This is a genomic window from Mycobacterium sp. EPa45 (assembly GCF_001021385.1).
In the GTDB taxonomy this organism is placed as follows: Bacteria; Actinomycetota; Actinomycetes; order Mycobacteriales; family Mycobacteriaceae; genus Mycobacterium.
On sequence record NZ_CP011773.1, the window covers coordinates 5,103,337 to 5,330,886 of the forward strand.

At 66.6% G+C, this 227,550-nt stretch carries 222 protein-coding genes, 5 tRNA genes, 5 pseudogenes and 1 riboswitch (2 of these 233 cut by a window edge); of the genes and pseudogenes, 98 read left to right on the forward strand and 134 right to left on the reverse strand.

Translation table 11 applies throughout. The features are described from left to right. Both AB431_RS24055 and sfnG read right to left on the reverse strand, forming a co-directional pair. A protein-coding gene (locus tag AB431_RS24055; RefSeq protein WP_047332049.1) for a DUF5336 domain-containing protein crosses the window boundary here: on the reverse strand, positions 1-188 show its start. It extends 625 nt beyond the left edge of the window; the window shows 188 of its 813 coding nt (coding positions 1-188); its start codon is at positions 186-188; its stop codon lies beyond the left edge, outside the window. A 166-nt stretch (positions 189-354) separates the two neighbouring features. Then, entirely contained in the window at positions 355-1,485 is a 1,131-nt protein-coding gene (gene sfnG / locus AB431_RS24060; RefSeq protein WP_047333758.1) for a dimethylsulfone monooxygenase SfnG, read from the reverse strand. 120 nt (positions 1,486-1,605) lie between these two features. Between sfnG and AB431_RS24065 the strand changes: the two genes are divergently transcribed. Continuing rightward, positions 1,606-2,457 (forward strand): LLM class F420-dependent oxidoreductase, encoded by an 852-nt coding sequence (locus AB431_RS24065; protein ID WP_047332050.1) that lies wholly within the window; start codon positions 1,606-1,608, stop codon positions 2,455-2,457. Here AB431_RS24065 and AB431_RS24070 read toward each other — a convergent pair. The 3 genes from AB431_RS24070 to sucC form a co-directional block, all read right to left on the reverse strand. Next, on the reverse strand, positions 2,454-3,986 hold the full coding sequence (locus AB431_RS24070; RefSeq protein WP_047332051.1) for an acetyl-CoA acetyltransferase: 1,533 nt from the start codon (positions 3,984-3,986) through the stop codon (positions 2,454-2,456). The two genes, AB431_RS24065 and AB431_RS24070, sit on opposite strands and share 4 nt — an antisense overlap. A 120-nt stretch (positions 3,987-4,106) precedes the next feature. Beyond that, positions 4,107-5,009 carry a succinate--CoA ligase subunit alpha gene (gene sucD, locus AB431_RS24075; RefSeq protein ID WP_047332052.1) on the reverse strand — a complete coding sequence of 301 codons (903 nt, stop codon included), beginning with the start codon at positions 5,007-5,009 and terminating at the stop codon, positions 4,107-4,109. A gap of 12 nt (positions 5,010-5,021) precedes the next feature. Continuing rightward, a complete protein-coding gene (gene sucC, locus AB431_RS24080) occupies positions 5,022-6,185 on the reverse strand; it encodes an ADP-forming succinate--CoA ligase subunit beta (RefSeq protein ID WP_047332053.1) in 1,164 nt (387 codons plus the stop codon). Positions 6,186-6,444: 259 nt separating this feature from the next. On the opposite strand from sucC, the gene AB431_RS24085 reads away from it, so the two are divergent. Both AB431_RS24085 and AB431_RS24090 read left to right on the forward strand, forming a co-directional pair. Beyond that, complete coding sequence (locus AB431_RS24085) at positions 6,445-7,500, forward strand: M23 family metallopeptidase (RefSeq protein WP_082135791.1); 1,056 nt, start codon at positions 6,445-6,447, stop codon at positions 7,498-7,500. Positions 7,501-7,504: 4 nt separating this feature from the next. Then, the gene (locus tag AB431_RS24090; protein ID WP_047332055.1) at positions 7,505-8,113 is read left to right on the forward strand and encodes a hypothetical protein; all 609 of its coding nucleotides are present in this window, start codon (positions 7,505-7,507) and stop codon (positions 8,111-8,113) included. Here AB431_RS24090 and AB431_RS24095 read toward each other — a convergent pair. After that, positions 8,084-8,962, reverse strand: coding sequence for a phosphatase PAP2 family protein (locus AB431_RS24095; RefSeq protein ID WP_047332056.1), 879 nt, complete (start codon positions 8,960-8,962; stop codon positions 8,084-8,086). The two genes, AB431_RS24090 and AB431_RS24095, sit on opposite strands and share 30 nt — an antisense overlap. Before the next feature lie 9 nt (positions 8,963-8,971). Continuing rightward, positions 8,972-11,305, reverse strand: a complete 2,334-nt coding sequence (gene pcrA, locus AB431_RS24100) for a DNA helicase PcrA (RefSeq protein ID WP_047332057.1) — start codon at positions 11,303-11,305, stop codon at positions 8,972-8,974. Between the two features lie 210 nt (positions 11,306-11,515). Here pcrA and AB431_RS24105 point away from each other — a divergent pair. Next, positions 11,516-11,823, forward strand: a pseudogene (locus tag AB431_RS24105) (chorismate mutase). Here AB431_RS24105 and AB431_RS24110 read toward each other — a convergent pair. From AB431_RS24110 to AB431_RS24115, 3 genes are all read right to left on the reverse strand, one after another. Further along, entirely contained in the window at positions 11,820-13,802 is a 1,983-nt protein-coding gene (locus AB431_RS24110) for an acyltransferase family protein (protein WP_047333759.1), read from the reverse strand. The pseudogene AB431_RS24105 and the gene AB431_RS24110 overlap by 4 nt on opposite strands. Before the next feature lie 166 nt (positions 13,803-13,968). After that, on the reverse strand, positions 13,969-14,133 hold the full coding sequence (locus AB431_RS30870) for a hypothetical protein (RefSeq protein ID WP_158423557.1): 165 nt from the start codon (positions 14,131-14,133) through the stop codon (positions 13,969-13,971). Positions 14,134-14,190: 57 nt separating this feature from the next. Continuing rightward, on the reverse strand, positions 14,191-15,648 hold the full coding sequence (locus tag AB431_RS24115; RefSeq protein WP_047332059.1) for an NAD-dependent succinate-semialdehyde dehydrogenase: 1,458 nt from the start codon (positions 15,646-15,648) through the stop codon (positions 14,191-14,193). A gap of 50 nt (positions 15,649-15,698) precedes the next feature. Here AB431_RS24115 and pgi point away from each other — a divergent pair, with 50 nt between their 5' ends. Then, complete coding sequence (pgi, locus tag AB431_RS24120) at positions 15,699-17,348, forward strand: glucose-6-phosphate isomerase (protein ID WP_047332060.1); 1,650 nt, start codon at positions 15,699-15,701, stop codon at positions 17,346-17,348. Here pgi and AB431_RS24125 read toward each other — a convergent pair. The 6 genes and pseudogenes from AB431_RS24125 to AB431_RS24145 all read right to left on the reverse strand — a co-directional run bounded on the left by AB431_RS24125 (position 17,345) and on the right by AB431_RS24145 (position 21,299). Beyond that, positions 17,345-18,094 (reverse strand): SDR family oxidoreductase, encoded by a 750-nt coding sequence (locus AB431_RS24125; RefSeq protein WP_047332061.1) that lies wholly within the window; start codon positions 18,092-18,094, stop codon positions 17,345-17,347. The two genes, pgi and AB431_RS24125, sit on opposite strands and share 4 nt — an antisense overlap. Before the next feature lie 13 nt (positions 18,095-18,107). Next, on the reverse strand, positions 18,108-18,566 hold the full coding sequence (locus AB431_RS31335; protein ID WP_235435965.1) for a zinc finger domain-containing protein: 459 nt from the start codon (positions 18,564-18,566) through the stop codon (positions 18,108-18,110). A gap of 162 nt (positions 18,567-18,728) precedes the next feature. Then, positions 18,729-18,971: pseudogene (locus AB431_RS31340) on the reverse strand (DNA-formamidopyrimidine glycosylase family protein); the annotation flags it as partial. A 9-nt stretch (positions 18,972-18,980) separates the two neighbouring features. Then, on the reverse strand, positions 18,981-19,373 hold the full coding sequence (locus tag AB431_RS24135) for a phage holin family protein (RefSeq protein ID WP_047332063.1): 393 nt from the start codon (positions 19,371-19,373) through the stop codon (positions 18,981-18,983). Positions 19,374-19,391: 18 nt separating this feature from the next. Next, positions 19,392-20,126: a precorrin-6A synthase (deacetylating) gene (gene cobF, locus AB431_RS24140; protein WP_047332064.1), complete on the reverse strand. Its 735-nt coding sequence runs from the start codon at positions 20,124-20,126 to the stop codon at positions 19,392-19,394. Positions 20,127-20,135: 9 nt separating this feature from the next. After that, on the reverse strand, positions 20,136-21,299 hold the full coding sequence (locus AB431_RS24145; protein WP_047332065.1) for an MFS transporter: 1,164 nt from the start codon (positions 21,297-21,299) through the stop codon (positions 20,136-20,138). A gap of 36 nt (positions 21,300-21,335) precedes the next feature. Here AB431_RS24145 and AB431_RS24150 point away from each other — a divergent pair, with 36 nt between their 5' ends. Next, entirely contained in the window at positions 21,336-21,794 is a 459-nt protein-coding gene (locus AB431_RS24150) for a DUF2231 domain-containing protein (protein ID WP_047332066.1), read from the forward strand. Positions 21,795-21,836: 42 nt separating this feature from the next. On the opposite strand, the gene AB431_RS29660 is transcribed toward AB431_RS24150, so the two are convergent. Continuing rightward, positions 21,837-22,661: a helix-turn-helix transcriptional regulator gene (locus tag AB431_RS29660; RefSeq protein WP_235435748.1), complete on the reverse strand. Its 825-nt coding sequence runs from the start codon at positions 22,659-22,661 to the stop codon at positions 21,837-21,839. A gap of 359 nt (positions 22,662-23,020) precedes the next feature. Here AB431_RS29660 and AB431_RS24160 point away from each other — a divergent pair, with 359 nt between their 5' ends. Then, on the forward strand, positions 23,021-23,893 hold the full coding sequence (locus AB431_RS24160) for an LLM class flavin-dependent oxidoreductase (RefSeq protein ID WP_047332067.1): 873 nt from the start codon (positions 23,021-23,023) through the stop codon (positions 23,891-23,893). On the opposite strand, the gene AB431_RS24165 is transcribed toward AB431_RS24160, so the two are convergent. Continuing rightward, on the reverse strand, positions 23,890-24,690 hold the full coding sequence (locus tag AB431_RS24165; RefSeq protein WP_047332068.1) for an enoyl-CoA hydratase/isomerase family protein: 801 nt from the start codon (positions 24,688-24,690) through the stop codon (positions 23,890-23,892). The two genes, AB431_RS24160 and AB431_RS24165, sit on opposite strands and share 4 nt — an antisense overlap. Before the next feature lie 44 nt (positions 24,691-24,734). On the opposite strand from AB431_RS24165, the gene AB431_RS24170 reads away from it, so the two are divergent. From AB431_RS24170 to AB431_RS24195, 6 genes are all read left to right on the forward strand, one after another. Next, positions 24,735-25,163 (forward strand): SRPBCC family protein, encoded by a 429-nt coding sequence (locus tag AB431_RS24170; RefSeq protein WP_047332069.1) that lies wholly within the window; start codon positions 24,735-24,737, stop codon positions 25,161-25,163. Between the two features lie 61 nt (positions 25,164-25,224). Continuing rightward, the gene (locus AB431_RS24175; RefSeq protein WP_047332070.1) at positions 25,225-27,093 is read left to right on the forward strand and encodes a propionyl-CoA synthetase; all 1,869 of its coding nucleotides are present in this window, start codon (positions 25,225-25,227) and stop codon (positions 27,091-27,093) included. Between the two features lie 4 nt (positions 27,094-27,097). Next, a complete protein-coding gene (locus AB431_RS24180) occupies positions 27,098-27,733 on the forward strand; it encodes a glyoxalase (protein ID WP_047332071.1) in 636 nt (211 codons plus the stop codon). 210 nt (positions 27,734-27,943) lie between these two features. Then, a complete protein-coding gene (locus tag AB431_RS24185) occupies positions 27,944-28,996 on the forward strand; it encodes an IS110 family transposase (protein ID WP_047333271.1) in 1,053 nt (350 codons plus the stop codon). Positions 28,997-29,010: 14 nt separating this feature from the next. Then, positions 29,011-29,484 (forward strand): ribonuclease HI, encoded by a 474-nt coding sequence (rnhA, locus tag AB431_RS24190; protein WP_047332072.1) that lies wholly within the window; start codon positions 29,011-29,013, stop codon positions 29,482-29,484. 83 nt (positions 29,485-29,567) lie between these two features. Further along, a complete protein-coding gene (locus AB431_RS24195; protein WP_047332073.1) occupies positions 29,568-30,929 on the forward strand; it encodes an HNH endonuclease signature motif containing protein in 1,362 nt (453 codons plus the stop codon). On the opposite strand, the gene AB431_RS24200 is transcribed toward AB431_RS24195, so the two are convergent. Further along, positions 30,926-33,214, reverse strand: coding sequence for an ATP-dependent DNA ligase (locus tag AB431_RS24200; protein WP_047333761.1), 2,289 nt, complete (start codon positions 33,212-33,214; stop codon positions 30,926-30,928). The genes AB431_RS24195 and AB431_RS24200 overlap by 4 nt on opposite strands. Positions 33,215-33,255: 41 nt before the next feature. Between AB431_RS24200 and AB431_RS24205 the strand changes: the two genes are divergently transcribed. The 11 genes from AB431_RS24205 to AB431_RS24255 all read left to right on the forward strand — a co-directional run bounded on the left by AB431_RS24205 (position 33,256) and on the right by AB431_RS24255 (position 41,613). Next, complete coding sequence (locus tag AB431_RS24205; RefSeq protein ID WP_047333762.1) at positions 33,256-33,471, forward strand: hypothetical protein; 216 nt, start codon at positions 33,256-33,258, stop codon at positions 33,469-33,471. Positions 33,472-33,507: 36 nt separating this feature from the next. Next, a complete protein-coding gene (locus AB431_RS24210; RefSeq protein ID WP_047332074.1) occupies positions 33,508-34,431 on the forward strand; it encodes a Ku protein in 924 nt (307 codons plus the stop codon). A 132-nt stretch (positions 34,432-34,563) separates the two neighbouring features. Beyond that, on the forward strand, positions 34,564-35,355 hold the full coding sequence (locus AB431_RS24215; RefSeq protein ID WP_047332075.1) for an SDR family oxidoreductase: 792 nt from the start codon (positions 34,564-34,566) through the stop codon (positions 35,353-35,355). A 9-nt stretch (positions 35,356-35,364) separates the two neighbouring features. Beyond that, complete coding sequence (locus AB431_RS24220; RefSeq protein ID WP_047332076.1) at positions 35,365-36,438, forward strand: diacylglycerol kinase; 1,074 nt, start codon at positions 35,365-35,367, stop codon at positions 36,436-36,438. A gap of 28 nt (positions 36,439-36,466) precedes the next feature. Beyond that, positions 36,467-36,802, forward strand: coding sequence for a hypothetical protein (locus tag AB431_RS24225; RefSeq protein WP_047332077.1), 336 nt, complete (start codon positions 36,467-36,469; stop codon positions 36,800-36,802). 32 nt (positions 36,803-36,834) lie between these two features. Next, positions 36,835-37,077, forward strand: coding sequence for a hypothetical protein (locus AB431_RS24230; RefSeq protein WP_047332078.1), 243 nt, complete (start codon positions 36,835-36,837; stop codon positions 37,075-37,077). A 59-nt stretch (positions 37,078-37,136) separates the two neighbouring features. Continuing rightward, positions 37,137-38,360 (forward strand): Nramp family divalent metal transporter, encoded by a 1,224-nt coding sequence (locus tag AB431_RS24235; protein WP_047332079.1) that lies wholly within the window; start codon positions 37,137-37,139, stop codon positions 38,358-38,360. A 1-nt stretch (position 38,361) separates the two neighbouring features. Further along, positions 38,362-39,420: a poly-gamma-glutamate hydrolase family protein gene (locus AB431_RS24240; RefSeq protein WP_047332080.1), complete on the forward strand. Its 1,059-nt coding sequence runs from the start codon at positions 38,362-38,364 to the stop codon at positions 39,418-39,420. A 74-nt stretch (positions 39,421-39,494) separates the two neighbouring features. Continuing rightward, positions 39,495-40,268, forward strand: coding sequence for a DUF1365 family protein (locus tag AB431_RS24245; RefSeq protein WP_082135793.1), 774 nt, complete (start codon positions 39,495-39,497; stop codon positions 40,266-40,268). Positions 40,269-40,321: 53 nt separating this feature from the next. After that, positions 40,322-40,885 (forward strand): sigma-70 family RNA polymerase sigma factor, encoded by a 564-nt coding sequence (locus tag AB431_RS24250; protein ID WP_047332081.1) that lies wholly within the window; start codon positions 40,322-40,324, stop codon positions 40,883-40,885. Beyond that, a complete protein-coding gene (locus tag AB431_RS24255) occupies positions 40,882-41,613 on the forward strand; it encodes an anti-sigma factor (RefSeq protein ID WP_047332082.1) in 732 nt (243 codons plus the stop codon). Before AB431_RS24250 ends, AB431_RS24255 begins: the two co-directional genes overlap by 4 nt. On the opposite strand, the gene AB431_RS24260 is transcribed toward AB431_RS24255, so the two are convergent. Next, the gene (locus AB431_RS24260; RefSeq protein ID WP_047332083.1) at positions 41,610-42,704 is read right to left on the reverse strand and encodes a glutamate--cysteine ligase; all 1,095 of its coding nucleotides are present in this window, start codon (positions 42,702-42,704) and stop codon (positions 41,610-41,612) included. The genes AB431_RS24255 and AB431_RS24260 overlap by 4 nt on opposite strands. Positions 42,705-42,818: 114 nt before the next feature. Here AB431_RS24260 and AB431_RS24265 point away from each other — a divergent pair, with 114 nt between their 5' ends. The 5 genes from AB431_RS24265 (at position 42,819) to AB431_RS24285 (ending at position 47,371) form a co-directional block, all read left to right on the forward strand. Further along, positions 42,819-43,652 carry an LLM class F420-dependent oxidoreductase gene (locus AB431_RS24265; RefSeq protein ID WP_047332084.1) on the forward strand — a complete coding sequence of 278 codons (834 nt, stop codon included), beginning with the start codon at positions 42,819-42,821 and terminating at the stop codon, positions 43,650-43,652. Between the two features lie 55 nt (positions 43,653-43,707). Next, entirely contained in the window at positions 43,708-43,986 is a 279-nt protein-coding gene (locus tag AB431_RS24270) for a hypothetical protein (RefSeq protein WP_047332085.1), read from the forward strand. Positions 43,987-44,123: 137 nt separating this feature from the next. Next, positions 44,124-44,196 (forward strand) — tRNA-Arg (locus tag AB431_RS24275). A gap of 28 nt (positions 44,197-44,224) precedes the next feature. Then, complete coding sequence (locus tag AB431_RS24280) at positions 44,225-45,109, forward strand: NAD(P)H-binding protein (RefSeq protein ID WP_158423558.1); 885 nt, start codon at positions 44,225-44,227, stop codon at positions 45,107-45,109. An 87-nt stretch (positions 45,110-45,196) separates the two neighbouring features. Further along, on the forward strand, positions 45,197-47,371 hold the full coding sequence (locus AB431_RS24285; RefSeq protein WP_082135955.1) for a SpoIIE family protein phosphatase: 2,175 nt from the start codon (positions 45,197-45,199) through the stop codon (positions 47,369-47,371). A 4-nt stretch (positions 47,372-47,375) separates the two neighbouring features. Here the strand turns inward: AB431_RS24285 and AB431_RS24290 are convergent, their stop codons facing one another. Continuing rightward, entirely contained in the window at positions 47,376-48,506 is a 1,131-nt protein-coding gene (locus tag AB431_RS24290) for a diguanylate cyclase (RefSeq protein WP_047332086.1), read from the reverse strand. A 70-nt stretch (positions 48,507-48,576) separates the two neighbouring features. Further along, positions 48,577-49,260 carry a GAF and ANTAR domain-containing protein gene (locus AB431_RS24295; protein WP_047332087.1) on the reverse strand — a complete coding sequence of 228 codons (684 nt, stop codon included), beginning with the start codon at positions 49,258-49,260 and terminating at the stop codon, positions 48,577-48,579. A gap of 230 nt (positions 49,261-49,490) precedes the next feature. Here AB431_RS24295 and AB431_RS24300 point away from each other — a divergent pair, with 230 nt between their 5' ends. From AB431_RS24300 to AB431_RS24310, 3 genes are read left to right on the forward strand one after another with little or no spacing between them, the layout of a single operon-like run. Continuing rightward, positions 49,491-50,720 carry an acetyl-CoA acetyltransferase gene (locus tag AB431_RS24300; RefSeq protein ID WP_047332088.1) on the forward strand — a complete coding sequence of 410 codons (1,230 nt, stop codon included), beginning with the start codon at positions 49,491-49,493 and terminating at the stop codon, positions 50,718-50,720. Continuing rightward, positions 50,710-52,227, forward strand: coding sequence for a carotenoid oxygenase family protein (locus AB431_RS24305; protein WP_047332089.1), 1,518 nt, complete (start codon positions 50,710-50,712; stop codon positions 52,225-52,227). The genes AB431_RS24300 and AB431_RS24305 overlap by 11 nt, the downstream gene beginning before the upstream one ends. Next, entirely contained in the window at positions 52,227-53,183 is a 957-nt protein-coding gene (locus tag AB431_RS24310) for a helix-turn-helix domain-containing protein (protein ID WP_047332090.1), read from the forward strand. The genes AB431_RS24305 and AB431_RS24310 overlap by 1 nt, the downstream gene beginning before the upstream one ends. Here the strand turns inward: AB431_RS24310 and AB431_RS24315 are convergent. After that, on the reverse strand, positions 53,176-53,778 hold the full coding sequence (locus AB431_RS24315) for an LpqN/LpqT family lipoprotein (protein WP_144418359.1): 603 nt from the start codon (positions 53,776-53,778) through the stop codon (positions 53,176-53,178). The genes AB431_RS24310 and AB431_RS24315 overlap by 8 nt on opposite strands. A gap of 168 nt (positions 53,779-53,946) precedes the next feature. On the opposite strand from AB431_RS24315, the gene AB431_RS24320 reads away from it, so the two are divergent. Next, positions 53,947-54,396 carry an Hsp20/alpha crystallin family protein gene (locus AB431_RS24320; RefSeq protein WP_047333767.1) on the forward strand — a complete coding sequence of 150 codons (450 nt, stop codon included), beginning with the start codon at positions 53,947-53,949 and terminating at the stop codon, positions 54,394-54,396. A 31-nt stretch (positions 54,397-54,427) separates the two neighbouring features. On the opposite strand, the gene AB431_RS24325 is transcribed toward AB431_RS24320, so the two are convergent. Genes AB431_RS24325 through AB431_RS24335 form a run of 3 tightly spaced genes read right to left on the reverse strand, consistent with a single transcriptional unit; the run spans position 54,428 to position 57,030 of the window. After that, entirely contained in the window at positions 54,428-55,027 is a 600-nt protein-coding gene (locus tag AB431_RS24325) for a GNAT family N-acetyltransferase (RefSeq protein ID WP_047332091.1), read from the reverse strand. After that, positions 55,024-55,446, reverse strand: coding sequence for a hypothetical protein (locus AB431_RS24330; protein WP_047332092.1), 423 nt, complete (start codon positions 55,444-55,446; stop codon positions 55,024-55,026). The genes AB431_RS24325 and AB431_RS24330 overlap by 4 nt, the downstream gene beginning before the upstream one ends. A 9-nt stretch (positions 55,447-55,455) precedes the next feature. Further along, the gene (locus tag AB431_RS24335) at positions 55,456-57,030 is read right to left on the reverse strand and encodes an ABC-F family ATP-binding cassette domain-containing protein (RefSeq protein ID WP_047332093.1); all 1,575 of its coding nucleotides are present in this window, start codon (positions 57,028-57,030) and stop codon (positions 55,456-55,458) included. 145 nt (positions 57,031-57,175) lie between these two features. Here AB431_RS24335 and AB431_RS24340 point away from each other — a divergent pair, with 145 nt between their 5' ends. Then, complete coding sequence (locus AB431_RS24340) at positions 57,176-57,619, forward strand: cupin domain-containing protein (RefSeq protein WP_047332094.1); 444 nt, start codon at positions 57,176-57,178, stop codon at positions 57,617-57,619. On the opposite strand, the gene AB431_RS24345 is transcribed toward AB431_RS24340, so the two are convergent. Further along, positions 57,609-58,340 carry a 3-keto-5-aminohexanoate cleavage protein gene (locus AB431_RS24345; RefSeq protein ID WP_047332095.1) on the reverse strand — a complete coding sequence of 244 codons (732 nt, stop codon included), beginning with the start codon at positions 58,338-58,340 and terminating at the stop codon, positions 57,609-57,611. The two genes, AB431_RS24340 and AB431_RS24345, sit on opposite strands and share 11 nt — an antisense overlap. 49 nt (positions 58,341-58,389) lie before the next feature. On the opposite strand from AB431_RS24345, the gene AB431_RS24350 reads away from it, so the two are divergent. Together AB431_RS24350 and AB431_RS24355 are read left to right on the forward strand one after the other, a co-directional pair. Continuing rightward, a complete protein-coding gene (locus AB431_RS24350; protein WP_047332096.1) occupies positions 58,390-60,087 on the forward strand; it encodes an NAD-binding protein in 1,698 nt (565 codons plus the stop codon). A 17-nt stretch (positions 60,088-60,104) separates the two neighbouring features. Further along, positions 60,105-60,986: a hypothetical protein gene (locus AB431_RS24355; protein WP_047332097.1), complete on the forward strand. Its 882-nt coding sequence runs from the start codon at positions 60,105-60,107 to the stop codon at positions 60,984-60,986. On the opposite strand, the gene AB431_RS24360 is transcribed toward AB431_RS24355, so the two are convergent. Beyond that, a complete protein-coding gene (locus tag AB431_RS24360; protein ID WP_047332098.1) occupies positions 60,983-61,870 on the reverse strand; it encodes an amidohydrolase family protein in 888 nt (295 codons plus the stop codon). The two genes, AB431_RS24355 and AB431_RS24360, sit on opposite strands and share 4 nt — an antisense overlap. A 109-nt stretch (positions 61,871-61,979) precedes the next feature. Here AB431_RS24360 and AB431_RS24365 point away from each other — a divergent pair, with 109 nt between their 5' ends. Next, the gene (locus tag AB431_RS24365; RefSeq protein ID WP_047332099.1) at positions 61,980-62,639 is read left to right on the forward strand and encodes a response regulator transcription factor; all 660 of its coding nucleotides are present in this window, start codon (positions 61,980-61,982) and stop codon (positions 62,637-62,639) included. A gap of 1 nt (position 62,640) precedes the next feature. Here AB431_RS24365 and AB431_RS24370 read toward each other — a convergent pair whose 3' ends face one another. Next, positions 62,641-62,865 (reverse strand): three-helix bundle dimerization domain-containing protein, encoded by a 225-nt coding sequence (locus tag AB431_RS24370; RefSeq protein ID WP_047333768.1) that lies wholly within the window; start codon positions 62,863-62,865, stop codon positions 62,641-62,643. A 143-nt stretch (positions 62,866-63,008) separates the two neighbouring features. On the opposite strand from AB431_RS24370, the gene AB431_RS24375 reads away from it, so the two are divergent. Then, complete coding sequence (locus tag AB431_RS24375) at positions 63,009-63,392, forward strand: hypothetical protein (protein ID WP_047332100.1); 384 nt, start codon at positions 63,009-63,011, stop codon at positions 63,390-63,392. 21 nt (positions 63,393-63,413) lie between these two features. On the opposite strand, the gene AB431_RS24380 is transcribed toward AB431_RS24375, so the two are convergent. Genes AB431_RS24380 through AB431_RS24405 form a run of 6 tightly spaced genes read right to left on the reverse strand, consistent with a single transcriptional unit; the run spans position 63,414 to position 69,985 of the window. Next, the gene (locus tag AB431_RS24380; RefSeq protein ID WP_047332101.1) at positions 63,414-63,860 is read right to left on the reverse strand and encodes an SRPBCC family protein; all 447 of its coding nucleotides are present in this window, start codon (positions 63,858-63,860) and stop codon (positions 63,414-63,416) included. A gap of 2 nt (positions 63,861-63,862) precedes the next feature. Continuing rightward, positions 63,863-64,069 (reverse strand): antitoxin, encoded by a 207-nt coding sequence (locus tag AB431_RS24385; RefSeq protein WP_047332102.1) that lies wholly within the window; start codon positions 64,067-64,069, stop codon positions 63,863-63,865. A 3-nt stretch (positions 64,070-64,072) separates the two neighbouring features. Beyond that, positions 64,073-66,472, reverse strand: a complete 2,400-nt coding sequence (locus AB431_RS24390; protein ID WP_047332103.1) for an HAD-IC family P-type ATPase — start codon at positions 66,470-66,472, stop codon at positions 64,073-64,075. A gap of 28 nt (positions 66,473-66,500) precedes the next feature. Next, on the reverse strand, positions 66,501-68,087 hold the full coding sequence (locus AB431_RS24395; protein ID WP_047332104.1) for a serine hydrolase: 1,587 nt from the start codon (positions 68,085-68,087) through the stop codon (positions 66,501-66,503). Between the two features lie 18 nt (positions 68,088-68,105). Next, positions 68,106-69,248 (reverse strand): MBL fold metallo-hydrolase, encoded by a 1,143-nt coding sequence (locus AB431_RS24400; RefSeq protein ID WP_047332105.1) that lies wholly within the window; start codon positions 69,246-69,248, stop codon positions 68,106-68,108. A gap of 5 nt (positions 69,249-69,253) precedes the next feature. Continuing rightward, the gene (locus AB431_RS24405) at positions 69,254-69,985 is read right to left on the reverse strand and encodes an enoyl-CoA hydratase (protein ID WP_047332106.1); all 732 of its coding nucleotides are present in this window, start codon (positions 69,983-69,985) and stop codon (positions 69,254-69,256) included. Positions 69,986-70,018: 33 nt separating this feature from the next. Between AB431_RS24405 and AB431_RS24410 the strand changes: the two genes are divergently transcribed. Further along, complete coding sequence (locus AB431_RS24410) at positions 70,019-71,491, forward strand: carboxyl transferase domain-containing protein (RefSeq protein ID WP_047332107.1); 1,473 nt, start codon at positions 70,019-70,021, stop codon at positions 71,489-71,491. On the opposite strand, the gene AB431_RS24415 is transcribed toward AB431_RS24410, so the two are convergent. From AB431_RS24415 to AB431_RS24430, 4 genes and pseudogenes are all read right to left on the reverse strand, one after another. Then, a complete protein-coding gene (locus AB431_RS24415; protein WP_235435749.1) occupies positions 71,488-72,087 on the reverse strand; it encodes an NUDIX domain-containing protein in 600 nt (199 codons plus the stop codon). The two genes, AB431_RS24410 and AB431_RS24415, sit on opposite strands and share 4 nt — an antisense overlap. 73 nt (positions 72,088-72,160) lie before the next feature. Then, a pseudogene (locus tag AB431_RS24420) lies at positions 72,161-72,802 on the reverse strand (phosphoribosyltransferase); the annotation flags it as partial. Between the two features lie 19 nt (positions 72,803-72,821). After that, complete coding sequence (locus tag AB431_RS24425; protein WP_047332109.1) at positions 72,822-74,639, reverse strand: ABC transporter ATP-binding protein; 1,818 nt, start codon at positions 74,637-74,639, stop codon at positions 72,822-72,824. Next, positions 74,636-76,564, reverse strand: coding sequence for an ABC transporter ATP-binding protein (locus AB431_RS24430; RefSeq protein ID WP_235435750.1), 1,929 nt, complete (start codon positions 76,562-76,564; stop codon positions 74,636-74,638). The genes AB431_RS24425 and AB431_RS24430 overlap by 4 nt, the downstream gene beginning before the upstream one ends. Before the next feature lie 226 nt (positions 76,565-76,790). Between AB431_RS24430 and prrA the strand changes: the two genes are divergently transcribed. Next, a complete protein-coding gene (gene prrA / locus AB431_RS24435; protein ID WP_047332111.1) occupies positions 76,791-77,492 on the forward strand; it encodes a two-component system response regulator PrrA in 702 nt (233 codons plus the stop codon). Positions 77,493-77,499: 7 nt separating this feature from the next. Beyond that, positions 77,500-78,837, forward strand: a complete 1,338-nt coding sequence (locus AB431_RS24440; RefSeq protein WP_047332112.1) for a HAMP domain-containing sensor histidine kinase — start codon at positions 77,500-77,502, stop codon at positions 78,835-78,837. Here the strand turns inward: AB431_RS24440 and AB431_RS24445 are convergent. After that, positions 78,834-79,628: an SDR family NAD(P)-dependent oxidoreductase gene (locus AB431_RS24445; protein ID WP_047332113.1), complete on the reverse strand. Its 795-nt coding sequence runs from the start codon at positions 79,626-79,628 to the stop codon at positions 78,834-78,836. The two genes, AB431_RS24440 and AB431_RS24445, sit on opposite strands and share 4 nt — an antisense overlap. Before the next feature lie 154 nt (positions 79,629-79,782). Here AB431_RS24445 and AB431_RS24450 point away from each other — a divergent pair, with 154 nt between their 5' ends. Genes AB431_RS24450 through speB (AB431_RS24465) form a run of 4 tightly spaced genes read left to right on the forward strand, consistent with a single transcriptional unit; the run spans position 79,783 to position 84,003 of the window. Further along, positions 79,783-81,342: an ABC transporter substrate-binding protein gene (locus AB431_RS24450; protein ID WP_047332114.1), complete on the forward strand. Its 1,560-nt coding sequence runs from the start codon at positions 79,783-79,785 to the stop codon at positions 81,340-81,342. Then, positions 81,342-81,944: a TetR/AcrR family transcriptional regulator gene (locus AB431_RS24455; RefSeq protein WP_047332115.1), complete on the forward strand. Its 603-nt coding sequence runs from the start codon at positions 81,342-81,344 to the stop codon at positions 81,942-81,944. The genes AB431_RS24450 and AB431_RS24455 overlap by 1 nt, the downstream gene beginning before the upstream one ends. Before the next feature lie 14 nt (positions 81,945-81,958). Beyond that, complete coding sequence (gene speB / locus AB431_RS24460) at positions 81,959-83,053, forward strand: agmatinase (protein WP_047332116.1); 1,095 nt, start codon at positions 81,959-81,961, stop codon at positions 83,051-83,053. Further along, entirely contained in the window at positions 83,053-84,003 is a 951-nt protein-coding gene (gene speB, locus AB431_RS24465; RefSeq protein WP_047332117.1) for an agmatinase, read from the forward strand. Before speB (AB431_RS24460) ends, speB (AB431_RS24465) begins: the two co-directional genes overlap by 1 nt. A 3-nt stretch (positions 84,004-84,006) precedes the next feature. Here speB (AB431_RS24465) and AB431_RS24470 read toward each other — a convergent pair whose 3' ends face one another. Continuing rightward, positions 84,007-84,756, reverse strand: coding sequence for a class II aldolase/adducin family protein (locus AB431_RS24470; protein WP_047332118.1), 750 nt, complete (start codon positions 84,754-84,756; stop codon positions 84,007-84,009). 22 nt (positions 84,757-84,778) lie between these two features. Here AB431_RS24470 and AB431_RS30875 point away from each other — a divergent pair, with 22 nt between their 5' ends. From AB431_RS30875 to AB431_RS24490, 5 genes are all read left to right on the forward strand, one after another. Next, positions 84,779-84,940, forward strand: a complete 162-nt coding sequence (locus tag AB431_RS30875; protein WP_158423560.1) for a hypothetical protein — start codon at positions 84,779-84,781, stop codon at positions 84,938-84,940. A 105-nt stretch (positions 84,941-85,045) separates the two neighbouring features. Continuing rightward, the gene (locus tag AB431_RS24475; RefSeq protein ID WP_235435751.1) at positions 85,046-85,879 is read left to right on the forward strand and encodes a creatininase; all 834 of its coding nucleotides are present in this window, start codon (positions 85,046-85,048) and stop codon (positions 85,877-85,879) included. A gap of 2 nt (positions 85,880-85,881) precedes the next feature. Beyond that, positions 85,882-86,592: an SDR family NAD(P)-dependent oxidoreductase gene (locus AB431_RS24480; protein ID WP_047332119.1), complete on the forward strand. Its 711-nt coding sequence runs from the start codon at positions 85,882-85,884 to the stop codon at positions 86,590-86,592. Beyond that, a complete protein-coding gene (locus AB431_RS24485) occupies positions 86,589-87,308 on the forward strand; it encodes an SDR family NAD(P)-dependent oxidoreductase (RefSeq protein WP_047332120.1) in 720 nt (239 codons plus the stop codon). The genes AB431_RS24480 and AB431_RS24485 overlap by 4 nt, the downstream gene beginning before the upstream one ends. Continuing rightward, the gene (locus AB431_RS24490) at positions 87,305-87,970 is read left to right on the forward strand and encodes a TetR/AcrR family transcriptional regulator (RefSeq protein ID WP_052960388.1); all 666 of its coding nucleotides are present in this window, start codon (positions 87,305-87,307) and stop codon (positions 87,968-87,970) included. The genes AB431_RS24485 and AB431_RS24490 overlap by 4 nt, the downstream gene beginning before the upstream one ends. Positions 87,971-87,974: 4 nt before the next feature. On the opposite strand, the gene AB431_RS24495 is transcribed toward AB431_RS24490, so the two are convergent. The 4 genes from AB431_RS24495 to AB431_RS24510 are packed head-to-tail and all read right to left on the reverse strand — an operon-like array spanning position 87,975 to position 90,962. Next, the gene (locus tag AB431_RS24495) at positions 87,975-88,337 is read right to left on the reverse strand and encodes an FKBP-type peptidyl-prolyl cis-trans isomerase (RefSeq protein WP_047332121.1); all 363 of its coding nucleotides are present in this window, start codon (positions 88,335-88,337) and stop codon (positions 87,975-87,977) included. 18 nt (positions 88,338-88,355) lie between these two features. Next, positions 88,356-89,141, reverse strand: coding sequence for a GntR family transcriptional regulator (locus AB431_RS24500; protein ID WP_047332122.1), 786 nt, complete (start codon positions 89,139-89,141; stop codon positions 88,356-88,358). A gap of 4 nt (positions 89,142-89,145) precedes the next feature. After that, entirely contained in the window at positions 89,146-89,922 is a 777-nt protein-coding gene (gene fabG / locus AB431_RS24505; protein ID WP_047332123.1) for a 3-oxoacyl-ACP reductase FabG, read from the reverse strand. A gap of 26 nt (positions 89,923-89,948) precedes the next feature. Continuing rightward, positions 89,949-90,962: a phosphotransferase enzyme family protein gene (locus AB431_RS24510; RefSeq protein WP_047332124.1), complete on the reverse strand. Its 1,014-nt coding sequence runs from the start codon at positions 90,960-90,962 to the stop codon at positions 89,949-89,951. A gap of 280 nt (positions 90,963-91,242) precedes the next feature. Between AB431_RS24510 and AB431_RS24515 the strand changes: the two genes are divergently transcribed. Genes AB431_RS24515 through AB431_RS24525 form a run of 3 tightly spaced genes read left to right on the forward strand, consistent with a single transcriptional unit; the run spans position 91,243 to position 94,453 of the window. Beyond that, positions 91,243-92,817 carry an APC family permease gene (locus AB431_RS24515; RefSeq protein WP_047332125.1) on the forward strand — a complete coding sequence of 525 codons (1,575 nt, stop codon included), beginning with the start codon at positions 91,243-91,245 and terminating at the stop codon, positions 92,815-92,817. Between the two features lie 40 nt (positions 92,818-92,857). After that, positions 92,858-94,177, forward strand: coding sequence for an aspartate aminotransferase family protein (locus tag AB431_RS24520; protein WP_047332126.1), 1,320 nt, complete (start codon positions 92,858-92,860; stop codon positions 94,175-94,177). A 27-nt stretch (positions 94,178-94,204) separates the two neighbouring features. After that, positions 94,205-94,453, forward strand: a complete 249-nt coding sequence (locus AB431_RS24525; protein WP_047332127.1) for a DUF2630 family protein — start codon at positions 94,205-94,207, stop codon at positions 94,451-94,453. Here the strand turns inward: AB431_RS24525 and AB431_RS24530 are convergent. The 7 genes from AB431_RS24530 to pdxH form a co-directional block, all read right to left on the reverse strand. Continuing rightward, positions 94,446-94,862: a MarR family winged helix-turn-helix transcriptional regulator gene (locus AB431_RS24530; RefSeq protein ID WP_047333772.1), complete on the reverse strand. Its 417-nt coding sequence runs from the start codon at positions 94,860-94,862 to the stop codon at positions 94,446-94,448. The two genes, AB431_RS24525 and AB431_RS24530, sit on opposite strands and share 8 nt — an antisense overlap. Then, a complete protein-coding gene (locus AB431_RS24535; protein WP_047332128.1) occupies positions 94,852-96,303 on the reverse strand; it encodes an MFS transporter in 1,452 nt (483 codons plus the stop codon). The genes AB431_RS24530 and AB431_RS24535 overlap by 11 nt, the downstream gene beginning before the upstream one ends. A 64-nt stretch (positions 96,304-96,367) precedes the next feature. Continuing rightward, positions 96,368-97,663 carry a citrate synthase gene (locus AB431_RS24540; RefSeq protein WP_047332129.1) on the reverse strand — a complete coding sequence of 432 codons (1,296 nt, stop codon included), beginning with the start codon at positions 97,661-97,663 and terminating at the stop codon, positions 96,368-96,370. 103 nt (positions 97,664-97,766) lie between these two features. Next, positions 97,767-98,402, reverse strand: coding sequence for a TetR/AcrR family transcriptional regulator (locus AB431_RS24545; RefSeq protein WP_235435752.1), 636 nt, complete (start codon positions 98,400-98,402; stop codon positions 97,767-97,769). 39 nt (positions 98,403-98,441) lie between these two features. Further along, positions 98,442-99,104, reverse strand: a complete 663-nt coding sequence (locus AB431_RS24550) for a TetR/AcrR family transcriptional regulator (RefSeq protein ID WP_047332131.1) — start codon at positions 99,102-99,104, stop codon at positions 98,442-98,444. A 28-nt stretch (positions 99,105-99,132) separates the two neighbouring features. Then, positions 99,133-100,407, reverse strand: coding sequence for an MFS transporter (locus AB431_RS24555; protein WP_047332132.1), 1,275 nt, complete (start codon positions 100,405-100,407; stop codon positions 99,133-99,135). Next, the gene (pdxH, locus tag AB431_RS24560; RefSeq protein ID WP_047332133.1) at positions 100,408-101,070 is read right to left on the reverse strand and encodes a pyridoxamine 5'-phosphate oxidase; all 663 of its coding nucleotides are present in this window, start codon (positions 101,068-101,070) and stop codon (positions 100,408-100,410) included. A 116-nt stretch (positions 101,071-101,186) separates the two neighbouring features. Here pdxH and AB431_RS24565 point away from each other — a divergent pair. The 3 genes and pseudogenes from AB431_RS24565 to AB431_RS24575 all read left to right on the forward strand — a co-directional run bounded on the left by AB431_RS24565 (position 101,187) and on the right by AB431_RS24575 (position 103,357). After that, positions 101,187-102,310 (forward strand): annotated as a pseudogene (locus AB431_RS24565) (citrate synthase 2). A gap of 116 nt (positions 102,311-102,426) precedes the next feature. Further along, positions 102,427-102,876 (forward strand): VOC family protein, encoded by a 450-nt coding sequence (locus AB431_RS24570; RefSeq protein ID WP_047332134.1) that lies wholly within the window; start codon positions 102,427-102,429, stop codon positions 102,874-102,876. Positions 102,877-102,883: 7 nt separating this feature from the next. Further along, the gene (locus AB431_RS24575; RefSeq protein WP_235435753.1) at positions 102,884-103,357 is read left to right on the forward strand and encodes a hypothetical protein; all 474 of its coding nucleotides are present in this window, start codon (positions 102,884-102,886) and stop codon (positions 103,355-103,357) included. Here the strand turns inward: AB431_RS24575 and AB431_RS24580 are convergent. Together AB431_RS24580 and AB431_RS24585 are read right to left on the reverse strand one after the other, a co-directional pair. Beyond that, entirely contained in the window at positions 103,354-105,039 is a 1,686-nt protein-coding gene (locus AB431_RS24580; protein WP_047333774.1) for an FAD-dependent oxidoreductase, read from the reverse strand. The two genes, AB431_RS24575 and AB431_RS24580, sit on opposite strands and share 4 nt — an antisense overlap. A 20-nt stretch (positions 105,040-105,059) precedes the next feature. Then, positions 105,060-106,073: a diiron oxygenase gene (locus AB431_RS24585; RefSeq protein WP_047332135.1), complete on the reverse strand. Its 1,014-nt coding sequence runs from the start codon at positions 106,071-106,073 to the stop codon at positions 105,060-105,062. A gap of 144 nt (positions 106,074-106,217) precedes the next feature. On the opposite strand from AB431_RS24585, the gene serC reads away from it, so the two are divergent. Next, positions 106,218-107,333 (forward strand): phosphoserine transaminase, encoded by a 1,116-nt coding sequence (serC, locus tag AB431_RS24590; RefSeq protein ID WP_047332136.1) that lies wholly within the window; start codon positions 106,218-106,220, stop codon positions 107,331-107,333. A 71-nt stretch (positions 107,334-107,404) separates the two neighbouring features. Beyond that, positions 107,405-108,193 (forward strand): septation protein SepH, encoded by a 789-nt coding sequence (sepH, locus tag AB431_RS24595; protein ID WP_047332137.1) that lies wholly within the window; start codon positions 107,405-107,407, stop codon positions 108,191-108,193. 4 nt (positions 108,194-108,197) lie between these two features. Here the strand turns inward: sepH and AB431_RS24600 are convergent, their stop codons facing one another. The 3 genes from AB431_RS24600 to AB431_RS24610 are packed head-to-tail and all read right to left on the reverse strand — an operon-like array spanning position 108,198 to position 109,778. Next, entirely contained in the window at positions 108,198-108,470 is a 273-nt protein-coding gene (locus tag AB431_RS24600; protein WP_047332138.1) for a DUF2537 domain-containing protein, read from the reverse strand. 52 nt (positions 108,471-108,522) lie between these two features. Next, positions 108,523-109,350 carry an RNA methyltransferase gene (locus AB431_RS24605; RefSeq protein ID WP_047332139.1) on the reverse strand — a complete coding sequence of 276 codons (828 nt, stop codon included), beginning with the start codon at positions 109,348-109,350 and terminating at the stop codon, positions 108,523-108,525. After that, positions 109,347-109,778 (reverse strand): MarR family winged helix-turn-helix transcriptional regulator, encoded by a 432-nt coding sequence (locus AB431_RS24610; protein ID WP_047333775.1) that lies wholly within the window; start codon positions 109,776-109,778, stop codon positions 109,347-109,349. Before AB431_RS24610 ends, AB431_RS24605 begins: the two co-directional genes overlap by 4 nt. Before the next feature lie 104 nt (positions 109,779-109,882). Here AB431_RS24610 and AB431_RS24615 point away from each other — a divergent pair, with 104 nt between their 5' ends. Beyond that, positions 109,883-110,173 (forward strand): DUF2530 domain-containing protein, encoded by a 291-nt coding sequence (locus AB431_RS24615; protein ID WP_047332140.1) that lies wholly within the window; start codon positions 109,883-109,885, stop codon positions 110,171-110,173. A gap of 24 nt (positions 110,174-110,197) precedes the next feature. Beyond that, positions 110,198-110,650, forward strand: coding sequence for an SRPBCC family protein (locus AB431_RS24620; RefSeq protein ID WP_047332141.1), 453 nt, complete (start codon positions 110,198-110,200; stop codon positions 110,648-110,650). On the opposite strand, the gene AB431_RS24625 is transcribed toward AB431_RS24620, so the two are convergent. After that, a complete protein-coding gene (locus AB431_RS24625) occupies positions 110,647-111,558 on the reverse strand; it encodes a DUF3027 domain-containing protein (protein WP_047332142.1) in 912 nt (303 codons plus the stop codon). The genes AB431_RS24620 and AB431_RS24625 overlap by 4 nt on opposite strands. A 180-nt stretch (positions 111,559-111,738) precedes the next feature. On the opposite strand from AB431_RS24625, the pseudogene AB431_RS24630 reads away from it, so the two are divergent. Together AB431_RS24630 and AB431_RS24635 are read left to right on the forward strand one after the other, a co-directional pair. Beyond that, positions 111,739-113,318: pseudogene (locus AB431_RS24630) on the forward strand (MFS transporter). After that, positions 113,315-113,806: a DUF2771 domain-containing protein gene (locus AB431_RS24635; protein ID WP_047332143.1), complete on the forward strand. Its 492-nt coding sequence runs from the start codon at positions 113,315-113,317 to the stop codon at positions 113,804-113,806. Before AB431_RS24630 ends, AB431_RS24635 begins: the two are co-directional and overlap by 4 nt. Positions 113,807-114,175: 369 nt before the next feature. Here AB431_RS24635 and AB431_RS24640 read toward each other — a convergent pair whose 3' ends face one another. After that, entirely contained in the window at positions 114,176-115,174 is a 999-nt protein-coding gene (locus AB431_RS24640; protein ID WP_047332144.1) for a glutathione S-transferase family protein, read from the reverse strand. A gap of 18 nt (positions 115,175-115,192) precedes the next feature. Beyond that, on the reverse strand, positions 115,193-115,603 hold the full coding sequence (locus tag AB431_RS24645) for a cold-shock protein (protein WP_047332145.1): 411 nt from the start codon (positions 115,601-115,603) through the stop codon (positions 115,193-115,195). A 147-nt stretch (positions 115,604-115,750) separates the two neighbouring features. On the opposite strand from AB431_RS24645, the gene AB431_RS24650 reads away from it, so the two are divergent. From AB431_RS24650 to AB431_RS24665, 4 genes are all read left to right on the forward strand, one after another. Continuing rightward, positions 115,751-116,143 carry a YccF domain-containing protein gene (locus AB431_RS24650; RefSeq protein ID WP_047332146.1) on the forward strand — a complete coding sequence of 131 codons (393 nt, stop codon included), beginning with the start codon at positions 115,751-115,753 and terminating at the stop codon, positions 116,141-116,143. Further along, positions 116,140-117,204 carry a GTP 3',8-cyclase MoaA gene (gene moaA / locus AB431_RS24655; protein WP_047332147.1) on the forward strand — a complete coding sequence of 355 codons (1,065 nt, stop codon included), beginning with the start codon at positions 116,140-116,142 and terminating at the stop codon, positions 117,202-117,204. Before AB431_RS24650 ends, moaA begins: the two co-directional genes overlap by 4 nt. Before the next feature lies 1 nt (position 117,205). Then, complete coding sequence (locus AB431_RS24660) at positions 117,206-117,466, forward strand: MoaD/ThiS family protein (protein ID WP_047333776.1); 261 nt, start codon at positions 117,206-117,208, stop codon at positions 117,464-117,466. Positions 117,467-117,682: 216 nt separating this feature from the next. After that, positions 117,683-117,898: riboswitch (cyclic di-AMP (ydaO/yuaA leader) on the forward strand. 9 nt (positions 117,899-117,907) lie between these two features. After that, on the forward strand, positions 117,908-119,053 hold the full coding sequence (locus AB431_RS24665; RefSeq protein WP_047332148.1) for a transglycosylase family protein: 1,146 nt from the start codon (positions 117,908-117,910) through the stop codon (positions 119,051-119,053). Between the two features lie 4 nt (positions 119,054-119,057). Here AB431_RS24665 and AB431_RS24670 read toward each other — a convergent pair whose 3' ends face one another. Genes AB431_RS24670 through AB431_RS24685 form a run of 4 tightly spaced genes read right to left on the reverse strand, consistent with a single transcriptional unit; the run spans position 119,058 to position 120,630 of the window. Next, on the reverse strand, positions 119,058-119,483 hold the full coding sequence (locus AB431_RS24670) for a molybdenum cofactor biosynthesis protein MoaE (RefSeq protein ID WP_047332149.1): 426 nt from the start codon (positions 119,481-119,483) through the stop codon (positions 119,058-119,060). Beyond that, a complete protein-coding gene (locus AB431_RS24675) occupies positions 119,480-119,959 on the reverse strand; it encodes a molybdenum cofactor biosynthesis protein B (protein WP_047332150.1) in 480 nt (159 codons plus the stop codon). The genes AB431_RS24670 and AB431_RS24675 overlap by 4 nt, the downstream gene beginning before the upstream one ends. Next, a complete protein-coding gene (gene moaC, locus AB431_RS24680) occupies positions 119,956-120,387 on the reverse strand; it encodes a cyclic pyranopterin monophosphate synthase MoaC (RefSeq protein ID WP_047333777.1) in 432 nt (143 codons plus the stop codon). Before moaC ends, AB431_RS24675 begins: the two co-directional genes overlap by 4 nt. Positions 120,388-120,447: 60 nt before the next feature. Next, the gene (locus AB431_RS24685) at positions 120,448-120,630 is read right to left on the reverse strand and encodes a hypothetical protein (protein WP_047332151.1); all 183 of its coding nucleotides are present in this window, start codon (positions 120,628-120,630) and stop codon (positions 120,448-120,450) included. Between the two features lie 65 nt (positions 120,631-120,695). Between AB431_RS24685 and AB431_RS24690 the strand changes: the two genes are divergently transcribed. From AB431_RS24690 to AB431_RS24700, 3 genes are all read left to right on the forward strand, one after another. Then, positions 120,696-122,987 (forward strand): helicase-associated domain-containing protein, encoded by a 2,292-nt coding sequence (locus tag AB431_RS24690; RefSeq protein WP_047332152.1) that lies wholly within the window; start codon positions 120,696-120,698, stop codon positions 122,985-122,987. Between the two features lie 60 nt (positions 122,988-123,047). After that, positions 123,048-124,697, forward strand: coding sequence for a DNA repair helicase XPB (locus AB431_RS24695; protein WP_047332153.1), 1,650 nt, complete (start codon positions 123,048-123,050; stop codon positions 124,695-124,697). A 158-nt stretch (positions 124,698-124,855) separates the two neighbouring features. Continuing rightward, positions 124,856-126,583 carry a PE-PPE domain-containing protein gene (locus tag AB431_RS24700; protein ID WP_144418361.1) on the forward strand — a complete coding sequence of 576 codons (1,728 nt, stop codon included), beginning with the start codon at positions 124,856-124,858 and terminating at the stop codon, positions 126,581-126,583. Here AB431_RS24700 and AB431_RS24705 read toward each other — a convergent pair. The 11 genes from AB431_RS24705 to AB431_RS24755 form a co-directional block, all read right to left on the reverse strand. Next, on the reverse strand, positions 126,580-127,725 hold the full coding sequence (locus AB431_RS24705) for a thiolase family protein (protein WP_047333778.1): 1,146 nt from the start codon (positions 127,723-127,725) through the stop codon (positions 126,580-126,582). The two genes, AB431_RS24700 and AB431_RS24705, sit on opposite strands and share 4 nt — an antisense overlap. Before the next feature lie 2 nt (positions 127,726-127,727). Then, a complete protein-coding gene (locus AB431_RS24710; protein ID WP_047332155.1) occupies positions 127,728-128,150 on the reverse strand; it encodes a Zn-ribbon domain-containing OB-fold protein in 423 nt (140 codons plus the stop codon). A gap of 94 nt (positions 128,151-128,244) precedes the next feature. After that, the gene (locus tag AB431_RS24715; protein WP_047332156.1) at positions 128,245-129,234 is read right to left on the reverse strand and encodes an LLM class F420-dependent oxidoreductase; all 990 of its coding nucleotides are present in this window, start codon (positions 129,232-129,234) and stop codon (positions 128,245-128,247) included. An 826-nt stretch (positions 129,235-130,060) separates the two neighbouring features. Further along, positions 130,061-131,557, reverse strand: a complete 1,497-nt coding sequence (locus AB431_RS24720; RefSeq protein WP_047332157.1) for a fatty acid--CoA ligase family protein — start codon at positions 131,555-131,557, stop codon at positions 130,061-130,063. 85 nt (positions 131,558-131,642) lie between these two features. Then, entirely contained in the window at positions 131,643-133,778 is a 2,136-nt protein-coding gene (locus AB431_RS24725; RefSeq protein ID WP_047332158.1) for a 3-hydroxyacyl-CoA dehydrogenase NAD-binding domain-containing protein, read from the reverse strand. A 9-nt stretch (positions 133,779-133,787) separates the two neighbouring features. After that, complete coding sequence (locus AB431_RS24730; protein WP_047332159.1) at positions 133,788-134,999, reverse strand: acetyl-CoA C-acetyltransferase; 1,212 nt, start codon at positions 134,997-134,999, stop codon at positions 133,788-133,790. A 108-nt stretch (positions 135,000-135,107) separates the two neighbouring features. Continuing rightward, positions 135,108-135,761: a C39 family peptidase gene (locus AB431_RS24735; RefSeq protein ID WP_235435755.1), complete on the reverse strand. Its 654-nt coding sequence runs from the start codon at positions 135,759-135,761 to the stop codon at positions 135,108-135,110. A gap of 66 nt (positions 135,762-135,827) precedes the next feature. Next, the gene (adhP, locus tag AB431_RS24740; protein ID WP_047332160.1) at positions 135,828-136,889 is read right to left on the reverse strand and encodes an alcohol dehydrogenase AdhP; all 1,062 of its coding nucleotides are present in this window, start codon (positions 136,887-136,889) and stop codon (positions 135,828-135,830) included. Between the two features lie 58 nt (positions 136,890-136,947). Further along, positions 136,948-138,882, reverse strand: coding sequence for an acetate--CoA ligase (acs, locus tag AB431_RS24745; RefSeq protein WP_047332161.1), 1,935 nt, complete (start codon positions 138,880-138,882; stop codon positions 136,948-136,950). 36 nt (positions 138,883-138,918) lie between these two features. Then, positions 138,919-140,442, reverse strand: a complete 1,524-nt coding sequence (gene adh, locus AB431_RS24750; protein ID WP_047332162.1) for an aldehyde dehydrogenase — start codon at positions 140,440-140,442, stop codon at positions 138,919-138,921. A gap of 110 nt (positions 140,443-140,552) precedes the next feature. Continuing rightward, positions 140,553-141,848 carry a helix-turn-helix domain-containing protein gene (locus tag AB431_RS24755; protein ID WP_047332163.1) on the reverse strand — a complete coding sequence of 432 codons (1,296 nt, stop codon included), beginning with the start codon at positions 141,846-141,848 and terminating at the stop codon, positions 140,553-140,555. A 102-nt stretch (positions 141,849-141,950) separates the two neighbouring features. Between AB431_RS24755 and AB431_RS24760 the strand changes: the two genes are divergently transcribed. Then, a complete protein-coding gene (locus tag AB431_RS24760) occupies positions 141,951-143,135 on the forward strand; it encodes a pyridoxal phosphate-dependent aminotransferase (RefSeq protein WP_047332164.1) in 1,185 nt (394 codons plus the stop codon). On the opposite strand, the gene AB431_RS24765 is transcribed toward AB431_RS24760, so the two are convergent. The 13 genes from AB431_RS24765 to AB431_RS24825 are packed head-to-tail and all read right to left on the reverse strand — an operon-like array spanning position 143,109 to position 155,643. Beyond that, complete coding sequence (locus AB431_RS24765) at positions 143,109-144,023, reverse strand: LLM class F420-dependent oxidoreductase (RefSeq protein ID WP_047332165.1); 915 nt, start codon at positions 144,021-144,023, stop codon at positions 143,109-143,111. The genes AB431_RS24760 and AB431_RS24765 overlap by 27 nt on opposite strands. Before the next feature lie 39 nt (positions 144,024-144,062). After that, a complete protein-coding gene (locus tag AB431_RS24770) occupies positions 144,063-144,515 on the reverse strand; it encodes an SRPBCC family protein (RefSeq protein ID WP_047332166.1) in 453 nt (150 codons plus the stop codon). Positions 144,516-144,574: 59 nt separating this feature from the next. Then, entirely contained in the window at positions 144,575-145,654 is a 1,080-nt protein-coding gene (locus tag AB431_RS24775; protein WP_047332167.1) for a CaiB/BaiF CoA-transferase family protein, read from the reverse strand. A gap of 14 nt (positions 145,655-145,668) precedes the next feature. Further along, the gene (locus AB431_RS24780) at positions 145,669-146,112 is read right to left on the reverse strand and encodes an SRPBCC family protein (RefSeq protein ID WP_047332168.1); all 444 of its coding nucleotides are present in this window, start codon (positions 146,110-146,112) and stop codon (positions 145,669-145,671) included. Between the two features lie 34 nt (positions 146,113-146,146). After that, positions 146,147-146,587, reverse strand: a complete 441-nt coding sequence (locus AB431_RS24785) for an SRPBCC family protein (protein WP_047332169.1) — start codon at positions 146,585-146,587, stop codon at positions 146,147-146,149. A gap of 41 nt (positions 146,588-146,628) precedes the next feature. After that, positions 146,629-148,023, reverse strand: a complete 1,395-nt coding sequence (locus tag AB431_RS24790; protein ID WP_047332170.1) for an MCE family protein — start codon at positions 148,021-148,023, stop codon at positions 146,629-146,631. Beyond that, positions 148,023-149,141 (reverse strand): MCE family protein, encoded by a 1,119-nt coding sequence (locus AB431_RS24795; RefSeq protein WP_047332171.1) that lies wholly within the window; start codon positions 149,139-149,141, stop codon positions 148,023-148,025. The genes AB431_RS24790 and AB431_RS24795 overlap by 1 nt, the downstream gene beginning before the upstream one ends. Then, on the reverse strand, positions 149,138-150,454 hold the full coding sequence (locus AB431_RS24800; protein WP_047332172.1) for an MCE family protein: 1,317 nt from the start codon (positions 150,452-150,454) through the stop codon (positions 149,138-149,140). Before AB431_RS24800 ends, AB431_RS24795 begins: the two co-directional genes overlap by 4 nt. Further along, entirely contained in the window at positions 150,454-151,785 is a 1,332-nt protein-coding gene (locus AB431_RS24805) for an MCE family protein (protein WP_047333780.1), read from the reverse strand. The genes AB431_RS24800 and AB431_RS24805 overlap by 1 nt, the downstream gene beginning before the upstream one ends. Beyond that, a complete protein-coding gene (locus AB431_RS24810) occupies positions 151,782-152,810 on the reverse strand; it encodes an MCE family protein (protein WP_047332173.1) in 1,029 nt (342 codons plus the stop codon). The genes AB431_RS24805 and AB431_RS24810 overlap by 4 nt, the downstream gene beginning before the upstream one ends. After that, positions 152,807-154,147, reverse strand: a complete 1,341-nt coding sequence (locus AB431_RS24815; protein ID WP_082135797.1) for an MCE family protein — start codon at positions 154,145-154,147, stop codon at positions 152,807-152,809. The genes AB431_RS24810 and AB431_RS24815 overlap by 4 nt, the downstream gene beginning before the upstream one ends. A 3-nt stretch (positions 154,148-154,150) precedes the next feature. Next, complete coding sequence (locus AB431_RS24820) at positions 154,151-154,960, reverse strand: ABC transporter permease (protein ID WP_047332174.1); 810 nt, start codon at positions 154,958-154,960, stop codon at positions 154,151-154,153. Continuing rightward, positions 154,957-155,643: an ABC transporter permease gene (locus AB431_RS24825; protein WP_235435966.1), complete on the reverse strand. Its 687-nt coding sequence runs from the start codon at positions 155,641-155,643 to the stop codon at positions 154,957-154,959. The genes AB431_RS24820 and AB431_RS24825 overlap by 4 nt, the downstream gene beginning before the upstream one ends. A gap of 294 nt (positions 155,644-155,937) precedes the next feature. Here AB431_RS24825 and AB431_RS30175 point away from each other — a divergent pair, with 294 nt between their 5' ends. Next, the gene (locus tag AB431_RS30175; RefSeq protein ID WP_082135798.1) at positions 155,938-156,291 is read left to right on the forward strand and encodes a UBP-type zinc finger domain-containing protein; all 354 of its coding nucleotides are present in this window, start codon (positions 155,938-155,940) and stop codon (positions 156,289-156,291) included. On the opposite strand, the gene AB431_RS30630 is transcribed toward AB431_RS30175, so the two are convergent. Then, on the reverse strand, positions 156,174-156,581 hold the full coding sequence (locus AB431_RS30630) for a hypothetical protein (protein ID WP_047332176.1): 408 nt from the start codon (positions 156,579-156,581) through the stop codon (positions 156,174-156,176). The genes AB431_RS30175 and AB431_RS30630 overlap by 118 nt on opposite strands. A gap of 54 nt (positions 156,582-156,635) precedes the next feature. Next, positions 156,636-157,028, reverse strand: a complete 393-nt coding sequence (locus tag AB431_RS24835; protein WP_047332177.1) for a nuclear transport factor 2 family protein — start codon at positions 157,026-157,028, stop codon at positions 156,636-156,638. A gap of 32 nt (positions 157,029-157,060) precedes the next feature. On the opposite strand from AB431_RS24835, the gene AB431_RS24840 reads away from it, so the two are divergent. Beyond that, complete coding sequence (locus tag AB431_RS24840; RefSeq protein ID WP_047332178.1) at positions 157,061-158,005, forward strand: cation diffusion facilitator family transporter; 945 nt, start codon at positions 157,061-157,063, stop codon at positions 158,003-158,005. On the opposite strand, the gene AB431_RS24845 is transcribed toward AB431_RS24840, so the two are convergent. Beyond that, positions 157,992-158,591: a TetR/AcrR family transcriptional regulator gene (locus AB431_RS24845; protein ID WP_047332179.1), complete on the reverse strand. Its 600-nt coding sequence runs from the start codon at positions 158,589-158,591 to the stop codon at positions 157,992-157,994. The genes AB431_RS24840 and AB431_RS24845 overlap by 14 nt on opposite strands. Before the next feature lie 74 nt (positions 158,592-158,665). Between AB431_RS24845 and AB431_RS24850 the strand changes: the two genes are divergently transcribed. Further along, on the forward strand, positions 158,666-159,154 hold the full coding sequence (locus AB431_RS24850) for a DUF2834 domain-containing protein (protein ID WP_047332180.1): 489 nt from the start codon (positions 158,666-158,668) through the stop codon (positions 159,152-159,154). Here the strand turns inward: AB431_RS24850 and AB431_RS24855 are convergent. The 3 genes from AB431_RS24855 to AB431_RS24865 form a co-directional block, all read right to left on the reverse strand. Then, complete coding sequence (locus tag AB431_RS24855) at positions 159,127-160,218, reverse strand: alkene reductase (RefSeq protein WP_047332181.1); 1,092 nt, start codon at positions 160,216-160,218, stop codon at positions 159,127-159,129. The genes AB431_RS24850 and AB431_RS24855 overlap by 28 nt on opposite strands. Positions 160,219-160,260: 42 nt before the next feature. Further along, entirely contained in the window at positions 160,261-161,541 is a 1,281-nt protein-coding gene (locus tag AB431_RS24860; protein WP_047332182.1) for an HNH endonuclease signature motif containing protein, read from the reverse strand. Positions 161,542-161,641: 100 nt separating this feature from the next. Next, the gene (locus AB431_RS24865; protein WP_047332183.1) at positions 161,642-162,670 is read right to left on the reverse strand and encodes an LLM class F420-dependent oxidoreductase; all 1,029 of its coding nucleotides are present in this window, start codon (positions 162,668-162,670) and stop codon (positions 161,642-161,644) included. Between the two features lie 62 nt (positions 162,671-162,732). Between AB431_RS24865 and AB431_RS24870 the strand changes: the two genes are divergently transcribed. Next, entirely contained in the window at positions 162,733-164,232 is a 1,500-nt protein-coding gene (locus tag AB431_RS24870; protein ID WP_047332184.1) for an acyl-CoA carboxylase subunit beta, read from the forward strand. 6 nt (positions 164,233-164,238) lie between these two features. Here the strand turns inward: AB431_RS24870 and AB431_RS24875 are convergent, their stop codons facing one another. Further along, positions 164,239-164,889 (reverse strand): SDR family NAD(P)-dependent oxidoreductase, encoded by a 651-nt coding sequence (locus AB431_RS24875; protein WP_047332185.1) that lies wholly within the window; start codon positions 164,887-164,889, stop codon positions 164,239-164,241. A 3-nt stretch (positions 164,890-164,892) separates the two neighbouring features. Here AB431_RS24875 and AB431_RS24880 point away from each other — a divergent pair, with 3 nt between their 5' ends. After that, positions 164,893-165,474 carry a TetR/AcrR family transcriptional regulator gene (locus AB431_RS24880; protein WP_047332186.1) on the forward strand — a complete coding sequence of 194 codons (582 nt, stop codon included), beginning with the start codon at positions 164,893-164,895 and terminating at the stop codon, positions 165,472-165,474. 56 nt (positions 165,475-165,530) lie between these two features. Here the strand turns inward: AB431_RS24880 and AB431_RS24885 are convergent, their stop codons facing one another. Genes AB431_RS24885 through AB431_RS24895 form a run of 3 tightly spaced genes read right to left on the reverse strand, consistent with a single transcriptional unit; the run spans position 165,531 to position 168,027 of the window. Beyond that, a complete protein-coding gene (locus AB431_RS24885; protein ID WP_369803090.1) occupies positions 165,531-166,646 on the reverse strand; it encodes a TIGR03857 family LLM class F420-dependent oxidoreductase in 1,116 nt (371 codons plus the stop codon). Beyond that, on the reverse strand, positions 166,610-166,984 hold the full coding sequence (locus AB431_RS24890; RefSeq protein ID WP_047332187.1) for a nuclear transport factor 2 family protein: 375 nt from the start codon (positions 166,982-166,984) through the stop codon (positions 166,610-166,612). The genes AB431_RS24885 and AB431_RS24890 overlap by 37 nt, the downstream gene beginning before the upstream one ends. Further along, positions 166,981-168,027 (reverse strand): phosphotransferase, encoded by a 1,047-nt coding sequence (locus AB431_RS24895; protein ID WP_047332188.1) that lies wholly within the window; start codon positions 168,025-168,027, stop codon positions 166,981-166,983. Before AB431_RS24895 ends, AB431_RS24890 begins: the two co-directional genes overlap by 4 nt. A gap of 37 nt (positions 168,028-168,064) precedes the next feature. Between AB431_RS24895 and AB431_RS24900 the strand changes: the two genes are divergently transcribed. Beyond that, the gene (locus AB431_RS24900) at positions 168,065-168,673 is read left to right on the forward strand and encodes a TetR/AcrR family transcriptional regulator (protein ID WP_047332189.1); all 609 of its coding nucleotides are present in this window, start codon (positions 168,065-168,067) and stop codon (positions 168,671-168,673) included. On the opposite strand, the gene AB431_RS24905 is transcribed toward AB431_RS24900, so the two are convergent. Then, complete coding sequence (locus AB431_RS24905; RefSeq protein WP_047332190.1) at positions 168,661-169,767, reverse strand: alpha/beta hydrolase; 1,107 nt, start codon at positions 169,765-169,767, stop codon at positions 168,661-168,663. The two genes, AB431_RS24900 and AB431_RS24905, sit on opposite strands and share 13 nt — an antisense overlap. Positions 169,768-169,771: 4 nt before the next feature. Next, positions 169,772-171,382: an NAD(P)/FAD-dependent oxidoreductase gene (locus AB431_RS24910; protein WP_047332191.1), complete on the reverse strand. Its 1,611-nt coding sequence runs from the start codon at positions 171,380-171,382 to the stop codon at positions 169,772-169,774. Positions 171,383-171,446: 64 nt separating this feature from the next. On the opposite strand from AB431_RS24910, the gene AB431_RS24915 reads away from it, so the two are divergent. The 3 genes from AB431_RS24915 (at position 171,447) to AB431_RS24925 (ending at position 174,131) form a co-directional block, all read left to right on the forward strand. Then, the gene (locus tag AB431_RS24915) at positions 171,447-172,370 is read left to right on the forward strand and encodes a TIGR03619 family F420-dependent LLM class oxidoreductase (protein ID WP_047332192.1); all 924 of its coding nucleotides are present in this window, start codon (positions 171,447-171,449) and stop codon (positions 172,368-172,370) included. A gap of 154 nt (positions 172,371-172,524) precedes the next feature. Next, entirely contained in the window at positions 172,525-173,529 is a 1,005-nt protein-coding gene (locus tag AB431_RS24920) for an aromatic ring-hydroxylating dioxygenase subunit alpha (protein WP_047332193.1), read from the forward strand. After that, complete coding sequence (locus AB431_RS24925) at positions 173,526-174,131, forward strand: cysteine hydrolase (RefSeq protein ID WP_047332194.1); 606 nt, start codon at positions 173,526-173,528, stop codon at positions 174,129-174,131. The genes AB431_RS24920 and AB431_RS24925 overlap by 4 nt, the downstream gene beginning before the upstream one ends. A 9-nt stretch (positions 174,132-174,140) precedes the next feature. Here the strand turns inward: AB431_RS24925 and AB431_RS24930 are convergent, their stop codons facing one another. After that, complete coding sequence (locus tag AB431_RS24930; RefSeq protein WP_047332195.1) at positions 174,141-175,133, reverse strand: alpha/beta hydrolase family protein; 993 nt, start codon at positions 175,131-175,133, stop codon at positions 174,141-174,143. A 353-nt stretch (positions 175,134-175,486) separates the two neighbouring features. On the opposite strand from AB431_RS24930, the gene AB431_RS24935 reads away from it, so the two are divergent. Continuing rightward, complete coding sequence (locus AB431_RS24935; protein ID WP_082135957.1) at positions 175,487-176,617, forward strand: cytochrome P450; 1,131 nt, start codon at positions 175,487-175,489, stop codon at positions 176,615-176,617. 3 nt (positions 176,618-176,620) lie between these two features. Here AB431_RS24935 and AB431_RS24940 read toward each other — a convergent pair whose 3' ends face one another. Next, entirely contained in the window at positions 176,621-177,469 is an 849-nt protein-coding gene (locus AB431_RS24940; RefSeq protein WP_047332196.1) for a mycofactocin-coupled SDR family oxidoreductase, read from the reverse strand. A gap of 16 nt (positions 177,470-177,485) precedes the next feature. Next, entirely contained in the window at positions 177,486-178,949 is a 1,464-nt protein-coding gene (locus AB431_RS24945; RefSeq protein ID WP_082135958.1) for an aldehyde dehydrogenase family protein, read from the reverse strand. 215 nt (positions 178,950-179,164) lie between these two features. On the opposite strand from AB431_RS24945, the gene AB431_RS24950 reads away from it, so the two are divergent. Together AB431_RS24950 and AB431_RS24955 are read left to right on the forward strand one after the other, a co-directional pair. Beyond that, entirely contained in the window at positions 179,165-180,376 is a 1,212-nt protein-coding gene (locus AB431_RS24950) for a CaiB/BaiF CoA-transferase family protein (RefSeq protein ID WP_047333784.1), read from the forward strand. A gap of 226 nt (positions 180,377-180,602) precedes the next feature. Continuing rightward, on the forward strand, positions 180,603-182,030 hold the full coding sequence (locus tag AB431_RS24955; protein ID WP_047332198.1) for a wax ester/triacylglycerol synthase family O-acyltransferase: 1,428 nt from the start codon (positions 180,603-180,605) through the stop codon (positions 182,028-182,030). On the opposite strand, the gene AB431_RS24960 is transcribed toward AB431_RS24955, so the two are convergent. Both AB431_RS24960 and AB431_RS24965 read right to left on the reverse strand, forming a co-directional pair. Next, on the reverse strand, positions 182,031-182,831 hold the full coding sequence (locus tag AB431_RS24960; RefSeq protein ID WP_047333785.1) for a lysophospholipid acyltransferase family protein: 801 nt from the start codon (positions 182,829-182,831) through the stop codon (positions 182,031-182,033). Between the two features lie 96 nt (positions 182,832-182,927). Beyond that, the gene (locus tag AB431_RS24965; RefSeq protein ID WP_047332199.1) at positions 182,928-185,108 is read right to left on the reverse strand and encodes a molybdopterin-dependent oxidoreductase; all 2,181 of its coding nucleotides are present in this window, start codon (positions 185,106-185,108) and stop codon (positions 182,928-182,930) included. A gap of 69 nt (positions 185,109-185,177) precedes the next feature. Between AB431_RS24965 and AB431_RS24970 the strand changes: the two genes are divergently transcribed. The 3 genes from AB431_RS24970 to AB431_RS24980 are packed head-to-tail and all read left to right on the forward strand — an operon-like array spanning position 185,178 to position 188,793. After that, the gene (locus tag AB431_RS24970) at positions 185,178-186,323 is read left to right on the forward strand and encodes a thiolase family protein (RefSeq protein ID WP_047332200.1); all 1,146 of its coding nucleotides are present in this window, start codon (positions 185,178-185,180) and stop codon (positions 186,321-186,323) included. Positions 186,324-186,326: 3 nt separating this feature from the next. Next, on the forward strand, positions 186,327-187,508 hold the full coding sequence (locus AB431_RS24975; protein WP_047332201.1) for a CaiB/BaiF CoA-transferase family protein: 1,182 nt from the start codon (positions 186,327-186,329) through the stop codon (positions 187,506-187,508). Between the two features lie 55 nt (positions 187,509-187,563). Beyond that, positions 187,564-188,793 carry an HNH endonuclease signature motif containing protein gene (locus tag AB431_RS24980; RefSeq protein ID WP_047332202.1) on the forward strand — a complete coding sequence of 410 codons (1,230 nt, stop codon included), beginning with the start codon at positions 187,564-187,566 and terminating at the stop codon, positions 188,791-188,793. A gap of 104 nt (positions 188,794-188,897) precedes the next feature. Here AB431_RS24980 and AB431_RS24985 read toward each other — a convergent pair whose 3' ends face one another. The 12 genes from AB431_RS24985 to AB431_RS25040 form a co-directional block, all read right to left on the reverse strand. After that, on the reverse strand, positions 188,898-190,103 hold the full coding sequence (locus AB431_RS24985; RefSeq protein WP_047332203.1) for a cytochrome P450: 1,206 nt from the start codon (positions 190,101-190,103) through the stop codon (positions 188,898-188,900). Continuing rightward, positions 190,100-191,302, reverse strand: coding sequence for an acyl-CoA dehydrogenase family protein (locus AB431_RS24990; protein WP_047332204.1), 1,203 nt, complete (start codon positions 191,300-191,302; stop codon positions 190,100-190,102). Before AB431_RS24990 ends, AB431_RS24985 begins: the two co-directional genes overlap by 4 nt. Before the next feature lie 9 nt (positions 191,303-191,311). Continuing rightward, a complete protein-coding gene (locus tag AB431_RS24995; RefSeq protein WP_047332205.1) occupies positions 191,312-192,550 on the reverse strand; it encodes an amidohydrolase family protein in 1,239 nt (412 codons plus the stop codon). After that, positions 192,547-193,746: an acyl-CoA dehydrogenase family protein gene (locus AB431_RS25000; protein ID WP_047332206.1), complete on the reverse strand. Its 1,200-nt coding sequence runs from the start codon at positions 193,744-193,746 to the stop codon at positions 192,547-192,549. Before AB431_RS25000 ends, AB431_RS24995 begins: the two co-directional genes overlap by 4 nt. 7 nt (positions 193,747-193,753) lie before the next feature. Continuing rightward, positions 193,754-194,800 (reverse strand): acyl-CoA dehydrogenase family protein, encoded by a 1,047-nt coding sequence (locus tag AB431_RS25005; RefSeq protein ID WP_047332207.1) that lies wholly within the window; start codon positions 194,798-194,800, stop codon positions 193,754-193,756. Continuing rightward, positions 194,801-195,628 (reverse strand): amidohydrolase family protein, encoded by an 828-nt coding sequence (locus AB431_RS25010; RefSeq protein ID WP_047332208.1) that lies wholly within the window; start codon positions 195,626-195,628, stop codon positions 194,801-194,803. It abuts the gene before it with no gap. Beyond that, positions 195,625-197,235 carry an acyl-CoA synthetase gene (locus tag AB431_RS25015; RefSeq protein WP_047332209.1) on the reverse strand — a complete coding sequence of 537 codons (1,611 nt, stop codon included), beginning with the start codon at positions 197,233-197,235 and terminating at the stop codon, positions 195,625-195,627. The genes AB431_RS25010 and AB431_RS25015 overlap by 4 nt, the downstream gene beginning before the upstream one ends. 3 nt (positions 197,236-197,238) lie before the next feature. After that, positions 197,239-198,447 carry an amidohydrolase family protein gene (locus AB431_RS25020; protein ID WP_047332210.1) on the reverse strand — a complete coding sequence of 403 codons (1,209 nt, stop codon included), beginning with the start codon at positions 198,445-198,447 and terminating at the stop codon, positions 197,239-197,241. Between the two features lie 13 nt (positions 198,448-198,460). Beyond that, positions 198,461-199,303 carry an enoyl-CoA hydratase gene (locus tag AB431_RS25025; RefSeq protein WP_047332211.1) on the reverse strand — a complete coding sequence of 281 codons (843 nt, stop codon included), beginning with the start codon at positions 199,301-199,303 and terminating at the stop codon, positions 198,461-198,463. Positions 199,304-199,381: 78 nt separating this feature from the next. After that, positions 199,382-200,389, reverse strand: a complete 1,008-nt coding sequence (locus AB431_RS25030; RefSeq protein WP_047332212.1) for a dihydrodipicolinate synthase family protein — start codon at positions 200,387-200,389, stop codon at positions 199,382-199,384. Between the two features lie 9 nt (positions 200,390-200,398). After that, a complete protein-coding gene (locus tag AB431_RS25035; RefSeq protein ID WP_047332213.1) occupies positions 200,399-201,196 on the reverse strand; it encodes an SDR family NAD(P)-dependent oxidoreductase in 798 nt (265 codons plus the stop codon). A 12-nt stretch (positions 201,197-201,208) separates the two neighbouring features. After that, complete coding sequence (locus AB431_RS25040; RefSeq protein ID WP_047333786.1) at positions 201,209-201,568, reverse strand: hypothetical protein; 360 nt, start codon at positions 201,566-201,568, stop codon at positions 201,209-201,211. Between the two features lie 162 nt (positions 201,569-201,730). Between AB431_RS25040 and AB431_RS25045 the strand changes: the two genes are divergently transcribed. Continuing rightward, the gene (locus AB431_RS25045; protein ID WP_047332214.1) at positions 201,731-202,468 is read left to right on the forward strand and encodes a TetR/AcrR family transcriptional regulator; all 738 of its coding nucleotides are present in this window, start codon (positions 201,731-201,733) and stop codon (positions 202,466-202,468) included. A gap of 80 nt (positions 202,469-202,548) precedes the next feature. On the opposite strand, the gene AB431_RS25050 is transcribed toward AB431_RS25045, so the two are convergent. The 3 genes from AB431_RS25050 to AB431_RS25060 all read right to left on the reverse strand — a co-directional run bounded on the left by AB431_RS25050 (position 202,549) and on the right by AB431_RS25060 (position 205,495). Beyond that, positions 202,549-203,724 (reverse strand): thiolase family protein, encoded by a 1,176-nt coding sequence (locus tag AB431_RS25050; protein ID WP_047332215.1) that lies wholly within the window; start codon positions 203,722-203,724, stop codon positions 202,549-202,551. Between the two features lie 93 nt (positions 203,725-203,817). Continuing rightward, complete coding sequence (locus AB431_RS25055; RefSeq protein ID WP_047332216.1) at positions 203,818-204,684, reverse strand: enoyl-CoA hydratase/isomerase family protein; 867 nt, start codon at positions 204,682-204,684, stop codon at positions 203,818-203,820. Positions 204,685-204,694: 10 nt separating this feature from the next. Continuing rightward, complete coding sequence (locus AB431_RS25060; RefSeq protein WP_235435756.1) at positions 204,695-205,495, reverse strand: FadR/GntR family transcriptional regulator; 801 nt, start codon at positions 205,493-205,495, stop codon at positions 204,695-204,697. Between the two features lie 90 nt (positions 205,496-205,585). On the opposite strand from AB431_RS25060, the gene AB431_RS25065 reads away from it, so the two are divergent. Genes AB431_RS25065 through AB431_RS25095 form a run of 7 tightly spaced genes read left to right on the forward strand, consistent with a single transcriptional unit; the run spans position 205,586 to position 212,988 of the window. Then, the gene (locus AB431_RS25065; RefSeq protein WP_047332217.1) at positions 205,586-206,398 is read left to right on the forward strand and encodes an enoyl-CoA hydratase/isomerase family protein; all 813 of its coding nucleotides are present in this window, start codon (positions 205,586-205,588) and stop codon (positions 206,396-206,398) included. A 17-nt stretch (positions 206,399-206,415) separates the two neighbouring features. Then, positions 206,416-207,219 carry an enoyl-CoA hydratase/isomerase family protein gene (locus AB431_RS25070; RefSeq protein WP_144418362.1) on the forward strand — a complete coding sequence of 268 codons (804 nt, stop codon included), beginning with the start codon at positions 206,416-206,418 and terminating at the stop codon, positions 207,217-207,219. Continuing rightward, entirely contained in the window at positions 207,210-208,001 is a 792-nt protein-coding gene (locus tag AB431_RS25075; RefSeq protein WP_047332219.1) for an enoyl-CoA hydratase/isomerase family protein, read from the forward strand. Before AB431_RS25070 ends, AB431_RS25075 begins: the two co-directional genes overlap by 10 nt. Then, positions 208,001-209,446 (forward strand): class I adenylate-forming enzyme family protein, encoded by a 1,446-nt coding sequence (locus AB431_RS25080; protein ID WP_047332220.1) that lies wholly within the window; start codon positions 208,001-208,003, stop codon positions 209,444-209,446. Before AB431_RS25075 ends, AB431_RS25080 begins: the two co-directional genes overlap by 1 nt. Further along, entirely contained in the window at positions 209,443-210,909 is a 1,467-nt protein-coding gene (locus AB431_RS25085) for a class I adenylate-forming enzyme family protein (RefSeq protein ID WP_047332221.1), read from the forward strand. Before AB431_RS25080 ends, AB431_RS25085 begins: the two co-directional genes overlap by 4 nt. Beyond that, entirely contained in the window at positions 210,902-212,368 is a 1,467-nt protein-coding gene (locus AB431_RS25090) for a class I adenylate-forming enzyme family protein (RefSeq protein WP_047332222.1), read from the forward strand. The genes AB431_RS25085 and AB431_RS25090 overlap by 8 nt, the downstream gene beginning before the upstream one ends. Positions 212,369-212,379: 11 nt before the next feature. Next, on the forward strand, positions 212,380-212,988 hold the full coding sequence (locus AB431_RS25095) for a maleylpyruvate isomerase N-terminal domain-containing protein (RefSeq protein ID WP_047332223.1): 609 nt from the start codon (positions 212,380-212,382) through the stop codon (positions 212,986-212,988). Here AB431_RS25095 and AB431_RS25100 read toward each other — a convergent pair. The 4 genes from AB431_RS25100 to fabG (AB431_RS25115) are packed head-to-tail and all read right to left on the reverse strand — an operon-like array spanning position 212,973 to position 216,802. After that, a complete protein-coding gene (locus AB431_RS25100; protein ID WP_047332224.1) occupies positions 212,973-213,656 on the reverse strand; it encodes a GntR family transcriptional regulator in 684 nt (227 codons plus the stop codon). The two genes, AB431_RS25095 and AB431_RS25100, sit on opposite strands and share 16 nt — an antisense overlap. A 1-nt stretch (position 213,657) precedes the next feature. Continuing rightward, entirely contained in the window at positions 213,658-214,851 is a 1,194-nt protein-coding gene (locus tag AB431_RS25105) for an acyl-CoA dehydrogenase family protein (protein ID WP_047332225.1), read from the reverse strand. After that, positions 214,848-216,065: an acetyl-CoA C-acetyltransferase gene (locus AB431_RS25110; protein WP_082135800.1), complete on the reverse strand. Its 1,218-nt coding sequence runs from the start codon at positions 216,063-216,065 to the stop codon at positions 214,848-214,850. Before AB431_RS25110 ends, AB431_RS25105 begins: the two co-directional genes overlap by 4 nt. Beyond that, a complete protein-coding gene (fabG, locus tag AB431_RS25115; protein ID WP_047332226.1) occupies positions 216,062-216,802 on the reverse strand; it encodes a 3-oxoacyl-ACP reductase FabG in 741 nt (246 codons plus the stop codon). The genes AB431_RS25110 and fabG (AB431_RS25115) overlap by 4 nt, the downstream gene beginning before the upstream one ends. A 95-nt stretch (positions 216,803-216,897) precedes the next feature. On the opposite strand from fabG (AB431_RS25115), the gene AB431_RS25120 reads away from it, so the two are divergent. Further along, positions 216,898-218,073 carry an acyl-CoA dehydrogenase family protein gene (locus AB431_RS25120; RefSeq protein WP_144418363.1) on the forward strand — a complete coding sequence of 392 codons (1,176 nt, stop codon included), beginning with the start codon at positions 216,898-216,900 and terminating at the stop codon, positions 218,071-218,073. Continuing rightward, on the forward strand, positions 218,070-218,891 hold the full coding sequence (locus AB431_RS25125; RefSeq protein WP_047332228.1) for a mycofactocin-coupled SDR family oxidoreductase: 822 nt from the start codon (positions 218,070-218,072) through the stop codon (positions 218,889-218,891). The genes AB431_RS25120 and AB431_RS25125 overlap by 4 nt, the downstream gene beginning before the upstream one ends. On the opposite strand, the gene AB431_RS25130 is transcribed toward AB431_RS25125, so the two are convergent. From AB431_RS25130 to AB431_RS25160, 7 genes are all read right to left on the reverse strand, one after another. Continuing rightward, entirely contained in the window at positions 218,881-219,786 is a 906-nt protein-coding gene (locus AB431_RS25130; RefSeq protein ID WP_047332229.1) for an alpha/beta hydrolase, read from the reverse strand. The genes AB431_RS25125 and AB431_RS25130 overlap by 11 nt on opposite strands. Next, the gene (locus AB431_RS25135; RefSeq protein WP_047332230.1) at positions 219,783-221,126 is read right to left on the reverse strand and encodes an NAD(P)/FAD-dependent oxidoreductase; all 1,344 of its coding nucleotides are present in this window, start codon (positions 221,124-221,126) and stop codon (positions 219,783-219,785) included. The genes AB431_RS25130 and AB431_RS25135 overlap by 4 nt, the downstream gene beginning before the upstream one ends. Before the next feature lie 8 nt (positions 221,127-221,134). Beyond that, complete coding sequence (locus AB431_RS25140; RefSeq protein WP_047332231.1) at positions 221,135-222,208, reverse strand: phosphotransferase family protein; 1,074 nt, start codon at positions 222,206-222,208, stop codon at positions 221,135-221,137. Then, positions 222,205-223,029 carry an SDR family oxidoreductase gene (locus AB431_RS25145; protein ID WP_047332232.1) on the reverse strand — a complete coding sequence of 275 codons (825 nt, stop codon included), beginning with the start codon at positions 223,027-223,029 and terminating at the stop codon, positions 222,205-222,207. The genes AB431_RS25140 and AB431_RS25145 overlap by 4 nt, the downstream gene beginning before the upstream one ends. Beyond that, on the reverse strand, positions 223,026-223,796 hold the full coding sequence (locus tag AB431_RS25150) for an SDR family NAD(P)-dependent oxidoreductase (RefSeq protein ID WP_047332233.1): 771 nt from the start codon (positions 223,794-223,796) through the stop codon (positions 223,026-223,028). The genes AB431_RS25145 and AB431_RS25150 overlap by 4 nt, the downstream gene beginning before the upstream one ends. An 86-nt stretch (positions 223,797-223,882) precedes the next feature. Then, entirely contained in the window at positions 223,883-224,473 is a 591-nt protein-coding gene (locus tag AB431_RS25155; protein WP_047332234.1) for a TetR/AcrR family transcriptional regulator, read from the reverse strand. Between the two features lie 142 nt (positions 224,474-224,615). Beyond that, a complete protein-coding gene (locus tag AB431_RS25160; RefSeq protein WP_047332235.1) occupies positions 224,616-225,587 on the reverse strand; it encodes an NAD-dependent epimerase/dehydratase family protein in 972 nt (323 codons plus the stop codon). A gap of 78 nt (positions 225,588-225,665) precedes the next feature. On the opposite strand from AB431_RS25160, the gene AB431_RS25165 reads away from it, so the two are divergent. After that, positions 225,666-226,844, forward strand: coding sequence for an NADH:flavin oxidoreductase (locus AB431_RS25165; protein ID WP_047332236.1), 1,179 nt, complete (start codon positions 225,666-225,668; stop codon positions 226,842-226,844). A 35-nt stretch (positions 226,845-226,879) separates the two neighbouring features. Here AB431_RS25165 and AB431_RS25170 read toward each other — a convergent pair. The 3 genes from AB431_RS25170 to AB431_RS25180 form a co-directional block, all read right to left on the reverse strand. Beyond that, positions 226,880-226,956 (reverse strand) — tRNA-Phe (locus AB431_RS25170). Positions 226,957-226,996: 40 nt separating this feature from the next. Then, positions 226,997-227,073 (reverse strand) — tRNA-Asp (locus AB431_RS25175). 41 nt (positions 227,074-227,114) lie between these two features. Next, a tRNA-Glu gene (locus AB431_RS25180) sits at positions 227,115-227,187 on the reverse strand. A 122-nt stretch (positions 227,188-227,309) separates the two neighbouring features. On the opposite strand from AB431_RS25180, the gene AB431_RS25185 reads away from it, so the two are divergent. Further along, positions 227,310-227,382, forward strand: a tRNA-Lys gene (locus AB431_RS25185). Between the two features lie 77 nt (positions 227,383-227,459). After that, positions 227,460-227,550: the 5' portion of a GAF domain-containing protein gene (locus tag AB431_RS25190; RefSeq protein WP_144418364.1), read on the forward strand. 575 nt of this gene lie beyond the right edge of the window; the window shows 91 of its 666 coding nt (coding positions 1-91); it begins with the start codon at positions 227,460-227,462; its stop codon lies off the right edge, out of view.

Sequence of the window (227,550 nt, forward strand, 5' to 3'; positions counted from 1 at the left end):
TGGACGGTGAGGATCGGCCCGAAGCTGGCCAGGTAGGCGGCCAGGCCGAGCACGATAACGGCGATGTTGAGGTAGTGCGGCAGCTTGCTCGGCCCGGCCTCAGTCGGCGCGAACGACTGTGTGGGCGCGCCGTAGGGACCGGTCGGCTGCGATGGTTGGTAGCCCGGATTGGTGGGCGGGTAAGTCATGGCCTCTCCTTCAGCCTTGTCACGCCGCGCATCCCCGCGGCGCTGCGTCGGTTGTGGCTCGGAACGGACCCGCAAGGTCCGACTCGCACACCACGCTATCGCACGGCGCCGCGCCCGCCACGACCATCGGCGTGTCACACAGGCAGTTGGTAACCGCCCCCGCAGCTCAGGCGGAGACCTGAAGCGGCGCCGAAATCGAATCGCTTTCGGCGGCCTCGATTTCGCGCACCAGAGGCAGAACCCGCGCACCGAAGTATTCGATCTCCTCCTGAAAGTGCAGGAAGCCACCGAGGATGAGGTCCACCCCGCGTTTGCGGTACGCGGCGATGCGTTCGGCGATCTGCTCGGGCGTTCCGATCAGCTGGGTGCGGAATCCGTCGTTGTATTGGACGAGGTCGGAGAACGACGAGTCGGCCCACATGCCGCGCTTGTCGGCAGTCGAGCTGCCGGCCTGCTGTACGGCAGCATGGAAACCCTCCACCGCTGGTTTGTTGGCCTTGGCGATGATCTCGCGCAGGACCTCCTTCGCTTCCTTCTCGGTATCGCGGGCGATGATGAAGCCGTTGAGCCCGAAGCTGACCTCGCGGTTGGCGTCGCGGGCATGATCGCGAACCTCGACGAGCTGCTCGGTGACGCCGTCGAAGTCCTTGCCGTTGGAGAAGTACCAGTCGGCGTAGTACCCACCGTTGCGCCGCGCGGCGGTGGAGTTGCCGCCTTGGAATATCTCCGGGTTGGGCCGCTCCGGTGTGTTGAGCGGCTTGGGCTTCAGCGTGAAGTCGTGGATGCGGTAGAAGTCGCCGCGGAAGTCGACATCATCCTCGGTCCAGATCTTGCGGAGCACCTGCAGGAATTCGGCGCTGCGGCGATAGCGCTCGTCGTGCTCGAGCCACGGCTCACCGAGGTGGGTGAACTCGTCCTTGAACCAGCCGGAGACGACGTTGACGGCGAACCGGCCACCGGAGAGGTGGTCTGCGGTGGCGCCGAGTTTGGCCAGCACCGCCGGTTGCCACAGGCCGGGGTGAACGGCCGCGATGAGCTTGAGCCGTTGGGTGGCCAGCAACAGCGCCAGCGAGAAGCTGGTGGATTCGTGCTGGAATTCGGCGCCATAGCTGGCCTCATAGCGGACCTGCGACAGTGCGTATTCGAAGCCGTTGTTCTCCGCCGTCTGCGCGAGCTTGACGTTGTAGTCGTAGCTCCAGTCGGTGCGCTGCTCGATGGTGCTGGTGACAAGGCCACCGCTGACGTTGGGCACCCAGTAGGCGAATTTCACGTTCTCGGCGATGCGTTCGGTCGTCATGGTGTGCATGCTTGCGACGGCGTGCGCCGGGGTCACCCCTTTAACTCGCCGAGAGCGCAGATGTCGCCTACTGAGACGCCGCCTTGCCCGGGGGTAGCCGACCGGTTTCTAATGCAGCCCATGGATTACGGGCTCGTTCTGTTCACCAGTGATCGCGGCATCGCGCCGGCGTCGGCGGCCAAACTCGCCGACGACCACGGTTTCACGACCTTCTACGTGCCCGAGCACACCCACATCCCGGTCAAGCGGGAAGCCGCGCACCCCACCACCGGTGACGAGTCGCTGCCCGACGACCGCTACATGCGAACCCTGGATCCGTGGGTCAGCCTGGGTACCGCGGCTGCGGTGACCTCCAGGGTGCGGCTGTCCACCGCGGTGGCGCTGCCCGTCGAGCACGACCCGATCACACTGGCGAAATCCATTGCCACCCTTGATCATCTGTCCGGGGGCCGGGTCAGCCTCGGGGTCGGCTTCGGGTGGAACACCGATGAGCTGGCCGACCACGGCGTCCCGGCCGGGCGGCGGCGCACGTGCCTACGCGAGTATCTCGAAGCGATGCGGGCGCTGTGGACCCAAGAAGAAGCCGAATACGACGGCGAATTCGTCAAATTCGGCCCCAGCTGGGCCTGGCCGAAGCCGGTTCAGTCGCACATCCCGGTGCTCGTCGGCGCGGCAGGCACCGAGAAGAACTTCAAGTGGATCGCCCGCAGTGCCGACGGCTGGATCACCACGCCACGCGACTTCGACATCGACGAGCCGGTGAAGCTCCTCCACGACACGTGGGCGGCCGCCGGGCGCGACGGCGACCCGCAGATCGTCGCGCTCGACTTCAAGCCGGTGCCGGAGAAATTGGCGCACTGGAAGGACATTGGCGTCACGGAGGTGCTGTTCGGTCTGCCGGACAAGTCGGCCGACGAGGTCGCCGCCTACGTCGAGCGATTGGCCGGCAAGCTCGGCGCGCTCGACCTCTAGGCCGGCACGGCCCGGTTCTTGCCGTCCTCGCCCGCGGTCACCGTGATCGCGGCGCCCAGCGGGTCGCCCTCACTCATCAAGGCCACCAGGGCCTCATCGGTGCTGATCGCCATGAAGCGGCTGCCGTCGGCGTCGAGGCGACCAATGATGATGCCGGTGCGCTCCGGCCAGTCGTAGCGCACCGAGTAGGTCTCGATCACGCCTGTGCCGTTGGCATTCCGAGTGACCGGAACCTTGGGAAGCGCCGCGATGTCGGCCTGCAGTTCGGCGCTGCGGTCGGGCGCCCAGTCGGTCGGGGTGGTCGAGTAGACGCCCACGGAGTACTTGCTCATCACGCCGCCGTTGGCGCCCACCAGTCCGAAAGCGCCGGGCTTGTCCCGCATCGCAGCGACAGTCTCGGCGATACCGTGCAACGAATAGCTGTTGCCGGGCCCGCCGAAGTACGGCAGGCCGCCGGTCAGGGTGAGCCCGCGCGGATCGTCGGCGGCCAGCCCGAAGTCGTCGCACACCGCGAAGACCGGGAACGGGAAGCAGCTGTAGAGATCGAAGGTGGCGACGTCGTCGATACCGATGCCGGCGACCCGAAGCGCCTCTGCCACAGCCTGTTTCGATGAGTAGCTGACACTGACGTCCTCGCGGTCCAGTAGATCCTGCTCGCGCTGATCGGCATGACCGTGCAGGAACACCCACTTCTCCTCGGGCACACCGAGTTTGCGCGCAGCTGCCACCGACATCACGATTGCCGCAGCCCCCTGGTTGACGGTGTCGCGAGCCACCAGCAACCGCGGATACGGGTCGCAGATCATCCGGTTCTCAGCAGTGACAGTCACGATCTCCTCGACCGAACGCTCGACCGGCGAAGACGAAAACGGGTTCTTGGCAGCCACTTTCGAAAATGGCGCGAACAGCTCGGCCATCGTGAGCCGGTATTCGTGGACGGACAGCCCCAGCCGTGCGCGGCGGGCGTTGTCCAGCAGCCCGTACTGCACCGGCGCGCCGGTCAGTCCGTGGTTCGCGGTGTATTCGCTCATGTACTGCTCGAAGCCGTACCCGCGATCCTCGAGCTGACCACCGACCTTCTCGCTGTGGTCGGGTCCATCGTCGCGGCCCGAGAAGGTCTTCAGCGTCGAGCCGTTCTCCGAACCGAGGATCAATGCCACCTCGATATCACCGGCCGCGATCGCGCCGGCGAACTCGGTCACCAGTTTCTGCGGGCCGTTACCGCCGATCGGTTCGAGCAGCGCCCGCTCGGGGTCCGCACCGACGCGCTGGGCCACCGACCGCACGTAGTTGTCGGAAGCGCCCAGCGGCGCGTCGGCGAAGGGCGTGCAGATCTCGAACTGCCGCAGGCCGGCGAACACTCCAATGGCCTTTGCGACGGCGGCGACGTCCGCCCCGGTGTCGGCCAGCGCCGCGCGAACCGCCTCGGTGGCCAGCTCGACCGCCGACATGCCGCGGTAGTCCGGGTCGTCGATGCGCTCGGTGAACTGCCCGACGCCGACGAGGACGGGGGTACGCGGATCGACCATAGTTCGACAGGCTAATAGAACGTGTTACCGTTTTGCCAACCGGGGGCTTTTTGCCGAAATCGACATCAGGGCTGCGATCCGGTGTGGATCACAGCCCTGATGTGGAACTCGCGGCTCAGATCAGAGCCCCGCCAAGATCTCCCGAGCCAGGTTGGCGGTCTCCGACGGCGTCTTGCCGACCTTGACCCCCGCGGCCTCGAGGGCTTCCTTCTTGCCCTGCGCGGTGCCGGCACCGGAGGTCACGATCGCGCCGGCGTGGCCCATGGTCTTGCCTTCCGGCGCGGTGAACCCGGCGACGTAGCCGACGACGGGCTTGGAGACGTTGGCCTGGATGTAGGCGCCCGCCTTCTCCTCGGCGTCGCCGCCGATCTCGCCGATCATCACGATGATCTTGGTCTCGGGGTCCTTCTCGAACGCCTCGATGGCGTCGATGTGGGTGGTGCCGATGATCGGGTCGCCGCCGATGCCGATGGCGGTCGAGAAGCCGAGATCGCGCAGCTCGTACATCATCTGGTAGGTCAGCGTGCCGGACTTCGACACCAGGCCGATCGGGCCCTTGCCGGTGATGTTGTTCGGCGTGATGCCGACCAGCGACTCGCCCGGGGTGATGATGCCGGGGCAGTTCGGGCCGATGATCCGGGTCTTCTCGCCCTTCTCCACGTTGTAGGCCCAGGCATATGCGCTGTCCTGCACCGGGATTCCCTCGGTGATGACCACCAGCAGCGGGATCTCGGCATCGATCGCCTCGATGATGGCGTCCTTGGAGAAGGCCGGCGGCACGAAGGCGATCGACACGTCGGCGCCGGTCTCCTTCATGGCCTCGGCGACCGAACCGAACACCGGCAACTCGATGTCGTTGCCGTCTTTGTCTTTGTGAGACACGGTGGTTCCGGCCTTGCGCGCGTTGACGCCGCCGACCACCTGGGTGCCGGCCTTCAGCATCAGCGCGGTGTGCTTGGTGCCTTCGCCGCCGGTGATGCCCTGGACGATGACCTTGTTGGACGCGTTAAGAAAAATCGACATGTCAAGGGTCCCTTACTTGTTGGCCAGCTCGGCGGCCTTGTCGGCGCCGGAGTCCATGGTGTCGGCCTGGATCACGAGAGGGTGGTTGGCTTCGGCGAGGATGCGCCGGCCCTCGTCGACGTTGTTGCCGTCGAGGCGAACGACGAGCGGCTTGTTGGCCTCGTCGCCGAGGATCTGCAGCGCCTTGACGATGCCGTTGGCCACCGCGTCGCACGCAGTGATGCCGCCGAACACGTTGACGAACACGCTCTTGACCTGGCTGTCGCCCAGGATCACGTCGAGGCCGTTGGCCATCACCTCCGCGGAGGCGCCACCACCGATATCGAGGAAGTTGGCGGGCTTCACGCCGCCGTGCTTCTCACCGGCATAGGCGACGACGTCCAGGGTCGACATGACCAGACCCGCGCCGTTGCCGATGATGCCGACCTCGCCGTCGAGCTTCACGTAGTTGAGGTCATTCTCCTTGGCCTTCAGCTCGAGCGGATCGGTGGCGTCCTTGTCCTCGAATTCGGCGTGGCCCGGCTGACGGAAGTCGGCGTTGGCGTCCAGGGTGACCTTGCCGTCCAGCGCCAGGATCTGATCGTCGGGCGTGCGCACCAGCGGGTTGACCTCCACCAGGGTCGCGTCTTCGTTGGTGAAGACCTCCCACAGCTTCTGGATGGTCACGGCCGCGGCGTCGAGCACCTCGGCGGGCAGGTGGCCCTTCTCGGCGATCTCGCGGGCGAAGGCCAGATCGACACCCTTCACGGCGTCGACGGGCACTTTGGCCAGGCGGTCGGGCTTGGTGGCGGCGACTTCTTCGATCTCCATGCCGCCCTCGACCGAGCACATCGCCAGGTAGGTGCGGTTGGAGCGGTCGAGCAGGAAGGAGATGTAGTACTCCTCGGCGATGTCACTGGCCTCGGCGACCAGCAGCTTCTTGACGATGTGGCCCTTGATGTCCAGGCCGAGGATGTTCTTGGCGTGGGTGTAGGCGTCGTCGGGGGTCGCGGCGTACTTGACTCCACCAGCCTTCCCGCGGCCACCCACCTTCACCTGAGCCTTGACCATCACGGGCTTGCCGATTTCCTCGGCGATGGCTTTGGCGTCCTCAGGCGAGTCGGTGACCCGGCCCGGGGTGGTGGGAACGTTGTGCTTGGCGAACAGTTCTTTCGCCTGATACTCGAAAAGATCCATGGGCTCACTGTCTGGTCGGCGCTGACTGTTTTTGGGGATGTCGTGATTAGGGAAGTCGCTCCGGGGGGAACTGTATCTAGACGGCTTCGGGACTCCGTCCCCGCCTACCACTCATGTGGTACATCTCACCGCGGAGTTGAAGTGATTCAACTCACAATCCTCCGTGGAATAACGTCTTGGGTTGCCACCCGCTGCGAGTCTCGTTAACGTCGTCGGGGTCCAGATAACGCTTTGGTCACGACTAAAGGGACTTTGAGTTTTGACGCAGCATCGGCCGACACCGACTTCTCTCGGCGATCTCTCGGCCTCGCAGGCTTTGACCAGGACCTTTGATCGCCAAGCGCCATCGGCGCGGGCCCTGGACCCCGAGCGTCTGGACGTCACGGACATCATCCCGTTCAACGAGTTCGGCGACCTCTGCGACATCGACTTCCGCGAGAGCACCGCTTTCGAGAGCCTCCAGGTGGCGCGCTGCCCCGAGCTCGACGACCTGCACGACGCCGACGACGTCCAACCGCTGCGGCTGGCCGTGCCGACCGAATTCGCCCCGCCGCGGAACGAGCGCGCCGAGGTGCCGCGCTTCATCAACAGCGACAACACCGACGTGCTGCCGCGCACCCCGCAGCACCGCAGGCAACCGACCGGAGCGGTCAAGGGTCGCGTGATGATCGCCGCGATGGCCGCCGGCGCCGCCGCCGCGGCCGCCTACACCGCGGTCAAGCCCGCCACCGACACGACCACCCAGACCGTGCTGGCGGCCGACAAGGCTCCCATGGACGGCTCGGTGACCACACCGCGCGGCGTGCAGCTGATCGCGGTGAAGCCGGTCGCCGACGCCGTGCACGGCGAGGAATTGGCGAACGGTAACGCCTTCGCCCAGGAACGCGCCGAGCGCGAAGCCCGCCTGCAGCGGCCGCTGTTCGTCATGCCCACCAAGGGCGTGTACACGTCGGGCTTCGGCTACCGCTGGGGCGCTCTGCACGCCGGCGTGGACCTGGCCGGGCCGATCGGCACTCCGATCGTCGCGGTCTCCGACGGTGTCGTGATCGACGCGGGACCGACGGCCGGCTACGGCGCCTGGGTCAAGCTGCGCCACTCCGACGGCACGGTCACCCTGTACGGCCACGTCAACACCTGGACGGTTCAGATCGGCCAGCGGGTCTTCGCGGGCGACCAGATCGCCACCATCGGCAACCGTGGCAATTCGACCGGCCCGCATCTGCACTTCGAAGTTCTGCAGGGCGGCACCAACCGGATTGATCCGGCGCCCTGGCTGGCGCAGCGGGGGCTGTCCGTCGGCCCCTACGTCGGCTGACGCGGTGCCTGAACCGAACGATCCGCACACCCGCATCATCCGGCGCCAGCCGTCGGGACCCATCCCCCAGCCCGAAGAGCCGCGCACCGGCATCATCCGGCGGGCCCCCACCGGACCCATCCCCCAGGCTCCCGATGACCGCACCACCAACATTGCCCGTCCACCGGTCGACGATGCCCCGACTGGGCTGATCCGCCGCGCCGCCCCGGTCGCGGTTCCGGCCCGGCCGGGCGTGGTGGACGTCCCCGCCTCCCGTACCGCCATCGCGGCCTGCACCGTCAGCATCATCAGCGGATGGGCCACCGGCGTCGTCGCCACCGACCTGATCACCGGATGGTGGGGCACCGACCTCCTGTTCTGCCTGGCGGTCGGCTTCCTGACCCTGCTGTTCGCGGTCACCACGATCGCGGGAGTGATCACGTTGCTGCTGCGTCGCTCGGTCGGCCGCTACCTCATCGCGTTCGGCGCCGTCGTCGCGCTGCTGACGTTCGGCAGCGTGTTCGTCGCCGGCGCGCGAATTCCGTTGGCGGTGTACCTGATTCCGCTGTTGCCGTTGGCAAGCCTGGTTCTGGCACTGCACCCGTCAACCCGGCGATGGTGCCGACCGCGCTGAGCGCCTGCGGCTCTCCCACCACTCCCCGACGACGATGACGGCGACCGCCCACGCCGCGCCGAGGAACGCCCCGGCGACGACATCGCTGACGTAGTGCACACCGAGATAGATCCGGGAGAAACCGACGAGGCCGGCGAGCGCCAGCGCGATCGCCCACAACGCGACCCGCGCCGCCCAGGCGCGGAGCACCCAGCGGCCGATCATCCAGGAGACGAGCACCGCGACACCGAAGGAACCGGTCGCGTGGCCGGACGGGAACGAGAAGCCGTCTTCGACGATCACCGCGATCCATGACGGCGGACGAGTACGGCCGACCATCACCTTCGCGACCACCAGCACGACCCCAACACCTACCAACCCGGACACCCCGAGCACCGCGGGCAGCCAGGAGCGGATTCGCCAGCTCACCCACGCGCTGACGCCGGCCACGATCACCGCCAGTGTGGCCGCATCACCAAGGTGGGTAAGCACTTTCAGAGTCTCGGTCAGCCACAGGTCACGACGGGCGGCCAGCCACTGGCTGACCGGCTCATCGACATAGGTGATCAGCTCGCCTTCCAGGACGTCGTCGAGCAGTTCGGTGAAACCGGCCGCCAGCAGCGCGACAAGCACCATCCCGGACAGCAGTCCGACCGCGGCGGCAACGTCCACCGACAACCAGCGGGCCAGTGGTCTGACAGCGCGGTCGAGGCGTTCGGTCGCCCAGGAACGTATTCGGCCGACCGCGTCGAGCACGGCGCGATGACGCGCCACCCAGATCGCGAGCCCCCACCAGAGCACCAGGGCCACAAGTACGATCGCACCGAGAATCCCGAAGCCGGGCGAGCCCGGTCCGTACGGCTGCCCCATAGGTGTGGACTAGAGCTTCTGGATCGGCGCGTGGTTGTGCATCAGCTTGACGCGCCCGGCGCTGCCGAAGTCGATCAGTGACATCGCCGACTCCCCCATCCCGGACACCTCTTCGACGCGGCCGAGACCGTACTTGTCGTGGTTGACCCGGTCGCCCGGTTCCAGGACCACCAGCCCTCGTTTGCCACCCCCGCCCGCCTGGCGCATCGGCGACGGCCGCGGCGTACCGAACCGCCCCGCCCCGCTGACCGGCGCACTATAGGACGGCGTGGGATCGGTGCGACGCCAGTCGAGCAGATGCTCGGGAATCTCCCGCAGGAAGCGCGATTCCGGGTTCAGCATCGGTTGCCCCCACGACGAACGGATCTTGGCCCGGGTGAGGTAAAGCCGTTGGCGCGCACGGGTTATGCCCACATAGGCCAGCCGGCGCTCCTCGGACAGCTCGGCCGGATCACCGAGGGCCCGCATGTGCGGGAACATGCCGTCCTCCCAGCCGGTCACGAAGACCACCGGAAACTCCAGCCCCTTGGCGGTGTGCAACGTCATCATCGTGACCACGCCCGAGCCGTGCTCGGGCAGATCATCGGAGTCGGCCACCAGCGACACCCGCTCCAGGAACTCGGCGAGTATGCCGGTCTGCGGCACGTCCTCGTCAGCGTCGGCGTCCTCCTCGGCCAGCGCGGCGGCGTTGGCCCGGTCGATGCTGAATTCGTGTGCGACGCTGACCAACTCGTTGAGGTTGTCGAGCCGGGCCAGATCCTGCGGGTCACTGGAGGACTCCAGCTCGTTGCGATATCCGGTGCGGTCCAAGACCGCCTCGACCAGGTCGCCCAACTCGTCGTCGAGCTTTCCGCGCAGATCGTCGAGCAGGTTGACGAAACTCGCAATCGCCTTCTCCGAGCGGGTGTTCAGCATCGGCACCTTGCCGGCGGCCGCTGCGGTCAGCGCGTCGGCGAAGGTGGCACCGGTGTTCTCGGCGTAGACGGCAACGCAGGCCTCGGCACGGTCACCGATGCCGCGACGCGGGGTGTTGAGGATGCGCCGCAGGCTGACGGCGTCGCCGGGGTTGTCCAGCACGCGCAGGTAGGCGACGATGTCGCGAATCTCCTTGCGCTCGTAGAACCTGACGCCGCCGACCACCTTGTAGGGGATGCCCGCGCGGATGAAGACTTCTTCCAGCGAGCGCGACGAGTTGTTGGTGCGGTAGAACACCGCGACATCGTTGTAGGTGATGTCACCTCGGTCGGCGAGCGCATCGATTTCGCCCGCGACGAACCGGGCCTCGTCGTGTTCGTTGTCGGCCACGTAGCCGACGATCAGCTCGCCGTCGCCCTCGTCGGTCCACAGCCGCTTCTCGCGCCGGTTCGGGTTGCGCGCGATCACCGAGTTGGCCGCGTTCAGGATGTTCTGGGTCGACCGGTAATTCTGCTCGAGCAGGATCGTGGTGGCATTCGGGAAGTCGCGCTCGAAGTCCTCGATATTGCGGATCGTCGCGCCGCGAAACGCATAGATCGACTGGTCGGCGTCACCGACAACGCACAGCTCGCTGGGCGCCACGGTGTCGGTGTCCGGAGCGTTCACCCCCACGAGTTCACGAACCAGCACGTACTGGGCGTGGTTGGTGTCCTGGTATTCGTCGACCAGGATGTGCCGGAAGCGCCTGCGGTAGTACTGGGCGATCTGCGGGAAGTTCTGCAGGACGGCAACGGTCTCGCCGATGAGGTCGTCGAAGTCCAGCGCGTTGGCCGCGCGCAGCCGGCGCTGGTATTCGCCGTACACGCTGGCCACCGTGCGGGTCAGGTCGTCCGAGCCGGGTTCGAGTGCGGCCACCGCGTCCTCGGGCCCGATCAGCTCGTTCTTGAGGTTGGAAATCGCGTTGGCCAGCAGCCGCGGCGTGTACCGCTTGGTGTCCAGCCCGATGTCCTTGGCGATCATCAGCAGCAGGCGGCGCGAGTCGTCGGCGTCATAGATCGAGAAGTTCGAGTTCAGGCCCGGCACCAGCGAAGCCTGATTGCGCAGGATTCGCACGCACGTGGAGTGAAATGTCGACACCCACATGTTGCGCGCCCGCGGACCTACGAGCGAAACCACCCGCTCGCGCATCTCGGCGGCGGCCTTGTTGGTGAACGTGATCGCGAGCACCTGCCCGGGTCCGACGTCGCGGGCCGCCAGCAGGTAGGCGATCCGCCGGGTGAGGACCGCCGTCTTGCCCGACCCCGCGCCGGCGACGATCAGCAGCGGGGGCCCCTCGTGCAGTACAGCCTGGCGCTGCTGCGGATTGAGGCCCTCGAGGAGTTCGGCCGCGTCGGCCGGGGGTTTGTAGTCAGTCACGTGCACACTCATGTCCGACCCAACTTACCGCTGTATGGCGACAGTTTTTTTGCGAAGCCGGGCTTCGGAGTGGCACACTCGAGAACGTGCTTTCATGGCAGCGTCGATTTTTCTACGGGTACCGGTCCGCGGTGCCCGTGGGTATCTAGCTGCTCAACCCGAGAGCCCCGCGGTCCGCATCCGGACCCGGGGCTCGTCTCTTGTGTGAGGCCCGGGACTGCGATGAGACCAGACCCACACATGAGGAGAACGAAGCGATGACTCTGGAAATGGTTCCTGAAGCCGAGAACAACATCGACAGCCTGCGCAGCGAGATCGACCGGCTCGACGCCGAGATCCTGGCCGCGGTCAAGCGTCGCACCGAGGTCTCCCAGGAGATCGGCCGCGCCCGGATGGCCTCCGGCGGTACCCGGCTGGTGCACAGCCGCGAGATGAAGGTCATCGAGCGCTACAGCGAGTTGGGTCCGGACGGTAAGGATCTGGCGATGCTCCTGCTGCGCATGGGCCGCGGCAGACTCGGGCACTCCTAGCGGACTGCGTCAAGCAGCCACGGGGTCAGCCACTTGACCGCGTTGGGCGTGGGATGCACGCCGTCGCTGCGCACCTGTACACCGTTGATCTTGTTGGTGTAGTTGCCGTTCGGGCCGAGCTTCTTGTTCAGGTCCAGCACCGACACATTCGGTCGGCCCGCTACGACCTTGCGCAGCAACGTGTTCCACTGATCGACCCGGATGGTCTGATCTTCGGGGTACAGCTTGCCGCCTGCCTGCTCGCCGTGCCGGTTGTAGGGCTCGGTGGTCACCACGACCAGCGCCCCGGTCGAGGCCAGGATGTCCAGCGCATGCCGCAACTCGCCCTCGAGATACTTGTCGAAGTCGGGCTGGCCGATGTGCGCCCAATTGCCATTCCACTTGCGGTCCACGGTCTCCCAGCGACCGACGACCATCAACACGACGTCGGGCCGGTCGTGGCCGATCCGCTGCGCCCAGCGTTCCGGCCACGCGTCGCATTCGGGTTTCTGCTCCAGGATCTGCCCGGAGTAACGGTACGGTCCGCCGCGCACCAGGCCGCAACCAATGGTGGTGCGGTCCAGGAAGCTGACGCCGGGGGTGGGCGGCAGGTAGCGCATGATCGTCCACCCGATGGAGTCGCCGAACACCGAAACCGTGTGCGGGCGCGGGCCGGCCTGCACCGGCGCAGCCACCCGCACCGTCTCGACCGGCGAAACCAGGGCGGCCTGGGTGATGTCAGGGCTGGACGGGTCGATGCGGGTTCCCACCGGCACGACGACGACCGCGACCGCGACGGCCGTGGCCATCGTCGCGGCGGCCAGCCGCAGCTGCGGGACGTGAACCGGCCGCCAGCGCCGCACCGGCCGCTCGATCAGCCACCACGACCCGACCGCCAGGGTCAGCGTCACCACGCAGCGCGCGGCGAACAGCGGGAGGCCCGACCAGTCGGTGCGCTCGCCGTTGAGGACCAGGAACACCGGCCAGTGCCAGAGGTAGACGCCGTAGGAGATGACGCCGAGCGCCACCAGCGGCGGGGTCGACAGCACCCACGCCACCGGGCCGTTCTGCTCGAGCGCCACCGGCGCGATCACAGAAACCGCGGCGACGGCGACGACGATGAACAGGCCGTTGCGGAACTCGGTGGCGCTACCGGTGGCGACGTGGGTGATCGCGGCCAGCACGGCGACGCCGGCCACCGGCACCCCCCAGGCCAGCCAGCGGACCCAGCGCGAATGGATCAGCGGCACGCCGGCCATGATCGCCGTCCAGTCCCGGACCAGCAGCGCGGCCGCCGCGGCGCCGATCAGCAGCGCCTGGGCACGGGTGTCGGTGCCGAAGTACACCCGGTTCAGCGAGTCGTCCGAGGCCATCAGGATCGCCTCGGCCGCGGATCCGACCGTGCCCAACACGGCCAGAATCAGCACCGCGCGCCGGACCGCGACGACGGTCGGCGTCTTCTGGCGCTTCCGTGCGATGGCGGCCAGCAGCACCGCCACCGCGGCTATGAGCACCGGCCAGATCAGGTAGTACTGCTCCTCGACGCCCAGTGACCAGGTGTGCTGCAGCGGCGACGGCGGGGCGCCCTGGCTGAAGTAATCGGTCTCATGCGAGACGAATGCCCAGTTCGCCACCCACAGGAACGCGGCGGTCGCGTCGTTGCGCAGGTTGCTGACGGCGTCGGGCGGGAACAGCATTCGTGCGGCGATCACCGCCAGCACCATGATCAGCAGGGCCGGCAGCAACCGGCGGGCGCGACGGACCCAGAACGAGCCGAGGTCGAGCTTTCCACTCCGGCCGATCTCGTCGAGCAGCAACGACGTGATCAGAAACCCGCTGAGCACGAAGAAGATGTCGACACCGATGAATCCGCCTGTGACACCGGGGATTCCACTGTGTCCGACCAGAACTAGAGCAACGGCGACCCCTCGGATGCCGTTCAGCGCAGGAATTCCCGAGCCACGGGGCTTCGGCCCGCGCCGCGGGCTCGGCTGCGAGATGGGATCAACCCATGGACTTTGCGCCCACCAGCGCGCCGTCACACCATGCCCTCCTAGTTCCTCAGTGCTGAGAAATCTAGTTCGCAACCATGGTTGATCAGCGCAGGCGCGCGGTCGGTCAAGTCAATTCCTTGGAGCGGGTCGGACCGCTCGGTCGGGCTGAGCCTCAGCAGCGCGTGACGTCCCGGTCGACGATCTTGTACCGCTGAGGCGCCTCGGGCAGCATGTGATCGACGGCCAGCATCAGGCCGGCAACCGCGCCGGACAGCTGCGCGGTGACCAGCTCAGACACCCCACGGCGCACGGGAACCCGAGTACTGCTGATCTTCATGGGCGGATAATTACCCCGTGCTTGCAATTGCAAGCGTGAAGCGCGCCACAGTTAGCGCTACTTGGTCAGCGCGATGTACTTCGTGTCCAAGTACTCGTCGATGCCTTCGATGCCGCCCTCGCGCCCGAACCCGGATTCCTTGACCCCGCCGAACGGCGCGGCCGGATCGGAGATCACGCCGCGGTTCACCCCGACCATGCCGGACTCGATGGCCTCGGCCACCCGCAGCGCCCGATCCAGAGACTCGGTGTAGATGTAGGACGCCAGGCCGTATTCGGTGGCGTTGGCCGCGGCGACGCCGTCCTCCTCGGTGTCGAAACCGATGATCGGTGCGACGGGGCCGAACACCTCCTCGGTGAGGATGCGGGCGTTCGACGGGATATCGGTGAGCACAGTGGCCGGGTAGAAGTTTCCGGGGCCGCCTGGCGCTTCGCCGCCGAGGGCAACTGTCGCGCCCTTCTCGACGGCGTCGTTCACGAGCTCCTGAACCTTGTCCAGCTGCTTGGTGTTGATCAGCGGGCCGAGCTTGGCCGACGGGTCGAGCCCGTTACCGAGATTGACCTCGCCCATCCGCTTGACGAACTTGTCGGTGAACTCCTCGATGACGGCGTTGGCAACGTGGATGCGGTTGGCGGCCGTGCACGCCTCGCCGCCGTTGCGCATCTTGGCCAGCATCGCGCCGTCGACTGCGGCGTCGATGTCGGCGTCGTCGAACACCACGAACGGCGCGTTGCCGCCGAGCTCCATCGAGGTGCGCAGCAGCTTGTCCGCCGACTGGGCGACCAGCGACTTGCCGACACCGGTGGAACCGGTGAAGGTCAGCTTGCGCAGCCGGCCGTCGTCGATCAGCGCCTTGGTGACATCACCGGGCTTGCTGGTCGGCAGCACCGACAGCACACCCTTGGGTAGGCCGGCCTCGGCCATCAGCTTGGCCAGCAGCAGCATGGTCAGTGGCGTCTCCTGGGCCGGCTTGACGATCATGGTGCACCCGGCCGCGAACGCGGGCCCGATCTTGCGGGTTCCCATGGCCAGCGGGAAGTTCCACGGTGTGATCGCATAACACGGACCCACTGGCTGCTTGGTGACGATGATGCGCCCGGTACCGGCCGGGGACGGGGTATAGCGGCCGCCGATCCGGACCGCCTCTTCGGCGAACCAGCGGAAGAACTCCGCGCCGTACTTGACCTCACCCATGCTCTCGGCGACGACCTTGCCCATCTCCAGGGTCATCAGCGTCGCGAGATCGTCGGCGCGGTCGATGATCGTCTCGAACACCGAGCGCAGGATCTCGCCGCGGTCCCGGGCCGGGGTCGCCGCCCACTCGGCCTGCACCGCGCATGCCGCATCCAGCGCGGCGATGGCGTCCTCGGCGGTCGCGTCGGCCACCGTCGCGATGACCTTGTCGTTCGACGGGTCGAGGACCTCAAAAGTCGACGAGCCCTTCCGCTCCTCCCCGCCAATCCACAATCCCGTGGGAACCGACGACAGCAGCCGTTCAATGTCTGGGGTGCTCATACCTCCATCATGTACACCTTTGGACACCTCGTCACGCTAGGGTCGAACGAATGACTGGAGACATTTCCGCTACCGGAGAATGGAACGCGCTGCGTCGGCACCACGACCAGATCGCCGGGAAAAACCTCCGCGAACTTTTCGACGAAGATCCCGACCGCGGCCGTGAGCTCACGCTGACCGTCGGCGACCTCTACATCGACTACAGCAAGCACCGCGTCACCCGCGAGACGCTGTCGCTGCTGGTCGATCTCGCCCGAGCCGCGAACCTCGAACAGCACCGTGACGCCATGCTGTCCGGCCAGCACATCAACACCTCCGAGGACCGCGCGGTGCTGCACACCGCGTTGCGGCTGCCGCGCGACGCCGAGCTCGAGGTCGACGGCCAGAACGTGGTCGCCGACGTGCATGAGGTTCTCGACGCGATGGGTGATTTCACCGACCGGTTGCGCAGCGGCGAGTGGACCGGCGCCACCGGTGAACGGATCAAGACCGTCGTCAACATCGGCATCGGTGGCTCCGACTTGGGCCCGGTGATGGTGTACCAGGCGTTGCGGCACTACGCCGACGCCGGCATCTCGGCGCGGTTCGTCTCCAACGTCGACCCTGCCGACCTGGTCGCGAAGCTCGACGGACTCGAGCCTGCAACAACGCTTTTCATCGTCGCGTCCAAGACGTTCTCCACGCTTGAGACGCTGACCAACGCCACCGCGGCACGGCGCTGGCTCACCGACACCCTGGGCGATGCCGCGGTGAGCAAGCACTTCGTGGCCGTGTCGACCAACAAGAAGCTCGTCGACGACTTCGGCATCAACACCGCCAACATGTTCGGATTCTGGGACTGGGTCGGCGGCCGCTACTCGGTGGACTCGGCGATCGGCCTGTCGGTGATGGCGGTGATCGGCAAGGAGGCCTTTGCCGACTTCCTGTCCGGCTTCCACATCGTGGACCGCCACTTCGCCACTGCGCCTTTGGAATCCAACGCTCCGGCACTGCTGGGGTTGATCGGCCTGTGGTACTCCGACTTCTTCGGCGCCGAGACCCGGGCAGTGCTGCCGTATTCCAACGACCTGTCCCGCTTCGCGGCGTACCTGCAGCAGCTGACGATGGAGTCCAACGGCAAGTCGGTGAAGGCCGACGGCTCCCCGGTGACCACCCCCACCGGTGAGATCTTCTGGGGGGAACCGGGAACCAACGGCCAGCACGCGTTCTACCAACTGCTGCACCAGGGCACCCGACTGGTGCCCGCCGACTTCATCGGATTCTCCGAGCCCACCGACGACTTGCCCACCGCCGACGGCTCGGGCAGCATGCACGACCTGCTGATGAGCAACTTCTTCGCCCAGACCCAGGTGCTGGCGTTCGGCAAGACGGCCGAGGAGATCGCCGCCGAAGGCACCCCCGCCAATGTGGTGCCGCACAAGGTGATGCCGGGCAACCGGCCGAGCACATCGATCCTGGCGAACCGGCTGACTCCGTCGGTGGTGGGCCAACTGATCGCGCTGTACGAGCATCAGGTGTTCACCGAGGGCGTGGTCTGGGGTATCGATTCGTTCGACCAGTGGGGTGTGGAGCTGGGCAAGACGCAGGCAAAGGCGCTACTCGGGGTGATCACCAGTGACGGGTCGCCGGCCAAGCAGACCGACAGCTCCACCGACGAGTTGGTCCGCCGCTACCGGACCGAAAGGGGCCGAGCCCGTTAGGCGAACAGCTTGGTGAACCGCGTCGGCACGATCTTCATCAACGCCACCAGCGGAATCCATGGCCACGCCGGCACGATCGCCCGCCCGGATTCGCGTTCGATGGCCGCGACGATCTGACGCACACCTGTTTCGGTGTCGACCATCAGCATCGTGGTGTTCGACGTCGCGGTCATCTCCGACTCGATGTAGCCGGGCTCGATGACCGTGACTTTGATTGGGCCAGAGGAATATTCGGCTCGCAACGACTCCCCCAGCGAGGTCAGCCCGGCCTTGCTCGCCGCGTAGGCGGCCTTGACACCGGGCACGCCACGGTTGCCCATCACACTCGACATCAGCACCAGATGCCCCGAGCCTGCCGCCTTGAACATCTCGAGCGCGGCCTCGGTCTGCACCAGCGCCGAGACGAGATTGGTCTCGATGGTGGCCTTGTTGGCCCACAGCTTGCCCGACCCGAGCGGGGCACCCTTGCCGATGCCGGCATTGACGATCACCCGGTCGACACCGCCGAGCTGATCGGAGAGTTCGGCGAACACCTCGGGTACCTGATCGTGGTCGTTGACGTCGAGCTCGGCAACGGCGACCGTGACGTTCGGGTGTCGCACTGCCAGTTCGGCCTTCAGCTCGTCCAGGCGATCGACGCGCCGTGCGCACAACGCGAGGTCTCGCCCCTTGGCTGCGAACACACGGGCCATGCCGGCCCCCAGGCCGGAACTCGCACCGGTGATGAGGATCTTCTGCCGAGTCACCGGTGCAGCTTAACTACTTCAGCAGCCGTGACATCCGCCGGTCGGCCAGCACCTTGCCGCCGGTCTGACACGTCGGGCAGTACTGAAACGACTTGTCGGCGAACGAAACCTCCCGCACGGTGTCACCACACACCGGGCAGGGCAACCCGGTGCGAGCATGTACCCGCAGCCCAGATCGCTTCTCCCCCTTCAAGGTTGCCGCCTGCTGGCCGACGGAACGTTGCACGGCGTCGGTGAGCACCGAGATCATCGCGTCGTGCAGGGCGCCGAGTTGCGCTGCGGTGAGTTTGTTGGCCGTCGCGAAGGGTGAAAGCTTGGCGACGTGCAGGATCTCGTCGCTGTAGGCGTTGCCGATTCCCGCGATGACCTTCTGGTCGGTGAGCACGGTCTTGATCCGTCCGCTCTGCGGCTTGAGAATCTCTGCCAGTCGCTCGGGACTGAGCTCCAGCGCGTCGGGGCCCAGCGTCGCGATGCCGGGAACCTTGGCCGGATCGTCGACAATCCACACTGCGAGCCGCTTCTGAGTGCCGGCTTCGGTGAGGTCGAAACCGGGTGCCTCACCGGGTGTTCCGAGGTGCACGCGCAGGGCGATCGGACCCTTTCCCGGTTTGAGCGGTGCGGCGGCGAGCTTGTCGCTCCACTTCAGCCAACCCGCCCTGGACAGATGGGTGATCAGCCACAGGCCTCCGGCCTGCATGCCGAGGTATTTGCCCCAGCGGGCGGCCCCCGTCACGGCTTGCCCGTGCAGCGCCGTGGACGGCGGATCGAAGGTCTTGAGCACCGACAGCGCCGCAATGTCTACGCGCCCGACGGTCTGGCCGACCGCGTGGCGACGCAGGTGGTCGGCCAGGGCCTCGACTTCGGGCAGTTCAGGCATATCGCCAGCTTAGCGACGCTCGGCATCCCGCAAGGGAAGAGAGAACAGCCAGCCGACGATCGACAGCACGATCGCGGCCCAGATGGCGGTCCACCAGAACTCGTCGATCTGCAATCCCCAGTGGGTGGTGTGCTCGGTGATCCACGCCGTGATCCACAACATCAAGGCATTGATCACGATGTGAATCAGTCCCAGTGTCAGGATGTACAGCGGTATCGACACGAACTGCACGACGGGCTTGACGATCGCGTTCACCACACCGAAGACGATGGCGACGACCAGAACGATGCCGGCCCGCTGTAAAGACGTGTCACCGCCCACGAAGCTGATGCCAGGCACGATCAGCGTCACAACCCACAGCGCCAACCCGGTCACCGCGGCGCGAAGCAGGAACGATCCCATGCGGCGATCTTCCCAGAGTCAGGCCCGCAAGAGGTAGATGTCCATGATCCAGCCGTGTTGCGTGCGGGCCTCGGCACGGACCTGCGCGATGCGCTCGCCGATGTCGCCGACCGTGCCCGACATCAACAGTTCGTCGCCGGTGCCGAGGTAGGCCCCCCACCAGATCCGGGTCTGCGGCGGGCAACTCAGAAAGGCGCAGTCGCCGTCGAGCATGACCACGGCCGAGCCGGTCAGGCCGCTGTTGCGGAGCCGCCGCCCGGTGGTGATCAGTACGGGTTCGCCGACGTCGTTGAGCGGGATGCGATGCCGGGCGGTCAGCGCCTGGATCGCGGTGATGCCGGGGATGACGTCGTAGTCGAGCTCGACGTGGCGGCGCACCTCGTCAAGGATCCGCAGGGTGCTGTCGTACAGCGACGGGTCGCCCCACGCCAGGAAGGCGCCGACACCGTCGGGACCGAGCTCGGTCTCGATGGCCTTGGCCCACAGCTCGGCGCGAGCGAGGTGCCAGTCGGCGACGGCCTGGGTGTAGTCGCCGTCGGCCGCGCGTTTCGGGTCGGGCAGTTCGACGAAGCGGTAGCCCGGCTCGGCGATGAAGCGCCGGCAGATCTCCCGCCGGAGCGCGACGAGATCGCTCTTCGCGTCGCCCTTGTCCATCGCGAAGAACACTTGGGTGTCATTGAGCGCATGGATCGCCTGCGACGTCACGTAGTCGGGGTCGCCGGCGCCGATGCCGATCACATGGATGGTGCGCACCGGGGCAGCCTAACGAAAGCGCCGGATTGCGGACGGCACCAGGAGCGCAGCCGCGAAACACCCACCGACAACGCCGGAGATCAGCAGCGGCAGTCGGCCGTCGCCGCCCCACAGCAACCCGGCCCAGAGGCCGGCGCCCAGCACCGCGAAACCACTGGCACCCTGGAACACTCCCTGTGCGCTGGCCTGCCGGTCACCGCCGACGAGGGACGAGATCCACGCTTTTCCGACGCCGTCGGTGCATGCGGTGAACATCCCATAGGCCGCGATCAACAGCCACGCCGCAAGGGAATTCGTGGTCAGGCCCAAGCCGATGTAGCCGACCGCGAAGAAGACCAGCCCGAAGCCGAACACCACCGAACGCGGTAACCGGTCGGCCAGCATGCCTGCCGGAAAACTGCCGAGCGCATATACCAGGTTGTATCCCACGTAGGCGAGGATCACCCCGACCACGCCGAAGCCGATTTCGTTGAGCCGCAACAGCAGTAGCGCATCGGGGAAGTTGACGAGACCGAAGCCGACCAGCAGTGCGGTCACTCGCCAGTACCGCTCGGGCAGCTCGCGCAAGCCACGAAAGATCGGTTGGTGTTTGGCGCGCGGGACAGCGCGTCGTGGCTCGCGCACCAGCGCGACCAGCAGCACGGACAGCACCGCGGGGACGATCGCGATGTACAGCAGCGGAGCGATGTGATGGTCCAGCAGTTCGTAACCCGCCAGTCCGAGCAGCGGCCCGACCACCGCACCGAGGGTGTCCATCGCTCGGTGGAAGCCGAATACCCTGCCGCGCAACGGTGCGTCGACACCGTCGACCAGAAGAGCATCGCGCGGGGCGCCGCGGATCCCCTTCCCGAGGCGGTCGACCACGCGACCGGCCAGCACACCGGGCCATGCGCCGGCGAGGGCGATGATGACCTTGCCGAGTGCGGCCATCCCGTACCCGGTTGCGATCAAGGGCCGTTTGGCGAACCGATCACCGAGCGGACCTACCGCCAGCTTGGTCATCGACGCGGCGCCCTCCGCCGCGCCTTCTATGGCGCCCACGACCGACGGCGGCGCCCCCAGCACGGCGGTCAGATAGATGGGCAGCAATGGATACAGCAGCTCGCTCGCCGCGTCTTGGAGGAACGACACCGCCGAGAGCACCCGCACATTGCGGGTCAACCACGCAGTCATTAAGCCCGATTATGTACCGCGCAGTAGTATTCGCACGTGTCGACGTTCAGCGGCCTGCCCGCTCATGTCCTGTTCGTACATTTCATCGTGGTTCTCGCGCCACTTACGGCCGTCCTGGCGATCCTGTGCGCGCTGTGGCCCGCGGCCCGGCAGCGGCTGGTGTGGCTGGTGCTCGCCCTGTCACTCGTCGTCACAGCGCTGACGCCGCTGACCACAGAGGCTGGCGAGTGGCTCGAGCACCGCGTCGGTCGTTCGCCGGTGCTGCACGACCACACCGAGCTCGGCGACACGATGATCTTCTTCGCACTGGCACTGCTCGTCGCGGCAGTACTGCTGGCCGTCGTCCACGTGAGCGCCGCCCGGGGGCGATCGGTGTCGACTGCCCTGGCGGCCGCCGTCGCGGTGTTTGTGGTGGTGGCCGGCGTCGCGACGATCGTGCAGGTGTACCGCATCGGCGACTCCGGTGCGAAGGCCACCTGGGGTCAGATCGCTTGAGTCACACCGGGTTCTGAGCCTTCGAGATCACACTCACCCCGTTCAGCTGTGCAGAGTGACGCTTGGGGACTCCCCGAACTCCGTGCGGTAGGCCTGGCTGAACCGCCCGGTATGGGCGAAGCCCCAACCAATGGCGATCGCGGACACGGTGTCGTGTGATGGGTCGGCGGCCAAAAGATCTCGGTGCGCGCGCTCCAGCCGGACCCGGCGCAGGTATGCCATCGGGGTGGTGTCGAGGTGTCGACGGAACATGTACTGAACGGCTCTGGGCGTGACGTTGATGGCAGCGGCGATATCTCCCATCGAGATGTCCCGCGCACAGTTGGCCTGAATGTAGTCGATCGCCCGGCGCACCAGGGGTGCCGAGACCTGGGGATGTTCGACCTGCTCGGCGTCGGCATAGGTGTTCGGGAAGACATGCAGGAGTGTCGACGCCAGCAGCGAGACGGCACCGCCCACCAATAACGCGGCATCGTCGGGACAACGCACGCTCGACAGCGTTGACCTCACGTAGTCGATGGTCGTCCCCCACTGTGCCGCCGCGGCGCGCGACCGAGGCCGGCTGGCGGTGAAGCGAACCGTGGGTCCGCCACCGGTCGCCGGATCACCGGTGATCCGCAGCAGCGCCTCGGGTGCCAGCGCCGCAACTGACAACTCGGCATCTTCGGTTTGTGCCCAACACGGTCGACCGGGGCGCACGGCGAGGACAACCTCGCCGGTCACGCACCGCTCGGCCCGGGCGGTGGTCCCGATCCGGGCGTTGCCCGCCTTCACCTGAGTCACGAGGTAGCAGGACCATTGGCCGGTCTCGAACTCCAGAGCCCTCGGCAACTGCGCCTCGGTGATGCTGACCTGTCCGATTGCCACCCGATTCAGCCGAATCGGGTGTTCCGGCTCGAGGCCGTCGATGCGCCCGAGCGCACCCCAGGCGCTGGTGAAAAACGCGGCGGCCGCGGCTGGATCAGCGGTGGTACAGGTGGTGTGGTGCGGAAACGCGCCGATGAGAGCTGTGATGATCGGTCCTGACTTGAACGGCGACTCAAGCCACCGCGACGCAACGCACCGAAACGGGCGGCACTCGTCGTAGGGGTTGTCCGGCTCGAGCGTGGTTCTCAGCTCTGCCGAAAGCCTACTCCGCGCGGCCTGTCGAGCTCGGGCTACAACCCGATGACCACAGGGCAAGACGGTCTGGTGACCTTAGGTAGAACACGTTCTACTATCGCGGCATGCGATTCACCTACGCCGAGGCGATGATCGATCCATCGTTCTACATTCCGCTTGCCAAAGCCGTCGAGGCGGCCGGCTACGACGCGATGACGATTCCGGACAGCGTTGCCTACCCGTTCGAGTCGGACTCGACCTATCCCTACACCCCCGACGGCAACCGGGAGTTCCTGGACGGCAAGCCGTTCATCGAGACGTTCCTGCTCACCGCCGCGCTGGGTGCGGTGACCGAGCGGCTCAAGTTCAACTTCTTCGTCCTCAAGTTGCCGATCAGGCCGCCGGCCTTGGTGGCCAAACAGGCCGGCTCATTGGCCGCGCTGATCGGAAATCGGGTGGGACTCGGCGTCGGAACCAGCCCGTGGCCCGAGGACTACGAGTTGATGGGCGTGCCGTTCGCCAAGCGAGGCAAGCGGATGGACGAATGCATCGAGATCATCCGCGGGCTCACCACTGGTGACTACTTCGAATTCCACGGGGAGTTCTACGACATCCCGAAAACCAAAATGACGCCCGCGCCATCCGAACCCCTTCCGATCCTGATCGGGGGACACGCCGATGCCGCGCTGCGCCGCGCCGCCCGCAACGACGGCTGGATGCACGGCGGCGGCACCGACGACCTCGACGACCTGCTGGTCAAGCTCAACCGGTACCGGGACGAGGAAGGGACGTCTGCTCGGCCATTCGAAATCCACGTGATCTCGCTCGACGCGTTCACCGTCGACGGGGTGAAACGTTTGGAGGACAAGGGAATTACCGACGTGATGGTCGGATTTCGCCTTCCCTACATCAAGGGGCCCGATACCGAGCCGCTGGACACCAAGATCCGCAACCTCGAGATGTTCGCCGAAAAAGTGATCGCAAAGGTCAACCGCTAGAGCGGATCCCACTTCGGAGCGCGCTTCTCGCGGTGCGCCATCGCGGCCTCGCGTGGATTGTTGGTGAACCCGGTCAGCACCTGCGTCCGGTTCTCGATCTCCTTGGCGTGCCGCAGGCTCGGCGCATCCAGGGCGGCGTTGAGCCCGGTCTTGGTCTGCCAGACCCCGAACGCATTGTTGGCGGCGATGCTGCGCGCCATCGCCAGGGCTGCGTCGGCGAGTTCGTCCTCGGACACCACCTCGTGCACCAGCCCGATCCGGTAGGCCTCGCCCGCGTCGATGATCCGTCCGGTGAGCATCATCTCGCGGGCCGCACCCGCTCCCACGATCTTCGGCAGCAGATAGCTCGTGCCCATGTCCAGCGACGAGAACCCCGCCTTGATGAACACCGAACCGAAGCGGGCGGCTTGCGAGGCGATCCGGATGTCGCAGTGCAATGCGTAGGCCAATCCGCCACCGACGGCGACTCCGTTCACCGCCGCGACCACCGGAATGGGCAGCTCGTAGAGCCGGGTCAACTGATCGGCCAGCCGAACCTGCGCGTCGTAGGTGGTCTTGAATTCCGCTCCCGCCGGCTCGGTCCACGGTTGCCCGGTGCCACTGAGGTCGGCACCCGCGCAGAAGCCCCGGCCCGCGCCGGTCAGGATCGCGACCCGGTAGTTCCAGGAACTCAGCTCGTCGAGGGCGTCATCCAGCCCGTCCATCAGGGCACCGTCGATCGCGTTGAGCAGATTCGGCCGGTTCAGCGTGACCCTGACAATCCCGTGTTCGATCTCCTCGAATTCCACCGCAGCCATGTGCTGCACGTTAGCGGTGGGGCCGCACCGGGTATAGGGCGCCCATGGCTACTGTTGACGTAACCGTTCCCTCCGATGTGTCGCCGCAGCAAGCCTGGAAACTGGCCTCGGACCTCAACCGCTTCGATGAGTGGATGACGATCTTCGCGGGTTGGCGAAGCCCGGTACCGGAAACGATCTCCGAGGGCACCGAGGTGTCGTCGCTGATCAAGGTCAAGGGCTTTCGCAACACCATCCATTGGCGGGTCACCGAGTACGACGAGCCGAACACCATCGGTCTGACCGGCACCGGCTGGCCCGGTATCAGGATCTGCATCACGATGAACGTGAAGGACGCCCAGGATCGCACCTGCTTTCACCTGATCGCCGATTTCTCCGGAGGAGTGCTCAACGGGCCGGTGGGGCGCCTGGTCGCGAAAATCCTCGAGTCCGACGTCCGCAAATCGGTGTCGAATCTGGCCGCTTTGGCCTGAGGGTGACGCCGGCGTCAGCCCGCGCTACCGTGCTTACACCCAATGACGGGAGGAAGCCGGGATGGGCGGGTATCGCCAACTGTTCGACGCCAGCGTCGCTGACCCCTGCGCATTCTGGGCGCAGGCCGCCCGCGCGGTCACCTGGACTCGTGCGCCCCAGCGCATCCTCGACGACAGCAACCCGCCGTTCTACCGGTGGTTCCCCGACGCAGAACTGAACACCTGCGCCAACGCGCTGGACCGGCACATCGACGCGCGCGGGGACCAGCCCGCGCTGATTTACGACTCGCCGGTCACCGGTGCTCAGCGCGTCTATACCTATCGCGAATTGCTCGATGAGACAGCACGATTCGCTGGCGCGCTGCGTGATATGGGGGTCGGCAGAGGCGACCGCGTCGTGCTCTACATGCCGATGATCCCCGAGGCGGTCATCTCGATGCTGGCCTGCGCCCGCCTTGGCGCGGTGCACTCGGTGGTATTCGGCGGGTTCGCCGCGCACGAGCTGGCCACCCGCATCGACGACGCGCAGCCCGTCGTGATCGTCTCGGCGTCGTGCGGTATCGAGCCGACCCGGGTGGTGCAGTACAAGCCGATGCTGGACCAGGCGCTGTCACTGGCCTCCCATAAGCCCGCCGCGTGCGTGATGGTGCAGCGCGACAAGCACACCTGCGACCTGGTAGACGGCCGCGATGTCGACTGGGCTTCCGCGATGGCCGCGGCCGAGCCCGTCGACCCGGTGCCGGTGGCCGCGACCGATCCGCTGTACGTGCTCTACACCTCTGGTACGACGGGCAAGCCCAAAGGCATCGTCCGCGACAACGGCGGCCACGCCGTCGCGCTGTTGTGGACCATGAAGCACGTCTACGACATCGACCCGGGTGACGTGTTCTGGGCCGCCTCCGATGTCGGGTGGGTGGTGGGCCACTCCTACATCGTGTACGGGCCGTTGCTGGTCGGTGCCACGACGGTGCTCTACGAAGGAAAGCCCATCGGCACACCGGATCCCGGCGCCTTCTGGCGGGTGGTGGCCGAGCACGGGGTGAAGGCACTGTTCACCGCGCCGACGGCCATTCGCGCGATCCGCAAGGAGGATCCGGCGGCCTCGCATGCCGACCGGTACGACCTGTCGAGTCTGAAGTATCTGTTCCAGGCCGGCGAACGGCTGGATCCCGATACCTACGCCTGGGCATCGGCGAAACTCGGTGTGCCCGTTGTGGATCACTGGTGGCAGACCGAAACCGGCTGGGCGATCGCCGCCAATCCGATGGGCGTGGAACACCTTCCGCTCAAGGCCGGTTCGCCTACGGTGCCGATGCCGGGCTACGACGTCCAGATCCTGCGGGTCGACGGCAGCCGGTGTGAACCGAACGAAGAGGGTGCAATCTGCATCAGTCTGCCGCTGCCGCCAGGGACGCTGCCGACCCTGTGGGGCGACGACGCCCGGTACGAGGCGTCGTACCTGTGCGAGCACCCGGGGTATTACCTGACGGGTGACGGCGGCTACCTCGACTCCGACGGCTACCTGTTCGTGATGGGCCGCATCGACGACGTGATCAACGTTGCGGGACACCGATTGTCGACGGGTTCGATCGAAGCGGTGCTTGCCGCGCATCCCGCGGTGGCCGAATGCGCGGTGATCGGCGTGGCCGACGAGATCAAGGGACAGGTGCCGCGCGGCTTCGTGGTGCTGAAGGCGGGTGCGTCGGCCGAGGGGCTGGCCGAAGAGTTGGTGGCCGCGGTGCGCGAAGAGATCGGCGCGGTGGCGTGCTTCCGGTTGGTCGATGTGGTGCCGGCGCTGCCGAAGACCCGCTCGGGCAAGATCCTGCGCAAGACGATGCGCGGCATCGCGCACGGCAAGGACGAGCCGGTGCCGTCGACCATCGAAGACCCAACGGTGCTGGAGACCTTGAAGCCGATCCTGCAGGGGTAGGGCATTGACCGTCACCATCGACGAAATCCACGTCGCGGACCCCGCGTCGGCATGGCGAGATGCCGGGTTCAGCGTGGACGCCGACTCGGTTTCCCGAATCGGCGACGTCCGGATACGTCTGGTCGGGGGCGGCAGCGGAATCGTCGGTTGGTCGCTCCGGGGTGTGGTTCAGGACGGCGCACTCGACGGGATCCCGACTGTGCGGTCTGATGCGATCGCCGCCGCGCCCGACAGACACCCGAACGGCGTCACCGAGATCGACCACGTTGTGCTGTTGTCGCCCAACCTCTCCCGGACCGTCAACGCCTTGGCGGCGATCGGCGTACAGCCGCGTCGGGAACGGGATGCCGAAGTCGGCGGGCAACCGATGCGGCAGGTTTTCTTCAGGCTGGGCCCGGTGATCCTCGAGGTCGTCGGCTCCCCGGATGCTGTGAACGACGGTCCGTCGTCGTTGTGGGGGATCACCTACGTCGTCGCCGACATCGACGCGACGGCAGCGTTCTTCGGCGACCGCACGTTGCCGGTCAAGGATGCGGTGCAGCCACGGCGCCGGATCACCACACTGCGGCACCGAGATCTGGGCATGTCGGTCCGCACCGCGATGATTTCGCCGCCTATTCTCGGCTCAGTGTCAAGGTGAGATTGCCGCTCTTGCGGTGGTTGGATCCTTTACACCTGGTGTCTGGCTCGTAATCTCGGTGCCGCCTTCGGGTTGGCGTGCATGGGTTTTGTCGGCATCAGGTGTGAAGGACCGGCCGGCGTGACTTGATAGGAGCGTGGCATCGCCCCCACTGAGATGTGTCCGCCGACCGGCCCAACCGTCACCTCACAGTGAATGGAGGCAACCACCATGGTTGTTGTTGGAGCCGATGTACACAAGCGCACGCACACCTTCGTCGCCGTCGACGAGGTGGGCCGCAAGCTCGCAGAGAAGGTGGTCAAGGCCACCACTGACGGGCATCGTCAGGCCGTGCAGTGGGTCCGATCCCAGTTCGGGGTCGAGGTGGTGTGGGCGATCGAAGATTGCCGGCACTTGTCGGCGCGGCTGGAGCGAGATCTGCTGACTGCTGATCAGAAGGTGGTGCGGGTGCCGCCGAAGTTGATGGCCTATGCCAGAGCCTCGGCACGGACCCGGGGTAAGTCTGACCCGATCGATGCGCTGGCCGTGGCGCGGGCCTACTTACGGGAGCCCGATCTGCCGATCGCCTCACACGACCAGACCTCACGCGAGCTGAAGTTGCTGATTGACCGCCGTGAAGACCTTGTCGGGCAACGGACTTCGACGATCAATCGGTTGTTGTGGCGGGTTCATGAACTCGATCCCGACCATGCCCCGAAATCGGGCTCTTTGGATCTAGCCAAGCATCGCAGGTTGCTCGGCGACTGGCTGGACACTGTGCCTGGTCTGGTCGCTGAGCTCGCCCGCGACGAGCTGGCGGACATCACCCGGCTCACCGAACAGATCGATGCGTTGGCCAAGCGGATCGGTGAGCGCGTGCGGGTCATCGCACCGGTACTGCTGGCGATGCCGGGGTGCGGCGAGCTCACCGCGGCCAAGATCGTCGGTGAAACCGCCGGTGTGACTCGCTTCAAAAGCGAGGCGGCTTTCGCCCGTCACAGCGGTGTGGCGCCGATACCTGTGTGGTCGGGCAATACCGCCGGACGGGTCCGCATGACCCGCACGGGCAATCGCCAACTCAACGCCGCGCTACACCGCATCGCCGTGACCCAGATCCGCCTTCCCGGCCTCGGACAGACCTACTACCGACACCGACTCGCAGAAGGCGATTCCAGCACCGAGGCCTTGCGCTGCCTCAAACGCCGCCTGGCCCGCGTCGTCTACAGCCATCTCCACACCGATCACAGAAATCGAACACAGCCTTGCCAAACGGCAGCGGCTTGACATAGGAGAAACGCATGAGCTCGGAGGTCAGCGAGACGGTTGTCATTCACACCGACGGCGGCTGCAGGCCCAATCCCGGCCCCGGGGGCTGGGGTGCGGTGCTGCGCATGCGCGAACACGTCCGCGAGATGTGCGGCGGCGAGCCAGGCGCGACGAGCAACAACCGGATGGAGCTGACCGCGCCGATCATGGCGCTGGAGGCGCTGACCCGGCCCGTGAGCGTGCACCTCTACACCGACAGCACGTATGTCCGCAACGGCATCACCAAGTGGGTGCTGGGCTGGGAGCGCAACGGCTGGATGACCTCGGCGAAGCAGCCGGTGAAGAACGTCGACCTCTGGCAGCGGCTTCAGCTCGCCTGTGCACGGCACCGCGTCGAATGGTTCTGGGTGAAAGGCCACTCGGGAGTCGTCGACAACGAGCTGGCGGACCAGTTGGCGACGCGCGGGTTGCAGGAGGCGGTTGCTGCGGCGGCGGTCGCGATCTAGCGACTTATCCACACATCAGGATTCATCCACAGATCGGGTTGAGCCCGGCTCTCGCCTCGTTGACCCCGAGTAGCGTTTCGAACATGAGTTCTATCAGCCAACGGTTGGATGCACTCGACGACCTCGTCGCATCCATCGCCGCTGTCGATTTCGAGGCGTTAGATCCACCTCAGCGGTTCGCGGTGGTGGAGCGCCTCGAGACCGCTCGTCGTCGGCAGGTGGCGGTGTCGCATGCGCTCGTGGCTCGGTTGGAGCGGTTCGAGGGCTGCCCGAAGCTGCCGATTGCTCTGGCTGATGTGTTGCGAATCAGCCCCGCCGAGGCGCGGCGTCGGATCAAGGATGCCGAGCAAATGGCGCCGCGCACGGCGTTGACGGGTGAACTCCTGTCCCCCGCGTTGCCGGAAACGTCGAAGGCCTGGCAGGCCGGACACCTCGATGGTGAGCATCTGGAGGTTATTCAGAAGTTCTTTCACCACCTCCCCGGCCATGTGCCACCGGTCGAGGTGGAGAACGCCGAGAAGATGTTGGCCGAGCACGCGGTGAACCTGCGACCCGACCAATTGGCGAAGGTGGCCGTCCAATTGAGTCTGGTACTCAACCCCGATGGCATGTTCTCTGATAGGGACCGCGCCCACCAACGCGGCTTCACCTGGGGCCGGCGCCGCGCCGACGGCATGCGGGAAGGCAAGCTGGTCGCCGACCCGGAGTTGCAGGCCGAGATGGAGCCCTGGTTCGCGAAGTTCGCCGCCCCAGGCATGTGCAACCCCGACGACGAGAAGCCGACCGTGGTCGGTGAACCCACCGACGAGGCCGCTGCACGGGACTCACGAAGTCACACCCAGCGCCAGCATGACGCCCTCAAAGCGCTCGTGCGCGGGCGGTTGGGAGATCCGAAACTAGGTCAGCACAACGGCTTACCCGTGACGGTCATCGCCACCGCGACTGTGCAAGACCTCCAGAATCAAACCGGGCACGCGGTGACCGCCGGCGGTACGCTGCTACCGATACCGGACCTGACCCGGATGGCCAGCCACGCCTACCATTATCTCGCGCTGTTCGACGGTGTGACCGGGCGCGCGTTGTGGTTGGGCCGCACTAAACGCATCGCCACTGCTGATCAACGAATCATGTTGTACGCCAAGGACCGCGGCTGCACACGTCCCGGTTGCAACGCACCGGCCTACCACAGCGACGTCCACCACGCCGCCCAAGACTGGGCCAAAGGCGGCAACACCGACATCGACGACCTCACCCTGGCCTGCCCACCGGACAACGAACTCGTCGAAACCGGCGGCTGGACCACCCGAAAACTCCCCAACGGCGACACCGAATGGATACCGCCACCGGGGCTTCCGATGCTGCGCGGCGGCGTCAACGATTACCACCACCCGGAGCGGCTCCTTGGCGAAGGCCGACCGCCCGATGGGGCGGACGACGCGGCCTAACTCGGCGACTCCAGTTTCACGTCGGCGGGCACCTTGTCGGGCCGCAGGCCGCGCCAGCTCGGGTGGCGCAGACGGCCGTCGGACGTCCACTCACCGAAGCGCACCTCGCCGACCAGCTCCGGCCGCACATAGGTGACGCCCTTCGCGTCGACCCTGGGAAGCGGTGTGGCAAAGGGCGATTCGTCGGTGTGCAACGGCTCCAGGATCTTCTTGAGCTTCGTCAGTTCCTTATCCGAGAAACCGGTCCCCACCCGGCCGACGAACCGCAGGCCACCATCGCCGGGAATGCCGAGCAACAACGCACCGATACCGCTGGACCGCCCGCCATTGCCCTCACGCCACCCGCCGATCACGGCCTCCTGGGTATTCCAGTTCTTGTCCTTGATCCACGCCGCTGATCGCCGACCCGGCTGATACGTCGAGTCCCACTTCTTGGCGACGACGCCCTCCCACTTCTTCTTGCGGGAGAACTCGAGCGCCTCCGGACCGTCGCCGTCGAGTAGCGGCGGCACGATCAGATCTGTTCCCTCGGCGAAGGTTTCGAGCACCTTCCGTCGGTCGCGGTATTTCGCCTTCAGTAGTGAGCGCCCGTCGAGCCGCAGGATGTCGAACGCCCAGAACTCGATCCTGGTGGCGCGCACCCGGTTCTGCATCTCACCGAAGTTCGGCACGCCGTCCGCATCGAGGGCCACCACCTCGCCGTCGAGGATGACGTCATGGTCAGCGAGATCGGCCGCCAGAGAGCGTAATTGCGGATAGTCGGCAGTCAGGTCGCGCCCGCTGCGGGACTGCGCCCGCAGCTGTCCGCCCGAGATTTCGACCAGTAGCCGGTAGCCGTCGAACTTCCCCTCGAACGCGTACTGCGCCCCGGTCAGCTTCTCGACCGACCCCAACGTCGCGAGCATCGGCGAATAATCCTGTAACCGTGGTGTCGGCTGCTCCTTCATCCGGTGCGCAAGCCACTGGTCGCCATTGGTCTGAATCAGCGCGTAGCGGCCCGAGATTCGCTGGCCGTGCAGATCGACGATGACCTCGCCGCCCTTGTCGCCGGAGTCCCGGAACTTCTCGGCCTCATAGGTTCCGGCATCCCAGATGATCACCTTGCCCCCGCCGTACTCGCCCTTCGGGATCTGCCCCTCGAACGTCGCATACTCCAGCGGGTGATCCTCGGTGTGCACGGCCAGATGGTTCACCGCCGGGGTCGCCGGCAGATTCTTGGGCACCGCCCACGACACCAGCACGCCATCACGCTCCAGCCGGAAGTCGTAGTGCAGCCGTCGCGCATGGTGTTCCTGGATGACGAACGTGTTGTTCTCCCCTACGGCGGGCTTGGCCGCCGGCACCGGCTCGGGTGTCTTTGCCGCATCCCGCATGCTGCGATATGTCGTCAGCCGGTCGTGCCGCGGTACGTCGTCGTCCAGGGCGGCCAGCAGATCGCCCTGCTCGGCGACCCGCGCCAGCACCTCGTGGTACTCCAGGTGCCGCAGCTCGGGATCACCGATCTCGTCCCACGTCCGGGGCGCGGCGACCGTCGGGGTCTCCCGGCCCCGCAGGGAATACGGCGCGATCGTCGTCTTGGAGCCGCTGTTCTGGCTCCAGTCCAGGAAGACCTTGCCGTCCCGCAGGCTTTTGGTCATCGTGGCCGTGACGAGCTTGGGCATGCTTTTCTCCAGCTGCTGGGCCACTCGGCGGGCGACCACGACCGCACCGTTGCTGCTGACCGGATCGGCCAGCGGTGCATAGAGATGCAGACCCTTGCTGCCACTGGTGAGTGGGTAGACCGTCAGCCCGATATCGTCCATCAGCTCGCGGACCGCGTTGGCCACCTCGCACAGCTGCGGCATCGTGACCCCTTCACCCGGGTCGAGGTCGAACACCAAACGCGTTGCAGGGCCGGTCTTTCCGTCTGGGGTGAAACGCCATTGCGGCACATGGACTTCCAGCGACGCCTGCTGCGCGATCCATGCCAGCCCGGTCGCCGTCTCGATGATCGGATAGGTGGTGCTGCCCGAGCGATGATCCACCGTTGCACGCTCCAGCCACCCGGGCGCCGAGCTGGCCAGCTGCTTCTCGAAGAACGACGGCTCATCGACGCCGTTGGGCCACCGTTTGCGGGTGACCGCCCTGCCCGCGATGTGCGGCAGCATCACGTCGGCGATGGTCGTGTAGTAGGAGAACACGTCGGCCTTCGTGGTGCCGGTGGCCGGGTAGAGCACCTTGTCGGCGTTGGTCAGCGTGACACGCGGTCCCCTCGTCGCCCCCGGCGGCCACACCTCATTCACCATCACAAGGTATTACCCGCTGCTACCGTGGACTAGTGACCAAAATGCTGGTAGCCGCCCTGCTGGCGCTGCCCGCGCTGATCGGCATTCCACCGGCGGCCGCCGATCCCGAAGATCACGTTCCATACTGCTCGGGTGACCAGACCCCGATGAACAGCAACTGCCAGTACGCGCCCGAACAGGGCTTTATGCACGGTTCGCCGGGCGCGAATCCAGACGTCCCGCTCGGCCTGAATCCGGGCGTCGAGGCCGCCATCTAGCCGCGGCAGCCACGGTCAGGCCTGCATACTGGACATATGCGTTCCATCTGGAAAGGCTCGATCGCGTTCGGTCTGGTGAATGTGCCCGTCAAGGTGTACAGCGCCACCGAAGACCACGATCTGAAGTTCCATCAGGTGCACGCCAAGGACAACGGCCGCATCCGCTACAAGCGCGTGTGCGAGGTGTGCGGCGAGGTGGTCGAATACCGCGACATCGCCAAGGCCTACGAGTCCGACGACGGCCAGACCGTCATCATCACCGACGAGGACATCGCCACCCTGCCCGAGGAACGCAGCCACGAGATCGAGGTGGTCGAGTTCGTCGCCGCCAGCGAGCTCGACCCGCTGATGTACGACCGCAGTTATTTCCTGGAGCCCGACGGCAAGTCGTCGAAGTCCTATGTGCTGCTGGCCAAAACGCTTGCCGACACCGATCGGGTCGCGATCGTGCACTTCGCGCTGCGCAACAAGACCAGGCTCGCCGCGCTGCGGGTCAAAGACTTCTCCAAGCGGGACGTCATGGTCATCCACACGCTGCTGTGGCCCGACGAGATCCGTGACCCCGACTTCCCGGTGCTCGACAAAGAGGTGGAGATCAAGCCCGCCGAGCTGAAGATGGCCGGCCAGGTCGTCGAGTCGATGGCCGACGACTTCCGCCCCGACGAGTTCCGCGACACCTATCAGGAGCAGCTCAAGGAGCTCGTCGCGGCCAAGCTCGAAGGCGGCGAGGCATTCACCACCGAGGAGCAGCCGGCCGAGCTCGACGAGACCGAAGACGTCTCCGACCTGCTGGCCAAGCTCGAAGCCAGCGTCAAACGCCGCCGCGGGGAATCCAGCGACAGCGACGGTGACGGCGAGGCCAAGAAGGCCCCGGCGAAGAAAGCCGCCGCCAAGAAGGCGCCCGCCAAAAAGACCGCCGCCAAGAAAGCTCCGGCGAAGAAAGCCGCCAAGAAGTCCTGACCTTCCGGTGAATTTTCGCCGATTCTTGGAACTCGGCACCAAAGTAGAACGTGTTTCAGTTACGTTCCGAATTCAGCGCCGTTGACCGTCGCGGTCTTGTTACGGTGTTCGCCGACAAGGGAAGAGGGACACGTGATACTCGACAAGTTCAGACTTGACGGGCAAGTTGCAGTGGTCACCGGCGCCGGCCGCGGCCTGGGAGCGGCGATCGCCGTCGCATTCGCCGAAGTCGGCGCCGACGTCGTCATCGGCTCGCGCACCCAATCCGAATTGGAGTCGGTCGCCCAGCAGATCGAGGCGGTAGGCCGTCGCGCCCACATCGTCGTCGGTGACCTCGCCCATCCGGAGACGACGGCCGAGCTGGCCGGCACCGCCGTCGAGGCGTTCGGCAAGCTCGACATCGTCGTCAATAACGTCGGCGGCACAATGCCCAACGCCCTGCTCAACACCAGCGTCAAGGACATGAAGGACGCCTTCACGTTCAACGTCCTGACCGCACACGCCCTCACACTGGCGGCCGTGCCGTTGATGATCGAACATTCCGGTGGCGGCAACATCATCAACATCACCTCGACGATGGGCCGACTGGCCGGGCGCGGATTCGCCGCTTACAGCACCGCCAAAGCCGCCCTGGCGCACTACACCCGGCTGACTGCGCTGGACCTCTGCCCCAAGGTCCGGGTGAACGCCATCGCACCGGGCTCCATCCTCACCTCGGCACTGGAGATTGTCGCGTCCAACGACGCACTGCGCGACCCGATGGAGCAGGCGACGCCCATGAAGCGACTTGGCGATCCGCTCGACATCGCCGCGGCCGCCGTCTATCTCGCCTCACCCGCCGCGAGTTACCTCACCGGCAAGATGATCGAGGTCGACGGCGGCCTCATCGTGCCGAACCTCGACCTTCCCATCCCGGACCTCTAAGGAGCGCTCATGGCCATCCGCGTCGCCCAAGTCGGCACCGGCAATGTCGGTGTCCACGCGCTCAAGGCGCTGATCACCAACCCGGCGTTCGAACTGATCGGGGTCTGGGTCTCCTCGGATTCCAAGGCAGGCAGGGACGCCGCCGAACTGGCCGGGCTCGCCGACCCCACCGGCGTCACCGCGACCACCGATCTGGACGCGATCCTGTCGGCCAAGCCGGATGCGATCGTCTACAACGCGCTGGCCGACAACCGGCTGCCCGAGGCGCTGGAGGACTACCGGCGCATCCTGGCCGCCGGTATCAACGTCGTCGGCAGCGGCCCGGTCTTCCTGCAGTGGCCGTGGGAGGTGATTCCCGACGAGATGATCACGCCGCTGGAAGATGCTGCCCAACAAGGTAATTCGACCCTCTTCGTCAACGGGATCGACCCGGGATTCGCCAACGACCTGCTGCCGCTGGCGCTGGCGGGCACCTGCCAGAGCATCGAGCAGATCCGCTGCATGGAGATCCTCGACTACGCCACCTACGACAGCGCCACGGTGATGTTCGACGTCATGGGCTTCGGCAAGCCACTCGACGACATCCCGATGTTGCTGCAGCCCGGCGTGCTGAGCCTGGCCTGGGGCTCGGTGATCCGCCAGATCGCGGCCGGGCTCGGTGTCGAGCTCGACGGCATCGAAGACATGTACGTGCGCCAGCCTGCGCCCGAGGACATCGAGATCGCCGCCGGCACAATCGCCAAGGGCACGGCCGCGGGGCTGCGCTTCGAGGTGATCGGCTTGGTCGACGGCGCACCGGCGATCGTCCTCGAGCACGTCACCCGGCTCCGCGAAGACCTCTATCCGGAGTGGCCGCAGCCGGCCCAGCCCGGCGGCAACTACCGCATCGAGATCACCGGCGAACCGTCCTACGCCGTGGACGTGTGCCTGGGCTCGCCGAACGGCGACCACAACCACGCCGGGTTGGTGGCCACCGCGATGCGCCTTGTCAACGCGATCCCGTCAGTGGTGGCGGCACCGGCCGGCATCTGCACCACCATCGACTTGCCGCTCGTCACCGGCAAAGGGCTGTACGCTCCCTAGTTAGGGAACTGCCAGGAAAGGAATGTAAATGCGGCAAAGGCTGCGCTACGTCTTTCCGATCATCACCGCGGCCGGTGTGGCTGCCGGCGCGCTTGCGCCGACCGTGTCCGCTGACACGACGTTGATCAACCCGACGATTCCCAGCTGCGTCGACACTGGCGGCAGCACGGTCATCGGTGGCCAGACCACCGAGTGCGCCACGCCCGGCAACGTGCAACTCAACTCGACCCCCGAGGTCCCCGAGGATTTCGCCTACCCCTGGGGCGACGAGTTCTACGGTCCTGCACTGATTTTCGGTGGCCCCGGCCCCGTCGACCACGGCGGTGGCGGAGGTGGCGGCGGCCACGGCGGCGGAGGCCGCTGACTTTTTCTCACACGGCCACGAAGGAGGCCACCATGCGTACCAAGATTGTTCTTGGCGCTCCCCTACTTATCGCGGTTGTGAGTGCGGTCCTGGCCGTCCCGGCGGCCGCCCGCCCGGCCCAGTGCACGGACACCGGCCCCAGCACCACTGTCTGCGAAACTCCCGGACACGCAGCGATCGTCACGTCGCCGAACCCGGCGTTGCAGAATCCGCTGGCCGGCTGGGGCTGGGGTGGGGTCGGAATCGGTCTGGGCGGGATCTTCATCGGTTTCTGACGAGCCGTTTCGGTTACCCTAACTTTTCAGTTTGAGGCACCGGATAGAAAGCTCGGCGATTGGCACAGGTGACGCGCGCCCGTAGCGCAGGTTGGTATCTGCTCGGTCCGGCCTTTGTCGCGGCGATCGCGTACGTCGACCCGGGCAACGTCGCGGCCAACATCAGCGCCGGCGCACAGTTCGGCTTCTTGCTGGTCTGGGTGATCGTCATGGCCAACGTGATGGCCGGATTGGTCCAATACCTGTCGGCCAAACTGGGCCTGGTCACCGGGCGGAGCCTGCCCGAGGCCGTGCGGGACCACACCCGCACGCCGACCCGGATCGGGTATTGGCTGCAGGCCGAGCTGGTCGCTATCGCCACTGATCTCGCCGAGGTGGTCGGTGGTGCCATCGCGCTGCGGCTGCTGTTCGGCCTGCCGTTCCTGCTCGGTGGCGCGATCACCGGGGTCGTGTCGCTGATCCTCCTGGCCGTGCAAGATCGGCGTGGGCAGCAGGTGTTCGAGCGAGTCATCACGGGTCTGCTCATGGTCATCGCGATCGGCTTCCTGTCCAGCCTCTTCGTGCGGACGCCACCCGTCGCCGAGGTTCTGGGCGGGCTGCTGCCCCGCTTCGACGGCCCGGAGAGTGTCCTGTTGGCCACCGCCATGCTCGGCGCGACCGTGATGCCTCACGCGGTCTACCTCCATTCGGGGCTCGCCCGCGACCGGCACGGGCATCCCGAGGCGGGGCCACCGCGCGCCCGGTTGTTGCGGATCACCCGATGGGACGTCGGCATCGCCATGCTCGTGGCGGGTGCGGTCAACATGTCGATGTTGCTGATCGCGGCGACCAACCTGCAGGGCCGCGACGACACCGACTCGATCGAGGGGGCCCACGCCGCCGTTCGCGACGCGCTAGGTCCAACTGTCGCAATGCTTTTCGCGATCGGTCTACTGGCCTCCGGTCTGGCGTCGACGTCGGTTGGGGCGTATGCCGGTGCGATGATCATGCAGGGGCTGTTGCACAAGACCTTCCCGCTGCTGGTGCGCCGGCTGGTCACGCTGATCCCCGCACTCGTGGTGCTCGGCACCGGTATCGATCCCAGCCGCGCGCTGGTCATGTCGCAAGTCGTGCTGTCGTTCGGGATCCCGTTCGCACTGATCCCGCTGATCCGCCTGACCAGCAAATCGGAGCTGATGGGCGCCGACGTCAACAGCGCAGTGACCACGGCATGCGGCTGGACGGTGGCCGGAGTGATTACGCTGCTGAACGTGGTACTGATTTATTTCACGCTCGCCCACTGACATGCGGCACCCGTATTTCGCCTACGGGTCGAACCTGTGTGTGCAGCAGATGGCCCGGCGTTGTCCCGAAGCCGCCGACCCCCGACCGGCGACTCTGGCAGACCATGACTGGCTGATCAACGAGCGGGGCGTCGCGACGGTCGAACCTTTCGCGGGCAGCGAAGTACACGGAGTGCTGTGGTGGCTGAGCGATCACGACCTGGCCACCCTGGACAGCGCCGAGGGCGTGCCGGTGCGCTACCGCCGCGACCGGCTGACCGTGCACACCGCCGACGGACCCGCCCCGGCCTGGGTGTATATCGACCACCGCACCGAACCCGGTCCGCCCCGGCCCGGGTATCTGGAGCGCATCATCGACGGCGCCCTGCACCATGGCCTGCCGCAGCGCTGGGTGGACTTCCTGCGCCGCTGGGATCCCGCGAACTGGCCGCGGCCGCGGTCATCGAATAAGTCCGGCCCGCAGACACTTTCGGAACTGCTCGCCGATCCATCGGTTGCCGAGGTGAGTCGGCTGCGGTCGCGGTTCGGATTCCTCGCCATTCATGGCGGCGGCCTGGAGCAGATGACCGACGTCATCGCCGAGCGCGCCGCCGACGCCGCGGGCGCGTCGCTCTATCTGCTGCGCCACCCGAAGGACTATCCGCATCACCTGCCGTCCGCGCGCTATCTCGCCGCCGAATCCGAGCGCCTCGCCAACTTTCTCGACCACGTCGAGGTTGCGGTGTCGCTGCACGGCTACGGCCGCATCGGGCGCAGCACCGAGCTGCTGGCCGGCGGCCGCAATCGGGAACTCGCGAGCCACCTCGCAGGCCATCTCGAAGTGCCCGGGTACCGGGTCGTCACCGAGCTCGATGCCATCCCGGCCGAATTGCGCGGCCTGCATCCCGACAACCCGGTCAACCGGATGCGCGGCGGCGGCACACAACTGGAACTGCCGACACGGGTGCGGGGCGTGAGCCCGCGCAGTCAGCCGCCGAATGCCGACGACGGCCTGTCCCCGGTCACGTCGGCGTTGGTGCAGGGTCTGGTCGCGGCGGCGCACGCCTGGCCGGGGCCCTGATGCGCACGAATGGCGTCGTCTGCGTCTGTTAAGTCACACCCCATCCACGGGTCGGCCTGCTCCGAATAACTGGTGTGGAACCGACAAGCACCCGCCGCCCGACGACCGCGCTGTACCGGACCCGCATCACGCAGTTACACAGGTCACCGGTGCACCACCACACCGAGCGCAGCAGCTACAGCTGGTACGTCGACATCGATGACCTGCCCCGCCTGCCCCGCTGGCTGCAGCCGTTCGCCCGCTTCGAGGCAGAAGACCACTTCCACGGTGCGTCCGGAGACACCCTGCGCCAACGGGTCGACGCAGTGCTGGCCGACCACGGCGTTCACCTACCGGGTGGCCAGATCACCGCGCTGCTGTTGCCGCGCGTGCTGGGTCGGGCGTGCAATCCGCTGAGCCTGTTCTGGTGTCACAGCGCCGACGGTGTCCTGCGGTGTGTGCTCGCCGAGATGCAGCATGGCGGGCGCCAACACGTCCACCTGCTGCCGCCGGGTGAATGCGCGTCGCCGTTGGGCGGAACGGGCGGCCAGTTGGTGATCCGCGCCCCACAGCCCGACCAGGAGGTGGACCTGCGGATGTCGCTCGTCCACGACCACGAGACCGCACTGGTCGCGACCGTCCGCGGCGCCCGGCGGCCCGCGACCGTCGGGCAGATTCTGCGGCTGCAGGTGACGGCACCGCTGGCTCCGCAGATGACCGCGTTGAGCATGCGGGTCCACGAATTCGTGTTGCGCATGCGAGGTGTCCCGGCGATTCCGCGCCCCGCCGAGCAGCCGGAACGGCCGCCGCACACGGTGGCACTCCGCCCCGGCTGGACCGCACAGAAACGCTCGTGGATGCCATCGTGACATGCGCGGCCACAGGGGCCGTTAGGCTACGCCACGATGCCAGCAACACTTGGATGGCGGCGTTGACGACCGCGGCTGCAGAACTCGACGCCCTGCTGCGTCGAGTGGCACAGCGCGACGCAGATGCTTTTGCCACTTTTTACGACGCCACCCGCTCGCGGGTGTACGGCCTGGTCACTCGAGTTCTGCGAGACCAGGGCTACAGCGAAGAGACCACCCAGGACGTCTATCTGCAGGTGTGGCGGACTGCGGAAAGCTACGACCCGGCGTCGGGCAGCGCGGTGGCGTGGCTGCTCACCCTGGCGCACCGTCGTGCCGTGGACCGGGTGCGCTCCGAGCAGGCGGCCACCCAGCGCGACTCCCGCTACGGCGCGGCGAGCGTGGAGCCACCGTCGGATAACGTCGCCGACGCGGTGATCAGCGAGGATGAACGACGACAGGTGACCGCCTGCCTGGACGGGCTCACCGAAGTGCAGCGCGAGTGCATCGAACTCGCCTATTACCAAGGAATGACCTACGTGCAGGTCTCGGAGCGGCTGGCCGCCAACCTGGCTACCGTGAAATCGCGGATGCGCGATGCGCTTCGCGGCTTGCGTAATTGTTTGGGTGTGCGATGACTGAACCACACGCCAGCGACCTGCTGGAACTGGCCGTGCCGTATGCGCTGCATGCGGTGTCGGACGCTGAGCGCGGCGAGATCGAGGACCGGCTGGCGCAGCTGGGCCGGACCGACGCCGACGCCTTCTACGACGAGGTGCGGGCCGTCCGCGAGACCATGGCCGTCGTCTCGTCCGTGAGCGCGAGCGAGCCGCCGGCCGCTCTGCGGGAACGGCTGCTGTCCGCGGTGGCTGCCGACAACGTGCGCAGTCTCCCCGCGGCACAACCTGTTTCGACGGGCCGGGGCTGGCGGGCCGCGGTGTTGGCGGCCGCGGCCGCGGTGGTGATCGGCCTCGGCGCGGTCGGTGTCGGTATCGCGCTGCGGCCCGAGCCGGCGAAGGTGTCCACCGCGCAGCAGGTGTTCGGCGCCAAGGACGTACACACCGTCTCCGGCGCGATCCCCGGTGGCGGCACCGCGACGTTGGTCTTCTCCCGCGAGAAGAACGCCGGCGTGCTGGTGATGAACGATGTGCCGAAACCGGCACCGGGCACGGTCTATCAGATGTGGCTGGTCGGGAACACCGGTGCCACCTCGGCCGGGACGATGGACGACAACGCGGTGACGCCGTCGACGACGGCGGTGCTGCCCGACCTCGGCAACTCGAAGGCGCTGAAGTTCACCGTCGAACCGGGAACGGGCTCGACCCAGCCGACCGGCCAGGTCGTCGCCGAACTGCCGTTGGCCTAGGTTTCGAGCGTCGCCTCGGCGGCGACCGCGATCACGTCGGCGACATCGCGGCGTTCCCGCCACGCGGCCCGTTGCCGCATGGCGCCGTTGCCGTCGCGCAGCAGGCGCCCCAGCTCGGCGTGCACCCACTCACTGTCGCCGAGATCGTCCAGCGCGGGCTGCAACAATCCCAGCCACTCGCCCAACACCCGGGAGGTCGGGGCCGTCGCCCACCCCTCGATGACATCGATCGCCTGACCGTCCAACCCGTCGTGCGCGGCTTTCCAGTAAGCGGCCCGCACGATGTGGTCGTCGACCTTGGGCGCCTTGTGGCCGCCGCGCTCGGCGGCCAGTGCGGTCATCACCGCGGCGCGGCTCAGCGTTGCCAGCAGGACGGTCTCGGCCGCGGTGGCCGGAACGTCGGCCACCCTGATCTCCACGGTCGGGAACTTCCTGGACGGCCGCACATCCCAATAGACCATTCCCTCGTCGAGCATGGCGCCGGCGTCGTTCATCAGCGCGACGATCGAGTCATAATGCTCGGCCGAGTCGAAGTGCGGGGGCGGCCCGGCGCTGGGCCAGCGCCCCCACAGCACACTGCGCCAGCTGGCGTGGCCGCTATCGGCGTTGCGATAGATCGCCGAGTTGGCGGTCAGTGCCAACAGCATGGGCAGCCACGGCCGCAACCAATTGCTGACGGCGATCGCCGCGTCGCGGTCGGGTACCTCGACGTGCACGTGGCATCCGCAGATGCCCTGCTCGTGGGCGATCATGCCGAACCGCTCGGCGATCTCGCGATAGCGCGGGGTGTCGGTGATCGGGAAACTGTGCGGAACCGTGGGCGGCAGACCGACGGCCAGCAGTCGCGCACCGGCCTTCTCGGCCGACTCGGCCGCAACCTGCCGAAGCTCGATGATCTGTTGGCGCAGTTGCGAACTCGTCTGCGCCACGTCGGACGTCGTCTCGACCTGACACGAGGTCAACTCGAGTTGCAGGTCGACACCGCGCTCGGCCGCGTACTCGGCGACCTCGGTGTTGCGGGCGACCGGTTCGCCGGTGGTGGGATCGACGAGGAGGAATTCCTCCTCCACGCCGACGCTGGGGTGATTCACGAAGCACAGACATGCCCGCGCCGAGGTGGGGCCAAACCCAAATCGCAGGTCAACCGTGCCACATAGCGGGACCAACCCTGTCGATCGCGGCGCGCCCGGCCATAGCATGCCGCAATGGGCAGAGATTTTCGCTTCGGCATCGGTGTGCGATCGGTCAAGTCGGCACAGCGGCTGCGCGAGACGGTGCGCCGGTTCGAAGATCTCGGGTTCGACGTCCTGCACGTGCCGGACCATCTCGGCCGCTTCGGCGTGCCCGCACCTTTCCCGACGATGGTCGCCGCCGCCGAGGCCGCCAAGACAATGCGGGTGGGGACGTTCGTGATCAACGCAGCGTTCTACAAACCCGCTCTGCTGGCCCGCGACGCCATCGCCGTCGACGTCCTGAGCGACGGGCGGCTCGACCTCGGGCTGGGCACCGGCTACGTGCGGGAGGAGTTCGAAGCCGCCGAGATGCCGTACCCGAGCGCCGGCGAGCGGGTCGATCACCTGCGGCACACCACCCGGTACCTCAAGCAGACCGCGCCGACGATCCCGATCTTGATCGCGGGCAACGGGGATCGGGTGCTGCGCATCGCCGCCCAGCACGCCGACATCATCGGCCTCACCGGGGGCGGGGTGCCGCAGTACCCCGGCCATGACCCGCTCGCCGAGCGGATCGACTTCGTGCGGGCAGCGGCCGGTGACCGGTTCGACGGTCTCGAATTGAACATCGCGATCACCGGCGTGCCGACGGATTCGTCGGGCATCCCGGACCTCGCGCTGACCCGCGGCTACGCCCCGGATGCCACCGAGGAACAGCTGCTGGCACTGCCGACGGTGCTCACCGGAACGCCCCGCGATATCGCCGACACGCTGCGGGCCCGCCGCGACGAATACGGGATCACCTACTTCACCGTGCAGGACTACCACGCCGAGTATTTCGCCAAGGTCATCGAGCAGCTGCGCTAGGGGTTTGCGATCCCGTAAGTCGGGCAATGGCTCCAGAGCACGGGAGGCAAAGAGCATGGCGGTTTTACACGGCTTCTTGACGGAGCACGACGGTTACGACGACGGGAAAGTGCAGCAGTGCGCCGAGGGTGTGCTGGTGGGCTTGAAACGCTGCACGGTGGACGCCGCCTCCGGGGAGATCGACAAGGTCTCCGCGCGACATCACCTGGACAGCAGGCGGGTGGCCCATGCCCTGGTCCGGCTGGCTCAGGGCGTCGAACCCGAGGCCGACAGCAATGCGACGGCGGTCGCCCGCTACGAGTGGGGCGCGTTACTGGCGGGACGCCGATCATGATGCGGCGCATCGCCGCCTGGATTCGCCACGACTACCCCAGCGCGGCACCGGCGCAGGGCCACTGCGCACTGGTCGCACTGTGCCCATCTCGCGCTGGTCGCGCTGTGCCCACCACGCGGTAAGCTGCCAGCCGTTGCGCCCCCGTAGCTCAGGGGATAGAGCACGGCTCTCCTAAAGCCGGTGTCGCAGGTTCGAATCCTGCCGGGGGCACTGTGTGTACAAGGCGATGGATAACAGCATGCTGCTGATCACCGGACCGTCGGGCAATGTGGGTCAAGAAGTGGTCGAGGTGCTGCGCACCCGGTTGCAACCGGGCCAGTGGCGAGTGGCCAGCCGGCATCCGGACCGCCTGTCCGCCTTGCTGCAGGGTCAGGCAGACGTCCGTGCTCTCGATTTCTTCGACCGCACGACCTGGGCCGCCGCGCTGGACGAAGTGGAGTACCTCTTTCTGCTGTTTCCGTTGCCGGGCAATCGCGCGGCACGCGAGGCCGTGATTCCGTTTCTGGAGTCAGCCGAGCAGGCTGGTTGTCGTCAGGTGGTCTACGTGTCGGTCTTCGGCGCGGATCGAGCCCGCTTCATCCCGCACTACAAGGTGGAAGCCGCGCTGAAAGCCAGCGGTATGAGCTACACCATCCTGCGGTGCAGTTTCTTCATGCAGAACCTGCACCGCGCGTTGTCGACGCACGGCATTGACATCGCCGAACGCGGCGAGCTGTTCATTCCCGCAGGCCGGGGGCTCACGACGTTCATCGACGCGCGTGACGCCGCCGATGTCGCCGTCCGTGCACTACTCGAGCCCGAGGCACACCGAGATCGCGTTTATCACCTGACCGGCCCGGCCGCTCTGTCCATGGCCGAGGTAGCCGCGAAACTGACTGCTGCGCTTGGCTTCCCGGTGCGCTACACCCACCCGAGCCTGTTCCGTTTCGCCACCAGACTGCGTCGACGCAATGTCGGCTGGGACACGATCGGCTTCATGGCCGCTGTCTACACGCTGACGCGCCTCGGCCGCAATCAGCCGCTCACGAATGAGGTGGCCGCATTGCTGGGCCGACCACCCAGGACACTGGAGCAGTTCGTCGGTGACAGTGCGTGGCGGTGGCAGCAGCACGAGTGGACCTGAGCACTGCCGATGTGCGGCGGTTACGCTCACGAAAATCGTCGATGAATTCAAACAACCGGCGGCGGCGGGATCCATAAGCTGATGCGGATGTCCGGATCTGCTGGGTCTTCTGCAGGCCCCGAGCACGGCGGCTGGCCCGACCGGCTGGGGTCGGCCACCGGCTTGTTCGGCTGGGTGACGGTCGCCTACCTAGCCGGAGCCGTGTTGTCCTGGCAGTCGTTCGGTGCCGGCATCGGGCCGTCCTTCTTCCCGCCGGCGGGCGTAACGGTGGCGGCAATGGTCCTCAACCGCCGTGGTCGGTGGCCGATCATCGTCGCCGCCATCGTGATTGCCGAGCTGGCGGTGGACCTGCGCTACGGCGCCGGACTCCGTTCCGCCGTGATGTATGCGCTGGCGAACTCGGTGGAAGCCATCGTCGGAGCCTCGCTGCTGTTGCGATGGTGCCGGGGAGTTCCCGACCTGCGGCTGCGCCCGGACCTTGCGAAGTTCGTCGCCGCCGCATGTGTTGCCGGCCCGCTGACCGGTGCGCTGATCGGCGGCTCCGTGAGCGGGCTCGACAACGGGCTGATGTGGTACACCGCCGTCTTGCATTGGTGGGCCGGCGACGCAATCGGTGTTCTTGTGGTGGCCGGACCGATTCTGTTGTGGCGCAAGCAGATCGGAATTCTGCGAGCACGGCGCGCCGAGTCGGTACTGGTACTTGCGGTGACCGCCGCCCTGTCCTTCGCGGCCTTTTCGGTGCAGACACCGCCGGCTGTGCTGCTACTTCCCATTCTGGCGTGGGCAGCCATCCGCCTTGACGTCATCGGTGCGGCATTGGCTGGTGCGGTGGTGGCCTTCACGGCCAATTACATGACCGCGTCGGGCAACGGCCTGTTCGCATCCATGAATTCCGCGCCCCAAACCCGGCTGGCGTTGACCCAGGCATTCATCGCCGTCATGGTTCTGGTTTCGATGCTGGTGGCTCAAGAGGCGGCGGGGCGGCTCAACGTCATTCGCCTGCGACAAGCCGAACTTCGTGAACGCGGCCGGATCCAAGCCCTGGCGCGGCTGGCCCAGTCTCTATCGGCGGCGCTCACTCCCAGCCAAATCGGTGATGCCGTGGTGGAACACGTGTTGAACGACGCGGGGGCCCAGGCAGTGACCCTCGGGTTGGTCAGTGCTGACGGGCGCTGGTTGAACTGGGTGCGAACCGCCGGCTACCCAGAGAAACTGGCGACCCGCTTCGGTGAGGCCACCTCGTTGGACGACCCGTTGTCCGCTACCGAAGCCATCCGCACCGGGCAGCCCGTGATCATTCGCAGCCCAGCCGAGTTCCAGCGCCGGTTCCCCCGCAACCGGAGCTGGATGGCGTTGAGCGGAGCAGCATCCCTGGTGAGCTGGCCGCTGACATCTGGCGGCAAGCCGGTTGGCGCACTGGGGATGATGTGGACCACGCCGCAACCGCTTGACAGCGCCCAGGTGGCTTACGCGTCGACGGTGGCCACGATGGTGGGTCAAGCCCTGGTACGCGCTCAGCTCTACGCCGACGAGCACGCTCGGGCGGCGATTCTGCAGGCGGCAGTGTTGCCGACCGAACCCGGCGACGTCCCCGGATTGAAGCTGGCCGTCAGCTATGACCCGGCCGCTATCGAACAGGGCTTGGGCGGCGACTGGTACGACGTGATGGCCCTACCCGGCGGGAGGATCTATCTGACGGTCGGCGACGTGGTGGGTCATGGACTACCCGCCGTCGAGGACATGGCTCAATTGCGCAGCGCGGCAAGGGCATTTGCGATCCAAGGACTGCGGCCCGCACAGCTTCTGGCTGAAGTCAACACATTCACCGCTCATGCCAGCCATGGCAAGTTCGCGACTCTTGCGGTCGCGGAGTTCGACCCTGCGACCGGCTCGCTGTCGTACGGTTCGGCTGGCCATCCGCCGGCGTTCCTGCGGCGTGCCGGCAGCGGCCGCGTGCTGCGCCTCACCGAGGCCACCGGACCGGTGCTTGGACCCGTCCATGACGCCGTATACACCTCGGGTGAGGTCACTGTGGAGCCGGGCGACATCCTGGTGATGTACACCGACGGTCTGGTCGAGCGTCGCGGATATGACATCGAGGACGGAATGAGCAAGGCGCAGAGCATCATTGCGGGCTGGCACGCCGACACCTCGTTGACCGACGAGTGCCGGCTGCTGACGTCGACGCTTTCTCCGCCGCCACGCAGCGACGACGTCTGCGTCCTCGCGGTCCGATTCCAGAACGCGCAGGCGGAACGGTGAACCGCTAGGCGATCGATTGGTTGGCGTCGCCGCCGTGATGCGGTGGTCGCCGATCGACGGGATCGGTGTCCTGGTGCCGGCAACCATTTCCGCCGGCCCGCTTCGCCCGGTACATCGCCCAATCGGCCGTGGCCACAAGCCGGTCGACGAGCGACTTGTGGTCCCCGTCGGTGTCGGACAGCCGGACCGCGGTGGTGCCGACACTGGCGGTGACGCCCGCGGGCGACTCGGCGATAGACCTGCAGAGCCGTTCGGCCAGTTCATGGCAGTCGGCGCTGGGCGACGCGACAGCTACCAGGAACTCCTCGCCGCCACTGCGCGCGACGACCGCATTGGTTCCGGCGGCCCGCTCGAGGGCGCGTGCCACGTGCATCAACGCCGTGTCACCGGCCGCGTGGCCGTAACGGTCATTGACCGACTTGAACTTGTCGAGGTCGATCAATGCCACCGCCAGATGTGCGTCGAGCTCCCTGCCGACCTCGATGAGCCGGAACGCCTGGCGGCGGAACGTCCGCCGGTTGAGCAGCCCGGTGAGGGGGTCGCGTTCGGCGCGAAGCAGGTCCGTGCCGAGTGCGCGGACCAGGAATTGAATGGCCAGTGGCAGCGCGATGTTGATCTGGATGATCAGCCACCAGTCCACGGCGGCAAGGGCCGGATGCCCGTCGGCCGCCATCCGCACCGCACCGCTGCTCACCACGGCCGCCGCGACGGCGAAGTTGTAGAGCACCAGTGCCGTGGTGTGCATGAACGCGATGTAGGCGCCGATCGTCGCGAACGCGATGCAGCCGATGACCGCGGGCAGCGGGGTGGGATACGCCAGGCACGCCAGTGCGACCGAGGCGTTGGTGGCCAAGGCGAACGCCAGAGACTCACGCCGGCTTGGCCACTTCACGATGAACAGCGCAGAGCCGGCAACCCCGCCTGCGATGGCGAGCCAGGTCATGACCACCGGCAGCGTTCCGACGGGCCCATCAGCAGAGGCGAGTAACGCCAGCAGGCACGCGACGAACGATGCGGCCAGAGACGCCATCAGCGCACGCGCGGCACCGCGCATTCCGCGGGCGGCCAGGTAACCACTCAGCCATTCGTAATGAGTGGATTGCTGCCACCAGCGCCTGAGCGCACCCCTCACCATCGAGCGACCCCCACCAGCACCTCAAATCTTCGGATCAACGATACCGGTGGTCCAGTAGGGTTCGCGCCCGCTAGGAGCCCCGGGTTTCGATGACTCGGTTGGCGATGTCGATCAGCCGGGTGTTAGAGGTCTGGGACAGCTCACGCAACATCTCGAACGCGCGCATGGCGTCGACGTTGAAACGTTCCATGATGACGCCCTTGGCCTGACCGATGATGTCGCGGGTGTTCAATGCCGATTCGAGTTGCTCGCCGTGGCGGCTGGCCAGGATCGCCGACGCCGCATGGGCGGCCAGGACTGAGCCGATCGCCTCGGACTGTCCGTCGAAGGCGTGGGCCTGGAGACCGAACAGGTTCAGCGCACCGGCCGTCGAGTCGCCGGTGTAGAGCTTGAACGACAGGCCGCTGCGAACCCCGAGTTCGGCGACGGCAGCGCTGTACTTGGGCCACCGCCGCTCGGTGGTGAAGTCGTCGGTCCGCACGATCACCTCGCCGAGCGCGGCCTGGATGCACGGGCCTTCCCCGCAGTCCTCCTGCAGTGCGTCGAGCTTGTAGATCAACTCCGACGTCCCGAACAGCGAATCGAACTTGCCGCCCTTGCCCAGCAACAGCACGCCGCAGGTGTCGGTGCCCGGGATCATCTCGGTGGCCGCGGCGGTCACTCCGGCCAGCACCTCGTCGACGTTGCGGGGCACCGCGGTGGCCCTGGCCAGCTCGGCCATCCGCAACGCCAGATCGTGGTTGGACACAGACATCAAGCAAGTGTGCCCCACCGTCGGAGAAACTGAAGCACCCGCCCAGTCGATGAATAAGTTTGTGGATGAACGCCTGGGGCAATGCTGTGGCCCAAGCGGGCGCGGTGGTCGACACCCACGCTCGCTGAGGTCCTGTCGGTTCAGACCACGAGCCGACGGGGCCGCCCCTAATACCGACGGCTCAGCCGAATCCGCCCCGGCACTCTCTTAGCTGTAGTAATTTCGGCGCTGTGGCGAGCAATGTCTGGATTCTCGGTGGTTATCAGACCGACTTCGCCCGAAACCTCACCCGCGAAGATCGGGACTTCGCCGCGCTGACGAGCGAGGTCGTCGACCTCACCCTGAGCGAGTCGATGATCGACGCCGCCGACATCGACGTCGTTCACGTCGCGAACGCATTCGGTGAGATGTTCGCGCGTCAGGGTCATCTCGGTGCGATGCCCGCCACCGTCCACGACGGGCTATGGGACACCCCGGCCACCCGCCACGAGGCGGCCTGCGCGTCGGGCAGTGTCGCCGCACTGGCGGCCATGTCCGATCTACGGGCGGGCAACTACCGCACCGCGCTCGTCATCGGCGTGGAACTGGAGAAAACCGTGCCCGGTGACACGGCCGCAGCCCACCTCGGCGCCGCGGCGTGGACCGGCCACGAGGGCGCGCAAGCCAGGTTCCTGTGGCCATCGATGTTCGCCGAGGTCGCCGACGAGTACGACCGCCGGTTCGGCATCGACGACGCGCACCTGCATGCGATCGCGGCCGTGAACTTCGCCAACGCCAAACGCAACCCCAAGGCACACACCCGGGACTGGGTGGTCCCCGATCTGGTGGCGCACGGCAGCGACGACGCCGTCAACCCGCCGACCGAGGGCCGGATCCGCCGCTACGACTGCAGCCAGATGACCGACGGGGGCGCGGGCGTCGTCCTGGTCAACGACGACTTCCTGCGTGACCACCCGGGAGTGCGCCCGATCGGGCTGATCGAGGGCTGGGGTCACCGGACGGTCGGATTGGGCCTTCGGCAGAAACTCGACCGCGACGCGGCGAACCCCTACGTGATGCCGCACGTCCGGGCGACCGCGCGCGACGCGTTCAACCGGGCCGGCATCGAGCTCGACGATCTCGACGGCATCGAGGTACACGACTGCTTCACTCCGAGTGAGTACCTCGCCATCGACCACATCGGACTGACCGGGCCGGGCGAATCGTGGAAGGCCATCGAGAACGGGGAGATCGAGATCGGCGGCCGGCTGCCGATCAACCCCAGCGGTGGTCTCATCGGCGGCGGCCACCCGGTGGGCGCATCGGGCATCCGCATGATGCTCGACGCCGCCAAACAGGTCAGCGGCCTCGCCGGGGACTACCAAGTCGACGGCGCTCGCCGGTTCGGCACGCTGAATTTCGGCGGAAGCACCGCGACCACAGTCAGTTTCGTGATCAGATCGGCAGACGATGGACACTGAGATCGTCGGGAAGTTCCTCTCGACGCTGCCGGAGGACGACGACCACCCGTACCGCACCGGCCCCTGGCGACCGCAGACCACCGAGTGGCGCGCCGACGACCTCCTCGTCGTCGACGGAGAGATCCCGACCGACCTCGACGGGGTCTATCTGCGCAACACCGAGAACCCGCTGCACCCGGCTCTGAAGGCGTATCACCCGTTCGACGGTGACGGCATGCTGCACATCGTTGGGTTCCGTGACGGAAAGGCGTTCTACCGCAACCGCTTTGTTCGCACCGACGGGTTCGCGGCGGAGAACGCTGCCGGTGGCCCGCTCTGGCCGGGCCTGGCAGAACCACTGCCGCTCGCGAAGGTCGATTACGGCTGGGGCGCGCGCACGTTGATGAAGGATGCCTCCAGCACCGACGTGGTTGTGCACCGGGGCACCGCGTTGACGAGCTTCTACCAGTGCGGTGACCTGTACCGCGTCGACCCGTACTCCGCCGAGACGCTCGGCAAGGAGACGTGGGGCGGCCGCTTTCCGGCCGACTGGGGTGTCTCGGCCCACCCCAAGGTCGACGAACGCACCGACGAAATGCTGTTCTTCAACTACTCGAAGAAGGCACCCTACATGCACTACGGGGTCGTCGACGCGAACAACGACCTGGTGCACTACGTCGATGTGCCGCTGCCCGGCCCGCGACTGCCGCACGATATGGCTTTCACTCGAAACTACGTGATCCTCAACGACTTCCCGCTGTTCTGGGATCCCGAACTGCTGGAGCGCGACGTGCACATGGCCCGGTTCCATCGGGACATGCCGTCGCGGTTCGCGGTCCTGCCCCGGCGGGGCACGAGTGGCCAGATCCAGTGGTTCGAGGCCGACCCGACGTTCGTGCTGCACTTCGTCAACGCCTACGAGGATGGTGACGAGATCGTACTGGACGGTTTCTTCCAGGGCGATCCCGAGCCGACCGACAACGGCACCGGCACCAAGTGGCAGCGGGCGTTCCGGTTCCTCGCGCTCGACCGCATGCAGGCCCGGCTGCACCGCTGGCGGCTCAACCTGCGCACCGGCGGGCTCACCGAAGAACCGTTGTCGGACAGCATCACCGAGTTCGGCATGATCAACACCGGTCATCTCGGCGAGCCGTATCGCTACACCTGGGCTGCCACCGGTAAGCCGGGCTGGTTCCTGTTCGACGGACTGGTCCGCCACGACGTGCGCACCGGCGCCGAAGAGCGCTACTCCTTCGGCGACGGGGTCTACGGCAGCGAGACGGCCATGGCGCCGCGCGTCGGCAGCCGGGCCGAGGACGACGGCTACCTGGTCACGCTCACCACCGACATGACCGCCGACGCCTCGTACTGCCTGGTTTTCGACGCGGCCCGGCTCGCCGACGGTCCTGTGTGCAAACTTCAACTGCCGGAACGGATCTCCAGCGGCACACACTCCACCTGGGTAGCCGGAGACGCGCTGCGCCGCTGGCATACCGCGGACTCGGCCGCCGAGGCGATCGGGCTGTAGTGAGCGAAACGCAGTCCGTCGAGACGCCCATCGTCCTGGCGCCCGACGGCCCCAATGCCATCGGCCGCATGCTGGGCCTACTCGGCGACGAGTGGAACCTACTGATCGTCCAGCAGGCGCTGCTCGGCGCCAGCCGCTACAGCCAGTTCATGTCGCGGCTGCCGATCTCGAACTCGGTGCTTACCAATCGGCTGCGGACCCTGGTCGGCGACGGACTGCTGACCCGCAAGGTGCATGCCTCCACCCGGGCGCGTACCGAGTACCTGATCACCGGCCGCGGGCGTTCGCTGTGGCCGGCACTGTTGTCGATCTGGGAGTGGGAACGCAACTGGGTCGCCGAGCATCAGGAAGCGTTACCAGCCATGCGCCACCTGGCGTGCGGGTCGCACTTCGCACCGTTGTTGCGGTGCAACACCTGTCTGGCCGTGGTGACCGGATCCGAAGTGGAGCTGAGCCTGGGCCCGAGCGGAGATTGGACACGGTCGGCGCCGGCCGCCTCGACGCGGCGCCGATCGGAATCCGAGAGCGCGGCGCGCGAGGCCGGGCTGTTCCCGCAGACGATGAGCGTGTTCGGTAATCGTTGGGCTGCAGCACTTCTGGTGGCGGCCTTCCTGGGCACCACCCGCTTCACCGATTTCCAGACCCAGCTCGGCGCGCCGCCGAGCCTGCTGGCCGAACGGCTCCAGACGTTCTGCAATCTCGGCGTGTTCACCACCGCGCCGACATCGCGCTCCGGTCCTGAGCGCGCCGCCTACCTGTTGACCGAGAAGGGGCGGGCGTTCTTTCCGGTGCTGACCGCCGCATTGCAGTGGGCGCAGTGGTGGTTCCAGGCGCCCGAAGGACCGGCGATCGTGATGACCCACAATGGCTGCGGGTCGGGTTTCACCGGCGAGCTTGCCTGCGATCGCTGCACCGAACGGCTGAGCGGGGCCCAGGTCAGTACCGTCGCTATTTAGGCGGAAGTATCTGGAATCCCTTGAGGATCGCGGCCGAATCGGCTGCGTAGGTGGGGTTGTCGGGCTTGATCGTCTGCACGGTCAGCGTGCTGACGTAGTTGATGTCGCCATCTTGGTAAACCACCGCCAGTGAGGTGGCGGTGCGGGCCGGGATCTTGCCCATGGCCGGCGCGGTGTACGAGGTGGTTTGGGCGGTCGACCCGCACACCTGTGCGGGAGTGCTCTTGAGATCCTTGACCTTCAGCCGCGCGACCAGCTGCTGGTTCTGCGCGTCCAGGATTGCCTGCGCGTGGCCCACGTCGGTACTCACCTTCTGCAGGGTGACGACGGCATTGGGGGTGAATCCCTCATCGGTGAGCCCCGGATTCCGGATGGCGTACCGGATCGACTCGGAGTCCAGCTTGGTGGTGCGCTCCCAGCCCTGCGGCTGCGGTAGTCGCAGCCGCGGCTCCTGGTCGGTGCGGGTTGGGATGTCGGTCATCGGCAACGACACCTCGTTGCACTTGGCGGCTTCGGCCTTGTTCTTGTCGTCCGAACAGCCCGTGATCGTCACCGTCAGCGCGACCGCCAGTACGGCCGCCGCGACTGAAGTCACCTTGTGCAATGTCACCCCTTCGAAGAGCCCGGCCCAGCCTACCGGGGCCGCGAAATCTCCGAAAAAAGTGTTAGCACTCTCCACCTCCGAGTGCTAATCTGGCAGTGCACAGTAAAGCTGCCCGCCAGGGTGGTGGGCTTGCGTTCAGCGATGCAGGAGGTGAGTACTGTGCTTCGCTTCGATCCGTTCAATGACCTTGAAGCCATGACCCGGGGACTGTTGGCCAGCCAGACCGGAACCGATCGCAGCCCCCGATTCATGCCGATGGACCTCTACAAGGTCGACGACCATTACGTGCTGACCGCCGACCTTCCCGGCGTAGATCCAGGTTCGATCGACGTCAATGTCGACAACGGGACTCTGACGCTCACGGCGCACCGGTCGGCCCGCTCCGAGGACTCGGTGCAGTGGTTGACCAGTGAGAGATTCTTCGGCACCTACCGCCGGCAGCTGTCACTCGGTGAAGGTGTCGACACCGCCAAGATCTCGGCCACCTACGAGAACGGCGTGTTGACGGTGACGATCCCCCTGGCCGAGCGCGCCAAGGCGCGCCGCATCGAAGTCACCCGTTCCGGCGAGAGCAAGCCCATCGAGGCGACCACCGTCGAAGCGGGCTGAGGCTCAACCGTTTTTAGTTCAGGCTCAGCCGTCACCTATGACGGTTGAGCCTGAACGTCAGGTTGTTGCGCACCGCCGGCCATTCGATGTCCAGGATGGAGTACACCACGGTGTCGCGGCGGGATCCATCGGCGAGCAGCTGATGGCTGCGCAGCACTCCGTCGAGCTTGGCGCCGAGGCGTTCGATCGCTGCCCGGCTCACGTGATTGAAAAAGTGCGTGCGGAATTCGACAGCGACACAACCGAGTTGGTCGAACGCGTGCGAGAGCATCACCAGCTTGGTCTCAGTATTGACCCCGGTGCGCCGCGCCGATGCCGAGTACCAGGTGTGGCCGATCTCGAGCCGACGATTGGCGGCATCGACGTGGAACATGCTCGAGGAGCCGACCACCACACCGTCGGTCCGTCGCCGGATCACGTAGGTGACACCGTCGTCGGAGCCTTGCATGGTCTGCATGCGGCTCACCCACGTCGCGGTGGACTCCGGCGAAGGCGCGCTGGTGAACCACAGCTCGCCGACCGAGCCGTCGGCGGCCGCGTGCGCCAGTTCGGGTATGTGAGAGTCATGCAGTGGCTCAAGGGAAACCCATTGCGCGCCGGTCAGCGTGACCGGTTCGACGAACCGGCTCATCTGCGGCGCGCCAGAGCGGTGATCAACGCCCACACCGACGACAGCACCGCACCGCCCGCGCACACCGCGCCAATGTAGAAGCCGTACCCCACCGACACCGATCCGCTGACATTGAGGTGGTAGTACCAGTAGGTCAGCACGCCGAGCAACACCGAAATCACCAGCGCCGCCGCAGCGGCCAGGCGCGGGGACAGATTGCGCGCCACCATCGCACCGGTGACGATCAGCGCCGACGCCAGCAGCACGATCAACTGGCCGGCGCCGAAACGGGGCGGCAGCACGATACTGCCGACGGTGCCACCGATGGCGCTGGCCCGGCCGCCGCCCTTGACCGGGGTCGTCAACCACGGCAGCCAGGCGCTGATCGCCAATATCGCCGCGCAGAGCACGACGAACCAGCCCGCACGCAGGTGTGCCATGGTCAGACCCTAACCCGCCGCATCCAATACACCGGGCTGCCGCATCGACAGGGTCCGGTCCAGATCCAGCCGAGCCAGGAACTCGTCGTCGTGGCTGACCACGATCAGGGCGCCGCGGTAGGCACGCAGCGCGTCGACCAGCTGGGCCACGCTGGCCAGATCGAGGTTGTTCGTCGGCTCGTCGAGCACGAGAAGTTGGGGCGGCGGCTCGGCCAACAGCAGTCGTGCCAGCGCCACCCGGAACCGTTCACCGCCGGATAGGGTGGCCACGGGCCGGTACACCGAGTCGCCGCGCAACAGGAACCGCGCCAGGCGGGTTCGCACGAGCGCGGAGTCGGCATCCGGCGCCGCGGCGCGCACGTTGTCCAGCACGCTGGCGCCGTCGTCGAGCCCGTCGATGCGCTGCGGCAGGTAGCCGACACGATCGGTCAGTAAACGGCCCGCACTGCCTGCGATCAGATCGTCCAGGAACCGGGTCTTGCCGACGCCGTTGCGCCCGACGACAGCGACCCGTTCGGGACCCATCACCACCAATGGTCCACGCGTGCCTGGCAATTCGGCGATCCTTCGGGTGGCTGGCACACCGGGGTCAGGCAGGTCGACGTGAATGTGTTCGTTACCGCGCAGTCTCGCCTCGGCGGACTGCAGCGCCTCGGCGGCGTCGGCCGCCTTGTCCTCGAGCCCTGCGCGCAGCTTGCCCGCCGATACCTCCGCCGACGATGCCCAGTTGTTCATCACGATCTTCGGCGCCCGCTTGTTGGCGTAGTCCTTCTGCGCCTTGCGATTACGGCGAGCGAGCTTGGTCTCCGCCGCCGCGCGCTGTCGTCTCTGCACGCGCACCGTCTGTTCAGCGGCCGACACCGCCTGTGCGGCGGCGGCCTGTTCGCTTTCCAGATGGGCGAGCCATTCGCGATAAGGACCGCCGAACGACGTCAGCCGCTGGTTGTGCAGCTCGGCGGTGTGGCTCATCCGGTTCAACAGCGCCACATCGTGACTGACGACCACCAGCGACCCGGGCCAGTCGGCGATCAGGTCGTACAACCTGGTCCGGGCGTCGCGGTCGAGGTTGTTCGTCGGCTCGTCGAGCAGGGTGATGGCGGCCGGCTCGAGCCGAAGGGCGGTGATCGCCAACAACATCGCCTCCCCGCCGGATACCTGTCCCACTGTCCGGTCCAGGTCGGCGGGCTCCAAGCCGATTACGCGCAGCGCCTCGCCGGCGCGATCCGCGACGTCCCAGTCCTCACCGATCACCTCGAAGTCCCGTTCGGTCGCGCAGCCGGATTCGATTGCGCGCAGCGCAGCCAACTTCGCGCCGATACCGAGCACGTCGGCGATCGGCCACGTTGCGTCGAGGGTCAGGGTCTGCGGCAGGTAGGCGACGTCGCCGCCGGTGATGACCCGGCCGCGGGTCGGGGTGAGCTCACCGGCGATCAGGCGCAGCAGGGTTGACTTGCCGCTGCCGTTGGCGCCGACGAGTCCGGTCCGGCCGGTGGACAGCGTGGCGTCAAGGTCGCTGAGCGCGACGGATCCGTCCGGCCAGACGAAGTCGAGGTCGATCAGGGTGATGGCGGATTCGGTAGGCATGGGTCTCCACGTGGTTGTCAGCGGGCGGGGAAGCGGCGCTGTGATCCACGATGGGGACCCTCCTTTGGGACGCACGGGCAGGAACGACCGCCACGGTAGTGGCGTAATTACCTGCGGACAACCGATTTATCCCTACGCTGAAGCCATGGATCTCCCCGACTGGGTTCGCAAGCTCGAGATGGGACCCCATCCCGAAGGCGGCTTCTTCCGCGAGACCTGGCGCAGCGAGCTCGTCGTCGGCGAGTCCGCGTTGCCGCCGGACTACAACGGCCCGCGCAACGCCGGAACCGCAATCTATTTCGTGCTGCTGCCCGGTCAGCAGTCCGCCTGGCACACCGTGCGCAGCGCCGAGCTGTGGCTGTACCACCGCGGCAGTCCGCTGCTGCTCGACATTGGTCCGGAAAAGGAAAGCGCCACAAGGGTTCTGCTCGGCCCGGACGTCCTTGCCGGTCAACAGCCACAGGTGCTGGTGCCCCCGGGTCACTGGCAGCGGGCCCGTCCCCGCGACGACGAGCCGACGCTGGTCAGCTGCGTCGTGGTGCCGGGCTTCGACTTCGCGGATTTCGCGTTGGCGCCCCCTAGCGATTGACCGTCCGCAGCAGGTCGAACGCCGCGGCAACGAGTTCGGCGTTACCCGGCGCAATCGATCCGTCCGGCAACGCCACGGTGTCCTCCAACCCGATGCGGGTCTGCACTCCCCGCACGCCCGCGTGGGCCAGCAGCGGCCAGCAGCTGTCATCGAGGCCATGCAGCAATGCCGGCGCCGGCGAGCCGGCCCGCTGGATCCGCGCCAGCAGGTCGTCTGCGGTCGCGGTGTCCCCGTCGGGTCCGAGTTCGATCATCACCCGCAGGCAGTGCGGAGCCAGCTCCGAGCTCGCCCACGCTTGTGCGGCATCGGCATGAAAGATGCCGGCCTCCACCCCGACGCCCCGGCTCAGCAACAGCTCTGCCAGCTCCTCGGCGCCGGGTTCATGCCAGTTGACCGAGGCGAAGTCGGGCAGCACGGTCCACGCCTCGACCGTGCGCAACCGCCGCTGCGGATCGGGCAGCGCCCAGAACCCCGTCGTCACACCCAACGGCAGGCCCGGCACCGCGTGCCGCACTGCGCTCACCGCGGCGGCGACGACCTCCGGCTCCAGCGAGTCCGCCCCGTCGGCGGTCTTGGGGTGCAGGTGCACAGCCCGCGCCCCAGCGCCGTGCGCAGCGACGGCCGCGGCGGCCAGCTGCGGCGGCGACACCGGAAGGCCGGCGTGCTGATCGGGGGTGCGGGCGCCGTTGATGCAGGCCTTGACGTAGGGAGCTTTGGACACACGTCATTGTCACCCGTCGCGACGCCACTTTCCCAAGTAGCGTTTCCCCATGCGCGGCCACACCATCGTCTGCGGTGACGACGCACTCGGACAGCGGATCATCGATGAGCTGAACAACGCCGGAGTCAGCGTGGCGATTTCGCAGGCGCCCGAGCACCTGGAGGAGGCGGGGATCGCCACGGCCGCCGCGGTGATCTGTGCCGACGACGACGATGCGCGGAACCTGGAGATCGCGCTGCTGGCACGCCAGGCCAATCCGAAGGCGCGAATCGTCGCCCGGCTGTCCAATGCGGTGCTGCGCGAGGCGATGGCCGACGGCAACGGGCCCGGCGCCATCCTCGACGTGGCGGACCTGGCAGCGCCGTCGGTGGTCGAGGCACTGCTGAGCCGGACCACCCACACGATCGCGGTGGCCGGGGTGGACTTCGTCGTCACCGGTGCCACCGCCAGCCGGGACGGCACCCTGCGCGAGATCTTCGGCGACCTCGCCCCGGTCGCGGTCATCCGCGGCGACCACTCGGAGAACCCCGGCGAGATCATCGCCTGTCCGGGCCGCGACGTGCAGGTGCGGACCGGTGACTGGACTGCCATGATCGGCACCGCCGACGAGCTCGCCGAGCGGAATATCGAGATCGCCAAGCCCATACCCGCGTCGCCGCGGGCGCGTCCGCTGTTGGTCCGAATCGCCGACGCCGTGCGCGCGTTCGCCGAGGACCTGAACCCAATGTTCTACCGTGCGCTGGCGGCGTCTGCCTCGCTGTTGATCGGGTCGACGATCATGCTGCGACTGGCCTATGCAAAGCCAGGGATGAGCTGGATTGATGCGCTTTATTTCTCGGCCGAGACGATCGCGACAGTCGGTTACGGCGATTTCAACTTCCTCCAGCAGCCGACCTGGCTGCGACTGTGGGGTGTCGTGATGATGTTCGCCGGGGTCGCCACCACCGCCATTGTGGTGGCGTTCGTCGCTGATGTTCTTCTGTCCCGCCGGATTTCGCAGGCAGCCAACCGACAGAAGGTGCGTCACCTCCAGCGCCATATCGTCGTGGTCGGCCTCGGTTCCTTCGGGATCGGGGTGGCCGCAGTGCTCAAGGCTGCCGGACACGACGTGGCCGTGATCGAGCGCGACGAGGACAGCCGCTACCTCTCGGCGGCAGCTGAACTCGGGGTGCCGGTCATCTTCGGTGACGCCACGCTGCGGCAAACCCTGGAAGCCGCCCGCATCGGTGATGCTCGCGCGGTCGCGGTGCTCACCCAGGACGACATGGTGAACATCGAGACGGGCATTGTGGTGCGTGAAATGCTCGGTCCGCGAACGCTTCCCGGAGTCCAGCGTCCGGACGTCCCGATCGTGCTGCGCATCTATGATCGGGCGCTGGGATCGGCCGTCGGCACGCGATTCAAGTTCGAGTTCGTCCGCTCGACCGTCGATCTGGCCACGCCGTGGTTCATCGGCGAAGCGATGGGGCTCGACGTGCTCGGCACCTTTTCGGTGGGCCAGCGGTCGTTCATGGTCGGCGCCGTGCGAGTGCAGCCCGGTAGCGAGCTGGACGGAATCCGGATGTTCGAGCTCGCCACCCAGACCCGGGTCATTTCCATTTCCCGCGAGGACGCTCCGCTGCGGTTGCATCCACGCCGCGACACCCAGTTGATCGCCGGTGACACCGCCTATCTCGTCGGACCGTACCGCGAGCTCATCGCCACCCTCCGCAAAGGGCAGCAGGCGTCGACGTCGAAGACAGGTTGATCACCTACCCTCTGCTCATGACGCAGTCGGGCGAACCGATGACGAGGCGCGACGATATCCGCCGGCGCCTCGAGGATCGCTACAAGCGCCTTGCCGAGTCCCGCAGGCTCAGCCCGTTCACCGCACTGGTTGCCCGCTTCACCGAGATCGACGGCGGCACTCAGGGAGCCGTGGTGTCCACCCAACTGTTCACCACGGTCATTCCCTTGATGATCATCGGCTTCAGCTACCTGCAGGGCTTCGCCGACAACGCGAGCCCCGGGACGATCTTCACCCGGCAGTTCGGGCTGGAACACCCGCTGACCGACCGGGTGCGCGAAGCGTTCGGCAACTCGGCGGGCCTGCGGGCGGACTGGACGCTGATCGGCGTCGCGAGCTTCCTCGTCTGGGGCATTCCGATGGCGGCCTCGGTAGCGACGATCTTCGCCAAGGCGTGGCGCCGCGAGCAGTACGGCTTGCTGACCCGGCTGCTGCGCGGCTCTGCCTGGTTCGCGCTCTACCTCGTCAGCATCGCGGTGCGCGAGCGAATCATGTTCGGCCATCATCACCACGGACTTCCCCGGGCGTTGCTGTTCGTCGTGGGCCTGTTGCCGGTATGGCTGTTCTGGTCGCTGACGCCGGCTCTGCTGGTGCGCGACGGCGGCCGGGGCCTGCGCCCCCTCGCGCTGGCCGGGCTGGCCGGCGTGGTGATCGACGGTGTCGCGATCCCGCTGGGCTCGCGGCTGCTCTTCCCCTCGCTGCTGCACGACTGGGACGGGTTCGGTCCGATCGGTGTGGCGATGGCCCTGCTGATCTGGTGCGGCGCGGTTGGCACCGGATGGGTGTTGACGGCGTGCGCGGGCGCGGTGCTGTGGGAACGCAACGCGCCATCGGAGATGGTCGTCGACTCGCAGGTCTAGGACAGCCCCAGCACCCGAAGGGCGTTCTCCTTGAGGATCAACGGCACCACCGCGGGATCGATGTCGAGTGTGTCGAAGTCCCGCCGCCAGCGATCCAGCGCGATGTAGGGATGGTCGGTGCCGAACAGCGCCTTCGTCCGCAGCTGCCGCGGAAGCGCCGAAACGAGTTGTGGCGGGAAGTATTTGGGAGACCAACCGGACAGGTCCACGAATACATTGGCCTTGTGCGACGCGATCGCGATCTGCGCGTCGACCCAGGGGACCGCGGGATGAGCCATCACGACAGTGAGCTCCGGGAAGTCGGCGGCGACGTCGTCCAACAGCATCGGATCGGAGTAACGGAGCTTGATCCCGTGCCCGCCGGGCAGTCCCGACCCCAGCCCGGTCTGGCCGGTGTGGAACAGGGCCGGAACTGCGGCGGCGGCGATGGCCTCGTAGATCGCATAGAACCGGCGATCGTTGGGTTCGAATCCCTGCAGGCTGGGGTGGAACTTGAAACCCCTGACCCCGTAGTCGCCCGCCAGCTCCCTCACCCGCCGCGCCGCGTCGGCGTCCCACGGGTCGACGGAGCCGAACGGGATGAGGACGTCGTTATTGCGTACCGTCCCGGAGATCAGATCCTCGACCGAGTTGGGCTGGTGCCCGGACACCGTGCGCGCGTCGATGGTGAACACCACGGCTGCGGTGTTGTGCTGCCGGTAGTACGCGGCCAGGTCGTCGACACGGGCGAAGTAGTCAGCACCGAGTTTGAAGTAGCGACCGGTGGCCTCGGCCAGCTCGTCGTCGTAGGCGCAGTGGCCGGCGGCGTCGATCTCGACATGCGTATGGAAGTCGATGGCGTCGACCGCGGCGAAGTCGATGGCGGACTGGTACCTGACGGTCATCGACGCAGTGTATGAGAAAACCGCCTGACCTCGGCCAAACGGCGATAGTCCGCGTTTTTCGGGACCAAAGTCCCTACCGTTGCGCAGCCCGTCCGAGCTTCACTGCTGTGTGCTCAAGGTGTTCCTGGTTGACGACCACGAGGTCGTGCGCCGCGGTCTGGCGGACCTACTGGGCGCCGACCCCGAACTGACCGTAGTGGGCGAGGCCGGCTCGGTGGCCGAGGCACTCGCCCGCATCCCCGCCGCCGCGCCCGACGTCGCTGTGCTCGACGTCCGCCTGCCCGACGGCAGTGGGATCGACTTGTGCCGGGATCTGCTGGCAGCAAATACCCGCCTGCGCTGCCTGATCCTGTCGGCGTTCACCGACGAACAGTCCATGCTCGACGCCATCATGGCCGGCGCGAGCGGCTACGTGGTCAAGGACATCCGCGGAATGGCTCTGGCGGACGCGATCAAAGCCGTCGGAAGTGGAAAGTCGTTGTTGGACAACCGCGCCGCGGCGGCCCTGATGTCTCGGCTGCGCAGGGACACCGAGCAGGACGAGCGCTTGCGGGACCTGTCGTCCACCGAACGCAAACTACTGGAGCTGCTGGGCGAGGGCCTGACCAACCGGGAGATCGGCCAGCGGATGTTCCTCGCCGAGAAGACCGTGAAGAACTACGTGTCCCGGCTGCTGCTCAAGTTGGGCTTTGCCGGGCGCACCCAGGCCGCGCTCTTCGCCGCCGAATCGGTGCGTCGCAGCGAGCCCGGCTCGATCTCGACGCAGTAGCTCAGACCGAGATCTCGACCGCGGGCTGCGAGACGAACGTCGCGCGGCAGGACCGTTCGACAAACAGCGGCACGAACTCGCGGATCCGGGCCCCGTCAAAGCGGTGGTAGGTGCTGTCCACAGTCTCGGTGATGATGTGGTCGGGCACGTACGGGAACGACTCGGTCAGGCGGCTCACGACCTGATCGATTTGGCGCTGCTCGTCAGCATGTTCCACGCCGGACATCATCGGACGAAATACCGGGTTTGCGCAACTACCGTCACGACGGGCGATGACCGCTGAATAGCGGGTGGATGAACAATGAGCGGTATCGCCGATGTCATTCCACCGGGTGCGCGCGCAGCCATGCAGTCGGATACAGTTCGCCCGTGACCTCACCGAGCAACGTGGACGCCGGCGACCAGACGCCCGAGTCCGCGAATCGCCTTCAGGCCGAACATCTCCGGGAGATGCTGCTGGCCCAGTGTGAGCAGCTCGACGCCGACCTGGCCACCTACGGCTCGGCCCTCGAGCGCTACCAGCGGCGCGGTGAGCAGACGCAGGCCCGCCGGATCAGGGGAATGATCCGCGCCGCCGAACGCGAGCGCCGATCGGTCCAGGATCTGATCGCCGGACTGGAACGACGGTTCCTCGTCGCGGAGACCACTCGCAGCGACCACGCTCGGCATCCGCTGCCCGGCCTGGGCGCGGCTCGCCATGGCGCCCCTCGCGTCACCCCCTACCCAACCCCGCACCGAGTCATCAGGAACTAGAGACTCACCAGGACGCGACCGCTAGGACGGAGCGAAGACCGCGACGAAGCGGTCCAGCGACTCCTTGATGTCGCCCTTCAGCGCACCGGCCACGACCATGCCGATCGGTCCGAACAGCGCGGCGCCACCCAGATGGACGTCCATGGTCACCACCGAGGTGTTGGGGTCCTTGGCGTTGGCCCGCACCTTGCCGATCAGCTTGACCTTCACCCCGCCGACGCCGGCGCCGTTGAGCGTCATGGCTTCCGGCGCCTTGAAGTGGACGATTTCCCACTTCACCCGGTTGGGCATGCCCTTGACCTCGACGATGGACTCCACGACGGTGCCCTTTTCGAGCGTTTCGGGCAGCTTCGAGCGCCAGACCCGATGGATGGTCAACCAGTCCTTGTAGCGCGAGAGGTCCGACGCGTGCTGCCAGGCCTGCTCTGGTGGAAGTGGAACGTCAACGGAGACTGAGAGTTTCGCCATAGTCAGCTGGGTTGGTCGCCTTTGTCGGTGCGGTTGGAGTCGACATAGTTCTTGGCCGCATCCTGCACCTTGTCGACGGTGCCGGAGTACTTGCCCTGCGTCTTCTGATCGATGATGTCGCCGGCCTTATCGATGGCCTGGCCTACCTTGTCGGCGTTCTCACCCAAGACTTCTTTGGTCTTGCCGAGGGCTTTGTCGAGGAATCCCATCGGTCAATCTTGCACCGCCGGCTCGGTTCGCCACAACATCCGCCGTTCGCCCAGCACCCGGCCCTGCACCCACCACAGAACCTCGACCAGACCGGCGGCCAGCAACCCCATCGCGACCCCCGTCGCGGTGACCTCCAGATTCGACGGGTCGAGCATGAACGTCTCCCGGGCCGCCGGTATGGCGAAGATCACCACATAGGCCAGTCCGGACGCCGTCACCAGGGCCACCCGCCACCACTGGTAGGGCCGGGCGATGACCGCCAGCACCCAGACCGCGCCCATCAGCAGGGTGATCAGGGCGGCGGTCGAGGCTTGGGTCTGGTCGACCGTGGTGGCACTGACGCCGTGGTTGGCTATCAGGTACGAGGCGTAGGTCGTCACGCCGATCACCACGCCGGACGGCAGCGCCGAGGTCATCACGCGCCGCACGAAACCGGTATGGGCGCGTTCGTTGTTGGGGGCCAACGACAGGACGAACGCCGGGATACCGATGGTGAACCACGCCGCGATCGTCACGTGGATCGGTTGGAACGGGTACAGCAGCGGTGGGGTCCCGAACACCTTGTGCGACAAGCCCGCCAGGCCGACCAGCAGGGCCAGAAGCACCGAGTAGACAGTCTTGGTGAGGAACAGGTTGGAGACCCGCTCGATGTTGCCGATGACCCGTCTACCCTCGCCGACCACATACGGCAGCGTGGCGAACTTGTTGTCCAGCAGCACGATCTGCGCCACCGCGCGCGACGCCGGGCTGCCGGATCCCATCGCCACGCCGATGTCGGCGTCCTTGAGCGCCAGTACGTCGTTGACGCCGTCGCCGGTCATCGCCACGGTGTGATCGCGCGACTGCAGCGCATGCACCATCGCCCGCTTCTGGTCGGGGCGCACCCGGCCGAACGTGGTGTAGGTGGCCATCGTATCGGCCAAGGCGTCGGCGTCCGTCGGCAGCTGGCGGGCGTCCATCGTCTCGCCGTGCAGGCCGAGCGTCCCGGCCACCGCGCCGACTGAAACCGCATTATCACCGGAAATCACCTTCACCGAGACCTGCTGGGAGGCAAAATATTCCAGTGTTTCGCGGGCGTCGGGCCGGACCCGTTGCTCGAGCACGACCAGTGCGACCGGGGTGACGGTGCCGGGTGCGTCCGGGCTGTCGACGGACTGGTCGCTGGCACCGAGTAACAGCACCCGCATGCCGCGCGAGCCGATGTCCTCGGCCTGCGCGGCCGCCGGTGTTTCCGGGTCCAGCAGGACATCGGGGGCACCGATCAGCCAGTTCCCGTGCTCACCGTAGGAAACCCCGCTCCACTTCGTGGCGGATTTGAACGGTGCACTGCCCGTTGCGGTCCAGCCCGGGGCGTCCGGATACGCCTCGGCGACGGCCTGCATGCTGGCGTTGGGTTTGGGGTCGTCGGCGGCAAGTGACGCCAGCACGTCGGCGACCCGGGCATCTCCCCCGATCGGGATGACCTCGGCCAGCCGCATCCCGTTCTCGGTGAGCGTGCCGGTCTTGTCCGCGCACACCACGTCGACGCGGGCGAGTCCCTCGATCGCAGGTAGCTCCTGGACCAGACATTGCCTGCGCCCCAACCGGATCACCCCGACAGCAAAGGCGATCGACGTCATCAGCACCAGACCTTCGGGAACCATCGGTACCAGCGCCCCGACCATCCGCAGCACCGACTCCCGCCAGCCGACTCCCGTGGTGAACAACTGGGTGTAGATGACCAGCAGCCCGGTGGGCCACAGCAGGTAGGTGATGAACTGCAGGATCTTGTTGATGCCACTGCGCAATTCGGATTTCACCAGAGTGAACTTGCTGGCCTCCTCGGCGAGCTTGGCGGCGTAGGCCTCCCGGCCGACCTTGGTGGCGCGATAAGCGCCGCTGCCGGCGACCACGAAGCTGCCCGACATCACCGGGTCGCCGCGGTGTTTGGCGATGGCGTCCGCCTCACCGGTGAGCAATGACTCGTCGACTTCGAGGTTGGCCGCCTCCAGCAGCTCGCCGTCGACGACGATTTGGTCACCGGGGCCGAGCTCGATGACGTCGTCGAGCACGACGTCGTTGGGCGGCAACAGTTTTGTCCCATCCTGGCGGCGCACGGTGGGTTTGGCCTTCCCGACAATGGCCAAGTTGTCCAGCGTCTTCTTGGCGCGCAGTTCCTGGATGATGCCGATACCGCTGTTGGCGATGATGAGCAGCCCGAACATCCCGTTGATCAACGAGCCGGTGGACAGCACGATGAGCAGAAGCACCCCGAGAATGGCGTTGATGCGGGTGAAGACGTTGGCCCGCACCACCTCTGCGACGCTGCGCGAGGCGCGGGTGGGGACGTCGTTGGTCTGGCCCGCGGCGATCCGGGCGGCAACGTCGTCGGCGGACAGGCCCGCCGCCACATCGATGGTCATCGGTACCTCTGCTCTTCGCGCAAGCGGCTCATCGGAAGAAGGTCCCCATCTTGTCCTCGTCGTAGTACTCGAGCGTCACCTTCGGCCCGTCGAAAGCTGCCTTGGAAATGCTTCCCGGAGGGAAGTTTTCACTCGGGAAGCGGAACGTGAACACGTCGCCGTCCCAATGCGTGAGTTCGAGGGTGTCGGGGTGCGGGCCCAGGGAGAGCGTGAGCTTGCCGTCTTTCTCGGCGACGACAGCTGTGCCCCAGTAGTCATTGCGGTAGGAGCCGACGTAGGCGGCGGACGGCTTGGCCGGGGCGGCGTTGGCCGGCGGTGTCTTGCCCACCAGCGTGCCGAATGGTTTGTCCATGTCGGCGAAGGCGTGGGCATAGAGCGAGCGCCAGTCCTGCCGGACCTCACCGAACTGGACCAGGTCGGCGAATTCGGCGGTCAGTGTTTCCGGGATGCCGGCAGGCGTGCCGTTGGTCAGCGCGACGATCGCGACGTCCGCCGACGGGATGATAACGAAATTCGTTGCGGCACCGAGGTCGAAGGCGCCCGAGTGGCTCAGCTGCACCCGGGCCGCCGACGTGGTGCCGACGTTGAAGCCGTAGCCGTAGAAGCCGGACCGCATCGCCGGCTCGGCGGGTGGGCTCGACACGATCTGCGGGGACACCGCGGGCAGCAGCGCGGCAGGGTCGACGATCTGCTGTCCGTTGTATTTTCCGTCGGCCAGCATCATCACCAACCAGTGGGTGAGGTCGTTCACCGAGGAACTGACCCCGCCGGCGGGAGCTTCGGGATCCGCATTGCGTTTGTAGAGCGGCTCGTAGCTGCCGTCGACGCGGATATGCCCGACCGCCCTGTCCGCCCTGGCTTCGTAATCGGCAAACCTGGAACTGGTCGACGTCATGCCCAGTGGCCGGTACAGCACCTGGTCGCTGAGGTCCTCCCAGGACTTGCCGGCCGCGGCCGCCACCGCCTCGGCGGCTGCGGTCAGTCCGAAGTTGGTGTAGGCGTAGGAGATTCGAAACGGGGCCAGCGGAAGCTGGCGCAGCCTGTCCAAAATGTAGCGCCGGTCGTAGCCGAGGTCCTCCAGCTGGTCACCGGCGTGGTCGGGCAACCCGGAGCGATGTGAATACAGGTCACCGACGGTGACCATCTTGGTGGCCGCGGGATCCGACAGCGCGAACCACGGCAGCTTGTCGGTCACCGGGGTGTTCCACCCGATGACGTTCTGGCCGACCTGATGGGCGACGACGGTGGCACCGAGCGGCTTGGACACCGACGCCAGCTGGAATACCGTATCGGGGTCCACCTTGTTGGCCGGGTCGTCGGCGGAACGGTTGACGTCTTTGACACCAAAGCCCTTGGCATACAACGTCTTACCGGCATGTACGACCGCCACCGACATCCCCGGGATGCCGGAGGACTTCATCAGGTCGGCGGCGATCCCGTCGAGCTTGGCGACGGCGTTGTCAACGGCGTTGTCCGGCAGCGCCATGGCGGGCACCAGCGGCGGCGGTTGATCGGACAGCGACTTGGGCGCCTCGGGTTTCGATGCCGTACCGCTACACGCGGTGAGCGCAGCGACAAGGGCGACAATCGCGGCACGGGCTGCCAGAGCGGTCATGGCTTGCACGGTAGTGGCTCACAGCTGCCACCACCGCTCTATTGCCCCCGCCGCGCTGGCCACGACCCGGCCACCCGGCCTCGGCACCGCCGTCTGCACGCCGGCGTCATCGGCGGCCGTCAGCATCCGTTCGACCGGCTCGGCCCACGGATGAGGAGCCAGCCGGAACGTGCACCAGTGGATCGGGACGAGCAGGCCGGCGTCGGTGACGTCGCGGTGGGCGCGCACCGCCTCCTCGGGGTTCATGTGAATGTCCGGCCACGATTTGTTGTAGGCCCCGATCGGCATCAGTGTCAGGTCGAAGGGACCGTGCTCGGCTCCGATGTCGGCGAAGCTGCGGGTGTAGCCGGTGTCGCCGCCGAAGTACGCCCGGTGCTGCGGACCGATGATCGCCCACGAGGACCACAGCGTGGTGTTGCGGGACAAAAACCGGCCGGAGAAGTGCCGCGCGGGCGTGCAGACCAGGGTCAGGTCACCGATGCGGGTCTGCTCGTTCCAGTCCAGCTCGATGATGCGCTGCGCCGGGATGTGCCACTGCCGCAGGTGCGCGCCGACGCCGAGCGGCACGACGAACGGCGCCCGTTGGGTGCGGGCCAGAGCGAGCACGGTGTCCATGTCGAGGTGGTCGTAGTGGTCGTGGCTGATCACGACGGCGTCCAGCGCCGGCAGAGCTTCCAGCGGGGCCGGCACCGGATGCAGCCGCTGCGGTCCGACGGTGCGTGACGGCGAGCAGCGCTCGCTCCACACCGGATCCGTGAGCACCCGGTAGCCGTCGATCTCCAGCAGCGCCGTCGAGTGGCCCAGCCAGCTGACCGCCAGCGGCTCGGAGCGGGTCGCGGCCGGTTCGTCCAATGGGACGGCCGCGCCGGGACGGCTGGCGGTGCGGCTGGAGAACATGTCGAACAGGACCAGGCGGCTTTCCTCGGAGTCCAGCTTCAGCGCGGCGGCCGGCTCCAGGTTGTGAAACACGCCCTCGCGGTAGTTGGGCGAGCCGTCAGCGACCGGCCGAATCTCGCCGGGCCCGGCGCCCAGCGATGCCGGCGCGTCGTTCAGGGCGCGCAGCAGCCAGCCGCCGCCGGCCAGTGACGCGGTCCCAGCGGCCAGGCGCAGCGCCGCCTTGCCGGAGGGCAGGAGCGAAGTGACCCGGGGAAGGCCGAGCATGCGGGCTACGCCCCCTTGAACTTGGCGGCGCGCTTCTCGATGCGCGCCACCTGGGCTTCGATGACGTCTTGGCTGCCCCACGCCTTGTCGAACAATTCCTTGTGGGTCGGCCACTGCTCCTCGTACGCGCCGTCGTCGTTGAGCACCCGCTTGGACGCCTGCAGCGACAGCGGCGCCAACCCGGCGATCTCTTGCGCCCAGGCCTGGGCATCGGCCAGGTCGCCGAGCCGGTTGGCCATCCCGGTCATCAACGCGGTTTCCGCGTCCAGCTTCTCCGCACCCAGCAGCATGCCGCGGGCCCGGCCGTAGCCGGCCAGCGAGGACAGCCGCCGCACACTCCAGTTGTCCAGCGCCAGACCGTATTTCGCGATCGGGAACTGGAAGTAGGCCCCTGGTGCCACCACTCGCAGGTCACAGATCATGGCCAGCTGCACACCCGCGCCGATCGCCGGGCCGTTGATCGCGGCGATCACCGGCATCGGCGCGGCGTCGATCGCCTTGTTCAGCGCGATGGCCTTGTCGGGGAAGTCGGCGGCGAACACGTCCCCGGAAAGATCTGCGCCGGCGCAAAATACTGTGCCCTGGCCGGTGAGCACGATCGCGCGAACGTCCTCGGCGGCGGCCTTCACGACGGTTTCCCGCAGCGTGTCGACGAGTTCGGAGTTGAGCGCGTTGCGCCGTTCCGGACGCTGCAACTCGATGGTGGTCACATCCCCCACGCGGTTGATACCGATCATGGTTTGAGGGTACTGGCCGGATAATCTCCTCTCGTGAGCCGGATCGGGGCTGCCGAATTGCGCGACGCCGCGCTGGACCCTGGTTCGTTCCGGAGCTGGGACACCGCTCCCCTGGATGTCGGCGCCGACGACGCCTACGCCCACGAGCTCGAGCAGGCTCGCGAGAAGACCGGTTTCGACGAGGCGGTGCTGACCGGTGAGGGCACGATCTTCGGCCGCCGGGTGGCCGTCGTGGCCTGTGAATTCGACTTCCTGGCCGGGTCCATCGGGGTGGCCGCCGCCGAACGGGTCACCGCGGCGATCGAACGTGCGACCGCCGAGCGGCTGCCGCTGCTGGCGTCCCCGAGCTCCGGGGGCACCCGCATGCAGGAAGGCACCGTCGCGTTCCTGCAGATGGTGAAGATCGCCGCCGCCGTCACCCAGCACAAGCGGGCGCACCTGCCCTACCTGGTGTACCTGCGGCACCCGACGACCGGTGGGGTGTTCGCGTCCTGGGGCTCGCTGGGCCACATCACCGCCGCCCAGCCCGGTGCGCTGATCGGGTTCCTCGGGCCGCGCGTCTATGAGCAGCTCTACGGCGAACCGTTCCCACCGGGGGTGCAGACCGCAGAGAACCTGTTGCGGCACGGCGTAATTGACGCCGTCGTTGGCATCGAAGCGCTGCGCCCGACCCTCAACCGCGCACTGAGGGTCATCACCGACGCGCCGGATTCCCCGCCGGCGGCGTCGCCCGACGAGCCGATCCCGGACGTCCCGGCCTGGGATTCCGTGATCGCGTCGCGCCGCCCGGACCGGCCCGGGGTGAGCTGGCTGCTGCGCGAGGGCGCCACCGACCGGGTGCTGCTGTCCGGCACGCACGGCGACGCGGCCACCACAGTGCTGGCGCTGGCCCGCTTTGGGGGGCAGCCTGCCGTCGTCGTCGGCCAGCGCCGCGTCATAGGGGGTGTGGTCGGTCCGGCCGCCTTGGCCGAAGCCCGCCGTGGCATGGCGCTGGCCGCAGGCCTGCAACTGCCGCTGGTTTTGGTGATCGACACCGCCGGTCCCGCGCTGTCGACGGAGGCCGAACAGGACGGTCTGGCCGGTGAGATCGCCCGCTGCCTGTCGGATTTGGTGATGCTGGACACCCCGACGGTGTCGGTATTGCTCGGCCAGGGCAGCGGCGGCCCTGCGCTGGCGATGGTCCCGGCCGACCGGGTGCTGGCCGCCCAGCACGGTTGGCTGGCGCCGCTGCCACCGGAAGGCGCCAGCGCGATCGTGTTCCGTGACACCGACCATGCCCCGGAACTGGCTGCGGCGCAAGGCGTCCGGTCCCTCGAGTTGTTGCACAACGGCATCGTCGACGCGATCGTGCCCGAACACCCCGACGCCGCCGACGAACCGGTCGAGTTCGCCCGACGGGTGTCGCGCGCGATCGCCCGCGAGATCCACGACCTGCGGGAGACCCCGTCGGAGCAGCGCTACGCCGCCCGGCTGGCGCGCTATCGGCGAATCGGGCTGCCCCGCTAGGGGTTCGAGGCGCGGCGGAACAGCTCCGCAGGCCTGCCACCGGTGCGGGTGACCAGATGTCCGGTCGGGCGCAGCAGGGGTTTCATCAGGCGGCGGAACCCATCGCGCTGCAGGGGCCGGCCCGCGACCGCTTGGTGCACCCGATGCAGCTCACCAAGGGTGAACTGCCGCCCCAGCAGGTGATCGGGGTCCGGTTGGTCACCGTAGCGATCCCGGACCTCCTGCACCGCACGGGCGATGATCTCGGCGTGCCCGTACCCCAGCCGGCCGGGGCGGGCCACCGGAACCAGCCGGGTGTCGCCCGGCCGGCGGGAGTCGAGCCGACGGATCGGCACGACTTCGACATGGGCCACCGACAGCACCCAGCCCCGGCTGTCGCGGGACGGATCGTCGTACACCCGCAGTTGGCGCGGCCGCAGGCCGCGCACGTCGGCTTTGGCCCGCAGCGACCGCTCGACCGCCTCGGCCAACCGCTCGCCGGGATGCAGGAACGTGCCCGGCAGCGCCCAGCCGGGTGCATCGGTGCGGCGCACCTGCAGAACAGACAACTCCGGGTCGGCCGGATCGAGGGTCAGCAGTGCGGTGTCGACGGCCACATGCGGGCGCGGAAATTGATCGAGCGGCTGTGCCCCGCTTTTACTTGTGTCACTGATTAACTCATCATTGCGTAAAGCCGCGCTCGGCGCACTCCAACAACGTGGTGACCTCCTCGTCCGAGGTCTGGTGGAAGTTGTCATAGCCTTGGCCGACCGCGCTGAAATACTGGGGCGCGCCGGGACACACGACTTCGTCGGCGTGAGAGCCGAGCTCGACGATCGTGTCGGGAGAGCCGATCGGCGCAGCCAGAACCACCTTCGCAGCGCCCTGCGCTCGGGCCACCAGACAGGCCGCCCGCGCCGTGGAGCCGGTGGCGAACCCGTCGTCGACGATGATCACCACCCGGCCAGCCAGCGGCTGCGGCGGCCGGTCGCCACGGTAGCGCTCGACGCGGCGCTGGAGCTCGGCGCGCTGGGCGGTCTCGACCTCGGCGATCTCGGCCTCGCTGACGGGCACATGCCGCAGCACCGACTCGTTGATCACCCGGACACCGCCCTCCCCGATCGCGCCGAACGCCAGCTCGGGCTGAGTGGGCACGCCGAGCTTGCGGACGACGAGAACGTCCAGCGGGGCGCCCAGCACCTTGGCGACTTCGTACGCCACCGGCACCCCGCCGCGGGGGAGACCGAGAACCAGCGGGTCGCGGTCTCGGTAACCCAGCAGCCAGCCGGCGAGCCGGCGGCCCGCATCAGCGCGATCGGCGTAGCGGTGCATACCTTTGAGTATCTGCCGGTTAGGCCAGCGACTCCAGCCACGCGCGGTGCAGCGCGGCATAGTGGCCGCGGGCGTCGATGAGCTCTGCGGGCGGGCCGTCCTCGACGATGCGGCCGTGCTCGAGCACCAGCACCCGGTCGGCGATCTCGACGGTCGACAACCGGTGGGCGATGATCAACGCGGTCCGGTCGGCCAGGACTGTCCGCAGCGCCCGCTGCACCAGCCGCTCGCTCGGGATGTCCAGGGAGGACGTCGCCTCGTCGAGGATCAGCACCGCCGGGTCGGCCAGGAAGGCCCGCGCGAAAGCGATCAGCTGCCGCTGCCCCGCCGACAACCGTCCCCCGCGAGTGGCGACATCGGTGTCGTAACCCTCGGGCAGCGCCTCGATGAACTCGTCGGCGCCCACCGCAGTTGCGGCGGCGGTGACCTCCGAGTCGGACGCCGAAGGGCGACCGAACCGGATGTTGTCGGCGACGGTCCCGGAGAACAGGAAGTTCTCCTGGGTGACCATCACGACGTGGCGGCGCAGGTCGCTCTGCGCGAAGTCCCGCAGGTCGACCCCGTCGAGGGTGACCGCGCCCGACGTCGGGTCGTAGAACCGGGCGATCAGCTTGGCGATCGTGGTCTTGCCCGCCCCGGTGGTGCCGACCAGGGCGACGGTCTGGCCGGCCGGCACGACCAGAGACAGGCCGGGCAGCACCGGACGGTCCGGTACGTAGTTGAAGTGGACGTCCCGGAAAGCGATTTCGCCCTGGATCCGGTCCAGGTGCACCGGCGTTGGCGGGTCGGCGATCGCCGGCTTCTCGGCCAGCACACCGGCGAGTTTCTCCAGCGCCGACGACGCCGACTGGAAGGTGTTGAAGAACTGCGAGATCTCCTGCATCGGCTCGAAGAACATCCGCAGATACAGCAGGAACGCCGCCAGCGTGCCGATCGTCATCTCGCCGTGCAGCGCCCGGTAGCCGCCGTAGAGCAACACCACGCCGGTGGTCAGGTTGCCGACCAGCTTGACCGTGGGCATGAAGATCGCGAGCAGCCGGAAGGTCCGTTCGTTGTCGGTGCGGTACCGGTCGGCGACGTCGTCGAAGATCTCCTGATTGCGGGGCGCGCGGCGGTAGGCCTGCACCGCTTTGATCCCTGTCATGGTCTCGACGAACTGCACGATCACCAGCGCGGCACTCTCCCGCACCCGGCGGTAGGTCTTCGCCGACTCGGCCGAGAACCACCACACCAGCGCAACGAGAATCGGGAAGGCGGCCAGGCACATCAGGCCGAGCTTCACGTCGAGCGTCACCAACAGAATGGCGGTGCCGAACAGCGTCAGCACCGCGGTGATCAAGCTGTCGAAGCCGGTTTCCAGCATGTCCTGGATGGCGTCGACGTCGTTGGTCAGCCTGCTGACGACCCGGCCCGAGGTGTAGCGGTCGTGGAAAGCGACGTCGAGGCGCTGGAAGTGCCGGAACACCCGGCGGCGCACCTCCAGCAGCACGCTCTGGCCGATCCGGCCGGAGCGCTTCAGGAACGTCATCCGGCTGATCGCCTGTACGCAGACCACGCCGCACAGCACCGAGACGACGATGACGAGTTCGCGTGCCGAGCCGCCGGCCAACAGCGGTGGGATGGCGTGGTCGATGCCGCGTTGAACCAGCAGCGGAACCGACAGTCGCGCAGCGTTTTCCACGACCACGACCAGGGCCAGCAGCGCAACCGTGGCCTTGAACGGGGCCAGCAGCGAGCCCAGCAGGGTGCGGGCCTCACGCCGGCGCGGGGTGGCCTCGTCGATCGGCAGGTCGTCGGGCTCTTCGTCGAGCCGGCCGCGCCATTCGGTGGCGGTCACAGCTTCCTGCCCTCCGATGCGGCGTAGTCGGCGGTGCGCCGCGCGGAGGCGCGCTCCTCGCAGGCCTCCTCGTAGGCGCGGCCCAGCCGCTGCCGTTCGTCGTCGTCCTCCCAGTCGCAGCGCACCTCGCAGCCGTCGTCGAGTTCGTCGTCGGCGGCCAGCAGAAAGCGGTAGCGCGGAACTCCTGCCAGCAGTTCGGCGTGGGTGCCGACGTGGGTGATGGTGCCCGCGCCGTCGACGGTGTCGAGCAGCGCGACCTTGTCGGCCAGCAGGACCGTCGACGCGCGGTGGGCGACCACCACCGCGGTGACGCCGGCCAGCACCCGGCCCAGCGCCTCGGTGACTGTGGCCTCGGTGTGCACGTCGAGGGCGGACAGGGTGTCGTCGAGCACCAGCACGCGCGGCGCGGCCAGGATCGCGCGGGCCAGTGAAAGCCGTTGCCGCTGGCCGCCGGAAAGGCTCATGCCCTGCTCCCCGATGCGCGTCTGCAGGCCGTACGGCAGGTCGTAGACGAACTGCGCGGCCGCGATCTCGACGGCGCTGCGCAGCTCGTCGTCGCTCGCGTCCGGGCGGCCCAGCCGCAGGTTTTCGGCGACCGACATCGAGAACAGGGTCGGGTCCTCGAAGGCGGTGGCGACGGTCGTGCGCAGCGCGTCCAAAGTCAAGTCGCGGATGTCGGTGCCGTCGATGCGGATCGCCCCTTCGGTGACGTCGTAGAGCCGCGGCAGCAGACCGGCGAGCACGGACTTGCCCGAACCGGTGGCGCCGACCAAGGCCAGCGTCTCCCCCGGTTCCACGGTCACGCTGACGTGCCGCAACGCGAACGACTCGGATTCCGGAAAGCGAAACCCGACGTCATCGAGCTCCAGCCGGCCACCGCGTGGTGCGACCGCGCGGGGGCCGTCGGTGATCTCGCGGGGAGCATCGAAGATCTCGGCGATCCGATTGGCCGCCGTCATCGCCTCCTGCGTCATCGACAGCAGAAAGCCGAGCGACGCGATCGGCCACACCAGCGACAACATCATCGTGATGAACGCGACCAGTGTGCCCATGGTGACCAGGCCGTGCCCGGCGGCGTAGGCGCCGAAACCGAGCACGACGATCAGCGTGAGGTTGGGGATCACCTCGAGCAGCGTCCAGAATTTCGCCGACACCGCGACCTTCTGGATCTGCGTGTCGTACAACGTGCTGGCTTGGGCGTCGAAGCGGTCGTACACATAGTCCTCGCGACCGAACGACTTCACCGCACGCAGGCCCAACGCCGACTCCTCGACGTGGGTGGCGACGTGGCCGGCCTGATCCTGGGCCTGCCGGGCCAGCCGGGTGAAGGTGCGCTCGAAATGCAGCACGATCAGCGTGATCGGCGCGATCGACACCAGCACCACCACACCCAGCGGCCAGTACATCGCCAGCAGGATGATCGTGACGACGGTGATCTGCAGGATGTTGAGGATCAGGAACACCAGGCCGAACGAGAGCAACCGCCGAATCACGCTCAGGTCGTTCATGATTCGTGACAGCAGTTGACCCGATTGCCAGCGGCCGTGAAAGGACATCGGCAAAATCTGCAGCCGGGCGTAGAGGTCCTTGCGGATGTCGGCCTCAACGCCCATGGTCGCGCGGGACACCAGCCAGCGGCGGATGAACCACAGCACCGCCTCGGTGATGCCGACCGCCATCGCGGCGGCGCCGACCACCCACAGCCCCCGCTGATCCTGGTGACGGACCGGCCCGTCGATCACCGCCTTCGTCATCAGCGGGATCGCGACGGTGGCGGCCAGGCTGGTGATCGCGACGATGATCATCGCGATCCAGCGCACCCGGTACGGCATGAGATAGGGCAGCAACCGGAACAGATCGGAGGCGGCCCTCGGGGCCTTGCGGGGCGCGGCGATGGCCGGTTCCGACACGATTTCGGAAGTCACCTCGTCCACCCCATCAAATCTCGATACCGATCACCGCTGAACATATGCGGCACGTCCGACACGACTCCCCCGCATTCGATGATTCCACGCACCGCAATCGGTTATCGGACACACCATTCGCACCGTAGGACCTCAACAACGATTGAGGTCAAACCCTTCCGCCGCAGGTCATCGTGTCGCGTCGGCCTCCCACTGATACGGGCTTCGATCAGGCAAGATAGTGCGCATGGACAGTAGTTCGGCCGCACCACGAGTACTGGTGGTCGATGACGATCCCGACGTGCTCGCCTCGCTGGAGCGCGGGCTGCGGCTCTCCGGATTCGAAGTGGCCACCGCCGTCGATGGTGCCGAAGCCTTGCGGTCGGCCACCGAGACCCGGCCCGACGCGATCGTCCTCGACATCAACATGCCGGTGTTGGACGGTGTGAGCGTGGTGACCGCGCTGCGCGCGATGGACAACGACGTGCCGGTCTGCGTGCTTTCGGCACGCTCGTCGGTCGACGACCGGGTCGCCGGTTTGGAGGCGGGCGCCGACGATTACCTGGTCAAACCGTTCGTGCTCGCCGAGCTCGTGGCGCGGGTCAAGGCGCTGCTGCGCCGGCGCGGCTCCACGGCCACGTTCTCCTCGGAGACGATCCAGGTGGGCCCGCTGGAGGTTGACATCCCCGGCCGGCGCGCCCGGGTCAACGGCGTCGACGTCGACCTGACCAAGCGCGAGTTCGACCTGCTGGCCGTGCTCGCCGAGCACAAGACGGCGGTCCTGTCCCGAGCCCAGCTCCTCGAGCTGGTGTGGGGCTATGACTTCGCCGCCGACACCAACGTCGTCGATGTCTTCATCGGTTACCTGCGCCGCAAGCTCGAGGCCGGCGGCGCGCCCCGACTGCTGCACACCGTGCGCGGAGTCGGTTTCGTGCTGCGCACCCAGTGACCGGCCTGTGACGCTGCCGCGCATCGTCCGCCGCACGCCATCGCTTCGCACCCGGGTGGCGTTCGCGACGGCGATCGGTGCGGCGATCGTCGTGACGATCGTCGGTGCCATCGTGTGGGTGGGGATCACCAACGACCGCCTGGAACGGCTGGACCGGCGCCTCGATGAGGCGGCGGGCTTCGCGGTTCCGTTCGTCCCGCGCGGCCTCGACCAGATCCCGCCGTCGCCCAACGACCAAGACGTGGTGATCACCGTCCGCCGGGGCGACGCGGTGCGGTCCAATTCCGACGTGGTGTTGCCGCGGCTGACCTCCGACTACGGCACGGCCGAGGTCGACGGCGTCCGGTACCGGGTGCGCACGGTCGAGCTCTCCTACCCGGAGGCCACGACGCTGGAAGTCGGCGCCACCTTCGACGACACCATCGCCGATACCAACAACCTGCACCGCCGGGTGCTGATCATCTGTGTGTTCGCGGTCTGTGCCGCCGCCCTGCTGGGCTGGGCGCTGGCAGCGTTCGCGGTGCGGCCGCTGCGGCGGCTGGCCGCGCAGACCCGGGAGATCCAAGCCGGCGACAAGGCACCCGACGTCGAGATCGGGGGTGCCACCGAGGCGGTGGAGATCGGTGAGGCGATCAAGGGTCTGCTGGAGCGGATCTGGACCGAACAGGAGCGAACCCAGGCGGCGCTGGCCTCGGCCCGCGATTTCGCCGCGGTGTCGGCACACGAACTTCGGACGCCGCTGACCGCGATGCGCACCAACCTCGAGGTGCTGGCCACCTTGGACATGACCGACGAGCAGCGCAAGGAAGTGCTCGGTGATGTCGTGCGCACGCAGACCCGGATCGAGGCGACGCTGGGTGCATTGGAACGCCTTGCCCAGGGCGAACTTTCGACCGAGGCCGATCAGGTTCCGGTCGACATCACCGAACTGCTCGACCGCGCCGCACACGACGCGATGCGGGTCTACCCCGATCTCGAGGTCTCGCTGGTGCCGTCACCGACGTGCATCATCATCGGCCTGCCCGCCGGTCTTCGGCTGGCGGTGGACAACGCGATCGCCAACGCGGTCAAACACGGTGGCGCGACGCGCGTGCAGCTCTCGGCGGTCAGTTCGCGCGATGGCGTTGAGATCGCGATCGACGACAATGGCTCCGGAGTCCCGCAGGCGGAGCGATCGGCGGTGTTCGAGCGGTTTGCCCGCGGGTCGACGGCGTCGCACTCCGGTTCCGGGCTCGGGTTGGCGCTCGTTGCGCAGCAGGCCGAAATCCACGGCGGCACAGCCACGCTGGAGGACAGTCCGCTCGGCGGCGCGCGACTGATGCTGCGCCTGCCGGCGCCGCACTAGGCCGCTGGGGTGGCGCCGCAGATCGCATTGCCACCGTCGATGATCAGCGTGGTTCCGGTGACGTAGGAGGCCCCGGGCGTCGCCAGGAAGGCGATGCCGGCCGCCACCTCGTCGGCGGTGGCCGACCGTCCGACCGGGGTGGCATTCCCCGCGGCGACCTCCGACGGCAGCTGGGCGGCCGTCGCGATCCACCCGGGCAACACGAGGTTGGCGGTGATGCCGTTCTTGGCGTAATCGACGCTCATGGAACGGGTCATCCCGAGCATCGCGGCCTTGGCGGTGTGATACCCGACGTCCCCGGTGTAGGCGGTCAGCACCCCGGCCGTCGAGCCCACATTGACGACCCGTCCGTAGCCGCGTTCGACCATTCCGGGCAACGCCGCACGGGTGACGTAGAATGCGCTGTCCAGGTTGCGCCGCAAGGCAAGTGACCATTCCTCGTCGCTCATTACCATCAGCGAGTTGGGCTCCTCGGGACTGTGCACCGAGGCCAGGCCGGCGTTGTTGACCAAGATGTCGAGCTTGCCGAACGCCGCCTCGGTCGCCTCGACCAGACCGCGGGCCGCGTCGCGGTCGAACAGGTCGGCAATGTGGGCCTGCGCCCGGATACCGTCACCGGCGAGCTCCTCGACTCGCTGATACACCCGATCGGTGGTACCGGTCACCATCACCGCGGCACCCAGTTCACCCAGCAGCCGCGCGGAGGCGAAGCCGATACCGAGCTCACTGCTCGATCCGGTGACCAGAGCCACCTGACCGCTCAGGTCGAACGCGCTTGGCGTAGCGGGCATTGCGCTTGCTCCCTCCGTGGTTTCAGCTGTACGACGCCGACACTAGGGCGTCACCGCGACCCTTTCTAGGTCGAACGTCCAAAACTTGGACGTTCGTACAAGGTAGTAACCGTCATGTCACACAGTCGAAATCAGCCGAGCTGAAACTTGGCCGATGAAACTCCTGTCGGGAATCGTGCCCCTGGCGCTCGTCGCGCTGCTGCTCGCCGGCACGGCATGTTCGGGAAAGACCAACAGCCCCAATGACATTGCCGCCGCGGCATCGACGGTGCGCACTCCACTGATGTCGGACCCGCCGCCGCTCGACCCGGACACGTTCTACCAGCCTGAAGGCCTGCTGATCATGACCTCGACCTACCAGGGGCTGCTCCAGTACGCGCCCGGGTCGACGAAGATCGCACCGTTGCTGGCCACCAAGTGGGACGTCACCGCGGACGGACTGACGTACACCTTCACCCTGCGTGACGGCGTCAAGTTCGCCGACGGCACCCCGTTCGACTCCGCAGCGGCCAAGGCCAGCTTCCAACGCCGCACCGACATGGCCGCCGGGCCCGCCTACATGCTGGCTGACGTCAAGGACATGCAGACCCCGGACCCGCACACCTTCGTGGTCACGCTCACCAAACCCGTTGCGCCCTTTCTGGATTACCTGGCATCCCCCTACGGACCCTTGATGACCAGCCCGACCGCCGTCGCGCAGCACACCACCGGCAACGATCATGCCTCGACGTGGCTGGCCTCGCACACCGCGGGCACCGGCCCCTACGACCTGACCGAAGCGGTGCAGGCCAGCCACTACACGATGACCGCGAACAAGAACTACTGGGACACGGCGCCCAAAATCACCTCGGTGCAGATGCCGGTGGTGACTTCCTCAGCGGTGCAGCGCCTCCAGCTCGGCAACGGCGAACTCGACATGGTCCTGCACGGGCTGTCCAAGGGCGACTATGAAGCCCTGGCCACCGGCGCCAACACCGAGGTGCTGCAGCAGAACGCCCTGATCAAGGCGATGATCATGGTGAATCCGGCGTCGGCGGTCTTCTCCTCGAAAGACGCGCGAGCGGCACTATCCGCCGCGCTCGATCAGAAAGCGCTGACCACACAGGTTTTCGGTGCACAGGGGTCGCCATCGACGCAGTTCTATCCGGTCGGGATGCTGCCGGACGGCGCGGTTCCCGACGTGCACACCTATGACCCGTCGAAGCTGGCCGCACTTGGCAAGAGCGGCGGTGAGGTATCGATCGGCTATCCGTCCGGCGACAGCAGCCTGCAAGACCTGGCCAACCAGACCCAGGTGATCCTGCAGGCCGCGGGCTTCAAGGCGACGGTCCGCGATTTCCCGTCAGCCCAGCTGTTCGCACTGCCCCAAAACCCGGACCAGCGGCCCGATCTGTTCGCCGAGTCGTGGAATCCCGATGCCGCTCACCCCGATACCTTCTCGAGGATCTACCAATACACGAACGCACCGGTCAACATCCAGGGCTGCTCGGTGCCGGAGGCCGACAAGCTCCTGGACGCCGGCAGCGCCGAACCCGACCCGGCGAGATCGCAGGCGCTCTACGTCGACGCTGCCAAGGCCTATCGCGACTCACTGTGTTGGATCAACCTGTCAGACCTGTACAACACGGTCGCCGCCAGCAAGGGTTACTCGGGTTGGCAGAGCCAGCCGGCGTGGATGTGGGACACCGACTTCTCCACCCTCAAACACCAGTGATGACGACTGGCACCACCGCTCGCGGCGCAGCACGTCGAACCGAGATCATCGATGCCGCAATCGAAGTGATGGCACGGGTCGGCCTGGCCGGGCTCTCGATGCGTCTGGTGGCCAACCAGGCCCAGATACCGCTGGGCGCGCTGAGCTACTACTTCGACGACAAGTCCGATCTGATCGCGCAGTCGTTCGCACAGTTGTCGGATCGCGAGATCGACCGTGTCGTCGCCACCGCGGAGCGGCTCGAACCGTCGATGCCGGCCGAGCAGCTCGCCGATCTGGTCGCCGACATGATCATCGACGGGTTCAGCTCACCGCCCGGGGCGATCGTCACCCGCTACGAACTGGTCACCGAGGCCAGCCGCGACGAACGTCTGCGACCGATGTTCGAAGCCTGGTACGCGGCAATGATTCCCGCGCTCAGCAGGCTCTTCCGCGAGATCGGGTCGGGCCAGCCTGAACTCGACTCGCGCACCGTGATGGCGGTGATGGCCGGTCTGGAGATCGACAACCTTTACCGTCCGCTCGGCCCCGTCGACAAGCGTCGAATCCGGGCGACCCTGCGTCACGTGTTCAAAGCCGTCATCGCACTGCACGAGATCTAGGAAAGGCAGCACACATGGCAGGCGTCCTGTTCGGGCCGGACATCACCTTTCTCGGTGTCCCCCGATGCGACCTCACCGACGAATCCAGTTATGCCGACGCCGATATCGTCATACTCGGTGCCCCCCTGGACGGCGGCACCACCTACCGCTCCGGCGCCCGGTTCGGACCATCGGCGTTGCGTCAGGCGTGTTACCTACCGCAGGACGGGTCCCGCCCCAGCCTCGCACTGCGGGTCGACGGCCTCAAAGACCTGCGCGTCTACGACGCCGGCGACGTGATGCTCTACAGCGGCAATATCGAACAGGCCGTGAAGATGATCGAGGAGGACGTCTACAAGATCACCGCCGCCGGCGCGATCCCGATCGTCCTCGGCGGTGACCACACCATCGCGTGGCCGGACCATACCGGCGTCGCGCGCCACTACGGGTTCGGCAAGGTCTCGATGATCCACTTCGACGCCCACGCCGACACCGGCGACATTCACAACGGGGCCCTCGTCGGGCACGGCACCCCGATGCGCAGGCTGATCGAATCCGGCGCCCTGCGGGGAGATCGCTTCCTGCAGCTGGGATTGCGCGGGTATTGGCCCGACGAGCCCGTCCTGCAGTGGATGGCAGCACACGGCCTCCGGTCTTATGAGATGACCGAGATCGTCGCCCGGGGCTTGGAGCCCTGCCTGACCGAGGCGTTCGAGATCGCCACCACCGATTGCGAGGGTGTCTTCATCTCCGTCGACATCGACGTGTGCGATCCCGGCCATGCTCCCGGCACCGGAACACCCGAGCCGGGTGGCTTCTCGGCCCGTGAACTGCTCGACGCCGTCCGGCGCATCTGCTACGAGTTACCCGTCGTGGGTGTGGACGTGGTCGAGGTGGCACCACCGTACGACCATGCGGACATCACCGCGCTGCTCGGCAATCGCGTTGTCCTGGAGGTTATTTCCGCGATCGCCCGCCGACGTAAGGACAAGGCGAGCGGTACCACGTGGGATCCGACGCAACCGTTGCTCGCCGGGCGCGAAGCCGACGAACAGCTCCGGCTGATCACCGAGGGCGAGCAAGCACGTCGCCGCGGTGTCGGCGGAGCCCGGCCACACCACCACCACTGATGGCCGACGCACCCGTCGGCGCCACCCCGTCGACCCAGGTACCCCGCTACGCGGGCAAAGGCACCTTCGCACGGATCGCCGACATCCACGAGGTGCCCGACTACGACATCGCGGTCGTCGGTCTTCCGTTCGACGGCGGCACCTCCTACCGGCCGGGAGCACGGTTCGGCCCGATGGCCGTGCGCCAGGCGGCTCGCACCCTGCGGCCGGGCTATCACGTCGAGTTCGGTGTCGCACCGCTGGAGCAGGTGCAGATCGTCGACGCCGGAGACGTGACCATCACGCCGTTCGACATCGCGCAAGCCTGCACGCAGATCGAGAACGGTATGCGCGACATCATCGGCCAGCGGGCACGCAAGGTGGTCGCGATCGGTGGTGACCATACCGTCGCTCTGCCGAATCTTCGCGCGCTGCGGGCATTCCACGGACCCTTGGCTCTCGTGCATTTCGACGCCCACCTCGACACCTGGGACACCTACTTCAAGGCGCCGGTGACCCACGGCACCCCATTCCGCCGGGCGTTCGAGGAGGGCCTGCTCATCGAGGACCACTCGATCCACGTCGGCATCCGCGGCCCGATCTATGACCGGATGGACCTCGAAGACGACGCCCGGATGGGATTTCGGATCATCCGGGCCGGCGACCTCGACGTCATGGGCGTCGAAACCGCTGTCGACATCGTGGCCCGCCGGGTCGCCGACCTTTCCGTCTACCTCTCGATCGATATCGACGTCCTCGATCCCGCGTTCGCGCCCGGCACGGGCACACCGGAATCCGGAGGACTGACCTCCCGCGAGCTGTTACGAATGCTGCGCCGCCTCAACGGAATCAATGTTGTCGGCGCGGATGTCGTCGAAGTCGCGCCCGCCTACGACCATGCCGAGATCACGTCGATCGCCGCCGCGACAGTGGTCTTCGATCTGCTGAGTCTGATCGTCGCCAACAGCTGAGCGTTAGATCGAGTCGGGTACGTAAGTCCTTTGCGCCCACTGGAATACCTGCCAGGCAGCCCCCTCGTCGAACATGTCGTGCACCCGCCGGGCGGCCTCGGCGCCGATCGGCTTGGCGTCGCGTGCCTTGACCTGAACCTCCGCGCTGCGCTCCATCATCAAGAAGTAGCCGACCGCCGCGTCGACACTGCCACCGACGGTCAACAGGCCGTGGTTGCGCAAGATCGCGGCCCTGGCTTCCCCCATTGCCGCCGCGATGCGTTTGCCTCCGTCGGTCGAACCGATGTTGACCTCCTCGTCGTCGAAGATCTCGTGATCGTCGAAGAAGGCGCAGGCCTCCTGCGAGATCGGCGTCAGTTTGGTCACCATCGCCGAAAACGGTGTGCCGTAAGGGGTATGGCAATGCGCGGCGGCAACGACGTCGGGACGAGCTTCGTGCAGCGGGGCGTGAATGTAGTAGGCGGCCACGTTGATGTGACCCCCGTCGACCGTCCCGTCGGCATGTACGAGCACCAGATCGTCGGGTGTCATGAACCGAAACGGCACGCCGTAGCGGCCAAGCCAGAAGCAATCAGGGCGCTCCGGGTCACGGGCCGAGATGTGCCCGTCGCCCAGCGAACCCCACCCCACGGCGCCGAACACACGGTACGCCAGTGCCAGACGTCGCTTGCGGTGCTCGCGAAGCTCGCTGAGATCGTTGATCACCGGTTCGGCGGCATCCGGGTCGAGGAAATTGCTCGGGTCAATCACCATGGTCCTATTCCCTGTGCTTTCAATGACGATATCGAAATTGTTCGCCCGCGTCGTGGCGAGCCGAATGGAGCAACATTGTCGAGCCGTCATGATGGGCGTGTTCGTCGACGACCTTCGCCGGTGGCTGCGCGGCGAGCGGCTGCACAACATCGTCGATCCCGACCTCGGATACGTTCGCGGCTGACGGTGTTTCGGACGCAAAACCCAGCTGTTTCGATAATGTATCGAAAGCGCGAAAATCGCGCTGTCGTGTTATCAATTGTTCGTCTCCGAATGAATAAGGTGAGCGATGATTGACGACCGGATGAGTCCCGCCATCGGCGCCGGCACCACCGAATACGAGTGGATGACCTGGCCCGAGATCGCGGCGGCCGCTGCCGCCGACGCGCCGGTCGTCATCGCGGTGGGTTCGACCGAGCAGCACGGCCCGCACTTGCCGGTGAGCGCGGACTGGGTGATCCCGCAGGCGCTGCTGCGCCTCGCCGCGGCCAAACGCCCATTCGTGGTGGGCCCGGCGCTGCGGCTCGGCTACCGGTCGCGGCCGGCCAGCGGCGGCGGGCAGCAGTTCCCCGGCACCGTCTCATTGCGCGCCACCACCTTCATCGCAATGATCGAGGACCTGCTCGATGAGCTGATTCGCACCGGATTTCGCCGAATTGTCCTGTACAACTGGCACTTCGAGAATACGAACTTCGTTTACGAGCCTGCCTACCTGGTGTCGGGGCGTTCCCCCGGCGTGAAGATCGTGGTCGTCGAGAACGCGATGCCCGAGTTCGGGGCAGCCGATCTGGACGTGTTGTTCCCCGACGGCTTCCCCGGCCTCGCGCTCGAGCACGCCGCGGTGATCGAAACGTCGCTGTTCGAACACCTCCTGCCCGCCACCGTGCGGATGGATCGCATCGTCGACGACGCACCGGCCCGAAACGTGCCGTGGGATGTGCTGCCGATCGACCCGTCGATGTCGACCGCTACCGGGGTCCTCGCGTCGGCGACACAGGCCACCGCCGCCAAGGGCGAGTTGCTGGCCGAGCGGATCGTCGACCACATCGTGTCCATCCTCGATGCCGAGTTCGAACCGATCGAGCGCACCGCGATGCAGTTGACCGCCGACCAGGAAAGCTGACGGTGGCAGGCACAGCCCTGGTCACCGGCGGCGCCAGCGGGATGGGCCGGGCAACGGCATATCTACTCGCCGAACGCGGTTACCGGGTCGCGATCGACCACCTCGACCGTGCGGCCGACGCCGAGCAGGTCGCCTGCGATATCGGCGGCATCGCCTACGAGGCCGACGTCGCCGACGTCCGGGCCGTCGACGCACTCGTCGCCGCCGTCGAGTCGGATCTCGGCCCGATCGACGTCGCGGTGGCCTGTGCGGGCTTCGACGTGGACGTGCCATTGGAGGAGGTGACCGAGGATCTGTGGCGCCGCAGCCTCGAGGTGATACTCGGTGGCTGCGCCAACGTGATCGCGACGGTCGGGCCGCGAATGCGGGCGCGACGACAGGGATCGATCGTCGGCATCTCTTCGGAGCTGGCGTTGCTCGGCGACGAGAACCATGTGCCGTACGTGACGGCGAAGTCGGCCATGATCGGGCTGGTTCGCTCGATCGCTCGCGAGTACGGCCCTGATCAGGTGCGCGTCAACATCGTCTGCCCGGGCCCTACCGACACCGAGATGCTGACCGAGCGCTGGCGCGGCGAGGACTACCGGCGCAGCATCGCGCTGAACCGGTTCGGCACCCCCGACGAACTGGCCCGCGCGATCGTCGACGTGGCCGAGTGGACCTGGCTGACCGGCCAGGTGGTCTCGCCCAACGGCGGCGTGGTGATCCAGTGAGCGGACCCATCGCACTGGTGACCGGCGCCGCGGGCGGGATCGGCCGTGCGATCGTGACGGCACTCGCCGATGCCGGCTGGACCGTCGTCGCCAGCGACCTGCCCGAAGCCGGCGAGATCCCCGGCGCCGCCAGGACAATGCCGGCAGACCTGCGCGCCCGGACCGCGTGCCGCGCTCTCGTGGACGCCGTCGTCGCCGACTTCAGCCGGCTCGACCTGCTGGTGAACAACGCCGCCACGATGACGGTCGTCGCGCCGACTCCTGCCACGATGGACCTGTGGTGGCGAGACATCGACGTGAACCTGTCGTCGCCGCTCTGGCTGACCCAGGCCGCGGCGCCGGCGCTGCGCGCGGCGTGCGGACAGGTCGTGAACATCTGCAGCATCTCCGGGCTGCGCGGCGAGCCGGGCTTCAGCGCCTACGCGGCCAGTAAGGCCGGCCTGCTCGGGATGACCCGCTCGCTGGCGCGCGAACTGGCACCGGCAGTGCGGGTCAACGCTGTCGCCCCCGGGCCAACCGACACCGAACAACTCCACCGCGACGCCGAGTTTCGCGGGGTCAGCCTGGCGCAGCTGCACCGCGAGTACAGCGCCGAAATTCCGATCGGCCGGCTGATCCAGCCCGGTGAGGTGGCCGGCGTGGTGCGGTTCCTGGCCGGCGCACGTTCGTTCACCGGCGAGTGCGTGCAGGTCAACGGCGGGATGCTGATGTCGTGACAAGCGAATTCGACCGCCGCGGAGACATTCTCGTGGTGGCTGCCCGGCTGTTCGCCGAGCGCGGTTATCTCAACACCACGATGACCGAGATCGCCCGCACCTGCGGGCTCGGGCAGTCATCGCTCTACTACTGGTTCCGGCAGAAAGAAGACATCCTGTTGGGCCTGCTCGCCCTCAACCGGGTGTCTCTCGCGTTCGCCCGGCAGATGGTGGCAGCCTCGGGTTCACCCGCGGTGCGGCTGCTGCGCCTGCTGCGATTGGACATCGGCGAGCTGTGTTCTGCTGCGGTCGACATCTGTGAGGTCGAGGTGCTCGCCGAAGCGCAGCCCGAGGTGTTCGCCGAGTTCTGGGCTGACACCGCCGAACTGCACCGGCATATGGCCACGCTCATCAGCGACGGCATCACCTGCGGTGAATTCGTCGACTGCGACCCCGAATTCGCCGCGCTGAACATCTGCGCCGCCGAAGAAGGCGTGCAGCGCCGCTATCGGAACTCCGCCGCGCACGCGCCCGGCGGCAACAGCCCGTTCCGGCACCCGGACTACTCGCGTGAGCACATCGCCGATGAACTGTCCGCCATGTTGGTGCGCGGACTACTGCGCGACCCGACGACGCTGCCGGCCCTTCGGGCCCAGGCCGGCGACTGCAGTGACGGCCGGTAGCCGGTTAGCGGGTGGCCAGCAGGTCGATGATGAAAATGAGTGTCTTTCCGGACAGCTGGTGTCCGGAGCCCGCCGGGCCGTACGCCTGCTCGGGTGGGATCGTCAATTGACGCCGGCCACCGACTTTCATGCCTGGGATACCGTCCTGCCAACCCTGGATCAACCCGCGCAGCGGGAAGGAAATGGACTCACCGCGATTCCACGAGCTGTCGAACTCTTCACCGGTGTCGTACTCGACACCCACATAGTGCACATCCACGACGGCGCCGGGCTTGGCCTCATCGCCGTCGCCGACCACCAGGTCCTCGATGACAAGATCGCTGGGCGCCGGGCCGTCGGGAAATTCGATCACGGGTTTGCTCGTCACCGGTCACACAGTAGTCGCTCAGGCGCTGCTGACCGAGCGTTCTACCCGCCCGTCCGTACCGCGGCGCTCCCGCGCGGTGACGGTCGACGTCGTGGCGGTCAACCGCACCCGGTCGGCGCGGAACAGGTCGTAGGCATACTCGAACGGCCGGTCGGCGGCGTCGCGGGTGATCCGGGTGATCGCCACCAGCGGCCGCCGGTGCGCGATGCCCAGCCAATCGGCCTCCCGCGGACTGGCGCTGACCACCTCGATGGTCTCACTGGACGTGGCGGGCACCAGCCCGTAGCGCACGGCGAACAGCTCGTAGAGCGAGCCGCCGAGAGGTTGCTCCAGCAAGTCGATGACATGCCCGGCGACGAAGCACGAGAAGTCCACCGAGAGTGGCACCCCGTCGGCGAAACGCAGCCGACGGATCGCGAAAATGTCGTCGCCTGCCTCGATTTCCAGGGCAGCGGCCTCGGCGGGAGTCGCCGGTCTGCGGTCGGTGGCGAGCACCCGGGTCGCGCTGGTGTGCCCACCGCTGCGCAGCCGGGCGGGCAGCCCGGCCAGCTCGGCGGCGTTGCGCTGCACCACATCTGCGCGGACGAACGTACCGCCGTTGCGACCGGTGCGGCGTTCCAGTACCCCGGCGCGACTCAACGGCAACAACGCACTGCGCAGAGTGGATCGGGAAACCTCGAAGCGGTCGGCCATCTCACGTTCGGTGCCCAGCCGGGAGCCGGGCCGGAGGGTGCCCTGCGCGAGCATCGACAGGATGCGCCGACGCACATCCTCGGCGATCGGCCCGCCTTCCGACTCCTCCATCGGACTAGGAGCTCAGCGCATCCGGCGATTCCGGCAGCACCTGGCCGCCGTCGACGGCGATCGCCTGACCGGTGATGTAACCGGCTTCGACGGTGGCCAAAAAGGCAGCCAGGTGGCCGATGTCCTCGGGCTTTCCCAGCGCGCCGGCCGGGATTGCCTTGGTCATCCCCGCGATGTAGTCCTCGCCCATGTCCGCGAGGCCTTCGGTGAAGATGTTGCCCGGCAGCACCGCGTTCACCGTGATCCCGTGCCGGGCCAATTCGATTGCGGCGGTGCGCATGAAGCCCAGCTGAGCGGCCTTGGACGCGCCGTAGTGCGACCAGCCCGGGAACCCGGTGATCGGCCCGGTGATCGACGACGTCAGAATCACCCGGCCGCGCCCGGAGGCGATCAGCGCGTCCAAGCAGGCCTGCACGGTGAACACGTTGCCTTTGACGTTGACGTCGAGAACCTCGGCCAGCTGTGCCGGCGTCATCGTGGCCACCGGCGCCTCGGGGAAGATACCGGCGTTGGCGCAGACGACGTCAATGCCGCCGAACGCGCCGATCACCGCGGCGGCCAGTTCGGCACAGGCGCCCGGACTGGTCACATCGGTCGTTATTCCCAACACTTTTCCGCTGCCCAGCGCATCCAGATCCGCCACGGCCGAGTCGAGCTCGGCCGCCGAACGGGCGGCGATCGCCACGTTGGCGCCCGCAGTGGCGAACACCGAGGCGATGCCGCGGCCGATCCCCTTGCTGCCGCCGGTCACCACGACGGACGTGGATTGCAGATCAAACACGCGTAACTCCTTGCCTATGAAGGGTTTTAGACCCTGGACCCGAAGATTGCATCCTGTAGCCAGGTGTGGTCCTCCAGATAACGCCGAGCCAGCCGCGCGGTGTTCGGAGCGAAATCCGCACCGACACCGATCGCCGCGTCGGCGTCGAAGTGCGAGGCGATCCACGCCGTGAGCATGATTCGCCGCATCATCACGAACGACGGAATGAGCGCAAGGTGGTCGGCAGGGATTGCGCCGACCTGGAAATAGCCGGTGAGCCACTCGGTGATGATGCGTTCGCCGGCCGGCGTGTCTTCGATGAACGACACCGCCGCACCCAGATCCGCGAGATACCAGGACCAGCCGCAGTCGTCGAAGTCGATCACGGTGATGCCTGCCCCCGGGTCGGCAGGATTGACCATCAGGTTGGCCAGCCGCAGATCGGCGTGGACAAGGCCGAAACGGTCTGGCGCCGAGCCGAAGTCGGTGAGCTTCGCGGTGATCTCGTCGGCGGCGCGCTGAATCAACGCCCGGTCGCCGTGGGTGAGGCCGGGCGCCAGCCGCCAGTTACCCCAGCGAGCGTCAGGGCCCAGTATCGTCTCGAGGTCCCAGCGGAACCGGGTGAATCCGGCTGGGAACGACCAGTTCCTGGCGTGGGAATGCATGACGGCGGTGAGCCGGCCGAGTTGGTCGAAGCCGACGGCGTCCGGGTCCTCTTCGGCTGTGCAACCCGCGACAAATGTGACCGCGTCGACATGCAGGACGTCGCCGTCGACCTCGGCGGCCACCACGTCGGTGCCGTCACGCGCGGCCACCAGCTCCGGCGTGACCACCGAGGTCTCGGTCCGCAGCGCCTGCATCCACGCCAGCTCGGAGCGGATCGCCTCCAGCGAGTGATAACCGGGCCGGTGCACTCGCAGGACGATCGGGTCGTCGTCCTGAACCAGGTAGGTGGCATTCTCGGACAGGCTGAGCAGCCGCAGTGGCGTCTCGCTTGCGCGACCGTATGCGGGCAGTGCTGCGCGCGCGAAGAACTCATGAGTCGGCGGCAATCCCGGCATGGGACCAGTGTGGACCATAAGAACCCATCGAGCAGACCAAATCCACACATTTAACGTTCCTGTTTCGTGGCCCGGTTCTGCGAAACAAGCCGGAAACATCCTTTGCGTATGGGACGGAAGTTCCTGTTGACCAGGCGATCTGGCGGGGGTAACAATGGCGTCGTCGCACCACAAAGCCGTGCCGACATCACCCTCACGTCCCCGGGTGTACCTGCATTCGGGAAATACCAGACCAAAAGCCGCGCGACCCCCAGTCACGCATCAGATGGGAAACCACACAATGAGCGAGATCATCGATCCGCCGGCCCCGGCCGGCACCGATGCCAAGTCCGACAGCGTCCAGCGGCTCAAGCCCAATGCCGTCGGGCTGATCGGCGTCCTGTTCATGGCCGTCGCCACGGCCGCACCGATCACCGCCATGGTCGGCAACGTGCCGATCGCGGTGGGATTCGGCAACGGCGCCTATGCGCCGGCCGGGTACTTCGTCGCCACGATCGTGCTGACGTTGTTCGCGATCGGCTACGCGGCGATGAGCAAGCACATCACCGCCACCGGCGCGTTCTACGGCTACATCTCGCACGGGCTGGGCCGTATCGTCGGTCTTGGCGCCGGGTTCCTGACCGCGATGGCCTACATGGTGTTCGAGGCATCGCTGATCGGAATCTTCGCCTTCTTCGGCAACGACACGTTCAATTCCCTGTTCCACGTCAATATTCCGTGGATCGTCTTCGCCATCGGCATGCTGGTGGTGAATCTGGTCCTGACCTACTTCGACATCAACGTCGCCGCCAGGGTGCTCGGGGTCTTCCTGATCACCGAGATCGTCATGTTGTCGTTGATGGCACTCTCGGTGCTGTTCACCGGTGGCGGCCCGCAGGGCTGGTCGTGGGGATCGCTCAACCCGCTCAACGCTTTTCAGAACCTGTCCGGCTCGGTGGCCGGAGCCGACGGCAGCATGCTCACGGTGGCCGGCTCGGCGGGCATCGGTCTGTTCTTCGCATTCTGGTCCTGGGTGGGCTTCGAGTCCAGCGCGATGTACGGCGAGGAGTCCAAGAACCCGAAGAAGATCATCCCGATCGCGGTGATCAGCTCGGTGGTCGGCATCGGCGTGTTCTACATCCTCATCTCCTGGCTGGCGATCGTCGGCACCGGTCCGCAGAATGCCATTGCCCTGGCCCAGGATTCGGCCACGGCCGGTGACATCTTCTTCGGCCCGGTCGGAGCGCACCTGGGAACCTGGGCGGTCGACCTGTTCAAGATCCTGTTGATGACGGGTTCGTTCGCCTGCGGTATGGCGTTCCACAACTGCGCTGCCCGCTACATCTACGCGATCGGCCGGGAGAACGTGATCCCCGGCATGCGCAAGACCCTGGGCGCCACCCACGCCACGCACGGCTCGCCGCACATCGCCGGTCTCGTACAGACCATCTTCGCGACCGTGGTGGTGCTGTTCTTCGCCCTGACCGGACGGGACCCCTACACCGGCCTCTACGGACTGATGGCACTGCTGGGCACCACCGCCATCCTGATCGTGCAGGCGCTGGCCGCCTTCGCGGTGATCGCCTACTTCCATGTCGGCAAGAACCATCCGGAGACGGCGAACTGGTTCCGGACGTTCACCGCGCCGCTACTCGGTGGCCTCGGCATGCTCTATGTGATCTACCTGCTGGCCAAGAATGCATCGTTCGCGGCGGGCACCGCCTCCAGCGACTGGGTCTTCGAGATCATTCCCTACGTGGTGGCCGTGGTCGGCATCGGTGGCATCCTGCTCGCCGTGTTCCTTAAATACAAGTCGCCCCAGCAATATTCGGAGCTGGGACGCACCGTCCTGGAAGAGGCGCACGAACGCCAGTGAGGACCGTCACGGGCCGCGTCGTCAACGAGGGAGTAGCGATATGAGCTTTTCCAACATCATGGACTCCAACAGCTACTCGGCGGATCACCCGGTCGATCCCGCCACCGAATCGTTGATCGCGGCCCGTGACCGCATCCTGGGCCCGGCGTACCGGCTGTTCTACCAACGGCCGGTGCACCTGGTCCGCGGCGAGGGGACTCGCCTCTATGATGCCGACGGCGCCTGCTATCTCGACGCCTACAACAACGTCGCCAGCGTCGGCCACTGCCACCCGCACGTGGTGGAGGCGGTCACCCGCCAGCTGTCCACCCTGAACACCCACACCCGCTATCTGCACGGCGGCATCGTGAATTACAGCGAGCGCCTGCTGGGCACAATGCCGGAGCAGATTGACCAGGTGATGTACGCCTGCACCGGCTCAGAGGTCAATGACCTGGCATTGCGTGTCGCCGAAATGTACACCGGCGCAAAGGGTGTCATCGTCACCACCGACGCCTATCACGGCAACACTGCCGCGGTCACCGCGATCTCGCCGTCCATCGGCGGCGCCACCGTGCTCGGTGAGCACGTCCGTACGGTCCCGCCACCGGACAGCTACCGCATACCCGCCGACGAACTCGCCGACCGGTTCACCGCCGACGTCGTCACCGCGATCGACAAGCTGGTCGACAGCGGCGCCGGTTTCTCCGCCCTGATCGTCGACACCATCTTCTCCTCGGACGGCATCTATCCCGATCCCTCCGTGCTGGCGCCTGCGGTGGAGGCGGTGCACCGTGCCGGCGGCGTCTTCATCGCCGATGAGGTGCAGCCGGGATTCGGCCGCACCGGCGATGCGATGTGGGGCTTCCTGCGGCACGGCGTGGCGCCGGATCTGGTCACGATGGGCAAGCCCATGGGCAACGGCATGCCGATCGCGGCGATGGCGGCCCGCTCGGAGGTGCTCGACGCCTTCGCCCGCGAGGTGCCCTACTTCAACACCTTCGGCGGCAACCCGGTGACGGTAGCCGCGGCGGCGGCCGTCCTGGACGTCATCGAGGACGAGAAGCTGATGTGCAATGCCGCAGACGTCGGTTCGCAACTGCGTTCCGAACTCGCGCGCCTCGGCGCCGATCATCCGCGCATCGGCGATGTCCGCGGCGCCGGGCTGTACGTCGGCGTCGAGGTGATCGATGAAACCGGTGCGCCGGACCGGGCCGGTGCCCGGGCACTGGTCAACGCCATGCGGGAGCGCCGGGTGCTGATCTCGGTATGCGGCCACGACGGCAACGTGCTGAAGATCAGACCGCCACTCGTCTTTTCCAGCTCCGACGTCGACTGGTTCTGCACCGAGTTCGCCGCCGCCCTCGCTTCGCCGTTTTGAGCCGTCTTCGTCAGGCACACTGGACTGGTGGCTGAAGACAACGACACCCTTTCCCGCATCCACGACCTGGTTGCGCAGGAGCGCGAACTGCGTGAGCGGGTGGTGCAGGGACAACTCGACCCGTCCGAGGAGCACAAGCGCCTGAGGGCCATCGAAACCGAACTCGACCAGTGCTGGGACCTGCTTCGCCAGCGTCGCGCACTGCGCGAGACGGGCGGTGACCCGAGCCAGGCCTCCGTGCGCCCGGGCGATGAAGTCGAGGGCTACCTCAGCTGAGCACGCGAGCCAGGATCTTCTGCAACGCGTGAAGGTCCTGTTCACTGAGCGAGGCCAGCATCTGCGGTGCCGGGTCATCGGTGGCGTCGAGCACCGCGATGACGTCGCGGCCCGCGTCGGTGAGTGACACCAGCTTGCAGCGCCGGTTCTCCGGATGAGGCTGGCGGACCACCAGTCCGCGCGCCTCCAGGTCGTTGACGGCCACCGTGGCGGCGGGTGCGTCGATGGTGGCCGCCTCGGCGACCTGCTTGACGGTCATCGGCTGTGATGCGAGCCGACGCAGGATCCGAATCCTGCTGAACGGCAAGCCCGTTCGATCAACAACGGCGCGACGCCAGCGGTCCTTGTTGTCCAGCACCAGACTCGACATCGACCGCCACACCTGATCGGCTACCGGGTTACCCGACATCGGCATGCTCACTTCGACGGTCCTCGATCAGCGGAGCCAGCCGCTGCGCGGACTGCTTGGCACGGGTGGAGGTCGAGACGATCGCGAGCACCACGATCACGACCCCGAGGGCGATGTTGAGCCACCACAGCGGCCTGGCGGCGGCGGTGAAGTCCGCACCGGCGACCGCCAGCGCCGAGCCGGCGACCGAACCGCACAGTGCCACACCGATACTCACGCCGACCTGCCTGCTGGTCGAGGTCACCGCCGAGGCCGCGCCGGCCCGGTCTCGGGGCATCCCACTGACCGCGGCGTTGGTGATCGGAGCGTTGACCATGCCGAAGCCGACGCCGTACACCGTGAAGATCGCCACCAGCCACCACACCGGGGTAGTGGCATTGAGGAACACCAGCATCACCGAGGCGGTGGTCATCAGTACCCCGGAAACCAGCAGCGACGGCCGGGCGCCGAAGCGGCCGACCAACCGGCCGGACAGCGGCGAGAAGAACAGCGCACCGATCGCGATCGGCAGGTAGATCAGGCCGGTGTGGGCGGCCGAGTAGCCGCGCTCCCCCTGCAGGTAGAGCGACATCATGAACAGGAAGGCCCCCCAGGCGGCGAAGGCGCACACGGCAGTGACCGTAGCCGACGAGAACGGAATGCTGCGGAAGAACCGCAGATCGATGAAGGGGTCGTGGCGGCGCGACTCGTAGCGCAGGAAGGCCAGCAGGGCGGCCGCGGCGCCGGCGGCGATCGCGATGACGCGCGGGTTGCTCCAGCCCATCCCGGGGGCCTCGATCAGCACGAACACCACGCCGAACAACGCCAGCACGGCGAGCAACTGGCCCACCGGATCGATGTCGCGCATGGTGGCCGACTTGGTCTCGGGCACGAAGATCGCGGTGAGGATGATGGCGGCCGCGCAGATCGGCAGGTTGATCCAGAACACCGCGCGCCAGCTGATCGCCTCGATCAGGAAGCCGCCCACGATGGGGCCCAGCGCCATCGAGATCCCGACCACCGCACCCCACAGTCCCAGCGCGCGGGCGCGTTCCACCCGTCCGACGAAGATCTGCGAAATGATCGACAGGGCAACGGGATTCATCATCGACCCGCCGAGGCCCTGAACCAGCCGCGCGCCGATCAGGGTGTCGATGTCGGGCGCCAGGCTGCACAGCAGCGAGCCCAGCGCGAAGGCGGCCAGGCCGATCTGGAACACCCGGCGCCGCCCGAACCGGTCGCCCGCGGCGCCCGAGAGCATCAGCAGCGATGCCAGCACCAGGGTGTAGATGTCGATGACCCACTGCATCTGGGATGCGGTGGCGTGCAGGTCGGTCCGGATCGCCGGAATCGCGACGTTCACGATCGTCGCGTCCATCGACACGATCAGCAGGCTAAGGCAGCAGGACGCCAGGATGATCGTCTTGCGCCGCGCGCTGAGCTCACCGACAGTTGTAATCACACAACTATTGTGAAACTACAATCGTTCGCCGGTCAAGCTGGTGTGAACCAACTGACAGTGAGGTTTAGCTGCGGGTGTCGATGGTGGCGTAGTCGCGCTCGGTGTAACCGGTGTAGATCTGGCGCGGGCGGCCGATCTTGCTGCTGCCCTCGTCGTGCATTTCCCGCCAGTGCGCGATCCAGCCCGGCAGCCGACCGAGTGCGAACAGCACGGTGAACATCCGGGTGGGGAAGCCCATCGCGCGGTAGATCACGCCGGTGTAGTAATCCACGTTCGGGTACAGCTTGCGCTCGATGAAGAAGTCGTCGGTCAGCGCGATCTCTTCGAGCTGCTTGGCGATGTCGAGCAGCTCGTCGTCGCCGCCGAGCTTGCCCAAGATCTTGTCGGCCTGCTCCTTGACGATCCGCGCCCGCGGGTCGTAGTTCTTGTAGACCCGGTGCCCGAAGCCCATCAGCTTCACGCCGTCTTCTTTGTTCTTCACCTTCTTGACGAACGTCTGCACGTCGTCTTGGCCGACGCGGATCTTCTCCAGCATCTCCAGCACGGCCTGGTTGGCACCGCCGTGCAGCGGGCCCCACAGCGCGTTGATACCACCGGAGATCGACGTGAACAGGTTGGCCTGCGAGGAGCCCACCAGCCGCACCGTCGAGGTCGAGCAGTTCTGCTCGTGATCGGCGTGCAGGATCAGCAGCATGTCCAGCGCCCGGACGATTTCCGGGTCGACCTCGTAGGGCTCGGCCGGGAAACCGAACGTCATCCGCAGGAAGTTCTCCACCAGCGTGAGCGAGTTGTCCGGGTACAGGAACGGCTGGCCCTCGGACTTCTTGTACGCATACGCCGCGATCGTCGGCAGCTTGGCCAGCAGCCGGATCGTGGACAGCTCCACCTGCTTCTTGTTCAGCGGGTCCAGCGAGTCCTGGTAGTAAGCCGAGAGCGCGTTGACCGCGCTGGACAGCACCGGCATCGGATGCGCGTCACGGGGGAAGCCGTCGAAGAACCGCTTGAGGTCCTCGTGCAGCAGGGTGTGCCGCTGAATCTGGGTGGTGAACTTCTCCAGCTGCTCGGTGGTCGGCAACTCACCGTAGATCAGCAGGTAGCTCACCTCGATGAAGGTCGACTTCTCGGCGAGCTGCTCGATCGGGTAACCGCGGTAGCGCAGGATGCCGGCATCGCCGTCGATGTAGGTGATGGCGCTCTTGGTGGACGCCGTGTTCACAAAACCTTGGTCGAACGTCGTGTAACCGGTCTTGGCCAGCAAGGAGCCCAGCGCGATCCCGTCGGACCCCTCCGTCGCCTTGACGATGTCCAGGTCCAACTCGCCGCCCGGGTACTTCAGGGAGGCGGTCTCGTCGGTTGCCACATGAACCCCTTCTGAGCTCGTCGACGCCGCGGAGGCGTCCGTATGTAGGTGAAGGTAGTCGTTATTCTGCCGACACGCCCGCGGGGGTCTGGCCCGGGGTCGCCTACGGAGTCCAGAGCTCGGCGAGAAGTGCGTATACCGACTCGATTCGGTGGCATACGACGTCCGGCTCGATCGGCGGGCCACCGGGTGTGCCGAGCCCGCCGCAGGCCACCCCCATGACCACCGCCCAGGTGTCGAAGAGGATGCGAATCGACGGGTGGTCGGCGGACACCCCCATCCGCTGAACCGCGACCTCGACCGCACCATGGTGGAACCCGTGCGATCGGAACATGAACGGCGCGAGTCCGATCGCCGGGGCGGAGGCCACGATCGTCAGCAACAGTCGCATCCGCTCGAACGACGTCGAGGCGCCGTACTGTGCGCTGCCGAAAGTGTCGAGGTGAGCCCGGGCCAACGCCTCGTAGTGGCTGATGTCGAGGGGCTGGCGGGCGAAGGCGGCCGCGACATCAGTGGCGACCTCGTCGAGGATCGCGACGAGCACCGCATCCTTGCCCGAGAAGTAGCGGCTGAAGGTGCGCGGTGCGACCTCGGCCGCAGCGGCGATCTGCTCGACGGTGGTGTTGTCGTAGCCCTGGTCGATGCACAGCTGGACGGCCACGTCGATCAACGTCGCCCTGGTCCGCTGCTTCTTGAGTTCACGCAGTCCCGGAACAGGCATTTTTGCGACAACGGCCACGTCGCGCCTCCCCCCGGGTTCTTCGCGCGCCCCCCGACGTCAGACCGTAGAGGCTAGCGCCGTTGCCACTTCCTGGGCGGCGATATCGGCGAATTCACCGAAGGCCAGATCCAGTCGGTCGGCCATGATCACCGCGCAGTTGGCGTAGTCCCCGGGCCCGATCACCAACTGCCCCCACGCGGCTGCGGTGATCGCTCCCCACACGGACACGATCAGCGCCACCCGCCGGTCGGTCGGGTCGATGCCCATGCGTGCGGCCACCGCCACCACCAACGGGTGCAGTCGCGTCGCGGCGGCGGCCAGCCGCAGCGCACTGGACGAGGAGATGACGTTCACCATCAGCACGAGGCGGTGCGTGGTCAACTCCGTCACCTCACCGGACGGCACCCGGCGCAGGGCCTGGGAGTGCGCGCGGGCGAGCGCGGTCAGCGGGGGCACGCGGGTGTCGATCCCGGCCAGCTCGGCGACAGCGGCGTGGACCAAGTCGTCGAGCACGGTCATCATCACCGCGTCTTTGGTCGGGAAGTACCGGCTGAATGTGCGTGGGGACACCTCGGCGGCGGCGGCGATCTGCTCGACGGTGGTGTTGCCGTATCCGCGCTCCATGCACAGCCTCACCGCGGCATCGACCAGCATCGCGCGGGTACGTTGCTTCTTTCGTTCGCGCAGTCCCGGTGGTGACTGCGCGATGACGTCGGCCACGCCCCGATCTTAGTCGTAACGTGCCGGTTTACGGCTGCGCCGCTTGCACCCGATAGCGAACGAACACCGGGACCGCGGCGGCGGCGACCAGCACACCGACCACCACCAGTGCTCCGCCACCCGCGGCGGCGATCGTGGTGCCGACCACCGCGGCGGCCGCGCCGTGCGCGGCATCGGCCAGCCGGGGACCGCCCGCGACGACCACGGTGAAGACACCCTGGAGCCGGCCACGCAGGTCGTCGGAGGCCACCTGCTGCAGGATCGTCGAGCGGAAGGCCGCCGACACCATGTCCGCGGCCCCACCAATCGCCAAGAACGCCAAGGCAATCCACAAGAACGTGCCGGTGTGGCCGTGTGCCAGCCCCCCGGCCACGCCGAAGCCGACCATGGCCGCACCCCACACCACGATCGAGATCACCACAGCCAGGCCCTGACGCTGAATGCGCGGAAACCAGCCGGAGAACACCCCTCCCGCGACCGCGCCCGCCGACATCGCCGCCGCCAGCAGCGCCATGGTGGTGCCACCCGCGATCGGGCCGCCGAAACTCTCATGGGCCATCTGCGGGAACAGCGCCCGCGGCATACCCAGGATCATCGCGATCAGGTCGACGACGAACGACATCAGCACGACCTTGTTGCCGGACAGGAAGCGGAACCCTTCGACGACGGAGCGAAGGGCGTCGAACCCCATGCCCTTGCCGCCGACCGAGGGCGGGATCGGCGCGAGCCGGTAGGCCACCCAGATCGGCAGCAGACAGGTGATCGCGTCGATCAGGTACAGCGTGGACAGATCGATCCAGCGCAGCATCACTCCGGCCATCAAGGGGCCGACGATCGCGCCGAACTGGAACACCGTGAAGTTCAGTGAATTGGCCGCGGGCAATTGGTCACCGGGCAGCATGCGCGGTATCGCGGCCGCCCGGGTGGGGCTGTCGATCGCGTAGAACGCCTGCTGCACCGCAAGCAGACACAGCACCACCCATACGTTGTTCAGCCCGAGCGCGGCCTGCAGCCACAGCAGCACCGAGGACACCGCCAGACCGCTGGAGGTGATGATCAAGAGCACCCGCCGGTCCATGGCGTCGGCCCACGCCCCGCCCAGGAGGCCGAAGACGACCAGCGGCACCAGCGCGAAGACCCCGGACAGCCCGACGTACGCCGAGCTCTGGGTGAGTGCGTACAGCTGGACGGGGACGGCGAAGATGGTGAGGTTGGCCCCGATGACCGTGACGATGCCGGCCACCCACAGCCGGCGGAAATCCGGTGTTGTCAGTGGGGTGGTGTCGGCGAAGAGCCGCGCCACCTAGGGCTGCAGCCGCTCGATGCTTACGCCCGATGTCGCCGGCCCAGCGGCTCCGGCGGCGCCCGATACCCGAATCCGGTTGTGCACCCGGTTCTCTCGTCCCTGCCAGAACTCGATGACCTCGGGGGCGATCCGATAACCGCCCCAGTGCGGGGGCACCGGTACCTGCTCGTCGGCGGCGAAGCGTTCGGTGACCTCGGCGAGCTTGCCGAGCAACTCGGCGCGCGAGCCGATCGGTCGCGACTGCGACGACGCCCAGGCGCCCAGCTGCGAACCGCGCGGACGCTTGGACCAGTATTCGGCAGTCTCCTCGGCGGCGACCTTGCTCACCGCACCGCGGATGTGCACCTGGCGGCCGAGCGCATACCAGGGAAAGGTGATCGCGGCGTACGGCGTCGCAGCCAGCTCGTTGCCCTTGGCGGAGTCGTAGTTGGTGTAGAAGGTGATCCCGGTCTCGTCCACGCTCTTGCACAACACCGTGCGGCTGACCGGTCTTCCCGCGCCGTCGACGGTGGCCAGCACCATGGCGTTCGGTTCGGCGATGCCGGCTGCCTCTGCGTCGGCTATCCAGCTGTGCAGCAAGGCAAGCCAGCCGTCGGCGAGCCAGTCGACGTCGAGGTCGCTGCTGCCGTCCTTCTCGACCGAGCCGTACTCCACGCGCATCGCCGCGAGGCGATTCTCCCGGGGTGATTCCACGCGCCAACGGTACGCCGCACAGACCTGGCTGCGCGTTATCGACCGGTAGCGACGGCCGGATTGCCGAGTGGGAGAATCCACCCATGACGGTGGTACCCGACGACTTCGTGCCAGGCCTCGAAGGGGTGGTGGCCTTCACCACCGAGATCGCCGAGCCGGACAGAGACGGTGGTGCGCTGCGCTACCGCGGTGTGGACATCGAGGAACTGGTCGGCAACCGGGTGACGTTCGGTGACGTCTGGGCACTGCTGGTCGACGGCCGGTTCGGCAACGGCCTGCGCCCCGCCGAGCCGTTCCCGCTACCGATCCACACCGGCGATGTGCGGGTCGACGTGCAGGCCGGCCTGGCCATGCTGGCGCCGATCTGGGGCTACGCGCCGCTGCTGGACATCGACGGTGAGACCGCTCGCGATCACCTCGCCCGCGCGTCGGTGATGGCGCTGTCCTATGTCGCCCAGTCCGCCCGCGGTATCTACCGGCCGGCCGTGCCGCAGCGCGAGATCGACGAATGCTCCACGTCACCGAACGTTTCATGACCCGCTGGCAGGGCGAGCCGGATCCGCGGCACGTGGAGGCGATCGACGCCTACTGGGTGTCGGCGGCCGAGCACGGGATGAACGCCTCGACGTTCACCGCGCGGGTGATCGCCTCGACCGGTGCGGACGTCGCGGCGGCGCTGTCCGGAGCGATCGGCGCGATGAGCGGCCCGCTGCACGGCGGTGCCCCGGCCCGCGTGCTGCCGATGATCGAGGAGGTCGAGCGCTCCGGCGACGCCCGCGCGGTGGTCAAGGGCGTGCTGGACCGCAAGGAGAAGCTGATGGGCTTCGGCCACCGGGTCTATCGGGCCGAGGACCCGCGTGCCCGGGTGCTGCGCGCCACCGCCAAGCGGCTCGCGGCACCGCGCTACGAGGTGGCCGTCGCCCTGGAGCAGGCGGCGCTGGCCGAACTGCGCGAGCGCAGGCCGGATCGGGCAATCGAGACCAACGTCGAATTCTGGGCGGCGGTGATCCTCGACTTCGCCCAGGTGCCGGCCAAGATGATGCCGGCGATGTTCACCTGCGGCCGCACGGCCGGGTGGTGCGCGCACATCCTCGAGCAGAAGCAGCTCGGCAAACTGGTACGGCCGTCGGCGATCTACGTCGGGCCCGCCCCCCGGTCACCCGAGGCGGTCGACGGCTGGAACGAGATCGCGCACTCCCCCGTGTAGTCGTTCTTGTCGGTGTCCGGTGGTTGCATCGGTCGGTGGGTGATGAGTTCTGCCCGCCCACGATGTCTACACCGGTGGCGGCCCGTCCGGCCGCCTTCAACCACAGGAGGCTTGTGATGACGATCGACGTACAGCCCGCAGTAACCCCGCACCTCGTCGTCGACGACGCGCCCGCGGCGATCGACTTCTACATCAAGGCGTTCGGCGCCACCGAAATCGGCCGGGTGCCCCGTCCGGACGGCAAGCTGATCCATGCCGCGCTGCAGATCAACGGGGCCATGATCATGCTCAACGACGACTTCCCCGAGATGTCCGACGGCAAGTCGACGACCCCCACGGCGCTGGGCGCCACGCCGGTCACCATCCACCTGACCGTCACCGATGTCGACGAGAAGTTCCAGCGCGCGCTCGACGCGGGCGCAACGGTCGTGATGCCGCTCGACGACCAGTTCTGGGGCGACCGCTATGGCATGGTCCGGGATCCGTTCGGGCATCAGTGGTCACTGGGCCAGCCGGTCCGCGAGGTCAGCTACGACGAGATCCAGCACGCGATGAGCCAGGCATAATGCAGGCGTGACGCAGGGTCGCCGCAAGATCCTCTACATCGACCTCGACAACACGATGGTCGACTTCGGCCACCGGATCGAGGGCCTCGACCCGGTCGTGGTGGACAAGTACCGCGGGCGGATGGATGAGGCGCCGGGCATCTTCGCGTTGATGCGCTCGATGCCCGGCGCGATCGAGGCCTTCACCGAACTGTCGATGCTGTTCGACACCTACCTGCTGTCGACCGCGCCATGGCGCAACCCGTCGGGCTGGCAGCACAAGATCGAATGGGTGCACGAACACCTTGGCGCCGAAGAGGATTCACCGGCGTACAAGCGGCTCATCCTGACCCACCACAAGGACCTCAACCGCGGCGACTTCCTCGTCGACGATCGGCCCAACAACGGCGCTGAGCGCTTCAAAGGCGAGTGGATTCACTTCGGCTCGGACCGGTTCCCGGACTGGGTCGCAGTGCTGGATTATCTGCGCGTCAAGGCTTAGCGCAGCAGCCCCGCCAGCAACCGCTTGGCCATCGGCGGCTCGGGCGCGGCGGCGGCCACCGCAACCATGTCGGCGACGTCGGTGAACTTCACCCGTGGCCGTCCTTCGGCCTCGCCGCGGGCCGCCTCGGCGGCGTCGATGGCGCGCCAGCCTCGGGCGTCGACCACACTGGGCTGACGGGACCGAATCAGCTTGTCCAACAACGATGGCCGCACGCTCGGTTCGCCGAGCAGGCCTGCGTTGAAGTCGTCGACCAAGCTCGAGACGGTCTCCATCGAGCAGGACTTGTTGGTGCCGATGAATCCGGTTGGACCGCGCTTGATCCAGCCCGCGACGTACGCCCCGGTGACAGCCTCTCCGGTGGCGGGATCGATGACGCGCCCGTCCCGGTTGGGGACGACCGCCGCAGCCTCGTCGAACGGCAGCCCGGCGATCGGTGCGCCGCGGTATCCGATCGAGGTGAGCAGCAACCCGGCCTCGATCTGCTCTACCTCGTCGGTTCCGGTGCGACGGAATTCGACGCCACTGACCCGGTCAGTACCGAGCACCCGGTGCGGTGTCAGCCGATACGCCAGGCGAATCCGCGGGCGGGCGGTGAGGTCAGCAGCAACCGGCAGCGCGGCGAGGATCTCGAGCTTGGCCTTCGTGAGGGCATCGGTGGCGGTGGCCAAATCCTGCTCGACCAGGTCGTGGTCGGCGGCGTCGAGCACGACCTCGGCCGTCGACGTCAACCCGATGAGCTCGGGCAGGGTGAAGGCCGAGTCGACCGGCCCGCGACGCGCCGCGATGACCACCTCGCGCACCGCGGAGCTTCTCAGAGCAGCCAGCGCGGTGTCGGAGATGTCGGTGCGCGTCAGCTCGTCGGGGTCGGCGGTCAGGATCCGCGCGACGTCGAGGGCCACGTTGCCGTTGCCGATCACCACGACCCGCTCGTGGCGCAGGTCGACGTCCAGCCCGGCGAAATCCGGATGGCCGTTGATCCAGGCCACCGTCTCGGTGGCGGTCGCGGTGCCGGACAGCTCCATGCCGGGGATATCGAGTCTGCGGTCGTGCGGCGCACCGACGCTGTAGATCACCGCATGGTGGTGTCGCAACAACTCGTCATGCGAGAGATGCTGCCCCACTTCGACATTGAGGTAGAAGGTGAACCGCGGGTGCTTGCTGATCCGCTCGAAGAGGCGCGCCACACCCTTGGTGTGCTGGTGATCCGGGGCGACGCCGGCGCGCACCAGGCCGAACGGGGTGGGCAGTCTGTCGAAGACGTTGACCCGCACGCCCTTCTGCGTCAGGAGCTCGTCTGCGGCATACATTCCCGCCGGCCCCGAACCCACGACGGCCACGGTCAGATCCGCCTCCCCACGGCGCACCTGCGGGGCGGGGAGCACCGCGGCCAGCTTGGAGGTCGGTGGCAGTTTCACGCCGGCCGGCCGCTCGGGGTAGAACGAGGCGTTGAGTTCGATGAAGGGCAGCTGCTTGTCGGTCAGCTTGCTGTCCGGCGCGATCGCACCGACCGGGCAGGCGCTGACGCACGCGCCACAGTCCACGCACGCCACCGGATCGATGTAGAGCATTTCGGCGGTTGCGAAGCCCGGCTCGTCGGGGCTGGGGTGGATGCAGTTGACCGGGCAGGCATAGACACAGGAGCCGTCGCTGCAACACGACTGGGTGATCACATGGGGCACAGGCGTGAGTCCTTTGATCTCTACGCGGCGACCACGTGCTGGCGGGCCGGCTCGCTGCGGAAGCGACTCGGCGCGCCATTGATCCGGCAGATCCGCCACATCAGCTTCGCCAGCGGATTCATCAACCCGGTGTCGTGGCACAGCATCCGGACATCACCGAACATGTCGCGCAGCATCTGTCGCGACTGCGGCGAGGAGAAGAAGATGTCCTTGCGCACCGAACGCGGGATGTCGAATTCCTTCCAGAATGCTCTCGGCGGCACGATGATTGCCGAACACAGCACGCGCATCACCACCGGCACGTAGAGCGAGAGCCAGAACCGCTTGCGTCGCGGCAGATGCGGCACCCGCTTACGCAGGTACTCGTGCGCGAACGAGATGTGCCGGGCCTCCTCGGCGACGTGGATGGCCATCACCCGCTCCATGATCGGGTGCAGCGTCTTGCCTTCGCGCAGAATGTTTTTCTGCGTGTGGTCGATGGGCTCCTCGCCGGCGAGGATTCCGAACCAGAACGGGATCGGCAGCGGCCCCGCCACCAACGGAATCGCGGGCTGTACCCACTTCAGCAGCCGCGGCATGCCGGGCACGTCGGCGCCGATGTGGTTCACCATCTCCTGGAACATCATCGTGTGGTTGCACTCTTCGACCGCCTCGTGCAGGCAGTACCGGTACTCCGGTGAGCCGTTGGGCGTCCAGAAGGCGTACTCCATCAGGCCCCGGATGAGGATCGACTCGAAGTGCAGCCCGACCTTGGCGACGTTGGACTGACGCCACATACCGATCTCGATCTGGCGTTCCCTGGACTGCGACTGATACCAGGGGTGCTGCCCGATCGGGTCGGTCGCCGGCAGTATCCAGCGCTCGTCGTTAGGGACCACGGCGAACTCGGGCGAGTCCCAGTCGATGTCGGTGTACGGGTTGAAGTTCCTGCGGACCGAGCCCTCGGACAGGGTGTTCAGCTTCTCGACGTAGGCGATGTCGTCCTGCACATCCATGTTGCGGCGCCAGCGCCTGATCATCTTGGTTCTCGCCATGACAGTCTCCTCAGGAGAGGTTTACATTTGGGCGGGTGTTGTCCAAACGGTACCGCAGGTATCGCATACCTGTCCATACCCGTTTCCCGGTTGGCCGAACGCCTCGGTGTGAAGCGCGACGGCGTCGACTTCTACGCTTAACGCATGGCTGATCAGCTCGTGATTCCCGATTCCCTCAAGCCCGCCGACGGTCGATTCGGTTGTGGGCCGTCGAAGGTGCGCCCCGAGCAGCTGCAGGCGCTGGCCGCGTCGGGCGCCTTGTTCGGCACGTCGCACCGGCAGGCGCCGGTGAAGAACCTGGTCGGCCGGGTGCGCGACGGCTTGCGCCAGTTCTTCTCCCTACCCGACGGCTATGAGGTGATTCTGGGCAACGGCGGCGCGACCGCGTTCTGGGACGCCGCCGCGTTCGGTCTGATCGAGAAGCGCTCGCTGCACCTGACCTACGGCGAGTTCTCCTCGAAGTTCGCCTCTGCCGCCACGGCCAACCCGTTCATCGACGACCCGATCGTGGTCAAGGCGGACGCGGGCAGCGCCCCCGAACCGCAGTCCGATCCGTCCGTCGACGCGATCGCCTGGGCGCACAACGAGACCTCGACCGGCGTGGCCGTGCCGGTCCGCCGGCCGGAGGGCTCGGAGAACGCTCTGGTCCTGATCGACGCGACGTCCGGGGCCGGTGGACTGCCTGTCGATGTGAGCGACGCAGACGCCTACTACTTCGCGCCGCAGAAGAATTTCGCCAGTGACGGCGGCCTGTGGCTGGCCGTCGTGTCCCCCGCCGCGCTGGCGCGCATCGAGGCCATCGCCGCATCGGGCCGCTGGGTGCCCGACTTCCTGTCACTGCCGATCGCGGTCGACAACAGCCTCAAGAACCAGACCTACAACACCCCGGCGATCGGCACGCTGGTCCTGATGGCCGAGCAGGTCGACTGGCTCAACGGCAACGGCGGCCTGGACTGGGCGGTCAAACGCACGGCCGACTCGTCGCAGCGGCTGTACTCCTGGGCCGAGGCGTCCTCGTACGCCACGCCCTTCGTCACCGACCCCGCGCTGCGCTCGCAGGTGGTCGGCACCATCGACTTCGCCGACGAAGTCGATGCCGCGGCGGTGGCCAAAGTGCTGCGGGCCAACGGCATCGTCGACACCGAACCGTACCGCAAGCTGGGCCGCAACCAGCTGCGCATCGCGATGTTCCCGGCGATCGAGCCCGACGACGTGTCCGCGCTGACGCAGTGTGTCGACTGGGTTGTCGAACGTCTCTGAGGACGTTCGGCGTGTCCTAACCGTTATCTTCCGGCGCCTGGGTTAAATTCCGGACGAACAAGGAGGTCGACATGCGAGAACTCAGGGTGATCGGACTCGATGTCGACGGCAGGCACATCATTTGCGAAGGTCCCGACCCGGCCGACAAGTTCACCCTGCAGGTTGACGACCGACTGCGCGCCGCGGTTCGCGGCGACCGGTCGCTGGGCCAGACCCCGAGGGACAAAGAGGTCAAAGGCGTGTTGCGGCCCAGGGACATTCAGGCGCGCATCCGTGCGGGTGCGTCCGTCGAGCAAGTTGCCGCGTCATCCGGCATGGACATCAGCAAGGTCGAGCGCTTCGCCCACCCGGTGCTCCTGGAGCGCTCGCGGGCGGCCGAACTGGCCGGCGCCGCCCACCCGATCCTGGCCGACGGGCCTGCGGTGACGACACTGCAGGACACCGTCATCACCGCCCTGGTCGCGCGCGGCCACAACCCCGAGGCGACGGAGTGGGACGCGTGGCGCGGCGAAGACGGCCGATGGGTGGTGCAGATGTCCTGGCAAGCCGGGCTGAGTGACAACGTCGCGCACTTCCGCTTCAGCCCCGGGGCACACGGTGGCACGGTCTCCGCACTCGACGACGCCGCCAGCGAGCTGATCGACCCGACCTTCGAACGGCAGCTGCGGCCGGTGGCCGCTATCGCACAGCTCGAGTTCGAGGAGCAGCCGCCGCAACCGACGCCCGCCCCTGCCGAGGAGAAGCCGGCACCCGCAGCGGCTCCCGCGCCCGCCCCGCGGGCCAAGCGCGCCAAGGCCAAGCCCGCCGTCCCCGGCTGGGAGGATGTCCTGCTCGGGGTACGTTCCAGCGGCGACCGCTGACTCACTACTGACTGGCGACCATCGCCAACAGGGTGATCCACCCGCCTGCGACGCCGATGCCGGCACCCAGCACGAACCAGCGTCGTACCGGGGTGCGCCGCCAGCCCCACAGCGTGGGCGCCAGGCCGCCGACCGCGATCAGGTTCAGCACGACCGCGACCAGTGGATGCACCCGGATCATGCCGAGGCTCAGCACGACGATCGCGGTGCCGGTGACCGCGGCGACGAAGGCCGCCACCGTCAGACCGGTTCCCCAGGGTGTCGACTCTTCTGACATCGACGTGGCCTCCTCCCCCGGGTCGCTTCGCTCCTGCCCTCCGAAACTCTAGTCACCGCGCCCGCTCGTAGAACGCCAGCGCCGCGGCGGTGGCGACGTTCAGCGAATCGGTGCCCCGTGACATCGGGATGCGCACTCGCACATCGCTGGCCCGCATCGCGGTCTCGGTCAGGCCAGGACCCTCCGCGCCGACCAGCACCGCAACCTTGTCCCCCGCCAGACCGGCCATCGCCTCGGCCAGGGTCTGCGCGCCCGGATCGGGTGTCATGGCCAGCAGCCGGAACCCGCGGCCGCGCAGCTCGCCGAGGTCGGCCGGCCACTGCCGGGAACGCGCGAACGGCACCAGCAGGGCATGACCCATCGACACCCGCACCGCGCGCCGGTACAGCGGGTCGGCGCAGCCGGAGCCGAAGATCACCGCATCCACGCCCAGACCGGCGGCATTGCGGAAGATCGAGCCGAGGTTCTCGTGGTCGTTGACCCCTTCGAGCACGGCGACCGTCCGTGCGCCGTCGAGTACCTCGGCCGGCGTCAGCTCCGGCGGCCGCCGGGCCACCGCGAGCACACCCCGGTTGAGGTGAAAGCCGACCACGTCAGCCATCACCTCGGGCGTGGCGCGATAGAACGGGGCCGGCACGTCGCTCAGGTCGTCGCTCAGTTCGGCTAGACGGCGTTCGGTGCCGAGGAACGCGTGCGGGGTGAACCGCGAGGCGATCATCCGCTGGGCGACCAGCACCCCCTCGGCGATCACCAGTCCTTTGCCGCTGGGTAGGTCCGGTCTGCGGTCGACACTGTTCAGATCGCGGAAATCGTCGACGCGGGGATCGGCCGGGTCGGTGATGTCGACAACGTCTACCGCGCCAAAAGCCTTGTCGCTCACGCGTCTTCGTCGACGAGAACGGTCATCAGGTCCGCGGCCCGCAACAGAATGTCGCGATCCTCGCTATCCAGGGTGGCCAGCCGGTTGCGCAGCCACTCCTGGCTGGCCCGGCGCTCGCTCTCGACCAGCGCCGCGCCGGCATCGGACACCGCCACCAAGACCTGACGACCGTCGGAGGGATGCGACGTGCGCACCACCAGACCCAGGTCGGCCAGTGATGCGATCACCCGCGTCATCGACGGCGGCCGGACCCGCTCCCGGACGGCCAGCGCCCCGGGCGTCATCGGCCCGTCCTTGGCCAGGGTCGCCAACGCGGACAACTGCGACAGCGTGATCGGCGATTCGGGCCTGCGGAAGCGCAACTGACGCGCGAGTCGCATGACGGCCAACGACAAATCACTCGCAAGCCGCAGGTCAGCGTCCAACACAATCGCAAACAGTACGACACGACAACAACCGATCAACGATGATCCGGCCAACTGCGGCGGATGCCATACCGGGCCGATCTGTCGATCGGTTACTTTGGACGACAATGCCTTCCGATCAGCGCGAACCGAGCCGCGAGCCGACGGCCGAACCCGAGCCCCCGGCGTTGCCCGCGGCGCTGCTTGACCCGCGGCCGGTGGTCGCCGTCGGCGCCGTGCTGTGGGCACTGGCGACGATCGCGGCGTTCAGCGTTCCCGTGCTGGAGTCGTGGCGTCCGATCACAATCGCCGGTCTGGGCACCGGCGTCGTCGGAACGTCGATCTTCCTGTGGCAACGCATGGCGGCCCGGCGTGGGGCGCGGGGAGCGCAGACCGGCCTCGAGCCGCACGGACAGTAATCAGTCAACCACGAAGGGAAACCGATGGCAGCGCCGCTGTTGCAGGCAGAGATCGAAATCAACGCTCCGGTCGCGAAGGTGTGGACCCTGATCGCCAACCTCGACAACATGCCCAAGTGGAGCCCGCAGTGCCGGTTGATGAAGCCCCTGGGGCAGGTCAAGCCGGGCACCCGCACGTTCAACCTCAACCGGCGCAACAACCTTTTCTGGCCGACGACGTCGACGATCACCGAGCTCATTCCGGAGCGCAAGCTGGCGTTCCGGGTCAACGCCAACAACACCGTCTGGAGCTATGAACTCGAGCCCACCACGACCGGCACCAAGGTCGTGGAGACCCGCCACGCCGAGAACGGCGTGAAGGCCGTCTCGACAATGACGGTCAATGCGGTGCTGGGCGGGGTGCCCAATTTCGAGAAGGAACTGGTCGACGGGATGAACACCTCGCTGGCGCGCATCAAGGCCGCCGCCGAAGGCTAGGCCTGCTCGACCGACTCCGGATCCTCTGGGCTTTCAGCAGCGTCGGCGCTCTCCGGGGCGTCGGCGCTGTCCAGAGTCTCAGCGCTCTCGGTCTCGGTCTCGGTCTCGGTCTCGGTCACGGTCGCGGCGACCTGGACGACGTCGAGAACCCCATCGTCATACGGGTCGTAGATCGGCGATCCGGTCCCCGGGGGCTGCGGGGTGTCCGAGTGTGCGCCGCAGCCGTACTCGAAATCGACGACGTGGGCGTCGGCCGACATCTCGTTGCAGCACACCCCGAACATCGCGCCGAGCGCTCCGGCCAGGGGAACCATGAAGCCGCAGTCGCGGCACACCCGCTTGGTGGCACGGGCCATCGGAGAGCCGGGGCCGTGGTCGCTGTCGTGCCAGCGCTGCGCGGTCTCGTCGCGGCCGAGCGCGCTGAGCACCTGGCGGCGCCCGAAGCCCACCTCGTACGCGGTGTCGTCGATCAGGGGATCGCCGGTGGCGGTGTATCCGGGGGCCAGCCGAGGATCGTCCTTGCCGGGAGCCAGCAGGTCACCGGGGCTCAGGTCGCCCGGTTTGATGCGCTCCTCCCACGGCACCCAGGTCGGGGCCAGCAGCGCCGTCGGGCCGGGCACCAGCACGACCTCGCTCACCGTCGCGTGATCGGCGCCGGGGTAGGCCGCGACCACGACCGCCCACTGCCAGCCCTGGTAGCCGGGCATATTCGCCAGGAAGCGGTGCGTCGCCGCGGTCTCGTCCTCGAAGCTGACACCGAGGTATTCGCCCACGGTGTCGCCGCTGTGCTCGACGATCGCCTGACGCGACTGCTCCACGGCGCCGCTCAGTACGGCGGCAACCGCATCCGACGGCGCGCCGGCGGGCGCCGGTGCCGAGGCTTCTGTCGCGTCGAGAGTGCTGTCCATCGTCACCAATCTTGCCTCACGGTGTCTGTGTGCAGCCACACCGGTCACGTGCGCGCCGGCATGCCACGGATGGGGGACAATCGTGACGTGTCTGAGCGCCGGCGTGACGAACCCCGCGCGAATCCGGCCTTCGGCCCGGATCGCCGCTATTCGGGCGGCGCATCCGGTGAACATCCGGGCATGGCCAACTACCCCAGCGATGGGGACGGTTACCGGCACTCCGACGCCACCCGCCGGTCCAATCCGACGCCCAGTTCCAACCGGTATCTGCCGCCGCTGGGCGAGCAGCGCACCGAAAACCTGGGGCCACCGTCCGGATCGCGAGGCGCCGACGAACGGGCGGCCCGCGGCCGCGGCGCGGCAATGCGAAGCCGCGAGATGGGCACCAAGGTGTATTCGATGGTGCACCGCGCGGCCACAGCCGACGGCGCCGACAAGTCCGGTTTGACCGCGCTGACGTGGCCGGTGGTCGCCAACTTCGCGGTGGACTCGGCGATGGCGGTGGCACTGGCCAATACGTTGTTCTTCGCCGCCGCCTCCGGCGAGAGCAAGGGCAAGGTTGCGCTCTACCTGCTGATCACGATCGCGCCGTTCGCGGTGATCGCGCCGCTGATCGGGCCGGCACTCGATCGGGTGCAGCACGGCAGGCGCGCCGCGCTGGCGATGTCGTTCATCCTTCGCGCCGCGCTGGCGTTCGTTCTGATCATGGACTACGACGGCGCCACGGGCAGCTATCCGTCCTGGGTGCTCTATCCCTGTGCGCTGGGAATGATGGTGCTGTCCAAGTCCTTCAGCGTGCTGCGCAGCGCGGTCACCCCGCGCGTGATGCCGCCGACGATCGACCTGGTGCGGGTGAATTCACGGCTGACGATGTTCGGCTTGATCGGCGGCACGATCGTCGGCGGTGGTATCGCCGCCGGGGCCGAGTACCTGCTCAGCACCGTGTTCCAACTGCCCGGTGCGTTGTTCGTCGTGGTCTTCGTCGCGGTGGCCGGCGCCTCGCTGTCGATGCGGATCCCGCGCTGGGTGGAGGTCACCGAAGGCGAGGTGCCGGCCACCCTGACCTACCACGGTGAGAACGGGCCGATGGGCTGGGTCGACGAGCCGGCGGCGAAAACCGGCGCGCCGCGACAACCCCTGGGCCGCAACATCATCACCTCGCTGTGGGGCAACTGCACGATCAAGGCGATGGTCGGGTTCCTGTTCCTGTATCCGGCATTCGTCGCCAAGGCACACAGGCCAGCGGCTGGGTCCAGCTGGGCATGCTGGGTCTGCTCGGGGCCGCCGCCGGCATCGGCAACTTCGCGGGCAACTTCACCGCCGCCCGGATGCGGCTGGGCCGGCCGGCGATACTCGTCGTGCGGTGCACGATCGCGGTGACGGCGATGGCCTTGGTGGCCGCGGTCACCGGCAATCTGATCGTCGCGGCGGTGGCGACGCTGATCACCTCGGGTGCGACCGCGATCGGCAAAGCGTCGCTGGACGCCTCGCTGCAGGACGACCTGCCCGAGGAGTCACGAGCATCGGCGTTCGGCCGTTCGGAGTCGGTGCTGCAGCTGGCATGGGTGATGGGCGGCGCGATCGGAGTGCTGGTGTACACCGAGTTATGGGTCGGTTTCACCGCGATCAGTGCGCTGTTGATCCTCGGGCTGGCCCAGACCATCGTCAGTAACCGCGGCGATTCACTGATACCCGGCTTCGGCGGTAACCGTCCGGTGCTGGCCGAACCGGAGGGTGCATCGGCGGTGACCAACCGGTGAGCCGTTTTCTCCGTTGGCTTTTGGTGGTCCTCGTCGTACTGGCGTCGGCCGGTGCCGGCGTCGGCGCGTGGGTGCTGACCCGCGACACCGGATCCGACCTCCCCGAAATCAGCGCGTACTCGCACGGACAGGCGGTGCGCATCGGGCCGTACGTGTACTGCAACGTGGTGAACCTCAACGACTGTCAAAACCCGCAGACCCAGGGCCAGTTATCGGTCACCGAGCGTTATCCGGTGCAGCTGTCGGTGCCGACGGCCATCGGTCGTGCGCCGTGGCAGCTGCTGCGCGTCTACGAGGACGAGCGCAACTCGACGACGACGATCTATCGGCCCAATACCGAACTGGCCGTGACGATTCCAACGGTCGACCCGCAGCGCGGCAGGCTGACCGGGGTTGTCGTGCAGCTGCTCACCCTGGTTCAGGACCAGAACGGCCAACTGAGCGATGCCCCGCACGCCGAGTGGTCGGTCCGCCTGAATTGGCTCTGACCGCGAACGTCGAGGTGTTGCGCACGATCCTGGGTCCTGTGGATAACTTGTCGACGTTCGGCCGTTCTTTGTCGGTCTGCCTCCCGACGGTGTGCACATGAACCAACTCAACGAACCGTTCCTCGCCAGCGAAGGCGCTTGCCGCGGGAAACCCGGACCCGCTTGGTGATCGTCGCTGCCGGCCTTCCTGCAGTGCGCACACAGATCCCCGTTTCGATGGAGGTTGCTTGCTCGCCCGCACCGACATTGGGGTGGGAGGAGTACCTGGTCGGTCTCGATCTCTGCGCGCGGCAGGGGCTTCCGTCTGACGAACGTCGACTTATGGTGGTGTTCAGCGTCATTCGACCACAACAACTCGACGTTCGGCCGTCAGAACTGAGCAGGCACCCGCTCGCCCTCGCGGGTCGGCCCCGGCGGAGTTCCATCTCCAAAGGGTCTGCCGCCCAATGCTTCCCGACCGTGTGGCGTCAGCCAGTTGGACAGGTCCGGTCCCTTCGGCACGATCCCGGTGGGGTTGATGTCGGAATGCACGATGTAGTAGTGCGCCTTGATCTGTCCGAAGTCGGTGGTGTCGCCGAACCCCGGTGTCTGGAACAGATCTCGCGCGTAGGCCCACAACACCGGCATCTCGGCAAGCTTGGACCGATTGCACTTGAAGTGGCCGTGGTAGACCGGATCGAAACGCGCCAGCGTGGTGAACAGCCGGACGTCGGCCTCGGTGATGGTGTCCCCCACCAGATAACGCTGATCGGCCAGCCGCTCGGAGAGCCAGTCCAGTGCGGCGAACAGCCGGTCGTAGGCCTTCTCGTAGGAGTCCTGCGAACCGGCGAACCCGCAGCGGTAGACACCGTTGTTCACTTCGGTGTAAATGCGTTGTGCCACTTCGTCGATCTCGTCGCGCAGCGGCTCGGGGTACAGCTGCGGCGCACCTTCGCGGTGGTAGGCGGTCCACTCGGTGGAGAAGTCGAGCGTGATCTGGGCGAAGTCGTTGGTGACCACCTGACCCGTGGCCACCTCGACGATCGCCGGGACTGTGATGCCTTTGGCGTAGTCCGGGAAACGGGCGAAGTAGGCGTCCTGTAGTCGCGGAATCTTCAGCACCGGGTCGACGCCACCGGGATCGAGGTCGAACGTCCAGCTGCGCTCGTCGTGCGTCGGCCCACAGAACCCGATGGACAGCACGTCCTCCAAACCCAGCAGGCGGCGCACGATGATCGTGCGATTCGCCCACGGGCACGCCCGGGCGACGATCAGCCGGTAGCGGCCGGGCTCGACGGGATACCCGTCGGCACCGTCAGCGGTGATCCTGGTGGTGATGTAGTTGGTATCGCGCTTGAACTCGCCGCCGCCGGCGACATAGGCACCCACGACTCCAGTGTGCGCCTACTACGCGTCGAGCTCCCGGGCGACCGCCTTGACCACTTCGGACACCCGCCGGGCGACCTTGCGGTCCGGGTAACGGCCCTTGCGTAGCTCGGGCTGCACCGCGCCTTCGAGCAGCGTGATCATGTCCTCGACCATGCCGTGCAGTTCGTCGGGAGTGTGCTTGCGCTCGACGGGCGTGGCCTCACGTCGGGTCCTGGTCAGGCTCGGCGGCGGATCGATCAGCTTCACGCTCAACGCCTGCGGGCCGCGACGCCCCGACGCCACCCCGAACTCGACCTTCTGACCGGCCTTGAGACCTTCGACGCCCTCAGGCAAAGCCGACGCACGGACGTAGACGTCCTCGCCCTCCTCCTGGGACAGGAAGCCGAAGCCCTTCTCGGCGTCGTACCACTTCACCTTGCCGGTCGGCACTGGTCTCACCTGCTTGTCTAACGGGTCCATGACAACATGACGAAGCGTCCCGCCGGTGCAGGACGCGTGCCGGTGATCCTACTCGGGAACAGGTGTGCCCAGCACCTGAGTTCAGTTCGGTAGGCTGGGCAAACCGCTGGAGGAGACATGCGCCTGATCCTGAACGTCATCTGGTTGCTGTTCGGCGGCCTGTGGCTTGCCCTCGGCTACCTGCTGGCCGCGCTTGTCAGTTTCGTTCTGATCATCACCATTCCATTCGGCTTCGCCGCACTGCGGATCGCCAACTACGCCCTGTGGCCCTTCGGGCGAACCATTGTCGAGAAGCCCGGCCCGCGTCCCGGCGCCGTGGTCGGCAACGTGATCTGGATCCTGCTGTTCGGGCTGTGGCTGGCGATCGGCCATCTGGTGAGCGCGGCCGCCATGGCGATCACGATCATCGGTATCCCGTTGGCCCTGGCCAACCTCAAACTCATCCCGGTCTCGCTGGTGCCGCTGGGCAAGGAGATCGTGCCCGCCGATCAGGCTCGGGTGGCGGCATGACATTGACCTCGCTCGGGTTGCCGGCGATTCGCCGCGACGGCGCAGAAGCACCCGCCGACATGCCGCGCAGCGGCCCGCTGGTCGACACGTTCGGCCGGGTCGCCACCGACCTGCGGGTGTCGCTGACCGACCGCTGCAATCTGCGCTGTACCTATTGCATGCCGGCCGAAGGTCTGGACTGGCTGCCGGGCGACGAGCTGCTGACCCGCGACGAGCTCGTCCGCTTGCTGACCCTGGCCGTGACGCGGCTGGGCATCAGCAGCGTTCGCTTCACCGGGGGCGAGCCGCTGCTGTATCGAGGGCTCGAAGACGTTGTGTCGGCGGTGGCCGCCTTGCGCCCGCGCCCGGAGATCGCACTGACCACCAATGGCCTGGGGCTGGCCAAGCGCGCGCGTGCCCTGGCCGACGCGGGCCTGAACCGGGTCAACGTGTCGCTCGACACCGTCGACGCCGAACATTTCGCCACCATCACCCGGCGCGACCGGCTCTCCGACGTGCTCGACGGTCTGTCCGCGGCGGCGGCCGCGGGATTGGGGCCGGTCAAGGTCAACGCCGTCCTCGATCACGACACCGGCCTCGAAGACGCCGTCGAGCTGCTGGAGTACTGCCTGCGCTACGGCTACCAGCTGCGGATCATCGAACAGATGCCGCTCGATGCCAGTCACCTGTGGCGCCGAGACGCCAACCTGGGCGCCGACCAGATTTTCACTGCACTCGCCACGCACTTCGACCTGACTCCCGACCCCGCACCGCGTGGCTCAGCGCCGGCCCAGCTGTGGCAGGTCAACGGCGGGCCGGCCACCGTCGGGATCATCGCCTCGGTCTCACACGCGTTCTGCTCGGCGTGCGACCGTACGCGCCTGACCGCCGACGGGCAGATCCGCAACTGCCTGTTCTCCGCGGAGGAATCCGACCTGCGGGCACTGCTTCGCAACGGAGCGGACGACGACGCGCTGGAGTCGGTGTGGCGGGCGGCGATGTGGCGCAAAGCCGCCGGACACGGCATCAACAATCCGGATTTCGTTCAGCCGCAACGGCCGATGAGCGCGATCGGTGGCTGAGGTGGGCCAATCGGTCGACGTGACCGTGCGTTTCTTCGCCGCGGCCCGGGCCGCCGCGGGCAAGGAGGCGGATCGGCTCAGCCTGCACCCCGGCACGACGGTCGCCGATCTGGTGAACGAATTAGGTTGCCGCAGCGAAGAATTGGCGCGGGTGTTACAGCGCTGCTCCTACCTCTGCGACGGCATCGCGGTCCGAAACAAGGCCACCGAACTGCAATCCGGCCAGACGCTCGACGTGTTACCCCCGTTCGCCGGCGGGTGATCGTGATTTACGTCACATCACGATCAGGTAACGAGATGGCCACGGCCCGGTTTAGTGCCGTAACTACCTGGGCGAACGCCGAGCTATCTAGGGGCTTTAACCTTTTTTAAGGTTTGCCGGTAGCAGAAACGCCCGGATTTGCAAAAGTCGACGGCACTCCCGGATCCCATTACCGTCTGTCTTCAGGTCAGCCCCCTCAACCCGGGAAGACCCTCTTCGCTCCTAGCGCTGAGCTCCATCCAAGGAGCGGAGAGACCAACGAACACCATGGATGGAGGCGGGGGACCCACCGGTCCACCGATAGGACTTGGAGCCGCACGCGGCTCCTTGGGGTGAAGCCGAGATCGTTTCCACCAGAGACGACCGAGGCCGGGCGACCTCTCCAGCCCGAACCCGACAGCTGACCTCGCAGGCGCATTGAAGAGAGGAATAACTCGCCATATGAGTGGACGGCATCGCAAGCCCACTTCATCGTCAGTCAGCGTCGCCAAGATCGCGGTCACCGGTGCGGTCATCGGAGGCGGCAGCCTCGCCCTCGCCGGACAGGCCCAGGCGGCTCCCGATACCGAATGGGATCAGGTCGCCCGCTGTGAGTCCGGCGGCAACTGGGGCATCAATACCGGCAACGGTTACCAGGGCGGCCTCCAGTTCTCACCCAGCACGTGGTCCGCACACGGCGGCGGCCAGTACGCGCCGGCCGCGAATATGGCCAGCAAGGACCAGCAGATCGCCATCGCCGAGCGCGTCCTGGCAAGCCAGGGCCGTGGTGCGTGGCCGGTGTGCGGCCGCGGCCTGTCGGGTGCGACCCCGCGCAACGTAGTCAACGAGCCCAAGCCGGACGCTGCGCCCGTCGAGGCTGTCGCGCTTGACGCTCCCCTGCCCGACGCTCCCGCACCGGACGCGCCGCAGGATCTGCCGCCCGCACCGCAGGACCTGGCGCCCGCGCCGCAGGACCTGCCGCCGGCCCCGCAGGATCTCCCGCCAGCGCCGGCCGATCTGCCGCCTGCTCCGCAGCCCGATGTCATCCCGGTCGCTCAGGAAGCCGCACCGCCGGCCGCCGAGCCCGTGATCGACACCGCCTTTGAGGTACCCGCCCCCGAGGCGCAGGCAAACCCTGACGAGCAGACCATCACGGTGCAGGCGGCGTCGATCCACTTCGTGCCGCAGGCTCCGGCCGACCCGGCCGTGCCGCCGACACTGCCGCCGGCTCCCGCTCCGGTTCCGGCCGACCCCGCTGCCGCGCCCGCCCCTGGCACCAACGTGGTGGCCGCCAGCCCGACCGGACAGCTGCCCGACGGCATGCCGCATCTGACGAGCCCGGAGAACCTGCCGCCGGGTACCAGCGACCAGCCTGAGGGCCCGCAGGACGGCCCGAATGTCACGTACCTCAAGGAACTGTGGCACGCGGTGCAGACCCAGCAGGTGAGCAGGGGCGACGCGCTGCTCGCACTGACCCAGCGCCCGCTGAACACCCCGGTGACCAACGATCCGAGCATGGGTACGCCTCCGGGCGCTCCGGCGCCGGCTCCGGCCGATCCCAACGCGCCGCTGGTTCCGGCGGCCCCCGCACCGGCACCGGCTCAGTAAGCAGTCAGGCCGAGTTCACCCACTCGTCGGTTCCGTCGGCGAAGAACTGGTGTTTCCACACCGGTAGCCGTTCCTTGACGGTGTCGACGAGCAGGGCGCACGCCTCGAACGCCGCTCCCCGGTGGTCGGCTGCCACGGCGGCCACCAGGGCGGCGTCTCCGATGTGCAGCACGCCGACCCGATGACTCGCCGCGATCGCCCGAACACCAGTGGATTTCGCGGCGACCTCGGCGAGCGCTTCGAACAGGGTCTGCTCAGCCAGCGGATGCGCGGAGTACTCCAGCCGCACCACGTCTCGGCCGCCGTCGTGGTTGCGCACCACTCCGGAGAACCCGACCACCGCACCGGCAGCGTCGTCGGTGACGAGCTCTTCGTGCTCGGTCAGCGAGATCGGGCCTTCGGCCAGCGCGGCCCGCAAGATGCGTGTCATCGGCGGTGGTCCCCTCCGGACAGTTGGTCCAGTGCGTGGTCGAGCACGTCGGCGAGCACCGACAGACCGTCACGTACCCCGCCCGTCGACCCGGGCAGGTTCACCACCAGTGTGCGACCCGCGACCCCGCACAGCCCGCGGGAGAGCACCGACGTCGGCACCGCGGGCAGGCCAGACCGCCGGATCGCGTCGGCCAGCCCGGGGATCTGGTAGTCCAGGACGTCGAGGGTGGCCTCCGGGGTGGCGTCGGTCGGCGATATCCCGGTGCCGCCGGAGGTGATCACGACGTCGGCTCCGGCATCGATCGCCGCGCGCAGGGCGTCGCCGACGGCACTCCCGTCGACCACCACGCTGGCGCCGGGCACGTCGAAGCCGCGTTCGGCGAGCCAGGCGACGATGATCGGTCCGGTTCGGTCTTCGTAGACACCGGTCGCCGCCCGGGTGGAGGCGATCACGACCCGTGCGGAGCGCGTCACGGCTCGCGTACCCACAGTCCGGTCTTGCCGCCTTCCTTGCGCAGCACCCGGATGTCCTCGAGGCGCGCGGCGGGATCGACGGCCTTGATCATGTCGTAGAGCGTCAGCGCCGCGACGCTGACGGCGGTCAGCGCCTCCATCTCCACGCCGGTGCGATCGGTGGTGCGTACCGAGGCGGTCACGCCGACCTCGGCGTCACCGATCGCGAACTCGATGTCCACCCCGGTCAACGCCAGGTGGTGGCACAGCGGGATGAGGTCGCTGGTCCGCTTGGCGGCCAAGATCCCGGCCACCCGTGCGGTCGCCAGGGCGTCACCCTTGGGCAGACCCCCCGCCGTGATCAGCGCGACGACTTCGGCGGTGGTGTGAACAGAACCGGCGGCCACCGCGGTGCGGGTGGTGGCAGCCTTGTCGGTGACGTCGACCATGTGCGCCGCACCGTGCTCGTCCAGGTGCGAGAGGCGGCGCTGCGGTCCGTTGGTCACCGTCTACTTGTTGACGACGGTGACCGGGTGCAGATACGGCAGGTCGGAGGCCGGCAGCGGGAACGTGATGTCGCCGAACGGCGACAGCGCGCCGGTCCGATCGGCTGCCAGCTCGCTCACGGCGTGGTCGTCGGGGTCACGGGTCGGCCAGCCGTTGTCGACATACCTAGTCTTCTTCTCAGCCACGGCAACATTCTGTCATCTGCCGGGCCGGCTTGTGCACACAGGCGGCTGTTTTACGCTGGTCAACAATGACTGAAGAGTCCTCGCCGGCGGGCAGGAGCGGAGCGACCCGGGAAATCAACACAGGGATGCCGCTGGGCGCCTGGCTGGCCGATCTGCCCGACGACCGGCTGATCCGCCTGCTGGAACTGCGGCCGGATCTCGCCCAACCCGCCCCCGGCAGCATCGCGGCCCTGGCCGCCCGCGCGGTGGCCCGCCAGTCGGTCAAAGCCGCCACCGACGAACTGGACTACCTGCGGCTCGCCGTCCTCGACGCCCTGATCGTGCTGCACGCCGACACCGCCGCCGCGCCGGTGACCAAGCTGGTGGAACTCATCGGTGAGCGCGCCGACGAGCAGTCGATCCTGACCGCGCTGGACGATCTGCGCGAGCGCGCCCTGGCGTGGGGCGACACCGCGGTGCGGGTGTCGGCCGAGGCGGCCGCGGGCCTGCCCTGGTATCCGGGGCAGGCGGTCGGCGAGGACTCCCGCTCGGGCGCGGAGATCTCCGCGGCTATCGACGCCCTCGACGAACCCCAGCTGGAACTGCTGAACCGGCTCCTGGTGGGATCCCCGGTCGGCCGCACCCGCGATGCCGCGCCGGGCGCGCCCGCCGACCGGCCCGTTCCCCGGCTGCTCGCGGCCGGCCTGCTGCGCCAGCTCGACGAAGAGACGGTGATCCTGCCGCGCCAGGTCGGTCAGGTGCTGCGCGGTGAGGAGCCGGGGCCGGTGAGCCTGACGGCCCCGGACCCGGTGGCCAGCACCACCGCCGTCGCCGACGTCGACGCCACCGCGGCCGGCGCTGTGCTCGATCTGATCCGCGAGATCGAGCTCGTCATCGAATCCCTTTCCGCCGCACCGGTTCCCGAGTTGCGCAGCGGCGGTCTGGGCGTACGGGAGGCCAAGCGGCTGAGCAAGCTCACCGGCATCGACGAACAACGACTCGGGCTGGTACTCGAGGTCAGCTCGGCGGCGGGCCTGATTGCCAGCGGCTCCCCTGACCCCGAACCACCGGACGGTTCGGCCCCGTACTGGACGCCGACGGTGGCCGCCGATCGATTCCTCGAGACACCCACCGCCGCACGTTGGCACCTGCTGGCCACCAACTGGCTGGAGTTACCGTCGCGCCCGGGATTGATCGGCAGTCGCGGCCCGGACGGTAAACCCTATGCGGCACTGTCGGACTCGCTCTATTCGACGGCTGCACCGCTCGATCGGCGACTGCTGCTGGACCTGCTCGCCGAGCTGGCACCGGGCTCCGGCGTGGATGCGCTGCATGCCTCGAGGGCACTCATCTGGCGGCGGCCTCGCTGGGCGGCCCGGTTGCAGCCCGAACCCGTCGCGCATCTGCTCGCCGAGGCGCACGCTCTCGGCCTCATCGGCCGTGGCGCGCTGAGCACACCGGCGCGGGTACTGCTGAGCGGTGCCGAGGATGCCGCCATCGAGGCGATGGACAAGGCGCTGCCCGCACCGATCGACCACTTCCTCGTGCAAGCCGACCTGACGGTGGTCGTGCCCGGACCGCTGCAGCGCGAACTGGCCGACGAGCTGGCGGCGGTGGCCGCGGTGGAATCGGCCGGCGCAGCGATGGTGTACCGGGTCAGCGAAGCCTCGATCCGGCATGCTCTGGACACCGGCCGGACCGCGGGCGCACTGCACACCTTCTTCGAGCGGTATTCGAAAACACCTGTCCCCCAAGGCCTGACGTATCTGATCAATGACGTCGCCCGGCGACACGGGCAGCTGCGCGTCGGCATGGCGTCGTCGTTCCTGCGCTGCGAGGATCCGACGCTGCTCGCCCATGCGGTTGCAGCACCGACCTTGGAGCACCTCGAGGTGCGGCTACTGGCTCCGACGGTGGCGGTGTCGCAGGCGCCGATCGGCGAGGTGCTCGCGGCGTTGCGCACGGCTGGCTTCGCACCGGCGGCGGAGGATTCGTCGGGAGCGATCGTGGACCTCCGGCGACGCGGTGCGCGGGTGTCCACGCCCCAGCACCGCCGGCTGTTCCGCCCGCTGCCCAAGCCGAGCACGGATACCCTGGCCTCAGTGGTGGCGGTGCTGCGCCGGGTGGAGTCCAGCACTCCGTTCGCCAACGTCCGCCTGGACCCCGCGGTGTCGATGGCTCTGCTGCAGCAGGCGGCCATGGAACAAAAGGACGTGGTGCTCGGTTATGTCGACGCGGCCGGGGTGGCCACCCAGCGGGTGGTGCGCCCGCTGACCGTCAGCGGCGGTCAATTGATGGCCTGGGATCCTGCCCAGGGCCGCCCGCGGGAGTTCGCGGTGCACCGCGTGACGTCGGTGATGTCAGCCGACGCTGGATAATGGAGTGTCATGGCGCCGACGACCGATGCAGCGCGCAGCGATGAGGAGGAGTGGCGCTAGATGACTGAAGGTCCATTGATCGTGCAGTCCGATAAAACCGTGCTGCTCGAAGTCGACCATGAACTCGCCGGTGCGGCCCGTTCTGCAATCGCCCCGTTCGCCGAACTCGAACGCGCGCCCGAGCACATCCACACCTACCGCATCACCCCGCTGGCGCTGTGGAACGCCCGCGCCGCCGGCCATGACGCCGAGCAGGTGGTCGACGCGCTGGTCAGCTTCTCGCGCTATGCCGTACCGCAGCCGCTGCTGGTCGACATCGTCGACACGATGGCGCGCTACGGCCGGCTGCAGCTGGTCAAGAGCCCGGTTCATGGCCTGGTTCTGGTCAGCCTCGATCGGGCCGTGCTCGAAGAGGTGCTGCGCAACAAGAAGATCAGCCCGATGCTGGGCGCTCGTATCGACGACGACACGGTGATCGTCCATCCCAGTGAGCGCGGCCGGATCAAGCAGATGCTGCTCAAGATCGGCTGGCCGGCCGAGGACCTGGCCGGCTACGTCAACGGCGAGGCTCACCCGATCGATCTCTCGCAGGACGGCTGGGAACTCCGCGACTATCAGCAGATGGCCGCCGATTCTTTCTGGGACGGCGGCTCGGGTGTGGTGGTCCTTCCGTGCGGAGCGGGTAAGACGCTGGTCGGCGCGGCCGCGATGGCCAAGGCCGGCGCGACGACGCTGATCCTGGTCACCAACACCGTCGCGGGGCGGCAGTGGAAACGGGAGCTGATCGCACGGACATCGCTGACCGAGGAGGAGATCGGCGAGTACTCCGGTGAGCGCAAGGAGATCCGACCGGTCACCATCGCCACATATCAGGTGATCACCCGCCGCACCAAGGGCGAGTACAAGCATCTTGAGCTGTTCGACAGCCGCGACTGGGGCCTGATCATTTACGACGAGGTGCACCTGCTGCCCGCGCCGGTGTTCCGCATGACCGCCGACCTGCAGTCCCGTCGCCGACTGGGGCTTACTGCAACGTTGATCCGCGAGGACGGCCGCGAGGGCGACGTGTTCAGTCTCATCGGCCCCAAGCGATACGACGCTCCGTGGAAGGACATCGAGGCCCAGGGTTGGATCGCCCCGGCGGAGTGCATCGAGGTGCGCGTGACGATGACCGACAACGAGCGGATGTTGTACGCGGTCGCCGAACCTGACGAGCGCTACAAACTCTGCTCGACCGCACACTCGAAGATCGCGGTGGTGAAATCGATCCTCGCCAAGCATCCCGGCGAGCCGACGCTGGTGATCGGGGCCTACCTCGATCAGCTCGACGAGCTCGGCGCCGAACTGGGCGCACCGGTGATCCAGGGTTCGACGAAGAACGCGGAGCGCGAAGCGCTCTTCGACGCCTTCCGCCGCGGTGAGGTCAAGACGCTCGTGGTCTCCAAGGTGGCGAACTTCTCGATCGACCTGCCGGAAGCCTCCGTGGCCGTTCAGGTTTCGGGTACTTTCGGGTCCCGCCAGGAAGAGGCCCAGCGGCTGGGCCGGTTGCTTCGTCCCAAGCACGACGGCGGTGGGGCGGTCTTCTACTCCGTGGTCTCTCGCGACAGCCTGGACGCCGAGTACGCCGCACACCGGCAGCGGTTCCTCGCCGAACAGGGCTACGGCTACGTCATCAAAGACGCCGACGACCTGCTCGGTCCGGCGATCTGACGTCACGCAACCAAAGGTTGCCGCCGTGCGTCGATAGCAACAGCTCGTTGTCCGTTGAATTGAACGCTGTCCCCGCGAAACGAATCCCGTAGCGAACGTAGCGGCGAGAGGTTAGTCTTCGCCACGACACGTGGTCGGGTGACAAAAGGGGGTAGAGCGTGCGCGCAGCGGGGTTCATCGGTCGAGTTGGCGGGTTGGCGGTTGCGCTGGGCGTGGGTGCCGCCGTGTACGGCGGCGCGACGGCGTGGGCCGACGGCGCAGGCTCGGGTGACTCCTCGGCGCATGCCGGCTCGGCCCGGCCGGGTTCCAGCCAGACCGCGGCCGGACCGGCCAAGCACAGCGCGACCACGGCAACGTCCGGACGGCCACATCCGGCGACATCGGTGCGAGCCCAGTCCATCACCTCGCCGCCAACCGCCAAGGCGGCGCCGGCAGCGACCGCCGGTCCTTCGACACCAGACGTGCCACCTGCCGAGTCGCTCCTCGAGGTGGCGGCGCTCGCCTACAGCCGTCGCGACACCGGCGCCTCAGCGCGTCCCGCGACCGCCACATCGCCGGCGCCGGACGCCCAGGTGCAGGTCGCCGCCGCCCAGAACACCGCGGTGATCATGGGCCCCAGCGGAGTTCCGATCCCCAAACCGAGTTACATCCAGAACGTCTTCAATCTCTACATCGCGCCGTCGTATCCAGGCTCCATCCCGTTCCAGCTGGACACCCCCGAAGGGTTGTACCCGATCACCGGGGTGAAGAGCCTGCCACTGAATGTGTCTGTGCAGCAGGGCATTCAGATTCTCGCCGCGTCAATCGCCGAGCAAGTCGCCGCGGGAAACACCGCCACGGTATTCGGCTACTCCCAGAGCGCGATCATCTCGTCACTGATCATGAGCCAGCTGCCGTCGGGCACACCCGTCAACTTCGTTTTGGTCGGCAACGAGATGAACCCCAACGGCGGGCTCCTGTCCCGCTTCCCTGGACTGAATCTTCCGAGCCTCGGTCTGCCCTTCTACGGCGCCACCCCGGAAAACGCCTTCCCCACCACGAACTACACCTTGGAGTACGACGGGTTCGCCGACTTCCCGCGCTACCCGCTCAACGTCCTATCGGTTCTCAACGCCGGACTGGGCATCATCTTCGTGCACACCAAATACGCGGATCTCACGTCTCAGCAAGTCAATTCGGCCATCCCGTTGGCGACGACCGACCCGAGTCAGAAGTACTACATCATCCCGACCGCAAATCTCCCGTTGCTCGAGCCGCTGCGGCTGCTACCGGTGATCGGCAATCCGATCGCCGACCTGCTGCAGCCCGCCCTGAAGGTCGTCGTCAACCTCGGTTACGGCGACCCTCAGTACGGCTGGTCGACCAATGGATTCGCCAATCAGCAAACGACTTTCGGCTTCATTCCCAATGTCGACTGGGGCCAGGTAGCCAACCTGTTCGTCGCCGGAATCGGACAGGGGCTGCAAGCCTTCGTCGCCGACGTCAGTCCGGGTGGGGTGATGCAGCACGAACTCGCCGCGCTGAAGTGGCCGACACCCGGGCCGGCCGCCCTTCCGACCCCCTCGGGCGTCATCTCGACCCTGCAGACGGTGACCACCGACATCGCCTACACCATCTCCAATTCCGCTGCGGCCCTGTATGCAGCGGCGCTGCCTACCGCCGACATCGTCAACGCCATCGTCACGATGCTGCCCGCCTATGGAATCAACCTGTTCCTCAGCGGCATTCAGCAAGCCCTGTCCGGCGACGTGATCAATGGGCTGGTCAACGCGATCGGACTACCGATCGCCGCCGCCACCGGTTTGGTCACCACGGCGGGCCTGATCGAGGCGCTCGTACTGCTCCAGGCCGTCCAGGGATTCTTCGGCCAGGAGACGAACGTCTAGAGCGAAAGAATTGTCGCCGAAGCGGTTCCGGGCGCGCCGTACACCTGCGCGAGGCCGACCCGCGGGTTACCCGGCACCTGACGTTCGCCGGCCTCGCCGCGCAGCTGGCGCACCAGCTCGTGCATCTGCCGCAGTCCCGAGGCGCCGATCGGCTCGCCGTTTGCGATCAGGCCACCATCGGTGTTGATCGGCAGCGAGCCGTGGATCTCGGTGGCCCCGTCGGCCAGCAGCTTCTCCTGCTCCCCGTCGGCGCACAGACCGGTCTCGGCCATGTGGATGATCTCGGCGCCGGCGTCGGTGTCCTGCAGCTGGGCGATGTCGACGTCGTCGGGCCCGATTCCGGCCTCCTCGTAGGCTGCCTTGGCCGCGTAGACGGTCGGCGACACGTCCTCGTCGAGCGGCGCCGAGGTGCCGTGCACCTCGTAGGCACCGAAGGTGCGGGTACGAATCTCGCTGGCGCGCACGTAAACCGGCTTGTCGGTGAATCGGTGAGCGATATCCGCGCGGCACATGATGACCGCGGCGGCGCCCTCGTCGGGAGCGCAGAACATGTACTGCCGCAACGGGTAGTTCAACACCGGCGAGGCCATGATCTCCTCGACCGAGATCTCTTTGCGCCGGAAGGCGTTCGGGTTCAGCACACCATTGCGGAAGTTCTTGTTGGCCACCCGCGCCAGCGTCTCCTCGGAGATGCCGTGATCGTGGATGTACCGGTTGGCCTTGATACCGAAGAACTTGGTGGTGACGAACTGTCCGTTCTGGGCGTACCACTGCGGCAGCGCCAGCTTGGCCGGGTCGTCGGTGAATGCGCCACGCGGGTGCTTGTCCAGGCCGACGGCGATGCCGATGTCGTACTTGCCGAGCCGGATGGTGTCCGCGGTCTGTTGAATCGCGCTGGCCGCGGTGGCGCAGGCGTTGAAGACGTTGGTGAACGTGATGCCGGTCAGGCCGACCAGGCGCGTCACCGCGTCGGGGTTGGACACCTCATAGCTGCCGCCGAAGCCGAACTGGATGTCCTTCCACTCCGCTCCCGCGTCCTTCAACGCCAGCTCGATCGCCTCGGCACCCATCTGCATGGCGGTCTTGTCGAACCGGCCGAACGGGTGCAGGCCGACCCCGATGATCGCGACGTCGTTGCTCACGCTCATGCCCCTTCCGCCGGCTGGAACGCGAACGTGACGATCTCATTGCCCTCGGCGTCGGTGGCGAACGGGATCATCGTCAGCTCGACGTCCATGCCCCACTTGAGCTTCTCGGGGTCGTTCTCGGTGAGCCGACCTTCGACCCGCACGACGTCGTCGAGCTGCACCAGGCCGACACCGAACGGGACGAAATCCTTGCCCGTCGGACCGATGTAGGGGGCGCCGGGGGGGAAGCCCTGCGTCGTCCACGCGACCAGGGTGCCGCGTCGGGGCAGCTTGACCTCGTTCATGCCGCCCGCGCTGCAGTGCGGGCAACGCTGCTGGCTCGGAAACACCACGGCCGAGCAACTGGCACATTTACTGCCGATCAGCTGCGGATTGTCCTCCGGCCAAGTGGAGATTTCGGGCGCCAGGGCCTTCTGCATAGCGGCATCCTTCGTAGTCCAAATCGGTAGCCGGATCGTACAACACTGTTGGCCAGTGTTGGAAACCGCATTCTCATCTGAGTGCACGCGCTTCTCACGTCAGCGCGGGGATCACCTCACGCTCGAACAACTCGATGCCGGACCTGTCGTAGGCGGCCTCGGGGAAGTAGCAGATCACGTATTCACAACCCAGGTCGCGCAGCCCGGTGAGGCTCTCGATGACCTGCTCGGGAGTTCCCGCCGCGGAGCCGGGCGCACTGACCGTCGTCATCATCGCGTCGGCAGCGGCGTCGCCGCACAACCCGGCCAGTCGGTCGCGCACGCGCTTCACCCGCGCGGTGACATCATCGGCCGAGCTGCCGAGGATCGCGTTGACGTTGGCCGACCGGACGATGGCGTCGAAGTCCGTGCCGACCTCACGGCAGTGCTCGGCGAGCACCCGCGACTTGTGCGCGAACCCGTCGGGTTCGGAGGTGAAGTTGGTGTACTGCGCGTACTTCGCCGCGATCTTGAGCGTCACCTTCTCGCCGCCACCGGCGATCCACAGTGGAATCCCGCCCTCCTGCAACGGCTTAGGAGCGACAATCGCCCCGTCCACCTGATACTGCTTGCCCTCGAAACTGACCTTTCCATCCCGCCAGGCATCTCGCATGATCTGGACGCCCTCGTCGAGCCGGGCCAGCCGCACTCCCGCGGACGGGAAGCCGTAGCCATACGCCCGCCACTCGTGCTCATACCAGCCGCCGCCGATGCCCATCTGGACACGGCCCCCGGAGATGATGTCGGTGGTGGCGGCGACCTTGGCGAGATAGACGGGGTTGCGGTAGCTCATCGCGGTGCACATCTGGCCGAGCTTGATCCGCGAGGTGGTCGCGGCGTAGGCAGCCATCAGGGTCCACGCCTCGTGCGTGGCTTCATCGCTCGGGATGGGCACGGTGTGGAAATGGTCGTACACCCACAGCGAGTCCCACGGACCCGCGTCCGCGTGATCGGCCAGATCACGCATTACCTGCCAGTGCTTTTCAGTGGGAATGCCGGCCAGATCGAGTCGCCAGCCCTGCGGGATGAACAGTCCGAAGCGCATGGCCCGACTCTACGGCCGAGCGCGCCATCAGGTGAGAGAAGTCGGCGATAACCACCGGCCTGTGGTGGTGCGGCTTGGCCGGCCCGTGGTCACCACGCAGAATGACTGACTCCCAACGTAATTCGACGGTTCGCTCCAGGCAGATAGGACGGCGGCGAGCGATTGAACGCACGGCCGACGGATACCGCCCCCACCGCCGGGGGTTCGCGTATCAAGGGGATTGTTGCTGCCGCCGTGAGTGCGGGCTGACTGCATCGATGCGTGCAAGATGCGCGTCGAGGACCTCCCGGCAGAACGCCGCACCGTGGTCATCCAGCCGACGGGCTTGAGGCAAAGTTACGACCCCCGGACGGCAATCGGCCCCTCCCATACGGGAGGGGCCAATGCTCCCCCTTGCCTCCTCATTCCCCTGGCGTAATGCCCATCACACCGCAAAAGCTAGCTGAGAGCAAGCTGAGACGGTGCAATTCAGCAAAAATTCTTGCGTGGGCAGGCAAATGAATCAAGCCGGCGGCTCCCGCTATCCAAATCGGACATATGTCGAGTTCAGGCGCACTTCCCGGAAACAGTCATCGCGGCAAATCGCGTGCTGTCAACCGAACGGGGCAATTCGTCCAGCAACTGAGGCCATAAGGCCGCGAACAACAAAACACACGGAAGTTTGCTCGAATCGTCGCACGCGACAGTTATTCCAGCTCACATGTGATCGCCAGTCTGCGTAACGGATTTGCGATTTGCTGGGGTTCGTCGGCGCCTCGAATCGGGTCTCCGGCAGGGCGCCCCGGTTCGGCGCGACGCGCTGGCAATGACCTGGCCTTCGTGGCGCTCAGCTCACGCGGCCGGGGTACATCGCGGCGACGTCACGAAGTGAAACTTTGAGCGATTGGTTACGCGGAAGATCCGCGACCACAACCACCTCGACCGGCACATAGTGCTTGGGCAGGGCTTCACGGACCAAGTCCACGAGGTCGGCAGGGTCGGGGGGCAGGGCACCGGGAACGGGCTCGACCACGGCGAACGGCACCTCGCCCAACCGGGCATCGGGTACGCCGACGACCGCGGCGTCACGGACCGACGGATGGCCGACCAGGACCCGGCGAACCGTCTCCGGCAGTACCTTGAACCCACCGCGATTGATCGCCCCGTCGGCCCGGCCGTGCAGCGTGATGAACCCGTCAGCATCTACCGAAGCCAGATCGTTGGTGCGAATCCAGTCCGGGCTGATGGCAGCGATCTTGGCCTCCAGCACGCCCTGCTCGCCGGTCGGCACCTCACCACCACCGGCCGAGTCGACGATGCGGACCTCGGTGTTGGGCATCACCCGGCCCGAGCTGGCGCGTTTGGCGGCGCCGAACTCCCGATAGAGATCCGGGGTCCAGGTGCACACCGAACCGGCGAATTCGGTTGCGCCATAAGCCAACAACACCGGAACGCCATACCGTTCCTCGAAGGCGTCCCGGGTCTCGGGATCGAGCGGTCCGGCAGCACTGATCACATATTCGAGCGAGGCGAGGTCATCGCGGCACAGGTCGGCGTCCAGAAGCATGCGTACCGCCGCAGGCTGCAGACCGCAGCGCCGGATCCCGTAGGTCTTCACCACCCGAACCCACTCGGCGACGCTGAACTTCTCCAGCAGGGCGATCCGCTTGCCGAGGTAAGCGCCGGTGATCAGCTGGCAGACCCCGCCGATTCCGCCGAGCGGCCAGTACATCAGTTCGGGGGGCTCGTCGGCGGAGGCACCGGTGATCGCCACGCTGGACACGGTGTGCTCCAACACCGCGGTCGGGATCGGGTGGCGTTTGGGCGGCCCGGTGGTGCCGCTGGTGAGCACCTGAAGACCCGTCGAGCCGTCTCGACCGGCGGCACGCAGCCGCTCCGAGACCCGCTCGATGCCGCTGACGAGTTCGACCGTGGGCGGTGTCAACGAGACCGCGATGCCCGCGGTGCCGGTGCGACGGGCGGCGGTGATCGCCGGCCCGGTCCAGTCATCCCGGTCGGCGACGACCGCGGCCAGTTCGAGCTGTTCGATGTCGCGCCCGATCGCCTCGGCCGACTGGAATGAGTAGATCATCGACACCCATCGCCCGGCGCCGAGCAATCCCACCACCGCCGCCGCATGCGGTGGACGGTTGCGGGCCACCACGCCGACTGCCGCCCCGTCGGCGACACCGGCCGCCCGCAGCGCGTCATCGATGGCGGCCGCGTAGGCGGCAACCTCGTCACCGGTGTACCAACGTCCGTTGAACTCGATGCACGGCGCGTCGCCGTAGCCGGCCAGGCTCGTGGCCAGCGTGCTGCTGATCGTCGCGGCGCTCTCGCTCACGGACCTCACGCTAGCGGTGCGCGAGCCCCCACACGTCAAAGCCCGGAGGAACGCGATCGTTCCTCCGGGCTTTGACGTCTTGCAGCTAGAGCAGGGAGGCCGGCGGGTTGAACCGCTCGCCGTACTTCTCCGCCAGCTCCTTGGCACGCGCCACGAACCCGGCCTTGCCGCCATGGGGGTAGCCGACGATCAGCTGGGCGGCGCCACCGGTCCACGGCGGGAAGCCGATTCCCATGATCGAGCCGATGTTGGCGTCGGCCGTCGTGGTGATCACGCCCTCGTCGAAGCACTTCTGGGTTTCCAGCGCCTCGGCGAACAGCATCCGGTCGATCATGTCCTGGAGCGGCGGTGTCGAGGTGCCCGAGTTGAAGGTCTCGCGCAGCCCCGGCCACAGCTGGGTCCGCTTGCCGTCCACGTACTCGTAGAAGCCAGCACCGGAAAGCCTTGAGGGACGGCCGATTTCGATCATCTTCTCGACGACGGCCTCGGCCGGATGCGGCTCGTAGGTGCCACCTGCGTCCTCGACGCCCTTGCGGGTGGCGAGGGCGATCTTGTGCATGAGCTCCAGGTTGAGCTCGTCGGAGAGCTGCAGCGGCGGGGCCGGGTAGCCGGCCTGGCTACCCGCATGCTCGATCGACGCAGGCTCGACACCCTCACCGAGCATCGCCAGCGCCTCGTTGACGAAGGTGCCGATGACCCTGCTGGTGTAGAAGCCGCGGCTGTCGTTCACCACGATCGGGGTCTTGCCGATGGCCAGCGTGTAGTCGAACACCCGGGCCAGCGCCTCGTCAGAAGTCTTCTCGCCCTTGATGATCTCCACCAACGGCATCTTGTCGACCGGCGAGAAGAAGTGGATTCCGATGAAGTCTTCCTGGCGCTTCACCCCACTGGCCAGGCCGGTGATCGGCATGGTCGAGGTGTTGGAGCCGAGGATCGCGTTGGGCTCGACGATGTCCTCGATCTCCTGGAACACCTTGTGCTTGAGTTCCTGGTTCTCGAAAACGGCCTCGATGACGAAGTCGACGCCCTTGAAGTCGGCGGCGTCGGCGGTCGGGGTGATCCGATCGAGGACTTCACGGGACCTTTCCTCGGTGGTTCGCCCACGCTCGAGGGCCTTGGCCTCCAGCTTCTCCGAGTAGCCCTTGCCCTTCTGGGCAGCTTCCAGCGAAACATCCTTCAGCACAACGTCGAAACCGGCCTTGGCCGAGACGTAGGCGATGCCCGCGCCCATCATGCCCGCACCGAGCACACCGATCTTGGTGATCGGGGTCTTGCCGATGCCCTCGGGCCGTGAACCACCGGAGTTGATGGCCTGCAGGTCGAAGAAGAACGCCTGGATCATGTTCTTCGCGATCGGACCGGTGACCAGCTCGGTGAAGTACCGGCTCTCAATGCGGCTGGCGGTGTCGAAATCCACCTGGGCGCCCTCGACGGCGGCGGCCAGGATGGCCCGCGGTGCCGGCATCGGCGCACCCTTGAGCTGCTTGCGCAGCAGCGACGGGAACGACGGCAGGATGGCCGCCAGCGCCGGGCTGGCCGGGGTGCCGCCGGGCATCTTGTAGCCCTTGGCATCCCACGGCTGGGTGTGCGCTTCCGGGTTGGCCTTTATCCACGCCTTGGCGGCCGGGATCAATTCGTCGACGCTGGAGACGATTTCGTCGACCAGGCCGTTGTCCTTGGCGGCGGCCGGCTTGAACCTGGTGCCCTGGGACAGCACGTTGACGAAGCCGTTCTGGATTCCGAGCATCCGGGTCACGCGGGTGACGCCGCCGCCACCGGGCAGCAGGCCGAGGGTGACCTCGGGCAGGCCGATCTGAACGCCCTTGACGTCGGCCACGATGCGGTGGTGACAGGCCAGGGCGATCTCCAGGCCACCGCCGAGCGCGGCGCCGTTGATCGCGGCGACGACCGGCTTGCCCAGGGTCTCCAGGGCGCGCAGGTCACGCTTGATGTCCTCGACCTCGGCGAAGATCTCGCCTGCGTTCTCCGGGCCCGCGGTGATCATGCTCTTGAGGTCACCGCCGGCGAAGAAGGTCTTCTTCCCGCTGGTGATCACCACACCGGTGATCGAATCCTTCTCGGCCACAAGGCGTTCGACCGCGTTGTGCATGGACTCTTTGTAGTGCTCGTTCATCACGTTGGCCCCGCCGGTCGGGTCGTCCAACGTCAGCGTGACGATGCCGTCGGCATCCTTGTCCCACGCAATAGTGTTCTCTGCCATGGCTTTTCCTTAAACCCTCTCGATGATGGTGGCCACGCCCATGCCGCCGCCGATGCACAGCGTGACCAGGGCACGCTTGGCGCCGCGACGCTCCAGCTCGTCGACCATGGTGCCGGTGATCATCGCGCCGGTGGCACCCAGCGGGTGACCCATCGCGATCGCACCGCCGTTGACGTTCAGGATTTCGTCCGGGATGTTCAGGTCTTTCTGGAACTTCAGCACCACCGACGCGAAGGCCTCGTTGAGCTCGAACAGGTCGATGTCGTCGACGGTGAGGCCGGCGCGGTCAAGCACCTTGCGGGTAGCCGGCGTCGGGCCGGTCAGCATGATCGTCGGCTCGGCACCACTGGTGGCGGTGGCCACGATGCGCGCCCGCGGGGTGAGCCCCTGCGACTTGCCGGCAGCCTCGCTGCCGACCAGCACCAGCGCGGCGCCGTCGACGATGCCGGAGCTGTTGCCACCGGTGTGGACGTGGTTGATCTTCTCGAGCCAGTGGTACTTCTGCAGCGCCACATCGTCGAAGCCGGCCATCGCGGCCAGGCCCTCGAAGGCCGATTTGAGCTTGCCCAGGCTTTCCACGGTGGTGCCGGGACGCATGTGCTCGTCGTGGTCGAGGATCACCAGACCGTTCTGGTCTTTGACCGGAACGACGGACTTGGCGAAGTAGCCGCCGGACCAGGCCGCGGCCGCCCGCTCCTGGGACCGCTCGGCGTAGCGGTCGACGTCCTCGCGGGAGAAACCCTCCATCGTCGCGATCAGGTCGGCGCTGATGCCCTGCGGCACGATGTAGTTGTCGAACATGGTGGCCGGGTCGGTGAACATCGCACCGCCGTCGGAACCCATCGGAACGCGGCTCATCGACTCAACGCCGCCGGCGAGCACCAGGTCGTCCCATCCGGAGCGAACCTTCTGCGCGGCGGTGTTGACCGCTTCGAGGCCGGAGGCGCAGAACCGGTTGAGCTGCACGCCGCCGACGGTCTCGGGCATCCCGGCCGCGATCACCGCGGTGCGGGCGATGTCGGCGCCCTGGTCGCCAACCGGTGAGACGCAGCCCAGGATGACGTCGCTGATCAGGGTCTCGTCCAGGTCAGGAAAGCGGCTGCGCAGCTCGTCGATCAGCCCGACCACCAGGTTCAGGGGCTTGACCTCGGTCAGCGATCCGCCGCGCTGCTTGCCGCGCGGGGTTCGGATGGCCTCGTAGATGAAGGCTTCTTCGGACATGTGTGTTTTCTCCAGGTCCTGTTCGGATTGGGCGTGACGATCTGCTGACAGTCGTCCTCTGCCCGCGAAGCTTAGCAAGCCCGCCCAACCGGATGGTTGGGCAGTCGCTCAGGATCGTGCGGTGACGATGATCGAGTCGTTGGAGGTGTCCCAGGCCTTCATGAAGGCGGAAATCGACAGCGTGGTGTTTGCCTCGTCGGCGGCGGGGTCGTTGAGGTGCACCACGTTCTTGTTGGTGTCGATGCCGGTGACCACGACAAAGTGGTCCGCTGCCGTCCGCTGGTCGCTGGAGTCTTCGACGATCGCGTAGTTGACGAAGGCGATGACTTTGCGGCCGGCGGCGAGGTACTGCTCCAGCGCGTTGAGGCCGGTCGCGTCCGGGCCGGAGGTGTCGCTGTTCACCGATTTGATGCCGTAGTGCTTCAGCAAGACCGGCAGGTCCCCGATCGAAATGCCGTTGTTGTTCGGCTTGTAGATCATGTCGCCGGGGTTCATCTCGGACGGCGTCCGCTCAGCCACCGCCAGGATCTGCGCCTCGGTCGGCCGGCTTGCGGTGAGTTGTCCGACGACATCGGCCGCCGACATCGCCCCGCAGTTGTCCTCCAGGGACTGCGCCTGCCAGTACGGGGCGGCCGCCGCCGGGTCACCGTAGACGCCGCCCTGGGATCCGGCTGAAGGATCGGCCAGAGCGACGCCGCCGAGCATGAGCGTCAGCGCCGCGAGGATCGCCACCACGCCCGAGTGCAGGAGTGACCTGACCACCCGCACACGGTAGACCGCGATTGACGAACGCGCAGATAAACGGCCTGGTGCGCCCGGGACCAGGGCTCAGCGGTAGTCGATGACGACCCGGCCGTCGATTTGGCCGCGTTCCATCCGGCCGAACACCTCGTTGACCTCGTCCAGGGTGGCAGCTTGGACCGTGGGGTGGATCAGGCCACGGGCATAGAAGTCCAGGGCCTCGGTCATGTCCTGGCGCGTGCCGACGATCGAACCGCGAATTGTCAACCCCTTCAACACGATATCGAAGATCGGGGCGGGAAAGTCGCCTGGCGGAAGGCCATTGAACACGATTGTTCCACCGCGGCGGGCCAGGCCGATCGCTTGGCCGAACGCCTGCGGATGCACCGCGGTGACGAGCACCCCGTGCACACCACCGGTGGCCTTCTGCACCTCCTCTACGACGTCGGAGGTCTTGGCATTCACGGTGACTTCCGCGCCGAGGCTCGACGCCAGCGCGAGTTTGGCGTCATCGACGTCGACGGCCACCACCCGCAGACCTATCGCGCGGGCATACTGCACCGCGATGTGCCCGAGGCCGCCGATGCCGGAGATCGCCACCCACTGTCCCGGACGGGTATCGGTGACCTTCAGTCCCTTGTACACCGTGACGCCGGCGCACAAGATCGGCGCGACCTCGAGTGGGTCGACGCCGTCCGGAATCCGCGCGGCGTACGCGGCATTGACCAGCATGTAGGTGCCGAAGCTGCCGTTGACGCTGTAGCCACCGTTCTGTTGGCTCTCGCAGAGCGTTTCCCAGCCGGTGCGGCAGTATTCGCAGCTGCCGCACGCCGACCACAGCCACGCATTGCCGACCTTGTCGCCGACCTTGAGGTCGGTGACGCCATCGCCGAGGGCGACGACGGTGCCGTAACCCTCGTGGCCCGGGATGAACGGTGGTTGCGGCTTGACGGGCCAGTCACCATGGGCGGCGTGTAGATCGGTATGGCAGACCCCGGAGGTCTCCAGCTTGACCAAGGCCTCACCGGGACCCGGGGTCGGCAGGTCGAGCTCGGCGATCTGCAGGGGCGCGCCGAATTCGGTGACGACGGCGGCCCGCATGGTGCCGGTGGTGGGCGAGGTGTTCGAGGTGTCGAGTGTCTGAGTCATGATGTCATTCCGTTCGTGAAAGATGTTCTGATGGTTGATGTTTAGTTGTCTTGCTGAGTCAGGTTTTGCTGGCTCGGATCGCTTCGAAGACTCCTGGATCGACCAGGGTCGAGGTGTCGCCGAGTTCGCGTCCTTCGGCGACATCGCGCAGGAGTCGGCGCATGATTTTGCCGCTGCGGGTCTTGGGTAGCTCTGGGACGACGTGGATTTCGCGTGGCTTGGCGATCGGGGAGATCTCCTTGGCGACCTCGGCGCGCAGTTCGTCGACCATCTGATCGGTCGGCATCTCGGCGTGGTGGGCCTTGAGGATGACGAAGGCGCAGATCGCCTGTCCGGTGTGCTCGTCGGTGGCGCCGACGACGGCGGCCTCGGCGACCCCGGCATGCCCGACGAGCGCGGACTCCACCTCGGCGGTCGAAATCCGGTGTCCTGACACGTTCATGACGTCGTCGATGCGCCCGAGCACCCACACTTCACCGTCGCTGCCGTAGCGGGCACCGTCACCGGCGAAGTACCAGCCCTGCTCGGCGAAGCGCGCCCAGTAGGTCTCGGTGAACCGCTGCGGGTCGCCCCAGATCCCACGCAGCATCGCCGGCCACGGCTTGTCCAGCACCAGATAACCGGTGACGTGCTCGCCGTGATCGGGGCTGGGCTCCAACTCACGTCCGTCGTCGTCGACGATCTTGGCCGAGATACCCGGCAGCGCCCGCATCGCCGACCCCGGTTTGCAGTTCGTCACCCCGGGCAGCGGCGAGATCATGATCGCGCCGGTCTCGGTCTGCCACCAGGTGTCCACGATCGGGGTCTTCTCGGCGCCGAACACCAAACGGTACCAACGCCACGCCTCCGGATTGATCGGCTCACCGACCGAGCCCAGCAGCCGCAGGCTGGACAGGTCGTGTTCGAACGCCAGCTCGCGGCCCCACTTCATAAACGTGCGGATCAGCGTCGGCGCGGTGTAATAGATTGTCACACCGTACTTTTCGATGACCTGGAAATGGCGGTGCTCGTCAGGGGAGGCCGGGGTGCCCTCGTACACCACCTGCGTCGCCCCGTTGGACAGCGGCCCGTACACGATGTAGGTATGCCCGGTGACCCAGCCGATATCGGCTGTGCACCAATACACATCGGAATCGGCCTTGATGTCGAAGACGTTGTAATGGGTGTACGACGCCTGGGTCAGATAACCACCCGAGGTATGCATAATGCCCTTGGGCTTACCGGTGGTGCCCGAGGTGTACAGCAAAAACAGCGGCTGCTCGGAGTCGAACGCCTCCGGGGTGTGCTCGGTGCACGCCGTGTCCACCGTCTCGTGCCACCACCGATCCCGCTCATCGGTCCAGTCGATGTCAATACCGGTGCGGCGCACCACCAGAACATGCTCCACACACTGTTGCCCCGTGACGGCCTCATCAACAGCTTCCTTCAGCGACACCGCCTTTCCGCGCCGATACTGCCCATCAGTGGTGATCACCAACTTGGCCTCAGCGTCCTCGATCCGGGCCCGCAACGCCGAGGCCGAAAACCCGGCGAACACCACACTGTGCATCACCCCCAACCGGGCACACGCCAACATCGCCACGATCGCCTCCGGCACCATCGGCATGTAGATCGCCACCCGATCCCCCGCGACCAACCCGAGATCGGTCAAGGCATTGGCAGCCTTACACACCTCGTCCTTGAGCTCGCCATAGGTGATCGTGCGGGCATCGCCGAGCGGCTCACCCTCCCAATGAATAGCGACCCGATCCCCATGACCCGCTTCCACATGACGATCCACACAGTTATAGGCGACGTTGAGCGTGCCGCCGACGAACCACTTCGCGAACGGCGCACCCGACCAGTCCAGCACCTCGGTGAAGGGCCTCTCCCACGACAACCGGTTGGCCTGATCAGCCCAAAACGCCAACCGATCCACCTCCGCCGCGTCATACAGGGCGGCAGTGGCATTAGCAGTCGCGGCGAAATCAGCCGGCGGGGCAAAGGAATTCATGTCATGTCCTCGTGGAGTGGGCGACAGCAGGCTTGATCAGAAGAATCCTTGGGCTTTGTTGGAGTAGGAGACGAGCAGGTTCTTGGTCTGCTGGTAGTGATCGAGCATCATCAGATGGTTTTCCCGGCCGATGCCGGACTGCTTGTAGCCGCCGAACGCCGCGTGCGCGGGGTACTGGTGGTAGCAATTGGTCCAGACCCGACCCGCCTTGATGTCACGCCCCGCACGGTAGGCGGTATTGCCGTCGCGGCTCCACACCCCGGCACCGAGGCCGTAAAGCGTGTCATTGGCGATGCGGATGGCGTCGTCGTAATCGGTGAACGACGTCACCGACACCACCGGTCCGAAGATCTCCTCCTGGAAGATCCGCATCTCGTTGCCGCCGGTGAAGATCGTCGGCTGGACGTAGTAGCCGCCGTTGAGATCACCGCCGAGTTGCGCACGCTCACCGCCGGTGATGATCTGAGCGCCCTCGCTTTTCCCGATCTCGATGTAGGACAGGATCTTCTCCAACTGGTCGTTGGAGGCCTGCGCGCCGATCATCGTCTCGGTGTCCAAGGGATCACCCTGGCGGACGGCCTTGGTGCGGATCGCGGCCATGGCCAAAAACTCGTCGTAGATGTCGGACTGGATCAACGACCGCGACGGACAGGTGCACACCTCGCCCTGGTTGAGGGCGAACATGGTGAAACCCTCCAACGCCTTGTCCTGATAGTCATCGTTGGCGGCGAGCACGTCGGAGAAGAAGATGTTCGGGCTCTTGCCACCGAGCTCGAGAGTGACCGGGATCAGGTTCTGGGAGGCGTACTGCATGATCAGCCGGCCGGTGGTGGTCTCCCCGGTGAACGCGATCTTGGCGATCCGATTCGACGACGCCAAAGGTTTACCGGCCTCGACACCGAATCCGTTGACCACGTTGAGAACTCCGGCGGGTAGAAGGTCACCGATGATCGAGATGAGGTAGAGCACCGAGGCCGGCGTCTGCTCGGCAGGCTTGAGGACAATCGCGTTGCCGGCCGCCAGTGCCGGTGCCAGCTTCCACACCGCCATCAGGATCGGGAAATTCCACGGGATGATCTGGCCGACCACACCGAGTGGTTCATGGAAGTGGTAGGCGACGGTGTCCTCATCGATCTGGCTCAGCGAGCCCTCCTGGGCGCGGATCGCCCCGGCGTAGTAGCGGAAGTGGTCCACCGCCAACGGAATATCGGCGTTCAACGTCTCACGGATCGGCTTGCCGTTGTCCCACGACTCGGCCAACGCAATCGATTCCAGATTCGCCTCGATGCGATCGGCGATCTTGTTCAGGATCAGGGCGCGCTCACCCGCCGAGGTCTTCCCCCAGGCCGGGGCGGCGGCGTGGGCGGCGTCCAGGGCCAGTTCGATGTCCGCCTCGGTGGACCGGGCCACCTCGCAGAACACCTCACCGGTCACCGGCGTGCGGTTCTCGAAGTACTGGCCGCCCACCGGCGCGGTCCACTGACCACCGATGAAGTTCTCGTAGCGAGCCGCAAAGGACATCAACGAGCCCTCCGTACCGGGCCTCGCGTAAACGGTCATGGTGTTCTCCTGCCTGGTCAAGACGACGAAATGTGTCGGTCGTCACTGAAGGTAGGCAGTGCGGGGTTGCAGCACGGTTGCACGTCACCGTGCAACCGTGCGGCTGCGGATCAGGCCAGGTCGAAGTCCAGTCCGGCCAGCTTGCCGCGGGCCTGGGCCTGCTGCACCGAGCCGGGCAGGGTGCCGTCGTGCAACGCGCGCCACCCGTCCCGGTCATCGCGCCCGTCCGGGCTGTCCAGCCAGCGGCGAAGCAATGCCGGATCGCCGGTGGAAAGCACGGCGGCACGCAGCGTCATCGTCAGCTCGGTACGCAGTCGCCCGATTGCCGGTGAGATCGACTGTGGCAGAAGGGGTCCCGGATACCGGTCGAGTGCCGCGGTCACATCCCCGGCATCGAGCGCCTCGTATACCTCGCCGATGTCGGTGGTGATCGGCACCATCAGCCGATAGGGCCGCGACTCGATGGCATCGGCGCCGACGACCTTGCGCAGCCGCGACATCTCGGCACGCACCGTCACGACGTCCAGGTCCTTGTCATCGAGCAGCATCGCCAGGTGGTCGGCACTGAGCCCCTCGGGGTGACGGCTCAACAGCACCAGGATGTCGGCGTGCCTGCCGGTCAGCGTGGTGGCCCGCAGGTGTCCGAACTCGTCCGTGACCAGCCAGCGCGGGCGTTCGGAGCCGAGCACAGCGAGCCGGGGTCGTGGCGGCGCGGCCTCGACGGGTCCGCCGGTCAGACGCAGCAGCGCCAGATGCGTTTCGACAGCGACGACGGTGGCGCGAACCAGCGCCAGTGCCTGCGGCGTAGCAACCCGCGATCCGCCGGTCAGATCCAGTGCGCCGAGCAGCGCACCGGTGGTCGGGTCGTGCACCGGCACCGCCGTGCAGCTCCACGGTTGCACCACACGGGTGAAGTGCTCGGAGCCGTGGATTTGCAGCTCGGCGTCCAAGGCCAAGGCGGTGCCAGGCGCATTGGTGCCTGCGCCGCGCTCGCTCCAGTCCGCACCGGGTACGAAGTTCATCGCCTCCGCGCGACGGCAGGCGCCTGCGTCGCCCTCCACCCACAGCAGGGTTCCGTCAGCGCCACTGACGGCTACCAGCACCCCGGTGCCGGCGGCATCGTCGACAAGCAACCGCCGAATCACGGGCAACGCCGGTGCCAGCGGATGCGTCTCGCGCAACCGCGCCAATTTCTCCCCGACTGGGGAGGGCTGCGCCGCACCGTCCGGGTCGACGCCCTTGGCCAGGCTGCGCTGCCAGCTCTTGGCGACGATCGGTCGCAACGAGCTCGACTCCAGGTAGCTGGCGTCGACCTCACCGGCAACGAACAGCTCGTGGACCGCGCGCAGCACCGACGACCGACGTGGGCCACCGGCCCCGGTCCGCGGTGTTCTGGATGCTTCCATCGGCGGTCATACTCCTCGCGCGGCAACGCTGACCTACGCGTGCGGTCACGATAGCCCCCGCTGGCCGCGCCATCAACAGCGAACTGAGTAGGCTCGCGCGCTATGACGGTTTCGCGTCTGCAGCCCTACGCGGTGACGATCTTCGCCGAGATGTCCGCGCTCGCCGCGCGCATCGGCGCGGTGAACCTCGGGCAGGGTTTCCCGGACGAGGACGGCCCCGTCGGAATGTTGGAGGCCGCGCAGAAGGCGATCGCCGAGGGGGTCAATCAGTACCCGCCGGGATTGGGTATCGCCCCGCTGCGCGAGGCGATCGCCGCCCAGCGCAAGCGGCAGTACGACGTCGAGTACGACCCGGAGACCGAGGTGCTGGTCACCGTCGGCGCCACCGAGGCGATCGCGGCGGCAGTCCTCGGCCTCGTCGAGCCCGGTTCGGATGTCCTGCTCATCGAGCCGTTCTACGACTCCTACTCCCCCGTCATCGCGATGGCCGGTTGCGGGCGGGTGACGGTGCCGCTGGTGCCGGACGGCCGTGGCTTCGCCCTCGACGTCGACGCGCTGCGCGCTGCGGTAACGCCGAAAACCCGGGCACTGATCGTCAACTCACCGCACAACCCGACCGGCATGGTCCTCTCGGATCACGACCTGCGGGCCCTGGCCGCACTGGCCGTCGACGCCGACCTGCTGGTGATCACCGACGAGGTCTACGAACATCTGGTGTTCGACGGCAAACAGCATCTGCCGTTGGCGGCCTACCCCGGAATGGCCGACCGCACGCTGACTATCTCCAGCGCAGCCAAGATGTTCAACTGCACGGGCTGGAAGATCGGGTGGGTGTGCGGCAAACCGGACCTGATCGCCGGCGTGCGCGCAGCGAAGCAGTATCTGAGCTATGTGGGCGGCGCTCCGTTCCAGCCCGCGGTGGCCTATGCGCTGAACTTCGAGGAAGCTTGGGTGCAGGACCTGCGAGACTCGTTGCAGGCCAAGCGTGATCGGCTCGCCGCGGCACTGACCGAGTTGGGTTTCGCCGTGCATGACAGCGCTGGCACGTACTTCCTGTGCGCGGACCCACGGCCGCTGGGCTACTCCGACAGCACCGAGTTCTGCGCCGAGCTGCCCGCCAAGGCCGGAGTGGCGGCGATTCCAATGTCGGCGTTCTGCGATCCGGAGTCGTCGCACATCGGCGAGTGGAATCACTTGGTGCGCTTTGCTTTTTGCAAGCGCGACGACACTCTTGACGAGGCGATCAGACGGCTCGGCGCATTAGATGGCGGCCGCAACCTCCCATAGCTCCTGCGCCGATGCCGACTGTGAGCGCAGCGGGCTCAGTACGAGATCGGTTGCGCCGGCGTCGAGATAGCCCTGCAGCCGGCGGACCACCGCCTCGACCGGGCCGACGGCGGCCAGATCGGCGACGTTGTCCAGACCCTCGCGGGCGATGATCTTCTGATACGACGGGATGCTGGTGTAGAAGGCGAGTTCCTCGGCGGCCACGGCTTGCCCGGCGCTCTCGTCGTCGGTGACCAACACCGGCACCGCAGCGATGATGCGGGGGCTGGGCCGGCCCGCCTCACTCGCGGCTTTGCCGATCACCGGTGCGATGAATTCACCGATGGTGCGCGGGCCGGCCAGATACGGCAGCGTCCCGTCGGCCAGCTCACCGGTGACGGCCAGAGCCTTGGGGCCCATCGCCGCGACGTACACCGGCACCGGCGTGCCGCCGGACACCCGGACATCCCACTCCGGGGCGGCGGACAGCTCAGAGCCGTGGAAATCCACTGCGCCGCCGTCGAATACGGACCGCAGCACGGTGAGATGCTCACGCAGCCGGGTGATCGTGTTGGGCCACGACTGCCCGAAAGCCACCCGCTCGGGTTCGTGGGCACCCAAGCCCAGGCCGAGGCTGAAGTTGCCGTGGCTGGCGGCCTGCGCGGTCTGCGCCAGCCCGGCGACGACCAGCGGGTGGCGCGGATTCAGCGGCACCACCGACGTTCCCACGCCCAGACCTGGCACCGCAGCGCCGACAATGCCCGCCAGCGCGATGGCGTCGATGTCGAAGCGCTGCGCGAACCAGACCTGGCGAACCCCCGCGGCGTACGCGGCTCGGGCCTGGTCGATGACATCGTCCACGGCATTGTCGGCTTCAGGATTCGGTAGCAGAACCAGTCCGGTCGTCATGTCTGGCCCAACACCGCCGGGACCGCCGGTCATTCCGATCTATTCGGGCTGAAGCGAACCCTTGCCCGCCAGGACGAAACTCCGCAAGCCCTCGGTCGCCGCGGCCAGCACCGTCTTCTTCGCGCGCTTGATCAGGAACAGTGGCAGCGGTGTGGACGGCTCGAGCGTGATGTCGAACCGAACCCGGGTCGCTGTGCCCTCGCGGCTCAGGGTGTACTCGCCGTGCTGAGCGTGCTGCTGTGAGGTGCGGTCGGCGTCCCAGACGACCCAGTCCCGTCCCCAGTGGTACTCGAGCAGTTCGTGGTCGACCAGGCCGAGCAGTTTGACGGTGACCTTGACGAGCCGAGGCCGGCCGTCGTCATAGCGATCAACGATGTGCGCATGCTTGTGCACCGACGACCACGTCGGCACCGCCTCGATGTCGGCGATCGCATCGAGGACGACCTCCGGCGGGGCGTCGATCACGATCTCGCGCGATGCCCGTACCGCCACAATCAGCAAACGTAGTTACTGATGCGGCCCGCTGTGTCGGCTTTGGCCGAGTTGAGTTCTTACCAATCGATGTCGGCCAGCGATGTGGTGCTTTGCGGCGGCAGCCCGACGGGCCCGGCCGGGCTGCGGGAGAAGCGGGGCGCGGGCGCGGCCTGCTGCGTACCGTCGACGTTAATAACGGTGCGGCGCGCCAAAAGGTGTTCGCCTGCGGCGGCCTCGGTCCAGCTGAGCACCGGCGTGACGCACGCGTCGGTGCCGGCGAAGATGGCCGTCCACTCGTCGCGGGTCTTGCCTGCGAACGTCGTCGTGAACAGCTCCTGCATCTCGGGGTAGCGGGCGCGGTCGAATTGGCCGGGCACCTCGTCGGCCGCGAGCCCCAGTCCGGCCAGCAACTGGGCGAAGAATTGCGGTTCGATCGAGCCGACGGCCATGTAGCCGCCGTCCGCGGTCTCGTAGGTCCGGTAGAACGGGGCACCGCCGTCGAGCAGGAAGGACTCCCGCTGGTCGGTGAGCGAGCCGGTCGCCTTCATCGTCCACATCATCTGCGCCAGCACGCTGACCCCGTCGACCATCGCGGCGTCGATCACCTGACCACGGCCGGACTTCTCCCGCTCGTAGAGGGCCGCGACGATGCCGATCAGGACCAGCATCGAGCCGCCACCGAAATCGGCGACCAGGTTGAGCGGCGCGACCGGTGGTCGGTCCCGGTAGCCGATCGCGCTGAGCGCCCCGGTCTGGGACAGGTAGTTGATGTCGTGCCCCGCGGTCGACGCCAGTGGCCCATCCTGACCCCAGCCGGTGATGCGGGCGAAGATCAACCGCGGGTTGACCGCCGCGCAGTCGTCGGGCCCGATACCGAGGCGCTCACAGGTGCCTGGGCGAAAGCAGTCCAGCAGAACGTCGGCTTTCGCCGCCAGGTCGAGCAACGCGTCGGGCTGGTTCTTGACGTCGAGGTCGACCACCCGCTTGCCGCGGTGCATGAGGTCGACGTTTTCGGCGGGCATGGCCAACCCGCCGGGGCGGCGGACCCGCACCACGTCGGCACCGAGGTCGGCCAGGATCATGCCGGCATGCGGGCCCGGACCGATCCCGCCGAGTTCGATGACTCTCACCCCGGCCAGGGGTCCGGTAGTCGTCACGATTGAAAGGTAGCTCAGCCACCCTTCTTGGACTTCAGAACCTGCTTGCGCAGTCCGTCGGTCGCGGTCTCCATCAGTCCTTTGGCGCCGCGCTTGATCACGAAGCCGGGCAGCGGAACCAGGGGGTCGACGGTCAGCTCGAACCGCACCCGGGTCGAGTCCCCGTCGGGGGTCAGTGTGTAGCGACCCTCCTGTGCGCGTTGTTGTTTGGAGCTGACCAGGGTCCAGCTCACCCCGTCGGGCTCCACGCTGTAGTCGAGCACCTGCTCGTCGTTGACGCCGACGACCTTGACGGTCTGGCGCGACTTGCTCGGATGACCGTCGGAGTCCCGTTCGAGCACCTCGACCTTCTGGTGCGCCGAGGACCACTTCGGCAGCGACTCGAGGTCGTAGAGCACCGCCAGGATCTCGTCGGGTGTTGCCTCGATGGTGACTTCGCGGGTCTCGGTGATGGCCATGTCGGCTCCATTGCCCGCGGAGGCGAATTCGAAACTATCCCTTTTGAAGCTTGAGCACCTGCTTGCGCAGCCCGTCGGTGGCGGTCTCCACCGCGCCCTTGATGACGCGCTTGACGACGAAGCCGGGCAGCGGGACGGCCAGGTCGATGGACAGGTCGAAGCGCAGCTTGGTCTTGTCGCCGTCGGGGGTCAGGGTGTACTTGCCCTCCTGCGACCGCAGCTGGCTGGCCTTGAGCAGCGTCCAGCTGACCACGTTGTCGCCGTAGGTGTATTCGACCGTCTGCTCGTCGGTCAGGCCCGCCGCCTTGATCACCATCTTGACCTTGTGGGGTCTGCCGTCGTCGTAGGCCTCCAGCACCTCGGCACTCTGGTACTGCGGCGACCAGTCCGGCGTCGCCTCGACATCGGTGATCACCGCGAGGATCTCCTCGGGGCTCGCCTCGATCACGACCTCACGGGAATCTTTAGTTGCCATGGCGTGACCTTAGATCGTGAGCGGCATTTGCACACCGGTTCCTACGAGCCCGCCGGCACCAGCATCGATTGCCAGGTCTTGTTACCCGGATCGTGCTGGCCGACGACGAGCGGCGGCACCGCGGCGCCGGTGCCCTGCGGTGGTGGCAGCCGCGGGTCGGCGCCCGGCGGGTACTGCGGCACACCTTGGCCGGAGAACGTCGCGTTGGGGTCGCCCTTCCAGTTGAAGCCGTCGCCCAGCGGCACGTAGTTTTCGTTGCTCTCACACATCTCGACCGTCGGGGCGCGCTTGGCGGGGTTGTTCTCGCACGGAATGTTGCGCACGCCACGCACATTCATGTCGGAGTCCTGCGGGATCCGGCAGTACAGGTCGCCGGCCGGGCGCTCTGGGTAGTCGACGTCCGACGCTGAGCGCTGCTGGTCGACGGGCAGGAAGCCGGTGTTGCATGGCGGCGGCAGATTGAGATTCAGGTTGAAGTCCAGATAGATGCCGCGGTAGGACTGCTTGACGCCGGAGTCGGCCACCGCGATGGCCTGCATGACCGACGTGCCCTGCGGGAACAGCACCAACAGCTGTTCGATGTCGTTGCGATAGGTGACGGCGATGTCGCCGAGACTCACCAGATTGGCCAGCAGCACGGGCAGGGTCGGTTGGATGCGGTCGAACAGCGCCCTGCCCTCCTCCAACGCGGGGCCACCGGCGTTGAGCAGGTCGGTGAAGGCGCGGTCCTGCGCCTTGAACTGACCCGTGATCGACGCCATGTGTGCCGCCCACGCGGCGATCGAATCCGAGGTCCGCACTTGTGAATTCAGCACCGCGGGCGACTGGTCGATCAACTGGGTCAGCGGCCCGACGGTCTTTCCGCTTTCGATCGCCAGGGCGGTGGAGCCGTCGACGATGCGGGACAGCTCAGGACCGAGGCCGCCGACGGCGGTGGCCGCCTCGTCGACGACGGTGCGCAGGTTGTCCTGCGGGATCGCTTGCAGCGCTTCGTTGGTGGCGTCGAGTAGATGCCCGATGTCGGGCGGGGTCTGGACCTCCGCGGCGGGGATGACGTCGCCGTCGTGCAGTGTGGTGCCGGCACCGGGTTGCGGGGTCAGTTCCAGGAACTGCTCGCCGACGGCCGAACGGCTGTGTACTGCGGCCGTGACGGGCGCGGAGATCGGCGTGTCGGAGTTCAGTTTCAGCACGGCGCGCACACCGGTGCGGGTGACGTCGATCGACGTCACCTTACCGACCTCGGTGCCGCGGTAGGTCACCACTGATGTCGGGTACAGCCCGCCCGAGGTGGGCAGCTCGACGGTCACGTTGTAGCGGCCGATGCCGAACAGCGCAGGCACGTTGACAAACCCGAAGGCCATCACCCCGACGGAGATTACCGTGACCGCCCCGAGGATCGCGAGCTGCGTCCAGACCTGGCGCGACAGCCGAATCATCAGTACCCCCCGAAGTGGTAGGGGGCGATCAACGGGTTCACCGCCGTGTAGGGGCTCGGCATCTGGCCGATGGTTCGGCCCCACTGCATTTCGAGTTCCGTCAGGTCGCCCTCCCACCGGGTGCCGGTGAACAGGCTGCTGTCGATTCGGCTCAGGGTGAGGTCGATGACCAGGGTGATGTTGGCGAAGTCACCGCGGAACCAGTTGGGGATGGTGCTTTTCACCCACGGATAGGTGGACAGGAAGTCCAGGCCCTTGGTCAGGGCGGGCCCGGCGTTGGCCAGCTCACGCAGCACGGGGGCTATATTGCGCAGGTTGTCCACCAGTGACTGCTTGGTTTGATGGACGGTGTCGGCGGCGATGGCGCCGAACTTGCCGAGCGCGTCGATCGCGTTGGCCAGCTTGGTACGCGAATCGGCAAGCACGCCAAGCGCTTGCGGGATCGTGGTGAGCGCCTTGTCGACGGTTTGGTCCTTCGCGGCCACCTGGCCGGCCAGGTCATTGAGTCGCTCGGTCGCGGTGATGATGTCGTCGGTCTGGGCGTTGAGCTGGTCGATGAACGTATCCAGCTGGTTCAGAAGGCTTTTCATCTCGCTCTCCCGACCGGACAGTGCGGTCGCGAACGCCTGGTTGATCTCCTGCAACTGGCCCAGCCCGCCGCCGTTGAGCAACACCGACACCGAGGCCAGCGTCTGCTCGGTGGTGGGATAGGTGCTGGCCCGCGCCAGCGGGATCAGCGAGCCGTCTTTGAGTTGACCCTCGGGGGTGGCGTCGGCGGGCGGCGCCAATTCGATGTGCATGGAGCCCAGCAGGCTGGTCTGGCCGACCTTCGCGGTGCTGTTGGCCGGTAGGTGGACGTCACCGTCGATGCGCATGGTGACCAGCGCGTGCCAACCCTGAACCTCGATCTTGGTGACGTTGCCGACGTTGACGTCGGCGACCCGCACCCGGCTGTTCTGCTGGATCATCACCACATCGGGCAGCTGTGCCTGGATGGTGTACGAGCCGGGCCCGGTGCCGGTGGTTCCGGGCAGACTCAACGAATTCAGGCCTCGCCATTCACATCCGGAGGCCGACAGGCACGCGAGAACCAGGATGCCGGCCAGCAGCCGCCTCACGGCGAGCCACCCGGGACCATCAGATCCGCCAGTCCCGCGCCCGGATCGGTCGGGGTGGCCGGTGCCGCGCCCGGTGCTTCGGCGGCCAGCGCATCGGCCCCGTCAGTGGGCGGCGGCGCCGATGCGGCCGGCGGCAGGTGCGGGTTGAGCCGGTCCTCGCTGTAGGTGATCTCGTTGGGCCGCGCCACGGTGCCGACGAACGGGTTGATCCCGAGTGGTGGGTAGTTGTATTGGCGGTTCTTGATGATCGGCGCCAGGTACTGCGTGCACAGCTTGGCCGACTGCTCGGCGCCCTCGCGGGATGCGGCTTGGATTGAGCTGCAGATGAATTGGACGGTGTCGGCGAAGTTCACCGGCGCCAGGATGCCGGTGATCGCGCTCTGCGCCGGCTGGTAGATGTTGGTGAAGTTGCCAAACACCGTCGGTGCGATGTGCAGCGCCTGCTTGATGTCGCCGCGGCTGTCGTTGAGCGCGGTGGTGATCGCGTTGAGGTGGTCGAAGGTCTGCCCCAGACCTTCCCGATTCTCGGCGACGAACCCGCGCAGGTCGTTGACCGCGGCATCGAGACCGCGGGTGGCGTCGGCGATCTCGTTGGGAGAGTTCGACAGTACCGTCGTGACGTCGGCGAGATTGGTGTTGAACGAGGCCAACAGATCACTGCTGGACGACAGCGCGGACACCAGCAGCTGCAGATTGCGGACCGTGCTGAAGATGTCGGTCGCGTGGTCACCCAGCGCCGAGGTGGCCTGGGACAGCTTGATGACGGTGTCGCGGGCGGTGTCGCCTTGCCCGCGCAGGTTGTCGGCCGCGGTGTTGATGAACTCACCGAGCGCACTGGGACCGCCGGGGGTGGTGGGTTGCAGTGAGCCGGTGAGCTTTTCCAGCTGCCGGCGCAGGTCGTCCCACTCGATCGGGACCGCGGTGCGCTCGAGCGGGATGCTTGCGCCGTCGGTCAGAGTCGGGCCGCCCGAGTACGCCGGAACCAACTGGATCGCCCGCGCCGAGACCAGCGATGGAGACAGGATCGCCGCCTTCACGTCGGCGGGCACCTGGTACTGATTGTCGACGGAGAAGGTGACCTTGGCCGAATTCGGTTGCGGCTCGATCTTGTCCACGGTGCCGACCGCGACGCCGAGGATGCGGATCTCATCGCCGGTGTAGAGACCGTTGGTATTGGCGAAGTACGCGACGTAGGTGTTGCGCGCGACGTGGTTACCCCACGGAGTGGCCACGACGAGGATCCCGAGGACAAGCGTCGCCGCCAGGGCGATCCCGGTGACGATCTGGGCGGTGCGACGATGGCGCTGCAGCATCAGTGGGCCCCGTCGTTGCGCGGTACCGGAGGCACGGTCGGCGGCGGCAGCTCGCCCGCTGCGGGCCCCAACGCAGGCGGCCCCGGCGGCGGGCCGCCGGCCGGCGGCGCGGGCAGCGGTTCGCGGTAGGGGTACCGGCCCGGGAACTGCGCGGGCAGGTTGGGGTCCTGGTTGCCCGTGATCGCATCGGGCAGCGTCAGATTCGGCTCACCACCCTGCCCGGTGCGCGGGAACGGCACCGGCAGCGGCGGAGTGGCGGGCTGGCCGACGCCCGGGTCGACCAGCTCGGAGGGCAGCTTCACGTTGGGGTCCAGTCCGAGGTCGGAGAACGCGGCGTCGATGAACGGCTGCGAGAACTGGCCCGGCGCGAGGTTGACCAGGGAGGCCTTGAAGAAAGGCCCCGAGCCGAGCACCTCACCGAACGACATCGCGTAGCGACGCAACAGGTACAGCGTGCGCTGGAGTTCCTTCTTGCGGTTGTCCAGGATGCCCAGGACTCCGTTGAGCTTGTCGACGGCGGGCTTGAGCTGGGTGCGGTTGTCGTTGACCAGACCGGAGATCTGGGCGGAGACTGCGGTCAGGTTGCCCATCAGCGCATCGACCGACTGACGCTGCGACAGCAGTTCGGCCAGCAGTGCATTGGCATCTGCCACGAGCTGGGCGATCTGGTCGCTGCGCTTGGCCAGCACCGCGGTGACCTTGTTGGCGTTCGCCAGCAGATCGCGCAGTTTGGCGTCACGGTTGTTGAGGGTGTCGGAGAACCGGGCGACCCCCTCGAGCGCCAGCTTCAATTCCGGCGGAGTGTCTTTGAAGGTGTCAGCCAGCGTGGTCAGCGCCGACGACAGCTGCGTGGTGTCCAGGCCGCTGATCGTAATGGTGAGATCCCCCAGCGCATCGGTGAGGTCGTAGGGAGACTTCGTGCGCTCCAACGGGATCGGACCCTCGAGTGACCCGTCGCCGCGGGGCGTCAGCTCCAGATACTTGGTGCCCAAAACTGTTTCGGTCTTGATCGCGGCTTCGGTCCGGTCGCCCAGATCGACTCCGTCACGGACGGTGAAGTCCACCAGAACCTTGGCGCCCTGCAGCTTGATGTCGGAGACCCGGCCAACACCGAGCCCGGAAACCCGCACATCGCTTCCGGTCTTGATTCCTCCGGCGTCGGCGAAGTAGGCGGAGAAGTCGGACGTTCCCTTGATGAACGGGATCTTGTCGTAGGAGAAGACGGCGATCACCAGCGCGGCCAGCACCAGGACGCCGACGAGGCCGACGGTCAGCCGGTTGCGTTCGGCCAGTGGCTTGAATCTGGTCCGCTTGCGCGTGATTCGTGTCATTTCGGCGTGCACCGTCCCGTGTCCTGCCCCGCGAGTTTGACGAAGACCGGCTGGCCGCCTTTGCCGTTGACCTTGAGGATCGCGTCGCAGAGGTAGAAGCCGAAGTAGTCGCCGTACAGGCCGTTGCGGGACAGCACCTGGTAGGCGTCGGGCAGGGTCTTGACCAACTCGTCGACGTAATCGTGGTCGGCCATCACCTGGCCGGCGAAGCGGTCGGTCTGCACCACGGCGTCCTTGATCGGCTGGCGAGCAGCGGTCAGGAGGTCGGCGACCGAACCGGCCGCCGCGTTGATGTAGGCGACACCGTTGCCGATGTCGGTGCGGCGGTCGGCCAGGCCTTGGACGAGCTGGGAGAGCTTGTCCAGACTGGTGGCGAATTGGTCGTCACGGGTGGCGAACGTGCCCAGCACGGTGTTGAGGTTGGTGATGACCTGGCCGATCAGTTGGTCGCGACCGGCCAGCGTGGTGGTCAGCGCCGAGGTTTGGGCGAGCACCGAGGCGATGGTGCCTCCCTGGCCCTGAAACACCTGTAGGAGTTCACCGGACAGCGCGTTGACCTGATCGGGGTCCAGCGCCCGAAACAGCGGCCGGAACCCGCCGATCAGCGCGTCGACGTCGAGCGCCGGTGAAGTGCGGGTGAGCGGAATGGTTTGTCCGGGTTGAAGTTTCCGCACCGAGCCGGCCCCCTCCTCGAGGGACAGGTAGCGATCGCCGATCAGGTTCTCGTAGCGCACGACGGCTCTGGTGCCCTCGGTCAGCTGCAGGCCCTTGTCGATGGCGAAGTCGACGGTCACCGTGCCGTCCTTGTGCAGGGTCATGTCGCTGACCTTGCCGATCTCGACGCCGGCGATGCGAACGAAGTTGCCGCCCTTGAGACCTGACACGTTGGTGAACACCGCGTGATAGGAGGCCCGCGAGTCGAAGCGGAACTGTCCGAATACCGTGATGAGCACGAACATGAACACCAGGCACATGACGGAGAAGAGCGTCACCCGGGTGATCGATCGCAGGGTCGCCGATCTCATGGCTGGCTCCCGGAGGTCGGGTACAGCGGTGTGCCGTCCGGCGCGAATTCGGGTGCCCCGTAGGCCGGCGCTCCCGGGTAGGGCGGCAGAGGTCCGGGCGCGGGTCCGCCCGGGTAGCGGATCTTGGGTTCCTCGGGCACGCCCTTGGTGGCCGGGAAGTAGTTGGCGAAGCCCGGGAATCCGATGCCGGGGTTGGGTCGCACGTCCAGTCCGGTGCCGAACCCGGTATCGGTGACCAGGTACTTGACCGGGAAGTTCTTGCTGGCGTCCGGCAGCGAACCGCAACTCGGCTTGCCACCGGGTCCACCCTTGGCGTTGACGACCGGCAGGTTGTCGGGAAAGCGGTAGGGGTCGTCACCGGCCAGCAGCGCCGCGTCCATGATCACCGATTTCCCGTTGCCGCCCATGGCATCTCGGCCGCCGTTCTCCAGGAACCATTGGGCGCCCTGGAACAGGCAGGTGTAGGTGGGCGAATACTTCATGAACAGCGCCGTTGTCGGGTCCAGGACATTCATCGCGCGAACCAGGTTGGGCTGGTTGGTACCGATCGTGCTGATGCCCGACTGCGAGAATCCGACGGCCGACAGCAGCAGGCTGTCCAAGGCGCCGGCATTGCCGGTGATCGTCTGGCTGGTGGTGGTGAAGTTGTCCAGGATCGACAGAATGTTCTGCGCGGCGTCCGAGTAGGCCTGTGACGTCTTGCCGAATAGCTGCCAATCTTGCTGCACGGTAGGCATTCTTGGATTCACAGCGACCAATACGGTGTTGGCGTCGGTGATGGCCTGACCGATCCGCTCACCCTTGCCGCGCACCGATTCGGCCACCGCCGACAGCACCGCGTTCAGCTTCGCCGGGTCGATCTGGCGCACCACCGACTGCAGGTTCTCGAAAACCGTGTTCACCTCGACGGTCACGTTGCGCGATCGCACCACCGCCCCGGGCCTCAGCGACCCGGTGCCGTCAGACGGGACGATGAGGTCGACATACTTGGCGCCGAAGGCGGTGCTGGACTTGATTTCCGCCTCGACATTGCTCGGCAGGTACTGGAACGGGCCGGGGTTCAGCTTGAGGTTCAGCGTCGAGAGAGTGACACCGTCCGCACCGCGCTGGGTGCCGATCGAGGACACCTCACCGATCTGCACACCGCGCAGCTTGACCTTGGCACCGTCTTCCATGACCAGGCCGGCCCGGTCGGAAACCAACGTCAGCGGAACGGTTTTGCGCAGGGTGCCGGTGAACAGCAGGGCCGTCATCGTGGTCAACGCCGCGATCACCAGAATCAGTGCCGGGGCCCACCAGATCGGATCGATGTTGCTCCGCCGTGAGGAGTTCGCCACCGGTCACCCCGACAGGTGGAAGTTGCCGGACTGCCCGTAGACGGACAGTGTGATGGTCAGGAGGATGAAGACGCCGGCGGTGATCGACGTACGCACCGCGCGCCCGACCGCCTCACCGACGCCGGCCGGGCCGCCGGTCGCGGTGTAGCCGTAGTAGGTGTGCACGGACATGACCGCGGCGGCCATCGCCAGTGCTTCGACGAACGACCACAGCAGGTCGGTCGGATGCAGGAATGTGGAGAAGTAGTGGTCGTAGACGCCGCGGGACTGGCCGTAAATGATGGTCGTGCCGAACCGGGTCGCCAGGAACGACATCAGCACCGCCACCGTGTAGATCGGGATGACCGCGATGATGCCCGCCACGATCCGGGTAGACGCCAGATAGGTGACGGCGCGGATGCCCATCACTTCCAGCGCGTCGATCTCCTCGTTGATGCGCATCGCGCCGAGCTGCGCGGTGGCCCCGGCACCGATCGTGGCCGCGAGCGCCACCCCCGCGGTGGCCGGCGCGATGAACCGCACGTTGAGGAACGCGCCCAGGAAACCGGTAAGCGCCTCGATGCCGACGTTGGACAGGGTGTTGTAGCCCTGTACGGCGATCAGCGCGCCGGTCGAGAGCGTGAGGAAGCCGACGATGACCACGGTGCCACCGATGACCGCCAACGCGCCGGTTCCCATTCCCATCACCGCGATCAGCCGCAGCACTTCGGCGGGATAGCGCCGGATCGCCTCACCGGTGGCGGCCAACGCGTTGCCGTAGAACGCTGTCTGCTCCCCCAGCCTGCGGGTGGAGTCGACGACCCGGGTGCTCATGGCGCCACCTTGACACCGAACGCGGTGGCCAGGATGTTGATCAAGAACAGCGCCATGAACGCGAACACCACGGTCTCGTTCACGGCGTTGCCCACCGCGGTCGGGCCGCCGCCCACCGACAACCCCTTGTAGCAGGCGATCAATCCCGCGGACAGCCCGAACAACAAGGCCTTCACCAACGACACGATCACCTGGGGCAGGCCGGTCAGCAGCGTCATACCCGCAACGAAGGCGCCGGGCGTGACGTGCTGCAGGTAGACGACGAAGAAGTAGCTTCCGGCCAGCCCGACGACGGCGACCACCGAATACAACATCAGCGCAACGAAAGTCGCGGCGATCACGCGAGGCACCACGAGCGCCTGGATGGGGTTGACGCCGATGACCTTCATGGCGTCGATCTCCTCGCGGATGGTGCGGGCGCCGAGATCGGCGCACATCGCGGTGGAGCCGGCTCCGGAGACGACGATTGCCGTCACCACCGGGCCGACCTGCGTCACCGACGCGAGCGCGGCACCGGCCCCGGAGAGGTCACCCGCCCCGACCTCCAGCAGCACGATGTTGAGCGTGAACACGATGAGCACCGTGTAGGGAATGGACAGCACCAACGTCGGAACGATCGAGACCCGGGCCACGAACCAGATCTGGTCGAGCAGTTCCCGCCAGGCGAACGGCGGGCGGAACATCGCAGCGAACGTCTCACCAACCAGGACGACGAAGTCACCGACCGAGAAAACCGGCTTGGACCACGCGGCGCCCTCAACGCCGGATCCCACATGCAGTCCTCTCGTCGTCAAGCTTGAGCCGGACGCTAAGAGAGCCGTGATTAGCTGTCAACGCACCTGGTTGCGCGAACACGGTCGTCAATACGAGGTATCGGCTGGTTGCCCCAACGCTTTTGATTTCACTCAGAGGGATTAAATCGGGTCGAGCAGAAATGTTGCCGCGCATCCGTTCCGGCCGACAGTAAGCTCATCGACATGGGTGAAGCGGTTGATCCGTCGGTTCCGCCAAGTGGTACCGGATGCGTCGAATGTGATGCGGCAGGCGGATGGTGGGTGCACTTGCGTCGCTGCACGGCCTGCGGGCACATCGGCTGCTGCGATGATTCGCTGATGCGGCACGCCGCCGCGCACTGGCGGGACAGCGGACATCCGATCATTCGTTCGTTCGAGCCGGGCGAAGACTGGTTCTGGGATTACCAGTCCAACGAGTATTACGACGGACCGGAATTGGCTCCGCCGGTCAGCCGGCCGGTCGACGAGACCACGCCGGGTCCGCGCGGCCGGGTGCCCGGTGACTGGGTGGCGATTCTGCGCAACCGCGCCGACTGAGTCAGCGCGTCGGCGCCGCCGCCTCGGCGCACGCACACCGTCGCACAGGCGTCGTCGGTCATCGCCTTGTCGGCGACGACGACACGTTTCCTGCGCAGCACCGCGCGGCCGCACGCAACGAACGGAACCGGCGTCGCACCGCCGTCGGCGGATACCTGCACCGAGTCGGCGAAGCGGGTGCCCAACTCGCCGGGCTCGAAGTGCACGGTATAGCGGATCGTCAAGAGCCACGTGCCGTCGGCACGCTGTTCGCCGCAGACGATCAGGGAGTCGTCACCGATCCTCGCCATGCCCTAGATAGTGCTCCGCCCGGGGGGCCGATGTGCGGACCCACGCCGAGGTCTTCACGCCAAACCGGCGGCTGCCATTTCTTTTTCAAATTCTTTCGCCATTCGCTCGGCGAACGCGGTGACGGCTTTGAGCGGCCGCAGCATCACGGTGAACTCGTCGATGAGCCCGTCTTCGCGGGTGTGCAGGAAGTCGCAGCCGTTGATGTCGAGGTCGCCGACCTTCGCGGTGAAGACCAGCGCATGGTCGGCATGGCCCTCGCCGCCGATCTCCTTGATGTATGTCAGGTCGGAGAACACCCGCGATACCGCCCGCAGGATGACTCCGATCTGATCGCGGCCCTGATACGGCTTGTGCGCGATCGGACTGCGGAAGACGACATCCTCGGCGCACAGGGCGGGCAGGGCATCGAAATCACCGGCTTCGACGGCGGCGCGGAAGGCATGCATGTGGTCAGCATGCCACGGGTACCCCTGCGGGAATGACGGCACCGACAGAGAGCACCAAGACAGTCGCGATCGCGTTCGGCGCCAACCTGGTCGTCGCGGTCGCCAAGACACTTGCCGGCGTGCTGTCCGGGTCGGCGTCGATGGCGGCCGAGGCCGCCCACTCGTGGGCGGACACCGGTAACCAGGCGTTCCTGATGGTGGCCAACCGGCGCGGTAGCCGGGCGGCGGACCACAAGCACCCACTGGGCTACGGCCGGGAGGCGTATGTCTGGTCGCTGCTGGCCGCGGTGGGGTTGTTCGTCGTCGGGGGCACGGTGTCGGTCTGGCGCGGGGTCAATGAACTGCTCGACGATCGGCCCGCCGATGAGCACTACCTGGTGGCGTATGTGGTGCTGGGCATCGCGCTGGTGATGGAGGGCATCTCCTGGACACAGGCGGTGCGGCAGCTGCGCACGGATGCCCACGAGATGGATCGCGAGGTGCTCGAGTACGCGATGAAGACCTCCGATCCCACGGTTCGTGCGGTGTTCGCCGAGGACAGTGCCGCACTGATCGGGATCGTGCTGGCCGGTGCAGGCATCGGGCTGCACCAGCTGACCGGGGACGCGGCCTGGGATGCGGCCGGGTCGATTCTCGTGGGATTGCTGCTCGGCGTGGTGGCGGTGCTGTTGATCGACAGCAACCGGCGGTTCCTGACCGGGGAGCCCGGGACGCCGCGGCTGCGCGATGCGGTGGTGGCCTCGATCGAGGCACTCGACGAGGTGGCGTCGGTCCGGTTCATCCGGCTCGAATACATCGGGCCCCGACAGCTTTTCGTGGTCGCCAGCGTGGACCTGGTGGGCGATCAGATCGAGTCGCGCATCGCGCACACCCTGCGCGATCTGGAACGCAGGCTGGAAGCCGATCCGCACATCGTCGACGTCGTGCTGACGATCGCCGAGCCCGCCGAATTGGACGACGCCGTCACTCGTCGATGATGCCGTGGCGCAGCGACTCCAGCGCGGTCCGGCACAGCCTTCCCAACTCGGCCAACGATCGGTCCTCGCCGACCATCCACAGCTCCATCGCACCGAAGACCGCTGCGGCGATGCACCGCGCCGTCACGATCACCCGTAGACGCTCGTCGGGTGTCTTCGGCGCGGCGCTCTCCGAAAGCTGGTCGGCGATTGCGTCGGCGAACTCGGCCTCCACCTGCCGGGTGTGACGCACTATGCGACCGGGGTCGAGCTCCCTGGCCCGCAGCGCGGCGATCTGGGCGACCGCCTCGGGATCGTAGGGTGAGGCTTCGATGGCCGACTGCACCGATTCGAGAATGGACGCCCCCGGTGAGCGGGCCTGCAAAGCGGTGCGGAACCACTCCAGGCCCACGTCGTAATCGGCGAACAGCAGGTCGTGCTTCGACGTGAAGTGCCGGTAGAAGGTGCGCAACGAGACGCCTGCGTCGGCGGCGATCTGCTCGGCGGACGTGTCCTCGACGCCTTGGGCCAGAAAGCGCACAAGAGCCGCGCGACGCAGGGCGTCGCGCGTGCGCTCGCTGCGCGCGGTCTGAGCAGGGCGAACCACGGGGGTAACGTACCGCAAAAGCAATTGTCAAAATTGACAAAACCTGGACCAAGGTTCACTACAGTTACGAAGCCATGACGCTCCTCGTTCATGCAGTACTGGCAGTTCTCGTCATCGGATGGATCATCGGGTCCAATTCGGCTGTCTTTCGCCGGCCGGCTGACGGCCCCGCGGTCAGCGCGCTCGAGATCCTCTACTACCTGGTCGGCATCGCTTCGATAGTGCTGGGCTGGTACTTCAACATCCAGTTCGTCCACCAGTACGCCGACGGCACCGGCAACGTGTTCACCGGAGCCGGCAGCTGGTGGCAGTTCATCACCCTGGGCTACGACAACCCGGCAGCCGCGTCGGCCAGCCAGGACTACACGATCGGCAACGTGATCCTGCTGCCGTTGTTCACGATCGTCGACGGCTACCGGCGCGGCATCCGCCGCCCGTGGCTGTACTTCGTGGCGAGCCTGTTCACCAGCTTCGCGTTCGCCTGGGCGTTCTACCTGGCCACCGTCGAACGCCAACGGCTACATGAAAAGTCGCTTCAGGCGGTCGGGGCGAGCGTCGGGTAGTCGATATAGCCCGCGGGTCCCGGCGAGTAGAACGTGGCCACGTCTGGCTCGGTCAGCTCGGCGCCGGTGCGCAACCGCTCGATGAGGTCAGGGTTGGCCAGGTAGGCCCGGCCAACCGCGGCTGCGCTGATGGCACCCCAGTCGGCGAGGTTCTCCAGCTCGCAGAAACTGGTATCGACCTCGCGGCCGGTGTTCAGGACAAACGGTCCGGACCACAGTGCCCGGACGATTCCGAACTCGGGTGCGTCCGGGTTGATCAAGACGTGCAGGTATGCCAGACCGAGCGGCGAAATCCGTTCCAGCAGAGCCTCATAGGCAGAGACGGTGTCGACCTCGTTCACGTCGCCCGCGCCGTTTCCCGGCGAAATCCGCAACCCCACCCGCTCGGCGCCGATCTCGTCGGCGACCGCCTCGATCACCTCGGCGGTCAGCCGCGCGCGATTTTCTGCCGATCCGCCGTACCGGTCGGTGCGGGTGTTGGTGGCATCAGCCAGGAACTGGTGCAGCAGATAACCGTTGGCGGAATGGATTTCGACCCCGTCGAGACCGGCGTCGACGGCACGGCGCGCGGCAGCACGGAACTGCGCGACCACGCCCGCGATTTCGTCGGTGTCCAGTGCCCGTGGCACCGGCAGCGGCTTCTTGCCGGCCGGGGTGTGCGCCAGCATCTTCGCCGCGATCGCCGAGGGCGCCACCGACTCGGCGCCGCTGATGTCCGGGTGCGCCATCCGGCCGACGTGCCACAGCTGCACGAACATCAGCCCGTCCTCGGCATGCACGGCTGAAGCGACTTCGGCCCACTTCTCCTGGTGCTGGTCGGTGTAGATCCCCGGGGTGTTGACGTAGGCGCCGGTGCCGACCTGCGAGATGGCCGTGGCTTCGGTGATGATCAGCCCCGCCGATGCGCGCTGCGCGTAGTACTCGACCTGCAGGTCGCTCGGCGTGCCGTCCGACTGCGCGCGCGACCGCGTGAGCGGCGCCATGAACAGCCGATTCCGGGCGGTGGTCGCCCCGATGGTGATCGGCTGAAGCAGGGCTGAGTCGTCAGTCAGCGTGAACGTCATGCTTGCCTACAAGTGCCTCGGGTGCCTATTCATTCCCTGTCCCTATGGATCGTCGTCTTTCGGCAGGAAACGCTCAGGATGGTGGTAGTCGTTGGTTCCACCGATCATTGGCACGTCAGGTGGCGGGATCCACTCGGTCTGGCCATTGGGGAGTTGCCGAGTGGTCCAGCCGTCGTTTTCCACCAGAAGGTTGTCGCATTTGCATGCCAGAGTCATGTCGTCGACGTCGGTGTTGCCGCCGTGTTTCCAGTCCTTGGCTGCGTGATGGACCTGACTGCCATATCCCGGCACGGTGCAGCCCGGGGCGGTGCAGCCGCGATACTTGGCCAGCAACATGATTCGCTGATCTGCCGAGGCCAGCCGTTTGGATCGCCCGAGCCACAACGACTTACCCGACACCCCGTCGAATACCGCGAGGTAGTGGTTGGCGCGCGTGGCCATCCCGATCAGATCCGGAATCGGTACCATCGTTCCACCCGCCGTGACAGCGTGGCCCGCGCCCGCCTGCAACTCCTGGAGGGTCGTGGTCACGATCACGGTGACCGGAAGTCCCTTGTGCTGACCGAGTTTGGGATCGCCGAGCCTGGCTTGAACCAGCTCGGTCAGCGCGTCGTGTTGGCGCTGGCCATGGCTACGCAGATCGTCAGTGTCAGGTGCAGCGAATTTGGCGAACCATGCCTCCAGCATCGACCGCAACTGCGGATCGGCCACCAGCTTGCCGACACTCATCCCGTCGGCGCGCTGACCACCGCACCACACAAACCCCCGCTTGCGCGCCCGGTCCTCGTCGGAGAATCTCCCGTCGGGGTTGAGGTGGATCGCCAACCGGTCAGCGACCTTCTCCAACTGATCGGGCCGCATGCTCTGGGCATGCCCAGCCAGCGTGCGTTCGGCTTTCTCGACCGCGACCGGGCCGACATGATCGGGCAGGTCGCGGAAGAACTTTTGAATGACCCGCACGTGATCACCGTCGAGAAGCCCACCGTCCCAGGCTTTCGCCGTCGCCGGCAACAACGGGGGCAATAATTCACCCGTTAATGCCCGACGCGGGACCAACTGCTCGGCATCCCGCGCCCGACGCCGTGCCGCGCCGCGGCTGATCCGCAACACGTCAGCCAGCACGACCGGTATCGGCGGGCACCCCTCGTACCGCTCCAGGTGGGCAATCTGACTGTGCGAGATGGCGCGCTGTCGACGAATCGCAGTTTCGAGTCGCTCGATGGCGGCGAACCGCTCCGGTCCGGACAGCTCCTCGATGTCGACGGCGCCCAACAGTTCGATCGCGGTGTCGAGCGCCTCCAACGCCGCATTGATCGAACCCATGTTCGAAACAATACGTCGCGCCTCCGACAAGAAGGCGAAGCCGAATCCAGCCTGTGGATGAACTCCGATCTGTGGATAAACAGCAGCGCCCCAACAGAATTCAGCCGGTGCGCACCTCGTCCAAGAACCCGCGCACGGTGGCCTCGGAAGCCGAGGCGGGCAGCCCGACCATCACTCGGTCGATGATCCCGTCGCAGCGCTCCTTCAGCGCTGAAGCCAGACCATCAAGCGGCGCGACAACGGCGAACGTCGACAGGATCTCGTCGTCGATCAGCGTGGCCATGGTGTCCCACTGGCCTTCCAGCGAGAGCCGATGCAACTCGGTTTGCAACTCACCCCAGCCGTGCAGCTCCAACACTTTTCGATACGCGGGCGTGGAAGCGTAAAACGCGATCTGCTTCCGCGAAGCCGCCGCAGCGGCTGCCATCTCCGTCTCATCCGAACCGGTGACGACGAATACCGGTGCCATCAACTGGAAGTCGCCGCGCGAGCGGCCCGATTTGGCCATTCCTCGCTGCAGCGCTGGAATCGTCACCTCGTCGAAATACCGTTTCGTGGTGAACGCGTGCGCGATCATGCCGTCGGCCACCTCGCCGCACATCTCCGTCATCAACTCGCCGACGGCGGCGATCACGATTTTCGGCGACCCGTACGGATGCGGCTCAGGGACGAACATCGGCGTCATCAGCCGGTGGGTGTAGAACTCGCCATCGAAGCTCAGCTTCGTGCCGTCGCGCCAGCAGGCCCAGATCTCATGCAGCGCAGTGACGAATTCGCCCATGCGCCGGGCCGGGTGGCTCCACGGCATGCTGAACCGCTTCTCGATGTGCGGCTTGATCTGTGTGCCCAACCCGAGCAGCAGCCGACCCTGTGAGTAGTCCTGCAGATCCCAGCCGATGTTGGCCACGTTCATCGGATTGCGGGCGAACGCCACCGCGATCGACGTCCCCAGTTCGATCCGTGTGGTGTGCTCGGCGGCCAGGGTCAGCGGTAGGAATGGGTCGTGGTTGATCTCGGCGGTCCAGCAGCCGTCGTAGCCGATTCGCTCCAGCTCGCGCGCCGCATCGGCGACCCCGGCGAGCCGGCTGATCACGCCCCGATCGACTTTGAGACCGCCGACCTCGCCCATGTCGGCAGACGCTACAGTAAGCAATTCAGTATGGTCAACGCCGCCATAGTTAGGACACGTCGATGAGCAACGCACAGGACTGGCAGGAGACGCTCCACGACCTGAGTCGACGTCGCCAACACGCGCATTCAATGGGCGGTGACGAGCGCCTGGCAAAGCACCATGGCAAGGGAAAGCTCGACGCCCGGGGCCGAATCGACCACCTCCTCGATCCGGGAACGTTCCAGGAATTCGGCACCCTGGTCGGCGGGGAGATCGCCGCCGACGGATTGGTGGCTGGCGCCGGCCGCATCGACGGAACACCGGTGATGGTGGGCGCCGAGGACTTCACCACGCTGGCCGGCAGCATCGGGCCGGGCGGCAACGCCAAGCGCTATCGGCTGGCCGAGCTCGCACTGCGCAACAAGATCCCGTTGGTGATGTTGTTGGAGGGCGCCGGTTTCCGCGCCGCGGGTGGCGAGCACTACGGCCGCACGCCGACCGATCTGATCGCCCAGGCCAGGTGCTCGGGCAAGGTGCCTACCATTTCCGCGGTCCTCGGCCCGTCGGCCGGCCACGGGGCGCTCGTCGCGCCGGTGTGCGATTTCTCGATCATGAGCAACCAGGGTGCGATCTTCACGGCCGGTCCTCCCGTCGTGAAAGAGGCTACTGGAGAGGAGATCTCGAAAGAGGACCTCGGCGGCCCGACAGTTGCGCTGCCCAGCGGCGTCATCCACAACGTCGCCGAATCCGACGAAGCGGTGCTTGATGACATCCGGCGGTATCTGTCCTACTTCCCCTCCAGCGCATGGTCGTATCCCCCGACCCGCCTGTACGACGAGGAGGCCGGGCTTCGCCCCACCCCGGAGCTGCTCGACATCATCTCCCGCGACAACCGCAGCATCTACGACATGCGCACCGTTCTCGACGTCATCTTCGACGAGACCGACTGGTTCGAGATTCAGCCGAAGTTCGGTCCGGCGATCATCTGTGCGCTGGCCCATCTGGGCGGCTATCCCGTCGCGGTTGTCGCCAATCAGCCGACCGAGCTGGCCGGATCCATCGACTCCGACGCGGCCGACAAGGCCGCGCATTTCATCATGGTCGCCGACTCGTTCCATCTACCGATCGTGTTCCTGGCCGACAACCCGGGCATGCTGCCGGGCAGCCAGTCCGAGCGCGACGGTGTATTGCGCAGCGGGGCAAGGATGTTCGCGGCTCAGACCGCGGCCACAACGTTGAAGCTGCATGTCACGTTGCGCAAGGCCTTCGGCTTCGGCTCGATGGTGATGTCGTTGCTCGGATTCGACAACCAGGTGGCGACGTTCGCCTACCCCGGGGCCACGATGGGCGCGATGAGCGCCGCTGCGCTGAGCCGTGCCTCGCACGCGGACGAAGACGTCACCGAGATCTTGAAGAACATGGAACTCGAGGCGTCCTACCGCTCGGCGGGTAGCCTCGGATTCGACGAGCTGATCTCCCCGGAGGAAACCCGCAACGCACTGGTGTTGGCATTGCAGCGCGGCATCTTCAGCCGACAGGAAGTCGCCGAGCCGGTGAGCCGCACGGTGATCACGCCTTAGTCGCGCTCAGAGGGCGAAGGCCTGCGGCGGCCCCGCCAGCTTTGCCTTGGCCTGCCACCCGATCGCGTCAGTGATCTCGATATCGCCTGCTTCTAGCCCATCGAGGGCCAGCTCGACGAGTGTGGCCGGTTCGGTGACGGAGCCGTCGGGGAACTCGATCCCGGCGCTGCGGGCGAATTTGAACAGCGTCTCGGTGCCGATTAGTCCGGGGACAAGACCGACGACTTGTGTTCCCTGACTGGCCAATTCGATGCGCACCCCGTTGGTCAGACCCCACTCGGCCGACTTGGCCGCAGCGTAGGCGGTGTTGCCGTCCACGGTGAGCCATGCGGCCGCCGACAGCACGTTCACGATGGCACCGCCGCCGTTGCGGGCGAGAACCGGTGCGAACGCCCGGATGACGTTCAGCGTGCCGAAGTAATTGGACTCCATCACCCGCCGAACGGCATCCAGGTCGCCCGTCACCAGGTTGCCGCCCGCGGTGTCAGCGGCGTTGTTGATCAGTGTGTCGACATCGCCGGCGATCTCGGCGGCGGCGCGGACCGAGTGCGGGTCGAGGATGTCCAGGCGGAGCACCTCGGCCCCCGGGATATCGACGAGCTCCGGCCGTCGCGCCGTGGCGTATACCTTGGCCCCGCGCCGGAGGAGTTCGGTCACGAAATGCGCGCCGACGCCGCCCGTAACCGCGAGTCGCTACTGGCCGCGGCCGAGGAAGTGTTCAATGAGCGCGGCGTGGAGGCGTCGGTCGCGGATATCGCCCGTCGCGCGAGGGTGGCCAAAGGCACGGTGTTCCGGCACTTCGCCTCGAAGGAGGATCTGATCGCCTCCCTCGTCTGCGGGCACCTGGTCACCCTCACCGACGCCGTGCACCGGTTGGCGGATGCCCAAGATCCGGGCGCGGCCCTGCTGGAGTTCCTGACCATCGCAGCCGACCAGCGACGCCAGCACGATCTGACCTACCTGATCACATACAGCGCGAATGATGCCCGGGTAGTAGCGATTCGCGATGCGGTGCATGCCGGCGTCGAGACGCTCGTGGCCAACGCGCAGGCCGTCGGCGCGATCCGCACCGATGTCACCGGGACCGACGTCTTCCTACTGATGTGCGCACCGGTGCACGTGATGGACGGTCTGTCCGATCCGCCACCGGACTTGTGGCGCCGCTACCTGGCGATCATCTTCGACGGGTTACGCCCGGAAGGTGCGAGCACGCTACCGCTGCCTGCGCCCGAATTGTCTTGAGGGATTACATTCTCGCGCCAACGCGCTGAGTGCGGTATCGAGCCTTCTGTCGACCGCTACTTCACCGTCTGCCGGTAGGCCGCGACGACGGGCTCCAGCTCGTCCGGCGTGGCGCCATGCATGATCACCGCATCGGCACCGTAGTCGAACTCCTTGCGGATCCGGTCAACGCACTGCTGCGCCGACCCCGTGGCGGACGGTTCCAGCCACTCGTCGGGGATCAGTGTCGCAATGTGCTCGATCTGTTCAGCCGTCGCTTTGTGGTCGATGCCGCCGCCGACGGACTGCACCACCGAGTCGGCGCGGAAGCGTTCCAGTACAGCGGGATCCCAGTTGTTCGTAGACACCAGGAGATCGCCGTAGCCCTGCAGGTACGTCGCCAGCCGCGCGGCGGTCTTCTTCAGGCGCAGTTCTTCCGGCAGGTGATCACCGACGGTCGCGAAGCACGACCACACCCGCACGCTGGCCGGGTCACGGCCCGCCTGCTCTGCGGCATCCTTGACCGTCTTGACGCAGCGCGCCAACGTCTCCGGGGTGAAGTACGTATGCAGGATGACGTCGTCGAACTCCCGGCCGCCCAGCTTCAGCGTCTGCGGCCCGAAGGCGACGATGGCGAGCCTGATGTCCTCGTCGAAGTCGGGATCCAGGAACAGAACCGGATACTTTCCCAGTGGCCCTTCATGATTGAAGATCAACTCGCCGTGCCACAGCCGCCGCATCACCTGGGCGAAGTCTTCCATCTGCGCGGTGGTCACCGGCGGAATGCCGAACGCCCCGTAGATCGCCGCGATGCCGCGACCGATACCGAGCGTGAACCGGCCACTGGAGAGGCGGTGCATCGTGGTGGCCCACGAGCCGGTGATCAGCGGGTGGCGCGTGTTGTGATTCGTTGCTGCCGTGGCGATCTGCATCCGGCTGGTGACGGCAAGGGCCGCGCCGACGAGCGATGAGGCCTCTTTGACGTTCCAGCGTTCGGAGATGAACCCGGTGCCGAATCCCAGCTCCTCGCCGCGGCGGGCCTCATCCATCAGGGTGGCCGGACCCTCACCACCGGCACCGGCCAGCAGGTAGTAGCCCAATTCATCCAATACGCGCTGGGTCACGCCCATGTCGCTCCGCTCCTGCCCACCGGACGTCACGCCCACACTCCTTGTTTGTAGCCGCAATTCCAGACTTCGGTGATCCTGCCGTCGACGACCCGGAAGACCTCCATGCTGCCGACGGTGACCTGCGTTCGGTCTTTGAGGGTCATCGGCGACTGGTAGACGATCGCGACATGCTCGCCGTCGTCGCCAGCCACGACGAGATTCAGGTCGAACCGGATCTCGTCGAACATCTCCAGGTGGTCGACGATCCGCTTGACCGCCTGGTCATGAGTGAGCACCACCGCTTCACCGACCTCGTGGCGAATCACGCTGTCGCCCAGCAACTGCTCGGCAAGAGCGATATCGCGGGTGTTCCAGACCACCAGGTTGTAGGTCTCGACGACCTCGCGGGCAGTGCGGCTCATCCGAACACCTCCAGTGCGTCGATATCGGCGATCGTGGCCACCGCCCGGTCCGTCAGGGTCAGGCACAGATCCCGCGAGCGCTGCGGCAGGGCATCCCAGCCAATGAGCGTGATGACGGGCAGCACGATCAGGAAGCCGGTCGCGAGCCGATAGTGCCGCCATGCTTCGTCGAACGAGTAGCCGACGTCACCGAGGTCGTCGAGGTAACCGCGCAGCAGCGCCTCGTCCTGGCCCCGCCGGATATCGGTGGGCAAGCCCTGGCTGACCAGATAGGCGATGTCCGCAGCCCCGGCACCGACGCAGGCGAACTGGAAGTCCACCACCTTCATTCGATCACCTGAGAAGAACATGTTGTCCGCCCGGATGTCGCCGTGCAGCAGCATCGACCGCTCGGTCAGCCCGTCGAGCGCGATGGCGGCGTGCTCGGTGAACTGCTCGGCGAAGCCGGCAACGGCTTCAGGAACAGGCTGATCCGAGTTCGCCCGGTAGATCTCCCACCCCGGCCCGAAGGCGGGCACCAGCAGATCCCGGACCGCGGGCATATCAAAGCCCGGAAATGCCTGCAGTGCTTGGATATTCGCTGGTTGCATCGACCAAGTGTGCAACCCGGCCAGCTGCTTGATACACAACCGGGCTCGTTCGATCGACAGCCCCGCCAGGTGGTCGGCGTTCTCCCAGTCCTGAAGGTCCTCGAGCAGCAGCACGAAATCGGCGGATTCGTCGGCGATCCGTGCGGTGTAGACCTGCGGCGTGCCCATCGGTGCGCGGCCGGCAATGTCGCGGTAGAACGCCAGTTCCCGGCGGTAGCCGCCGAGCAGCTCCATGGCACCGCGGGCCTCCGACTGAGCGGCCAATTTCGCGATCACAGTCGGCGGAACACCGTCACCGGTCAGGTGCAGCCGATACAGCAGCGACGAGAACCCGCTGTCCTGAGCGATCTGCTCGGCGACGACGCCGGTGACGGTCGTGCGCAGCGCCTCGGTGAGCCACGCCGGGTCAACGGCGTCGATGCCTGACGGCACCGCTGCCGTCGCTGAAGTCACTCTCGCAAGATAGTTGTCGCCCGTCTAATATGCAAGGGTGCCCTCTCCCGCACGCGGATTGACGCAGCCCGAACGAGTCGAGACGTCCCGACGCCGGCTCATGGAGGCCGCCGCCGAGCTGATCGTCGAGAAGGGCTGGGAGGCAACGACCGCCGCCGAGATCGGCCGACGTGCCGGCTATAGCCGCACCATGGTTCACGCGCGCTTCGGCGGCAAGGAAGCCATCTTGGAGGACTTCCTGCAGGAGTATGTCAACCGGCTGAGTCCGGATCTCATGCCGCAGGCAACGGGTATGGACCAGGTGCTCGCTCACATCGACCGGATCCGCGACCTCTATGCGCACGACCGCGACGTCTTGCGCGCGATGTTCGTCTCTACCTTCGAGGCGATGAAGACCACCTCACCACTTCGCGAGCGGGTCCAGCAGCAGTTGGCCGGGGGCGTCGCCAATGTGGCCGCCGCTCTTCGAAAGGGACAGCGGGATAAGTCAGTTCGCCGGGACCTTGATCTGGACCGGGCGGTCAGTGATATCACTGCTGCGTTCTTCGGTCTCGCCTTCCAGTGGGTCGCGCTGCCGTCCGGGTTCGACCTCGACACCGAATTGGACCACGCGCGGGCCAGGATTGTGCGGGACTACGGCGCCTGAGCCAGTTCCCGCAGAAACAGTTCGGTCTGCGCCTGCACCGCGCCCGAGAACAGATGTCCGACGTGGCCACCGTCGTGCCAGTACAGCTGGCCGCCCCAGTGTTCGTGCATGGCCAACGCGCACTGCCGGTACGCCATCTGGTCGTGCCAGGCGCCAACGATGAGCCGCCGGTCCGGTGGCGGTATCGGGTCCAGCGCGAGTGGATCGATCACGGACGTCAACTCCGAGACGATGTCGGATGCCATTGCAGCACCGACGATATCGGCCGCTGAACCCCACCGGTGCAGATGACGGGCGATCATTCCGTTCAAGCCGAGGATCGGTGTGTAGAGGGCGACGGCGCCGACCCTTTTGTCCAACCCTGCGACCAGAGCCGCGACGGCACTTCCCAATGACAACCCCGACAGCGCGATCGCCGTCGAGTCCGGCTCGATCCAGCCGATGACCGCACGGACCTCCGAGACGGCCCGCACCATTCCCGCGACGTTGGCGACCGGATCGGTCCCGGGATACGCCGGCCAGCGATTGCGCCGCGGTCCGTGCCCGGGCTGGACCGGCAGCGCAACGTTGAAGCCCAGGTCCCGGTGGATGCGTCCGACCCTGGCGACCAGGATGTCCGACATCCCACCCTGGCCGGCGCCGTGCACCCACACCAACCATGGCCTCGGACCGTCGCCGTGGCGGAACAGCACCACTTCGGCACCGGCCGGGCCGTCGTGGCCATCCGCCAGTGCGGCTACCAGCCGCGGGTCGTGGTCGTAACTCATCCGCTCATAGGACAGCACGCCCGCACGTACTGCTCGAATCTCTCGTACTCGCAACGGTTCCGGATCACGATGCGCACCGGTCACGCCAAGTGCGGCCAGCTCCGCCGCAACCCCGGCATATTGCTCGACCGGCCGCTCCATCCGTGGTGGCGACGACATCAGGGTCATCCCGGTGACCACGAGCTCGTCGAGTGCCACCTCGGCTACCTGGCGCACACCCGGGCCGGACAGTGGATTCCAGTCTGCCGATTCTCGCAGCGCGGCCACCGACCGTGGCAGCACGCCACCGAGTTGGGTGGCGAGCCGATGCACGTTGCTCAGCCGCATCCGGCTACGCCAGCTTGAAGCCGACGTAGCCGCCGTCGGCGATCTCGTCGCAGCGGCGCCGGTACTCGGGGATTCCTGCCGTGTAGCCCATGTACATCCGCTTCTTGCCGGGGACGTTGGCGCCGTTGTACCACGAGTTGCAGCTCGGATGGACCAGAACCGTCGACGCCACAAGGGATGTGGTGTGCTCGATCCACTCCTGCTGCGCCTCCGGCAGCGCATCGATCGTGCGATATCCGTTGTTTTTGAGATAGGCGATGCAGTCGCCGATCCATTCGATGTGCTGTTCGAGCGCGGTGACGAAGTTCGTCGCCGCCGACGGGCTGCCCGGGCCCTGAACCGTGAAGAGATTCGGGAACCCGGCGACCGCCAGTCCGAGGTACGACAGCGGACCCTCGCTGGCCCAGACATCCCGCAGCAGGATGCCGTCCCGCCCCCGTATGTCGATGCGCGTGAGCGCACCGGTCATCGCGTCGAACCCGGTGGCATAAATGATCACGTCGAGGTCGTAGTGCCCGGTCGATGTGTCGATGCCGCCTGGGGTGACCGTGCGGATCGGATCCTTGCGCAAGTCGACCAAGGTGACGTTGTCTCGGTTGTAGGTCTGGTAGTAACCCTGGTCGATGATCGGCCGCTTGCAGCCGAAGGGGTGGCTGGGCACCAGCGCCGCGGCGGTCGCGGGATCGTCGACTATCCGCGCGATCGCCTCTCCGTACAACGCGGTGGCCATCCGGTTGGCCTCGATATCGAAGAAGATGTCACCCCAGTTGAGCGCCCCCATGACACCGCACTCCTCAACGGCGCGCGACTGCTCCTCCCGGCTGGCCGCCTTGATCGGAGGGCTGACCAACATGTCGATCAGGACCGAGAACGCCGAGAGACGCGCCGCGCCGACCGGGTGCTGACGCTGAGCTTCCCGGATCTCGCTGTAGTTCGCCTTCATCTCATCGAGCTCGCCGTCCTCGAACCGGCGCACCTCCCACGGCAGCGTGAAAGCCGGTGAGCGCTGAAAGACGAACAGCTGCTCCACTTCCCGTGCGATGACCGGAATCATCTGCACGCCGGTAGACCCGGTACCGATGACGCCGACTCGCTTGCCCGAGAGCTCAAACCCGCCCGCGGGCCATCGGCTGGTGAACAGCGAGTCCCCCGCGAAGGTCGCCATGCCCGGAATATCGGGCTCCAGCGGCACCGACAAGATGCCGGAGGCCGCGACGACAAACGGCGCGACGAACGTTTCCCCCGTGCCGGCTTGCAGCGTCCAGGTCGCGCTGTCTTCGTCGAAGGTCATCGCGGTGACGTCGGTGTCGAACCGGATATCGCGGCGCAGGTCGAGCCGGTCGGCGACGAAGTTCAGGTACGCCTCGATCTCCGGCTGCGCAGGCATGGTCTCGGTCCACACCCACTCCTGCTGGATCTCGTCGGAGAAGCTGTAGGAGTACTCGATGCTCTCGATGTCGCAACGGGCACCCGGATACCGGTTGAACAGCCAAGTGCCGCCGACTTTTTCGGCCTTCTCCAGCACCTGCACCCGCAACCCGAGCTGTCGCAGCCGGTGCAGCATGTAGAGACCGGAGAATCCCGCCCCGATCACGAGCACGTCAGCACTGTCCATCCGGAGGACCCTTCTCTTCGTCTCACGGCGGATAATACTGTAACTATTACAGTATTGGAGGCGAATGCGGTACACCCTGGAATATCCGAGCGAACTGCCGACCGCACCCGACGACTCTCTCCTGCCGGATGTGATCCGCGACGTCGTGATGACCGCCGAAACCGCCGGGTTCTCCGCCATCGCGCTGTCCGAGCATCCCGCCCCGTCGTTGAAGTGGCGCCGCACCGGCGGCCACAACACCCTCGACCCCGTCGCGGCGCTGAGCTTCGTGGCCGGGGTCACCACCGACATCAAGCTGATGACCAACCTGTTCGTACTGCCCTTCCGCAATCCCTATCTGTCCGCGAAGGCGTTGGGCAGCCTGGACATCCTGTCGGCCGGCCGACTCATCGCCGGTGTGGGAGCAGGTTATCTGCGCTCGGAGTTCGCCGCGCTCGGCGTCGATGTCGACGACCGTGCCCACCTGCTCGACGAGGCGTTGGCCGCTCTGCGGTCCATCTGGACCGATCCCGAAAAGCCGGTCAGTGGTGTGGGATTCACGGCGATCAGCCCGATGTGGCTACAGCCACCGGTGCAGCGGCCTCATCCGCCGATCTGGATCGGGGGGAACACGGCGGCTGCAGCACGCCGCGTCGTCGAGTATGGCAGCGGTTGGATGCCGCTCATCGCGCCCGCGGGTATGGCGTCAGCGATCGGCACGGCAGCGCCGGAGGACGCTGCCGCGTTCGGCGCCCGGCTGGGCCGGCTGCGCGAGGCGATGGCCGACGCGGGACGGGACCCGGAATCCCTTGACGTTCAGGTGATCTGCCCGTGGATTGACCTCGACGACGACTCCTCACTGCGCCAGGCACAGGACACGCTGAGTGAACTCGCCGGGTACGGCGCGAACTGGGCCGTCGCGCACGTCGACGAAGCCACCCCGGCGGCGGCCGTTGCATACATCTCCGCCTTCGGCGAGGCCGTCATCGCCGGCAACTTGGTCGATTGACTCGCAGCATGGTGCGGGTATATCGGGCGGCCTCGAGCCGGCGAATCGCGTCGAGTTCGTTGCTGACGCCGACCAGCCGGTGCATTCATCGACTTCTTTCTGAAAGCACTACTGTAATACGCTTAGTACCGCTTCACGATGAGGAGGATCGCCCGTGAAAGTTCCCTTCACCTGGAAGGTCACCGGCTGGTTCATGATCGGCTGGTCGGCGGAATACGCCGTCGGGGATGTTCGGTCGCTGCGCTATTTCGGTGAGGACCTGGTGATCTATCGCGACTCCTCCGGCGAATTGCACGTGCTGGAGGGACACTGCAAGCACCTGGGCGCACACATCGGGCACGGCGGCACCGTTGTCGGCGACTGCGTCGAGTGTCCGTTTCACGGCTGGCGGTGGGGACCGGACGGCGCCAACACCCACATTCCCTACCAACCGGACCGGCCCAACAAAGGTCTTCGGCTGCGCGCCTACCCGGTTGCCGAGCAGCACGGCTGCATCTTTCTGTGGCACCATCCGGGCGGCGAGCCACCGCGGTGGGAGCTCCCGGATATCTTCACCAAGTTCCCACAGTTCACCGCCGCCCCCGACGAGTACTACCGGCCGTACCCGGAATTCTCGCGGTTCGCCGAGAACGAGCCTGTGCATCCGCAGATCGTGGCCGAAAACGGACCGGACAGTGCGCATTTCCACTACGTCCACAAAGCGACGGTCACACCGGTGTGCCTGGAATGGGAAGCGGTCGACGAAGAGTGGCGGTTCCTCACCGGCTGGCCGGACGCCCGCAGCGATGACCCGAACAAGATGGCGCTGCGCATCCACAGCCACTTCTCCGGGCTCGGTTTCGCGATCAGCGCGTTCGAAGGCTCGTCGAACCATCGGTTGATCTTCGCCTGCACGCCGGTCGACGACGAGGTGTCCAATATGTTCTATTCGATCTGGTGGCCGCGGACAGCCGGCGACACCAGTGACATTCCGCCCGATGACGTTCGCGAACGGGTGGAGAAGCAATACCTCGGTACGGTCTGGGACGACCTTGAGATCTGGCGCTACCAGAAGTATGTCGAGCACCCGGCGCTGGCCAAGGTCGATGCGAAACCGTATATGGCGATGCGTGAGTGGGCGTTGCAGTTCTATGACGTGTCGGCGGCGACGCCGGTATGAAATCCGAACTCGTCAACCCGGCGCACACCGTCGTCGTCACCCAGGAATTGCAGGGCGCCGTCGTCGGCCCGAACGCCGGACTGGCCACACTGGCCCGGGAAGCCGAGCGGGAGGCACTGCCCAACATTGCGCGCCTGCTGCCGGTGGCCCGCGCGGCGGGTGTGAAAGTGGTGCACTGCCTGGTGCAACGCCGCCCAGACGGGCTGGGCGCCAACCACAACGCCAAGCTGTTCGCGATCGGCGCCAGTGGTGTCGACATCGCGCCGGGCAGCCCCGGCGCCACGCTGTTGCCCCAATTCGGTCCCGAGCCAAGCGATCTCATGCTCAGTCGCTGGCACGGTCTCGGTCCGATGGGCGGTACCGATCTCGATGCCATCCTGCGCAACCTCGGGGTGACGACCATCGTGGCCGTCGGGGTGTCCCTCAACGTCGCCATCCCGAATCTGGTGATGGATGCCGTCAACGCCGCCTACCGGGTCGTCCTGCCGCGCGACGCCGTGGCCGGCGTGCCCGCCGAGTACGGCGCGGCCATCATCGACAACACGCTCGGACTGCTGGCCACCATCACCACCACCGACGAGCTGATCGAGGCTTGGCAGTGATCGGTGGCGCTATGCGCCCAATGCGGGCCCGATCGTCGTATTCCACGACTCCTGCATCTCGGACTCGAACAGGCCCCAGGTGTGCGAGCCCTCAGGTCGTACCACGTAGTGGATCGGAACGCCTGCGGCCGCTGCTGCATCGGCGAACCGCTTAGTGCTGTCGGCGACGATGCGCTCGATGAACCCGCCCGCGATGTTCGGGCCGAAGCCGGCAGGAAGCCGGTCGACGTCGCCCACCCCGCCGCTTTCAGATGCGGCGGCGTACACCGCGACGCCTTTGAGCCTGGGCGCGTTCTTCGACGGATCGTGTTGCACCCATATCGGCCCACCGAGCGGACCCCACATGGCTTCGGCGCTCTGACCGCCTCCCGACAGTGTCAGCGAAATGTTCTGCGCCTCATCTGGATCGGATACCGACGGGAACCCGCTGTAGGAGCCGACCGCCTTGAAGACGCCGGGTGCCTGGATGGCGTAGTCGATGGCGGTGCCACCCGTGCTTGACAACCCGCCGACGCCGTTCTTGCCGTTTGCGTGGTACTGCTTGTTGATCAGTGGCGGTAGCTCCCGGGTCATGTACGTCTGGTACTGCTTGCTGCCATCGGCCACCCAGTCCGTCCACCAGCTGAAGGCACCACCCAACGGAGACACGACGTTGACGTTCTTGTTCGCGAAGAAGCCCTGGATGTCCGTCATCCCGAACCAGGCTTTCCCTCCGGGAGGGATCGTGCCGCCCGGGTCGAGGTCGTTCCCGCCGTCGATTCCCGGCAGCAGGTAGAACGTGGGCGCACCCGAGCTGGGTGCCTTGAACACGTCGTTGACGATGACGGTGTTCATCGCGGGTGAGTACACCGACACCTTGTCCCAGCGGTCGTTGATGTGCTGGATGTCGGTGATGTAGGCGCCCTGCCCCAGGTCGGCAACGGCGACGGGTGCCGAGAGGGAGGGCAGCAGAGCCAGCGCAGCAGTCAGGCGGAGCGCACGTTTGGAGATCGAACTCCTCATGGTCGAACGGTGACGGCGAGATGTGATCACTGGGTTCCTTGGTCTCGAGACGGGTCGCGAACAGATCCATGACGCGTGCGTCAGCGCACAATTACGAAACTTTGCCTGACCACACGCAAGTGTGCAGAACGATTCGCGAAAATTGCATGCGGACTTACCGCCAACATTTCCCGAATGTGTTTGCTGTAGCGGACTTGTCGCGCCGCTAACAACAGTCGTGTACGCTACTGTAATATTTACAGTAGGTCACTAGCAGAGGGGCTGCCGTGGGAAACCGAACCCAGGACACCGACGTCGCAGTGCCGCAACTGCCCGCCGACTACCTGCGCAACCCCTACCCCTTCTTTGCCGAGATGCGCGGCGGAACAGGAATCTTCCGCGGCACGGTCATCGACCACTCCAAGACCCCCGAATCCCTTCGGCCCAAGAACGAATACGCCGCGGTGTCCTTCGATGCCGTCAACAAGGTGTTCCGTGATGGCAGGGTGTTCAACTCCAAGATCTACGACTCGACCATCGGCCTGTTCATCGGGCCGAGCATCCTGGGTATGGAGGGCAAGGCACACTGGGAGCATCGCAACCTGGTCTCGGCCGCGTTCAAGTCGAGATCGCTGTCCCGGTGGGAACCCGAAATCGTGCGGCCCATCGTCGACGCCCTGATCGACGAGTTCATCGACGCCGGCGAGGTCGACCTGGTCCGGAAGTTCACCTTCGAGTTTCCCACCCGCGTCATCACCCGGCTGCTGGGGCTGCCTGAGGAGGATCTGCCCACCTTCCGGCGCCGGGCGGTCCAGCTGATCAGCTATGCGGTCAACTACGAGAAGGCATTCGAAGCATCTGCGGCCCTCAAGGAGTACTTTCTCCAGCAGATCGACAAGCGCCGGTCCAAGCCCACCGAAGACGTCATCGGTGATCTGGTGACCGCGGAGATCGACGGCGAGAAACTCAGTGACGAGGCCATCTACTCGTTCCTGCGGCTCCTGTTGCCTGCCGGCCTGGAAACCACCTACCGGTCGTCGGGCAATCTGCTCTACCTGTTGCTCACCCATCCCGAACAGCTGGCCGCAGTGCAGGCCGACCGCGCCCTGATCCCCCCTGCGATCGAGGAAGGTCTGCGTTACGAGACGCCACTGACCACGGTGCAGCGATTCGCCACCGAGGACAGTGAGCTGGAAGGTGTTGCGATACCGGCCGGTTCGGTGGTCGACGTGTGCATCGGCTCGGCCAACCGCGACGAGCGACGATGGGAGAAGCCGGAAGAGTTCGACATCTTCCGCAAGCACATGCCGCATATCTCGTTCGCCGCAGGCGAGCACACCTGCATGGGTCTACACCTGGCGCGCATGGAAACCCGGGTCGCCGTGGAGTCGCTGTTGGATCGGTTGAGGAACATCACGCTGCTGACCGACAACGACCCGCACATCCACGGGCAGCCGTTCCGGTCACCGACATCGTTGCCGGTGACCTTCGACGCCGTCCGCTAGCGGTCAGCCCTTCCAGGGTTTGGCTTTGACGAATCCGCCTGCGTCGATGCGCATTTGAGTCCCGGTGATATAGCGCGAATCATCGCTGGCCAGGAACACCACCGCGGCCGACACATCGTAGGGTTCGATATAGGGCACCGGCATCGCCTGCATCGCGGGGAAGGACAGCTCTGCGTCGTCGCGCGTCGGCGAGGCCAGATCGGGCCGGAACACCCGGTACATGCCCTCGTTGTGCAGCATGTCGGTGTTGACGTTGGTCGGGTGCAGTGCATTGACCCGAATCATTCTCTTGGCCAATTGGATTGACAGGTCGTTGACGTAATGGGCGACCATCTGCTTGGCCAGGCTGTAGGCCGACCCGCCGGGGCCCTGGTTACTGGCACTGCCCAGTTGGGCGGCAAGGGAGCCGGTCGCGATCACCGACGCGCCGTCGTTGAGGTGCGGCATGCTGGCCTGGATCACGTTGAACACCCCGACCAGGTCGGTGTCGATGGTGTCCGACCATGACTGTAAGGTCTGCCCCTTGCCCATCGGGCAGATGCCGGCGTTGGCAACGACGATGTCCAGGTGGCCCATCTCCTCGACGGCGTCGGCGATCGTCTGCCACACCGCACTTCGCTCACGGACGTCGCAGATCGCGGAGAAGCACCGCCCGCCTTCCTTTTCCACCAACAGCGCGGTCTCGTCGAGGTCCTCCGGGCGCGCCAGCGGATACGTGTTGCCATCGAGGTCGGCGCAGATGTCGAAGATGATGACGTCCGCGCCTTCGGCGGCCAGCGCGATCGCGTGTGACCGACCTTGCCCACGGGCAGCTCCGGAGACGACGGCAACCTTGTTGTCCAACTTTCCCATTGGGCTTCCTTTCCGATTAGGACTGGCGTGGCGCGCGGAACGCCAGGGTCTTCGTCTCCAGGTACTGCTGGAATCCCTCGATGCCGCACTGGCGTCCGACGCCGCTGTTCTTGAAGCCCCCGAACGGTGCGTCGGCACCGTAGAACATTCCCCCGTTGACACCGATCGAGCCGGTACGAATCCGTCGCGCGACCGACATGCCCCGATCGATCGACCCGGACAGCACCGCGCCCGCCAACCCGTAGGCGCTGTCGTTGGCGATGCGAATTGCCTCCTCGTCGTCGCGGAACGGCAGCACCACCAGAACAGGCCCGAAGACCTCCTGCTGTGCGATCGCGGATCGGGAGTCGGCACCGACGATCACGGTGGGTGCGACGAAGTGCCCGCCCGCGAGATGATCCGGCAGACCCTCGAAACTGCTCCCCCCAACCAGGATTTCGGCACCGTCGCAGCGAGCCTGGTCGCATGCGTCCAGGACCCGTTGCTTCTGCTTCGCGCTGACGACAGGACCGACGAACGTGTCCGGCAGCGCCGGGTCGCCCACCGGCACGGCTTGATAAGCGGCAGTGATGGCGGCCAGCGCCTCGGGGTACAGCGATTCGTGAATCACCAGCCGGGTGGTCAGCGCGCAAGCCTGGCCGGCATGCACGCACACCCCCACGGCTCCGCCGATGACGTGGGCCGGGTTGGCGTCGTCGAGCACGATCAGGGCGGACTTGCCACCCAGTTCCAAGAACGTGCGCTTCATCGTCTCGGCGCCGTCGCGCATCAACTGCTTGCCGACCGCAGTGGATCCGGTGAATGACACCAGGTCCACCCGCGGGTCGGTGGCCAGCAGTCCGGCGACCGCGTTGTCGGGCGTGGGCACCACGCCCAGGACGCCGGGCGGGATGTCGGTCTGCTCGGCGACCAGCCGGCCGATGCGGGTGGCGTTCCACGGGGTGTTCGGATCGGGCTTGAGCACGACGGTGTTGCCGGTGGCCAGCGCAGGGCCGAGTTTGTTGAGGATTACTTCGATCGGGTAATTCGACGGCGTGATGGCCGCAACCACGCCGACCGGCTCCTTGACGACGGTTCGCACGTTGCGCTCCCCGAACATTCCACCGCCGTCAAGCCTTCGCTCCCAGTCGAATTGGTCGATCAGCCGGCTCGGATAGCGCAACGAGTCGGCCAGTGGCCACTCGAGCTGAGCGTCACCGGTCGACATCACCGGGCAGCCGACTTCGGCGACGAGTTCCTCGCGCAGTTCTTCCTTCTCCGACTCCAGCGCGGACTGCAGCTGAGCGAGGCAGCGCTTGCGCAGTTCTCGATTGGTGGACCAGTCGGTGTCGTCGAACGCCCGCCTCGCCGCGGCGATCGCACGTTCCATGTCGGCGTGGCCGCCGGCGGCGGTGACCCCGAGCACCCGGCCGGTGGCCGGACTCACGTTGTCGAACTCGGTACCGTCGGCCGCCGCGCACAACTTTCCGTCGATGAGCATCCGCGGCTCGGCCCTTCCCGCCGCGCGCAACCCCAGCTCGACGCTCGTATCCTGCTGGCCCACCGACGCACCACCTTCTGTTCTGGGACGGTCAACTGTAAAGGTTACAGTAGTATTCTGCGGTGGCGTTGGGCTGATTCGCTCGCCCACGGCGGCCGGGGTGTGAGAATGTGGTTACCACCGCCGGGCGAAAGGGACTGGACTTGATCAAGGTGATGGACGGCATCCGGGTACTGGAGGTCGCACAGTTCACGTTCGTACCGGCGGCCGGCGCGATCCTGGCCGACTGGGGCGCCGACGTCATCAAGGTCGAGCACCCGGTCCGCGGCGACACCCAGCGCGGCTTCATCAACATGGGCGGATTCCAGCTCGACCCCAACCGGCACCCGCTGATCGAGCATCCCAACCGCGGCAAGCGCAGCGTCGGCATCGACGTCACGACGCCGGAGGGCCAGGAGGTGCTCTACGAGATCGCCAAGACCGCCGACGTCTTCCTGACCAACTACATGCCTGCGCAGCGCCAGAAGAACAAGTTCGACATCGAGCACATTCGCGCGGTGAACCCGAACATCATCTACGCCCGCGGCAGTGCCTACGGCGACAAGGGACCCGAGCGTCTGGTCGGCGGGTTCGACGGGACCGCGTTCTGGACCCGCAGCGGCGTCGGCCATGCCCTGACGCCCGAGGAGCTCGGTGGTGCTCTGCCGCAGGGCATTCCGGCGTTCGGCGATTCCATCGGCGGGATGAACATCGCCGGTGGCATCTCCGCGGCGCTGTTCCACCGGGAACGCACCGGCGAAGCGGTCGAACTCGACGTGTCCCTGCTGAGCACCGCCTGGTGGGCGGCGGGCGCCAGCGTCACCCAGGGCATGGAAACCGGCGAGACCATGCGGTCGCTGATGCCCGGCACCACGACATCGGTCAACCCGTTCATGGCCAACTACCTGACCTCCGATGGCGGCACGATCAACCTGTGCATCGTCAGTCCGACCGGCTATATCCGCGATACGTGGGAGCACCTCGGTCTGCCCGAGCTCGCCGACGATCCCCGGTTCTCCGAGGTGATGCCGCTGATCCAGAACGCCGAAGAAGGGGTCCGACTCATCACCGAGGCGATCGCCGCCAAGCCGTTCGAGTACTGGCGCCAGCACCTCAAGACGATGAAGGGCCAGTGGGCGCCGTTCCAGAGCCTCGTCGATCTGGCCTCCGATGAGCAGGCCGTCGCCAACGACATGATTGTCGAGGTGGACGCCGCCGACGGCGGGGCGCCGTTCAAAGTGGTGCGCGGGCCGGTGCAGTTCAATCACGAGCCGCTGGAAACGACTCGCGCACCGCAGGCCAGTGAGCATACCGAACTAGTGCTGATGGAAGTCGGCATCGACTGGGATCGCATTGAGGCGCTCAAGGAGTCGGGCGCGATTGCCTAGGGGCGCGCCAACCGGAACGACCGAGTCGTCCGCCCCGTAAATGACCAGGAACGCCCCCTTCTGCATCCTGATCAACGTCGCACGGGGGAACAGATAGTTGGTCCGATATTTGGACGTCATGATCGGGTATTCATACCGCTGTCGGCGATAACATACTCGAGCCATCACTTCTAGTCGTCGCCCGTGGCGGCGATCGTTGCCGGTGGCAAGCGAGGGAGGTGGACGTGTGAGACGCCTCAACGGCATGGACGCGATGCTGCTGTACAGCGAGACGCCCAATCTGCACAACCACACCCTCAAAGTGGCCGTGGTCGACGTGTCAGACCACCAGGAGTTCGGGTTCGAGGATTTCCGACGAATACTGGCCAGCCGGTTACACCTGCTCGATCCATTGCGTTTCGTACTCATCGACATCCCATTTCGGGTGCATCACCCGATGTGGCTGGAGAACTGCGATGTGGATCTGGACTACCATCTGCGACGAGTCGAGGTGCCGAGTCCGGGCGGTCGACGCGAACTCGACGATCTCATCGGCCGAATCGCCTCCGCTCCCCTGGATCGTCGGCGACCATTGTGGGAATTCTATTTCGCCGAGGGTCTCGCCGACCATCGAGTGGCGCTGATCGGTAAACTTCATCACGCATTGGCCGACGGAGTGGCATCAGCCAATCTGCTCGCGCGCCTGATGGATTCTGATGTGGTGGAGCCGAATTGCTCGGACCTTTCCTGCCTGAGCCCGACGAAGCGTGAACTGCTGCAGGCCGCGGGGCGTGACCATCTGAGATTGATTGCAGAGTTACCGGAAGTCGCGGCTACGGCCGTGTCCGGGTACCGGCGAATGCGGCATCGTGCCCACCAGCGTGATGAGCCGCCCGACCTCGCCCGAACGCTGCACGCACCCCGTACCTTCCTCAACCACATCGTCTCTCCCACACGCACATTCGCCAGCTGCACGCTGCCCGTTTCGCACGTCAAGAACTGTGCCAAACTCCTGCAGATCACGATCAATGATCTCGTCATGGCAACGGCGGCAGGGGCTTTGCGACGACTTCTCCTGCGCTACGACAATGGCGCCGACCAACCACTGGTCGCATCCGTCCTCGCCAGTACGGATAAGTCCTCCCAACGCATTGCGGGCAACCAACTCAGTGGTATGCCGGTGTCGCTTCCGGTCCACATCGATGATCCGCTCGAACGAGTGCGGTTGGCCAAGACGAGCACCACGATCGCCAAGGAAAACTACGAGCTGCTCGGGCCGGACTTGTTCGGCCGCCTGGTGACCTATCTCCCGCCGCCCGCAGCGCCGCCCGCATTTCGTTGGGTAGCAAAACGACAATCCCGCAACCGGCTCTTCAACCTGCCGATTTCGAACGTCACCGGCCCACGGAAACGCGGCCGGTTCGGCGGTTGCCCCGTCACGGAGATCTACTCCGTCGGCCCGCTCCCACCGGGATGCGGAGTCAACATCACCGTGTGGAGTTACGTGCACCAACTCAACATATCGATCATCGCAGACGACATCACCGTACGAGACACCCATGAGATCACTGACGCGATGAGCGACGCTTACGCTGAAATATGCCACGCTGTCGGACTTCTGGACGTCGTGCCGCCCGCTGACGATGCCATGGCGCCCGCCAGGGCATCGTGGTAGTCAGCCCAACACCGGAAACCGACGTTCGCCGGCCAGACGGCCCAGCGCGGCCTGCATCAGTCCACGCACATGGACGTCGACTTCGCCGACATCCGGCTCGTCACCGAATTGACCGGCGATGTCCACGGGGGCAAGCACATCGGTGACGATCTTCGTCGGTAGCGGAATGTTGACCGGAAGAATGGCGCTCAAGCCGAACGGAATTCCTATCGTGAGCGGGAGAATGTCAGCCCGGAAGCGGGACAACCCCAGCCGTTTGGCCAACCACGTTCCGCGCGTCAGGAACAGTTGGCTTTCCTGTCCCCCGATCGAGGCAGCGGGCACGAGCGGAACGCCGGCATCGACAGCAAGTTTGACGTAACCCGTCCGCCCGTTGAAGTCGATGACATTCGACTGGCGAGTGGGCCGGTAGGCGTCGTGGAGGCCACCGGGAAACACCAACACGACACCGCCGGTACGCAGGGCGTCGATGGCAGTCTGACGGTCAGCAGGTATCAGGCCGAACTGCGACATGACGTGCGCCAGCGGTCCGGCGAACAGTGCGTCATGTCCGAGCGTGTACAACGGGCGGTCGTAGCCGAAATGCGAATAGAACGCCGACGCCAAGATCAGTACGTCCGCGGTCATCATGCCGCCCGAGTGATTCGAGACCAGCAGAGCACCCCCCGCCGACGGGAAGGAGTCGAGACCCCGCACGTCCCAGCGGAAGTATCGCTTGCTCCATGGTGCAAGGGCGCCGATCAGTTGCTCCGCCGACCGCGCGTCCCACCCACCACTGAATCGACCTTCGACGGTGTCGATAGGTGAACACCTCCCGTGCACCCGACATCACTTCGCGTACCAAATATCTGTTCCAGACTACCACCCGGGGGACGCCCTCGCGTTCAACGATTCTGACTAGGCGCTTTCGACCCGGACCGGGACGCCGGTCAGCCAGGCCATCCCCGCCAGCGACTCGACATCCTCGGGCGCGCTCGACGTCAGCCGGTTGACGTTGGACCCGCCTGCCCGATTCGCGAGTTTCCATGTGCCGGTGCCGCTGTGCCCCCAGCCGTGCGGGACGGCGACCACGCCGGCCATCAGGTCCTTGGTGGTGGTCACTTCGACCGTGATCTCGCCGTATGGCGACGACACCCGCACCACGTCGCCATCGCTGATCGCCAATTGGGCCGCGTCGTCGACGTGGATCAGCGCGCGGTGTCCCCGCTCGCCCCGCATCAGCAGCGGTGAGTTGTGCATCCAGGAATTCTCCGAACGCGGCTCACGCATGCCGATCATCCGCAATGGATAGCCCACCGGATGACCGCTGCGCGCGAGCTTCTCGACCTCGGCGGCAATACCGGGGTGGGCGAGCCGGACCCGACGGGACACATAGGCCACCGAATTACGCAGAACCCCGGTGCGGATGTGCGGTGCCAGCACCACACCGTGCGGGTGGTCCTCGGTCAGCCGGCGATGCGTCAGCCCGCCGCGACGCAGACCGAACAAATCGCCGCCTTGCGACATCCGGATCAGGGCATCGATCATCATCCGTGGCTTGAGCGCTATCCCGAAGCGGCCCAGCGCCTTTCGCATGGTGGCGAATACCGCGAACGCACGCACACTGGGCGCCAGCCGGACCGCGAGGTCTTCGACGATGTCCCACTCCGAGCGCGCCTGACCGGCCGGCGCGACGACGGCCTCGGTGGCCTGGCGAAACGGCGTGGCCTGGAACGCCTGGAACGTGTACGGGAAGTCGTCGCGTTCGTACATCGTGGTCACCGGCAGGATGTAGTCGCACCTCCCGGTCGTCTCGGTCACGTAGAAGTCAAGGGCCACAGAGAGTTCCAGCGAATCGAAGGCTGCTTCGAGTTCATCGCCGTTGGGCACCGACAGCACCGGGTTGCCCGCGGAGACGAACATCGCCCGAATCTGCCGGTCGCCCGGCGTGGTGATCTCTTTGGCCATCAGCGCGGCCGGTTCCATCGCGACGGCTATCGGGATCCCCCCGATGCGGGACCGATTGCGGTACGAACGGCGCATCGCGAGGCCCATGATCGTGGCCTGCCAGCGTCCCCCGACGGTCTCCATCGTGCTGAACACCGACCCGCCGGGGGTATCGAGGTTGCCCGCGACGAGATTCACCGCGTCGATGAGGTAGGTGGTGAGGGTGCCGTATCGGCCGACGCACGTGCCGAGCCTGCCGTAGACGGCCGCCCGCGGCGCGCGCACCAGATCCCGTGCGAGCGACCGGACGCTGTCGGCGTCGATGCCGGTGTGGGCGGCGGTGAACTCCGGGGTGAACCGCGCGCACAGCGCCCGCAGCCACTCGAGGCCGTCGGCCTGCGCCTCGACCTTCGCGGTGTCGACGAGGCCCTCGGCGAACATCACCTGTAGCAGGGACAGCAGTAGGAAGGCGTCGGCGTCCGGCACGATGGGCAGCCATTCGAACGCCGCCGCCGTCTCGGTGCGGCGCGGATCCACGACGACCACTCGCCCGCCCCGCTTGACGATGTCGTGCATGCGGTCCTTGATCCGCGGCGCGGTCAAGAAACTGCCGTGGGAGACAAGCGGATTGGCGCCCATCATGACCAGGAAGTCGGTGCGCGTCAGATCGGGGATCGGCACCGAGGTCGGCGCTCCGTACAACATCTGGCTGGCGATCAGTCGGCTGTTGGTGTCCTGGGATGACGCCGTGAAGTAGTGACCACCCGCGCCGAGGCCTTTGATGAACATCAGCGCCGCGAACGTGTGCGCGTAGCTGAAGGCGCCCGGGTTGCCCATGTACCAGCCGACCGCGCCCGCGCCGCGGGCCTCCAGAATCCGCGTCAACCGGCCGGCGATATCGGACAGTGCCTCGTCCCAGCTCACGGGCTGGTAGCCATCGGCAGTCTTGCGCAGCGGCGTGGTGACCCCGTCCGGATCGTTCTGCACCTCGGTGAACGCGATGCCCTTCTGGCAGGCGAAACCGGCCGAGAGCGGATGGTCCTTGTCTGGACGCAACGCCGTCAGACGGCCGTCCTCGACGGTGGCCACCATGCCGCACAGCGGTTCGCAGATGCGGCAGAAGGTGGTCTTGTGCTCGATGTTCGACGCCACACAGGCCAGGATACTGTAAGTGTTACAGTTCGTTTGCCCGTACGGCGGATCCCGAGAGGAAGACCATCGATGAACGATGTCGCCATCATCGGCGTCGGCCTGCACCCGTTCGGCCGATTCGAAGGCAAATCCGCGATGGAAATGGGTGTCGACGCCATCTTCGCCGCTGTCGCCGACGCCGGCATCGAGTGGAAAGACGTCCAGTTCGCCACGGGTGGCAGCTGGACTGTCGCCAATCCCGACGCGATCGTCGGCATGGTCGGGCTCACTGGGATCCCGTTCACCAACGTCTTCAATGCGTGCGCGACGGCGGCCAGCGCCGCGAAGGCGTGCGCCGACGGGATCCGGCTGGGCGACTATGACATCGGCATCGCGATCGGCTTGGACAAGCACCCGCGCGGCGCCTTCACCGAGGATCCCGCCCTGGTCGGTATGCCGCGCTGGTACGCCGAGAACGGCCAGTACCTCACCACCCAGTTCTTCGGCATGAAGGCCAACCGCTACCTGCACGACCACGGGATCTCCCAGGCCACACTCGCCAAGGTCGCGGCCAAGAACTTCCGCAACGGCGCGCTGAACCCCAATGCGTTCCGGCGCAAGCCCATTCCCGAGGAAGAGATCCTCAACTCGACGATGCTGAACTATCCGCTGACCCAGTACATGTTCTGTGCGCCCGACGAGGGGGCCGCGGCCGTGATCATGTGCCGCGCCGACATCGCACACCGCTACACCTCCAAGCCGGTCTACCTCAAGGCCGTCGAGGTCCGCACCCGAACGTACGGCGCCTACGAGGTCAACACCACCTTCGGCCCGGTCGACGAGGTCGCCGCACCGACGGTGTTCGCGGCCCGTGCCGCGTTCGAAAAAGCCGGTGTGGCACCGCAAGACGTCGATGTGATCCAGCTGCAGGACACCGATGCCGGCGCAGAGATCATCCATATGGCCGAGTGCGGGTTCTGCCCGGACGGTGATCAGGAGCGGTTACTGGCCGACGGCGAGACCGAGATCGACGGCTCGATGCCGATCAACACCGACGGGGGCCTGATCGCCAACGGTGAGCCGATCGGCGCCTCCGGGCTGCGGCAGATCCACGAGATCGTCCGGCAGCTGCGCGGCGAGGCCGGCGACCGCCAGGTTCCCGGTGAGCCGAAGGTCGGCTTCACCCAGTTATACGGCGCACCGGGTACCGCAGCCGCGACTGTTCTCACCCGCTGAGCCATGGGCGTTCTCGACGGTGTGCGGGTTCTGGACTACGGCCGATTCATCGCCGCGCCCTGGTGCGGCGCACTGCTCGCCGACATGGGCGCCGACGTCCTGCGGGTTGAGAAGCGGGAAGGCGGCGAAGACCGCTGGGTGCAATCGGTCACCAGTGGTGGCGAGGGCGGCACCTTCCTGCAATGCAACCGCAATAAGCGCTCCCTGACGCTGGACTCGACAACGCCGGAGGGCGCCGCCATCACCCGCCGGTTGGTCGCCCGGTCCGACATCGTGATCGCCAACATGCCGGCCGCAGGGATGCGGGCCAGCGGCCTCGACTATGAATCGCTGCGCGCCGTCAAACCCGACATCATTCTGGCCAGCGCGACCGCATACGGCGAAGGCGGCCCCTACAGCGACCGCATCGGATTCGACGGCGCCGGGCAGGTGATGTCCGGCGCCGTCTATCGACAGGGCCTGCCCGAGTTGCCGATCCGCACCGTGGTACCCCAGGCTGACTTCGGCACCGCGCTCACCCTGACCATCGGGGTCATGATGGCGCTGTACCACCGCAGCCAGACCGGGCAGGGGCAGCACGTCGAAGGTGCTTTGCTGCCAACGGCTTTGATGCTGTCCAACGCCTTCCTCATCGAGCGCGAGCTGCTCGGTGTGGACAAGCCCAGGGCGGGCAACCGCGGCACCTCGGTCGCCCCGTGTGACCTCTACGAAGTGTCCGACGGCTGGGTGCTGCTGCAGATCGCCGGTCAGCCGATGTTCAAACGGTGGTGTCGGTTGATCGGTCGGGAGGAGCTGTTCGACGATCCGCGCTTCGCCGACGACGACTCGCGCTGGGAAAACGGGGATGTCCTCAACGACCTGATGCAGCAGTGGTGCGCCGGCAAGACCAAGGCCGAGGTGCTCGCGCAGCTCGAATCGGCGAAACTGCCTGCTGCACCGTTGAACTCGCCGCAAGAGGTCCTCGACGATCCGCACGTCGCGGCGATGGGCTACCTCAAACATGTGCCGTTCCCCGGCGCGTCTCGACCCGTTCCCCTCATCGAGACACCGTTTCGCCTCTCGGCGACACCGGGTTCGATCCGGCACCGGGCTCCGTTGCTCGGCGAGCACACCGATGAGGTGCTGGCCGAAATCGGTTACAGCGCTGCGGAGATCACCAAGCTGCGCGGCAACAACATCGTCTGAGAGCCGGCGGAACGTTTCACTTGACATCGAACATATGTTCGAATAGAGTCAAAGCATGAACGCCGCAACCGCGGAACTCATCCGGATCGCCGAGGAACTGCGCGACCTGGAACTCGACGATGGTGACGTGATCGGTGAACTACGGGCGGTGCTGGCGGTACGCCATCTCGCCGACCACCGGACTGCGATGCTGGCCAACGTTCTGGCGAATTCGGAGGTCACGGTCCATGGCGGGCGACGACCGCGAGAAGTCCTGATGTCGTTGGGGTGCGCACCATCAGTGGCCGCGCGAATGCTCCGTGTCGGGACGGCCGCTGAGGCGTTGCCCGTGGTGATGGCCCACGCTGCCGACGGGGCGTTGTCCGGTGAACACGTGGATGCAGTGGTGAAGGGCGTCAACCATATTCGGATACGGGCGGCGAAGCCGGTTGATGAGGACACCCGGTATCGGCATCAAGTCGATCTATTGGGTCAAGCCTTGTCCGGGGCCACTCCGGTCGAGATCGCAGACCGGGCAAGAAAATTGGGCAACCAGATCGCCGGGGAGAAGGGTGGATTGCCGGCGGCAGAGGATCGCTCGATCAATGAAATGCACTGCGTCAAGACCTGCGACGGGCGCTGGAGGGTGCGGGGGGATCTGGATGCCGAAGTAGGGGTCAAACTCGCCGCCGCCTTGGAGGAAGGGTCAGCACCACGCCCCGAGCCCGACGGCACACCTGATCCCCGGCCTGCCGAGCGGCGCCGCGCCGACGCCCTGGAAGCGGTACTCGACACCGCCTCACGCGCCGGTGACAGCGCGTCAGCGCCGCGCACGCAGTTGTTGTTGACCGTGCCTGCAGACACCCCCGATGCGGCAGAGCTGGAATTCATGGGACCGATCAGCCTCGCTAGCCTGGGCAGGTTGTCCTGCGACACGAGCGTCACCACGATCATCGTGGACGGACACCGGGTTCCCCTCGACATGGGGCATGACAAACGCCTGTTCCCACCTCATCTGCGCAAAGCGCTGTATCTGCGGGATCGGTGTTGTATCAAGTGCGGTGCCCCCGCCAGCAGAACCCATTGCCACCACATTCAGCACTGGATCCACCAGGGCGAAACCAGCCTGAACAACGGCTGCCTACTCTGCCCAGGCTGTCACGCCGATGTCCACCACAACGGCTGGAACGTCATCCTCGGCTACGACAAACACCCGTGGCTCATCCCGCCCGCAACGGTCGACCCAGAGCGAACACCACTACCCGCATACAACCGGCGCACCATGCACCTCGACAAAGCCGCCTAGCCGTAAAAACTGAAATCTGCTATGCACCTTGATAATTCCACAGTGACACCACCCACGACCAACGTCGCCGCTACGCAGAAGATCTTAAGGGCCTCACTGGCTGATCAGCTCAGCACCTTCACCGGCACGTTGCTCCAGCCCGCGACATTTTGCATGTTGACCCGCCTACAGCTGCTGAAATCCACTTCGTAGCGGGGCATGAAATCCAGCATCTTGTCCAGTGCGATCGCGCTTTCCAACCGGGCCAGAGCCGCACCCAGGCAGCTGTGGATTCCGTAGCCCAATCCCAGGTTCTGGGCCTGTGTGCGGTCCCGGTCGATGTCGAATCGGTCGGGTTCGGTCCATGCCAGCGGGTCGCGGTTAGCTGATCCGCCGACCAAGAAGACCGGCTTCCCGGCGGGGATGGTGATGCCGTGCAGGGTGACCTCACGTAGCGAGCAGCGCACGTTGTACTGGGCGGGAGCTTCGTAGCGGAGCAATTCTTCGACGGCCAGCGGGACCTTGCTGCGGTCACGTTGCAGAAGCTCCCACTGATCGGGGTTCTGCGCGAACACCACCGCCGCGTTGCCGATCAGCTTGGTCACCGTCTCCGCGCCCGCACCACCCAATAGCGTTGCGAATTCAGTGATCTCGATATTGTCCAGCGGCTCCATCTGACCGTTGTCGCGTTCGATCTCGGCGCAGATGAGCTTGCTCAACAGGTCGTCGCCGAGGTTCTCCCGGCGCTTCTTGATCAGCCGGAAGTAGTAGATCGCCATGTCTACGGCGGCTTTCTGGCCTGACTCGGTCATCTCGACGTCGCCGCTCTCGCGGTGCAGCAGTTCGTCGATCCACAGCCGGATCTGCTGCCGGTCGTCGGCGGGCACATCCTGCATGGCGGTCATGATGTCGACCGGGAACAGTGCCGAGAAGTCCTGCACGAAGTCGAATCCGGCCGGATCGACCGCGGAGAGATGCTTGTCGACCAGTTCGACGACCAGCGCCCGCTGCGCTTCGATCGCCCGTGGGGTGAACACCTTGTTGAGCAGACTGCGCATCCGGCGGTGTGCGGGCGGGTCCATCGCGATGATCGACCCATGCTTGGTGACCTCGCCCTTGCGCACCTGACCGAGATCCACGCCGTACGCCGAGGAATAGGTCTCGAAGTCCTTGTACGCGGCGGACACGTCGTCGTGCCGGGTCAGCGCGTAGAAGTCGTACTGGTGGCTGTAATAGACCGGCGCTTCCTCGCGCATCCGCCGGTAGGTCTCGTAGGGGCTGACGAAGAAGTCTTCCGAGAACGGATCGAAGACCACCGATGTCGTTGTCATGTCGACGTCGAGACCTTCTTCGCCGGTGGGGAGTAATTCGGTTTGCCCAGCCCGAGGACATGCTGCGCGATCATGTTGCGGAACACCTCGAGCGTGCCGCCGTAGATCCCGAACAGCGGAGCGAACCGGAAGGCGTATTCGGATGCGCCGTCATCAGCCGCCCCTTCGGTGTCGACGGGCAGCACCGAGGCGGCACCGGCGAGATCCATCAGATCCGGTGCGATGTCACGCATCGTCTGAGCCTGGGCCACCCGCCCGAAAATGCTTGGCGTGGAAAGGGACGTCTCCAACCGAGCGGCAGCGCGCCCGAGCCGGTACGCGACGGCGCCGTCGTCGACCATTCGCTTTCCCGCGGCGTCAACCTGCCCGACCCTGGCGGCGACGGCATCGACGGCGGCGGCCATCACGCCGGCCTGATGGGCCATGATCGACACGTCGGAGAGCCCGTCGGCTACCGTCGGTGCGGCACCGTGTTCGGCGTCCAGCGGCCCGCGCAGCACCGTCCAGCCCCCGTTGGCTTCGCCGAGCAGATACTTCTCGGGCACCCGGACGTCGGTGTAGTACACGATGTTCGTCCGGTCGCCGTCGACCGTGCGGATGCCCTGGATTTCGATGCCCGGCAGGTCCAGCGGCACCAGAAACATGCTCAGGCTCTTGTGCTTTGGCGCGTCGGGATCAGAGTTGGTGAGCAGGAAGACGTACTGGCAGTTGTGCGCACCGGTGGTGAACATCTTCGAGCCGTTAATAATCCAGTGATCGCCGTCTTGGACCGCGCGCGTCTTGCAGGTCGCCACATCCGAGCCGCCCTCGGGTTCGGTGTAGCCCAGGCACATGCGCGCCGTGCCGTCGAACACTCGCGGCATCACCTCGTCGACCAGTTCCGGCTTACCGAAGGCAGCGACCGCCTTGGCGACCATCGTTGTGGTGCCCCACGTCACCCACGGCACGTGTGCCCGGCGACGCTCGAGGTCCCAGATCCGGCGCTGGATACGGCTGAATCCGGCGTCGGTCCCCGTATTGAACTCCTGCTCAAGGTAACCGCGCGCGCCGAGGGCCAGGTGCACACCCTCGTGGAAGTTGTCCCCGGTCTGCCGGTCATGCAGGCGGACCTCGTCGGTCACCAGCTCGGACAGGAAGGTCCGCAGCTCGCGTTGGAACGCCGCATCATCGTCGCTCAGTTCGACTTCGGTGAAATCCATCGCAGCTCCTTAAGACTGGACCGCCAGTACCGGTGGGTTGAGCGCGGCGGGGTCCGGGTTGGCCAGCGGCAGACCCATGAACCGGCGGGCGTTGTCACCCATGAAGTCGTAGGTCCGGCGTTCGTCCATACCTTCGGCGTACTTCCAGAAGCCGCGCGGCTCGGCCAAGCCTTCTGGGTGCGGGTAATCCGACCCGAACAGCACCTTGTCCCATCCGACGGTGTTCACGACATCCGACACGCTGCCCTCCCAGAACGGGCTGACCCAGATGTTGCGCCGGAACACGTCATGCGGATGCTCGGGGAAGTTCTGCGGCATCTTCTTGTAAAGGTCGTCGAAGTCGTTGAACAGCGGGATGATCCAGGAGCTGCCGTTCTCGACGCTGGCGATCCGTAGACGCGGAAACCGGGTCAGCGTGCCGTGGCAGATCAGGCTGGTGATCATGTCGGCGATCTCGCGGTGCCCCAGAACCATCCATCGGAACGCACTCATCGCCATGAAGTTCTGCGTGTGCGGCGGCTCCCACTTGCCGACGTAGGAGTCGAGCGGCGGGTAGCTGGCGTGCAGCACGACCGGCAGGCCCGCGGCTTCGACATCCCGCCAGAACGGATCGAACTCCGGCAGGGCCGGTGAGCGCCATCCGCGCACGCCGCGGACCGGACCGGGCTTGATCAATGCCACCGCCGCGCCCTGAGACAGGATGTACTCGAGTTCGCGTTGCGCGCCGTCGACTTCGGACAGGTTGATGATCGGGGTGGAGAACAGCCGATCGTCGTACACATAGGTCCAGTGCTCGGCCATCCATTGGTTGAGCGCGTGGATGATAGCCAGCGTCAGCTCCGGGTCGTCGGCCGAGGAATGCTCGACCAGGCTGGCCAGCGTCGGATAGTTCAGCGCCTCGACGACACCCTGGCGGTCCAGCTCGGCGATGCGGTCCACCGGGTTCTTGGTGGCCGTCGGCGCTTCGATTGCGGCGCCCTGCATTTCGCGCAGTGTCAGGCCCTCGGTGTTCTCACCGGCGAAGAATTTCTCGTGCGCACCCGGCGCGGCGACCCGCTCGAACGTGGGATTCGGGATGAAATCGCTGACCCGGTTGTTGATCACCAGCCGGGTCTGACGGCCCATCTGCGCGTACTGCACCGCATAGCGGTAGCGCTCGGGCAGGTAGCGGGTGAGCGCCTCGGGTGTCTCGTACATGTGCTGATCGGCGTCGAAGATCGGCACTTCACGTAGCTGTGCGTCGGTCATGACACCTTCTTCGCTTGCGGTGCGTACGCGGGCTTGCCCAGGCCCAGGACGTACTGCCCGATCATGTTGCGGAACACCTCCAGCGTTCCGCCGTAGATACCCGACAGCGGCGCGAACCGGTACACATACTCCGACGCCCCGTCGTCCGCCGCACCGTCGGTCTCCACCGGAAGCGCTGCCGCAGCGCCTAATACGTCCATCAGATCCGGTGAGATATCGCGCATGGTCTGCGCGATGGCCACGCGACCGTAGAGGCTCTGCGAGCTCAGGGCCACTTCCATTCGGGCGGCGCTGCGCCCGAGCCGGTAGGCCACCGCGCCGTCGTCCACTGCGCGCCGGCCGTTCGCGCCGGTCCGGCCGACATTGGCGGCGACCTTGTCGACCGCAGTGGCCATGAAGTTGGCCTGATGCATCATGATCGACACGTCGGCCAACCCGTCGGCGGCGGCGGCCACCGCACCGTGCTCGACGTTGAGCGGTTCGCGCAGCACCGTCCAACCGCCGTTGACCTCACCGAGGCGGTACTTGTCGTCGACGCGGACATCGCTGTAATAGACGATGTTCGTCCGGTCGCCGTCGACGGTGCGCAGACCCTGGATCTCGATGCCCGGCAGGTCCAGCGGAACCAGAAACATGGTGAGGCTCTTGTGTTTCGGTGCATCCGGATCGGTGTTGGTGATCAGGAAGACGTACTGGCAGTTGTGCGCACCGGTGGTGAACATCTTGGAGCCATTAATGATCCACGTCGATCCATCACCGTCCCGCACGGCGCGGGTCTTGCAGGTGGCCACATCCGAGCCGCCTTCGGGCTCGGTGTAGCCCAGACACAGCCGGACGTGCCCGCTGAAAACCTTCGGCAGCACTTCGGCTTTGAGCTCATCGGACCCGAAGGTGTCGACCGAGCGCGCCACCATCGAGGTGGTGCCCCAGGTGACCCACGGGACGTGAAACCGTCGCTTCTCCAGCTCCCAGATCCGCCGGCGAACCCGGGGGAACCCGCCGTCGGATTCCGGCTTCCACTCGGCCTCGAGGTACCCGGCCTCACCGAGCGCCAGGTGCACGCCCTCATGGAAATTGTCACCGGTCTCGCGGTCGTGCCGGATCACCTCGTCGGTGATGTGCGTTGTCAGGAAGTCCCGAACCTCGTCGAGAAAGCTCTGGTCTTCGGCGGAAAGCTCGACGTATGAGAAATCCACTGCGGTCCTAGGCGGTTTCGCGGTCGGCGAGGATGTACGCAATCTGCTTGGCGCTGGCGCCGGGATCACCGCCGGCCAGCGGCCAGCCCCTGGCCCGAACCAGATAGGCGGTCGCGGCCGCCTCCGACGACACCCCGAGGCCACCCTGGATGTGCACGGCCATCGTGGCCGCCTTGGACGCTTCTTCAGCCATGAACACGAACGCCGACGGCGCCAGTTCGGGCCGCGCCTCGGGCTCGTTGTCCAGGAACCACGCCGCCCGCCGAGCCAGATTACGGCCACCTTCGACGGTGATCACCATGTTCGCCAACGGGTGGGAGATCGCCTGGAGGGTGGCGATGGGCACCCCGAGGGTATAGCGGGACTTGGCGAACTCGGCGGCGATGGTCATGGTCTCCTCAACGAGACCGACGAGCGCGGATGCGGTCAGCAGCCGCCATTCGTCCAGTGCCCGAGCGTATGCGGCGAGCGCGTCGGGCCCGCTGCCCAGCACCGTGCGGCTGTCGGCGGCCGCGGGGTCGACCCAGGCCATCGGAAGCCGGCCGATGTTGTCGACCTTTGCCGGCCGCGTCCCGAACGTCAGGAGCACCACGTCCTCGCCATTGGGGCCGTCGCGGACGATGATGTGGTCGGCGATCGAACCCGTCGGGACCAGCCGCACTCCCGCGACACTGGCCAGGGAGGCGTCGAGCCCGGCGATCCGCTTACCGCTCATCACTTCGTCGGTGAGCGCGCCCAACCGGGCCAGCAGCCGGGCCGCACATACGTGGTCGATCCACGGCACCGGTGCCAGGAAACGCCCCAACTCCTCGGCCACCAACGTCAGGTCCACCAGGGTGGCACCGTCACCGCCCGCCGATTCGGGGACCGCCATGGTGGTTGCGCCCATGGCGCACAGCCGTTCCCACAGGCTCTTGTCGAACCCGGTGGCCTCAGCCGCCCGCACCGTCTCGATGGTGCTGTGGGTTTTGAAGAACTGCCGGTAGGCGGTCTGCAGATCTTTGTGGTCGTCGGTGAGGCTGTAGTCCAGCCTGCGCAATTCGTAGCGGTCCATTCAGCGCTCCCTGAAGAAGAAATCGTTGGCGTTGTTGTAGAGATAGTTGTCGAGGACTTCGGGCGGCAGGTCCAGCGCCTCGGCTTCCGGGACCACGCGATGCAATTTGAGCACCGGCCAGTCGGAACCGAACATCACCTTGTTCGGCCCACGCGTTCGCATGTAGTGAAGCAAGCTGTCCGGCAGCCGTTTCGGTGACCATGCCGAGGTCATCAGGCGCAGATTCTCGTACTTGATCATCAACCGGATGGCCACCTCCCACCAGGGATCGGCGCCGTGGATCATGCACAGTCGCAGTTCGGGGAACCGCACACACACCCGGTCCAGGTGGATCGGATTCTGAACCTCGCCCGGGATCGGCGGCCCCGGCAGTCCGGTGTTCAAGCACAGCGGCAGGTCCAGCTCGGCGCACTTGGTGTACAGCGGGTAGTAGACGGCATCGCTGGGCGGATATTGCGCGTCACCCCAAAAGCTCGGTCCCACAGCGGCGTACACGACCGGTAGGTCGGCGACGATCGCGGTCAGCTCACGTAGGGTGGGCATCGGTCTGAGCAGATTCATGCCACCCATGGCCAGTGCGAACCGGTCCGGCCTGGCTTGCGCGAATTTGCGCGCGGTGACGTGCGGCTTGACGATGTTGTCCATCAGGATGGCCTTCTGCACGCCGTGGGCGTCCATCTCGTCGAGCAGCTCACCGAGGTCGACCGGGGCGAACATCGACTTGGGACCCTTGAAGTAGTCGTCGCGGACCTTGAGCATCCAGGTCGGCTGCTGCTCCGCCTCGCCGAAGTGAACGTTGATCAGTCCGTCGATCACCTTGCGCGTCATGGCAACGAAACCTTGCTGTCGGCAATCTGTTTGGCCCAGCGATAGTCGGCCTTGCCGTTACCCAGGCGCTTCACCTGTTCGACGACGATGAACTCTTTCGGGGCTTTGTAGCGGGCGAGCTGTTCGGTGCAGTGCTCATGCAGTACCTCGGGATCGACGTCGTTGCGCAGCGCGATCAGAGCCACTATCTCCGACCCCCATCGCTCACTTGGGCGGCCCACGACCAGGGCGTCGGTGACGGCAGGATGCGCGCGTAGCACCTCTTCGACCTCCTCGACGAAAACCTTCTCTCCACCGGTGTTGACCACCAGCGAGTCCCGGCCGAGAAGCCGCAGCGTCCCGTCCGGCGCCAGCGAGCCGCGGTCACCGGAGATCACCACCCGGGCACCGTCGACTTCGGGGAAGGTCTTTCGGGTGGCGTCGGCGTCGTCGAAATATCCCAGCGGGATCCGGCCAGCGCGGGCCACCCAGCCGACCTGATCCTCACCGGCATCCAGAAATCGGCTGTAGTCCTCGGCGAGAACCAGTGCGCCCTCGCGCAATTCGAAGGTGTCCTTGTGGTCACCGCGCATGCTGCGGCCGAACCCGACGTTGCCGGTCTCCGAGGACCCGTAGCCATTGATCAGGATGATGTTGGGAAGCAGCTCCAGCAACGCGTGCTGGTGCTTGAGGTTGGTCGCCGCTCCCCCGGTGGCCAGGGCGAACAACGAGGACAGGTCGTAGTCGCCGCGCCGCAGCTCGTCGACCAGCGGGGCGGCATAGGCATCGCCGACCATCGTCATCATCCCGACCTTGTGCCGCTGCGCGGTGGACAGTACGTGCTGCGGGTCGAATTTCGGTGAGTCGTAGAGCACCACCGTCTGTCCGTTGAGGACGGCGGCGAACGCCGTCCACATTCCGGCGGCGTGCATCAGCGGGGACACGGCGAACCACGGCGCGCCAGGAGTGCCGAGCTTGTCGTGGATATCGGTGACCGACTCATGGTCGGCCCCGTTCATCGAGACGGCGTAGGTGTCGGCCTGGCGCCACATCACGCCTTTCGGTCGACCCGTGGTGCCGCCGGTGCAGATCATCAGGACATCATCCGGTGACGGCTCGATGTCCTGATCCCGATCACCCTGCGCCAGCGCATCTTCCAGATCGATCGCGCCCGGCAGGGCTGCTTCGTCGCTGCCGTCCTCGATCGAGATCAGCAGCTCGGCGCTGTCGGGCGGCAGGACATCGGCGAACTTGGCGCCCAGCGACCGGTGGTAGATGACCGCACGCGGCTTGACGTACGCGAGCAGTTCGGCGACTTCGCGGGGCGTGTAGTGGTGGTTGACGTTGACCGGCACGACCCGGCCCTTGAGACAACCGATCACCATGTCCGGATACAGGTCGTTGTGCATGATCAACGCAACCCGGTCCTGGCCACACTCCCAGTTCTCGAGGTCGGCCCGTTCGCGCTGCGCGCCGAAGCCCTTGCCCGCCAGAAAGTTCGCCAGCCGCCGCGTCCGATCAGCCGAATCGGCGAAGGTGCTGGTGCGCTCGCCGCAGATCGTCATGGGCCGATCGGGGATGACCTCGGCGATGGCGTCCAGGACGGCGCCGATCGTCCATTCGGGCACCGGTCAGGCCGCCGACGACACGGACACGCCGAGTAGATCCAATGCGTTGTCCCGCATCACCTTCCGGGTGTCTTCGGCACTGAATTCGGGGAACTGCGGAATGTCGGCGGTGAAACTCATCGGATCGGCCAGCCCCTCGCCGTGCGGCCAGTCCGAGCCGAACAAGATCTTGTCCACGCCGATGGTGTCGGCCAGCAGCTTGACGTCGTCCTCGTAGTACGGCGCGATCCAGACGTTGTTCTTCAGCTGCGCGACCGGATCCTCCTTGAAATGGTACGGCGCGGTATTGGCCGCCTTCTTCAATCGCTTGATCAGCCGGTAGACGAAGTACGAACCGTTCTCGATGCTGGCCGCCTTGAGCTTCGGATGGCGGGTGAACACCTGGTGCACGATCATCGACGCCATCGAATCGTGGATGGCGCGGTCGTCGAGCAGCACCTGATCCAGCGGATCCTTTTTGCCGAATCCCTCGAACGTTGCCTTGCCGCCCCACTGCGCCGCGATCGCGAGGTAACCACTGTCGGACAGGTGGAAGACCACGGGAACCCCCGCCTCGGCCAGCCGAGCCCACACCGGGTCGTGCAGCGGGTCGCCGAGCGAGCGCGGTTTGACCACTCCAGGCACCGGAGCCGGCCGCACGCAGACGATCTTCGCGCCGCGGCTCAGCACGAACTCGACCTCCGCGACCGCGGCGTCCGGGTCGGCCAGTGAGATGATGGGCGCCGAGATGAACCGGTGGTCGGGCCGGTCGAAGCCCCAGTCCTCGTCGAGCCATAGGTTGAAGGCATGCACCGAGGCCATGGTCGCCTCGACGTCGTGCTTGAGCGCCTCCTCGACGCCGCACGCGAATGTCGGCAGCATGAACACGGTTTCGAGGTTCTGTTTGTCCAGGATCTTCAGCCGGGCGTCCCGGTTCTGGTATTCGGGGTGGTCGCTGAGCCGGTCGACCTTCATCAGCGACGCCGGGTCGACACCTTCGGGGATCTCACCGCGGAACAACAGATCCAGGCATCCTGGCTCGATGATCGGGTCGAACGTCGGGTTGGGGATGAAGTGGTTGACGACACCACCGATCACCGCGAAGGTGCGCTTTCCCTCCGTGAGCATCTGCACGCCACGGCGCTTGAACTCCTTGGGCAGATGCCGGGTGAACGAATCGGTCGGCTCGTAATAGTGGTTGTCGACGTCAATCGCCTTGTAGTCCAGAGTCATCGGTGTCGTCCTCTCACGTCAGGGGCGGGAAGTTCGGGGGCCGCTTCTCGAAGAACGCGGTGATTCCTTCGATGAAATCGGGGCGCTGCATGGATTCGTGCATGAGCGTCTCGGCTCGCCGGCTGGCGTCTTCCGCCTCGCGCAGTGCGTCGCCATAGACCTGCCGCTTGATGACAGCCAACGAGCTCGGCGCGCAGTTGGCGGCGATTTCCTCGGCGTATTCAATTGCGCGGCTCAGCAACTCGTCAGGCGGCACAACTTCTTTGACCATGCCGAGCTCGAACGCCTCCTCGGCGTAGAACACCCGGCCGCTCATCAGCAGATCCAGCGCCGCGCCCCAGCCGACGACTTTCGGCAGAATCCACGAGATGCCGTACTCGGCGATCAGGCCGCGGCGCGCGAACGACGTGGTGAACTTGGCGCCGGCCGCGGCGAATCGAACGTCGCAGAACAACGCCTGGGTGAGCCCGATGCCGGCACAGGCTCCGTTGATCGCGGCGATCACCGGCTTGGTGACGGTGGTGACGAACAGCGGATGCCGCTCCCCCACCATCTTGGTCAGGTCAGCCTCGCCGGCACTGTCGACACTGGCCGAACTGATCGACGCCAGGTCGCCCATATCGGCGCCCGCACAGAAAGCCCGCCCACGTCCGGTCACCACGATGGCCCGCACATTCGGATCGGCCTCGGCAGCATCCATGCCCGCATAGAAGCCGGCGGCCAGGCCACCGCCCCACCCGTTCATCCGTTCGGGACGGTTGAACGTCAGGACCGCCACCCCGCTGTCGAGCACTTCGTAGAGAACGGGCTTGGCAGCAGCGGACGTCGCGGTTAGGTCGGCCTTGGTTTCGGTCACCTAGGGGTACCTCCGAGAATGGCGCGCCAACATGCGGATTTGTCCATACTGTACACCTATCGGTATCCCCTTCCGCAATCAGTGTTCGATGAGGCCGAGCCGCCGGTATGCCTTCTCGATCTGAGTCTTTCCAGCGTCGGGCAATTCAGTCTGCGGCGGGCGCGAATGCGGATAGCCACCGATCGGCAATCCCAGCAAGGACGCGGCGTACTTGAACGCGCCGCCCCAGTGGGTGAAGTAGTCGGGACGACCCGGGTAGCAGGTGAACCAGTTGCCCATGTCGATACCGAACTGATCGAGTCCGGACCGCTCGGCGTAGTCCATCGCATCGATGAGTTTGTCGGCCCAGACCAGCTCCCAGTACTCGGAGATGATCGGCCGCTGCGGCGTTTCGTTCAGATAGCCCGCGGTCCCCAGCTGGGCGGGGCCGACGATCCCGGCTCGCAACCAGCCCGCGCGGTACACCGTGAGATCGCATTCCCAGATCACCAGGCCCGGCGCCAGCTCGTGCAGCAACCGGGTATTTCCCGGACGGAAGGCACCCTCCTTCGTCGCGCACACCGCAGGAATCTCGGCGTAGATACGTGCCCCCTCCGCGGGCGTCAGCACGTATCCCGACGATGGCGAGTTGAACATGCCGAGCGCGATGTCGGTGCGATCGGCGACGTAGTGAAAGAAGCGCAGCACGCCCTCACCGCCATGGGTTTCCATCATCGGCGTCTGGATATAGGCGATGTCGGCGCCCGCTTTCTGGGCATGCCGGGTGAGTTCCAGGCAGTCCTTGGCGGCCGTGGCCGCGGTGCAGGCTTGGATGACGACGTCGGGGTTGGCGCGCCGCCCCTCCTCAATTGCGACTTCCAGCAACCGCTTTCGCTCATCGAGCGTCAGCGACCAGAACTCGGCGATACCGCTGGTGCACCACAGCATCGGATGCTTGAGCTCCCCGACGCAGTACCGCACCAATGCCCGATAGGCGTCCCAATCAATCTCGTCACCGTCGGTTCCGGAAAACGGTGTGTAGAGGCTGTCGCCGATACCGTGCAGTCCGGTGCGTGCCCAGTCCCGGGCATCGCGCGCTGTGGCCATCACTGCTCCTCAGGTGAAGTCGGACCCGCCGTCGACGTTGATGTTGGCGCCGGTCATATACGAGTTGCGTTTGGAGGCAAGGAAGGCGACGACGGGACCGATCTCGTCGGGCAGCCCCGCGCGCGGCAGATGCGCCGGATGGCCGAAATGTTCGTCGATGGCGGCCATCAGCGCGTAGGGATCGTTGCCGTCGACACCGACCGACTCGGCCCAGCCGGTGAGCGCTTCCGAGGCGATGCTGCCCGGTGAGACGACGTTGACCAGGATCTCATCGGACGCGAGGTGCAGCGACAGGTTCTTGGAGACGCTGGCGACCATGGCCTTGGCTGCGGTGTATGCCGACAGCCGCGGGCTCTGCCGTTGCGTGGACTGCGCGGCGAAGTTGACGATGCGCGCCCACTCCGCGGCCCGCAGCAGTGGTAGCGCCGCCCGCACACAACGGACCATGCCCAGAGCGCCCTCGTCGATCGCGGTGCGCCACTGGTCGTCGGTCAGGTCGTCGAAAGTGCCTTGCACACTTGGCCCGACGGCATTGATGAGGATGTTGAGCCGGCCGCCCCACCGCTGCCGGATCTGGGCGAACACGTGCTGAACCTGGGTGTCGTCGCCGGTGTCGGCCACCAGTCCGACGGCATCCGGGCTGCCTCGCCCGCTCAGTTCTTCGGCCGCAGCGTCGAGCACCGCAGCCGTACGGCCGATCAGCGCGATGCGGGCGCCGTCGTCGGCCAGGCATCGCGCCGCGGCCAGTCCCATTCCGCGACCGCCGCCGACCACGACGGCGGTCGCGTCACCGAGCCCGAGATCCACGACCGGTTGGGCTTACGTACCGGTCCAATTCGGCGCACACTTCTCGGCGAACGCGACGGCACCTTCGCGGGCGTCGTTGGAGGTGAACACCGGAATGATGAGTTCCATCTGCTTCTTCCACATCTCCGCCCGGCTACAGTCGGCGGATTGCAGCAGCACGTCTTTGGTCGCGGCGAGGGCGAGCGGGCCGTTCGCGCTGATCTTGCCGGCCAGTCCGATCGCCCCGGCCAGGTCGGGGTCGCTGTCGAGCTCGTCGATCGCGTCGGCAAGTCCTCGGCTAACAGCAAGATTCACCGCATTGCGCGCTTCGGGTCGATTGATCGTGATGATCAGTTTCCGGCCTTGGCGTTCCCGCAGCACTGCGTCCGACACCCGCGGCTCCTCCACTGTCTGGTTCGCTGGTATCGGTAAAACCTACTATAGGCTTTACAGTAACGGGACGAGACCGAAGGATTCGGAGCGGAGACGCAGTTCACACCCCACTTCGGGGTAAAGTTTCCACCCGCTGATTTTCGAACGGAAGGTGGACCTGCAGTGGCCAAGCCAGCGACCGCCGCCAAGCGGCCCCGGCGCGAGCGTGGGTCGATCAATCCCGACGACATCATCGCGGGTGCCTTCGAACTCGCCGAGCAGGTGTCGATCGACAACCTGAGCATGCCTTTGCTGGGCAAGCACCTCGGCGTCGGCGTCACCAGCATCTACTGGTACTTCCGCAAGAAGGACGACCTGCTCAACGCGATGACCGACCGGGCTCTGGGCCAGTATGTGTTCGCCACGCCCTACGTCGAGGCGGCCGACTGGCGTGAGACGTTGTCGAACCATGCGCGCGCGATGCGAAAGACATTCATGGGCAACCCGATCCTGTGCGATCTGATCCTGATCCGCTCGGCGCTGAGCCCGCGGGCAGTGCGGGCCGGTGAGCAGGAGGTCGAGAAGGCGATCACCAGTCTGGTCGAGGCCGGCCTGTCCGCCGAAGACGCATTCGACACCTATTCGGCGGTGTCGGTGCACGTTCGCGGTTCGGTTGTGCTGCACCGGCTTTACGAGAAGAACCGGGCCGCCGGCGAGGATGCCCACCAGCTCGAGGACGCGATCATCGGCAATGCCGAGAGCACGCCGCTGCTCGCCAAGGTCAGCGCCGAGGGGCACCGGATCGGCGGCGCCGATGAGCACAACTTCGAGTTCGGCCTGGAGTGCATCCTCGACCACGCGGCGGCGCTCATCGAGGAAGGCAAGAAATCCTCATCGCCGAAGTCGCGCCGGAAGGGTTAGTCAGCTCTCTCCGCGAGCAGACACAAACTCGCACTCCGGAGCCCGAAAACGCGCGATTTTGCGTCTGCTCGGCGCAGAACCTAGACCTCGATGACGACCGCGCCGCCCTGGCCGCCGCCGGCGCACATCGCCGCGACACCGATGCCGCCGCCCCGACGGCGCAGCTCGTAGATCAGCGTGGTGATCATCCGGGCGCCGGAGGCCGCGATGGGGTGGCCGAGACTGCAGCCGCTGCCGGAGAAGTTCACCAGCTCCTCGTCGATGCCGTACTCCTTGCAAGCCGCGATCGGCACCGAGGCGAAGGCCTCGTTGATCTCCCACAACGCTACGTCCGACGGCTTCAGGCCCGCCCGGCCGAGCACCTTGCCGATGACGGCGACCGCGCCGAGGCCGGTGTCGCGCGCGGGCACGCCCGCGGCTCCCCACGCCTTCACGGTGGCCAGCACGTCGAGTGAGTTGGAGCTCGCGTAGTCGCGCTCGGTCAGGGCGACGGCGGCGGCCGCGTCGTTGGTTCCGCTGCTGTTACCGGCGGTGATCGAGAATCCCTCGATCTCGGGGTGCAGCACCTTGAGACCGGCGAGCTTCTCGACCGTGGTGTCGCGGCGCGGGTGCTCGTCGACGGCAAATTCGGTGACCGAGCCGTCGAACTGCTCGACCTTCAGCGGGATGATTTCGTCGGCGAACTTGCCCGCGTCCTGGGCGGCGACGGCACGCTGATGGCTGCGCGCGGCCCATTCGTCGAGCTGTTCCCGGCTGATCCCGTAGGACTGGGCGGTGTTCCAGCCGACGGTGATCGACATGTCGCGCGCCGGCGCATCGGGGGTCTCGACGTGGATCGGCGGCAGCCAGCGCTCTTCGAACTTCAGCTCTGGGCCGGGGATGCGCTGGTTCATCAGGGGCGTCATCGACAGTGACTGCACACCACCGGCGACGAGCACGCGCTCCATGCCCGAACCGATCTGAGCCGAGGCGTTGCCGATTGCCGTGAGGCTGCCCGCGCAGTGCCGGTTGACGGCCTGACCGGGCGCGTTCTCGAAGCCCGCGACCAGCGCGGCGTAGCGGGCGAGATCGCCGCCGCCGTAATGCGATTCGGCGATGATGACGTCGTCGATCGCGTTCGGGTCGATGCCACCGCGGCGAACCACCTCGGGCAGCACGGCGCCCAGCAGCACCTCGGGCGGGGTGTTGACCAGCGTGCCCTTGAACGAGCGACCGATCGCGGTCCGGACGGCACCGACAATGACTGGTTCGGGCATGACGACCTCACTTCGACGTTGAGACGTTGCGCTGTGCGCAACGTTACAAAAATAACAGAATCTGTAGCGTTGACGGTAAGTGGTCCACGTCACTCACGGTTCTGGCACGAAAAAGTGCTCGTCACGCAGCCGGAACGCCTCTTTGGCCCCGACCTGGGCCCGGGTCTTGACGAAGTTGAACTCCCCCGGTGCGAACTGCAGGTTGGTGCCGTACGCGTGGAACAAATAGCTGGCAACTTCTTCACCCTGGTAGGCCTGGCTCTGCTCGACGAGCCGGAAGGCCTCCTTGGCGATGACGACGCCGTCGGCAGGCATCTTGGCCGCCTTCTCGGCCCAGTAGCGAGCCCGGGCCGCGACCGAGCCGGCGTCGCAGGTGTCGGTGAAGACGCCGAGGTGCTCGACGTCGCCCGCGGTGATGATGTCACCGGTCAGCAGCAGCCGCCGGGCCAAGACCGGGCCGAGCCGGTGGAAGAACATGTGCAGGCTGCCCAACGCGGGTCCGAGGAACCGGGTCGCCGGCATCCCGATCTTGGTGTCGCGCGCGATGACCGAGATATCGGTCATCAACGCCATCTCGAAACCGCCGCCGAGCGCGTACCCGCTGATCTCCCCGACCGTCACCTTCGGGAAGCCCATCAGGTTGTGGTAGAAGCCGAATGACCTGCGGTCCACCGTGAGTCGGCGACGTTGGCTGGGCCGGCGTTTCGCCTGCGCCTCGGACTCCTCGCCGTACCAGGCGTACGCGTTGTTCATGTTCGCGCCCGTGGAGAACACCCCCTCCGCACCCCGCAACAGCACGACGGTGATGTCGTCGTCCTCGGCAACGGCATCCAGGTGGCGGCCGACGGTCTCCCGCATCTGGGCGTCGTAGGAGTTGCGTTGCGCGGGGTTGTTCAGCGTGATGGTGGCGATGCGCTTGTCGCGATCCACCTCGAACAGCACGCGGTCGTCGTCCGTCATCGTCGGTTCCTCACCTGGGGTCCGGGTTCGAAATGAGCTTGGCCTCAATAGTTCTGTCCCGGCCGAAAGCCAGGGTGTTGCGGCGCGCGGCGGCGAGGTGGTCCTGCGCCAGCCGAACCGCGCGGTCGGCGTTGCCGTCGCGGATGGCGTCGAGCATCTTGTGGTGATCGCGAAGCGCGGCGCGCATGGTCTTGTGCCGCATCGGGTCCGGCTCGTCGCTCCACACGGACGACTCGTGGGCCGACCAGATCACCTCCAGCGAACCGATCAGCAAGATCATCGGCTCGTTGCCGCACCGAGACACCAGTGCCTCGTGAAAGCGTCGGGCGTTCGGGACATACTGCGATGTGTCGTCGAATTGTGCTTCCTGCCGGTCGATTTCGGCCTGCAAGTACGGTACGACCTCGGTCAGCCGATCCTCGCGGGCAGCGCACATGCCTGCGCAGATCGGCTCCAGGTGCATCAGCGCCCCGCTGACGTCGGCCGGGGTCGAGGAACGCGATTGCAGCACCATGCTGATCATGTGGGCGGTGCGGTCGGCCGACGGTGAATGCACGACGGCGCCGCCCATGTTGCCGCGGCGCACCGACACCAGGCCGTCGACCTCGAGCATGTGAATCGCCTCCCGCAGCGCGGGCGGGCTGACGCCGAACTCGGTGAACAGGCTCTCCTGCGAGGGCAGGACATCACCTTCCCGCAGCCGGCCCGACAGGATGTCGTCGCGCAGCCGCGAGGCGACGATCTCGGCGACGCGGGGCTGACGAATACGCGGTGCGGCGGCGGTCATCCGTCGGTCCGCGGCGTCACCCATCCGGTCCCCTCATCAGGCCATCCTTGCTATCTTGTACAAGATAGCACTACTGTTGGACTATCCGTAAAGTCGCGAAGGGCGGAATCATCGGTGGGTGACGGGGCCCGGGCGGCCGACGGAGTCGTGACGACATCACGCGATGGTGCCGTGCTGCACATCGTGCTCGACCGGATTGACCGGCGTAACTCCCTGAGCCACAGCATGATCGACGCTCTCACCGGCACGCTGGTCGCCGCGGCGAGCGACGATGCATTGCGCGCGGTCCATCTCAGCGGAGCCGGGTCGGACTTTTGCGCAGGCGTGGACTGGGTGGGCTCGAACAGTGGCGCGCAGCGCCCCCGCACCGGCGACCTGGTCCGTCGCATCCCACACACCGCGCACCGGGTCATCGAACTGGTCCACACCCTGCACCTACCCGTCGTGTGCACGGTCCGCGGGTGGGCGGCCGGTATGGGCTGCAATCTGGCGCTGGCCGCTGACTTCACCGTGGCCGCCACCGACGCCGTGTTCTGGGAGCCGTTCCTGGCCCGCGGCTTCAGCCCGGACTCCGGCTCCACCTGGTTGCTGCCCCGGCTGGTGGGAATCGCCCGCGCCAAGGAGATGCTGCTACTCGGCGAGAAGGTCGATGGCGCGACGGCGGCGCAGTGGGGTCTCATTCATCGCAGCGTCGACGATGCCGACCTCGATGCAACCGTGGCGGCGCTGCTGGACCGGCTGGCATCCGGCCCGACCGTCGCGATCGGACTGGCCAAGCAGGCCGTCAACTACGGTCAGCATGCGACCCTGAGCCAGGCCATGACGCAGGAGTTGTTCAACCTCGAACTATCCTGCCGGACATCGGACTTCAAAGAAGGCCTGGCGGCTTTCCGAGAGAAGCGTGCACCCGGCTTCACCGGGCGATGAGAGATGAGGAACCACGGATGTCCTACGACACCATCGGCTACGAGGTCGAGGGCCACACCGCCACGATCACGCTGAACCGGCCCGAGGCGCTCAACGCGTTGAGCCCGCACATGATCACCGAGTTGCGCGCCGCGTATGACCAGGCGGAGAGCGACGACAACATCTGGCTGCTGATCGTCACCGCGACGGGACGCGCCTTCTGCACCGGTGCCGACGTCAAGGAGATTCCCGAAGACGGCAAGGTGATCAACGAGCGGCCCTATCTGTCCACCTATGACCAATGGGAGGCTCCCCAGGAAGGCACTCCGCCGTTCCGGCGGATGGCCAAGCCGGTGATCGTGGCGATCAACGGAATCTGTTGCGGCGCAGGTCTGGACTGGGTGACCACGGGTGACATCGTGATCGCGTCGGAGAAGGCGACGTTCTTCGACCCGCACGTGTCGATCGGTCTGGTCGCGGGCCGGGAGATGGTGCGGCTGGCGCGGGTGTTACCGCGTACGGTGGCGCTGCGGATGGCGATGATGGGCAAACATGAGCGCATGGACGCCGCACGCGCCTATGAGCTCGGCCTGATCACCGAAATCGTGGAACACGACCGGCTTCTCGAGCGGGCCCACGAGATCGCCGACATCGTGACCCGCAACGCACCCCTGGCCGTGCGCGGCACCCGGCTGGCGATCATCAAGGGCCGCGAAATCCCGATGCACGAGGCCGAAATGCTCGCCGAGGCATTCCGTGAGCGCAACCTGCACACCGTCGACTCGCTCGAAGGACCCAAGGCCTTCGTCGAGAAGCGCCTACCCGAATGGCAATGCCGATGACCGCCGCATTCGAGACGATCCTGCTCGACTTCGACCGGACCGACCATGTCGCCACCATCACCCTCAACCGGCCCGACCAGCTCAACGCGTTCAACCGCACCATGTGCGAAGAGGTCGCCGCGGCATGGGGAATCGTGAAGAACGACAACGCAATCCACGCAGTGGTGCTGCGCGCGGCCGGGGACCGCGCGTTCAGCGCAGGCTTGGACATCAAGACCCCCTACGGCCAGCCGCAGAATGTGTGGAACCACGAGGATCCGGGCGAACTGCTCAGCCCGAAGTGGCAGAAGATGTGGAAGCCGGTCGTGTGCGCAGTGCACGGCATGTGCACCGCCGGGGCGTTCTACTTCGTCAACGAGTCCGATGTGGTGATCTGCTCGGAGGACGCCACGTTCTTCGACTCCCACGTCAGCGCCGGCCTGGTGTGCGCACTCGAGCCGATCGGGCTGATGCGCAAGATCGGCCTGGGTGAGTCATTGCGGATCGCGTTGATGGGCAACGACGAACGAGTCGGCCCGGAGACCGCTCTGCGCATCGGACTGGTGTCCGAAGTCGTCAAGCCCGACGACCTCTGGTCACGCGCGCACGAGATCGCCGCCACGATCGCGGCCAAGCCACCGTCGGCCACCCAGGGCACGGTCAAGGCCATCTGGGAGTCGCTGGACAAGCCGTATCGGGCGGCGATGGAGCAGAACCTGATCTACACCCGGCTGGGAAATCCGCTGGGTCAGGCGGAACTGGCCGAGCAGGAGAAGGTCCGGATCACCCCGACGGTGCGCTAGTGTCCGTGCACCCACTGAGCCGGCGAATTTCCGATGTCCTCGACCTGGATCCTGAGGGCCATGCGATCGAGTACGACGGCCACTGGTACAGCTGGGGTCAGCTCGCGGCCTTGAGCCGACACATCGCCACGGCCCTGCAGCCGGGTGCCCAGGTGGGAATCCTGTTGCGCAACACCCCCGCTCACGTGGCCTCGCTGCTGGCGGTGCTGTCGGCCGGCGGTTGTGTCGTGGTGGTCAACCCCTCGCGTGGCGACGAGCGGATCAGGGCCGATCTCGCCGCGCTGGACCTGCCGGTCATCATCGGCACCTCCGATGACATCACCCGACTGGCGCAGCCAGGCAACACCACAACCGTGGTGACCATCGAAGGCGAATCTGCCCAGGTAAGGCCCGGCGCGCCGATCGATAGCGGCCCGGCGACGGTGGCGGTTCGGATGCTGACCAGCGGCACCACCGGTCCACCGAAACGGGTGGATCTCACCTACGACATGCTGGCGGTCTCGGTGATCGGCACCGACTTCACCACCGCATCCGCACCGACGACGATCTCCGGCAGCGTCGCCATCGTCAACGCACCGCTGGTGCACATCGGCGGGGTGTACCGGGTGTTGCAATGTATCTGTCAGCCAAGGCCGTTCGTACTCCTGCCGCGCTTCGAGCTGGCCTCCTGGGCCGACGCGGTGCGCCGCTACGCCCCCAAGGCGGTATCGCTGGTGCCTGCGGCGCTGCGGATGGTGCTGCATTCCGACCTGGGGCCTGAGGACCTTGCCGGAGTCCGCGCCGTCACGTCCGGCACCGCGCCCCTGTCGGCCGACGACGCCGACGCGTTCACCGAGAAGTTCGGCATCCCCGTACTGACCTCCTATGCAGCAACCGAATTCGGTGGCGGCGTCGCCGGCTGGACGCTGGCGGATCATCGGAGGTACTGGCAGTCCAAGCGCGGCAGCGTCGGGCGGGCCAGCTTGGGCGCCGAGCTACGGGTGGTGTCCGAGGACGGTACGCCCCTGGAGCCGGATCAGCAGGGCCTGCTCGAGGTGAAGCCGGGTCAGTTCGGACGCGACGCCGCGTGGGTGCGGACCACCGACCTCGCGCGCATCGACGCCGACGGGTTCCTGTGGATCCTGGGCCGGGCCGACCAGGCGATCATCAGAGGCGGATTCAAGGTGCTCCCCGACGACGTACGAGCCGCAGTGGAAACCCACCCCGCCGTTCTTGGCGCATCAGTGGTCGGCAGGTCCGACGAACGCCTGGGCGAGACACCGGTCGCCATGGTCGAAATGTGCCCCGGCGAATCGGTCACCGTCGCCCAGCTGCTCGACTATCTGCGGACTCGGCTGGCACCGTACGAGATTCCCTCGGAGATCGCGGTGGTCGAGGCGATCCCACGCACCCCGTCCGGCAAGGCGGATCTCACCGCGGTACGGCAACACTTCGCCGGCGCATGACCGTTGACACCGTCGGCCGCCTACTGCGCGAACAAGCCGCCAACCGCGGCGACCATCTGCTGCTGGTCTGCGATGCCGAGCGGCTCACCTACCGCGAGGCGCAGGAACGCTCGGCCTCGCTGGCGCACGGGCTGCTCGCGCTGGGTGCGGGCAAGGGCACTCACATCGGGTTGCTCCATCCCAACAGCTCGGCGTTCGTGGTCGCACTGCTCGCCGCGGCGCGCATCGGTGCGGTCGTCGTTCCATTTTCCACCTTCTCGACCGGCCCCGAGCTGGCCAATCAACTCGTCCACAGCGACACCGAGATCCTGCTCGCCACCGCATCTTTCCGGGGACACGACTACGCCGCCCGGCTCAGGGACGTGACGGCGCCGTGGCTGCGCCACATCGTGTTCGACAACCAGGTGGTCGCCGAGTCGGAGCTGACGACGGCCATCGAAGAGGATGTCGACGGCTGCGACCCGCTGGTCATCGTCTACACATCGGGGTCCACCGGGGCGTCCAAGGGTGTGGTGCACACCCACGAGTCGCTGCTCGGACATCAGCGCAACCTCAATGAGATTCGTGGCCTGACCGCACAGGACCGGTTGTTCTGCAATTCACCGTTCTTTTGGATCGGCGGTTTGGCATTCGCACTGCTGGCGACGATGGTCGCGGGTTCGACACTGGTGTGCTCCAACGCCACCGACGCCGGTGACGTTCTCGACCTGCTCGAGACGGTCCGGCCGACGATCACCAACGGGTTCGCCGCCGGCGTCGCGCATCTGGCGCGTCATGAGAGCTTCCCGCACCGTGATCTGTCATCGATGCGGCGCGGGAACCTCTACCCGATCATGGCTCCCGATGTCCGGCCCGCCGACCCGGAGTTGCGCCATAACATGCTGGGGCTGACCGAAGCCGGCAGCGTGCTGTTACTCAGCGGGGACGAGTCCGACCAACCCGAACACCGCCGCGGTTCGTTCGGAAGGCCGGCACCGGGATTCGAGACGAAGATCGTCGACGGTGAGCTGTGCATCCGGGGCCGTTATCTGATGCAGGGCTATTACAAACGCAGCCGCGAGGAGTGCTTCGACGCCGACGGCTGGTTCCACACCGGTGATCTGGTGCGCACCGACGCCGACGGGTACGTGTACTTCCTCGGCCGGCGCGGTTCGATGATCAAAACCGCTGGCGCCAATGTCTTTCCGGCCGAGGTGGAGAAGGCGATCGCGAGACTGGGCAATGGGTTGGTCGCCCATGTGGTCGGCCTCCCCGACGCCGATCGTGGACAGATCGTAGCGGCAGCGGTGGTGGTGCCCGCCAACGGGTCGTTCGACGAAGCAGCGGTGCGCGAGAAGCTCAAGACGGAGCTGTCGTCGTACAAGATCCCGCGACGCTTTGTCGCACTGACCCCCGACCAGCTGCCGCTGATGTCCAGCGGCAAGGTCGACCTGCCCCGACTCCTCGCGGTGTTCGATGCCTGACACCGTCGATGCGCTGATCCGCGGACAAGCGAATCTCGGTGACAAGCCGTTCGTCATCGACCCGACGACCCGAATGAGCTATGCCGACCTCGACAGCGTGACAAGCACTCTCGCGGCGGGCTTCGTCGGTGCGGGTATCGGCAAAGGCACGCGGGTCGGCCTGATCATGCCGAACAGCGTGCGGTGGGTGCAGCTCGCGCTGGCACTGACCCGGGTGGGTGCGGTCCTGGTTCCGCTGAGCACACTGCTCACCGGGCGGGAACTCGCCGCACACCTTCGCACCGCGTCAGTGCAATACCTGATTGCCGTCGACGAGTTTCGCGGCCACCGCTATCTCGATGATCTGCCGGCACTTCCCGCACTGCGACACCTATGGCGGGCCGCCGAGCTACCAACGGGTGCCGGCCAGATCGACGAACTCGCCGACACGGTGGTACCGGCCGACCCCATGGTCATCATGTTCACCTCCGGCAGCAGCGGGCCGCCGAAGGGGGTGATCCACTCGCACGGCAATGCGCTGGCGGCCGTGCGATCCGGGCTGACGGCCCGCTGCATCGACATCGGCACCCGGCTGTACCTACCGATGCCGTTCTTCTGGGTCGGCGGCTTCGGTGGCGGAATCTTGTCCGCGCTGATCGCCGGGGCAACGTTGGTGACCGAACAGATCCCGAAACCAGAAGCGACGCTTCGCCTGCTGGAACGGGAGAAGGTGACGCTGTTCCGGGGCTGGCCCGACCAGGCCGAGGCTCTGGCCCGCCGGGCGACCGGTGCCGATCTGTCCGCGCTGCGCGCGGGCAGCCTGGACGCCCTGCTGCCTACCGAGCAGCGCGCCGCCCCGGGTGCGCGGGCGAAGCTGTTCGGGATGACGGAGTCCTTCGGTCCCTACTGTGGCTATCGTGCCGATACCGACATGCCGCGAACGGCGTGGGGCAGTTGCGGAAAGCCGTTCGCCGGCATGGAGGTTCGCATCGCCGACTTCGACAGCGGTGAGCCGGTGCAGCCTGGCACGATCGGCATGATCCAACTGCGCGGTCCGCACACATTGCGCGGTATCTGCCGTCGCAGCCGCGAGGAAGTGTTCACCGCCGACGGGTTCTATCCGACCGGCGACCTCGGGCACCTCGACAATGCCGGGTTCCTCTTCTACCACGGCAGAACCGACGACATGTTCAAGGTCAGCGGCGCCACGGTCTACCCGACCGAGGTCGAGGCGGCCCTGCGGGAGATCGACGGTGTGCGGGCCGCGTTCGTCACCGACGTCAACGGCCGGGTCGGCGCCGCCGTGCTCTGCGAGCGGTACGGGCTGGACGAGCTGCGGGCCGAGGCGCGCCGGAAGCTGAGTTCGTTCAAGGTGCCGACGGTCTGGGTGCTACTCGATTCCGACGAGGACATTCCCCGCGGGAGCACCGGCAAGGTCGACGTCCGCCGCCTGCGTGAGCTTCTTGCCGGGCAGGCGTAGCTTCAACAGCCATGACACTGCAAGCACACGTCGACACCTATCGCCGGGCCGGGGACCACGTCATATCGGTGGCCACGCAGGTGCCCGCCGATCGGTGGGATTCGCCTGCGCTCGGGACGTGGACCGTTCGCACACTGGTCGGCCATATCGGCCGATCGTTCACCACCGTCATCGACTACTCGGCCCGGCCGGCCGAGCGGGCGGAGGTCAGTGACTCCGCTCAGTACTACCTGGTGATCGCCCCGATGCTGACCGACCCCGAGCAGATCGATGCCCGCGCCGTGCAGGCCGGACTGTCGCTGGGTGAACGTCCGCTGGACGTCCTGCGCGAACTTCAGGATCGCGCGAGCACCGTGCTGGACACCGACGATCGGATCATCCAGACCATCGCGGGCGGTATGCGCCTCTCCGACTATCTGCCGACCCGGATCTTCGAACTCGGCTTGCACAGTATTGACCTGGCCCGCGCGATCGGTGCGCCCGAGTCGTTGCCACCCGAGGTCGCCGACAGCATCCTTACGCTCTCGCTAGACGTCGCGCGGCGTCGCGGCGACAGTCAGGCACTGTTGTGCGCGCTCACCGGGCGAGGCGCTCTTGCGGCGGGCTATTCCATCGTCTGAAATCGCTGCGCCACACCCTGTTTCACGAGGTGCTCGATCAGCGGAGCCGCTCCCGCCGCCAGGTGCTGCGACATCGCAGCCCTGGCCCGATCCTCGTCGTGTGCCTTGAGCGCGGCCAAGATGCGCTTGTGGTCGGCAACCGACTTGGCCGGCCATCCCTCGATCGTCGGGAACACCGATTCCGGTGCGTACCGGGTGATCTGGGACATGAGCTGGGCCAGTTTCGGGGAATCCGCTGCGACGTTGATGGCGCGGTGGAACTCGTGATTGAGCCGTACCGCGCGGGCATCGTCGGCATCGTAGGCCGCGACCAACTCGTCGTGAATCGAGGACAACACGGCCAGTTGGTCGTCGGTGATGTTCACCGCAGCCCGGGCCGCCAGCTCGCCCCCGACATACGCCTGCAGGTTCGAGACATCGGTGATGTCGCGATCGGTGAACGGCAGCACCACGAATCCGCGCCGCGGCAACTGGTCCAACAGACCCTCGCCCCGCAACTCGAACAACGCTTCCCGGACCGGCGTGACACTGATACCAAGCTCGGCGGCCAACTGATCCAACCGGATGTACTCGCCGGCAGGGTAGGTGCCGTTGAAGATCCGGGTCCGGACGAACCGGGCGACATCCTCAGCCAGCTGCGGGCGCGGGGCGAAATCCGGTGCGCTCATGTCAGATCCGATAGTCGGCGAGCAGCCGCTTGCTGATGATGTTCTTCTGGATCTCGCTGGTGCCCTCGCCGATGAGCAGGAACGGTGCGTCGCGCATCAGCCGCTCGATCTCGTACTCCTTGGAGTACCCATAGCCACCGTGGATGCGGAAGCTCTGCTGGGTCACCTCCGCGCAGAACTCGCTCGCCAGGTACTTCGCCATCCCGGCGGCGACGTCGTTGCGCTCGCCGGAGTCCTTCAGCCGCGCGGCGTTGACCATCATCAGGTGTGCCGCTTCGACTTTGGTGGCCATCTCGGCGAGCTGGAAGGCGATGGCCTGATGCTCGGCGATCGGCTTGCCGAACGTGCTGCGCTGCTGGGCATAGCGGATCGCCAGCTCGAAAGCCCGGATACCCACCCCGCATGCTCGGGCCGACACGTTGACCCGGCCGACCTCGACTCCGTCCATCATCTGGAAGAAACCCTGGCCCGGCTTGGCGCCAAGGACGTCGTCGGCACTCGCGACGTACCCGTCGAAGATCAACTCGGTGGTGTCGATGCCCTTGTAGCCGAGCTTGTCGATCTTGCCCGGGATCGTCAGGCCGGGCACGACTTCACCGAAGCCGGAGGGCTTTTCGATCAGGAAGGCCGTCAGATTGCGGTGTGGCTTGTCGGCACCCTCGTCGGTGCGCACCAGCGCGGCGACCAGAGTCGAACTGCCGCCGTTGGTCAGCCACATCTTCTGGCCGTCGATGGTGTATGTGCCGTCGCCGTTGTCCCTGGCCCGCGTGCGGATCGCGGCGACGTCGGAACCGAGCTCGGGCTCCGACATCGAGAATGCGCCCCGCACCTCCCCGGTCGCCATCCGGGGCAGGAAGCGCTGCTTCTGCTCGTCGGTGCCGTGCTGGCGGATCATGTACGCCACGATGAAGTGGGTGTTGATCACGCCCGAGATGCTCATCCAGCCCCGGGCCAACTCCTCGACGCACAGCGCGTAGGTGAGCAGCGACTCCCCCAGCCCGCCGTACTCCTCGGGAATCATCAGACCGAACAGCCCCAGATCCTTCATCTGGTCAACGATGGCCTGCGGGTAGGTGTCGGAGTGCTCGAGTTCCTGGGCGCTGGGGATGATCTCCCTGTCGACGAATTGCCGTACGGTGGAGATGATTTCGGTCTGGACCTCGCTCAGTCCAAGTGTCTGGGCGATGCGGGTCATGCGTTCACCTTTTCGAAGACCGCGGCCAGGCCCTGCCCGCCACCGATGCACATCGTCTCCAGCCCGTAGCGACCATCGCGCCGGTGCAGTTCGCGGGCCAGGGTCGCCAGCATCCGCCCTCCGGTGGCGCCCACCGGATGTCCGAGTGAGATTCCCGAGCCGTGGACGTTGGTGCGCTCGAAATCCGCTGCGGTGAACTTCCATTCGCGAGTGCACGCCAGGGCCTGCGCCGCGAACGCCTCGTTGAGTTCGATGAGGTCCATGTCCGCCAGCGTCAGGCCGGCCTTGGCCAACGCGACCTCGGTGGCCGGTACCGGTCCGATGCCCATCACGTTCGGGGCGACACCCGCAACACCCCACGACACCATCCGGACCAACGGCGTGAGACCCAGGTCGGCCGCGCGGTCGCGAGTCGTCACCACACACATCGACGCTGCGTCATTTTGTCCACTGCTGTTGCCTGCCGTCACCGTTGCTTCCGGATCCGATTCAGCCAGAACAGGTTTGAGCTTTGCCAAGGACTCGGTGGAGGTGTCGGCGCGGGGATGCTCATCGATCTCGATCAGCTCGTCACCAGCACGGCTGGTGACGAGGACGGGAATGATGGTCTGCGCCAGCAGACCGTCCTTTTGGGCAGCTACCGCACGCTGGTGCGAGCGGACCGCTAGCTCGTCCTGCTCGGCACGGCCGATGTCGTATTGCCTGCGCAGATTCTCTGCGGTCTCCAGCATTCCGCCGGGAACCGGGTAGTGCTTCCCGCCCGCTGTCGTACGCCCACGAGCTAGCGCATCGTGCACCGTGATGCCGCCTCGAGCCCCGCCCCACCTCATATCCGTCGAGTGGAAAACCACGTTGCTCATCGACTCGGCACCGCCGGCGACGACGAGTTCGTTGTTGCCACTCGCCACTTGCATGCAGGCCTGGATCACGGCCTGCAGTCCCGAGCCACAGCGCCGGTCGATCTGCATCCCTGGAACTGTCACCGGCAGCCCGGCGTCCAGCGCGATCACCCGGCCTATCGCCGGTGCCTCCATACTCGGGTAGCAGTGCCCGACGACCACGTCCTCGACCGCATCCGCCGGGATGCCGGTGCGCTGCAACAGACCGGTCAGCGCCGCCACCCCGAGATCCACCGCGGTCAGGGACTTGAACATCCCGTTGTAGCGCCCGATGGGTGTCCGTACGGGTTCGCAGATGACGACCTCGTCGGTCACAGGTGCCGACCGCCGGTGACCTCGAGGACCGTCCCGGTCATGTACGACGACAGGTCGGAGGCCAGGAACAGCGCCACCTTGGCGACCTCGGACGGCTCACCGGCACGACCCAGCGGTACTTCGGCGACCTTTGAGTCCCAAATACGTTGCGGCATGGCCTCGGTCATCGCCGAGCGGATCAGGCCGGGCTGGATGGCGTTGACGCGCACGCCGAGGTGGGCAAGTTCCTTGGAGGCGGCCTTGGTCATGCCGACGATGCCGGCCTTGGCCGCCGAGTAGTTGGTCTGCCCGATCATGCCGACCTTGCCGGAGATCGAGGACATGTTGACGATCGCGCCGCTCTTCTGTTCGCGCATCACCGACGAGGCCTTTTTCAGGCCGTTCCAGGTGCCCTTCAGGTGCACCTGGATCACCTGATCGAACTCGTCCTCGGTCATCTTGCGCAGGGTGGCGTCGCGGGTGATCCCGGCATTGTTCACCATGATGTCGAAGCGCCCGAACTGCTCGATGGCCGAGTCGACGAGTGCGTCGACATCGGCGTAGGACGTGACGTTGCACTGCACCGCGCGGGCGACGTCGGCGCCGCCGAGCTTATTGACCGCTTCCTCGGTGGCATCGAGATTGAGGTCACCGAGCACCACGCGGGCGCCCTCGGCGATGAACTGCTCCGCGATCGCAAAGCCGAGGCCCTGCGCTCCACCGGTGATGACCGCGGTCTGGCCGGCCAGCAGCGACATGTGAACTCCTAAGCTCCTCGAACGGACCCCCGAATGGGCAACATCATATTTCATATATGATCGCCGCAGCCAGCGCCCCCGACCCAAGGAGCCTGATGACCGGCCAGACGTCCGACGTCAGCGACGACGACTTCCGCGAAATCTTGGCGCAGACACGCCAGTTCGTGCGGACCGCCGTGGTCCCGCGGGAGGCCGAGATCCTTGCCGAGGACAAGGTGCCCGATGACCTGCGCGACCAGGCCAAGGCGATGGGCCTGTTCGGTTACGCGATTCCGCAGGAGTGGGGCGGCCTCGGGCTGCACATCGCGCAGGACGTCGAGTTGGCGATGGAGCTGGGGTACACGAGCCTGGCGCTGCGGTCGATGTTCGGCACCAATAACGGCATCGCCGGGCAGGTGCTGGTCGGGTTCGGCACCGATGAGCAGAAGTCGCGCTGGCTCGAACCGATCGCCTCCGGCGAGGTGGTCGCGTCGTTCGCGCTGACCGAGCCGGGCGCCGGGTCCAATCCGTCCGGCCTGAAGACGAAAGCCGTTCGCGACGGCCAGAGTTGGGTGATCAACGGCCGAAAGCAGTACATCACCAACGCCCCGGTGGCGAACCTGTTCATCGTGTTCGCCCGCACCCGGCCCGCCGACGACAACGGCGCTGGGATCGCGGTTTTCCTGGTGCCCGCGGACACTCCGGGCGTCGAGATCGGGGTTAAGGACGCCAAGATGGGCCAGGAGGGCGCCTGGACGTCGGATGTGAACTTCACCGACGTCCGGGTCGGCGACGACACCCTGATCGGCGGTAGCGAGGACATCGGTTACCGGGCGGCGATGACCTCGCTGGCGCGCGGGCGGATTCACATCGCCGCGCTGGCGGTCGGCTCTGCCCAGCGTGCGCTCGACGAGTCCGTCGCCTACGCGGCGACCGCGACACAGGGCGGCACTCCGATCGGGAATTTCCAACTTGTGCAGGCGATGCTGGCCGACCAGCAGACCGGGGTGATGGCCGGGCGCGCACTCGTGCGCGACGCCGCACGAAAGTGGGTGGACAACTCCGACCGCCGGATCGCGCCGTCGGTGGCCAAGTTGTTCTGCACCGAGATGGCCGGCAATGTCGCCGATCTTGCGGTACAGGTGCACGGCGGCGCGGGGTACATGCGTGGTGTGCCCGTCGAGCGGATCTATCGCGAGGTCCGTCTGCTACGACTGTATGAGGGCACCAGCGAGATTCAGCGCCTCATCGTCGGCGGCGGACTAGTCAAGGAAGCGCAGCGCAAGCAATGACAGGAAAGCTCAGCGGCAAGGTCGCATTCATCACCGGAGCAGCTCGCGGTCAGGGTCGTGCGCATGCGGTGAAGATGGCCGGCGAGGGCGCCGACATCATTGCCGTCGACATCGCGGGGAAGCTGCCCGACTGTGTGCCGTACAACCCGGCCACCCCGGAGGAATTTGCCGAGACCGTCCACCTGGTGGAGGCAACGGGCCAGCGCATCGTGTCGTCGATCGTCGACACCCGCGATCTCGAGGGACTCAAGGACGTTGTTCGAGACGGCATTGCGAAGCTGGGTCGCCTCGACATCATCGTCGCCAACGCGGGTATCACCTCGCCGGCCGCGTGGAACGAGATCACCCCGGAGGCCTTCCGAGATGTCATGGACGTCAACGTCACTGGCACCTGGAACACCGTGATGGCCGGCGCACCCGCCATCGTCGAAGGTGGTCGCGGCGGTTCGGTGATCCTGATCAGCTCGGCAGCAGGTATCAAGCTGCAGCCCTTCATGGTCCACTACACCGCCAGCAAGCACGCGGTGACCGGCATGGCCCGGGCGTTCGCCGCCGAGCTCGGCAAACACAACATCCGGGTCAACAGCGTGCACCCGGGGCCGGTCAACACCGATATGGGCACCGGTGACATGGTGGCCGAACTTGGCAAGGCGATGGAGACCAACCCGGCGCTGGAAAAGATGATGATGCCGTTCCTGCCGGTCTACATCGCCGAGCCGGAAGACATCGCCGACACGGTGTGTTTCCTGGCCAGCGATGACGCGAAACTGATTACCGCTGAGGCGATTTCAGTCGATCAGGGCTCGACTAAGTACTGAACGTGCGGGCCAGGAAGGCTACCTGATCGGCGGCGGCCTTCTCGAACCAGTCGTGGCCCGGCCAGACGTCGAAGTGGTCGCACGGGTAGTGGTGCACCACTCCCCTGCCCAACACCGCGGTCTTGACCACCGACTCGGCCGGCACATAGCGGTCGAAGTCGGCGATCTGGACCAGCAGCGGGCTGCGTAACCGCTTGGCGGCATCCGCCGTTCGGATCGAGGCGATCTGCAAACCCACCGCGGAGTCGACCTCGTTGCGCCACGTCGGTCCGGCCATCGCGGTGTAGCTTTCGTAGGCACCGTCCAGGGCCAGAGCTCCGGGCTCACCGGGATGGGCGACCAGTGGCATCAACGTCGGTCGGCGGCCGCGGGCCACGTCGATACGGCTCTTGAGCCCCACCATTGTCCACTTCAAAGCCTGCCCGACATCGCGGTGCTCGACGGCCGCGCGGCTGACCGCCACCCCGCTTGTCAGCGGCGTCATCGCGATGACTCCCGCGACATCGGCATGATCGGCAGCCACCCGAATGACATGGCCGCCGGACATCGATGAGCCCCAGAGCACAACGCGATTCGGATCGACGCCAGGTAGTCGCTTGGCCGCAACGATCGCGGCTTCGAAGTCGGCGATCTGCGCCGAAACCGAAACAGTTTGGCGCGGTGTGCCTTCCGAGGCGCCGAAGCCGCGGTAGTCGATGGCGAGCACGTCGACCCCGGCGGCGCTGATCCGCTCGGCGAACGGCTCCAACCCGGAGTCTTTGGTGCCGCCGAAGCCGTGGCCCATCACCACGATCGGGCGTCCGGCCGGGCCCGCGAATGCGTCACCTTGCCCTGGGAAATACCAAGCGCTGCACTGCACTCCGCCGGAGTCGAAGGTGATATCGCTGCGGCTCATACGGCCACCCTTCGGCGATGTAATGCGGCCCGCTTCATGCCGGCGGGCAGTTCGCGCGTTCGGATGTCATGGTCGTAATGGAAATAGTCGACCTGCTGGGTGTGCCGGGGCCGGTCGGTGCAGTGCCCGACATAGAGTTGCTGGTCGGCGTCGATGACCCGCTCCATCTCGGCGGTGGGTGGTAGGGCGTACCGGCCCACCGCGTATGCGGCCAGCAACTTCGCCTGGCACTCGATGAAGGGGAACAGCGTCGGCACTGCCTGCGCAAACCCGATGAACACCAGATTGTCCATGCCCGGGGAGAACATTCGTTTGTACAGCCGGATGGCGTCGTCCGGCGCGTTGATGAACTCGGGGTCGAAGAACGGGAACGTGATGTTGTAGCCCGTCGCGTACACGATCACGTCGAACTCGCCGCTGGTGCCGTCGTCGAAGTGGACGGTGCGTCCGTCGAGACGACTCACGTTCGGCTTGGGGATGACGTCACCGGACCCCAGCCGCAGCGGCAGCTCCACGGACTGGGTGGGGTGCGCCTCGAAGAGTTTGTGATTCGGTGCGGGCAGACCGTACAGCTGAGGATTGATGCCCATTGCAGGCGCCAGCAGCTGAACCGCCTTGCGCTGCCAGGACAACGGAATGTGCGGCGACGTCTGCCAGACGCTGTCACCCGGACGGCCAGCGATGTACTTCGGCACGATCCAGGCGCTCGAGCGGGTGGACAGGGTCACGGTGTTCTGCAACGTCCTGGAGGATAATTCGACGGTGATATCGGCAGCGCTGTTGCCGATACCGACCACCAGGATCCGCTTGCCGGTCAGGTTCAACGGGGTCTGCGGATCAATATAGTGGTGGGAATGGATTGTCTCGCCGGTGAATTCACCGGGGAAGTCCGGGTAGCGGGCATCCCAGTGGTGGCCGTTGCCGACAACCAGCAAATCGAACTCGTGGGTTGTTCCGTTCTGGTCGGTGATGTCCCAGTTTCCGTCGGCGTTGAGTTCGGCGTGCTGCACGCCATTGTTGAACTCGATGTGGTCGAGCAGTCCGAAGGTCTCGGCGTAGGAGTCCAGATAGGTCTTGATATCGCTGTGGTGCGGGAACGACGGAAAGTGCTCCGGGATCGGAAAGTCCTTGAACGACAACCGTTGTTTGGAGGTGTCGATGTGCAGGGAGCGGTAGGCGCTGCTCAGCCCGTTGGGATTGGCGAACGCCCAGTTGCCGCCGATGCGGTCGGACAGCTCGAAGGTGGTGTAGGGCACGCCGTAGTCCTTGAGCATCTTGCCCGAGGTCAGTCCGCTGATGCCCGCACCGATGATGGCGGTGCGCGGCAGGGATTCGCCCACGTGTGCTCCTAGTTGCTGATCAGTTCGAGTGTGCCGAGATCGCGGATGGCGGCGCATCCCCGGCGCAACATCGCGGCCATCATGTCGTCACCACGTTCGGTTTCCACTGCGAACGCACAGCCGAGCGCGGAGATCAGCGGCACCTGGATCATCCCCAACAGGTAGTCGTGCCAGCAGTCCGCCTCGTCGTAATCGTTCACCCCGGTGGCGAGCAGCGCCCGGTGGTATTCCCCCACCAGGTCCTTCTCCGCCTCGGCCCGCAGCGCGGGTTCCAGGCTGGTGCCGGTGAAGTACGCCAGGTCGCGCCCGGCCAGCCCGACCCCGAGGGTCTGCCAGTCGACCACGCTGACGCGCTCGCCGTCGAAGAGCAGATTGTCCAGCCGATAGTCGCCGTGCAGCAGTGCGAACCGCTGCGGTGCGTTCAACAGCCACGGCGTTACCAAATCCATAGCAGCAACGAGTGTTTCGGCGTCCTCGGCGTTCAGTCGGGTCCCGAGTTTCTCGATCGTGATGCCCGCGGCCATCTTCGAGATGTCACCGAGACCGCGGATGGCGTCCTCGCCGACGACGGACATCGCCAGGCCTGGGAAGGTCTGCCACCGCTCGTCACACCAGGTGGGCCCGTGCAGACCGGCGAGGGCTCGCACGGCCAGGCGTGCCTCGGACAGACCGCAGCCGGCGATCTGGTCGCCCTGGACGGCCGGGGCTTGGTCGGCGAGCAACAGCGCGTAACTGGCTCCCTCGTCGGCGATTTCGACGTGGTAGCACCGCGGGATCGGGATCGTCACCAGATCGGCGACGGACTGATAAAACGCGCACTCACTGCGGTAGCCCAGCGTCACCCGGTCGCGTACGGCATCATCACCGGCGGGCAGCTTGAGGATGAAGCTGTCGGGCAGGTTGTCGGGGTTGCTCGCATAGCTTGCTGCAACACGGAAGGTGGCACCCGTCTGGCCAGTGCCCACCGGTGTCACGTCGACGCTCTCCACCTCGATCGGCGCACCGGCGGTGCTGAGCACGTCGGCCAGCCAGTTTCCGGTGACGTCCGAGGGGTAGCGAGGGATCGCGGTCGCGGCGCTCATGGTGTCGGTTGCCTTCTGTCGGAGCGTTGTCGGTCGACGAACCGCACAGCCATTCGGTTGAGCAAGCCGGGTGCCAGACGGGCGAAAAGCCATGCCGCGCGGGCCTGACGGGGTGCGACCAGGAGGGCCTTGTTGCGTTCGATGGCCCGCAGCGTATCGGCGGCCAGCCGGTCGGGGCTATAGAAGGTCTCACTGCGCTGGCCCATCTGATAGAACTCGCGGCCGTTGAAGTCGCCGAGCCAGCCCTTGTCCAGAATCGGGGTGTCCACCGCGGTGGGGCAGATGGCCAGCACGCCGACGCCGTGGCCGAGGGCTTCGGTGCGCAGCGCCAGCGACAGGCCGACGACGGCATGCTTGGTCATCACGTAGCTGGTGATCCGGCCCGCGGCCGCCAGACCTGCCATCGACGCGGTGTTAACGATGTGGCCGCTGCGCTGGCGAACCATGTGCGGGTAGGCGGCGTGGACGCCGTGCACGACACCGCGGATGTTCACGTCGATGATGCTGTTCCACTGATCCAGGCTGAGCAGTTCGGTGTCACCGCCCCAGGTGATTCCAGCGTTGTTGAACAGCAGATCGATGCGGCCGGTCCGCTCCACGACACCGTCGACCGCATGCTGGACGGCGGCGGCGTCGGTGACGTCGAGTTGCCGAGCACTACCCCGCTTGCCCAACGATTTTGCGGTGCGTTCGGCGGCCGCGCCGTCGATGTCGGTGCACAACACGTCGGCTCCGGCGCCAGCCAGCGCCCCGCACAGCGCCGCACCGATTCCCGAACCCGCCCCCGTGACGAGGGCTTGTCGTCCGGCGAACCGCGTCACGCCGAAGCCATCCGGTCGACGTGCGCGAGCACGTCGGGATAGCGCTTGAGGTGAGCACCGCCGTTGAGGTCCAGGACCTCGCCGGTGAGCCAGGATGCTTGGTCCGAGCAGAGGAAGAGCACCGCCTCGGAGACGTCCTCGGGGACCCCGACCCGGCCAAGAGGAGTGTTCTCGATGTAGTCCTCGAGGACACCGTCGGCCATGGTGACCAGCTCGGTCAGCGGCGTGTGGACGAAACCGGGCGAGACGGCGTTCACCCGGATTCCGCGCGGGCCGAGCTCGAGGGCGGCGACCTGGGTCAGCATGGCCAGCCCGGCCTTGGCCGAGCAGTAAGCACTCATCCCGGGTGCGGCGAGGCGGGCGTTGAGCGAGGTGATCGAGACCAGCGATCCACCCTCGCGCAGGTGGCGACCGGCGTGCTTCATCACGATGAACCCGCCCGTGAGGCAGCAGTCGACGATCGCCCGGAAGTCCTCGACAGCCAGCTCGGTGATGCGGCCGAAGCCGCCGAAACCGGCCGTGTTCACCACGATGTCGACGTCTCCGACGGTGTCGAATAGCGCTGCGACACTGGCTTCGTCGGTGACGTCCACACCGGCGGCGTCATGCGGCGCGCCGAGCTCGGTGGCTCGCTCTGCGGCGCCGTCGGCGTTGCGGTCGGCTATGGTCACGCGCCGGCCGCTGGCGGCCAGCCCCTGGGCCACTGCCCAGCCGATCCCCGATGCGCCACCGACGACCACCGCCCGTTGCGCTGCACTCTTCGACATCCGACCTCCTGAGGACGCTCGCGCGGGGCCCGCTCAAGTCGCGTCTACTGTAAGACATACGGCAAGAGTCGCGGCAGACAACTCGATCAGGCTGTCCCAGATTCATCCGTTGCCTTGTCATCGGACCCGAGCACCGCCTGGGTGAGGATGTCCAGAATCCGGGCGTGCAGCGCATCGGTGTCATCTTCGCGCGCGATGCTGCTGAGAAACAGTGCCGATCCCGCCGCCATCGCGATGACGGCGTGGGCGTCGTGTTCCAGACCGGCGGCTTCAGATGCGAACAAGGCGACCGCCGGTCCGCTGAAGTTCGCCCACAACCTTCGGCGCATCTCGTCGTTCTCCGCCATCGCGAGTAGCAGGCCCGGCACGGCGGCGCGCACTTCCGGGCGTCCGAACAATTGGCGGCTGCCCCGTACCACCCATGCAATCCAGCCCGAGCGGTCGGTGCCTGCGAACGGCGCCAGATCCGGCGCGGCACCGAGTATCGCGTGCAGCACCAGCTCCGCCTTGGACGACCAGCGGCGATTGATACTCGAACGGCTCACTCCCGAACGGGCCGCAATCAACCGCAGACTCATCTCGTCCCAGCCGACGTCGACAAGCAATTCCCTGGTGACCTGGAAAACGCGGTCGTCGATGGAATCATCGCGCGGGCGACCCGCCTTGGTGTCCTCCACGAGAGCAATTGAACCCCACGCCGAGCAAGCCGATGGGGACGTCAACCTGAACGCCCACCGCTGCGCCAGCGGTTCAGCAGCGACTTACGTTGCTGTAGAAGGGCTTCGGCGCGGGCGACAGGGTGGCGCGGTCGACGTAAAGCTACGCGGTGAACGATTCGACAATGGCGTCGGCCGGCGAACGCCACGTCATCCCGAGGTCGGCCAGCGTCGCCGAATCATCCGTCGGTGTTGCGGCGGTGAGCAGCAGCGCGGCCTCGTAGCTCAGGCCGTCCCCAAGCGGGACGAAGCGTCCGACAACGTCACCTACCCTGCCGGCAGTTCGAAAGATTCTCTGGTTCATTGGTATCCGAGTGAATCGGCGGCCGCTGCCGCGCTCCAGTGCATCGACCATCTCGTCGAAGGTGAGCAGCACTCCGCCACACACATACCGCCGCGGCCCGCGCCCCGGCGTCATCAGCGCGGTGTGCACATCGGCCACGTCGCGGACATCGATCATCTGCATCCCGCCGTGTAACTTCGGCGCGACACCGAAGCGCACCATCGGAGCCCAACCACGCTCGGTGACACCAGGTGCGGTGTGAAACGCCGCCCCGACAACACTCGAGGGATAGGTGACGACCACCGGGGCGCCCTGCTGCTGCAGTCGGCGCGCCACCCGGTCGGCGTACCCCTTGGTCTGGCCATAAGCGCTGCGCCCCACCGCCGTCGGCGAATCCGGTCCGATGATGCCGTCCGGCGGCGGGAACAAAGCGCTGTAACTGCTCACCGACACCACCGGGTCAAGGCCCGCATGCACCGCTCGGGTGAGCACCGACTCGGTGGCGTAGGCGTTCACCTGCCACATCAACGCATCGCGCCGACTGTCCGTGCCCACCACTCCCGCGGCGTGCAACATCGCGTCACACCCGTCGAGCAACTCCGCAACCGTCGCGTCGCTGCGGATGTCACCGGACTGCACCTCAACGTCACCGCTGCTCGCCAGGCGGTCGATGACCGGCAGGCCGGCGGCGTCGGGCCCGACCAGCAGTCGCACCTGGTGTCCGGCGCCGAGCAGGCCGCGGACGCAGTGCGCTCCGACGTAGCCGGTTCCGCCGGTGACCGCGACAAGCATGACGTTCTCCTCAGATCCGGGCGGGCGCCGGCGTGCTATATTTCGGTACCAATGGTATCGCATCTACCGGGCGCGCCAATGCGGCCTTCGACAGCGTTCACATCCATGACGCTGGGCCCGCTCACGCTCAAGAATCGCTTCATCAAGGCTGCGACCTTTGAGGGCCGAATGCCGCGCGGGGAAGTCACGCAGGAACTGATCGATTTTCATGTCGAGGTGGCTCGCGGCGGAGCAGCGATGACCACCGTGGCCTACTGCGCGGTGTCGCCGGGCGGTCGGGTGCATCGCAACACCATGGTGCTCGACCAGCGGCGCGCTGCGGCGCTGCGTCCGTTGACTGATGCGGTGCACGGCCACGGCGCGCTGGTGTGCGCCCAGATCGGACATGCGGGTTTGGTGGCCAACACCCTGTCCAACCGCGCGAAGACCTTGGCGCCGTCGACACGGTTCAGCGCGCCGGCCATGGGTCTGGTGCGCGGTGCGACCGTCGAGCAACTCGACCAGGTGATCGATGATTTCGGCGCGGCGGCCCGCAACGCCGTCGAGGCCGGATTCGACGCTGTCGAATTGCATTTGGGCCACGGATATCTCTTGAGTTCGTTCTTCAGCCCCAACCTCAACAAGCGGACCGATCGCTTCGGTGGCGACACGGTGCGACGTGCCGAACTGGCGCGCCGGGTGGCCGAGCGGGTACGCGCCGAAGTCGGCGACCGCATCGCAGTGACGGCCAAGTTCAACATGGACGACGGCGTTCGGGGCGGCTTCTGGCTCACCGAAAGCCTGCCGACGGCGCAGTTGCTCGAGTCGGACGGGCACCTCGATGCGCTCGAATTGACCGGGGGCAGTTCACTGCTCAACCCGATGTACTACTTCCGCGGCGATGTGCCTATGGCGGAGTTCATCGCGTCGCAGCCCGCGCTCGTCGGTCTCGGACTGCGCGTGATCGGCAACCGGATGTTCCGCACGTATCCCTTTGAAGAGGCGTTCTTCCTACCGCAGGCTCGTCAATTCAGGGCGGCGCTCACCATGCCGCTCATTCTCCTCGGCGGCGTGAATACGATGGACACCGTCGACGCGGCACTCGACGAGGGTTTCGAATTCGTCGCGATGGCTCGTGCGTTGTTGCGTGACCCGTTGCTGATAACCAAGTTTCGCGACGGGTCCACCCGCGAAGGACTGTGTGTGCACTGCACCAAGTGCATGGCAACCGTTTACGACGGCACGCGGTGCGTGCTACGAGCGCCCGGAGACCAATAGGAGCCGAGCTCCCCTGCGCGTCGACCGTCAAAGAATGGTGGCCAGGGCCGGGATCGAACCGGCGACCTTCCGCTTTTCAGGCGGACGCTCGTACCAACTGAGCTACCTGGCCGGAAGGCACTGTCACCATCCCAAGTGCCTCACCACATACCTGGCGACCCTGACGGGACTCGAACCCGCGACCTCCGCCGTGACAGGGCGGCGCGCTAACCAACTGCGCCACAGGGCCTCACTTGTACTGCTCGCTTCAGACGATACCGTCGTCACGCGTACCCCCAACGGGATTCGAACCCGTGCTACCGCCGTGAAAGGGCGGCGTCCTAGGCCACTAGACGATGGGGGCCAGAACCGAATCACTCCGGGGTACTCACAACGAGTGCACGTTAGAGCGTCGTTAGCTTAGGGCACCACAGGCGCAATCCCAAAACCGGGCAACCGCGACCGAGGCAGTATTGTGTGCGACGCGCCCCTATAGCTCAGTCGGTAGAGCTACGGACTTTTAATCCGCAGGTCCCAGGTTCGAGCCCTGGTGGGGGCACGACGGGGGTGGGACGGTGAGCGCGGACCTTTTCCGAGATCGCCCCTCGCAATCGGGGGTGACCTATCGTGAACGACATGAGTGACGCGACGCCGCAGCCTGCGGATAGCGCTGGACAAGGTCCACGCCACGGCGTCGACCGCCAGACCGGCAGGCATGTGATCGCGC

What these genes read in the sequence shown, in the direction of transcription:
- AB431_RS24510 (WP_047332124.1), bottom strand. Translation starts at nt 90,962, where the DNA reads ATGCCGGGATTGCCGCCGACTCATGAGTTCTTCGCGCGCGCAGCACTG.
- AB431_RS24600 (WP_047332138.1), bottom strand. Translation starts at nt 108,470, where the DNA reads ATGTCAGAAGAGTCGACACCCTGGGGAACCGGTCTGACGGTGGCGGCC.
- AB431_RS24520 (WP_047332126.1), top strand. Translation starts at nt 92,858, where the DNA reads ATGAGCTTTTCCAACATCATGGACTCCAACAGCTACTCGGCGGATCAC.
- AB431_RS24695 (WP_047332153.1), top strand. Translation starts at nt 123,048, where the DNA reads ATGACTGAAGGTCCATTGATCGTGCAGTCCGATAAAACCGTGCTGCTC.
- AB431_RS24835 (WP_047332177.1), bottom strand. Translation starts at nt 157,028, where the DNA reads ATGCATGCCTTCCGCGCCGCCGTCGAAGCCGGTGATTTCGATGCCCTG.
- AB431_RS25030 (WP_047332212.1), bottom strand. Translation starts at nt 200,389, where the DNA reads ATGGCCACAGCGCGCGATGCCCGGGACTGGGCACGCACCGGACTGCAC.
- AB431_RS24760 (WP_047332164.1), top strand. Translation starts at nt 141,951, where the DNA reads ATGACGGTTTCGCGTCTGCAGCCCTACGCGGTGACGATCTTCGCCGAG.
- prrA (WP_047332111.1), top strand. Translation starts at nt 76,791, where the DNA reads ATGGACAGTAGTTCGGCCGCACCACGAGTACTGGTGGTCGATGACGAT.
- AB431_RS24280 (WP_158423558.1), top strand. Translation starts at nt 44,225, where the DNA reads ATGCTGCTGATCACCGGACCGTCGGGCAATGTGGGTCAAGAAGTGGTC.
- AB431_RS24910 (WP_047332191.1), bottom strand. Translation starts at nt 171,382, where the DNA reads ATGGACAGTGCTGACGTGCTCGTGATCGGGGCGGGATTCTCCGGTCTC.
- AB431_RS24065 (WP_047332050.1), top strand. Translation starts at nt 1,606, where the DNA reads ATGGATTACGGGCTCGTTCTGTTCACCAGTGATCGCGGCATCGCGCCG.
- moaA (WP_047332147.1), top strand. Translation starts at nt 116,140, where the DNA reads ATGACATTGACCTCGCTCGGGTTGCCGGCGATTCGCCGCGACGGCGCA.
- AB431_RS24405 (WP_047332106.1), bottom strand. Translation starts at nt 69,985, where the DNA reads ATGATCGGTATCAACCGCGTGGGGGATGTGACCACCATCGAGTTGCAG.
- AB431_RS24780 (WP_047332168.1), bottom strand. Translation starts at nt 146,112, where the DNA reads ATGGCCATCACCGAGACCCGCGAAGTCACCATCGAGGCAACACCCGAC.
- AB431_RS25050 (WP_047332215.1), bottom strand. Translation starts at nt 203,724, where the DNA reads ATGCCCGAACCAGTCATTGTCGGTGCCGTCCGGACCGCGATCGGTCGC.
- AB431_RS24325 (WP_047332091.1), bottom strand. Translation starts at nt 55,027, where the DNA reads ATGAGCCGGTTCGTCGAACCGGTCACGCTGACCGGCGCGCAATGGGTT.
- AB431_RS24950 (WP_047333784.1), top strand. Translation starts at nt 179,165, where the DNA reads ATGGACGGCATCCGGGTACTGGAGGTCGCACAGTTCACGTTCGTACCG.
- AB431_RS24730 (WP_047332159.1), bottom strand. Translation starts at nt 134,999, where the DNA reads ATGTCCGAAGAAGCCTTCATCTACGAGGCCATCCGAACCCCGCGCGGC.
- AB431_RS24500 (WP_047332122.1), bottom strand. Translation starts at nt 89,141, where the DNA reads ATGGAGGAGTCGGAAGGCGGGCCGATCGCCGAGGATGTGCGTCGGCGC.
- AB431_RS24145 (WP_047332065.1), bottom strand. Translation starts at nt 21,299, where the DNA reads ATGACTGCGTGGTTGACCCGCAATGTGCGGGTGCTCTCGGCGGTGTCG.
- AB431_RS24990 (WP_047332204.1), bottom strand. Translation starts at nt 191,302, where the DNA reads ATGGATTTCACCGAAGTCGAACTGAGCGACGATGATGCGGCGTTCCAA.
- AB431_RS24195 (WP_047332073.1), top strand. Translation starts at nt 29,568, where the DNA reads ATGAGTTCTATCAGCCAACGGTTGGATGCACTCGACGACCTCGTCGCA.
- AB431_RS24285 (WP_082135955.1), top strand. Translation starts at nt 45,197, where the DNA reads ATGTCCGGATCTGCTGGGTCTTCTGCAGGCCCCGAGCACGGCGGCTGG.
- AB431_RS30630 (WP_047332176.1), bottom strand. Translation starts at nt 156,581, where the DNA reads ATGGCGAGGATCGGTGACGACTCCCTGATCGTCTGCGGCGAACAGCGT.
- AB431_RS24225 (WP_047332077.1), top strand. Translation starts at nt 36,467, where the DNA reads ATGCGGCAAAGGCTGCGCTACGTCTTTCCGATCATCACCGCGGCCGGT.
- AB431_RS24400 (WP_047332105.1), bottom strand. Translation starts at nt 69,248, where the DNA reads ATGCTCGGCCTTCCCCGGGTCACTTCGCTCCTGCCCTCCGGCAAGGCG.
- AB431_RS24295 (WP_047332087.1), bottom strand. Translation starts at nt 49,260, where the DNA reads ATGTCTGTGTCCAACCACGATCTGGCGTTGCGGATGGCCGAGCTGGCC.
- AB431_RS24350 (WP_047332096.1), top strand. Translation starts at nt 58,390, where the DNA reads ATGCGCGGCCACACCATCGTCTGCGGTGACGACGCACTCGGACAGCGG.
- AB431_RS24230 (WP_047332078.1), top strand. Translation starts at nt 36,835, where the DNA reads ATGCGTACCAAGATTGTTCTTGGCGCTCCCCTACTTATCGCGGTTGTG.
- AB431_RS24930 (WP_047332195.1), bottom strand. Translation starts at nt 175,133, where the DNA reads ATGAGGAGTTCGATCTCCAAACGTGCGCTCCGCCTGACTGCTGCGCTG.
- AB431_RS24370 (WP_047333768.1), bottom strand. Translation starts at nt 62,865, where the DNA reads ATGTCCGGCGTGGAACATGCTGACGAGCAGCGCCAAATCGATCAGGTC.
- AB431_RS24970 (WP_047332200.1), top strand. Translation starts at nt 185,178, where the DNA reads ATGAACGATGTCGCCATCATCGGCGTCGGCCTGCACCCGTTCGGCCGA.
- AB431_RS24975 (WP_047332201.1), top strand. Translation starts at nt 186,327, where the DNA reads ATGGGCGTTCTCGACGGTGTGCGGGTTCTGGACTACGGCCGATTCATC.
- AB431_RS25060 (WP_235435756.1), bottom strand. Translation starts at nt 205,495, where the DNA reads ATGGGTGACGCCGCGGACCGACGGATGACCGCCGCCGCACCGCGTATT.
- AB431_RS25075 (WP_047332219.1), top strand. Translation starts at nt 207,210, where the DNA reads ATGCCGATGACCGCCGCATTCGAGACGATCCTGCTCGACTTCGACCGG.
- AB431_RS24455 (WP_047332115.1), top strand. Translation starts at nt 81,342, where the DNA reads ATGACGACTGGCACCACCGCTCGCGGCGCAGCACGTCGAACCGAGATC.
- AB431_RS25105 (WP_047332225.1), bottom strand. Translation starts at nt 214,851, where the DNA reads ATGACCCGCATCGCCCAGACACTTGGACTGAGCGAGGTCCAGACCGAA.
- pcrA (WP_047332057.1), bottom strand. Translation starts at nt 11,305, where the DNA reads ATGAGTGTGCACGTGACTGACTACAAACCCCCGGCCGACGCGGCCGAA.
- AB431_RS24940 (WP_047332196.1), bottom strand. Translation starts at nt 177,469, where the DNA reads ATGGGAAAGTTGGACAACAAGGTTGCCGTCGTCTCCGGAGCTGCCCGT.
- AB431_RS24250 (WP_047332081.1), top strand. Translation starts at nt 40,322, where the DNA reads ATGGCGGCGTTGACGACCGCGGCTGCAGAACTCGACGCCCTGCTGCGT.
- AB431_RS24790 (WP_047332170.1), bottom strand. Translation starts at nt 148,023, where the DNA reads ATGATTCGGCTGTCGCGCCAGGTCTGGACGCAGCTCGCGATCCTCGGG.
- rnhA (WP_047332072.1), top strand. Translation starts at nt 29,011, where the DNA reads ATGAGCTCGGAGGTCAGCGAGACGGTTGTCATTCACACCGACGGCGGC.
- AB431_RS24205 (WP_047333762.1), top strand. Translation starts at nt 33,256, where the DNA reads ATGCTGGTAGCCGCCCTGCTGGCGCTGCCCGCGCTGATCGGCATTCCA.
- AB431_RS30875 (WP_158423560.1), top strand. Translation starts at nt 84,779, where the DNA reads ATGACGATATCGAAATTGTTCGCCCGCGTCGTGGCGAGCCGAATGGAG.
- AB431_RS30870 (WP_158423557.1), bottom strand. Translation starts at nt 14,133, where the DNA reads ATGAAGATCAGCAGTACTCGGGTTCCCGTGCGCCGTGGGGTGTCTGAG.
- AB431_RS24095 (WP_047332056.1), bottom strand. Translation starts at nt 8,962, where the DNA reads ATGGGGCAGCCGTACGGACCGGGCTCGCCCGGCTTCGGGATTCTCGGT.
- AB431_RS24870 (WP_047332184.1), top strand. Translation starts at nt 162,733, where the DNA reads ATGAGCAACGCACAGGACTGGCAGGAGACGCTCCACGACCTGAGTCGA.
- AB431_RS25095 (WP_047332223.1), top strand. Translation starts at nt 212,380, where the DNA reads ATGACACTGCAAGCACACGTCGACACCTATCGCCGGGCCGGGGACCAC.
- AB431_RS24755 (WP_047332163.1), bottom strand. Translation starts at nt 141,848, where the DNA reads ATGGAAGCATCCAGAACACCGCGGACCGGGGCCGGTGGCCCACGTCGG.
- sucD (WP_047332052.1), bottom strand. Translation starts at nt 5,009, where the DNA reads ATGTCGATTTTTCTTAACGCGTCCAACAAGGTCATCGTCCAGGGCATC.
- AB431_RS24395 (WP_047332104.1), bottom strand. Translation starts at nt 68,087, where the DNA reads ATGACCGCTCTGGCAGCCCGTGCCGCGATTGTCGCCCTTGTCGCTGCG.
- sepH (WP_047332137.1), top strand. Translation starts at nt 107,405, where the DNA reads ATGCGAGAACTCAGGGTGATCGGACTCGATGTCGACGGCAGGCACATC.
- pgi (WP_047332060.1), top strand. Translation starts at nt 15,699, where the DNA reads ATGACTGGAGACATTTCCGCTACCGGAGAATGGAACGCGCTGCGTCGG.
- AB431_RS25100 (WP_047332224.1), bottom strand. Translation starts at nt 213,656, where the DNA reads ATGAGCGCACCGGATTTCGCCCCGCGCCCGCAGCTGGCTGAGGATGTC.
- speB (WP_047332116.1), top strand. Translation starts at nt 81,959, where the DNA reads ATGGCAGGCGTCCTGTTCGGGCCGGACATCACCTTTCTCGGTGTCCCC.
- AB431_RS24765 (WP_047332165.1), bottom strand. Translation starts at nt 144,023, where the DNA reads ATGACGACCGGACTGGTTCTGCTACCGAATCCTGAAGCCGACAATGCC.
- AB431_RS24135 (WP_047332063.1), bottom strand. Translation starts at nt 19,373, where the DNA reads ATGGGATCGTTCCTGCTTCGCGCCGCGGTGACCGGGTTGGCGCTGTGG.
- AB431_RS25120 (WP_144418363.1), top strand. Translation starts at nt 216,898, where the DNA reads ATGACCGGCCAGACGTCCGACGTCAGCGACGACGACTTCCGCGAAATC.
- AB431_RS25020 (WP_047332210.1), bottom strand. Translation starts at nt 198,447, where the DNA reads ATGACTCTGGACTACAAGGCGATTGACGTCGACAACCACTATTACGAG.
- AB431_RS24255 (WP_047332082.1), top strand. Translation starts at nt 40,882, where the DNA reads ATGACTGAACCACACGCCAGCGACCTGCTGGAACTGGCCGTGCCGTAT.
- AB431_RS25005 (WP_047332207.1), bottom strand. Translation starts at nt 194,800, where the DNA reads ATGGACCGCTACGAATTGCGCAGGCTGGACTACAGCCTCACCGACGAC.
- AB431_RS24515 (WP_047332125.1), top strand. Translation starts at nt 91,243, where the DNA reads ATGAGCGAGATCATCGATCCGCCGGCCCCGGCCGGCACCGATGCCAAG.
- speB (WP_047332117.1), top strand. Translation starts at nt 83,053, where the DNA reads ATGGCCGACGCACCCGTCGGCGCCACCCCGTCGACCCAGGTACCCCGC.
- AB431_RS25085 (WP_047332221.1), top strand. Translation starts at nt 209,443, where the DNA reads ATGACCGTTGACACCGTCGGCCGCCTACTGCGCGAACAAGCCGCCAAC.
- AB431_RS24270 (WP_047332085.1), top strand. Translation starts at nt 43,708, where the DNA reads ATGGCGGTTTTACACGGCTTCTTGACGGAGCACGACGGTTACGACGAC.
- moaC (WP_047333777.1), bottom strand. Translation starts at nt 120,387, where the DNA reads ATGGTCGACGTCACCGACAAGGCTGCCACCACCCGCACCGCGGTGGCC.
- AB431_RS25130 (WP_047332229.1), bottom strand. Translation starts at nt 219,786, where the DNA reads ATGAGCCGCAGCGATATCACCTTCGACTCCGGCGGAGTGCAGTGCAGC.
- AB431_RS24070 (WP_047332051.1), bottom strand. Translation starts at nt 3,986, where the DNA reads ATGGTCGATCCGCGTACCCCCGTCCTCGTCGGCGTCGGGCAGTTCACC.
- AB431_RS24305 (WP_047332089.1), top strand. Translation starts at nt 50,710, where the DNA reads ATGGACACTGAGATCGTCGGGAAGTTCCTCTCGACGCTGCCGGAGGAC.
- AB431_RS24170 (WP_047332069.1), top strand. Translation starts at nt 24,735, where the DNA reads ATGGCTACTGTTGACGTAACCGTTCCCTCCGATGTGTCGCCGCAGCAA.
- AB431_RS24725 (WP_047332158.1), bottom strand. Translation starts at nt 133,778, where the DNA reads ATGGCAGAGAACACTATTGCGTGGGACAAGGATGCCGACGGCATCGTC.
- AB431_RS24380 (WP_047332101.1), bottom strand. Translation starts at nt 63,860, where the DNA reads ATGGCGAAACTCTCAGTCTCCGTTGACGTTCCACTTCCACCAGAGCAG.
- AB431_RS24710 (WP_047332155.1), bottom strand. Translation starts at nt 128,150, where the DNA reads ATGCAGAAGGCCCTGGCGCCCGAAATCTCCACTTGGCCGGAGGACAAT.
- AB431_RS24290 (WP_047332086.1), bottom strand. Translation starts at nt 48,506, where the DNA reads ATGGTGAGGGGTGCGCTCAGGCGCTGGTGGCAGCAATCCACTCATTAC.
- AB431_RS24810 (WP_047332173.1), bottom strand. Translation starts at nt 152,810, where the DNA reads ATGAGATCGGCGACCCTGCGATCGATCACCCGGGTGACGCTCTTCTCC.
- AB431_RS24200 (WP_047333761.1), bottom strand. Translation starts at nt 33,214, where the DNA reads ATGGTGAATGAGGTGTGGCCGCCGGGGGCGACGAGGGGACCGCGTGTC.
- AB431_RS24850 (WP_047332180.1), top strand. Translation starts at nt 158,666, where the DNA reads ATGACGCTCCTCGTTCATGCAGTACTGGCAGTTCTCGTCATCGGATGG.
- AB431_RS24650 (WP_047332146.1), top strand. Translation starts at nt 115,751, where the DNA reads ATGCGCCTGATCCTGAACGTCATCTGGTTGCTGTTCGGCGGCCTGTGG.
- AB431_RS24530 (WP_047333772.1), bottom strand. Translation starts at nt 94,862, where the DNA reads ATGTCGGGTAACCCGGTAGCCGATCAGGTGTGGCGGTCGATGTCGAGT.
- sfnG (WP_047333758.1), bottom strand. Translation starts at nt 1,485, where the DNA reads ATGACGACCGAACGCATCGCCGAGAACGTGAAATTCGCCTACTGGGTG.
- AB431_RS24330 (WP_047332092.1), bottom strand. Translation starts at nt 55,446, where the DNA reads ATGGCACACCTGCGTGCGGGCTGGTTCGTCGTGCTCTGCGCGGCGATA.
- AB431_RS25070 (WP_144418362.1), top strand. Translation starts at nt 206,416, where the DNA reads ATGTCCTACGACACCATCGGCTACGAGGTCGAGGGCCACACCGCCACG.
- AB431_RS30175 (WP_082135798.1), top strand. Translation starts at nt 155,938, where the DNA reads ATGGGTGAAGCGGTTGATCCGTCGGTTCCGCCAAGTGGTACCGGATGC.
- AB431_RS24935 (WP_082135957.1), top strand. Translation starts at nt 175,487, where the DNA reads ATGCGCGGCGGAACAGGAATCTTCCGCGGCACGGTCATCGACCACTCC.
- AB431_RS24840 (WP_047332178.1), top strand. Translation starts at nt 157,061, where the DNA reads ATGACGGCACCGACAGAGAGCACCAAGACAGTCGCGATCGCGTTCGGC.
- AB431_RS24980 (WP_047332202.1), top strand. Translation starts at nt 187,564, where the DNA reads ATGAACGCCGCAACCGCGGAACTCATCCGGATCGCCGAGGAACTGCGC.
- AB431_RS24615 (WP_047332140.1), top strand. Translation starts at nt 109,883, where the DNA reads ATGCCTTCCGATCAGCGCGAACCGAGCCGCGAGCCGACGGCCGAACCC.
- AB431_RS24115 (WP_047332059.1), bottom strand. Translation starts at nt 15,648, where the DNA reads ATGAGCACCCCAGACATTGAACGGCTGCTGTCGTCGGTTCCCACGGGA.
- AB431_RS24390 (WP_047332103.1), bottom strand. Translation starts at nt 66,472, where the DNA reads ATGACCATCGATGTGGCGGCGGGCCTGTCCGCCGACGACGTTGCCGCC.
- AB431_RS24570 (WP_047332134.1), top strand. Translation starts at nt 102,427, where the DNA reads ATGACGATCGACGTACAGCCCGCAGTAACCCCGCACCTCGTCGTCGAC.
- AB431_RS24905 (WP_047332190.1), bottom strand. Translation starts at nt 169,767, where the DNA reads ATGCGGCTGAGCAACGTGCATCGGCTCGCCACCCAACTCGGTGGCGTG.
- AB431_RS24335 (WP_047332093.1), bottom strand. Translation starts at nt 57,030, where the DNA reads ATGCCTACCGAATCCGCCATCACCCTGATCGACCTCGACTTCGTCTGG.
- AB431_RS24915 (WP_047332192.1), top strand. Translation starts at nt 171,447, where the DNA reads ATGCGGTACACCCTGGAATATCCGAGCGAACTGCCGACCGCACCCGAC.
- AB431_RS24240 (WP_047332080.1), top strand. Translation starts at nt 38,362, where the DNA reads ATGCGGCACCCGTATTTCGCCTACGGGTCGAACCTGTGTGTGCAGCAG.
- AB431_RS25090 (WP_047332222.1), top strand. Translation starts at nt 210,902, where the DNA reads ATGCCTGACACCGTCGATGCGCTGATCCGCGGACAAGCGAATCTCGGT.
- AB431_RS25010 (WP_047332208.1), bottom strand. Translation starts at nt 195,628, where the DNA reads ATGACGCGCAAGGTGATCGACGGACTGATCAACGTTCACTTCGGCGAG.
- AB431_RS24665 (WP_047332148.1), top strand. Translation starts at nt 117,908, where the DNA reads ATGAGTGGACGGCATCGCAAGCCCACTTCATCGTCAGTCAGCGTCGCC.
- AB431_RS24385 (WP_047332102.1), bottom strand. Translation starts at nt 64,069, where the DNA reads ATGGGATTCCTCGACAAAGCCCTCGGCAAGACCAAAGAAGTCTTGGGT.
- AB431_RS24690 (WP_047332152.1), top strand. Translation starts at nt 120,696, where the DNA reads ATGACTGAAGAGTCCTCGCCGGCGGGCAGGAGCGGAGCGACCCGGGAA.
- AB431_RS24985 (WP_047332203.1), bottom strand. Translation starts at nt 190,103, where the DNA reads ATGACAACGACATCGGTGGTCTTCGATCCGTTCTCGGAAGACTTCTTC.
- AB431_RS24165 (WP_047332068.1), bottom strand. Translation starts at nt 24,690, where the DNA reads ATGGCTGCGGTGGAATTCGAGGAGATCGAACACGGGATTGTCAGGGTC.
- serC (WP_047332136.1), top strand. Translation starts at nt 106,218, where the DNA reads ATGGCTGATCAGCTCGTGATTCCCGATTCCCTCAAGCCCGCCGACGGT.
- pdxH (WP_047332133.1), bottom strand. Translation starts at nt 101,070, where the DNA reads ATGCGCGTGGAGTACGGCTCGGTCGAGAAGGACGGCAGCAGCGACCTC.
- AB431_RS24890 (WP_047332187.1), bottom strand. Translation starts at nt 166,984, where the DNA reads ATGAGCCGCACTGCCCGCGAGGTCGTCGAGACCTACAACCTGGTGGTC.
- AB431_RS25140 (WP_047332231.1), bottom strand. Translation starts at nt 222,208, where the DNA reads ATGAGCGCCGCGACCGCGATCCCTCGCTACCCCTCGGACGTCACCGGA.
- AB431_RS24825 (WP_235435966.1), bottom strand. Translation starts at nt 155,643, where the DNA reads ATGTTCCGCCCGCCGTTCGCCTGGCGGGAACTGCTCGACCAGATCTGG.
- AB431_RS24210 (WP_047332074.1), top strand. Translation starts at nt 33,508, where the DNA reads ATGCGTTCCATCTGGAAAGGCTCGATCGCGTTCGGTCTGGTGAATGTG.
- AB431_RS24185 (WP_047333271.1), top strand. Translation starts at nt 27,944, where the DNA reads ATGGTTGTTGTTGGAGCCGATGTACACAAGCGCACGCACACCTTCGTC.
- AB431_RS24265 (WP_047332084.1), top strand. Translation starts at nt 42,819, where the DNA reads ATGGGCAGAGATTTTCGCTTCGGCATCGGTGTGCGATCGGTCAAGTCG.
- AB431_RS24445 (WP_047332113.1), bottom strand. Translation starts at nt 79,628, where the DNA reads ATGCCCGCTACGCCAAGCGCGTTCGACCTGAGCGGTCAGGTGGCTCTG.
- AB431_RS24855 (WP_047332181.1), bottom strand. Translation starts at nt 160,218, where the DNA reads ATGACGTTCACGCTGACTGACGACTCAGCCCTGCTTCAGCCGATCACC.
- AB431_RS24585 (WP_047332135.1), bottom strand. Translation starts at nt 106,073, where the DNA reads ATGGCGAGAACCAAGATGATCAGGCGCTGGCGCCGCAACATGGATGTG.
- AB431_RS24945 (WP_082135958.1), bottom strand. Translation starts at nt 178,949, where the DNA reads ATGCTCATCGACGGAAAGTTGTGCGCGGCGGCCGACGGTACCGAGTTC.
- AB431_RS24160 (WP_047332067.1), top strand. Translation starts at nt 23,021, where the DNA reads ATGCGATTCACCTACGCCGAGGCGATGATCGATCCATCGTTCTACATT.
- AB431_RS24620 (WP_047332141.1), top strand. Translation starts at nt 110,198, where the DNA reads ATGGCAGCGCCGCTGTTGCAGGCAGAGATCGAAATCAACGCTCCGGTC.
- AB431_RS24805 (WP_047333780.1), bottom strand. Translation starts at nt 151,785, where the DNA reads ATGACACGAATCACGCGCAAGCGGACCAGATTCAAGCCACTGGCCGAA.
- AB431_RS24880 (WP_047332186.1), top strand. Translation starts at nt 164,893, where the DNA reads ATGCGCGCCGACGCCGCCCGTAACCGCGAGTCGCTACTGGCCGCGGCC.
- AB431_RS24355 (WP_047332097.1), top strand. Translation starts at nt 60,105, where the DNA reads ATGACGCAGTCGGGCGAACCGATGACGAGGCGCGACGATATCCGCCGG.
- AB431_RS24470 (WP_047332118.1), bottom strand. Translation starts at nt 84,756, where the DNA reads ATGGTGATTGACCCGAGCAATTTCCTCGACCCGGATGCCGCCGAACCG.
- adhP (WP_047332160.1), bottom strand. Translation starts at nt 136,889, where the DNA reads ATGACTCAGACACTCGACACCTCGAACACCTCGCCCACCACCGGCACC.
- AB431_RS24820 (WP_047332174.1), bottom strand. Translation starts at nt 154,960, where the DNA reads ATGAGCACCCGGGTCGTCGACTCCACCCGCAGGCTGGGGGAGCAGACA.
- AB431_RS24670 (WP_047332149.1), bottom strand. Translation starts at nt 119,483, where the DNA reads ATGACACGCATCTTGCGGGCCGCGCTGGCCGAAGGCCCGATCTCGCTG.
- AB431_RS24175 (WP_047332070.1), top strand. Translation starts at nt 25,225, where the DNA reads ATGGGCGGGTATCGCCAACTGTTCGACGCCAGCGTCGCTGACCCCTGC.
- AB431_RS25165 (WP_047332236.1), top strand. Translation starts at nt 225,666, where the DNA reads ATGCGGCCTTCGACAGCGTTCACATCCATGACGCTGGGCCCGCTCACG.
- AB431_RS25125 (WP_047332228.1), top strand. Translation starts at nt 218,070, where the DNA reads ATGACAGGAAAGCTCAGCGGCAAGGTCGCATTCATCACCGGAGCAGCT.
- AB431_RS24925 (WP_047332194.1), top strand. Translation starts at nt 173,526, where the DNA reads ATGAAATCCGAACTCGTCAACCCGGCGCACACCGTCGTCGTCACCCAG.
- AB431_RS24450 (WP_047332114.1), top strand. Translation starts at nt 79,783, where the DNA reads ATGAAACTCCTGTCGGGAATCGTGCCCCTGGCGCTCGTCGCGCTGCTG.
- adh (WP_047332162.1), bottom strand. Translation starts at nt 140,442, where the DNA reads ATGACCGTTTACGCGAGGCCCGGTACGGAGGGCTCGTTGATGTCCTTT.
- fabG (WP_047332226.1), bottom strand. Translation starts at nt 216,802, where the DNA reads ATGTCGCTGCTGGCCGGCCAGACCGCGGTCATCACCGGTGGAGCGCAG.
- AB431_RS24360 (WP_047332098.1), bottom strand. Translation starts at nt 61,870, where the DNA reads ATGACCGTCAGGTACCAGTCCGCCATCGACTTCGCCGCGGTCGACGCC.
- AB431_RS24995 (WP_047332205.1), bottom strand. Translation starts at nt 192,550, where the DNA reads ATGACCGACGCACAGCTACGTGAAGTGCCGATCTTCGACGCCGATCAG.
- AB431_RS24865 (WP_047332183.1), bottom strand. Translation starts at nt 162,670, where the DNA reads ATGGGCGAGGTCGGCGGTCTCAAAGTCGATCGGGGCGTGATCAGCCGG.
- AB431_RS24785 (WP_047332169.1), bottom strand. Translation starts at nt 146,587, where the DNA reads ATGGCAACTAAAGATTCCCGTGAGGTCGTGATCGAGGCGAGCCCCGAG.
- AB431_RS25150 (WP_047332233.1), bottom strand. Translation starts at nt 223,796, where the DNA reads ATGTCGAAGAGTGCAGCGCAACGGGCGGTGGTCGTCGGTGGCGCATCG.
- AB431_RS24340 (WP_047332094.1), top strand. Translation starts at nt 57,176, where the DNA reads ATGGATCTCCCCGACTGGGTTCGCAAGCTCGAGATGGGACCCCATCCC.
- AB431_RS24800 (WP_047332172.1), bottom strand. Translation starts at nt 150,454, where the DNA reads ATGCTGCAGCGCCATCGTCGCACCGCCCAGATCGTCACCGGGATCGCC.
- AB431_RS25055 (WP_047332216.1), bottom strand. Translation starts at nt 204,684, where the DNA reads ATGACGGACGACGACCGCGTGCTGTTCGAGGTGGATCGCGACAAGCGC.
- AB431_RS24475 (WP_235435751.1), top strand. Translation starts at nt 85,046, where the DNA reads ATGATTGACGACCGGATGAGTCCCGCCATCGGCGCCGGCACCACCGAA.
- AB431_RS25160 (WP_047332235.1), bottom strand. Translation starts at nt 225,587, where the DNA reads ATGCTTGTCGCGGTCACCGGCGGAACCGGCTACGTCGGAGCGCACTGC.
- AB431_RS24625 (WP_047332142.1), bottom strand. Translation starts at nt 111,558, where the DNA reads ATGGACAGCACTCTCGACGCGACAGAAGCCTCGGCACCGGCGCCCGCC.
- AB431_RS24715 (WP_047332156.1), bottom strand. Translation starts at nt 129,234, where the DNA reads ATGCGCTTCGGACTGTTCATCCCGCAGGGCTGGCGACTCGATCTGGCC.
- AB431_RS24220 (WP_047332076.1), top strand. Translation starts at nt 35,365, where the DNA reads ATGGCCATCCGCGTCGCCCAAGTCGGCACCGGCAATGTCGGTGTCCAC.
- sucC (WP_047332053.1), bottom strand. Translation starts at nt 6,185, where the DNA reads ATGGATCTTTTCGAGTATCAGGCGAAAGAACTGTTCGCCAAGCACAAC.
- AB431_RS24860 (WP_047332182.1), bottom strand. Translation starts at nt 161,541, where the DNA reads ATGGGTTCGATCAATGCGGCGTTGGAGGCGCTCGACACCGCGATCGAA.
- acs (WP_047332161.1), bottom strand. Translation starts at nt 138,882, where the DNA reads ATGAATTCCTTTGCCCCGCCGGCTGATTTCGCCGCGACTGCTAATGCC.